At 72.1% G+C, this 223,415-nt stretch carries 211 protein-coding genes, 8 tRNA genes and 6 pseudogenes (2 of these 225 cut by a window edge); 144 read left to right on the top strand and 81 right to left on the bottom strand.

Annotated elements, in window-relative coordinates:
* On the bottom strand, positions 1-395 hold the beginning of the coding sequence (locus ACFC8N_RS21410) for a DUF4331 domain-containing protein (RefSeq protein WP_376289064.1). 1,144 nt of this gene lie to the left of the window's left edge; 395 of the gene's 1,539 nt are visible here — the first part of the coding sequence; the start codon lies at positions 393-395; the stop codon falls past the left edge of the window.
* Positions 396-612: 217 nt separating this feature from the next.
* Here ACFC8N_RS21410 and ACFC8N_RS21405 point away from each other — a divergent pair, with 217 nt between their 5' ends.
* The 3 genes from ACFC8N_RS21405 (at position 613) to ACFC8N_RS21395 (ending at position 2,387) form a co-directional block, all read left to right on the top strand.
* Positions 613-1,155, top strand: coding sequence for a sigma-70 family RNA polymerase sigma factor (locus ACFC8N_RS21405; protein ID WP_270084660.1), 543 nt, complete (start codon positions 613-615; stop codon positions 1,153-1,155).
* Entirely contained in the window at positions 1,152-1,979 is an 828-nt protein-coding gene (locus tag ACFC8N_RS21400) for an anti-sigma factor (RefSeq protein ID WP_356022527.1), read from the top strand. Before ACFC8N_RS21405 ends, ACFC8N_RS21400 begins: the two co-directional genes overlap by 4 nt.
* Positions 1,980-2,105: 126 nt before the next feature.
* Entirely contained in the window at positions 2,106-2,387 is a 282-nt protein-coding gene (locus tag ACFC8N_RS21395; RefSeq protein ID WP_356022526.1) for a hypothetical protein, read from the top strand.
* Between the two features lie 73 nt (positions 2,388-2,460).
* Here ACFC8N_RS21395 and ACFC8N_RS21390 read toward each other — a convergent pair.
* From ACFC8N_RS21390 to ACFC8N_RS21380, 3 genes and pseudogenes are all read right to left on the bottom strand, one after another.
* Positions 2,461-2,818, bottom strand: a pseudogene (locus tag ACFC8N_RS21390) (CoA transferase); the annotation flags it as partial.
* Between the two features lie 46 nt (positions 2,819-2,864).
* Positions 2,865-3,644, bottom strand: coding sequence for an ABC transporter permease (locus tag ACFC8N_RS21385; RefSeq protein WP_376289062.1), 780 nt, complete (start codon positions 3,642-3,644; stop codon positions 2,865-2,867).
* Positions 3,641-4,609 carry an ATP-binding cassette domain-containing protein gene (locus tag ACFC8N_RS21380; protein WP_376289060.1) on the bottom strand — a complete coding sequence of 323 codons (969 nt, stop codon included), beginning with the start codon at positions 4,607-4,609 and terminating at the stop codon, positions 3,641-3,643. Before ACFC8N_RS21380 ends, ACFC8N_RS21385 begins: the two co-directional genes overlap by 4 nt.
* Before the next feature lie 63 nt (positions 4,610-4,672).
* Here ACFC8N_RS21380 and ACFC8N_RS21375 point away from each other — a divergent pair, with 63 nt between their 5' ends.
* Entirely contained in the window at positions 4,673-5,395 is a 723-nt protein-coding gene (locus tag ACFC8N_RS21375) for a TetR/AcrR family transcriptional regulator C-terminal domain-containing protein (protein WP_376289058.1), read from the top strand.
* Complete coding sequence (locus ACFC8N_RS21370; RefSeq protein WP_376289056.1) at positions 5,392-5,883, top strand: nucleotidyltransferase domain-containing protein; 492 nt, start codon at positions 5,392-5,394, stop codon at positions 5,881-5,883. Before ACFC8N_RS21375 ends, ACFC8N_RS21370 begins: the two co-directional genes overlap by 4 nt.
* Here the strand turns inward: ACFC8N_RS21370 and ACFC8N_RS21365 are convergent.
* Genes ACFC8N_RS21365 through hmgA form a run of 3 tightly spaced genes read right to left on the bottom strand, consistent with a single transcriptional unit; the run spans position 5,765 to position 9,050 of the window.
* Positions 5,765-6,919, bottom strand: coding sequence for a type ISP restriction/modification enzyme (locus tag ACFC8N_RS21365; RefSeq protein WP_376289054.1), 1,155 nt, complete (start codon positions 6,917-6,919; stop codon positions 5,765-5,767). The two genes, ACFC8N_RS21370 and ACFC8N_RS21365, sit on opposite strands and share 119 nt — an antisense overlap.
* A 26-nt stretch (positions 6,920-6,945) precedes the next feature.
* Positions 6,946-7,695 (bottom strand): GntR family transcriptional regulator, encoded by a 750-nt coding sequence (locus tag ACFC8N_RS21360; protein ID WP_376289053.1) that lies wholly within the window; start codon positions 7,693-7,695, stop codon positions 6,946-6,948.
* 44 nt (positions 7,696-7,739) lie between these two features.
* The gene (gene hmgA / locus ACFC8N_RS21355) at positions 7,740-9,050 is read right to left on the bottom strand and encodes a homogentisate 1,2-dioxygenase (protein WP_376289051.1); all 1,311 of its coding nucleotides are present in this window, start codon (positions 9,048-9,050) and stop codon (positions 7,740-7,742) included.
* Between the two features lie 161 nt (positions 9,051-9,211).
* On the opposite strand from hmgA, the gene ACFC8N_RS21350 reads away from it, so the two are divergent.
* The 8 genes and pseudogenes from ACFC8N_RS21350 (at position 9,212) to ACFC8N_RS21315 (ending at position 16,633) form a co-directional block, all read left to right on the top strand.
* Complete coding sequence (locus ACFC8N_RS21350; protein WP_376289049.1) at positions 9,212-9,823, top strand: hypothetical protein; 612 nt, start codon at positions 9,212-9,214, stop codon at positions 9,821-9,823.
* A 65-nt stretch (positions 9,824-9,888) separates the two neighbouring features.
* On the top strand, positions 9,889-10,509 hold the full coding sequence (locus ACFC8N_RS21345) for a TetR/AcrR family transcriptional regulator (protein WP_356022504.1): 621 nt from the start codon (positions 9,889-9,891) through the stop codon (positions 10,507-10,509).
* Positions 10,510-10,585: 76 nt separating this feature from the next.
* A pseudogene (locus ACFC8N_RS21340) lies at positions 10,586-11,208 on the top strand (citrate:proton symporter); the annotation flags it as partial.
* Between the two features lie 36 nt (positions 11,209-11,244).
* Positions 11,245-12,486: an MFS transporter gene (locus tag ACFC8N_RS21335; protein WP_376289047.1), complete on the top strand. Its 1,242-nt coding sequence runs from the start codon at positions 11,245-11,247 to the stop codon at positions 12,484-12,486.
* A gap of 101 nt (positions 12,487-12,587) precedes the next feature.
* Positions 12,588-13,274, top strand: a complete 687-nt coding sequence (locus ACFC8N_RS21330) for a hypothetical protein (protein WP_356022499.1) — start codon at positions 12,588-12,590, stop codon at positions 13,272-13,274.
* On the top strand, positions 13,261-13,965 hold the full coding sequence (locus ACFC8N_RS21325) for a class F sortase (RefSeq protein WP_356022497.1): 705 nt from the start codon (positions 13,261-13,263) through the stop codon (positions 13,963-13,965). Before ACFC8N_RS21330 ends, ACFC8N_RS21325 begins: the two co-directional genes overlap by 14 nt.
* 181 nt (positions 13,966-14,146) lie before the next feature.
* Positions 14,147-15,535: an aldehyde dehydrogenase family protein gene (locus ACFC8N_RS21320; protein WP_356022494.1), complete on the top strand. Its 1,389-nt coding sequence runs from the start codon at positions 14,147-14,149 to the stop codon at positions 15,533-15,535.
* A 15-nt stretch (positions 15,536-15,550) separates the two neighbouring features.
* Positions 15,551-16,633 (top strand): Zn-dependent alcohol dehydrogenase, encoded by a 1,083-nt coding sequence (locus tag ACFC8N_RS21315; RefSeq protein WP_356022492.1) that lies wholly within the window; start codon positions 15,551-15,553, stop codon positions 16,631-16,633.
* A gap of 36 nt (positions 16,634-16,669) precedes the next feature.
* On the opposite strand, the gene ACFC8N_RS21310 is transcribed toward ACFC8N_RS21315, so the two are convergent.
* Both ACFC8N_RS21310 and ACFC8N_RS21305 read right to left on the bottom strand, forming a co-directional pair.
* Entirely contained in the window at positions 16,670-17,383 is a 714-nt protein-coding gene (locus ACFC8N_RS21310) for a winged helix-turn-helix domain-containing protein (RefSeq protein ID WP_356022490.1), read from the bottom strand.
* Positions 17,384-17,423: 40 nt separating this feature from the next.
* Complete coding sequence (locus tag ACFC8N_RS21305) at positions 17,424-18,071, bottom strand: TetR/AcrR family transcriptional regulator (protein WP_356022487.1); 648 nt, start codon at positions 18,069-18,071, stop codon at positions 17,424-17,426.
* 118 nt (positions 18,072-18,189) lie between these two features.
* On the opposite strand from ACFC8N_RS21305, the gene ACFC8N_RS21300 reads away from it, so the two are divergent.
* The 3 genes from ACFC8N_RS21300 to ACFC8N_RS21290 all read left to right on the top strand — a co-directional run bounded on the left by ACFC8N_RS21300 (position 18,190) and on the right by ACFC8N_RS21290 (position 20,417).
* Entirely contained in the window at positions 18,190-19,341 is a 1,152-nt protein-coding gene (locus ACFC8N_RS21300; protein ID WP_376289134.1) for an acyl-CoA dehydrogenase family protein, read from the top strand.
* 61 nt (positions 19,342-19,402) lie between these two features.
* On the top strand, positions 19,403-19,690 hold the full coding sequence (locus ACFC8N_RS21295) for a YiaA/YiaB family inner membrane protein (RefSeq protein ID WP_356022485.1): 288 nt from the start codon (positions 19,403-19,405) through the stop codon (positions 19,688-19,690).
* A 103-nt stretch (positions 19,691-19,793) separates the two neighbouring features.
* Positions 19,794-20,417, top strand: a complete 624-nt coding sequence (locus ACFC8N_RS21290) for a TetR/AcrR family transcriptional regulator (RefSeq protein ID WP_356022483.1) — start codon at positions 19,794-19,796, stop codon at positions 20,415-20,417.
* 13 nt (positions 20,418-20,430) lie between these two features.
* Here ACFC8N_RS21290 and ACFC8N_RS21285 read toward each other — a convergent pair whose 3' ends face one another.
* Entirely contained in the window at positions 20,431-20,892 is a 462-nt protein-coding gene (locus tag ACFC8N_RS21285) for a MaoC family dehydratase (protein ID WP_356022481.1), read from the bottom strand.
* 105 nt (positions 20,893-20,997) lie between these two features.
* Here ACFC8N_RS21285 and soxR point away from each other — a divergent pair, with 105 nt between their 5' ends.
* A complete protein-coding gene (soxR, locus tag ACFC8N_RS21280) occupies positions 20,998-21,456 on the top strand; it encodes a redox-sensitive transcriptional activator SoxR (RefSeq protein ID WP_356022479.1) in 459 nt (152 codons plus the stop codon).
* A gap of 51 nt (positions 21,457-21,507) precedes the next feature.
* Here the strand turns inward: soxR and ACFC8N_RS21275 are convergent, their stop codons facing one another.
* From ACFC8N_RS21275 to ACFC8N_RS21265, 3 genes are all read right to left on the bottom strand, one after another.
* Positions 21,508-22,575, bottom strand: coding sequence for an RNA ligase (ATP) (locus ACFC8N_RS21275; RefSeq protein ID WP_376289042.1), 1,068 nt, complete (start codon positions 22,573-22,575; stop codon positions 21,508-21,510).
* A gap of 93 nt (positions 22,576-22,668) precedes the next feature.
* Positions 22,669-23,427: a 3-keto-5-aminohexanoate cleavage protein gene (locus ACFC8N_RS21270; RefSeq protein WP_356022475.1), complete on the bottom strand. Its 759-nt coding sequence runs from the start codon at positions 23,425-23,427 to the stop codon at positions 22,669-22,671.
* A 94-nt stretch (positions 23,428-23,521) separates the two neighbouring features.
* On the bottom strand, positions 23,522-24,124 hold the full coding sequence (locus ACFC8N_RS21265; protein WP_376289040.1) for a hypothetical protein: 603 nt from the start codon (positions 24,122-24,124) through the stop codon (positions 23,522-23,524).
* Between the two features lie 218 nt (positions 24,125-24,342).
* On the opposite strand from ACFC8N_RS21265, the gene ACFC8N_RS21260 reads away from it, so the two are divergent.
* Positions 24,343-27,132: a penicillin acylase family protein gene (locus ACFC8N_RS21260; RefSeq protein ID WP_376289039.1), complete on the top strand. Its 2,790-nt coding sequence runs from the start codon at positions 24,343-24,345 to the stop codon at positions 27,130-27,132.
* A gap of 39 nt (positions 27,133-27,171) precedes the next feature.
* On the opposite strand, the gene ACFC8N_RS21255 is transcribed toward ACFC8N_RS21260, so the two are convergent.
* Both ACFC8N_RS21255 and ACFC8N_RS21250 read right to left on the bottom strand, forming a co-directional pair.
* On the bottom strand, positions 27,172-28,467 hold the full coding sequence (locus ACFC8N_RS21255; RefSeq protein WP_376289037.1) for a serine-threonine protein kinase: 1,296 nt from the start codon (positions 28,465-28,467) through the stop codon (positions 27,172-27,174).
* Positions 28,468-28,496: 29 nt separating this feature from the next.
* Complete coding sequence (locus ACFC8N_RS21250; RefSeq protein WP_356022467.1) at positions 28,497-29,717, bottom strand: DUF1343 domain-containing protein; 1,221 nt, start codon at positions 29,715-29,717, stop codon at positions 28,497-28,499.
* A gap of 95 nt (positions 29,718-29,812) precedes the next feature.
* Between ACFC8N_RS21250 and ACFC8N_RS21245 the strand changes: the two genes are divergently transcribed.
* From ACFC8N_RS21245 to ACFC8N_RS21235, 3 genes are read left to right on the top strand one after another with little or no spacing between them, the layout of a single operon-like run.
* On the top strand, positions 29,813-30,586 hold the full coding sequence (locus ACFC8N_RS21245) for an SDR family oxidoreductase (RefSeq protein ID WP_376289035.1): 774 nt from the start codon (positions 29,813-29,815) through the stop codon (positions 30,584-30,586).
* On the top strand, positions 30,583-32,253 hold the full coding sequence (locus ACFC8N_RS21240; RefSeq protein WP_376289033.1) for a class I adenylate-forming enzyme family protein: 1,671 nt from the start codon (positions 30,583-30,585) through the stop codon (positions 32,251-32,253). Before ACFC8N_RS21245 ends, ACFC8N_RS21240 begins: the two co-directional genes overlap by 4 nt.
* 37 nt (positions 32,254-32,290) lie before the next feature.
* Positions 32,291-32,884, top strand: a complete 594-nt coding sequence (locus ACFC8N_RS21235; protein ID WP_071375821.1) for a TetR/AcrR family transcriptional regulator — start codon at positions 32,291-32,293, stop codon at positions 32,882-32,884.
* 62 nt (positions 32,885-32,946) lie between these two features.
* Here the strand turns inward: ACFC8N_RS21235 and ACFC8N_RS21230 are convergent, their stop codons facing one another.
* The 5 genes from ACFC8N_RS21230 to ACFC8N_RS21210 all read right to left on the bottom strand — a co-directional run bounded on the left by ACFC8N_RS21230 (position 32,947) and on the right by ACFC8N_RS21210 (position 37,404).
* On the bottom strand, positions 32,947-34,161 hold the full coding sequence (locus tag ACFC8N_RS21230; RefSeq protein ID WP_356022461.1) for an acyl-CoA dehydrogenase family protein: 1,215 nt from the start codon (positions 34,159-34,161) through the stop codon (positions 32,947-32,949).
* 7 nt (positions 34,162-34,168) lie between these two features.
* Positions 34,169-35,200 carry a phosphotransferase family protein gene (locus ACFC8N_RS21225; protein ID WP_356022459.1) on the bottom strand — a complete coding sequence of 344 codons (1,032 nt, stop codon included), beginning with the start codon at positions 35,198-35,200 and terminating at the stop codon, positions 34,169-34,171.
* Between the two features lie 167 nt (positions 35,201-35,367).
* Entirely contained in the window at positions 35,368-35,667 is a 300-nt protein-coding gene (locus tag ACFC8N_RS21220; RefSeq protein WP_376289030.1) for a hypothetical protein, read from the bottom strand.
* Positions 35,668-35,923: 256 nt separating this feature from the next.
* A complete protein-coding gene (locus ACFC8N_RS21215; protein WP_356022688.1) occupies positions 35,924-36,439 on the bottom strand; it encodes an NUDIX domain-containing protein in 516 nt (171 codons plus the stop codon).
* A gap of 68 nt (positions 36,440-36,507) precedes the next feature.
* Complete coding sequence (locus tag ACFC8N_RS21210) at positions 36,508-37,404, bottom strand: DMT family transporter (protein ID WP_356022455.1); 897 nt, start codon at positions 37,402-37,404, stop codon at positions 36,508-36,510.
* Between the two features lie 340 nt (positions 37,405-37,744).
* On the opposite strand from ACFC8N_RS21210, the gene ACFC8N_RS21205 reads away from it, so the two are divergent.
* The 3 genes from ACFC8N_RS21205 to ACFC8N_RS21195 all read left to right on the top strand — a co-directional run bounded on the left by ACFC8N_RS21205 (position 37,745) and on the right by ACFC8N_RS21195 (position 40,224).
* Positions 37,745-38,755 carry a hypothetical protein gene (locus ACFC8N_RS21205; protein WP_376289028.1) on the top strand — a complete coding sequence of 337 codons (1,011 nt, stop codon included), beginning with the start codon at positions 37,745-37,747 and terminating at the stop codon, positions 38,753-38,755.
* A gap of 118 nt (positions 38,756-38,873) precedes the next feature.
* Positions 38,874-39,614: a molybdopterin-dependent oxidoreductase gene (locus ACFC8N_RS21200; RefSeq protein ID WP_356022450.1), complete on the top strand. Its 741-nt coding sequence runs from the start codon at positions 38,874-38,876 to the stop codon at positions 39,612-39,614.
* Positions 39,598-40,224, top strand: a complete 627-nt coding sequence (locus ACFC8N_RS21195) for a cytochrome b/b6 domain-containing protein (protein WP_356022449.1) — start codon at positions 39,598-39,600, stop codon at positions 40,222-40,224. The genes ACFC8N_RS21200 and ACFC8N_RS21195 overlap by 17 nt, the downstream gene beginning before the upstream one ends.
* Before the next feature lie 6 nt (positions 40,225-40,230).
* Here the strand turns inward: ACFC8N_RS21195 and ACFC8N_RS21190 are convergent, their stop codons facing one another.
* The 4 genes from ACFC8N_RS21190 to ACFC8N_RS21175 all read right to left on the bottom strand — a co-directional run bounded on the left by ACFC8N_RS21190 (position 40,231) and on the right by ACFC8N_RS21175 (position 44,069).
* Positions 40,231-41,259, bottom strand: a complete 1,029-nt coding sequence (locus tag ACFC8N_RS21190) for an L-idonate 5-dehydrogenase (RefSeq protein WP_376289024.1) — start codon at positions 41,257-41,259, stop codon at positions 40,231-40,233.
* 15 nt (positions 41,260-41,274) lie between these two features.
* The gene (locus ACFC8N_RS21185) at positions 41,275-42,045 is read right to left on the bottom strand and encodes an SDR family oxidoreductase (protein ID WP_376289022.1); all 771 of its coding nucleotides are present in this window, start codon (positions 42,043-42,045) and stop codon (positions 41,275-41,277) included.
* A gap of 10 nt (positions 42,046-42,055) precedes the next feature.
* A complete protein-coding gene (locus ACFC8N_RS21180) occupies positions 42,056-43,453 on the bottom strand; it encodes a gluconate:H+ symporter (RefSeq protein WP_356022441.1) in 1,398 nt (465 codons plus the stop codon).
* 100 nt (positions 43,454-43,553) lie between these two features.
* On the bottom strand, positions 43,554-44,069 hold the full coding sequence (locus ACFC8N_RS21175) for a gluconokinase (RefSeq protein WP_356022439.1): 516 nt from the start codon (positions 44,067-44,069) through the stop codon (positions 43,554-43,556).
* A 140-nt stretch (positions 44,070-44,209) separates the two neighbouring features.
* Here ACFC8N_RS21175 and ACFC8N_RS21170 point away from each other — a divergent pair, with 140 nt between their 5' ends.
* Complete coding sequence (locus ACFC8N_RS21170) at positions 44,210-44,911, top strand: FadR/GntR family transcriptional regulator (protein WP_356022436.1); 702 nt, start codon at positions 44,210-44,212, stop codon at positions 44,909-44,911.
* A 5-nt stretch (positions 44,912-44,916) separates the two neighbouring features.
* On the opposite strand, the gene ACFC8N_RS21165 is transcribed toward ACFC8N_RS21170, so the two are convergent.
* Entirely contained in the window at positions 44,917-45,291 is a 375-nt protein-coding gene (locus tag ACFC8N_RS21165; protein WP_356022434.1) for a YchJ family metal-binding protein, read from the bottom strand.
* A gap of 93 nt (positions 45,292-45,384) precedes the next feature.
* Between ACFC8N_RS21165 and ACFC8N_RS21160 the strand changes: the two genes are divergently transcribed.
* Entirely contained in the window at positions 45,385-45,702 is a 318-nt protein-coding gene (locus ACFC8N_RS21160) for a dsRBD fold-containing protein (RefSeq protein ID WP_356022431.1), read from the top strand.
* Between the two features lie 6 nt (positions 45,703-45,708).
* Here ACFC8N_RS21160 and polX read toward each other — a convergent pair whose 3' ends face one another.
* The 4 genes from polX to ACFC8N_RS21140 form a co-directional block, all read right to left on the bottom strand.
* A complete protein-coding gene (polX, locus tag ACFC8N_RS21155; protein ID WP_376289019.1) occupies positions 45,709-47,430 on the bottom strand; it encodes a DNA polymerase/3'-5' exonuclease PolX in 1,722 nt (573 codons plus the stop codon).
* A 9-nt stretch (positions 47,431-47,439) separates the two neighbouring features.
* Positions 47,440-48,792 carry a M1 family metallopeptidase gene (locus tag ACFC8N_RS21150; RefSeq protein ID WP_376289017.1) on the bottom strand — a complete coding sequence of 451 codons (1,353 nt, stop codon included), beginning with the start codon at positions 48,790-48,792 and terminating at the stop codon, positions 47,440-47,442.
* A 77-nt stretch (positions 48,793-48,869) separates the two neighbouring features.
* A complete protein-coding gene (locus tag ACFC8N_RS21145) occupies positions 48,870-52,733 on the bottom strand; it encodes a Pls/PosA family non-ribosomal peptide synthetase (RefSeq protein ID WP_376289015.1) in 3,864 nt (1,287 codons plus the stop codon).
* A 270-nt stretch (positions 52,734-53,003) separates the two neighbouring features.
* Positions 53,004-53,091: transfer RNA gene (locus tag ACFC8N_RS21140), tRNA-Leu, on the bottom strand.
* A 213-nt stretch (positions 53,092-53,304) separates the two neighbouring features.
* On the opposite strand from ACFC8N_RS21140, the gene ACFC8N_RS21135 reads away from it, so the two are divergent.
* The 3 genes from ACFC8N_RS21135 (at position 53,305) to ACFC8N_RS21125 (ending at position 55,976) form a co-directional block, all read left to right on the top strand.
* On the top strand, positions 53,305-54,630 hold the full coding sequence (locus ACFC8N_RS21135; protein WP_356022422.1) for a M20/M25/M40 family metallo-hydrolase: 1,326 nt from the start codon (positions 53,305-53,307) through the stop codon (positions 54,628-54,630).
* Between the two features lie 148 nt (positions 54,631-54,778).
* Positions 54,779-55,012 (top strand): chaplin ChpH, encoded by a 234-nt coding sequence (gene chpH / locus ACFC8N_RS21130; RefSeq protein ID WP_071375800.1) that lies wholly within the window; start codon positions 54,779-54,781, stop codon positions 55,010-55,012.
* A 118-nt stretch (positions 55,013-55,130) separates the two neighbouring features.
* Positions 55,131-55,976, top strand: coding sequence for a chaplin (locus tag ACFC8N_RS21125; protein WP_376289013.1), 846 nt, complete (start codon positions 55,131-55,133; stop codon positions 55,974-55,976).
* A gap of 132 nt (positions 55,977-56,108) precedes the next feature.
* On the opposite strand, the gene ACFC8N_RS21120 is transcribed toward ACFC8N_RS21125, so the two are convergent.
* Positions 56,109-56,297, bottom strand: coding sequence for a DUF5703 family protein (locus tag ACFC8N_RS21120; RefSeq protein WP_046732800.1), 189 nt, complete (start codon positions 56,295-56,297; stop codon positions 56,109-56,111).
* 47 nt (positions 56,298-56,344) lie between these two features.
* On the opposite strand from ACFC8N_RS21120, the gene ACFC8N_RS21115 reads away from it, so the two are divergent.
* A complete protein-coding gene (locus ACFC8N_RS21115) occupies positions 56,345-57,043 on the top strand; it encodes a hypothetical protein (RefSeq protein ID WP_356022418.1) in 699 nt (232 codons plus the stop codon).
* A gap of 83 nt (positions 57,044-57,126) precedes the next feature.
* On the opposite strand, the gene ACFC8N_RS21110 is transcribed toward ACFC8N_RS21115, so the two are convergent.
* Positions 57,127-59,406: a helix-hairpin-helix domain-containing protein gene (locus tag ACFC8N_RS21110; protein WP_376289011.1), complete on the bottom strand. Its 2,280-nt coding sequence runs from the start codon at positions 59,404-59,406 to the stop codon at positions 57,127-57,129.
* On the bottom strand, positions 59,403-60,386 hold the full coding sequence (locus ACFC8N_RS21105) for an aldo/keto reductase (RefSeq protein ID WP_356022413.1): 984 nt from the start codon (positions 60,384-60,386) through the stop codon (positions 59,403-59,405). Before ACFC8N_RS21105 ends, ACFC8N_RS21110 begins: the two co-directional genes overlap by 4 nt.
* Before the next feature lie 187 nt (positions 60,387-60,573).
* Here ACFC8N_RS21105 and ACFC8N_RS21100 point away from each other — a divergent pair, with 187 nt between their 5' ends.
* Positions 60,574-61,629 (top strand): LLM class F420-dependent oxidoreductase, encoded by a 1,056-nt coding sequence (locus ACFC8N_RS21100; protein WP_356022411.1) that lies wholly within the window; start codon positions 60,574-60,576, stop codon positions 61,627-61,629.
* Between the two features lie 246 nt (positions 61,630-61,875).
* Positions 61,876-62,664: a ferritin-like domain-containing protein gene (locus tag ACFC8N_RS21095; RefSeq protein ID WP_356022409.1), complete on the top strand. Its 789-nt coding sequence runs from the start codon at positions 61,876-61,878 to the stop codon at positions 62,662-62,664.
* Positions 62,665-62,677: 13 nt separating this feature from the next.
* On the opposite strand, the gene corA is transcribed toward ACFC8N_RS21095, so the two are convergent.
* A complete protein-coding gene (gene corA, locus ACFC8N_RS21090; protein WP_356022406.1) occupies positions 62,678-63,673 on the bottom strand; it encodes a magnesium/cobalt transporter CorA in 996 nt (331 codons plus the stop codon).
* Between the two features lie 62 nt (positions 63,674-63,735).
* Here corA and ACFC8N_RS21085 point away from each other — a divergent pair, with 62 nt between their 5' ends.
* The 4 genes from ACFC8N_RS21085 (at position 63,736) to mshC (ending at position 67,271) form a co-directional block, all read left to right on the top strand.
* Positions 63,736-64,446 carry a histidine phosphatase family protein gene (locus ACFC8N_RS21085; protein ID WP_356022404.1) on the top strand — a complete coding sequence of 237 codons (711 nt, stop codon included), beginning with the start codon at positions 63,736-63,738 and terminating at the stop codon, positions 64,444-64,446.
* A gap of 108 nt (positions 64,447-64,554) precedes the next feature.
* A complete protein-coding gene (locus tag ACFC8N_RS21080; protein WP_356022403.1) occupies positions 64,555-65,145 on the top strand; it encodes a DUF3090 domain-containing protein in 591 nt (196 codons plus the stop codon).
* Positions 65,109-65,948 carry an SCO1664 family protein gene (locus tag ACFC8N_RS21075; protein ID WP_356022400.1) on the top strand — a complete coding sequence of 280 codons (840 nt, stop codon included), beginning with the start codon at positions 65,109-65,111 and terminating at the stop codon, positions 65,946-65,948. The genes ACFC8N_RS21080 and ACFC8N_RS21075 overlap by 37 nt, the downstream gene beginning before the upstream one ends.
* Positions 65,949-66,041: 93 nt before the next feature.
* Positions 66,042-67,271, top strand: coding sequence for a cysteine--1-D-myo-inosityl 2-amino-2-deoxy-alpha-D-glucopyranoside ligase (gene mshC / locus ACFC8N_RS21070; protein ID WP_356022398.1), 1,230 nt, complete (start codon positions 66,042-66,044; stop codon positions 67,269-67,271).
* Between the two features lie 69 nt (positions 67,272-67,340).
* On the opposite strand, the gene ACFC8N_RS21065 is transcribed toward mshC, so the two are convergent.
* From ACFC8N_RS21065 to ACFC8N_RS21040, 6 genes are all read right to left on the bottom strand, one after another.
* On the bottom strand, positions 67,341-68,327 hold the full coding sequence (locus ACFC8N_RS21065) for a PAC2 family protein (RefSeq protein WP_356022395.1): 987 nt from the start codon (positions 68,325-68,327) through the stop codon (positions 67,341-67,343).
* 131 nt (positions 68,328-68,458) lie between these two features.
* Positions 68,459-69,130, bottom strand: coding sequence for a FadR/GntR family transcriptional regulator (locus ACFC8N_RS21060; RefSeq protein ID WP_356022393.1), 672 nt, complete (start codon positions 69,128-69,130; stop codon positions 68,459-68,461).
* A 151-nt stretch (positions 69,131-69,281) separates the two neighbouring features.
* Positions 69,282-70,895, bottom strand: a complete 1,614-nt coding sequence (locus ACFC8N_RS21055) for a glycerol-3-phosphate dehydrogenase/oxidase (RefSeq protein WP_356022391.1) — start codon at positions 70,893-70,895, stop codon at positions 69,282-69,284.
* A 42-nt stretch (positions 70,896-70,937) separates the two neighbouring features.
* The gene (gene glpK / locus ACFC8N_RS21050; RefSeq protein WP_356022389.1) at positions 70,938-72,476 is read right to left on the bottom strand and encodes a glycerol kinase GlpK; all 1,539 of its coding nucleotides are present in this window, start codon (positions 72,474-72,476) and stop codon (positions 70,938-70,940) included.
* A gap of 69 nt (positions 72,477-72,545) precedes the next feature.
* A complete protein-coding gene (locus ACFC8N_RS21045) occupies positions 72,546-73,340 on the bottom strand; it encodes an MIP/aquaporin family protein (RefSeq protein WP_362819264.1) in 795 nt (264 codons plus the stop codon).
* A gap of 367 nt (positions 73,341-73,707) precedes the next feature.
* A complete protein-coding gene (locus ACFC8N_RS21040) occupies positions 73,708-74,472 on the bottom strand; it encodes an IclR family transcriptional regulator (RefSeq protein WP_376289005.1) in 765 nt (254 codons plus the stop codon).
* A 344-nt stretch (positions 74,473-74,816) separates the two neighbouring features.
* Here ACFC8N_RS21040 and metH point away from each other — a divergent pair, with 344 nt between their 5' ends.
* From metH to ACFC8N_RS21020, 4 genes are all read left to right on the top strand, one after another.
* The gene (gene metH / locus ACFC8N_RS21035; RefSeq protein ID WP_376289003.1) at positions 74,817-78,332 is read left to right on the top strand and encodes a methionine synthase; all 3,516 of its coding nucleotides are present in this window, start codon (positions 74,817-74,819) and stop codon (positions 78,330-78,332) included.
* A gap of 109 nt (positions 78,333-78,441) precedes the next feature.
* A complete protein-coding gene (locus ACFC8N_RS21030) occupies positions 78,442-79,143 on the top strand; it encodes an HAD family phosphatase (RefSeq protein ID WP_356022380.1) in 702 nt (233 codons plus the stop codon).
* Between the two features lie 436 nt (positions 79,144-79,579).
* Positions 79,580-81,184 (top strand): ABC transporter substrate-binding protein, encoded by a 1,605-nt coding sequence (locus tag ACFC8N_RS21025; RefSeq protein ID WP_356022378.1) that lies wholly within the window; start codon positions 79,580-79,582, stop codon positions 81,182-81,184.
* Between the two features lie 96 nt (positions 81,185-81,280).
* Complete coding sequence (locus ACFC8N_RS21020; RefSeq protein ID WP_376289001.1) at positions 81,281-82,861, top strand: ABC transporter substrate-binding protein; 1,581 nt, start codon at positions 81,281-81,283, stop codon at positions 82,859-82,861.
* 66 nt (positions 82,862-82,927) lie between these two features.
* Here ACFC8N_RS21020 and ACFC8N_RS21015 read toward each other — a convergent pair whose 3' ends face one another.
* Positions 82,928-83,599, bottom strand: a complete 672-nt coding sequence (locus ACFC8N_RS21015; RefSeq protein ID WP_071375780.1) for a response regulator transcription factor — start codon at positions 83,597-83,599, stop codon at positions 82,928-82,930.
* Positions 83,600-83,613: 14 nt separating this feature from the next.
* A complete protein-coding gene (locus ACFC8N_RS21010; RefSeq protein WP_356022373.1) occupies positions 83,614-84,504 on the bottom strand; it encodes a RecB family exonuclease in 891 nt (296 codons plus the stop codon).
* A 178-nt stretch (positions 84,505-84,682) separates the two neighbouring features.
* On the opposite strand from ACFC8N_RS21010, the gene ACFC8N_RS21005 reads away from it, so the two are divergent.
* The 3 genes from ACFC8N_RS21005 (at position 84,683) to ACFC8N_RS20995 (ending at position 87,895) form a co-directional block, all read left to right on the top strand.
* Positions 84,683-86,119: a site-2 protease family protein gene (locus ACFC8N_RS21005; RefSeq protein ID WP_376288999.1), complete on the top strand. Its 1,437-nt coding sequence runs from the start codon at positions 84,683-84,685 to the stop codon at positions 86,117-86,119.
* Between the two features lie 56 nt (positions 86,120-86,175).
* Positions 86,176-87,078 carry a tRNA (adenine-N1)-methyltransferase gene (locus ACFC8N_RS21000; protein WP_067050546.1) on the top strand — a complete coding sequence of 301 codons (903 nt, stop codon included), beginning with the start codon at positions 86,176-86,178 and terminating at the stop codon, positions 87,076-87,078.
* A 244-nt stretch (positions 87,079-87,322) separates the two neighbouring features.
* Positions 87,323-87,895: a hypothetical protein gene (locus tag ACFC8N_RS20995; protein WP_356022368.1), complete on the top strand. Its 573-nt coding sequence runs from the start codon at positions 87,323-87,325 to the stop codon at positions 87,893-87,895.
* A 33-nt stretch (positions 87,896-87,928) separates the two neighbouring features.
* On the opposite strand, the gene ACFC8N_RS20990 is transcribed toward ACFC8N_RS20995, so the two are convergent.
* On the bottom strand, positions 87,929-88,231 hold the full coding sequence (locus tag ACFC8N_RS20990; RefSeq protein WP_356022686.1) for a ferredoxin: 303 nt from the start codon (positions 88,229-88,231) through the stop codon (positions 87,929-87,931).
* Between the two features lie 521 nt (positions 88,232-88,752).
* Between ACFC8N_RS20990 and arc the strand changes: the two genes are divergently transcribed.
* From arc to prcA, 6 genes are all read left to right on the top strand, one after another.
* Positions 88,753-90,519, top strand: coding sequence for a proteasome ATPase (gene arc, locus ACFC8N_RS20985; protein WP_071375775.1), 1,767 nt, complete (start codon positions 88,753-88,755; stop codon positions 90,517-90,519).
* 252 nt (positions 90,520-90,771) lie between these two features.
* The gene (gene dop, locus ACFC8N_RS20980) at positions 90,772-92,283 is read left to right on the top strand and encodes a depupylase/deamidase Dop (protein ID WP_356022366.1); all 1,512 of its coding nucleotides are present in this window, start codon (positions 90,772-90,774) and stop codon (positions 92,281-92,283) included.
* Between the two features lie 172 nt (positions 92,284-92,455).
* Entirely contained in the window at positions 92,456-92,674 is a 219-nt protein-coding gene (locus ACFC8N_RS20975; protein WP_030608326.1) for a ubiquitin-like protein Pup, read from the top strand.
* Between the two features lie 32 nt (positions 92,675-92,706).
* Positions 92,707-93,285, top strand: a complete 579-nt coding sequence (locus tag ACFC8N_RS20970; RefSeq protein ID WP_376288995.1) for an endonuclease VII domain-containing protein — start codon at positions 92,707-92,709, stop codon at positions 93,283-93,285.
* The gene (gene prcB, locus ACFC8N_RS20965) at positions 93,237-94,082 is read left to right on the top strand and encodes a proteasome subunit beta (RefSeq protein ID WP_376288993.1); all 846 of its coding nucleotides are present in this window, start codon (positions 93,237-93,239) and stop codon (positions 94,080-94,082) included. The genes ACFC8N_RS20970 and prcB overlap by 49 nt, the downstream gene beginning before the upstream one ends.
* Before the next feature lie 65 nt (positions 94,083-94,147).
* Entirely contained in the window at positions 94,148-94,903 is a 756-nt protein-coding gene (prcA, locus tag ACFC8N_RS20960; RefSeq protein WP_356022358.1) for a proteasome subunit alpha, read from the top strand.
* A gap of 74 nt (positions 94,904-94,977) precedes the next feature.
* Here the strand turns inward: prcA and ACFC8N_RS20955 are convergent, their stop codons facing one another.
* Entirely contained in the window at positions 94,978-95,994 is a 1,017-nt protein-coding gene (locus ACFC8N_RS20955) for a LacI family DNA-binding transcriptional regulator (RefSeq protein WP_362819259.1), read from the bottom strand.
* A gap of 120 nt (positions 95,995-96,114) precedes the next feature.
* Between ACFC8N_RS20955 and ACFC8N_RS20950 the strand changes: the two genes are divergently transcribed.
* The 16 genes from ACFC8N_RS20950 (at position 96,115) to ACFC8N_RS20875 (ending at position 112,582) form a co-directional block, all read left to right on the top strand.
* Positions 96,115-97,374, top strand: a complete 1,260-nt coding sequence (locus ACFC8N_RS20950; RefSeq protein ID WP_376288991.1) for an MFS transporter — start codon at positions 96,115-96,117, stop codon at positions 97,372-97,374.
* Between the two features lie 9 nt (positions 97,375-97,383).
* Positions 97,384-98,745 carry a Pup--protein ligase gene (pafA, locus tag ACFC8N_RS20945; RefSeq protein ID WP_356022351.1) on the top strand — a complete coding sequence of 454 codons (1,362 nt, stop codon included), beginning with the start codon at positions 97,384-97,386 and terminating at the stop codon, positions 98,743-98,745.
* A gap of 142 nt (positions 98,746-98,887) precedes the next feature.
* Complete coding sequence (locus ACFC8N_RS20940) at positions 98,888-99,892, top strand: FKBP-type peptidyl-prolyl cis-trans isomerase (protein ID WP_376288989.1); 1,005 nt, start codon at positions 98,888-98,890, stop codon at positions 99,890-99,892.
* An 84-nt stretch (positions 99,893-99,976) separates the two neighbouring features.
* Positions 99,977-100,348 carry an FKBP-type peptidyl-prolyl cis-trans isomerase gene (locus tag ACFC8N_RS20935; protein WP_356022346.1) on the top strand — a complete coding sequence of 124 codons (372 nt, stop codon included), beginning with the start codon at positions 99,977-99,979 and terminating at the stop codon, positions 100,346-100,348.
* Positions 100,349-100,467: 119 nt separating this feature from the next.
* Positions 100,468-101,421 (top strand): helix-turn-helix transcriptional regulator, encoded by a 954-nt coding sequence (locus tag ACFC8N_RS20930; RefSeq protein ID WP_376288987.1) that lies wholly within the window; start codon positions 100,468-100,470, stop codon positions 101,419-101,421.
* A gap of 16 nt (positions 101,422-101,437) precedes the next feature.
* Positions 101,438-102,418, top strand: a complete 981-nt coding sequence (locus ACFC8N_RS20925) for a WYL domain-containing protein (RefSeq protein WP_362819256.1) — start codon at positions 101,438-101,440, stop codon at positions 102,416-102,418.
* A 182-nt stretch (positions 102,419-102,600) separates the two neighbouring features.
* Complete coding sequence (locus tag ACFC8N_RS20920; RefSeq protein WP_356022339.1) at positions 102,601-102,894, top strand: hypothetical protein; 294 nt, start codon at positions 102,601-102,603, stop codon at positions 102,892-102,894.
* Positions 102,895-102,904: 10 nt separating this feature from the next.
* Positions 102,905-103,099 (top strand): hypothetical protein, encoded by a 195-nt coding sequence (locus ACFC8N_RS20915; protein WP_356022337.1) that lies wholly within the window; start codon positions 102,905-102,907, stop codon positions 103,097-103,099.
* A gap of 260 nt (positions 103,100-103,359) precedes the next feature.
* A complete protein-coding gene (gene tatA / locus ACFC8N_RS20910) occupies positions 103,360-103,638 on the top strand; it encodes a Sec-independent protein translocase subunit TatA (protein WP_071375762.1) in 279 nt (92 codons plus the stop codon).
* Positions 103,639-103,685: 47 nt separating this feature from the next.
* The gene (gene tatC, locus ACFC8N_RS20905) at positions 103,686-104,636 is read left to right on the top strand and encodes a twin-arginine translocase subunit TatC (RefSeq protein ID WP_356022335.1); all 951 of its coding nucleotides are present in this window, start codon (positions 103,686-103,688) and stop codon (positions 104,634-104,636) included.
* An 84-nt stretch (positions 104,637-104,720) separates the two neighbouring features.
* Entirely contained in the window at positions 104,721-107,573 is a 2,853-nt protein-coding gene (locus ACFC8N_RS20900) for a DEAD/DEAH box helicase (protein WP_376288984.1), read from the top strand.
* Between the two features lie 343 nt (positions 107,574-107,916).
* Positions 107,917-109,590 (top strand): ATP-binding protein, encoded by a 1,674-nt coding sequence (locus tag ACFC8N_RS20895; RefSeq protein ID WP_356022330.1) that lies wholly within the window; start codon positions 107,917-107,919, stop codon positions 109,588-109,590.
* Complete coding sequence (locus ACFC8N_RS20890) at positions 109,587-109,991, top strand: roadblock/LC7 domain-containing protein (protein WP_067046090.1); 405 nt, start codon at positions 109,587-109,589, stop codon at positions 109,989-109,991. The genes ACFC8N_RS20895 and ACFC8N_RS20890 overlap by 4 nt, the downstream gene beginning before the upstream one ends.
* The gene (locus ACFC8N_RS20885) at positions 109,988-110,410 is read left to right on the top strand and encodes a DUF742 domain-containing protein (RefSeq protein WP_356022328.1); all 423 of its coding nucleotides are present in this window, start codon (positions 109,988-109,990) and stop codon (positions 110,408-110,410) included. The genes ACFC8N_RS20890 and ACFC8N_RS20885 overlap by 4 nt, the downstream gene beginning before the upstream one ends.
* Positions 110,391-111,011 (top strand): ATP/GTP-binding protein, encoded by a 621-nt coding sequence (locus ACFC8N_RS20880; RefSeq protein ID WP_356022326.1) that lies wholly within the window; start codon positions 110,391-110,393, stop codon positions 111,009-111,011. The genes ACFC8N_RS20885 and ACFC8N_RS20880 overlap by 20 nt, the downstream gene beginning before the upstream one ends.
* Positions 111,012-111,082: 71 nt before the next feature.
* A complete protein-coding gene (locus ACFC8N_RS20875) occupies positions 111,083-112,582 on the top strand; it encodes a cytochrome P450 (RefSeq protein WP_376288981.1) in 1,500 nt (499 codons plus the stop codon).
* A gap of 184 nt (positions 112,583-112,766) precedes the next feature.
* On the opposite strand, the gene ACFC8N_RS20870 is transcribed toward ACFC8N_RS20875, so the two are convergent.
* A complete protein-coding gene (locus tag ACFC8N_RS20870) occupies positions 112,767-113,702 on the bottom strand; it encodes a pseudouridine synthase (protein ID WP_376288979.1) in 936 nt (311 codons plus the stop codon).
* A 165-nt stretch (positions 113,703-113,867) separates the two neighbouring features.
* On the opposite strand from ACFC8N_RS20870, the gene ACFC8N_RS20865 reads away from it, so the two are divergent.
* The 4 genes from ACFC8N_RS20865 (at position 113,868) to ACFC8N_RS20850 (ending at position 117,421) form a co-directional block, all read left to right on the top strand.
* Positions 113,868-114,488: a PadR family transcriptional regulator gene (locus ACFC8N_RS20865; protein WP_356022319.1), complete on the top strand. Its 621-nt coding sequence runs from the start codon at positions 113,868-113,870 to the stop codon at positions 114,486-114,488.
* Between the two features lie 179 nt (positions 114,489-114,667).
* Positions 114,668-115,672, top strand: coding sequence for an ATP-binding cassette domain-containing protein (locus ACFC8N_RS20860; RefSeq protein WP_376288977.1), 1,005 nt, complete (start codon positions 114,668-114,670; stop codon positions 115,670-115,672).
* Positions 115,669-116,445, top strand: coding sequence for an ABC transporter permease (locus tag ACFC8N_RS20855; protein ID WP_376288975.1), 777 nt, complete (start codon positions 115,669-115,671; stop codon positions 116,443-116,445). The genes ACFC8N_RS20860 and ACFC8N_RS20855 overlap by 4 nt, the downstream gene beginning before the upstream one ends.
* Positions 116,446-116,482: 37 nt before the next feature.
* Positions 116,483-117,421, top strand: a complete 939-nt coding sequence (locus tag ACFC8N_RS20850) for a 5'-nucleotidase (protein ID WP_356022311.1) — start codon at positions 116,483-116,485, stop codon at positions 117,419-117,421.
* A 12-nt stretch (positions 117,422-117,433) separates the two neighbouring features.
* On the opposite strand, the gene ACFC8N_RS20845 is transcribed toward ACFC8N_RS20850, so the two are convergent.
* Positions 117,434-118,282, bottom strand: coding sequence for a siderophore-interacting protein (locus ACFC8N_RS20845; protein WP_376288973.1), 849 nt, complete (start codon positions 118,280-118,282; stop codon positions 117,434-117,436).
* A gap of 113 nt (positions 118,283-118,395) precedes the next feature.
* Positions 118,396-119,325: a 5'-3' exonuclease gene (locus ACFC8N_RS20840; protein ID WP_356022683.1), complete on the bottom strand. Its 930-nt coding sequence runs from the start codon at positions 119,323-119,325 to the stop codon at positions 118,396-118,398.
* Positions 119,326-119,466: 141 nt separating this feature from the next.
* On the opposite strand from ACFC8N_RS20840, the gene ACFC8N_RS20835 reads away from it, so the two are divergent.
* The 4 genes from ACFC8N_RS20835 to ACFC8N_RS20820 all read left to right on the top strand — a co-directional run bounded on the left by ACFC8N_RS20835 (position 119,467) and on the right by ACFC8N_RS20820 (position 124,046).
* Positions 119,467-120,570 carry a glycine betaine/L-proline ABC transporter ATP-binding protein gene (locus ACFC8N_RS20835; protein ID WP_356022306.1) on the top strand — a complete coding sequence of 368 codons (1,104 nt, stop codon included), beginning with the start codon at positions 119,467-119,469 and terminating at the stop codon, positions 120,568-120,570.
* On the top strand, positions 120,563-122,380 hold the full coding sequence (locus ACFC8N_RS20830) for an ABC transporter permease/substrate binding protein (protein WP_376288972.1): 1,818 nt from the start codon (positions 120,563-120,565) through the stop codon (positions 122,378-122,380). The genes ACFC8N_RS20835 and ACFC8N_RS20830 overlap by 8 nt, the downstream gene beginning before the upstream one ends.
* A 374-nt stretch (positions 122,381-122,754) precedes the next feature.
* A complete protein-coding gene (locus tag ACFC8N_RS20825; RefSeq protein WP_356022302.1) occupies positions 122,755-123,327 on the top strand; it encodes an XRE family transcriptional regulator in 573 nt (190 codons plus the stop codon).
* A complete protein-coding gene (locus ACFC8N_RS20820) occupies positions 123,324-124,046 on the top strand; it encodes a helical backbone metal receptor (RefSeq protein WP_376288971.1) in 723 nt (240 codons plus the stop codon). Before ACFC8N_RS20825 ends, ACFC8N_RS20820 begins: the two co-directional genes overlap by 4 nt.
* Here ACFC8N_RS20820 and ACFC8N_RS20815 read toward each other — a convergent pair.
* On the bottom strand, positions 123,958-125,124 hold the full coding sequence (locus ACFC8N_RS20815) for a TDT family transporter (RefSeq protein ID WP_376288970.1): 1,167 nt from the start codon (positions 125,122-125,124) through the stop codon (positions 123,958-123,960). The two genes, ACFC8N_RS20820 and ACFC8N_RS20815, sit on opposite strands and share 89 nt — an antisense overlap.
* A gap of 86 nt (positions 125,125-125,210) precedes the next feature.
* Here ACFC8N_RS20815 and ACFC8N_RS20810 point away from each other — a divergent pair, with 86 nt between their 5' ends.
* Positions 125,211-126,134, top strand: a complete 924-nt coding sequence (locus ACFC8N_RS20810) for a LysR family transcriptional regulator (RefSeq protein WP_356022208.1) — start codon at positions 125,211-125,213, stop codon at positions 126,132-126,134.
* Between the two features lie 86 nt (positions 126,135-126,220).
* A complete protein-coding gene (locus tag ACFC8N_RS20805) occupies positions 126,221-127,189 on the top strand; it encodes an aminoglycoside phosphotransferase family protein (RefSeq protein WP_356022206.1) in 969 nt (322 codons plus the stop codon).
* Here ACFC8N_RS20805 and ACFC8N_RS20800 read toward each other — a convergent pair.
* Together ACFC8N_RS20800 and ACFC8N_RS20795 are read right to left on the bottom strand one after the other, a co-directional pair.
* Positions 127,167-127,862: a gamma-glutamyl-gamma-aminobutyrate hydrolase family protein gene (locus ACFC8N_RS20800; RefSeq protein WP_362819243.1), complete on the bottom strand. Its 696-nt coding sequence runs from the start codon at positions 127,860-127,862 to the stop codon at positions 127,167-127,169. The genes ACFC8N_RS20805 and ACFC8N_RS20800 overlap by 23 nt on opposite strands.
* Before the next feature lie 54 nt (positions 127,863-127,916).
* Positions 127,917-128,654 carry an FCD domain-containing protein gene (locus ACFC8N_RS20795; protein WP_356022201.1) on the bottom strand — a complete coding sequence of 246 codons (738 nt, stop codon included), beginning with the start codon at positions 128,652-128,654 and terminating at the stop codon, positions 127,917-127,919.
* Between the two features lie 117 nt (positions 128,655-128,771).
* On the opposite strand from ACFC8N_RS20795, the gene ACFC8N_RS20790 reads away from it, so the two are divergent.
* From ACFC8N_RS20790 to ACFC8N_RS20780, 3 genes are read left to right on the top strand one after another with little or no spacing between them, the layout of a single operon-like run.
* On the top strand, positions 128,772-130,130 hold the full coding sequence (locus tag ACFC8N_RS20790) for a glutamine synthetase family protein (protein ID WP_376288969.1): 1,359 nt from the start codon (positions 128,772-128,774) through the stop codon (positions 130,128-130,130).
* A gap of 23 nt (positions 130,131-130,153) precedes the next feature.
* Positions 130,154-131,527, top strand: a complete 1,374-nt coding sequence (locus tag ACFC8N_RS20785) for an aldehyde dehydrogenase family protein (RefSeq protein ID WP_362819240.1) — start codon at positions 130,154-130,156, stop codon at positions 131,525-131,527.
* Positions 131,524-132,306, top strand: coding sequence for a 3-oxoacyl-ACP reductase (locus ACFC8N_RS20780; RefSeq protein WP_356022194.1), 783 nt, complete (start codon positions 131,524-131,526; stop codon positions 132,304-132,306). Before ACFC8N_RS20785 ends, ACFC8N_RS20780 begins: the two co-directional genes overlap by 4 nt.
* A gap of 10 nt (positions 132,307-132,316) precedes the next feature.
* On the opposite strand, the gene ACFC8N_RS20775 is transcribed toward ACFC8N_RS20780, so the two are convergent.
* On the bottom strand, positions 132,317-133,519 hold the full coding sequence (locus ACFC8N_RS20775) for an amino acid deaminase/aldolase (protein WP_376288968.1): 1,203 nt from the start codon (positions 133,517-133,519) through the stop codon (positions 132,317-132,319).
* A 274-nt stretch (positions 133,520-133,793) separates the two neighbouring features.
* Between ACFC8N_RS20775 and ACFC8N_RS20770 the strand changes: the two genes are divergently transcribed.
* On the top strand, positions 133,794-135,653 hold the full coding sequence (locus tag ACFC8N_RS20770; RefSeq protein WP_376288967.1) for a hypothetical protein: 1,860 nt from the start codon (positions 133,794-133,796) through the stop codon (positions 135,651-135,653).
* Positions 135,650-136,882, top strand: a complete 1,233-nt coding sequence (gene mycP / locus ACFC8N_RS20765) for a type VII secretion-associated serine protease mycosin (protein ID WP_356022187.1) — start codon at positions 135,650-135,652, stop codon at positions 136,880-136,882. Before ACFC8N_RS20770 ends, mycP begins: the two co-directional genes overlap by 4 nt.
* 61 nt (positions 136,883-136,943) lie before the next feature.
* Here the strand turns inward: mycP and ACFC8N_RS20760 are convergent, their stop codons facing one another.
* Positions 136,944-137,891 (bottom strand): serine hydrolase, encoded by a 948-nt coding sequence (locus ACFC8N_RS20760; protein WP_376288966.1) that lies wholly within the window; start codon positions 137,889-137,891, stop codon positions 136,944-136,946.
* A 132-nt stretch (positions 137,892-138,023) separates the two neighbouring features.
* Between ACFC8N_RS20760 and ACFC8N_RS20755 the strand changes: the two genes are divergently transcribed.
* Positions 138,024-138,755 (top strand): SseB family protein, encoded by a 732-nt coding sequence (locus tag ACFC8N_RS20755; RefSeq protein ID WP_356022182.1) that lies wholly within the window; start codon positions 138,024-138,026, stop codon positions 138,753-138,755.
* 1 nt (position 138,756) lies between these two features.
* On the opposite strand, the gene ACFC8N_RS20750 is transcribed toward ACFC8N_RS20755, so the two are convergent.
* The gene (locus ACFC8N_RS20750; RefSeq protein WP_071377581.1) at positions 138,757-139,113 is read right to left on the bottom strand and encodes a DUF1844 domain-containing protein; all 357 of its coding nucleotides are present in this window, start codon (positions 139,111-139,113) and stop codon (positions 138,757-138,759) included.
* A 374-nt stretch (positions 139,114-139,487) separates the two neighbouring features.
* Here ACFC8N_RS20750 and infC point away from each other — a divergent pair, with 374 nt between their 5' ends.
* The 10 genes from infC to ACFC8N_RS20700 all read left to right on the top strand — a co-directional run bounded on the left by infC (position 139,488) and on the right by ACFC8N_RS20700 (position 150,251).
* The gene (infC, locus tag ACFC8N_RS20745) at positions 139,488-140,150 is read left to right on the top strand and encodes a translation initiation factor IF-3 (RefSeq protein ID WP_030654735.1); all 663 of its coding nucleotides are present in this window, start codon (positions 139,488-139,490) and stop codon (positions 140,148-140,150) included.
* A 112-nt stretch (positions 140,151-140,262) separates the two neighbouring features.
* The gene (gene rpmI, locus ACFC8N_RS20740) at positions 140,263-140,457 is read left to right on the top strand and encodes a 50S ribosomal protein L35 (RefSeq protein ID WP_071377580.1); all 195 of its coding nucleotides are present in this window, start codon (positions 140,263-140,265) and stop codon (positions 140,455-140,457) included.
* A 105-nt stretch (positions 140,458-140,562) separates the two neighbouring features.
* Positions 140,563-140,946 (top strand): 50S ribosomal protein L20, encoded by a 384-nt coding sequence (rplT, locus tag ACFC8N_RS20735; protein ID WP_071377579.1) that lies wholly within the window; start codon positions 140,563-140,565, stop codon positions 140,944-140,946.
* 194 nt (positions 140,947-141,140) lie between these two features.
* On the top strand, positions 141,141-141,995 hold the full coding sequence (locus ACFC8N_RS20730) for a TrmH family RNA methyltransferase (RefSeq protein ID WP_376288965.1): 855 nt from the start codon (positions 141,141-141,143) through the stop codon (positions 141,993-141,995).
* A gap of 50 nt (positions 141,996-142,045) precedes the next feature.
* Positions 142,046-143,188, top strand: coding sequence for an ATP-binding protein (locus ACFC8N_RS20725; RefSeq protein WP_356022176.1), 1,143 nt, complete (start codon positions 142,046-142,048; stop codon positions 143,186-143,188).
* A gap of 125 nt (positions 143,189-143,313) precedes the next feature.
* The gene (gene pheS, locus ACFC8N_RS20720) at positions 143,314-144,435 is read left to right on the top strand and encodes a phenylalanine--tRNA ligase subunit alpha (RefSeq protein WP_362819235.1); all 1,122 of its coding nucleotides are present in this window, start codon (positions 143,314-143,316) and stop codon (positions 144,433-144,435) included.
* Positions 144,435-146,957 (top strand): phenylalanine--tRNA ligase subunit beta, encoded by a 2,523-nt coding sequence (pheT, locus tag ACFC8N_RS20715; protein ID WP_356022172.1) that lies wholly within the window; start codon positions 144,435-144,437, stop codon positions 146,955-146,957. The genes pheS and pheT overlap by 1 nt, the downstream gene beginning before the upstream one ends.
* A 168-nt stretch (positions 146,958-147,125) precedes the next feature.
* Positions 147,126-148,196: a PP2C family protein-serine/threonine phosphatase gene (locus ACFC8N_RS20710; protein WP_356022170.1), complete on the top strand. Its 1,071-nt coding sequence runs from the start codon at positions 147,126-147,128 to the stop codon at positions 148,194-148,196.
* Between the two features lie 101 nt (positions 148,197-148,297).
* A complete protein-coding gene (locus ACFC8N_RS20705; RefSeq protein ID WP_356022168.1) occupies positions 148,298-149,638 on the top strand; it encodes a transcriptional regulator in 1,341 nt (446 codons plus the stop codon).
* 76 nt (positions 149,639-149,714) lie between these two features.
* Entirely contained in the window at positions 149,715-150,251 is a 537-nt protein-coding gene (locus tag ACFC8N_RS20700; protein ID WP_079173747.1) for an NUDIX hydrolase, read from the top strand.
* Here the strand turns inward: ACFC8N_RS20700 and ACFC8N_RS20695 are convergent.
* Both ACFC8N_RS20695 and ACFC8N_RS20690 read right to left on the bottom strand, forming a co-directional pair.
* Positions 150,248-150,505, bottom strand: a complete 258-nt coding sequence (locus ACFC8N_RS20695) for a hypothetical protein (protein WP_356022165.1) — start codon at positions 150,503-150,505, stop codon at positions 150,248-150,250. The genes ACFC8N_RS20700 and ACFC8N_RS20695 overlap by 4 nt on opposite strands.
* Before the next feature lie 193 nt (positions 150,506-150,698).
* Positions 150,699-151,574 carry a 3-hydroxybutyryl-CoA dehydrogenase gene (locus ACFC8N_RS20690; protein ID WP_356022163.1) on the bottom strand — a complete coding sequence of 292 codons (876 nt, stop codon included), beginning with the start codon at positions 151,572-151,574 and terminating at the stop codon, positions 150,699-150,701.
* Positions 151,575-151,743: 169 nt separating this feature from the next.
* Between ACFC8N_RS20690 and ACFC8N_RS20685 the strand changes: the two genes are divergently transcribed.
* Positions 151,744-152,985 carry a glycoside hydrolase family 10 protein gene (locus tag ACFC8N_RS20685; protein ID WP_376288964.1) on the top strand — a complete coding sequence of 414 codons (1,242 nt, stop codon included), beginning with the start codon at positions 151,744-151,746 and terminating at the stop codon, positions 152,983-152,985.
* Between the two features lies 1 nt (position 152,986).
* On the opposite strand, the gene ACFC8N_RS20680 is transcribed toward ACFC8N_RS20685, so the two are convergent.
* On the bottom strand, positions 152,987-153,184 hold the full coding sequence (locus tag ACFC8N_RS20680) for a DUF1918 domain-containing protein (RefSeq protein WP_356022158.1): 198 nt from the start codon (positions 153,182-153,184) through the stop codon (positions 152,987-152,989).
* An 18-nt stretch (positions 153,185-153,202) separates the two neighbouring features.
* Entirely contained in the window at positions 153,203-154,114 is a 912-nt protein-coding gene (locus tag ACFC8N_RS20675; RefSeq protein WP_362819230.1) for a DMT family transporter, read from the bottom strand.
* Here ACFC8N_RS20675 and ACFC8N_RS20670 point away from each other — a divergent pair.
* The 3 genes from ACFC8N_RS20670 to ACFC8N_RS20660 all read left to right on the top strand — a co-directional run bounded on the left by ACFC8N_RS20670 (position 154,113) and on the right by ACFC8N_RS20660 (position 156,449).
* A complete protein-coding gene (locus ACFC8N_RS20670; RefSeq protein WP_356022153.1) occupies positions 154,113-155,606 on the top strand; it encodes a PLP-dependent aminotransferase family protein in 1,494 nt (497 codons plus the stop codon). The genes ACFC8N_RS20675 and ACFC8N_RS20670 overlap by 2 nt on opposite strands.
* Positions 155,603-155,767 carry a hypothetical protein gene (locus ACFC8N_RS20665; RefSeq protein WP_356022151.1) on the top strand — a complete coding sequence of 55 codons (165 nt, stop codon included), beginning with the start codon at positions 155,603-155,605 and terminating at the stop codon, positions 155,765-155,767. Before ACFC8N_RS20670 ends, ACFC8N_RS20665 begins: the two co-directional genes overlap by 4 nt.
* An 88-nt stretch (positions 155,768-155,855) precedes the next feature.
* Positions 155,856-156,449 carry a histidine phosphatase family protein gene (locus ACFC8N_RS20660; RefSeq protein WP_356022149.1) on the top strand — a complete coding sequence of 198 codons (594 nt, stop codon included), beginning with the start codon at positions 155,856-155,858 and terminating at the stop codon, positions 156,447-156,449.
* Here the strand turns inward: ACFC8N_RS20660 and ACFC8N_RS20655 are convergent.
* Positions 156,431-156,886: a DUF6314 family protein gene (locus ACFC8N_RS20655; protein ID WP_376288963.1), complete on the bottom strand. Its 456-nt coding sequence runs from the start codon at positions 156,884-156,886 to the stop codon at positions 156,431-156,433. The genes ACFC8N_RS20660 and ACFC8N_RS20655 overlap by 19 nt on opposite strands.
* A 57-nt stretch (positions 156,887-156,943) precedes the next feature.
* Positions 156,944-158,173 carry a cysteine desulfurase gene (locus ACFC8N_RS20650; RefSeq protein WP_376288962.1) on the bottom strand — a complete coding sequence of 410 codons (1,230 nt, stop codon included), beginning with the start codon at positions 158,171-158,173 and terminating at the stop codon, positions 156,944-156,946.
* Between the two features lie 106 nt (positions 158,174-158,279).
* Between ACFC8N_RS20650 and ACFC8N_RS20645 the strand changes: the two genes are divergently transcribed.
* From ACFC8N_RS20645 to ACFC8N_RS20620, 6 genes are all read left to right on the top strand, one after another.
* Positions 158,280-158,873 (top strand): ABATE domain-containing protein, encoded by a 594-nt coding sequence (locus tag ACFC8N_RS20645; RefSeq protein WP_356022142.1) that lies wholly within the window; start codon positions 158,280-158,282, stop codon positions 158,871-158,873.
* 66 nt (positions 158,874-158,939) lie between these two features.
* Entirely contained in the window at positions 158,940-159,968 is a 1,029-nt protein-coding gene (gene argC, locus ACFC8N_RS20640) for an N-acetyl-gamma-glutamyl-phosphate reductase (protein WP_356022139.1), read from the top strand.
* An 88-nt stretch (positions 159,969-160,056) separates the two neighbouring features.
* Positions 160,057-161,235, top strand: a complete 1,179-nt coding sequence (gene argJ / locus ACFC8N_RS20635; protein ID WP_356022136.1) for a bifunctional glutamate N-acetyltransferase/amino-acid acetyltransferase ArgJ — start codon at positions 160,057-160,059, stop codon at positions 161,233-161,235.
* Complete coding sequence (argB, locus tag ACFC8N_RS20630) at positions 161,232-162,134, top strand: acetylglutamate kinase (RefSeq protein ID WP_356022134.1); 903 nt, start codon at positions 161,232-161,234, stop codon at positions 162,132-162,134. The genes argJ and argB overlap by 4 nt, the downstream gene beginning before the upstream one ends.
* Positions 162,131-163,336, top strand: a complete 1,206-nt coding sequence (locus tag ACFC8N_RS20625; protein WP_376288961.1) for an acetylornithine transaminase — start codon at positions 162,131-162,133, stop codon at positions 163,334-163,336. Before argB ends, ACFC8N_RS20625 begins: the two co-directional genes overlap by 4 nt.
* Before the next feature lie 7 nt (positions 163,337-163,343).
* Positions 163,344-163,889: an arginine repressor gene (locus tag ACFC8N_RS20620; protein ID WP_356022130.1), complete on the top strand. Its 546-nt coding sequence runs from the start codon at positions 163,344-163,346 to the stop codon at positions 163,887-163,889.
* 65 nt (positions 163,890-163,954) lie between these two features.
* On the opposite strand, the gene ACFC8N_RS20615 is transcribed toward ACFC8N_RS20620, so the two are convergent.
* From ACFC8N_RS20615 to ACFC8N_RS20595, 5 genes are all read right to left on the bottom strand, one after another.
* Entirely contained in the window at positions 163,955-164,746 is a 792-nt protein-coding gene (locus ACFC8N_RS20615; RefSeq protein ID WP_356022681.1) for an FAD:protein FMN transferase, read from the bottom strand.
* Positions 164,747-164,750: 4 nt separating this feature from the next.
* Positions 164,751-165,554: an FMN-binding protein gene (locus tag ACFC8N_RS20610; protein WP_376288960.1), complete on the bottom strand. Its 804-nt coding sequence runs from the start codon at positions 165,552-165,554 to the stop codon at positions 164,751-164,753.
* A 17-nt stretch (positions 165,555-165,571) separates the two neighbouring features.
* Positions 165,572-166,954 carry a ferredoxin reductase family protein gene (locus ACFC8N_RS20605; protein WP_356022125.1) on the bottom strand — a complete coding sequence of 461 codons (1,383 nt, stop codon included), beginning with the start codon at positions 166,952-166,954 and terminating at the stop codon, positions 165,572-165,574.
* An 80-nt stretch (positions 166,955-167,034) separates the two neighbouring features.
* On the bottom strand, positions 167,035-167,514 hold the full coding sequence (locus ACFC8N_RS20600; RefSeq protein WP_376288959.1) for an FMN-binding protein: 480 nt from the start codon (positions 167,512-167,514) through the stop codon (positions 167,035-167,037).
* A 10-nt stretch (positions 167,515-167,524) separates the two neighbouring features.
* Entirely contained in the window at positions 167,525-168,877 is a 1,353-nt protein-coding gene (locus ACFC8N_RS20595) for a ferric reductase-like transmembrane domain-containing protein (RefSeq protein WP_376288958.1), read from the bottom strand.
* A 235-nt stretch (positions 168,878-169,112) separates the two neighbouring features.
* On the opposite strand from ACFC8N_RS20595, the gene ACFC8N_RS20590 reads away from it, so the two are divergent.
* Positions 169,113-169,853, top strand: coding sequence for a response regulator transcription factor (locus ACFC8N_RS20590; RefSeq protein WP_356022118.1), 741 nt, complete (start codon positions 169,113-169,115; stop codon positions 169,851-169,853).
* Complete coding sequence (locus ACFC8N_RS20585; RefSeq protein WP_376288957.1) at positions 169,853-171,334, top strand: sensor histidine kinase; 1,482 nt, start codon at positions 169,853-169,855, stop codon at positions 171,332-171,334. Before ACFC8N_RS20590 ends, ACFC8N_RS20585 begins: the two co-directional genes overlap by 1 nt.
* A 13-nt stretch (positions 171,335-171,347) precedes the next feature.
* On the opposite strand, the gene ACFC8N_RS20580 is transcribed toward ACFC8N_RS20585, so the two are convergent.
* The 3 genes from ACFC8N_RS20580 to ACFC8N_RS20570 form a co-directional block, all read right to left on the bottom strand.
* Positions 171,348-172,064, bottom strand: a complete 717-nt coding sequence (locus ACFC8N_RS20580) for a L,D-transpeptidase family protein (protein ID WP_356022112.1) — start codon at positions 172,062-172,064, stop codon at positions 171,348-171,350.
* A gap of 3 nt (positions 172,065-172,067) precedes the next feature.
* The gene (locus tag ACFC8N_RS20575) at positions 172,068-172,655 is read right to left on the bottom strand and encodes a pyridoxamine 5'-phosphate oxidase family protein (RefSeq protein ID WP_356022110.1); all 588 of its coding nucleotides are present in this window, start codon (positions 172,653-172,655) and stop codon (positions 172,068-172,070) included.
* 113 nt (positions 172,656-172,768) lie between these two features.
* Positions 172,769-173,674 (bottom strand): hypothetical protein, encoded by a 906-nt coding sequence (locus ACFC8N_RS20570; protein WP_376288956.1) that lies wholly within the window; start codon positions 173,672-173,674, stop codon positions 172,769-172,771.
* Positions 173,675-173,844: 170 nt separating this feature from the next.
* Here ACFC8N_RS20570 and ACFC8N_RS20565 point away from each other — a divergent pair, with 170 nt between their 5' ends.
* From ACFC8N_RS20565 to ACFC8N_RS20545, 5 genes are all read left to right on the top strand, one after another.
* A complete protein-coding gene (locus tag ACFC8N_RS20565; protein ID WP_376288955.1) occupies positions 173,845-175,041 on the top strand; it encodes an argininosuccinate synthase in 1,197 nt (398 codons plus the stop codon).
* Positions 175,042-175,098: 57 nt separating this feature from the next.
* Positions 175,099-176,526, top strand: a complete 1,428-nt coding sequence (gene argH / locus ACFC8N_RS20560; protein WP_376288954.1) for an argininosuccinate lyase — start codon at positions 175,099-175,101, stop codon at positions 176,524-176,526.
* Between the two features lie 57 nt (positions 176,527-176,583).
* Positions 176,584-177,555 carry an aldo/keto reductase gene (locus tag ACFC8N_RS20555; protein WP_356022104.1) on the top strand — a complete coding sequence of 324 codons (972 nt, stop codon included), beginning with the start codon at positions 176,584-176,586 and terminating at the stop codon, positions 177,553-177,555.
* A gap of 84 nt (positions 177,556-177,639) precedes the next feature.
* Positions 177,640-178,188, top strand: coding sequence for a helix-turn-helix domain-containing protein (locus ACFC8N_RS20550; RefSeq protein ID WP_356022101.1), 549 nt, complete (start codon positions 177,640-177,642; stop codon positions 178,186-178,188).
* Between the two features lie 13 nt (positions 178,189-178,201).
* Entirely contained in the window at positions 178,202-179,725 is a 1,524-nt protein-coding gene (locus ACFC8N_RS20545) for an MFS transporter (RefSeq protein WP_356022099.1), read from the top strand.
* 109 nt (positions 179,726-179,834) lie between these two features.
* Here the strand turns inward: ACFC8N_RS20545 and ACFC8N_RS20540 are convergent, their stop codons facing one another.
* Positions 179,835-180,506, bottom strand: a complete 672-nt coding sequence (locus tag ACFC8N_RS20540; RefSeq protein WP_362819195.1) for a lysophospholipid acyltransferase family protein — start codon at positions 180,504-180,506, stop codon at positions 179,835-179,837.
* Between the two features lie 316 nt (positions 180,507-180,822).
* Between ACFC8N_RS20540 and ACFC8N_RS20535 the strand changes: the two genes are divergently transcribed.
* From ACFC8N_RS20535 to ACFC8N_RS20525, 3 genes are all read left to right on the top strand, one after another.
* Positions 180,823-182,013, top strand: coding sequence for a glycerophosphodiester phosphodiesterase (locus ACFC8N_RS20535; RefSeq protein WP_376288953.1), 1,191 nt, complete (start codon positions 180,823-180,825; stop codon positions 182,011-182,013).
* A 104-nt stretch (positions 182,014-182,117) separates the two neighbouring features.
* Entirely contained in the window at positions 182,118-182,624 is a 507-nt protein-coding gene (locus tag ACFC8N_RS20530; RefSeq protein WP_356022093.1) for a sigma-70 family RNA polymerase sigma factor, read from the top strand.
* A gap of 44 nt (positions 182,625-182,668) precedes the next feature.
* The gene (locus ACFC8N_RS20525; RefSeq protein WP_376289131.1) at positions 182,669-183,166 is read left to right on the top strand and encodes a GNAT family N-acetyltransferase; all 498 of its coding nucleotides are present in this window, start codon (positions 182,669-182,671) and stop codon (positions 183,164-183,166) included.
* Here ACFC8N_RS20525 and ACFC8N_RS20520 read toward each other — a convergent pair.
* Together ACFC8N_RS20520 and ACFC8N_RS20515 are read right to left on the bottom strand one after the other, a co-directional pair.
* Positions 183,156-183,596 (bottom strand): hypothetical protein, encoded by a 441-nt coding sequence (locus ACFC8N_RS20520; protein WP_356022091.1) that lies wholly within the window; start codon positions 183,594-183,596, stop codon positions 183,156-183,158. The two genes, ACFC8N_RS20525 and ACFC8N_RS20520, sit on opposite strands and share 11 nt — an antisense overlap.
* Positions 183,577-183,936: a hypothetical protein gene (locus ACFC8N_RS20515; protein ID WP_356022089.1), complete on the bottom strand. Its 360-nt coding sequence runs from the start codon at positions 183,934-183,936 to the stop codon at positions 183,577-183,579. The genes ACFC8N_RS20520 and ACFC8N_RS20515 overlap by 20 nt, the downstream gene beginning before the upstream one ends.
* Positions 183,937-184,005: 69 nt before the next feature.
* Between ACFC8N_RS20515 and ACFC8N_RS20510 the strand changes: the two are divergent.
* From ACFC8N_RS20510 to ACFC8N_RS20470, 9 genes and pseudogenes are all read left to right on the top strand, one after another.
* A pseudogene (locus ACFC8N_RS20510) lies at positions 184,006-184,625 on the top strand (HAD-IA family hydrolase).
* A gap of 344 nt (positions 184,626-184,969) precedes the next feature.
* Complete coding sequence (locus ACFC8N_RS20505) at positions 184,970-186,019, top strand: ATP-binding cassette domain-containing protein (protein WP_356022676.1); 1,050 nt, start codon at positions 184,970-184,972, stop codon at positions 186,017-186,019.
* A complete protein-coding gene (locus tag ACFC8N_RS20500; protein ID WP_362819192.1) occupies positions 186,016-186,753 on the top strand; it encodes a methionine ABC transporter permease in 738 nt (245 codons plus the stop codon). The genes ACFC8N_RS20505 and ACFC8N_RS20500 overlap by 4 nt, the downstream gene beginning before the upstream one ends.
* A 93-nt stretch (positions 186,754-186,846) precedes the next feature.
* A complete protein-coding gene (locus tag ACFC8N_RS20495) occupies positions 186,847-187,683 on the top strand; it encodes a MetQ/NlpA family ABC transporter substrate-binding protein (protein ID WP_356022084.1) in 837 nt (278 codons plus the stop codon).
* Between the two features lie 165 nt (positions 187,684-187,848).
* The gene (locus tag ACFC8N_RS20490; protein WP_356022081.1) at positions 187,849-188,487 is read left to right on the top strand and encodes a GNAT family N-acetyltransferase; all 639 of its coding nucleotides are present in this window, start codon (positions 187,849-187,851) and stop codon (positions 188,485-188,487) included.
* A gap of 121 nt (positions 188,488-188,608) precedes the next feature.
* Positions 188,609-189,877 (top strand): precorrin-6y C5,15-methyltransferase (decarboxylating) subunit CbiE, encoded by a 1,269-nt coding sequence (cbiE, locus tag ACFC8N_RS20485; RefSeq protein ID WP_376288952.1) that lies wholly within the window; start codon positions 188,609-188,611, stop codon positions 189,875-189,877.
* 346 nt (positions 189,878-190,223) lie between these two features.
* Positions 190,224-194,072 (top strand): nicotinate-nucleotide--dimethylbenzimidazole phosphoribosyltransferase, encoded by a 3,849-nt coding sequence (gene cobT / locus ACFC8N_RS20480; protein ID WP_376288951.1) that lies wholly within the window; start codon positions 190,224-190,226, stop codon positions 194,070-194,072.
* Positions 194,073-194,214: 142 nt separating this feature from the next.
* Positions 194,215-195,447, top strand: a complete 1,233-nt coding sequence (gene cobA / locus ACFC8N_RS20475; protein ID WP_376288950.1) for a uroporphyrinogen-III C-methyltransferase — start codon at positions 194,215-194,217, stop codon at positions 195,445-195,447.
* 88 nt (positions 195,448-195,535) lie between these two features.
* Positions 195,536-196,354, top strand: coding sequence for an RNA methyltransferase (locus tag ACFC8N_RS20470; protein ID WP_356022072.1), 819 nt, complete (start codon positions 195,536-195,538; stop codon positions 196,352-196,354).
* 33 nt (positions 196,355-196,387) lie between these two features.
* Here ACFC8N_RS20470 and ACFC8N_RS20465 read toward each other — a convergent pair whose 3' ends face one another.
* A complete protein-coding gene (locus ACFC8N_RS20465) occupies positions 196,388-197,821 on the bottom strand; it encodes a serine/threonine-protein kinase (protein WP_376288949.1) in 1,434 nt (477 codons plus the stop codon).
* Between the two features lie 601 nt (positions 197,822-198,422).
* Between ACFC8N_RS20465 and ACFC8N_RS20460 the strand changes: the two genes are divergently transcribed.
* The 3 genes from ACFC8N_RS20460 (at position 198,423) to ACFC8N_RS20450 (ending at position 200,271) form a co-directional block, all read left to right on the top strand.
* Entirely contained in the window at positions 198,423-198,599 is a 177-nt protein-coding gene (locus tag ACFC8N_RS20460; RefSeq protein ID WP_177235595.1) for a hypothetical protein, read from the top strand.
* A gap of 287 nt (positions 198,600-198,886) precedes the next feature.
* Positions 198,887-199,909 carry a phosphotransferase gene (locus ACFC8N_RS20455; RefSeq protein WP_376288948.1) on the top strand — a complete coding sequence of 341 codons (1,023 nt, stop codon included), beginning with the start codon at positions 198,887-198,889 and terminating at the stop codon, positions 199,907-199,909.
* An 80-nt stretch (positions 199,910-199,989) separates the two neighbouring features.
* Positions 199,990-200,271 carry a zf-TFIIB domain-containing protein gene (locus ACFC8N_RS20450; protein ID WP_376288947.1) on the top strand — a complete coding sequence of 94 codons (282 nt, stop codon included), beginning with the start codon at positions 199,990-199,992 and terminating at the stop codon, positions 200,269-200,271.
* A 62-nt stretch (positions 200,272-200,333) separates the two neighbouring features.
* Here ACFC8N_RS20450 and ACFC8N_RS20445 read toward each other — a convergent pair.
* From ACFC8N_RS20445 to ACFC8N_RS20425, 5 genes are all read right to left on the bottom strand, one after another.
* Positions 200,334-200,405: transfer RNA gene (locus ACFC8N_RS20445), tRNA-Val, on the bottom strand.
* Between the two features lie 29 nt (positions 200,406-200,434).
* A tRNA-Val gene (locus ACFC8N_RS20440) sits at positions 200,435-200,506 on the bottom strand.
* 46 nt (positions 200,507-200,552) lie between these two features.
* Positions 200,553-200,624: transfer RNA gene (locus ACFC8N_RS20435), tRNA-Val, on the bottom strand.
* A 1-nt stretch (position 200,625) separates the two neighbouring features.
* Positions 200,626-200,699, bottom strand: a tRNA-Cys gene (locus ACFC8N_RS20430).
* Positions 200,700-200,737: 38 nt separating this feature from the next.
* Positions 200,738-200,810 (bottom strand) — tRNA-Gly (locus ACFC8N_RS20425).
* Between the two features lie 112 nt (positions 200,811-200,922).
* Here ACFC8N_RS20425 and ACFC8N_RS20420 point away from each other — a divergent pair.
* From ACFC8N_RS20420 to ACFC8N_RS20410, 3 genes are all read left to right on the top strand, one after another.
* On the top strand, positions 200,923-202,053 hold the full coding sequence (locus ACFC8N_RS20420; protein ID WP_376288946.1) for a chorismate-binding protein: 1,131 nt from the start codon (positions 200,923-200,925) through the stop codon (positions 202,051-202,053).
* Positions 202,050-202,871: an aminotransferase class IV gene (locus ACFC8N_RS20415; protein ID WP_376288945.1), complete on the top strand. Its 822-nt coding sequence runs from the start codon at positions 202,050-202,052 to the stop codon at positions 202,869-202,871. The genes ACFC8N_RS20420 and ACFC8N_RS20415 overlap by 4 nt, the downstream gene beginning before the upstream one ends.
* A gap of 85 nt (positions 202,872-202,956) precedes the next feature.
* Positions 202,957-203,781: a GNAT family N-acetyltransferase gene (locus ACFC8N_RS20410; RefSeq protein ID WP_356022057.1), complete on the top strand. Its 825-nt coding sequence runs from the start codon at positions 202,957-202,959 to the stop codon at positions 203,779-203,781.
* Between the two features lie 241 nt (positions 203,782-204,022).
* On the opposite strand, the gene ACFC8N_RS20405 is transcribed toward ACFC8N_RS20410, so the two are convergent.
* Positions 204,023-204,550: a DsbA family protein gene (locus ACFC8N_RS20405; RefSeq protein ID WP_362822788.1), complete on the bottom strand. Its 528-nt coding sequence runs from the start codon at positions 204,548-204,550 to the stop codon at positions 204,023-204,025.
* A 259-nt stretch (positions 204,551-204,809) separates the two neighbouring features.
* Between ACFC8N_RS20405 and ACFC8N_RS20400 the strand changes: the two genes are divergently transcribed.
* Together ACFC8N_RS20400 and ACFC8N_RS20395 are read left to right on the top strand one after the other, a co-directional pair.
* Positions 204,810-205,244 carry a hypothetical protein gene (locus tag ACFC8N_RS20400; protein WP_356022053.1) on the top strand — a complete coding sequence of 145 codons (435 nt, stop codon included), beginning with the start codon at positions 204,810-204,812 and terminating at the stop codon, positions 205,242-205,244.
* A 199-nt stretch (positions 205,245-205,443) separates the two neighbouring features.
* On the top strand, positions 205,444-205,602 hold the full coding sequence (locus ACFC8N_RS20395) for a hypothetical protein (protein ID WP_177240264.1): 159 nt from the start codon (positions 205,444-205,446) through the stop codon (positions 205,600-205,602).
* A 100-nt stretch (positions 205,603-205,702) separates the two neighbouring features.
* Here ACFC8N_RS20395 and ACFC8N_RS20390 read toward each other — a convergent pair whose 3' ends face one another.
* Positions 205,703-206,263 carry a CGNR zinc finger domain-containing protein gene (locus ACFC8N_RS20390; RefSeq protein WP_356022051.1) on the bottom strand — a complete coding sequence of 187 codons (561 nt, stop codon included), beginning with the start codon at positions 206,261-206,263 and terminating at the stop codon, positions 205,703-205,705.
* A 294-nt stretch (positions 206,264-206,557) separates the two neighbouring features.
* Positions 206,558-206,971, bottom strand: a complete 414-nt coding sequence (locus ACFC8N_RS20385) for an SsgA family sporulation/cell division regulator (RefSeq protein WP_004002642.1) — start codon at positions 206,969-206,971, stop codon at positions 206,558-206,560.
* Positions 206,972-207,162: 191 nt separating this feature from the next.
* Between ACFC8N_RS20385 and ACFC8N_RS20380 the strand changes: the two genes are divergently transcribed.
* From ACFC8N_RS20380 to ACFC8N_RS20325, 12 genes and pseudogenes are all read left to right on the top strand, one after another.
* The gene (locus ACFC8N_RS20380; RefSeq protein WP_376288944.1) at positions 207,163-207,639 is read left to right on the top strand and encodes a TIGR02611 family protein; all 477 of its coding nucleotides are present in this window, start codon (positions 207,163-207,165) and stop codon (positions 207,637-207,639) included.
* An 84-nt stretch (positions 207,640-207,723) separates the two neighbouring features.
* Positions 207,724-207,795: transfer RNA gene (locus ACFC8N_RS20375), tRNA-Val, on the top strand.
* Between the two features lie 288 nt (positions 207,796-208,083).
* A pseudogene (locus ACFC8N_RS20370) lies at positions 208,084-208,524 on the top strand (alpha/beta hydrolase); the annotation flags it as partial.
* A 420-nt stretch (positions 208,525-208,944) separates the two neighbouring features.
* Positions 208,945-209,475, top strand: a pseudogene (locus tag ACFC8N_RS20365) (alpha/beta fold hydrolase); the annotation flags it as partial.
* A 60-nt stretch (positions 209,476-209,535) separates the two neighbouring features.
* Positions 209,536-209,844, top strand: a pseudogene (locus tag ACFC8N_RS20360) (hypothetical protein); the annotation flags it as partial.
* Between the two features lie 91 nt (positions 209,845-209,935).
* Positions 209,936-211,222 carry an ABC transporter substrate-binding protein gene (locus ACFC8N_RS20355; RefSeq protein ID WP_376288943.1) on the top strand — a complete coding sequence of 429 codons (1,287 nt, stop codon included), beginning with the start codon at positions 209,936-209,938 and terminating at the stop codon, positions 211,220-211,222.
* A 13-nt stretch (positions 211,223-211,235) separates the two neighbouring features.
* Positions 211,236-212,195 carry a carbohydrate ABC transporter permease gene (locus ACFC8N_RS20350; RefSeq protein ID WP_376288942.1) on the top strand — a complete coding sequence of 320 codons (960 nt, stop codon included), beginning with the start codon at positions 211,236-211,238 and terminating at the stop codon, positions 212,193-212,195.
* Positions 212,192-213,070, top strand: a complete 879-nt coding sequence (locus ACFC8N_RS20345; RefSeq protein WP_376288941.1) for a carbohydrate ABC transporter permease — start codon at positions 212,192-212,194, stop codon at positions 213,068-213,070. Before ACFC8N_RS20350 ends, ACFC8N_RS20345 begins: the two co-directional genes overlap by 4 nt.
* A 10-nt stretch (positions 213,071-213,080) precedes the next feature.
* The gene (locus ACFC8N_RS20340) at positions 213,081-213,671 is read left to right on the top strand and encodes a hypothetical protein (protein ID WP_362822783.1); all 591 of its coding nucleotides are present in this window, start codon (positions 213,081-213,083) and stop codon (positions 213,669-213,671) included.
* A 73-nt stretch (positions 213,672-213,744) separates the two neighbouring features.
* Complete coding sequence (locus ACFC8N_RS20335; protein ID WP_376288940.1) at positions 213,745-216,483, top strand: Tat pathway signal sequence domain protein; 2,739 nt, start codon at positions 213,745-213,747, stop codon at positions 216,481-216,483.
* Positions 216,484-216,606: 123 nt separating this feature from the next.
* Positions 216,607-217,053 (top strand): SRPBCC family protein, encoded by a 447-nt coding sequence (locus tag ACFC8N_RS20330; RefSeq protein ID WP_356022033.1) that lies wholly within the window; start codon positions 216,607-216,609, stop codon positions 217,051-217,053.
* A gap of 39 nt (positions 217,054-217,092) precedes the next feature.
* Positions 217,093-217,164, top strand: a tRNA-Val gene (locus ACFC8N_RS20325).
* 45 nt (positions 217,165-217,209) lie between these two features.
* Here the strand turns inward: ACFC8N_RS20325 and ACFC8N_RS20320 are convergent.
* A complete protein-coding gene (locus tag ACFC8N_RS20320) occupies positions 217,210-217,935 on the bottom strand; it encodes a 3'-5' exonuclease (RefSeq protein WP_356022031.1) in 726 nt (241 codons plus the stop codon).
* A gap of 168 nt (positions 217,936-218,103) precedes the next feature.
* Here ACFC8N_RS20320 and ACFC8N_RS20315 point away from each other — a divergent pair, with 168 nt between their 5' ends.
* From ACFC8N_RS20315 to thrS, 3 genes are all read left to right on the top strand, one after another.
* On the top strand, positions 218,104-218,670 hold the full coding sequence (locus tag ACFC8N_RS20315; RefSeq protein WP_356022028.1) for a DUF4365 domain-containing protein: 567 nt from the start codon (positions 218,104-218,106) through the stop codon (positions 218,668-218,670).
* Complete coding sequence (locus ACFC8N_RS20310) at positions 218,667-219,911, top strand: hypothetical protein (protein WP_356022026.1); 1,245 nt, start codon at positions 218,667-218,669, stop codon at positions 219,909-219,911. Before ACFC8N_RS20315 ends, ACFC8N_RS20310 begins: the two co-directional genes overlap by 4 nt.
* 98 nt (positions 219,912-220,009) lie before the next feature.
* Positions 220,010-221,986: a threonine--tRNA ligase gene (gene thrS, locus ACFC8N_RS20305; protein ID WP_376288939.1), complete on the top strand. Its 1,977-nt coding sequence runs from the start codon at positions 220,010-220,012 to the stop codon at positions 221,984-221,986.
* Positions 221,987-222,023: 37 nt separating this feature from the next.
* Here thrS and ACFC8N_RS20300 read toward each other — a convergent pair whose 3' ends face one another.
* Complete coding sequence (locus tag ACFC8N_RS20300) at positions 222,024-222,680, bottom strand: potassium channel family protein (RefSeq protein WP_376288938.1); 657 nt, start codon at positions 222,678-222,680, stop codon at positions 222,024-222,026.
* A gap of 67 nt (positions 222,681-222,747) precedes the next feature.
* On the opposite strand from ACFC8N_RS20300, the gene ACFC8N_RS20295 reads away from it, so the two are divergent.
* Positions 222,748-223,308, top strand: coding sequence for an HIT domain-containing protein (locus ACFC8N_RS20295; protein WP_356022018.1), 561 nt, complete (start codon positions 222,748-222,750; stop codon positions 223,306-223,308).
* Between the two features lie 52 nt (positions 223,309-223,360).
* Here the strand turns inward: ACFC8N_RS20295 and ACFC8N_RS20290 are convergent, their stop codons facing one another.
* Positions 223,361-223,415, bottom strand: partial view of a hypothetical protein gene (locus ACFC8N_RS20290; protein ID WP_376288937.1) — the 3' portion only. It continues 1,598 nt past the right edge of the window; only the last 55 of its 1,653 coding nucleotides appear in the window; its start codon lies off the right edge, out of view; it ends in the stop codon at positions 223,361-223,363.

The raw sequence follows: 223,415 nt of genomic DNA, 5'->3' as shown, positions 1-223,415 counted from the left end.
AACGTCCTGCCGTTCTTCGTGTGGGTCCTGAAGGTGTAGCGGAAGACCAGATCGTCGTGCGCGTCGCCGTTGTTGTCGATGTGCAGGTCGTACTGGGCGTCGTCGGCGAACGTGTAGAAGTTCGGCCCGCCCGCCGGCTCCTCGAACGGGATCCAGTTCGCCACGATCGTCGTCGTGTCGGGCTTGTCCGGGCTGACGAACGCGTACAGGTCCGTGTTGTCGTACTGCGGGGTCCCCGAGATCAGCGGGGCCTCCCGGTGGGAGGAGGCGGAGGCCGCCCCGGGGGCCAGCGCGGCGACGCCCGCGGCGGTGAGCCCGCCGGCCGCCAGCGCGCCGCACAGGAGCGTGACCAGGCCCGTGCGGCTCCGGCCGCGCCTGGAAACAAGAGGTGTCATGCCGTCTGTCCGTCCGTCCTCGGTGCCGACTTGCCCTTGACGGACGCTCATTCGGAGCCGGGCGGGGGACGGATTGGCCGGACGGGAAAAAAGATTTGGGCGGCTCCCGACCCGCGTTTTCGGCCCGCTCATCCGTATCACCGGCGGGAGGTGGGCGTTCGTGCGGATGCGCGGAGCACGGGGAGGGGCCGGCTGCGGCCACGGCGAGGGGGCCCGCATACAGGCGGACGAGCTGCTCGTGCTCGTCGCGGGCGGCGATCACCGGGCGTTCGAGGACCTGTACGCCCTGGTGTCCGGCCCGGTGTACGGGCTCGTACGGCGGGTGGTGCGCGACCCCGCCCAGTCCGAGGAGGTGGCCCAGGAGGTGCTGTTGGAGACCTGGCGGTCCGCTGCCCGGTTCGATCCGGGCCGGGGCAGCGCGCTGTCCTGGATCCTCACCCTCGCCCACCGCCGCGCCGTCGACCGGGTGCGCAGCGCCCGCGCGGCCGGCGAACGCGAGCAGCGGGAGGCACTGCGCGCCGGGGAACCGGCGTTCGACCAGGTCGCCGAGGAGGTCGAGGCGGGACTGGAGCGGGAGTGGGTGCGCCGCTGTCTGAAGCGGCTCACGGACCTCCAGCGCCAGTCGGTGACCCTCGCCTACTACGACGGCTACACCTACCGTGAGGTCGCCGAGCGGCTCTCGCTGCCGCTCGGCACGGTCAAGACGCGGATGCGCGACGGACTCACCCGGCTGCGCCAGTGCCTGGGAGGCGCCGCATGAGCATCCTCGGCAGGCTGCTGCGCCGCGGCGATCCGCACTCCCTCGCGGCCCCGTACGCGCTCGACGCCCTCGAACCCGGCGAGCGGCGCCGGTTCGAGAAGCATCTGCGGGACTGCGAGCGCTGCGGCGCCGAGACCCGGGCGCTGGCCGAGGACGCCGTGCGGCTCGCCTGGTCCACGGCGGCCCCGGCACCGGCCGCCCTCCGGGACCGGGTGCTGGCCGCCGTACGCGCGACACCGCAGGCCCCGGCGCCGGCCGCCGCGGCGTCGGGCGCGGAGCGCACGCCCCGGCTGCCGCCGCACGTCTGGGGCACCCAGCCGCCGCCGGGACGCACTCGTACGCCCCGCACGCGCCCTCTGTTCGTGCCGCTCGCCACGGCGACCGCGGCGGCGGCCCTCGTCGTCGCCTCGCTCTTCGGGGTCCAGGCGCACCGCGCACAGGGCCGGCTCGACGCCGCGCAGGTGCGGGCACGTGAGATCGCCCACGTTCTGGCGGCTCCCGACGCCCGCGCCACGAGCAGCAAGGACGCTCGGGGCCGCGGTATCGGAGTGATCGCTTCCGCCTCGGAGCAGGAGGCCGTCGTCACCCTCAGCGGATACGGCACCCCGTCCGGCGGCCGTGTACACCAGCTCTGGCAGATGCGCCCCCATGCGCAACCGCGCTCCCTCGGGCTCTTCGCCGCTGACACGCCGCTGATCGCCAAGGGGCTTGAGACCTCCTCGACGTCACTCGCCGTAACCGTCGAGCCTGACGGCGGCTCAGCGCAGCCCACCGGCCAGCCCATTGTCCAACTCACCCTGAAATCGGTCGGATTCGGAGAGTAGTCATCGAGGGATGGTCAACCTCCTTGCGGGGAAGGTGAATCCTGTGGCCGAGATACACGCGTGCCGCCCTGGGGCGATAGGGTTACCCTGCCCGGGCCGGGTGGACTCGTACGGGTGGGGAGTGACATGGATCAGATAACAGTGCGCAGCAGGGCCAGGATCCCTGCGATCACCTGCGGGAGCAGCGCGACCAGTTCGCGCCTCGACCGCCATCTGTCGGTGCTGGCGGGTCCCGCCATACCGCAGCGGGAGACGGTCGAGGCGACCTCGCTGATGCTCGAACTGACGGCGCGTGACACCGCCCACCAGCGCAGTGACCGGGGCAAGCGGGTCAGCCGCGTCTCCCTGTTCGCGCCGCTGCGCCGGCTGCGCCGCTCGCTCTTCGGCGGCCACGGACGCGGGCACTGAGCGAGCCGAGCGGGCGGTGAGCCGCCGCTGACCGAGCGAGCGGCCCCCTGGAACCCATCCGGGGTGCCCGCGCTCAGGCCACCACACCGTCCCGGCGCATCGCTGCGATCTCGTCGTCCGTCATCCCCACGGCATGCAGCAGCGCCCCGGTGTGCTGCCCGAGCGCGGGCACATCACCCATCCGTGCCTCGTCCCCGCCCGGCAGCCGGGGGAGGGAGGCAGCGCGCCTTCAGCGGCCCCACCGGCGAACCCACCTGACGCCACCGCTCCCCGTTCGGCCGGCCGCCGCCACTCCCGGTCGTTCCGCACGGACAGCAGCACGTGCCCGCCGCCGGCCGTCGGACAGGCGTCGTACGGCGCGATCACGGCGTGCGCGAGCCCGGTGCGCGCGGGGGCTCGCCCCCGTGCATCGCGTGGTGCAGCGGTGCCCCGGCTCCGGAGTCCCGGTCACCGACCCGAGCCCGGAAGTAGTGCGGTTCAGCCGCCGCGGCTGTACCGGCGCACCGCCAGTGGCAGGAACACGGCGACGAGCGCCAGGCTCCAGACGAGCGACCCGGCGACCGGATGCGCCACGGGCCAGGCGGCGCCGCGCGGGACGGGCGCGTTGCCGAACAGGTCGCGCAGGGCGGTCGTCACGGCGCTGATCGGATTCCACTCGGCAACCGTGCGCAGCCAGCCCGGCAGGTTGTCCGTGGGGATGTACGCGTCGGACAGCAGCGGCAGCACGAAGGAGGAGGCGCCGAGCTGCCCGGCCGCGTCCTCGCTGCGGGTGAGCAGCCCGAGGTGGATCCCGACGCAGGTGCAGGCGAACCGGAAGAGCAGCAGCAGCCCGACGGCGCCGACGGCGTCGAGCGCGCCGCCCTCGACCCGCCAGCCCACCGCGAGCCCCACCAGCAGCAGCGGAATCGTGCCGAGCGTCGTGACCACGAGGTCCGCCACGGCCTGCCCGAGGGGTACGGCGGCCCGGCTCACCGGCATCGTCCGGAACCGGTCCATCACGCCCCGGTGAGTGTCGGCGGCGGCCTGGAACATGCCGTTCATCAGGCCGCCGGCGGCGGTCGCGACCAGCAGTCCGGGCACCAGGAAGGCGCGGTACTCGCGGCCCGGCATCGCCAGCGCGCTGCCGAAGACGTAGCCGAAGAACAGCAGCATGTTGACCGGCATCAGCTGGGTCAGGACCGTCAGGCCCGGGTTGCCCAGGACCCGGCGCAGCTGCCTGCCCGTCATCGCCAGGCCGTCGTGGGTCAACGCGCTCATGTCACCAGCTCCTTGCTGTCGGCGGACGCGGCCCCGGACCGTCCGGTGAGCCGCAGGAAGACGTCGTCGAGGGTGGGCGGGCGCAGGCTCGCGTCGAGCAACGGCACGCCCGCCGCGTCGAGTTCGCGCACCAGGCGCGGCAGGGTCAGCGTCCGGTCGGTGGTGACCGCGCCGACGGCGCCGCGCTCGCGGTCGAACACGGGCTCGCCGCCGGTGAGTTGGTCGAGCACGGCGGCGGCCTTCGGGAGCGCGTCCGGGGCCGCGACCACGGCCTCGGCGTACGACCCGATGAGCGCCTTGAGTTCGGCGGGCGAGCCGGTGTGCGCGACCCGGCCCCGGTCCACCAGGGCGATGTCGTCGGCGAGTTGGTCCGCCTCCTCCAGGTACTGCGTGGTCAGCACCACCGTCGTGCCGTCCGCCCGCAGCTCGCGCACCGCCTGGTGGACGTGGTTGCGGCTGGCCGGGTCGAGCCCGGTGGTCGGCTCGTCGAGGAAGAGCACGTCGGGGCGGCGGATGAGGCTCGCCGCGAGGTCCAGCCGGCGCCGCATGCCGCCCGAGTAGGTCGAGGCCTTGCGGTCGGCGGCCTCGGCGAGCCCGAAGCGCTCCAGCAGTTCGCCGGCCCGGTCGGCCGGTCCGCGCACCCGGTGCAGCCGGGCGAACAGCCGCAGGTTCGCCCGCCCGGTGAGGTCTCCGTCGACCGAGGCGTACTGCCCCGTGACCGAGATCCGGCTCCGTACGGCGGCGGGCTCGCGCACGAGGTCGCACCCGGCGACCCGCGCGGACCCGCCGTCCGGCTGCAGCAGCGTCGTCAGCAGCCGTACGGCGGTCGTCTTCCCGGCGCCGTTCGGCCCGAGCAGTCCGCAGACGGTGCCCTCGGCGACGGCCAGATCCAGTCCCCGCAGGGCGTGGACAGCGCCGAAGCGTTTCTCCAGGCCTTCGCTAAGTACAGCGTACGTAGTTGTCATGAGGCGACCATAGCGCACTGCGTACGCTGTACGTAACTAGCATGGTGACCGAGGTGATGACCGATGGCAGTCCGAGGGGCCGTCCCCGAGGTGATCTGGGCGCGCCCCGAGCGCACCGGGCGGGGTCCGAAACCGGCGTACACCCGCGACGACATCGCGGCAGCCGCCGTCCGGATCGCCGACGCGCAGGGGCTCGACGCGGTGTCGATGCGGCACGTCGCGGCCGAGCTCGGGTGCGGCACCATGTCGCTGTACAACTACGTCCCCCGCAAGGAGGACCTGTACGAGCTGATGATGGACACGGCCAGCGCGGAGCACGTCCTGTGGGAGCCGGGCGGCGACTGGCGGGCCGACCTGATGAGGGTGGCGCGCGAGACGCGCGCGCTGATGCGCCGGCATCCGTGGATGCCGCGCCTGATGTCCCCCGTCTACGGCTTCAGCCCCCACGCCCTGCGCTATCTGGAGCACTGCCTGGCCTGCCTGGACCCGCTGGAGGCGTCCTACGGCACGAAGCTGGAACTCGTCGCGATGGTCAACGGCGTGGTGACGACGTACGTCCGCAACGAACTCGACACCGCCGAGCGGGTGCGTGCGCTGCCGTGGTCGGAGGCCGAGGAGAACAGGGCGCGCGGCGCGTATCTGGGGCGGCAGCTGGCCTCCGGCGCGTTTCCGAGGATGGCGGAGGCGTTCGCGCGGGACGCGGGGCCGGTGGATCTGGAGGAGGTCTTCGAGCGGGCGCTCGGGCGGCTGCTCGACGGCTTCGCCCCGGGGACCGGCGACCGGTGAACCGGGAGCGCGCCGGGCGTCAACTCGCCCTGATCGCACAGACCCTGGCGACGGCCCGCCGCCAGGGCATCCCGCTCTGGCTGCGCGGCGGCTGGGCCATGGACTTCCTCCTCGGGGAGGTCACCCGGGAGCACGGGGACAGCGACTGGTTCGCGCGGGCACGGGACGCCGCGCCCCTCGCCGGGCGGCCCGCCCCCGATCTCCGGCTCGACTTCGTCAGGGGCGCGCTGGACAGCAGTCTCGCCCTCGTCGACCGGGATGCGGCGGTGGGACTCCGGAGGGCCTTCACCTGTTCAAGATCCCTCAGCAGACACCTGGCTCACCCGTCCACAACCTCGCCGGACAGAACAGTCAGACCGGACAGAACGGTTAGAGCAGAGCGAACTGGCCCTCCGGGCCCTCCTCGTGGTGGTCCAGGACGGAGGCGGGGCGGCGGGACGAGGCCGGTGGCGGAAGGATGCCGGCCGCGCGCAGATCGCCGGTGGTGATCGGTGAGGCGATCTCCAACTCGGCGCGTCCCGGGCGCAGTTCGGCCAGCAGGGCCAGGACCGTGATGAGCTCCAGCAGCTCCGAGGTCCAGCTCTGCGGCCAGCCCGCCGGGCGGATCGCCGCCAGGGTGCCGGCGGCGGCCGGGGCCGTGCGGGCCGTGAACCAGGACTCCAGCACCCGGACCCCCGCCACCTCGAAGTCCCAGGCCTGCGGCGGGACGGGGGAGATGCGGCCGTCGTCCAGGTGGAGGGTCTCCTCCTCGGCGTCGTAGTGCACGGTGAGGGGGCGGGGCGGCAGGGGTGCGCGGACATAGGGGCGGCGGCCGCCCGGCAGCCTGGGGCGGTCGCCGTCGCGGCGCATCAGCCACAGGGCGCGGCGGCCCGACTCCACACCCCGGTCCCAGACTTCGGCGTCCTCGGTGAGCGGGACGGTGAGGTCCGGGCGGACCGCCGCCAGGATCCAGGCCAGCAGGTCCGCCGCCGTGGGGCGGCTGCCGAGGCGGTCCGCCAGAAGGGCCAGCAGGCCCGGCGCCAGATTGGGTTCCGTGCCGCCCGGGCGGCGGTAGAGGGGGCGGATCCGGGTGCCGCGCAGGGTGGGCAGGAGCGACGTGGCCAGCAGCGGGAGACCGGGGTCGGCCGTCTCCGCCGTGAACACCTGGTGCGCGTCCGCCACGCGCCACAACTCCGGGCGGGCCGCGTCGAGCAGCCGGTGGTCCGGGATCAGCCACTGTTCGTCGAAGGGGGCCGCCAGCACCCGTACCGGCCGCGCGCAGGGGCCCTCGGCGCGGGCCAGCCGCTCCGTGCCGGTCGACTGCCCGGGCAGCTGGCCCACCGCCGAGTCGAGGGTGCGGGCGCGGCTCGGCTCGAACAGGGCCAGGCGGCCCTCGCCCTCGGCCGTCAGCAGCGCGTCCCAGCGGGCCGTCAGGGAATCCGGATCGGGTGCCACCGGCCAGGCGCGCCCCGGCCGCAGCGGTGCGACGGACCACGGCATGAGGTCCGCCAGCAGCGGAGCGTCGGCGTACGTCACGCAGGGCATGGTACGGGCTCCCTGCACGGACCGGTTCAGGTCGTCTCCAAGGTCACCGTGAACGAGAACCGGTCCCCCCGGTAGTGGATCACCGCCACGTCCAGCACCCGGCCCTCGGTGTCGTACGTCACTCCCGTGTAGTGCAGGATCGGGCTGAGCAGCGGTACTTGGAGCAGACGGGCGGTCTCCGGGTCGGCGAGCCGGGCCTCCACCGTGTCCGTGATGCGGCTGATGTCCGCCCCGACCATGTCCCGCAGCACCTTCGTCATGGGCCAGCGGATCAGGTCCTCCAGGTCGACGTGCGCGGCCAGTTCGGGGCGGATGTGGTTGACGGCGTGGTTCGTCGGCTCGCCGGTCTTCTCGTCGCTGCGCAGCCGGTGGTACGTCGCGACCTCGTCGAGGTCCGGGAAGTACTCGGCGAGCGGTGCCGGCACGGGCGCGCTGCCGTGGTCCAGCAGCTCGGTCGTCATGCCGGACTGCTGGGCCACGATCGCGTCCACCGAGCCGAGCAGCCGCACCGGGGCGCCCCGGTGGGCGTCCGGCTCGATGAACGTGCCGCGCCGTCGGTGCCGGCTGATCAGCCCCTCGTCCTCCAGCTCCTTCAGCGCCTGCCGCATGGTCAGCACGCTCACCCCGTAGTGCTCCGCCAGTTGCTCCTCGGTGGGCAGCCGCAGCGGGGCCTCGGCCGAGCGGCCCAGTATCGAGGCGCGCAGCGACTGCGACACCTGGTACCAGAGCGGCAGCTTGCGGTTCAGGACGATCGAGTCCGGGGCGAAGGAGGTCACACGGCTATCCGTACCTGTCGATGAACATCAGGCGCAACAAGGTGTCACGCGCGGAAGTGGGGCTCCAGACCCCGCCACACGTCGTCGTAGCGCGGCTGGAGGTGGTCGGCGCCCGCCGCGTGCGCGGTGAGGGTCACCGGCCAGCGGGTCTCGAACATGAACGCCAGACCGTCGTCGATCTTCTGCGGCGTCAGCTCGGCCGCGCTCGCCCGGTCGAACGTCTCCCGGTCCGGGCCGTGCGCCGACATCATGTTGTGCAGCGAGCCGCCCCCGGGCACGAAGCCCTCGGCCTTCGCGTCGTACGCGCCCTCGATCAGGCCCATGTACTCGCTCATCACGTTCCGGTGGAAGTACGGCGGCCGGAACGTGTCCTCGCCCACCAGCCAGCGCGGCGCGAAGACGACGAAGTCCACACCGGCCAGGCCCGGGGTGTCCGACGGGGAGGTCAGGACCGTGAAGACGGACGGGTCCGGGTGGTCGTAGGAGATGCTGCCGATGACATTGAACCGGCGCAGGTCGTAGACGTAGGGCACGTGGTTGCCGTGCCAGGCGACGACGTCGAGCGGGGAGTGGTCGTAGGTCGCCGCCCAGAGGTTGCCGCAGAACTTGTTCACCACCTCCACCGGGCCCGCCACCTCCTCGTACGCGGCCGCCGGTGCCCGGAAGTCCCGTGCGTTGGCGAGGCCGTTGGCGCCGATCGGACCCAGGTCGGGGAGGCGGAACGGCGCCCCGTAGTTCTCGCAGACGTACCCGCGGGCGGACTCGTCCAGCAGCTCCACCCGGAAGCGCACCCCGCGCGGGACCAGCGCCACGTGCGCGGGCTCCACCTGCAGGCGCCCGAACTCCGTGTGCAGCAGCAGCCCGCCGCGCTCGGGGACGATCAGCAACTCGCCGTCGGCGTCCGAGAAGACGCGCTCCATCGAGGAGTTGGCGTGGTACAGGTGCACGGCCATGCCGGTGCGCTGCGCCGCGTCGCCGTTGCCGCCGAGCGTCCACAGGCCGGCGAGGAAGTCCGTGCCGGCGGGCGGCTCGGGCAGCGGGTTCCAGCGCAGCCGGTTGGGGTCGGGCACGGACTCGGTGAAGGGCGCCGTGCGGAGCGCGCCGTTGTCGGTGCGGGTGAACGCGGGATGCGCGGCCGACGGGCGGATGCGGTACAGCCAGGAGCGGCGGTTGTGCGCCCGGGGCTCGGTGAACGCCGAGCCGCTCAGCTGCTCCGCGTACAGGCCGAGCGGCGCGCGCTGCGGCGAGTTGCGGCCCTCGGGCAGGGCGCCCGGCACCGCCTCGGAGGCGTGTTCGTTGCCGAACCCCGTCAGGTACGACAGTCCCGCGGCCGTCTTCCGCGCGTCCCCGCTCATGATCGCTCCCTCGCGTGCCGATTCCTATGTAACACCGTAGGAATGAGCGGGGGCGGACGCAAGAGGATCTCGCCTACTCCCTCCGGGGGACCACGGAGACCGGCCGGAACCAGACTTCAGGCGGATTCGAAAGGCCGGAATGCTGTTCTACCCTCGCGACCATGCCCAGGACCCCGTGGACCCGCAGAACTCTCACCGCACTCGCGGCGTGCGTCCTGCTGCCGCTGGGCGCGGCGGGCTGTACGGGCGGTCACGCCCGGGGCGGCGCGCCGTCGCCCGCGCCGGTCGGCAAGGTCCTGGGCGACACCGACGGGACGGGGCGCCACCTGCGCGAGGTCGACACGAAGAACGCGCCCGAGGTCGGCGTCGAGGTCACGCCGGACAGGCGCGACGGCTGGGACGTGCGCCTGACCTTCCACCGCTTCCACTGCTCCGCGCCCGGTGCCGGACGCGCGGCGGTCACCGGACGCGGGCTCGCCTATCTCTTCGTCGACGGCCACGAGGCCGCCCGGCTGCGCTCGTACGACTACCACCTGCCCGGCCGGCTCGTCCCGCGCGGCACCCACCACGTCACCGCGCGCCTGTACGCCGACGACGGCACCGCGTGGGCCGTGCACGGCAAGCCGGTCCAGAGCACCGCCGACATCACGGTCTCGGACCCGGAGCCCTCGCGGAGCCCCGTGCCGGCCTCGTCGCCGACTCCCGCGCCGGCCTCGTCGCGGTCCGCGGGAAGGGTGTCCGCGCCGACGATGGGCGCTTCCCCGGTGCGATGACTGCATCATCCACCGTTGTCCGTGCGGGAGGGCGAGGTTCACCGGACCCGGGGCGGAGAGGCATCATGAAGCCCGTGCCCCACGCGACTTCGCTCCGCCGTGCGCCCGTCCAGCGCCGCAGTGCCGAACGGCTGACCAGGATCCTGGACGCCTGTGCCGAACTCCTCGACGAGGTCGGCTACGACGACCTGAGCACCCGCGCGGTCGCGCTGCGCGCCGGTGTGCCCATCGGCTCCGTCTACCGCTTCTTCGGCAACAAGCGGCAGATGGCCGACGCCCTCGCCCAGCGCAACCTGGAGCGCTACACCGAGCGCGTCACCGATCGGCTGAAGCAGGCCCCAGGCGGGGGAGACTGGCGGGCCGCGATGGACGCCGTCCTCGACGAGTACCTCGCCATGAAGCGCACCGCGCCCGGCTTCTCGCTGGTCGACTTCGGCAATCAGATACCGGTCGGCGACCGCCGGTCCGAGCCCAACACCCGGGTCGCCGACCGGCTCGTCCGGCTGCTCTCCGGCCATGTCGGCCGCGCCCCGGACGACGAACTGCGGCGGGTCTTCCTGGTCGCCGTGGAGAGCGCGGACGCCCTCGTCCAGCTGGCCTTCCGCACGGACCCCCAGGGCGACGAGGCGATCATCACCGAGACCCGTGAGCTGCTGCGGGCGTACCTGGGCCGCGTGCTGGACTGAGCCGTCGGCCGCGAGGCTGTGACCTTGAAGAAGATGTCGCCGATCGCGGCGCTCGTGCTGATCCCCACGCTCTGTTTCGCTCGCGCGGGGGACCCCCACCGCCGCCACCGCGCTGAAGGTCGACGCGAGCGATGTCTTCGTGCCGATGATCCCGGACCCGGCCGTGGGCCTGCTGTTCGTCCTGGTCCTCTCCTGCGTCCTCGGCCGCCGCGGCACCACCCTGCGCCCCGGGCTGTACTGGTTCAACGCGCTGCTCACGGGCGCGCTGCTGACCGCCATGATCATGGAGTGGCCGCCGCCGTCTTCACCGGCGTCCTCCAGGGCGCCGGCATGGTCGACCACAGGGCGACGTGGCTCGTGGACAACGTCCCCGACGGCACGGGCCCGCACATGGCCCTCGTCACCGGCGTGCTGAGCATCCCGCTGACGTACTTCGTGTCCGACGACGGCTTCTCCTTCGGCATCCTGCCGGTGCTCGCCGAGGCGGGGCAGGCGCACGGCGTCCCGACGCTGGAGATCGCCCGCGCCTCGATCGTCGGCCAGCCCCCGCACATGTCCAGCCCGCTCGTCCCGGCCGTCCACGTCCTGGTCGGCATGGCCGAGGCGGAGTTCGGCGACCGCACCCGGTTCGTCGTCACGTGGGCCGCGCTGACATCCCTGGCCGTGCTCGGGGCAGGAATCGTCTTCGGCATCATCTGACAACCGCAAGCCGATCACTCGACGGAGGTCGTATCCATGGCACCCGGTGGGAACCGCGGCTGGCTGCTCCGCCTCGTCCTCGCCTTCGGCTTCGCGCAGGGCGCGGTGTCGATGGCCCGGCCCGCCGTCTCCTACCGGGCCCTCGCGCTCGGCGCCGACGAGCGGGCGGTGGGCGTCATCGCCGGTGTGTACGCGCTGCTGCCCCTCTTCGCCGCCGTACCGCTCGGCCGGCGCACCGACCACGGCCGGTGTGCCCCCCTGCTCCCGGCGGGCGTGGTCCTCATCTGCGGCGGCTGCGCGCTGAGCGGAGCGGCGAACTCCCTGTGGGCGATGGCCCTGTGGAGCGGGGTGATGGGCCTCGGCCACCTCGGCTTCGTCATCGGCGCCCAGTCGCTCGTCGCCCGCCGGTCCGCGCCGCACGAACAGGACCGCAACTTCGGCCACTTCACCATCGGTGCCTCCCTGGGCCAGTTCCTCGGCCCCATCGCCGCGGGGCTGCTGATCGGCGGTCCGGACATGGCCGGCAGCAGTGCCAGCGCCCTCGTGGCGGCGGGCGCGGGCGCGGCGGTCGCCTTCACCTCGCTGTGGCGACTCGAAGACCGTACGGCCCGTACGGCCGCCACGTCCCGTGCGGAGCGGGGCGACCGGGTCCCGGTCGGCCGCATCCTGCGCGCCCGGGGCGTCCCGGCGGGCATGCTCATCAGCCTCTCCGTGCTGTCCGCCACGGACATCCTCACCGCCTACCTCCCGGTCGTCGGCGAACACCGGGGCATCACACCGGCGGTCATCGGCGTACTGCTGGGCCTGCGCGCCGGGGCGACGATCGCCTGCCGTCTGGTCCTCACCCCGCTGCTGCGGCTGCTGGGCCGGCCCGCGCTGCTCACCGTGACCTGCTTCCTGGCGGCGCTGCTGTGCGCCGGGGTCGCCCTGCCGCTGCCGGTGTGGACGCTCGGCCTGCTCCTGACGCTGCTCGGCTTCTGTCTGGGAGTGGGCCAGCCGCTGTCGATGACCACGGTGGTGCAGGCTGCGCCCGACGAGGCCCGCTCCACCGCGCTCGCCCTGCGCCTGACCGGCAACCGGCTCGGCCAGGTCGCCGCCCCGGCCGCCGCCGGTCTGGTCGCCGGGGTCACGGGCGCGGCGGCGCCGTTCGTGATGCTCGGGGCGTTGCTGCTGCTGTCGGCGGGGGTGGCGGTGCGCTCGCCGGGGCGCAAGCGGGCCGGACGGGTGGCGGGGGAGAGGGCGGGGCGTACGGGATTGCGCCGCACGAGCGATCTCTGACGGCGCGCCGGAGGTCGGTGCCGTGGGATGAGGCGGCCATCGCGCAGAGTCCAGACGAAAGATGGATTTGTATGAAAATCGTCTGACTTGGAGGAACGTGCATGCCCACTCAGACCTCACCACGTGTTCTCGGCCCCCGTGCGGGCGCCACTGTCGTCATCGCCGCCCTGGCCGCGGTGGGTGCGTCGTGGGTGGCGGCGCCGCACGCGGCTGCCCAAGGGGAGAACGGCGACATCAGGGTGCACAGCGTGGGCGTGCCCTACGGTGTGACGAAGGATGAGCCGACGGTCTGCAAGTTCTACCTCGACGCCGTCAACTTCGACATCCTGCCCAATATCCCCTACATCATCCAGGCACAGCCCCCGCTGCCCAGTGCCGCCACCGTCACCGGGGTCATCCAGCTCGCCGGAGGCGCCGGACACACCGACGCGATCGGCCTGACCGACGGGCAGTACAAGCTCACCTGGGTCGCGGCGGGTGCCGTGAAGGAGAAGCTCTTCCGCGTCAACTGCCACGACCCCCGGCACGACGAGGGGCACGACGAGGGGCACGGTGCGAACGGACAGATCGAGGACCACCGGGACCACCATCAGCAGGACGGTCCGGGCTGGGACGGGAGAGACCGCAACGATCCACCGCGGGGCGGTGTGCACGCGGGCGGGGGCGGTCTCATCGACACGGCCGCGGCGTACTCGCCGGTGGCCGCCGCGGGTGTCGTGGGTCTGAGCGCGGTCGGCGGTGTGATGTACCTCCGCCGCAGCCGCCGGCGGCCTCATGGCGCCGCGTAGACGCCGACGCAGGCCCTGGCACCGGACCCGCGCCTACCGCCTCACCAGGACGGCCCTCCTGGTGACCGTCCTGGTGGCGGCGGGGCGCCGGTGCGCGGGCGGGTACGCCGGGCCGGGCGACCAGGGCGGAATGACGGCCGCCCGTGGAGCGGGGGCGGCCGGGGCACGATCCTGCGAGGCGCCTTCCGGACGCCCGCCCGACCCGCTGTCGCGGTCCCGGCCGGTGTCCTTCCGCATCCCCTCGCTGGGCATCGACGGCCAGATCACGGGCCTCCGGCTCGACAGGGCAGGGCAGTTGGAGACCCCGCCCATGGACAGGCCCAGACTGGTCGGCTGGTACGAGGGCGGCCCCACACCGGGCGAGTCCGGCACCGCGATCGCCGTCGGCCACCGGGACACGTCGACCGGCCCGGCCGTCTTCGCCGGGCTCGCCCAGGTCAAACCCTGCAAGCTCATCGAGGTGAGCCGTGCCGACGGTCGCACCGCCGTCTACACGGTGGACCGGATGACGGTGTACGACAAGGCGGGCTTCCCGGACAAGGAGGTCTACGCCCCGGCCTGGCGACCGGAGCTCCGCGTGCTGACCTGCGGCGGCTACTACAGCCGGCGGACGGGCTACACCAGCAACGTGGTCGTCTTCGCCCACCTCACCGCCGTACGCGAACCGGGCACGGCGGCGGCAGCCCGCTGAAGCGCGGCGGCCCGCCGGTCCGCGGCCGGCCCGGCAGGGCAGGGGTGGGCGAGTGAACGCCGCCCGGCCCGGCGATGATGTCCGGGAGCGTCCGGTGGAGCCGGTGGTGTCTGGCGCAGAAAAACTAACGCCGCTAGTTTGTGTGCCGGACGATGCCGACCCGCCGGGAGGAAGCAGCATCATGAAGGCACATGACGGCCTGTACATCGACGGCGCCTGGCGCCCCGCCGCGGGCGCGGACGCGATCGACGTCGTGAACCCGGCCGACGAGCAGGTCATCGGCCGTGTCCCGGCCGGTGGCGCGGCGGACGTCGACGCGGCCGTCCGGGCGGCCCGGGCCGCCCTGCCCGGCTGGGCCGCCACGTCCCCCGCCGAGCGCGCCGCACGCCTCGCGGCGCTCCGGGACGTCCTCGTGGCCCGCAAGGACGAGATCGCCGAGACGGTCACCGCCGAACTGGGCTCCCCGCTCCCGTTCTCCCAGGCCGTGCACGCGGCGGTGCCGATCGCGGTCGCCGGCTCCTACGCCGAACTGGCGGCCGCCCACTCCTTCGAGGAGAAGGTCGGCAACTCCACCGTCCTCGCCGAGCCGGTCGGTGTCGTCGGCGCGATCACCCCCTGGAACTACCCCCTGCACCAGATCGTCGCCAAGGTCGCCCCGGCCCTGGCCGCCGGATGCACGGTCGTCCTCAAGCCCGCCGAGGACACCCCGCTCACCGCCCAGCTGTTCGCCGAGGCCGTCCACGAGGCGGGCGTTCCGGCCGGAGTGTTCAACCTGGTCACCGGCCTCGGCCCGGTCGCCGGCCAGGCCCTCGCCGAGCATCCGGACGTGGACCTGGTCTCCTTCACCGGCTCCACGGCCGTCGGCCGGCAGATCGGCGCCGTCGCCGGAGCGGCCGTGAAGCGGGTCGCCCTCGAACTCGGCGGCAAGTCCGCCAACGTCATCCTGCCGAGCGCCGACCTCGCCAGGGCGGTGAACGTCGGCGTCGCCAACGTGATGTCCAACTCCGGCCAGACGTGCAGCGCCTGGACCCGCATGCTCGTCCACCGCGACCGGTACGACGAGGCCGTCGAGCTGGCGCGTACCGCCGCCGCCAAGTACGGCGACCGCATCGGCCCGGTGGTCAGCGCCAGGCAGCAGGCACGGGTGCGCGGTTACATCGAGAAGGGCGTCGCCGAGGGCGCCCGCCTCGTCGCCGGCGGCCCCGAATCGCCGCACGAGAAGGGCTACTTCGTCAGCCCCACGGTCTTCGCCGACGTGACGCCGGAGATGACCATCGCCCAGGAGGAGATCTTCGGCCCGGTCCTCGCGATCCTGCCGTACGACGACGAGGACGACGCCCTGCGCATCGCCAACGGCACGGTGTACGGCCTCGCGGGCGCCGTGTGGGCCGCCGACGAGGCCGAGGCGGTCGCCTTCGCCCGCCGCATGGACACCGGCCAGGTCGACATCAACGGCGGCCGGTTCAACCCCCTCGCCCCCTTCGGCGGTTACAAGCAGTCCGGGGTCGGCCGGGAACTCGGCACGCACGGCCTCGCCGAGTACCTCCAGACCAAGTCCCTCCAGTTCTAAGGAAGTACGCGACCCATGGCCGTACGAGCCGCCGTCCTGCCCGCCGTCGGCGCGCAGTTGGAGATCACCGACGTCGAGCTGCCCGACCCCGGACCCGGACAGGTCCGCGTCCGCCTCGCGGCCGCGGGCGTCTGCCACTCCGACCTGTCCCTGTCCAACGGCACCATGCGGGTGCCGGTCCCGGCCGTCCTCGGCCACGAGGGCGCGGGCACGGTGATGTCGGTGGGCGAGGGCGTCACGCACGTGTCCCCGGGCGCCCCCGTGGTCCTCAACTGGGCGCCCTCCTGCGGCAGTTGCCACGCCTGCTCGCTCGGCGAGGTCTGGCTGTGCGCCAACGCGCTGAACGGCGCCGCCGACGTCTACGCCCGCACCGCCGACGGCACCGACCTCCACCCCGGCCTCAACGTGGCCGCGTTCGCCGAGGAGACGGTCGTCGCCGCGTCCTGCGTGCTCCCCCTGCCCGAGGGCGTGCCCCTCGTGGACGCCGCCCTCCTCGGCTGCGCCGTGCTGACCGGGTACGGCGCCGTCCACCACTCGGCGAAGGTCCGCCCCGGCGAGACGGTCGCGGTCTTCGGTGTGGGCGGCGTGGGCCTCGCCACCCTCCAGTCGGCGCGCATCGCGGGCGCGTCCCGGATCATCGCCGTGGACGTCTCCCCGGCGAAGGAGGAACTGGCCCGCGCGGCCGGCGCGACGGACTTCGTCCTCGCCTCCGACACCACCGCCCGCGAGATCCGCGCCCTCACCGGCAAACAGGGCGTGGACGTGGCCGTGGAGTGCGCGGGCCGCGCGGTCAGCATCCGCGCCGCCTGGGACTCGACCCGCCGGGGCGGCCGTACGACGGTGGTCGGCATCGGCGGCAAGGACGAGCAGGTCACCTTCAACGCCCTGGAGATCTTCCACTGGGGCCGCACCCTGTCCGGCTGCGTCTACGGCAACACCGATCCGGCCCGCGACCTGCCGGTCCTCGCCGAGCACGTACGCGCGGGCCGCCTGGACCTGTCCGCCCTGGTCACCGAACGCATCGCCCTGGAGGGCATCCCGGCGGCCTTCGAGAACATGCTCGCGGGCAAGGGCGGCCGGGCGCTGGTGGTGTTCTGAGGCTCGCGCCCCGAAGAGGCCCGGGGGAGCCGGAATTCAGCGCAACGCTTCCGCAGGAATGCCGAGCAGCTCCGACAACTCCCGCTCCCCCGACGCGGTCACCTTCACCGCCCGCTCCGACCCGATCCGCGCGCACCACCCCGCCTCCAGCGCATGCCGGCACAGCGCGGCCCCGGCCGCCCCCGCGAGATGGGGCCGCCGCTCGGTCCAGTCCAGACAGGCACGGGCCAGGGGACGCCGGCCCGAGACCTCCAGCCCCATACCCATCTCCCGGAACCACTGCACCCCCGCGTCCGTCAGCGCGAACCCGGTGTCCTGCCGCAACAGCCCCCGGACGGTCAGCGCGTCGGTGAGGGCGATCCCGAGCCGCCCCGCGAGATGGTCGTAACAGGTGCGCCCCCGCGCCATCGCGGACCCGGCACCCGACTCCCGCAGGGTACGAGGGGCCCGGCGCACCGCCGCCGCGGGCACCTGCGCGGCGAGATCCTCCACGAGCCCCGCGACCCGCGCGTCGGCCAGCCGCACATACCGGTGCCGCCCCTGCCGCTCCTGCGCGAGCAGGCCGCCGGCCACCAGCCTGTCCAGGTGCTCGCTGAGCGTGGACGCGGCGACCCGGGCGTGCCGGGCCAGCTCACCCGCCGTCCAGGCACGCCCGTCGAGCAGCGCCAGCAGGCACGTGGCCCGGGTCTCGTCGGCGAGCAACGCGGCGAGCGCGGCCAGTGCGGCGGCCCGCGGGTCCTTGGCGGTCATGCCCCCAGCATGCGGCACCGGCATTTCGGCGCCCGCCGACCTATTGCTGCGCGCCCTGTTCGGCCTGCTCGTACTGCCGCTCCAGTCCGTCCAGCAGGGCCCTCAGCCCCGTCTCGAAGGCCCGCTCGTCGATCTTCTCCTGCTGCTCGGCGAGGAGGTGGGCCTGGCCGAGGTGGGGGTAGTCGGCCGGGTCGTACGCGCTCGCGTCGTCCACGAAGCCCCCGGCGAACGAACCGAGCGCGGAGCCCATGATGAAGTACCGCATCAGCGCGCCGATGGAGGTCGCCTGGGCCGGCGGCCAGCCCGCGTCGACCATCGCGCCGTAGACCGCGTCGGCCAGGCGGAGCGCGGCCGGACGGCGGCCCGGGCCGCGGGCCAGCACCGGGACGATGTTGGGGTGGTCGCGCAGGGCGGCCCGGTAGGAGACGGCCCAGTCGTGCAGCGCGGTGCGCCAGTCGCGGCCGTCCTCGAACATCGCCAGGTCCACCAGGGCGCTCACCGAGTCCGCGACCGCCTCCAGGATCTGGTCCTTGGTGCGGAAGTGGTTGTAGAGCGAGGGCCCGCTCACGCCCAGCTCGGCGGCGAGCCGGCGGGTGGAGACGGCCGCCAGTCCCTCGCGGTCCACGAGTTCCCGGGCCGTCTCGACGATCCGGTCGGTGCTGAGGAGGGGCTTGCGCGGTCGGGCCATGGCGCACATAGTAGGGCTGCGAGCCAGAAACTAGCAGTGCTAATTTAAATGTACGGCTTTCAAGATATGCCGCTCGTGCCGTCGTCCGCCGTGCCGTCTTCTGTGGGGTGATCTCGTGGTGAACCTGGAGCTGAGCGAGGAGCAGGCCGCCGTACGGCAGCTCGCCCGGGACTTCGTGGCGCGCGAGATCGCCCCGCACGTCGTGGCCTGGGACCGGGCCGAGGAGGTCGACCGGGGCATCGTGCGCAAGCTCGGCGAGGTCGGCTTCCTCGGGCTGACGGTCCCCGAGGAGTACGGCGGCTCCGGCGGCGACCATCTCGCGTACTGCCTCGTCACCGAGGAACTGGGGCGCGGCGACTCCTCCGTGCGCGGGATCGTCTCCGTCTCCCTCGGGCTCGTCGCCAAGACCATTGCCGCCTGGGGTGACGAGGAGCAGAAGCGCCGCTGGCTGCCGGGTCTGACCTCGGGGGAGTACGTCGGCTGCTTCGGCCTCACCGAGCCCGGCACCGGCTCCGACGCGGGCAACCTCACCACCCGCGCCGTACGCGACGGCGACCACTACGTCATCAACGGCGCGAAGATGTTCATCACCAACGGCACCTGGGCGGACGTCGTGCTGCTCTTCGCCCGCTCCACCGACGCCCCCGGCCACAAGGGAGTCTCCGCCTTCCTCGTGCCCGCCGACGCCCCCGGCCTGACCCGCCGCACCATCCACGGCAAGCTCGGCCTGCGCGGCCAGACCACCGCCGAACTCGCCTTCGAGGACGTCCGGGTGCCCGCCTCGGCGATGCTGGGGGAGGAGGGCAAGGGCTTCTCCGTCGCCATGTCGGCGCTCGCCAAGGGGCGGATGTCGGTGGCGGCCGGGTGCGTCGGCATCGCCCAGGCGGCGCTGGACGCGGCCGTGCGGTACGCCGGTGAGCGCGAGCAGTTCGGCAAGCCGATCGCCGGGCACCAGCTGGTGCAGGAGCTGATCAGCGACATCGCCGTCGACGTGGACGCGGCCCGGCTGCTGACCTGGCGGGTCGCTGATCTGATCGACCGCGGGCAGCCGTTCGCCGTCGAGTCCTCCAAGGCCAAGCTGTTCGCCTCCGAGGCCGCCGTGCGCGCCGCGAACAACGCCCTCCAGGTCTTCGGCGGCTACGGCTACATCGACGAGTACCCGGCCGGCAAACTCCTGCGCGACGCCCGCGTGATGACCCTCTACGAGGGCACCAGCCAGATCCAGAAGCTCCTCATCGGCCGTTCCCTGACCGGGGTTTCGGCGTTCTGAGTAACCGATCTGAGTATGTGTGCGGATGTGGCGCGGGCCACGTGCGTCGATGCTCTTCCCCATGAGTGACACACCGGTCAAGCAGCAGAGCACGACCGCCTTCTACGGCCAGTCCGTCGCCTCCTTCGCCATCGCCATGGCGGCCACCGCCATCGGCATCTACCAGCTCGACACCAACGCCTGGGTCCGGGCCTTCCTCGCCATCGCGGTCCTGTACCTGGTCACCTCCGCCTTCACCCTCGCCAAGGTGATCCGGGACCGCCAGGAGGCCGGGCAGATCGTCAGCCGGGTCGACCAGGCCCGCCTGGAGAAGCTCCTCGCCGAGCACGATCCTTTCGAGAAGATCTGAACCGCGAAGATCTGAACCGTGAAGATCCGGGCAGGCGCGCTAAGCGAGCGCTCACCTTCGGCGGTATGGTGGTGCTCCTGTCATCGAGAGGGGCGAGCGAGCGATGAGTGCGGCGCAGGAGACGACCGGCGGCGAGATGGAGCCGTGGGAAGAGGTCACCCCTGACGCGGCCCGGCGGCTGCTCGTCGCCGCCGTGGAGGCCTTCGCCGAGCGCGGCTACCACGCGACGACGACCCGGGACATCGCGGGCCGCGCCGGCATGAGCCCGGCCGCGCTCTACATCCACTACAAGACCAAGGAAGAGCTGCTCCACCGGATCAGCCGGATCGGCCACGACAAGGCCCTCGACATCCTGCGCACGGCGGCGCGGCGCGAGGGCACCGCGGCCGAGCGACTGACCGACGCGGTCAGCTCCTTCGTGCGCTGGCACGCCGGGCGGCGCACCACCGCGCGGGTCGTGCAGTACGAACTCGACGCCCTCGGCCCCGAGGCCCGCGCGGAGATCGTGGCGCTGCGCCGCCAGGTCGACGCCGAGGTGCGCGGGATCATCGAGGACGGCGTGGCCGCGGGCGAGTTCGACGTGCCGGACGTCCAGGGCACCACGCTCGCCGTGCTCTCGCTCTGCATCGACGTGGCCCGCTGGTTCACCGTGAACGGCCCGCGCACGCCCGAAGAGGTCGGCGCTCTCTACGCCGACCTCGTCCTGCGGATGGTGGGCGCCCGGTAGGGCGCCCGCTCCGTCACAGGTAGTACCGGGACACCGACTCCGCCACGCACACCGGCTTGTCGCCGCCCTCGCGCTCCACGGTGAACGCGACCGTCACCTGGACACCGCCGGTGACGTCCTCGACGCCGGTGATCTTCGCGGTGGCGCGCACCCGCGAGCCCACGGGGACGGGGGCGGGGAAGCGGACCTTGTTCGTCCCGTAGTTCACGCCCATCGTCACGCCCTCGACCCGGATCAGCTGCGGGCCGAACAGCGGCAGCAGCGAGAGCGTCAGGTAGCCGTGGGCGATGGTGGTCTTGAACGGCCCCTTCGCGGCCTTCTCCGGGTCCACGTGGATCCACTGGTGGTCGCCCGTGGCGTCGGCGAACAGGTCGATCCGCTTCTGGTCGACCTCCAGCCAGTCGGTGTACCCCAGCTGCTCGCCCACGGCCGCCCGCAGCTCGTCGGGGGAGGTGAAGGTCCTCGGTTCTGCCATGTTCCCGGCCTCTCGCTCGATTCTCTAAGCGACTGCTTAGCATGGTCGGGCGCGGGGCCCCTGTCAACGGACCGCGACGGGGATCGGGTCGCTAGGCTGTGAGGAGTGCCCCAGATTCCCGAGAAGATCCATGAGCTGACCGTCGGCCAGCTGTCCGCGCGCAGCGGCGCCGCGGTGTCCGCGCTGCACTTCTACGAGGCCAAGGGCTTGATCAGCAGCCGGCGCACCACCGGCAACCAGCGGCGCTACAGCCGGGACACCCTGCGCCGGGTCGCCTTCGTCCGCGCCGCCCAGCGGGTCGGCATCCCGCTGGCCGTGATCCGGGACGCCCTGGCGGAGCTGCCCGAGGAGCGCACGCCGAACCGTGAGGACTGGGCGCGGCTGTCGCAGAGGTGGCGCTCGGAGCTGGACGAGCGCATCAGGCAGCTGAACCGGTTGCGGGATCACCTGACCGACTGCATTGGGTGCGGCTGCCTGTCGCTGGAGAACTGCGTGCTGTCGAACCCGGACGACGTGTTCGGCGAGCGGCTGACGGGGTCGCGGCTGTTCGCGGAGGGGCGCTGATCGCCGCGCGGCGTCGACCGGCGGGGGTCCGGTGCCCCGCCGGGTGCGCCCCTACTCGTACTCGGTGCCGCCCTTCCTCGTCAGATACGCCGGGCTCACCGCCTTCGCGATGGCCCGGCCCCCCGTCACCGCGCTGTACCGCTCCACCGCGGGCCGTATGACCACGCCCTCCCGCAGATGCAGTCCCCGCCCGGACACGGTCTCCCGGCCGCTCGCGAACTCCCGTACCCGATCGATGTCGTACGGCCCCGCGTACAGCCGGGGCACCAGCGGCAGTGCCCCCGTCAGCAGCTCGGCGGCGTCCAGCCAGCGGACGGTGCCGTCGATCTCGGCCGACACGTCGAACGCCGCGTATCCCAGCGTCTCCCGTCGGCCGTCCGCGCCGTAGGCCAGGTCCTGCACCCCCGCGCCGTACACCTCCCCGAACACGCCGACCCGGGTGGCGCCCAGCCGTTCGCAGAGCCGTGCCGCGACCTCGGCGACGCCGTGTCCGCGCACCGCCCGCCAGTACAGGTTCCGCGGGTCCTCCTTCAGCGCCAGGGACTTGGCGCCGAAGCCCTTGGAGGAGACGTACGCCCGGCCCTCACCGGCGACGTACGTCAGCAGGCACGCCGAGCCGTGCAGCTTCTCCGTGAGGACGACCGGCTCGCCCGGCGTGAAGATGTCCGGGTAGCGCTGGATGTTCTCGATGTCGACCCAGGGCAGCAACGCGGCCGCCTGCTCGACCTCACCGTTCATGGTCGGCGGAACCGGCGGCACCCACTTGGTGATGCCCAGCAGCTCGGCGAAGTCCGTGCCCTCGGCCGCCGCGTGCGCCAGGTCGAGGCCGGCCAGCGCGGTCGGCCGGCACACGATGCCCTGCGACAGCTCGCCGCGCAGCCGCACCGCCCTGACCCGGTTGGCCTCGCCGCCCGCCAGCCGGCCGGTCAGCCCCAGCTCCTCGATCAACCCGGGCGGGAGCACGGCCTGCTCGGGGATGTAGACGGCGGCATCACCGGTGCGGTACGCGCCCTTGGCGACGACCGCGCGGTACAGGCCCACCTGGGCCAGTTCGAGCGCGTCGGCGTTCGGATGCTCGTGGACGGTCAGCACTTCGGCGGTGACGCGCAGCGTCGACATCGCAACTCCCCGGGGAGAAGGGCACGTTGACGGCCCTCAGACGTGTTTCATCACGCCCTACTCTGCGAGCCGTAAACGGCTGGAGCGAGTGGATTAGCGGCTGCTACCGTCGTGATCTTCGTCTCCTGCCCGGCCCCGGGAGCGCGTGTACTGGACCAGTGCCTCCGCGACCAGCTCGGCGTTGCCGGACGCGCGGCGGCCGTCCGGGAGGAACAGCGTGTCCTCCAGGCCGATCCGGGTCGCGAGGCCCGACCGGGCGGCCAGCCGCAGCACCGGCCAGGTGCCGCCCTCCTCGCCGTGCAGCAGCACCGGACGGCCGTACGTCTCGCCGAGCGCGGACAGCAGTGTCCGCGCCGAGGACGCGGCGCTCGCCGGGTCCGGATCCGTCACCTCGGCCAGCACGCGCAGCACCCTCGGCCCGAGCGGGGAGCGCGCGAACCGGGCCGCGCCGTCCGTGCCGGACCACAGGCCCGCCTCGACGCCCACGCCCCTGTCCAGCAACTGCCGGGCGACCGCTTCGGCGCCGGGCTCGTGCCAGTTGACCGAGGCGAAGTCGGGAAGCGCCGACCAGCTGCGCACCCGCGCGAGCCGGGCCGCGGGGTCGGGCTCCGCCCACGCGCCCGTGGTCACCCCGACCGGAACCGTCACCCGCGCCCGGATCGCCTCCAGCGTGGGCGCGAGGACGCGCGGGGAGAGACTGTCGTGGCCGCACGGCGTCCTGGGGTGGACATGGATCTCGGTGGCCCCGGCTGCCACGGCTTCCGCCGCGCTGCGGGCCAGCTCTTGTGGTGACATCGGCACGCTCGCGCCGTCGACGGCGGAGCGGCGCCCGTTCAGACAGACCTGCACCATGCCCCCGATGGTGGCAGTCGTCACTGACAACGGGCTCGGTCCCGGCAGGGGTGCGGCATCCCCCTTCGCACCCCCCGAGGGAAATCCCTCGTTCTCAGGCCGACATCAGCAGCCGTTCGCGACGGGCGTACTCCAGCACGCGCGCGGTGAGCAGCGGACGCGGGACGAGGATCCCGCAGTCCGTGCAGACGGGGCCGGAGGACGGCTCGTGGTCCAGGCCGTAGCGCCAGACCAGGCGGTCCGCGCCGCAGACCGGGCAGCACGAACCCGGTGTGCGCTCCAGCGCGGTGATCAGGCGGCGCAGCACTTCCGCCAGCGGCTCGTGCGGGTGCACCCGGGGGTCGTCGCACCAGGCGACCCCGAAGCCCCCCCAGGTCATCCGGTGCCAGTCGTCCACGCTGCCCGGCCGGCGCAGCCCGTCGTGCTTCTCCTTCCTGCGCCGCTCGGTGAAGTCGGTCTCATAGGCGAGCCAGACGGACCGGGCCTCCTCCAGCTCCTCCAGCGCGGCCACGAGCCGCACCGGGTCGGGGGAGCGGTCCTCCGGGCCGAAGCCCGCCCGGGAGCACAGGTGGTCCCAGGTCGCCCGATGCCCGTAAGGGGCGAACTTCTCAAGGCACTTGCGCAGTGAGTACCGCCGCAGTGCCAGATCGCAGCCCGGATCGCGTACCTGTCTCGCCAGACTCCGGAAACCCGCCATCGCCCTGCACCTCCGTCACACCTGCACCTGTACTTCGGTCACTTCGGCGTTGCCGCGCGAACCGCGCGCGGCGTCGACGAGTAGACGTATCGACAGGCGATTCGGCTCCATCTCGTCCTGTGGTTCTGCTTGCCGACTCCCAAAACTGACGCATGTTCATCTTTAAAGCTGGGGATACCGGCGGTAACGTTCGGCCACCCCAGTCGCTTGGAGCTGCCATGCCACGGCGAACCCCACGCACCGCCCTTGTCAGACTGAGAACGTCCCGCCGCTTCACCAGGTTCCTGAAGACCGCCTCGATCTGCGTCCTCGTCGGCGGCCTGCTCTCCCCTCTCACGCAGACGGCAGCCTCCGCCGCCACGGCCACCGCCTCGAACGACTACTGCGGCGGCCGGTGCTCGGACATCCTGCCGCCCGGCGAGAACGGCAACGCCACCCTCGCGCAGATCCTGCTCAACCAGGCCTTCGGCACCCAGCCTTCGCACGCCGAGGACCAGCTCGGCCCGTACGCGAACCTGGCGAGCGGCTACAAGGGCCTGACCGACGCGACGATCAACAACTTCTTCAACGACTCGTCGTTCGGCGTCCCGTCCGACCAGGTCGCCTCCACCGAGAACCCGGCCGGCCGCAGTGACGTGACGATCGTCCGCGACAAGAAGGCCGGTGTGCCGCACATCACAGGCAGCACGCGGTACGGCACCGAGTTCGGCGCCGGATACGCGGCGGCCGAGGACCGGTTGTGGCTGATGGACGTCTTCCGGCACGTCGGCCGCGGCCAGCTGACCTCCTTCGCCGGCGGCGCCGCCGCCAACCAGGGCCTGGAGCAGGAGTTCTACCGCAACGCGCCCTACACCGAGGCCGACCTCCAGGCGCAGATCGACAACGCGGTGGCCAGGAACGGCGCCCGCGGCCAGCAGGCCCTCGCCGACGCCGACGCCTACCTCGCGGGCATCAACTCGTACATCGACGCCTCCGACAGCGGCCGCTACTTCCCCGGCGAGTACGACCTCACCGGCCACAAGGACCCGATCACCAACGCCGGCACCATAGACCACTTCAAGATCACCGACCTGGTGGCGCTGGCCTCCGTCATCGGCACGCTGTTCGGCTCCGGCGGCGGCGGCGAGGTCAACAACGCCGTCTCCCTGCTCGCCGCCCAGCAGAAGTACGGGGTCGAGGAGGGCACCAAGGTCTGGGAGTCCTTCCGTGAGCGCAACGACCCCGAGGCCGTGCTGACCGTCCACGACGGATCGAGCTTTCCCTACGGCGGAAAGCCGGACACCGCCCAGGGCGAGGCCCTGCCCGACGCCGGGTCGGTCACCCAGGAGCCGCTCGTCTACGACCGTACGGGCAGCGCGGCCACCGCGGCCGCGAAGAGCACCTCCACCGCCGCGGCGAAGAGCACGCTCAGCTCGTCCCACCGCGGGATGTCCAACGCCCTCGTCGTGAGCGGCAAGTACACCGCCAGCGGGCATCCGATCGCCGTCTTCGGGCCGCAGACCGGCTACTTCGCCCCGCAGCTGCTCATGCTCCAGGAGATCCAGGGCCCCGGCATCAGCGCGCGCGGCGCCTCCTTCGCGGGCCTGAGCATGTACGTCGAACTCGGCCGCGGCCAGGACTACTCGTGGTCCGCGACCACCTCGGGCCAGGACATCATCGACACCTACGCCGTCGAGCTGTGCCAGGACGACCACCACTACCTGTACCACGGCACCTGTACGGCCATGGACGAGGTCGAGCAGAAGAACTCCTGGTCACCGACCACGGCCGACAGCACGCCGGCCGGGTCGTACACGATGAAGGTCTGGCGCACGAAGTACGGGCCGGTGGAGTACCGCGCGACCGTCGGCGGCAAGAAGGTCGCCTACACCACGCTGCGCTCGTCGTACCTGCACGAGGCCGACTCGATCATCGGCTTCCAGATGCTGAACGACCCCGACTACGTCAAGGGCCCCCAGGACTTCCAGAGCGCGGCCCGGCACATCAACTTCACGTTCAACTGGTTCTACGCCGACTCCCGGCACACCGCGTACTACAACAGCGGTGACAACCCGGTCCGGGCCGCCGGTGTCGACGCCGAGTTCCCCGTCTGGGCACAGCCCGCGTACGAGTGGCGCAACTGGGACCCGGACACCAACACGGCCGACTACACCCCGGCCTCCGCGCATCCCAACTCGATCGACCAGGACTACTACGTCTCCTGGAACAACAAGCAGGCCAAGGACTACACGACTGCGTCCTGGGGCGACGGCTCGGTGCACCGCGGCAATCTGCTGGACGACCGGGTGAAGAAGCTGGTCGCGGCCGGCGGCGTGACCCGGACCCAGCTGGTGCAGGCCATGGCGGACGCGGCCCTCGCCGACCTGCGCGCCGAGGACGTGCTGCCGAAGCTGCTGAAGGTGATCAACTCCTCAGCGGTGTCCGACCCCACGGCCGCCGCCGCGGTGAACAAGCTCCAGGCCTGGAGCACCGCGGGTGCGCGGCGCACGGAGACCTCGGCGGGTTCGAAGACGTACGCCGACGCCGACGCGATCCGCATCCTGGACGCGTGGTGGCCGCTGCTGGTCAAGGCGGAGTTCGAACCCGGGCTCGGCAGCGACCTGTACACCGACCTGACCGGCAACCTGTCGATCGACGAGGCCCCGTCCGCCGGACACGGCCCGACCGGCTCGCACGCCGGCAGCTCCTTCCAGTACGGCTGGTGGAGCTATGTCGACAAGGACATCCGGGCGGTGCTCGGGGAGAACGTGCAGGGCGGATTCGCCGAGAAGTACTGCGGCGGCGGTGACCTCGGCTCCTGCCGGAACATCCTGATCAGCACCCTGGACCAGGCCGCGGGCATGACCGCCGCCCAGGTCTACCCCGGAGACTCCCTGTGCTCCGCGGGCGACCAGTGGTGCGCCGACTCGATCGTGCAGCGCACCCTGGGCGGCATCAAGCACGGCAACATCAGCTGGCAGAACCGGCCGACCTTCCAGCAGGTGGTGGAGTACACCTCGCACCGATGAGGTGACGGGGACGAGGTGACGCCCCGGCGGCGGGCCGGCTCAGCCGATACGGCCCGCCGCCAGGACCACCCGCGCCAGCTCGGCGTGCACGATGTCGCTGTGCGCCCCGGCCGGCGGGCCGCCCCGGCGGACGACCGACGCCGCGTCCACGCTCACGCACCCCGTCGCCGGCAGCCCCCACGCCAGCGCCGTCGCGAGGTCCAGCCGCGCGGCCCCCGGCACCGCCTGCACCCCGTCGTGCCCCATGGCACCCCACTCCGGCCCGAGCAGGGCCGCGATCTCGCTGCCCACGCACGAGCGGTCGTCCCCCGACAGCCGGGAGGCCAGCGGATAGAAGGTGCCGAGCGCGGAGTCGAAGTGCGAGTAGCAGGCCACCAGCGGACCGTCGATCCGCCGCTGCTGATCCTTCAACGCCCCCGCCTGGTCCGGGGCCTGTGGCACGCGCTCCGCGAACGCGTAGTGCGAGAAGGCGCCTTGCAGCAGCGTCACCGACTTCACCGCCCGCACCCCGTCGGGCAGCCCGCGCAGCGCGAACGACACCAGCCGCCCGCCGAAGCTGTGCCCCATCAGATGCACCCGCACCCCGGGCACCGCCCCCGCCAGCCTCCCGATCGCCGGGCCGAGTCCGCGCTCGCCGACCGTCCCGGCGCGCCGCTTCATCGTGTAGTACGCCGCCTGCCGCAGCAGCTCCTTGGCGCCCTCCCAGGGGTTCGGGATGCTGAACCCCTCGGCGGGGGCTGCCGTGGACCGGACCGACGCGAGCGCCTCGGCGAACTCCGCGCACGCGGTCGCCGGGTCCTCGGCGAACACCCGCGGTTCGCCCTCCTCCTCCGTGTCGGCGACGCCGGGCAGCCGCTCCCCGTCGATCAGCTGCCGCACCAGCCGCCCGAACTCGGCCAGCCCCTGGGCGCCGTCCGGCCGTTCGTCCAGCATCCGGGCCAACCGGCCGATCAGCGCCGCCCGGTCCGGGAAGACCGCCACCAACGCCCGCTGGGTGTCCGCGTCCAGCCCCGCCGGCTGCGCCGCCGCGACCGCCGTCGACCTCGGGAAGTCGGGGATCGGCTCGTCGCTGAAGCGCATCGACGGCCAGATCACGCCCACGTAGCCGAGCCGGGCGTGCGGGGCGAGCCCGGGGACCGGGGCGAAGAAGCGGCGGTACAGCGCGGTCGCGCTCGAACGGTCGTCGTTCCAGCCGTGGGCGAAGACCATCAGGTCACGGACGCCGCGCTCCGCGACCTGTGCCAGCAACCGGTCGCGCTCGGAGCCGTCCACGTCCCCGTCCGCGTCGAAGGTCAGCTCCCAGTAGGGAGACACGATCGTTCCAGGATCCGCCATGCCGGGCTCCCTCGGCCGTCCATCGGGCCTCACTCGTACAGGAGATACCCCTTTCGCGTACGCCGGAACGCGGCCAGCTCGTCCTGCCAGGCGCCCGTCACCTCGTCCGTGCCCGCGCCCGCGTCGATCATCGTGCGCACCCGGTCCGAACCGGTGAGCTTGTCGATCCAGTCGTCCGGCCGCCAGGCGAAGTCCGCCCAGACTTTCTTCGCGGTCACCAGGAGCGCGATCCCGGTGCGTACCGGGTCGTAGGCGGTCCGGTCCGTCACGTGGATCTGCACCCCGCCGACCGTCCTGCCCGCGAACTTGGAGAACGTGGGCGCGAAGTACGCCTCCCTGAACCGGACGCCGGGCAGGGCGAGTTCGTTCGCGGCGGCGGCCCAGCGGCCGTCGACGCCCTCGGCGCCGAGCAGTTCGAAGGGCCTCGTCGTGCCCCTGCCCTCCGAGAGGTTGGTGCCCTCCATCATGCAGGTGCCGGAGTAGACGAGCGCCGTGTCCGGGGTCGGCATGTTCGGGCTCGGCGGCACCCACGGCAGGGCGGCGGCGTCGTACCAGTCCGAGCGCCGCCACCCGCTCACCGGGACGGTGTCCAGCGCGACCGGCCGGTCCAGGAACTCTCCGTTGAACAGCCGCGCCAGCTCCGCGACGGTCATGCCGTGGGCCTGCGCGATCGGCTGCCGGCCGACGAAGGTCGCGAACTCCTTGTGCAGGACCGGTCCTCGGGCCTCGCGGCCGGTCACCGGATTGGGCCGGTCGAGGACCACGAACCGCTTCCCCGCGAGCCGGGCCGCCTCCATGCAGTCGTAGAGCGTCCAGATGTATGTGTAGAAGCGCGCGCCGACGTCCTGGATGTCGAAGACGACCGTGTCGACGCCGGCGGCGGTGAAGATGCCGGCGAGGGCCCGGCCGCTCTTGAGGTACGTGTCGTAGACCGGCAGGCCCGTCGCCGGGTCGGTGGAGCGGCCCTCGGAGCCGCCGGCCTGCGCGGTGCCCCGGAAGCCGTGCTCGGGGCCGAAGACCGCCGTCAGCCTCACCCGGGGGTCCTGGTGCATCACGTCGACGATGTGCAGGGCGTCCCGGGTGATGCCGGTGGGGTTGGTGACGACGCCGACGCGCTGGTCCGTCAGCAGGGAGTAGCCGTCGGCCGCGAGCCTTTCGAAGCCGGTTCGCACGCGTTCGCGGTGCAGCGGCGGGCGTGGGGCGGCGGCCAGTGTGGCCGATGCGAGGAGGTTCCGTCGGGACAGAGGCATGCCTTGAGGGTGGTGCGGTCGCTCTTCCTTTTACACATACCGACTGGTTAGTCTGGCGAGCGCTGAGCCGAGTCGCGTCGTGTCGAAGGAGACCGATGGTGGAAGCCGTGCAGGATGCGGGAGTGGTCGTCACGGGGGCGGGCGGAGGGATCGGGGCCGCGCTGGCCCGGCGGTTCGCCGCCGAGGGGGCGCGGGTCGTCGTGAACGACCTGGACGCCGAGAAGGCGAAGGCGGTGGCCGCGGAGATCGGCGGGACCGCCGTGCCCGGCGACGCCTCCGCGATCGTCGCCGACGCCCGGGACGCACTCGGCGGCACCGTCGACGTCTACTGCGCGAACGCCGGGGTCGCCTTCGAGGACGGCGGTGCGGGCGGGCCGCTCGACGAGCGGTCCTGGGCGCTGTCCTGGGACGTGAACGTCATGGCGCACGTCCGCGCGGCCCATGAGCTGCTGCCCGACTGGCTGGAGCGCGGCCGCGGCCGGTTCGTGTCCACCGTGTCGGCCGCCGGGCTGCTCACCATGATCGGCGCCCCCTCCTACAGCGTCACCAAGCACGGCGCCTACGCCTTCGCCGAGTGGCTGTCGCTGACGTACCGGCACCGGGGCGTCAAGGTGCACGCGATCTGTCCGCAGGGCGTGCGCACGGACATGCTGGCCGCGACCGGCAGCGCCGGAGAGCTGGTGCTCCAGCCGACCGCGATCGAGCCACAGGCCGTCGCGGACGACCTGTTCCGGGGGATCGAGGAGGACCGCTTCCTGATCCTGCCGCACCCCGAGGTGGCCGGTTTCTACCAGGCGCGCGCCGCCGAGCCCGACCGCTGGCTGCGCGGCATGAACCGCGTCCAGCGCACGTGGGAGGAGGCCCGGTGAGCCGCCCTTCCCGGTACGCCGACCGGCCCTGGCTCGCCCTGCTCGACGAGGCCCAGCGCGGTCCCGTCGACCCCGCCGACTCGCTGGTGCACGCGCTCGCCGCCGCCGTCGCCGAGGCCCCCGACCGCACCTTCCTCGCCTACTTCGACGCCCGGCTGAGCTACCGCGAGGTGGACGCGCTGAGCGACTCCGTCGCCGCCCACCTCGCCGCGCGCGGGCTGGAGCGCGGTGACCGCGTGGCCGTGCTGCTCCAGAACTCCCCGCACTTCGTGCTCGCCCTCCTCGGCGCGTGGAAGGCGGGCGCGGTCGTCGTCCCCGTCAACCCGATGTACAAGTCGGCCGAGGTGGGGCACGTCCTGCGGGACGCCGAGGTGACCGCGCTGGTCTGCTCCGACCGGGCCTGGGAGTCGTATCTGCGCGAGACGACGGCCGGCTCGCCGGTGCGGATCGTGCTCACCGCGTGCGAGCTGGACTTCCAGACGCGTGACGACGCGCGCGTGCTCGGGTTCGAGCGGCCGCCGCGTGCCGCCGACGCCGACGATCTCGTGGCCGTCGCCCGGCAGGGCGGTACGGCACCCGAGGGCCGCGCTCCGCGTCCGGACGACATCGCCCTGATCAGCTACACCTCCGGCACCAGCGGCACGCCCAAGGGCGCCACCAACACGCACGCCAACATCATGCACAACGCCGAGCGGCAGAGCACCGGGCTCGGGCTGCCCGAGGCGCCCGTGTACTACGCGCTCGCGCCGCTGTTCCACATCACCGGCATGGTCTGCCAGTTCGGCGCCTGTCTGAACAGCGCGGGCACCCTGGTGCTGACCTACCGCTTCGAGCCCGGGGTCGTCCTGGAGGCGTTCGCCGAGCACCGCCCGCACTACACGGTCGGCCCCGCCACCGCCTTCATGGCGCTGGCCGCCCGCCCGGACGCGACGCGCGAGCACTTCGCCTCCTTCGTCAACATCTCCTCCGGCGGCGCCCCCGTGCCGCCCGCCCTCGTCGAGGGGTTCCGGGAGCGCTTCGGGCCCTACATCCGCGTCGGCTACGGCCTCACCGAGTGCACCGCCCCCTGCGCCGCCGTCCCGCCCGGCCTGGAGGCGCCGGTGGACCCCGTCTCCGGGACGCTGTCGGTCGGCGTGCCCGGCGCCGACACGCTCGTGCGCATCCTGGACGAGCGGGGCGAGGAGGTGCCGTTCGGGGAGCAGGGCGAGATCGTCGTGCGCGGCCCGCAGGTCATCCCCGGCTACTGGCGGCGCCCGGAGGCCACCGCCGAGACCTTCCCGGACGGCGAGCTGCGCACCGGCGACATCGGCTTCATGGACGAGCAGGGCTGGCTGTACGTCGTCGACCGCAAGAAGGACATGATCAACGCGTCCGGCTTCAAGGTGTGGCCGCGCGAGGTCGAGGACGTGCTCTACACCCACCCGGCGGTGCGCGAGGCGGCCGTCGTCGGGGTGCCCGACGGATATCGTGGCGAGACCGTCAAGGCGTATATCAGCCTGCGTCCGGGCGCCGAGACGGACCCGGACGAACTCGCGGTGTACTGCAAGGAGAGACTTGCGGCTTATAAGTACCCGCGTCAGGTGGAGATCCTGCCCGAGCTGCCGAAGACGGCGAGTGGGAAGATCCTCCGCCGGGAACTGCGTTCCCGCGCGCACGACGAACACTGAGCACCATCGAGCGACACGGAAAGGCAGGTGGCCGGCAGTGCCCAGAACGACGGACGGGGACGGGACACCCGTCCCGCAGCGGCTGCTGGCCGCCGCCACCCGGCTCTTCGCCGAGCAGGGCTACGACCGCACCTCGGTGCAGGAGATCGTGGAGGCGGCAGGCGTCACCAAGGGCGCGCTGTACCACTACTTCGGCTCCAAGGACGACCTCCTGCACGAGGTGTACGCGCGCGTGCTGCGCCTCCAGATGGAGCGGCTCGACCACTTCGCCGACATGGCCGCACCGGTCGAGCAGCGCCTGCGGGGCGCCGCGGCGGACGTGGTCGTCACGACGATCGAGAACCTCGACGACGCGATGATCTTCTTCCGCTCGATGCACCATCTGAGCCCGGAGAAGAGCAAGCAGGTCCGCGCCGAGCGCAGGCGCTACCACGAACGGTTCCGCGCGCTGATCGAGGAGGGCCAGAAGGAGGGCGTCTTCTCCACGGCGACCCCGGCCGACCTGGTCGTGGACTACCACTTCGGCTCGGTCCACCACCTGTCGACCTGGTACCGCCCGAACGGCCCGCTCACCCCGCAGCAGGTCGCCGACCACCTGGCGGACCTGCTGCTGCGGGCGCTGCGGCCGTAGCAACGCACGGGTGAGGGGCGGCCGCCCGGCGGACGCCCCTCACCCCTGCTCCCTGCGCTGCCTCACAGGTACTTCTTCAACTCCCGCCGCGCCAGCGACCGCTGGTGCACCTCGTCCGGGCCGTCCGCCAGCATCAGGGTGCGGGCGCTCGCGTACAGCTCGGCCAGCGGGAAGTCCTGGCTCACGCCGCCCGCGCCGTGCAGCTGGATCGCCCGGTCCAGGATGCCGACCACCGCGCGCGGGGTGGCGATCTTGATGGCCTGGATCTCCGTGTGGGCGCCCCTGTTGCCGACGGTGTCCATCAGCCAGGCCGTCTTCAGCACCAGCAGCCGCAGCTGCTCCACCGTCACCCGGGCATCGGCGATCCAGTTCTGGACGACCCCCTGCTGGGCCAGCGCCTTGCCGAACGCCGTACGGGACACCGCGCGGCGGCACATCAGCTCGATCGCGCGCTCGGCCATGCCGATCAGCCGCATGCAGTGGTGGATCCGGCCGGGGCCGAGCCGGGCCTGGGCGATGGCGAAGCCGCCGCCCTCCTCGCCGACGAGGTTCGTGACCGGCACGCGCGCGTGGTCGAAGATCACCTCGGCGTGGCCGCCGTGCGAGTGGTCTTCGTAGCCGAAGACCTGCATGGCGCGCTTGACGGTGACGCCCGGGGTGTCGCGCGGGACCAGGACCATCGACTGCTGGCGGCGGATGTCGGCGCCGTCCGGGTCCGTCTTGCCCATCACGATGAAGATCTTGCAGTCCGGGTTCATCGCCCCGGAGATGTACCACTTGCGGCCGGTGATGACGTAGTCGTCGCCGTCCCGCTCTATGCGGGTGGTGATGTTGGTGGCGTCCGAGGAGGCCACCTCCGGCTCGGTCATCGCGAACGCCGAGCGGATCTCGCCGGCCAGCAGCGGCTCCAGCCACTGCTTCTTCTGCCGCTCGTCGGCGAACTGGGCCAGCACTTCCATGTTGCCGGTGTCGGGCGCGGCGCAGTTCGTCGCGGTGGGCGCGAGATGCGGGGAGCGGCCGGTGATCTCGGCCAGCGGCGCGTACTGGAGGTTCGTGAGGCCCGCGCCGTACTCGGCGTCCGGGAGGAAGAGGTTCCACAGGCCCTGCCTGCGGGCCTCGGCCTTCAGCTCGTGGACCACGGCCGGGGTGTCCCAGGGGGAGGCCAGCGCGGCCCGCTGCTCCTCGGCGACCGCTTCGGCGGGGTAGACGTACTCGTCCATGAAGGCGAGCAGCTTGGCGCGCAGTTCCTCGGTGCGCGCGTCGAACGCGAAGTCCATTTCTGGATCAGCCTTCCTGAAGAGTGGTCAGTCCGTGGTCGATGAAGACGGGTACGAGGTCGCCGATCCGGTCGAACCCGCGCCCCACCGTCTGGCCGAGCGTGTACCGGTAGTGGATGCCCTCCAGGATCACGGCGAGCTTGAACCAGGCGAACGCCGTGTACCAGGAGACGGCGGACACGTCGCGCCCCGAGCGCGCGGCGTACCGCTCGACGAGCTCCTCGGGGGAGGGGTGCCCGACGGCCGTCGCGGTCGTGGAGATGGGGGAGTCCGGCAGCTCCAGCGGGCGGCTGTACATCACCAGCAGGCCCAGGTCGGTCAGCGGGTCGCCGAGGGTGGACATCTCCCAGTCGAGGATCGCCTTGATCCGGTCGTCCTCGCCGATGAGGACGTTGTCGAGGCGGTAGTCGCCGTGCACGACGGCCGGGGCGGGGGAGACGGGCAGCTCCCGGCCGAGGGCCGCGTGCAGTTCGTCGATGCCCGCCAGTTCGCGGTTGCGGGAGGCGTCGAGCTGCTTGCCCCAGCGGCGCAGCTGGCGGTCCAGGAAGCCCTCGGGGCGGCCGAAGTCGGCGAGGCCCACCTCGGCGGGGTCCACCGCGTGCAGCTCGACCAGCGTGTCCACCAGGGACAGCAGCGCGTTCCGGGTGCGCTCGGCGCCCAGCGGGGCGAGCTGCTCCGCCGTGCGGTACGGAGTGCCCTCCACGAACTCCATCACGTAGAACGGCGCCCCGAGCACCTCCGTGGCCTCGGGGTTGTCGCACAGCAGCACCGGACGCGGCACCGGCACCCGCGTCGGGTGCAGGGCGCTGATCACGCGGTGCTCGCGCTTCATGTCGTGCGCGGTGGCCAGCACATGGCCGAGCGGGGGCCGCCGTACGACCCACTTCGAGGTGCCGTCGGAGAGCGCGTAGGTGAGGTTCGACCGGCCGCCCTCGATCAGCCGGCCGGTCAGCGGGCCGGCGACGAGACCGGGGCGCTCGCGGTCGAGCAGGGCGCGCAGCCGGTCCAGGTCGAGTCCGGGCGGGTGGTCGGCGCTCATACATCACTCCTACGAACGGGTGAACAGGACCCGTTCATGATGCCGACCGGTCGGTATGTCGTCCAGTGTGCGTGCCGAAGACACGTCCGAACGTGACCGGAGCCACGTCGGGCCGACGGCTCCCCGGCGCGCCGCCCGGAGCGCCGTCGGCCCTGGTTCCGCCCGGGTCAGTGGTCGTCCCAGTGGTCCCCGTGCTCCGCGTGCCGGTGTCCGTCGTGCAGATAGTCGACGTGGTCGCCGTGGCGCACCTGCGCGTGCCCGCACTCGTCGTGGTGCACGTGCTCATGGCCCTGGTGCGGGGTGTGCCCGGCCGGCTCGCACTCGTCCCAGTGACCCTCGTGCTCGCGGTGCAGATGTCCGTCGTGCGCGTAGTCCGTGTGGTCGCCGTGCGGCACGGCGCTGTGCCCGCAGTCCGGACCGTGGCGGTGCGTGCCGTGCTCGGTGTGTTCCTGGTGAAGGGTGGTCATGCTGCTCACCTTCGGGGGCGGGATCTCGCCCGCAGGGGGCGGTCGTGGCGGGATTCGACGCCGCACAGGCTACGCGTGGACGGTGAATATCCGGACATATGGGATGCGTGGCGCGTGGCGCGGCCTTCGCGGAGAGCACGGCGGCCACGGCGGCCGGGAGGGTCGTACGACGCCGGGCCGGGCGCGCCCACCGCAGCCGGGCGTTCCGCACGAAGTCGCTCACGAAGTCGCTCACGCCGCCGACCCCTCCGGCCGCTCACCCGCCGGCACGGAACGCCCGCAGCCGCTCGTACGCCGCCCGCCCGTCCGGCACCCACTCCCACTCGGTGAGCCGCCGCTCGACCTCCTCGTCGGGCAGGAAGCCGTGCCACTCGACCTCCTCGGCCTGCGGGCGCACGGGCAGTTCGCAGCGCACCTCGTACACCGCCGACCACCAGCTGTTCCCGGCCCCGTCGTCGTACAGGAACTTGAACAGGAACTCCGGCCGGGGCAGCCCGCTCACCCCCAGCTCCTCCTCGGCCTCCCGCAGCGCGGCCTCGTCGTAGGACTCGCCCGCGCCGACGACCCCGCCGACGAACAGGTCGTACAGCGAGGGGAAGACCAGCTTGGTGGCCGTGCGCCGGTGCACGAAGAGCCGGCCGGCCGCGTCCCGGACCTCGATGAACGCACAGCGGTGGCGCAGGCCCCGGGCGTAGGCCTCGCCGCGCGGGTACTGGCCGACGACCCGGTCGTCCTCGTCGACGATGTCGAGGATCTCGTCGGCGGGGTTCACGTCGGAGGAGTTCGCGTCAGCAGGGTTCATGTCCTCATCCAAGCAGGACCCGGTGACGGCCCCGGGGCTCAGCGGCGCTGGAGGTCGAGGGCCGGGGGCTGCGCCTGCGCCGGGCCGCACGGCATCGCCGGGTGCAGCCCGAGCAGCACGATGCCCGCGACCACGGCCGCGAGCCCCGCCGCCTCCCAGGCCAGCGCCCCGGTGTCGGTGCGCAGCCGGTCGCCCAGGAAGCCCACCCCGCACAGGATCCCGGCCAGCGGCTCCGCGGCGGTGAGCGCGGGCAGCGACATGCGCAGCGGGGCCGTCTCGAACGCGCTCTGCACCAGGACCAGCCCGGTGACCCCGCACACCAGCACGCCGTACGGCTGCCAGCCGGTGAGCAGTTCCGGGAAGCCCCCGGCGGCGAAGCGGGTGCCGCTGACCCGGGTCAGCGCGTCCTGCACGCCGTACAGCAGCCCGGCCGCCGTGGCCAGCAGGACCGGGCCCCAGCTGAGCCGGGAGCGCTTGCCGTACGTCGTGAGCACCAGGGCCGCGCCGACCGTCAGGCCGATGATCAGCCAGTGCCGGAGCGGATCGGTGACGGCATGCCCGGCGCGCGGTTCACCCGCCGTGATGAACGCGCTCACCCCGCCCGCGAGCAGCAGCAGACCCGCCCAGCCCTGCCGGCCCAGGGGCTGTTTCGTCTGGTACCGGGAGAGGGCGAGCGCGAACAGCAGGTTGGTCGCGAGCAGCGGTTCCACCAGGGAGATCTCGCCCTCACCGAGGGCGACGGCGCCCAGCACCATGCCGGACACCATCAGGGCGAGCCCGCCCAGCCAGCGCGGCACCCGCATCAGGTCGAGCAGCAGCCGGAACGACAGGAAGTCGCCGAGCGGTGCCTGCTGAGCGGCGTTCTGCTGGAGCACGAAACCGAAGCCCAGACAGCAGGCCGCGCTCACGGCGACGAGGAGAACCAGAACGGACACGCTGCGTACCTCGATCATCGGGCCGGACCACGGGCGTGTAAGGGCCGACTGTAGCGTCCCGGGGGCGGTATCGACCCGGAAGTGCCCGCACCCGGAGCAGTCGGCGGGCGGTCGGCTCGCCATGTTCCGTGGCCCCGTCCGTCCGCGCCATGGCGTACGCCACAACCGCTCGCCGACCGCCCCGCCCGCCTCCGGGCCCACCTGCGCGGAGTTCGTCAAGTTCCGCTTGGAAAGCGGAAGTTGAAGCTCGTAACACCGTGTTCCGCTTGACGCGATCCTTGGGTGAGGGTTTGCTGTGCGTGATCGGTCGATGGCAGCCCGAGAAACAGGAAGTTCCGCGGTGCCCCCTCCTCTCCCTCTGCTCGGCGCGGGCCGGGCCCCCACGGACCAGTCCGGCGACACCGCCCCGGACGGCTCCGGCCCGCACGGTCCGGGGGGCCACGGGGTCTACGACGACGCCCTGGACGACGGCGAACTGCTCACCGCGCGCGCCGCGTTGGCCCAGGGCCGCCGGCAGGCCGCCCGCTCCCTGCTGCTGCACACGGGCGACGACTGGGACCGCCGGAGCCACCGCCTCACCGTGCTCGCCGCCGAGCCGTACGCCCTCGCCTGGGCCCGGGACTGGCAGCTCGCCGAGCCCGAGTCCGCCGACGCCGCCGCGCTGACCGCCCTCGCCCAGGTCCACCGCGCCCTGCGCGGCAAGGAGGACCCCGACCGGGCCCGCGAGGCCTGCGCCGCGGCCGCCGCCCTCGCCCCCGCCGACCCCACCCCCTGGCTCGGCCTGCTCCGGCTCGCCCGCACCCTCGGCCCGGAGCGCGAGGTGCTCGGCGTCTTCGCCGAGCTGCGCCGCCGCCACCCCGAGCACCACCACGCCCACCACCTGCTCCTCGCCCGGCTCGCCGAACGGCCCGCGGGCGGCCGGGGTGCCGAGACGCACGAGGCGTACGACCTGGCCGAACTGGCCGCCGCCGAGGCCCCGGCCGACTCCCCGCTCGCCGTCCTGCCGGTCGTCGCCTACGCCGAGCGCTACCGGGTCCTCGCCGCCACCGGCCTGGCCCCCGCCGACCCGGCCGCCTCCGGGCACTGGTCCGGCCCCCGGGCCCGCCGGATCCTCAGCGCCTGCTTCGACTGGTGGCTGGAGTGGGAGCACGACGAACACCCCCGCCGCCACGTCGACCTCAACCACCTCGCCTTCGCGCTGTCCTGCGCCGGCCGCCCCGCCGAGGCGGCGGCCCTGTTCCAGCGCATCGGCCGGCACGCCACCCGGGCGCCCTGGTCCTACGCACACCGCGACCCGCGCGCCTCCTTCCGCGAGGCCCGCGCCCGCGCGCTGAACGGCACGGTCCGCTGAACGGCACGGCCCGCTGAGCCGTACGGCTCTCCGGGACGTACGTAAGAAGTGATTACGGAAGTCTGACCGGTGCCCCGATTCCCTGGCTCCCCACAGCCCCGAGTGCTCGAATGAAAACGTGAACTCTGAACAACCCGAGGAACGGCACGGTGAGCGGGGCGGCACGCCCGTCGGCCGCCGCGTCCTCCTCGGCACCCTCGGCCTGGGCGCGCTCGGCGTGGTCGCCGCGCCCACGCTCCAGCGCGGCATGGAGGGCTTCCTCGGCACCGTCGCCGGCAAGGACCCCACGGGCCTGACCGGCCTGCTGCCCAACGGCGGCGGCTTCCGCTACTACTCCGTCGCCGCGTCGGTGCCGGAGAGGACTGCCGCGAACTACCAGCTGACGATCGACGGCCTGGTCGACCACCCGCGCGCCTACACCCTGTCCGACCTGCGCGCCCTGCCGCAGACCCGGCTGGTCAAGGACGTCCAGTGCGTCACCGGCTGGCGGGTGCCGGGCACCCCCTTCGAGGGGGTCCGCCTCGCCGACCTGCTGGACGCGGCGGGGGTCCGCTCCGCCGCGAAGGCGATCCGCTTCACCTGCTTCGACGGCACCTACACCGAGAGCCTCACCCTCGACCAGGCCCGCCGCCCCGACATCCTGGTCGCGCTGCGCATGCAGGACAAGGACATCGGCCACGACCACGGCGGCCCGGTCCGCCTCTACGTCGCCCCCATGTACTTCTACAAGTCCGCCAAGTGGCTCTCCGGCATCACGGTCACCGACCATGTCCAGCCCGGCTACTGGGAGCACCTCGGCTACGACGTCGACGCCTGGGTCGGCAAGTCGAACGGACGGACCGATGCCCCTACGAGCTGACACCCCGGCCCCGCCGGACGCCCGGGTCCGCCGCTTCAGCCCGGCCGAACGCTGGGTGCACCGCGTCACCGCCGCCCTGATGGGCGTGTGCGTGGTGACGGCGGCGGTCCTCTACGTCCCGCAGCTGGCGATCCTGGTCGGCCGCCGGGAACTGGTCGTCCGGGTCCACGAGTGCGCGGGCCTCGCCCTGCCGGTGCCGGTCCTGCTCGGCCTCGCCTCCCGCGCCTTCCGCACCGACCTGCGCTTCCTCAACCGCTTCGGCCCGCACGACCGGATGTGGCTGCGCGCCGCCCTGCTGCGCGACAAGCGCCGGTCCTCCCGCCCGGCCGGCAAGTTCAACGCCGGCCAGAAGGTCTACGCCGCCTGGATCGCCGGCGCCACCCTGGTCATGCTCGGCACCGGGCTGCTGATGTGGTTCACCCACCTCGCCCCGCTGATGTGGCGCACCTCGGCGACCTTCGTCCACGACTGGCTGGCCCTGACGATCGGCGTGGTCCTGGCGGGCCACATCGGCATGGCCCTGGGCGACCCGGAGGCGCGACGGGGCCTGCGCACGGGGACGGTGAGCAGGGAGTGGGCGAAGCGAGAACACCCGCTGTGGCGCCCCTGAGTCCGCTCAGAACTCCAGCAGCACCTTGCAGGACCGGCTCCGGTCGGCGGCCAGCGCGAACGCCTCCTCGGCGTCCGCCACGGGAACCACGCGACTGATCAGTCCGTCGAACTCCCCGCGCGCGGCGAGCAGTTCCAGCGCGTCGTCGAACTCGGCACCGAAACGGAACGCGCCCCGCAGCTCGATCTCCCGGCTCACCAGCAGGTTCCCGGCGAACGGGCTGCGGCCCGGCGGCAGCATCCCGAGCTGGACGACCACGCCCCCGCGCCGCACGCGCCGCAGACAGGTGTCGAGCCCGGCCGCGGCCCCCGACGCCTCGACGGCTGTGTCCGCCTCGTACGCCTCGTCCGGCCATCCGGCGTCGTCCGGGTCGTCGGCCCGCACGAGCGCGTCGGCTCCGGCGACGGCCGCGTACCGCAGTGCCTCCGGCAGCAGGTCGGTCACCGTCACCCGCGCCGCGCCGGCCGCCTTCGCCGCCGCGACCACCAGGCACCCGATCGGCCCGGCCCCGGTCACCAGCACATGCCGGCCCGTGACGTCCCCGGCCCGCCGCACCGCGTGCAGCGCCACCGACAACGGCTCCGCGAGCGCGGCCCGCCGCAGCCCGAGCCCGTCCGGAAGTTTCCTCAACTGATCGGCGGGAACGGCCACGTGGGCCGCGAACCCGCCCTGCACATGCGGGAAGCGGGCCGCGCTGCCCAGGTACCGGGTGTCCCGGCAGACGTTCGCCCGCCCGTCCGCGCACTCCGGGCAGTGCCCGCACGGCGTGGCGGGGTGCACGGCGACCGCCGTACCCGGCGCGGGACCCGTGGCCCCGGCGCCGTAGGACACCACGGTGCCCACCACCTCGTGCCCGAGCACCATCGGCTCCCGGAGCCGGAAGTCACCGACCCCGCCGTGCCGCCAGTAGTGCAGATCGGAGCCGCAGATGCCGCCGTAGCGGACGGCGACGAGGGCCTCGCCGGGCCCGGGGACCGGCATCGGCAGCTCCGCGACCCGCAGGTCGCCCGCGCCGTGGATGACACAACCCAGCATGGCCACCGCTCCTTTCTACAGGACGCTCGTCATGCCGCCGTCGACGTACAGGATCTGCCCGCTCACGAAGTCGGCCGCGGGCGAGGCCAGGAAGAGCACGCCGCCCACCAGGTCCTCCGTGCGGCCCCAGCGGCCGGCCGGGGTGCGCCGGCGCACCCATGCGTCGAACTCCTCGTCGTCCACCAGGGGCCGGGTCAGCTCGGTCTCGATGTAGCCCGGGCCGAGCCCGTTGACCTGGACGCCGTACGGCCCCCAGTCCGCGCACATGCCCTTGGTGAGCATCTTCAGCGCGCCCTTGGTCGCCGCGTACGGCGCGATGCCGGGGCGGACGACCTCGCTCTGCAGCGAGCAGATGTTGATGATCTTGCCGTGGCCGCGTTCGGTCATCCGTCGGGCGGCCTCGCGCCCGACGAGGAACGGGCCGGTGAGGTTGGTGTCCAGGATCCGGTGCCAGTCGGCGTCCGCGAACTCCAGCAGGGGGGCGCGCAGTTGCATGCCCGCGTTGTTCACCAGGATGTCGAGCGGGCCCACCCGCTCCTCGACGTCCGCGATCCCGGCGGCCACCGAGGCGCCGTCGGTCACGTCGAACACCGCCGTGTGGATCCGGTCCCCGTGCCCGGGCAGCTGTGCCGCCGCTGTGGTGAGGCGGTCGGCGTCGCGTCCGTTGAGGACGACCGTGCAGCCGGCCTCGGCCAGGCCTCGGGCGAGCGCGAGTCCGATGCCCCGGCCGGCGCCGGTGACCAGGGCCGTACGGCCGCTGATGTCGAAGAGCGGGTGAGCCGTCATCGCCGTACCCCTAGATGATCAGTGAGAGCAGCAGGACCAGACCGCCGGCCACCACCGAGAGGATCGTCTCCATGGCCGACCAGGTCTTGACGGTCTGCCCGACGTCCAGCCCGAAGTACTCCTTCACCAGCCAGAAGCCGGCGTCGTTGACATGGCTGAAGAAGAGCGAGCCGGCGCCGATGGCGAGGACCAGCAGGGCGGTGTGGGTGGTCGACATGCCGGCCGCCAGCGGAGCCGCGAGTCCCGCCGCCGACACGGTCGCGACCGTCGCCGAACCCGTCGCCAGCCGGATCACGACCGCGATCAGCCAGGCCAGCAGGAGCGCCGGGATCGACCAGTTCCTGGAGATGTCCAGGATCATCTGGCCCACCCCGGAGTCGATCAGCGTCTGCTTGAAGCCGCCGCCCGCGCCGACGATCAGCAGGATGCCGGCGATCGGCATCAGGCCCTTCTCGACCGTCTGCTGGAGCCGGTCCTTGCCGAACCCGGCGGCCCGGCCCAGCGTGAAGAATCCGGTGATCACGGCGGCGAGCAGGGCGATCAGCGGGGAGCCGATGACGTCGAAGACCCGCTGGGTCCGGTTCGCCGGGTCGTCCACGACGATGTCCACCAGCGCCTTGGCCAGCATCAGCACGACGGGCAGCAGCACGGTGGCGAGCGTCGCGCCGAAGCCGGGACGGTTCTCCAGCTCCTCCGAGGGGCGCTGCGGCAGCATCCGGTCGGGCGCCTGGACGTCCACCCAGCGGGCCGCGACCCTGGAGAACAGCGGACCGGCGATGATCACCGTCGGGATCGCGACCACGATGCCGAGCGCCAGGGTCACGCCCAGGTTGGCCTTGACCGCGGCGATCGCGACCAGCGGGCCGGGGTGCGGCGGGATCAGGCCGTGCATCACGGACAGGCCGGCCAGGGCCGGGATGCCGATGCGCATCAGGGAGTAGTTGCCGCGCTTGGCGACCATCAGCACGACCGGGATCAGCAGCACGATGCCGATCTCGAAGAACAGCGGCAGGCCGACCACGGAGGCGATGAGCACCATCGCCCACGGCATGGCGCGCCCGCCCGCCTTGGCGAGGATCGTGTCGACGATCTGGTCGGCACCGCCGGAGTCGGCCAGCAGCTTGCCCAGGATCGCCCCGAGCGCGATCAGGACACCCACACTGGCCACCGTGGAGCCGAGCCCGGTGGTGAAGCTGGTGATCGTCTTGTCGAGGGGTGCCCCGGCAGCGGCCCCGAGCGCCAGCGACCCGATGGTCAGCGCCAGGAAGGCGTGGAGCTTGAACTTGGTGATGAGCAGGACGATCACGGCGATGCCCACGAGGACGGCGATGCCCAGCTGGGCGTGTCCTGCGGAGGTGATCGGCGGAGGCGCGTCCGCTGCCAGCATCTCGACGCTGAGTCTGGTCACGGGGGTTCCCTTGCGGTTACGGGGACTTTTCGGGGGTGTCCCGCCGGGGCGGGGGTTGCACGGATGCGGGGGTCACGCGAAGGCGTGGGTAACGCGGGCCTCACGCGGCGGCGGGGAGGGCGGCCAGCGCCCGTACGGCGCGCTCGGTGATCTCCTCGGGGCCGCCGCTGACGTCCACGGCGACACCGGCCTCGTCCGGCTCCAGGGGCTGGAGCGTGGCGAACTGGGAGTCCAGCAGCGCGGTCGGCATGAAGTGGCCCTGGCGGTGGCCCATCCGGTCCTCGATCAGCTTCCGGTCGCCCGTGAGGTGCACGAACACGATCCCGGGGGCGGCGGCCCGAAGCCGGTCGCGGTACGACCGCTTCAGCGCCGAGCTGCTGACCACCCCGCCCAGTCCGGCCCGCCCGTGAGCCCAGTGCCCGATGGCGTCCAGCCACGGCCACCGGTCGGCGTCCTCCAGCGGGGTCCCGGCCGACATCTTGGCGATGTTGGCCGGCGGATGGAAGTCGTCGCCCTCGGCGTACGGAACGCCCAGCCGCGCGGCGAGCAAGGGACCGATGGTGGTCTTGCCCGTCCCCGCGACGCCCATCACGACGACGACCTGGGGGGTACGCATTACTGCCTCGCTGTCTTCCTCGACATCCGACGCCACATCGGCGTCGCCACACTGAAACTCATTAGGTACGACGAATTCAAGAGTGTGTGACATATAAGTCTGACTTTTTCGGTCGGTGATCCAGGCCGTACGCTGAGTGCATGAGCACACCGGGCCGGGGGCTGCACGGCCATGTACTGGACTCCCTCGGACCCGCCATCACCGGGGGCGAGTACCCCCCGGGCAGCGTCCTGCGGACGGACGAACTCGCCCAGCACTTCGAGGTGTCACGCTCCGTGATGCGCGAGGCGGTCCGCGTGCTCGAATCGATGCACCTGGTCGAGTCCCGCCGCCGGGTCGGCGTGACCGTCCGCCCCAAGTGCGAGTGGAACGTCTACGACCCGCAGGTCATCCGCTGGCGCCTCGCGGGCGCCGACCGCCCCCACCAGCTGCGCTCGCTGACCGTGCTGCGCTCCGCGGTCGAACCCGTCGCGGCGGGCCTCGCCGCGCGGCACGCGACGGCCGGGCAGTGCGCCGAACTCACCGAGTGCGCCCTCGGCATGGTCGCCAACTCACGCGGCCACCAGCTGGAGGGCTACCTGATCCACGACATGGCCTTCCACCGCGTGATCCTCACGGCCTCGGGCAACGAGATGTTCGCCCGCCTCGGCGACGTCGTCGCGGAGGTGCTGGCCGGGCGCACCCATCACGAGGTCATGTTCGAGGACCCCGACCCGGCGGCCGTCACCCTGCACGTACAGGTCGCGGAGGCCGTCCGTGAGGGCGACGCGGCCCGCGCGGAGGAACTGACCCGGCAGATCACCATGGGCGCCCTCCAGGAACTGGACATCCTCGCGCCCTGACCGCGTCAGTCGAGAAAGTCCCCGTCGACGTACACCCACGCCCCGTCGACCCGCTCGAAACGGCTGCGCTCGTGCAGCGAACCGCCCCGGTAGCAGGCGCGGAACGTCACCGTGCCCGTCGTGTGGAACGCGGACCCGTCGGTGCTGTCCAGGATCTCCAGCCCCGTCCACCGCATCCGCGGATCCAGCTCCAGCCGCTCCGGCCGGGTCCGGGGATGCCAGGTGCGCAGCAGGTACCCCGCGTCCCCCCGCACGAACGCGCTGTACCGCGACCGCATCAGCGCCTCGGCCGTCGGCGCGCCGGCGGTCCCCCGATGGAGGCGGCCGCAGCAGTCGTCGTAGGTCCCGGGGAGTCCGCAGGGGCACGTGCGCGAGGTCATGGGCCATATTCTGCCCGGCCGAGGAGAGGCGGCCGCTTCGGGTCGGGTGCACAGTGGAAGGGCGACGCGCGGTGCAGGAAGGCGAGGCGGGCGATGACCGATTCCATGCGGGGCCGTCCCCCGGCCGTCAAGGAGTGGCGGCTGAACCTGTATCTGTCCGAGCACGACCCGGACACCACGGCCCGGATCGTGCTGGACACCGGGGACAACGTTCTGGAGAGCCGGGCGGAGGCCCGCCGCAGCCCGTACGACCCCGACGTACCGGAGATCGGCGACGAACTCGCCGCCGGGCGGGCGCTGATCGCCATGGGCCGGATCCTGCTGCGCGCGGCCGACGGGGACATGAAGGCCGTGGGAGCGGCCGACATGGAGGAACTGTCGCCGCTGTGGATGGACCGGAAATGGGAATGAGCCTCCTCACCGCCCCTTGCGCAGGAACGTCCGCAGCTTCGTCAGCGGCCACGTGTTGATCACGTCCTCGCCGGTCAGCCAGCCGCGCTGCGCGGTGCCGATGCCGTAGCGCAACGCGGCGAGATGCGGGACGGCGTGCGCGTCGGTGTTCACGGCGAACCGCACCCCGTGCTCGCGGGCGCGCAGGATGTCCTCGTCCCGCAGGTCCAGCCGGTCCGGCTGGGAGTTGACCTCCAGCGCGGTGCCGGTGCGCGCGCACGCCGCGAACACCTCGTCCCAGTCGGCGTCGACCCCGCGCCTCCGGCCGATCAGCCGGGTCGTGGGGTGCCCGAGGATGTTCACGTACGGGTTCTCCACGGCCCGCAGCAGCCGCTTCGTCATCGCCCCGCGGCCCAGGTCGAAGTGCGAGTGCAGCGAGGCCACGCACAGGTCGAAGCCCGCCAGGAACTCGTCCGGCCAGTCCACCGCGCCGTCCGGGCCGATGTTCAGCTCCGTGCCGTGCAGCAGCCGCATCCTCCGCCGGCCGCCGTCCAGCTCCCGCAGCCGCTCCCGCTGGGCGAGGATCTTCTCGTCCGTCATGCGCTGCATGTACAGGTCGGGCGCGTGATCGGTGACCGCGTAGTACGCGTAGCCGCGCGCCGCGGCCGCCGCCACCATCTCCTCCAGCGGGGCCAGCCCGTCGGTGAGGTCGGTGTGGGTGTGCAGATCACCGCGGATGTCCTTCTCCGTCACCACCTCGGGCAGCTCGCCGTGCAGGCCCGCCTCGATCTCCCCGCGGTCCTCCCGCAGCGTCGGCGGGATCCACGGCAGCCCGAGCCGGGCGTACACCTCCTCCTCGGTACGGGAGGCCAGCGACGCACCGCTGTCCGCGTCGAACAGGCCGTACTCCGACAGCTTCAGCCCCTGGTGCACGGCGATGGTCCGGGTGCGGATGTTGTGCGCCTTGGAACCGGTGAAGTACTGCAGCGCGGCACCCCACGACTCCGGCGGCACCACCCGCAGGTCCACCTGGAGCCCCTTCGCGGTGCGCACCGACGTCTTCTTCGTGCCCCGCGCGATCACCTCGGCCGTGGCCGGCAGCGCGCACAGCGCCGCCATGAACGGCTCCGACCGCTTCGCCGCGACCAGGACGTCCAGGTCGCCGACGGTCTCCCGCATCCGGCGCAGCGAACCGGCGTACGCACAGCGCCTGCACCCGGTCACCGCGGACAGCTCGCCGACGATCTCCTCGGCCGTCTCCAGGGCCAGCGACAGCGGGACCCGGGCGCCCGCCTGCCGGAGCAGCTCGATGCCGTGCCGGATGTTGTCCTGCGTCTTCTCGCCGAAGCCCTTCAGATCGGCCAGCGCGTCCGCCTCGATCGCCGCGGCCAGCTCGCTCACCGACGCGATGTGCAGGTCCTCGTAGAGCCGCAGCGCCTTCTTCGGGCCGAGGCCGGGGATCGCGGTCAGCTCCCGGACCCCGGCCGGGATCTTCGCCCGCCGCTCCTCGACCACGGCCATCTTCCCCGTGCGCAGGTACTCGGCGACCTTCTCGGCGATCGACCGGCCCACGTTCGGGATCTCCCGCAGACCGGCGAGGTCCAGCGTGGCGATGTCCGTCGGATACCCGCCGATGGCACGCGCCGCCTTCTCGTAGGCGCGCGCCTTGAAGGCGTCGCCTCCCGTGATCGAGACGAGGTCCGCGTACTCCCGCAGGAGCGCCTCGACCTCCTCGTTGGGCCGGGCCACCCCTCAAGTCTAGGGAGCTTGCCCGGGCAGCGGCCTGGCGAGCACCGGCAGCGGCGGCAGCTTCGCCCCGTACACCCACGCCTCGAACAGCCCGGCCGTCGGCTCGTCCGCGAACCGGGCCACGTGCTCGGCGAACGCGGCCGTCGTCACCGTGCCGCTGCGGTGCAGCCGCACCCAGTCGCGCAGCATGCGGAAGAACGCCTCGTCGCCCAGCGCGCAGCGCACCGCGTGCAGGGTCAGACCGCCGCGCTCGTAGACCCGGTCGTCGAACAGCGACCGGCGCCCCGGATCGGCCAGCCGCAGATCCTGCGGCAGCGTGGCCAGCAACTGGTGTGCCGTGGCGGCCAGTTGCTGGGCGCTGCGGCCGCCCGAACGCTCGGACCACAGCCATTCCGCGTACTTGGCGAAACCCTCGTTCAGCCAGATGTGCCGCCAGTCCGCCACCGACACGCAGTTGCCGAACCACTGGTGCGCCAGCTCGTGAGCCACCAGCCGCTCCGAACCCCGGGCGCCGTCCACGTGGTTGGCGCCGAACAGCGACAACCCCTGTGCCTCGACGGGCACATCGAGCTCCTCCTCGGTCACCGCGACCGCGTACTCGTCGAACGGGTACGGCCCGAACAGCTCCTGGAACAGCTCCATCATCGCGGGCTGCCGCGCGAAGTCCCGGGAGAACTCCGGGAGCAGGTGCGCCGGGATGTGCCCGTGCTGCGGCACCCCGCCCGGACCCGGATCGCCCAGCAGCACCGTCTGGAACTTGCCGATCGCGAGACCCACGAGATAGCTGGACGTGGGCGCGGACTGCTCGTACACCCACGTGGTCGTGGACGCCTTCGTCGTCCGGGTCAGCAGCCGCCCGCCCGCGACCACCGCGTACGCCGACGGCGTCGTCACCGAGATCAGGTACGACGCCTTGTCGGCGGGCCGGTCGTTGCACGGGTACCAGGACGGCGCGCCGGTCGGCTGGCTCGCCACCAGCGCCCCGTCCGCCAGCTCCTCCCAGCCGAGCCCGCCCCAGGGGCTGGCCACCGGCTTCGGGTTGCCGGACCAGTGCACCTCGACGGTGAACGCGGCCCCGGCCCGGACCGGCTTGGCGGGCTTGATCCGCAGCCGGCCGCCGCGATGCGTCCAGTGCGGCTGGCGGCCGTCCACCCGGAGCCGGCCGATCCTGAAGTCGGCCAGGTTGAGCTGGAACTCGGTCAGCGGCGACCGGCCCGCGATGGCGTTGATCCGGGCCGTGCCGGCCAGCCGGTTGGGGCCGGGCCGGTAGTCCAGCGCCAGCTCGTAGCGATGCACCCGGTACCGTGGGTCACCGTTGTCCGGGAAGTAGGGGTCCGGGCCGGCCGACTGTTGAACTGCCACTGCTGTGTCCGCTCCCTGCGCTGTGCCACCACTCCGCTGCGCCGGCGCACCGTTCACCGACGCCGAGAGGCCCGCGGTCACGGACGCCATGCCTCGATCGGGTTGCCGAGCCAGCGGGTGTCGTCCGGGACGGACTCCGCGGCCATGACGAGCGACGCGGGACCCAGGGTCGTACGGGCCCCGACCGTGCTGCCGGGCAGCACGATCCCGCCAGGACCCAGTGTGGCGCCCTCACGGAGAACCACAGTATCCGTCCGCAAGATCCGGTCATGGAAGAGGTGTGTCTGGAGCACACAGCCGCGGTTCACGGTGGCGGCGTCCTCCAGCGTCACCAGGTCCGCCTCCGGCAGCCAGTAGCTCTCCACCCACACACCCCGGCCGATGCGCGCCCCGAGCCCGCGCAGCCACGCCGTCATCACCGGCGTCCCCGGCACGGAACCGCCCAGCCACGGCACCGCCAGCACCTCGACGAAGGTGTCCGCCAGCTCGTCGCGCCACACGAAGGAGCTCCACAGCGGATGCTCACCGGTGCGGTGCCGCCCCACCAGCGCCCACTTCGCGACGACCGACCCGAGGGCCGCGACGCCACCGGCCAGCAGCAGCACGGCGCCCGACAGCGCCCACGCCCACACGCCCAGCGCGCACAGCGCCGCCACCGTCGCCGCGGCCAGCGCCGCCGAGCACAGCACCGGCACGATCCGGCACAGCTCCACCAGAGCCCGCGCCCACAGCAGCCGGGCGGGCGGCTCGTACGTACGGCTCTGGTCCCCGTCGGCGGCGCTGCGCGGCAGCTTCACCGGCGGCAGCCCCAGGTACGAGGTGCCCTTCTTCGCCTTCTTCGGCGTCGCCGACAGCACCCCGACCAGCCCGCCGTCCGGCACGCTGCGCCCCGGCGCCGTCATCCCGGAGTTCCCGAGGAACGCCCGCCGCCCGATCTCCGCGCGCCCGATCCGCACCCAGCCACCGCCCAGCTCGTACGGCGCGGTCAGCGTGTCGTCGGCGAGGAACGCCCCGTCGCCGACAGTGGTCAGGCTCGGCAGCGCCAGCACGGTCGACACCTCGGCGCCCCGCCCGATCCGCATCCCGAGCAGGCGCAGCCACACCGGCGTGACCAGCCCTGCGTACAGCGGGAACAGCGTCTCGCGCGCGCGGTCCATCAGCTGCGTCACGGTCCACGCCTGCCAGCCGATCCGGCTGTGCGTCGGATGCGTGCCCTCGCGCAGGCCGAGGCTCAGCGCCCGTACGGCGACCAGGATCAGCAGCGCGTACGCCAGCCCGTAGGTCAGCGTGGCCGGGACCAGGGCCTCCGCGGCCCCGCGCAGGGCCCGGCCCGCGGAGTCGCCCGGCGCCACGAAGAGCCCGGCGATCAGCAGCGCGGCCACGCCCGCGACCAGCGGCAGCGCGCTCAGCGCGAGCCCGGTCAGGCCGTACATCACCCGCCAGTACGTGCCCCGCTGCGGGCGCTCCTTGGGCCAGTTGCGCTTGGCCTTGCCCAGCTTCACCGCGGGCGCGCCCGCCCAGCGCTGGCCGGTCGGGATCTGCCCGCTGACCGCCGACCCGGGGGCCACCTCGGCGCGCTTGCCGACGCGGGCGCCCGGGAAGAGCATGCTGCGGGTGCCGACGGTGGCGTGCGCGCCGACCCTGACCGGGCCGACCTCCAGCCGGTCGCCGTCCAGCCAGTACCCGGTCAGGTCGACCTCGGACTCCACGGCCGCGCCACGCCCCAGCCTGAGCATGCCGGTGACCGGCGGCAGCGAGTGCAGGTCCACGTCCGGCCCGATCCTGGCGCCCAGCGCCCGCGCGTACCGCTCCAGCCAGGAACCGGTCAGCGTGGTCGCCCCGCTGAACTCGGCCAGCCGCTCGGCCGCCCACAGCCGCAGATGCACGCTCCCGCCGCGCGGATACCGCCCGGGTGCGAGCCCGCGCAGCAGCAGCCGCGCCCCGCCCGCCGCGAGCGCGATCCGGCCGGGCGGTGTGAAGAACAGCAGCGCGCCGGCGCCGAGGAGCCACCAGGGGGCGGTCGGCAGCCAGGCGTACCCCGGCAGCACGTTGCCGACGGCGGCCAGCACGAGCGTCCAGCGCAGCCCGAGCAGCGTGAACAGCGGAAGGAGCAGCAGCAGCTGGACGACCTGGGCGCGGACGGGAACCGGAGCCACGGTCCGCGTGCCGCCGTCGTCCTGCACCGACTGCTCCAGCCGCCGGGCCAGCTTGCGCAGGGTCGGCTGCTGGTAGATGTCGAGGACGGCCGCGCTCGGGTAGCGGGTGCGCAGCCGGGTGGTGAGCTGGGCGGCGGCGAGGCTGCCGCCGCCGATCGCGAAGAAGTCGTCGCCGGCGCCGGTCACCGGGATGCCCAGCACCTCGGTCCACTGCTCGGCGAGCCAGGCCTCGGTGCCGTACAGATCGGCCTTGGGCGTCTCGACGCCCTCCAGCGGCCAGGGCAGGGCGCCCCGGTCCACCTTCCCGGACGTCCGGGTCGGCAGCTCGGCGACGGGCGCGAGCAGCGGTACGAGCGCGGCGGGCAGCGCGGCGCGCAGCTTCTCGACGGCGGCCGCGTGGTCCCAGCCGTCCTGCGTGACGACGTAGCCGACGAGCAGCTGATTGCCGCTGCGGGCGGTGCGCACGGCGGCGGCGGCCCCCGCGACGCCCGGCAGCGCCTGGAGCGCGGCATCCACCTCGCCCAGCTCGATCCGCCGCCCGCCGAGCTTGATCTGCTCGTCCGCCCGCCCGAGGAAGACCAGCCCCTCGGGCTCGGCCTTGACCAGGTCCCCGCTCCGGTAGGCCCGCTCCCAGCCCAGCGACTGGAGCGGCGCGTACTTCTCCGCGTCCTTCTCGGCGTCGAGATACCGCGCGAGCCCGACCCCGCCGATCACGAGCTGCCCGCTGTCGCCCATGGCCACGGGCTCACCGCCGTCGTCGACGACGGCGAGCTCCCAGCCGTTCAGCGGCAGCCCGATCCGGATCGGCTCCTCGCCGGTCAGCAGGGCGGCACAGGCCACGACGGTCGCCTCGGTCGGCCCGTAGGTGTTCCACACCTCTCGCCCCTCGGTGACCAGCCGCTGCGCCAGCTCGGGCGGGCAGGCCTCACCGCCGAAGATCAGCAGCCGTACGTCGTTCAGGGTCTCGGGCTCCCACAGCGCGGCCAGCGTCGGCACCGTGGACACGACCGTGATCTCCTGCTCGACCAGCCACGGGCCCAGATCGGCACCGCTCCTGACCTGCGACCGGGGCACCGGCACCAGACAGGCGCCGTACCGCCACGCCAGCCACATCTCCTCGCAGGACGCGTCGAAGGCGACGGACAGCCCGGCCATGACCCGGTCCCCGGGCCCGATCGGCTCCTCGGTCAGGAACAGGGCGGCCTCCGCGTCCACGAACGCGGCGGCGCTGCGGTGCGAGACGGCGACGCCCTTGGGCTTCCCGGTCGACCCGGAGGTGAAGATGATCCACGCGTCGTGCCCGGTCCCGGGCCGCGCGGCAGCGGAGCCGCCGGCGTCGCCCTGCACGCTGATGGCGCACCCGGCCCCGACGACCGCCCGTACGTCCGCCTCCCCGAACACCAGCTCGGCCCGCTCGTCCGGGTCCTCGGCGTCGACGGGGACGTAGGCGGCACCGGCGGCGAGCACGGCGAGGATCGCGACGTACAGCTCGTTGGTCCCCGACGGCACCCGCACCCCGACCCGGTCCCCGAGCCCGACCCCGGCCTCGGCCAGCCGCCGCCGCACCCGCTCGACCTCACCGGCCAGCGCCCGGTAGCTGAGACACGTCGTACCGTCGTCCAGCGCGGGCTCGTCCGGGTGGGCCCGCACGGACGCGTCGAAGACGTCCACCAGCGTGCGCGGCGACCCGGCGGGCCCCGCCGAGAAGCGGGCCCGGTCGCCGAACTCCGTGCGGATCTCTTCGTCGAGCAGGCCGAGAGCACTGCTCTCGTCTATGGCTGCCATCGGGTCCTCACGTCGGTCCGGCTGAAGTCACAAACCGAAGATTTTACTCCGACGCTAGGAGCAGGCTCCGGGTCCGGCCACTCGGCAGGGCCGTACCGGTGGCCGGGAGGAAGCCGGCGCGAGGGCGCTGAGCTGGGAATCCTCGCGCCGTACGAGACATGCCCCACACACCGCCAATGAGCGGACAATCAGGGGCAGTTGGGGCGCCGGACGGTGCGCGGACCACTCGGGGCGCATGCGAAAGGGCCCCTGATCAACAGGGGCCCTCACTGGTGTCCGAGGGGGGACTTGAACCCCCACGCCCGATAAAGGGCACTAGCACCTCAAGCTAGCGCGTCTGCCATTCCGCCACCCGGACAAGGTGTCTGTCGTGCGGAGGATCCCTTTCGGCGGGGTTTCCCTCGCGGCGACGAAGGAAACATTACCAGGCTTTCGGGGATGGCTGATCACCCCCGGTCCCGGGGCCGTGCCGCATGAACGGCGTGTGACGGGCCGTGCCCCGTCTTGGGCCGGGGGCGGGGCCGGAGAGAGGATGAGGGGACCCAGCAGCAGTGACAGCGGGAGGAAGCACGTGAGCGAGACGGACACGGCCAGGAGCGTCACCGGCGAGGACGAGGTCGTGGACCTCTGCCGCGAGCTGATCCGGTTCGACACCAGCAACTACGGCGACCACTCGGGCCCCGGTGAGCGGGCGTCCGCCGAGTGGGTCGCCGAGAAGCTGGCCGAGGTCGGGCTGGAGCCGAAGATCTACGAGTCGCACCCGGGCCGCGCCTCCACGGTCGCCCGTATCGCGGGCGAGGACCCGTCGCGGCCGGCGCTGCTGATCCACGGCCACCTCGACGTCGTACCGGCCAACGCCGACGACTGGACCCACCACCCGTTCTCGGGCGAGGTCGCCGACGGCTGCGTGTGGGGGCGCGGGGCCGTCGACATGAAGGACATGGACGCCATGACCCTGGCGGTCGTCCGGGACCGGCTCAGGAGCGGGCGCCGGCCGCCGCGCGACATCGTCGTCGCGTTCCTCGCGGACGAGGAGGCGGGCGGTACGTACGGCGCCCGGTACCTGGTCGACCACCACCCGGACCTCTTCGAGGGCGTCACCGAGGCCATCAGCGAGGTCGGCGGCTTCTCCTTCACCGTGAACGAGCAGCGGCGGCTCTATCTGATCCAGACGGCCGAGAAGGGCATGCACTGGATGAAGCTGACCGTGGCCGGCACCGCCGGGCACGGCTCGATGATCCACCGGGACAACGCCATCACCGAGCTGTCCGAGGCCGTGGCCCGGGTCGGCCGGCACAAGTTCCCCGTCCGGGTCACCAAGACCACCCGGGCCTTCCTGGACGAGCTGGGCGACGCGCTCGGCACCGAGCTGGACCCGGAGAACATGGAGGCCACCCTCGCCAAGCTCGGCGGCATCGCCAAGCTGATCGGTGCCACCCTCAGCAACACCGCCAACCCCACGCAGCTGAACGCCGGTTACAAGGTCAACGTCATCCCCGGCGAGGCCACCGCGCACATCGACGGACGGTTCCTGCCCGGCTACGAGGAGGAGTTCCTCGGCGACCTCGACCGGCTGCTCGGCCCGCACGTCCGGCGCGAGGACGTGCACGCCGACAAGGCCGTCGAGACCGGCTTCGACGGCGCGCTGGTGGAGGCGATGCAGTCCGCGCTGCTCGCCGAGGACCCCACCGCCAAGGCCATCCCCTACATGCTCTCCGGCGGCACCGACGCCAAGTCCTTCGACGACCTCGGCATCCGCGGCTTCGGCTTCGCCCCGCTGAAGCTGCCGCCGGAGCTGGACTTCGCCGGCATGTTCCACGGTGTGGACGAGCGGGTGCCGGTGGACGGCCTCCAGTTCGGCGTGCGGGTGCTGGACCGGTTCATCGACGCGTCGTGAAGCCTTGCCCTGGAGTAATCGGGCGCGCGTACGACACCGACTGAGAAGGGTGAATGCGACCATAAGCTCGTAGCTCCATTACTCCCTCCTCGTTACAAGTGACGTGATCCCAGCAGCTTGGGATCGCATTGCCAACGAGGAGGAAGTAATGATCAAGAAGGTCGTCGCTGCTGCGGCTGCCACCGGTGGGCTGGTTCTCGCGGGCGCGGGCCTGGCTGTCGCCGACTCCGGTGCTCAGGGTGCCGCCGTGCACTCCCCGGGTGTCGTCTCCGGCAACGTCGTTCAGGCGCCCATCCATGTCCCGGTGAACGTGTGCGGCAACACGATCAACGTGATCGGGCTCCTGAACCCCGCCTTCGGCAACACCTGCCTGAACAAGTGACGCAGGCTCCCTGAGGGGGCGTGCGCGACAAGCCGTCGGCCTCGGAGTGCGCCCCATGCGCTCCGGGGCCGACTGGCCTTTCCGTTCCGAAGTGAAGCGAAGGCAGGGGGGAATCAGCATGCGACAAAGCACGCGCAAAGGCCTGATGACGATGGCCGCTGCGACCGGGATGATCGCCGCCGCGAGCGGCTACGCCCACGCGGACTCCGGCGCCATGGGCGCCGCGGTCGGCTCGCCGGGCGTACTGTCCGGCAACACCGTACAGGTGCCGGTGCACGCACCGGTGAACGTGTGCGGCAACACCGTGAACGTGGTCGGACTGCTCAACCCGGCCGCGGGCAACTCGTGCGCCAACCACGGCGGTGCGTCGGGGGGTCACGGCGGCTCGGGCGGCTCCGGGGGATCCGGGGGCTCGCACGCGGGCGGTCACACCGGCGGCTCGCCCGGCGTCGGCTCCGGCAACACCGTGCAGGTGCCGATCGACGCCCCGGTGAACGTCTGCGGAAACAGCGTGAACGTCATCGGCGTGGGCAACACCGCCACGGGCAACGACTGTGCCAACGGCGGCGGCGGTCACCAGACCCAGCCGCCCGGGGGCGGGCCCGGCAACCCACCGGGACACCCCGGCCACCCGGGACATCCGGGTCACCCGGGACACCCTGGTCATCCGGGACACCCGGGTCACCCCGGTCACCCGGGTAAGCCGACCCATCCGGGAGGTCCGACGACCCCGCCCGGTCAGGGGGGCCACACGCCCCACGGGCCCCAGGGGACGCAGCAGGCCCACAAGCCGCACGGGGCCTCCCAGATCCGGACGCAGGGCGACCGCGGCGATCAGCTCCCCACCACCGGTGAGCTGGCGCACACCGGCAGTGACGTGCCGCTCGGCCTCGCGCTGCCGGCCGGTGCGGGCGCGCTGCTCGCGGGCGCGGTGCTGTACCGCAAGGCACGCGCCTCCGCCTAGCGGCCGACGCGGCCCGGCAGCGGTCAACACCGGGTGAGGACAAGGCCGTACGGCACTGTGGGCCGTACGGCGCGGGAAAACGGAGCGGGCCCTGCCATGCCGGCCGGGCCCGCTCCGTTCATGTGTCCGGCCTCACCACGTGGCGCGCACCTGGCGGATGATCCGCCGGCGCAACCGCACCCTGCGGCTGCCGTCGCGCATCAGGCTCAGTCGGTCCAACTCCCAGTGTCCGTACTCGGCATGGTCCGTCAGCAGACGCGTCGCCTCCTTGCGGGAGACCCCGCGAGGTACGTACACGTCGACAAATTCGTATTCCGGCATCGCATCTATTGTGCGGGCTGGGGCCCGGTACGGATAGCGTCTGCACTATGTCTGATGCTGCGCAGCCCACCGCTGCCGAGGTACGTGCCGCCGCCGAGGCGGTCAAGACCGCGCTCGACCGTCATCTGGCGGCGGTCGAACGCAGGTCGGGGGAGGACGACCCGGCCGTCTCCGAGGCGTTCAACCAGCTCGCCGCGGCCGCCGAGGTGTACGACGAGCTGCTCTACGACCGCTACGACGAGGTCACACCCTTCGAGATCCCCGGTGCGGAGGAGCTGCCGCCGTACGCGGGCCCCGAGGAACCCCACGCGATCAGCGTGCTGATCCGCCGCGACTACGCCGTCGCGGAACCCCAGCGGCTGCTCGCGCAGGCCCAGCGGGTCGAGGCGGCGGAGTACGACGAGTCGGGCGGCTCGGCGGACGGCGCCGCCGGCACGGTCCCCGGCGCGCTGGGCGTCCTCTTCGGCGAGTTCGAACCGGACGAGATCGCCTCCCGGCACAAGGAGTTCGGCCTGGAGGAGGGCGACTCCACGCTCTGGGTCACCGCGGCGGAGGAGCCCGCGGAACCCGGTGAGTGGCTGGAGACGCCGTTCGAGCACGTCGACCCGCTGGGCGTGGTGTGCCGGTTCGACGTGAGCGCGGTGTTCGACGACGAGGACGCCGACGACGACGAGGATCTCGAATTCGTCGAGGACGCGGACGAGGACACGGAAGCGGACGACGAGGTCGAGGGCGTCAGGAGGTGACGTCCGCCGGCGGTGCCGTGACGGCCTGAGGCCGCCGCGGCACCGCCGCGATCCGCCGTCGCGGCCGATCGCCGGCGCGGAGGTCAGCCGGCCACCGTCGGCACCTGCGTGCGCAGCAGCGTCCGCAGGCGGGTCGTGCGGGGCTTGGCCAAGGTCTCCGCGACCGCCTTCGGCAGGGCCTGCTCCACCCCGTGGACCACGGACAGATGCCGCTCGGCCCGGCAGAACGCCGTGTACACCCACGGTCTGCTGAGCGTCTGCGCCGCGTCACCGGGCAGCACCACGACCGCCGCCGGCCAGCGGGTCCCGACCGCCTGATGCGCGGTCAGCGCCCAGCCGTGCCGTACGGCCCCCTCCACCCGCTCGCGCGGGACGACCACGGGGGCGCCCGCACAGGACAGGTGCAGCCCGTCGGTGTCGGCCTTCACCACCACGCCCGGCACCGTACGACCCGGGGCGGGGGTGTAGGCGATCCGGTCGCCGGGGTCGAAGCCGCCGAAGCGGCCCGGGCCGGGGTTGAGGCGCTCCTTCAGGGCGGCGTTGAGCGCGCGGGTGCCGGCCGCGCCGCCGTGCCCCGGGGTGATCACCACGGTCTGGTCGGCCGGGACGCCGATCGCCCGCGGCACCGAGTCCGCGACCAGCTGGACCGTGCGGTGCACGGCCTCGCCCGCGTCCCGCACCGGGACGATGACGATCTCCTTGCCGGGGGCGTCGACCTGGTTCAGCTCGCCGACGCCGATGCCGGAGACCAGCTCGCCGATCGGGCCGGGGTCGGGCACGCGGGAGGCGACCTGCGGGCAGGCACGGGCGGCCAGCAGGTCCGCGAAGACCCGGCCCGGACCGGCCGACCACAGCACCGCCGGGTCACCGCTGAGCACCAGCCGGGCCCCGTCCGGCAGGGACTCCACCAGCATCGCGGCGCTCTCCACGTCCAGCTGCGGGGCGTCGAGCACGATCAGCAGGTCCAGCTCCAGGGCGCCGTCCGCGCCCCGGCCCGGGCCCTCGGCACCGGACAGCAGCCCGGCCGCCGTACCCACGCCGCGTGTCGCCGCGTCCTCGCTCGTCCGGGGGCCCGGCAGTGCGGCCAGGCGACGGCGGCCGTCGGCCGTGTGGCAGACGGCGAAGGCCCGCAGGCCGGCGGCGCGGGCGGCGTCGAGCAGCGCGGCCGGTTCCGCGCGGGCCGCCTCCCCGCCGGTGTGCAGCACCAGGCCGTGCCCGGCGACCGCGCGGACCAGCTCGGCCGCACCCCCGCGGGCCGCGTCGACCGCCGCCCGCCAGGCCTCCTCGGTGTCCTTCGACAGGGAGTTGACGAGCCTCGCGAGGCCGTCGGCGAGGCTCTCCTCGGCCAGGGCGTAGCGCTCCAGACCGACGAGGACACGGACCGGCCGCTCCTCCTCCTCGCCCTCGTCGTCACCCTCGTCCGCCCCCTGGGGGGCCGCGCCGGTGGTGTCCTCCAGGGCGTCCTGGAAGGCCAGCGCCTCGGCCTCGGCGAGTGTGCTCTGCACCGCCGCGTCCGGGTCGGGCACGCCCTGCCGGCCCAGCGCCGTGATGAGCGTGGGCAACTCCAGCGCGGTGTGCCCGGCCAGCGCGGCCTGCTCCAGCAGCCAGACGGTCACCGCGCGGCCCCGCCGCTCGTCGTCGGGTCCGCAGGCGGCGCCGAGCAGAGCCCGGGCGAAGCCGTCGGCCTGCTCCGGCCGGACGCCGCCGATCCGCAGCAACTGCCAGGGGTCCTCGCGCAGCGCGGTGTCCGCGCCCTCGCCGAGCGCCGCCGCGACCTGGGGCGCCAGGGCCTCGGGGGCTCCGCCCTCGGTCAGCACGAGGCGGACGGCCTCGACGGTCTCAGCGGCGGGAGCGCCCGGCGCGACGGACGGGGCCGGGGCGGGCTGCGGCCGGTGCACCGGCTCCGGGGCCGGACGGCGGGGGGACGGTGCGGGCTCGGCGAACACCGTCGCCGCGGGCTTCGCGCCGCCCTCCACCGCCCGGACCGCGGCGAGCAGGTCGGCCGCCGTGCCGCTGAGCTTGGTGCCGCTCTCGATCGGGGCCGTCTTCTCGGCCTTGCGGCGCGCGATCCGCTCCCGCTCGACCCGCTGCGCGGCCAACTCGGCCTCCGCCTCGGACACCTGGGCCCCGGCGCCCTCACCGCCGCCGGCGCCACCCGAGCCGCTCTCGCCTTCGGCGACGCCGGCGCTCGCACCGTCCTCGGTTCCGGTCTCGGCCCCGGCCGCGCTCGCGCCGTCGCTCCCGTCCTCACCCACGCCGCCTTGCGCACGGCTCTCCGTGGGCGTGGGTTCGGCGCCCGGGGCCTCGGGGGTGTCCGGTGTCCCCGGCCCGGCTTTCTCCGTGGTCTCCGGCTCCGTGCTCACAGCGTGCTCCAGTCGTGATCGGGATAGCGGTGCAGGGGCGCCGACACATCGTCCAGCGCCCGGCAGATCTCGTCAGGAAGACTAAGCGCCTCCACTGACAATGCCGCCGTGAGCTGCTGCGCGTTGCGCGCGCCGACGATCGGGGCGGCCACGCCGGGCCGGTCCCGGACCCAGGCCAGGGCCACCTGGAGCGGGGTGACGGCGAGGCCGTCGGCGGCCGTCGTCACCGCGTCCACGATGTGCCTCGCCGTGTCGTCGAGGTACGGCTCGACGAACGGCGCCAGATGCTCGGAGGCGCCGCGCGAGTCCGGGGGAGTGGTCTGCCGGTACTTTCCGGTCAGCACGCCCCGGCCGAGCGGGGAGGAGGGCAGCAGGCCGACGCCGAGGTCGAGCGCGGCGGGCAGCACCTCGCGCTCGACGCCTCGCTGGAGCAGCGAGTACTCCATCTGCGTGCTGGCCAGGCGGGTCCGGGTGCCCGGCGCCGCGAGCTGCCAGGTGGCGGCCTTGGCGAGCTGCCAGCCGCAGAAGTTGGAGACGCCGGCGTAGCGGGCACGGCCGCTGCTCACCGCTATGTCGAGGGCCTGGAGCGTCTCCTCCAGGGGGGTGCCGGGGTCGTAGGCGTGCACGTGCCACAGGTCGACGTAGTCCGTGCCGAGGCGGGCCAGGGAGGCGTCGAGGGCGGCGAGCAGATGACCGCGGGAGCCGTCGAAGCGGCGGTCGGGATCGGGGACGCTGCCCGCCTTTGTGGAGATCACCAGGTCCCGGCGCGGCACCAGACCCTCCATCAGCTGGCCGAGCAGATACTCCGACTCCCCGTCGCCGTACACGTCCGCGGTGTCGACGAGTGTGCCGCCGGCTTCCCAGAACGTCTTCAGCAAGTCCGCGGCGTCGTGCTGGTCGGTGTCCCGGCCCCAGGTGAGGGTGCCGAGTCCGATCCGGGACACGCGCAGGCCGGTTCGGCCGAGATGCCTCTGCTCCATGACCGCGAGATTACTGGCCAGAACCCATGCGGTGGGTGGCCTGTGGATAACTCGGCGGACGGGTGCCGGACATACCCCGGGACCGGTGATCCCGGCCCCTGTCCCGGCCACGCCCTGCCTCGGACCCCCACCCCCGCGCTAAGGTCGCCCCCACAGGGACGTTACTCACGGGTAAGGGGAATGGGCCATGCAACTCGGGATCAATCTCGGCTACTGGGGCGCCGGAATGGACGGGGACAATCTGGCCGTGGCCCAGGAGGCCGACCGGCTGGGCTACGCCGTGTGCTGGGCCGCCGAGGCGTACGGGTCCGACGCGGCCACGGTGCTCAGCTGGGTCGCCGCGCAGACCGAGCGCATCGACGTCGGCTCGGCCATCTTCCAGATCCCGGCCCGGCAGCCCGCGATGACCGCGATGACCGCCGCGACGCTCGACTCGCTGTCCGGCGGGCGGTTCCGGCTCGGCCTCGGCGTCTCCGGTCCGCAGGTCTCCGAGGGCTGGTACGGCGTCACGTTCGACAAGCCGCTGGCACGCACGCGTGAGTACGTCGAGATCGTGCGCAAGGCGATGACCCGGGAGCGGCTGACGTACGAGGGCGCGCACTGGACGCTGCCGCTGCCCGGCGGCCCAGGCAAGCCCATCAGGCTGACCGTGCACCCGCAGCGCGAGCACATCCCGCTGTACATCGCCGCGATCGGCCCGAAGAACCTGGAGCAGACCGGCGAGATCGCCGACGGCGCCCTGCTGATCTTCCCCTCCGCCGAGCACCTGGAGGAGACCACGATCACGCACCTGCGCGCGGGGCGCGAGAAGGCCGGCAAGACCCTTGAGGGGTTCGACGTCTGTCCCACCCTGCCGCTGGCCGTGGGCGACGACAAGGACGTGACCCGGCTCGCCGACACCTTCCGGCCCTACACCGCGCTGTACGTGGGCGGCATGGGCAGCGCCAAGCAGAACTTCTACAACCAGCTCGCGCGGCGCATGGGATACGAGAAGGAGGCCGCCGACATCCAGGAGAAGTACCTGTCCGGTGACAAGGCCGGTGCCGCGGCCGCCGTGCCGCACGACCTCATCGACAGGACCACGCTGCTGGGCTCCGTCGACCGGATCGCGGACCGGATGAAGGCCTACGCCGCCGCCGGGGTCACCACCCTCAGCCTCGCCCCGGCCGGCTTCACGCTGGACGAGCGGCTCGCCTCCCTGCGGGCCGGCAGCGAGGCACTGGAGCGCGCCGGGCTCGCCTGACGGCCGCGGCCGAAGGGGTTCAGTAAAGGTTTCTGCGGCCGTGGTGGGGGCTCGGGGGTCTTCCCCGCCACGGCCGTCACCGGGAACAACGCGCCGGGCGCCGCGCGGTTACGACCCCGGCGTTCCTTCTTCCGGCCGAGTCGCCGGGCACCCGTGTTGCGACTCCTCTCCGCCCGCATTTGACTCGTTCTCTGCGGAATGTCGCAGATGATGCGGAATCATGCATCTTGCGGAGAGGTGACCTCGATGCTTTCGGCCAGGAGTCTGTTCCAGGAGATCCTCGACCACGACGAGTCCTTCCGGCTCTTCTGCTCCATCGCCGCCGGCGGGGAGTCCCAGGGCGGCTGGGAGAACGGGCGGATCGCCGCGCTCGTGCCGGACGGCGAACGCGCGCTCGCTCCGAAGATCGCCCGCCACGGCGCCGACGAGGACAAGCACGGCCGCATCTTCCACGCCCTGATGAGGAAGCGCGGACTCACCCCCGTCGCCGTACCGCCCGAGACCGACTACACGATGCTCCTGGAGCGGCGCGGCATCGGTCTCGCGCACGACAGACTCCGGCGCGAGGCGCCGCTGTCCGTACGGGACATCGTCGTCTACCTCGCCCACAGCCGTGTCACCGAGCAGCGCGCCGCCGAGCAGATGACGATGCTCCGCCGGTACTTCGCCGACGATCCGGACGTCGGCAAGGCCGTACGCATGATCTCCACCGACGAGGACAACCACCTCGCCTACACCCACGAGGAACTGCTGCGCCTCGCCGCCGCCGGACACGGCCGGCTGATCCAGCGGACCCTGCGCGCGTACGCGCTCGGCGAGATCGCCGTCCACCGGGACGTCAGCCTCGCCGTCATGGCCCACATGGGGCGCATCCTCGGCTGGCCCCGGGCCAAGTCCGCGCTGCTCGCCGCCGGCATCCACGCGCTGTACGGCTACGAACGCCTCGCCGGCTGGCACCGGATGGCCGCCCTGCGCATGCCCGAGCGCCGCGACGCCCTCGGCGGGCCCGCCGCCCCGGCCCACGAGTTCGCCTGAGCCGAACCGGCCCCTACAGCCAGTCGCGGTGCTTGAACAGGCGGTACAGCAGCACCTCCAGCCCGGCCATCAGCAGGATCACCGCCGGGTAGGACCACAGCCAGTGCAGCTCCGGCATGTGGTCGAAGTTCATGCCGTAGATCCCGGCGATCATCGTGGGCACCGCGGCCATGGCCGCCCACGCGGAGATCTTCCGCATGTCGTCGTTCTGCCGGACGCTCATCTGCGCCAGATGCGCCGAGAGGATGTCGGACACCAGCCGGTCCAGCGCCTCCACGGACTCGTTCACCCGCAGCAGATGGTCGCCCACGTCCCGGAAGAAGGGCCGCGCCTTGTCGTGCACGAACGGCACCGAGCCGCCGAACGGACCGGTGCCGGCCAGCCGGGTCAGCGGCGCCGTCAGCGGACCGGTGGCCCGGCGGAACTCCAGGACCTGCCGCTTGAAGGTGTAGATCCGGGACGCGGTGTGCCGCGAGCCGCCGCGCTCCGGCTGGAACACCTCCGTCTCCAGCTCCTCCAGGTCCCTCTGGAGTTCCGCGGCCACGTCCAGATAGTGGTCGACGACGGCGTCGGAGATCGCGTACAGCACCGCGGTCGGGCCCTTGTCGAGCAGCTCCGGCTCCTCCTCCAGCCGGTGCCGTACGGCGGCCAGCGGCGAACAGGTGCCGTGGCGCACGGTCACCACGAAGGAGTCGCCGACGAAGATCATGATCTCGCCCGTCGTGACGGTGTCGCCCTCGGGCTCGTAGACGACCGGTTTCAGCACCATGAACAGCGAGTCGGCGTACACGTCCAGCTTCGGCCGCTGATGCGCCTTGAGGGCGTCCTCGACCGCCAGAGGATGCAGCCCGAACTCCTCCGTGACCAGGCCGAACTCTCGCTCCGACGGCTCGTACAGCCCGATCCACACGAAACCGCCCGCCGCCCGCGCCTCCGCCAGCGCGTCGGACAGGTCCTCCGGGCCCTCGGTGCGGAGCCCGTGCCGGTAGACGGCGCAGTCCACGATCACGGAGCGCATTCTCCCCTCGCCCGCCCAGCGGCGCACGCGCTGGTACGCCTACCCTGGGCCGCATGCCCACCCTGATCCTCGTAAGGCACGGACGGTCCACCGCCAACACCTCCGGTCTGCTCGCCGGGTGGACGCCCGGCGTCGCCCTGGACGAGCGGGGCGCCGCGCAGGCCGCCGCGCTGCCGGCCCGGCTCGCGGGCCTGCCGATCTCGGAGGTCGTCGCCAGCCCGCTGCAGCGCTGCCAGGAGACCGTGCGCCCGCTGCTGGAGGCCCGCCCGGGACTGAGCGTCCACACCGACGAGCGGATCGGGGAGTGCCACTACGGCGACTGGTCCGGCCGCAAGCTCGCCGAGCTGAAGGACGAGCCGCTGATGGAGGTCGTCCAGGCCCACCCGTCGGCCGCCGCCTTCCCGGGCGGCGAGTCCCTGCGTGCCATGCAGACCCGCGCCGCCGAGGCCGTACGCGAGTGGAACGCGCGCGTGGAGCGCGAGCACGGCGCCGACGCCGTCTATCTCATGTGCTCGCACGGCGACATCATCAAGTCCCTGGTCGCCGACGCCCTCGGGCTCCATCTCGACCTCTTCCAGCGGATCTCCGTGGAGCCCTGTTCCGTCACCGCGATCCGCTTCACCCGGCTGCGGCCGTTCCTGATCCGGCTCGGCGACACCGGGGACTTCGCATCCCTCGCGCCGCGCGAACAACCGGGCGCCGAACCGGACGAGGGCACCGGCGAGGGCGACGCACCGGTCGGGGGTGGTGCGGGCGCACCGTGATCGTCGGCCGCAGTAGGGTGAAGCGATCCACCGCACTCGGATCCACCGCAGTCGCGTACCCGCGTGGCCAGCACCGCTGAAGCTCTCGACCCCAATGGAGATCAGGACGTGTCCCGTCAGGTGTTCCTCTACGACCCGCCGGACCGCTTCGTCGCCGGCACGGTCGGACTGCCCGGGCGCCGTACGTTCTTCCTCCAGGCCGTCGCAGGTTCCCGGGTGACCAGCGTGGCGCTGGAGAAGACGCAGGTGGCCGCGCTCGCCGAGCGCATGGACGAACTGCTCGACGAGGTCGTACGGCGCAGCGGCGGCAGCGCGGCCGTCCCCGCCATGGCGCCCACCGAGATCGCCGACACCGCCCCGCTGGAGACCCCCGTCGACGAGGAGTTCCGCGTCGGCACCATGGCGCTGGCCTGGGACGGCGAGGAACAGCGCATGATCGTCGAGGCGCAGGCCCTCGTGGAGCTGGACGCCGACACCGACGAGGACCTCGCCGAGGCCGAGGAGCGACTGCTCCAGGACGAGGAGAACGGGCCCCCGATGCTGCGGGTCCGGCTGACCGGCGCGCAGGCCAGGGCCTTCGCCAAGCGCGCCCTCGACGTCGTCAACGCCGGGCGGCCGCCGTGCCCGCTGTGCAGCCTCCCGCTCGATCCGGAAGGACATGTATGTCCGCGCCAGAACGGATACCGCCGCGGAGCGTGACGTCCGTCGACACGACCGCCGACGCGGCCGCCGCCGAACTGCTCGCGCGCGGTGAGCTGACCGTACGCGGTCGCATCCGCGAGGCGTCGAACGCCGCGCTGTTCTGCACGGTCGCGTACGACGGCCGGGAAGCCTCCTGCATCTACAAGCCCGTGGCCGGGGAGCGCCCGCTGTGGGACTTCCCCGACGGCACCCTGGCCGGCCGCGAGGTGGCCGCCTACGCGGTCTCGGAGGCCACCGGCTGGGGCCTCGTCCCGCCGACCGTGCTGCGCGAGGGGCCCTACGGCGAGGGCATGTGCCAGCTGTGGATCGACGTCCAGGCCGAGGCGGAGCTGCTCGCCCTGGTGGACGCCGAGGAGCCGGAGCCGGGCTGGAAGGCGATCGGCCTCGCCGAGGTCGGCGAGGGCCGCACCGCGCTGCTCGTGCACGCCGACGACGAGCGGCTGCGCAGGCTCGCGGTCCTCGACGCCGTGATCAACAACGCCGACCGCAAGGGCGGCCATCTGCTGCCCACCACCGAGGGCAGGCTCTACGGCATCGACCACGGCGTCACCTTCAACGTCGAGAACAAGCTCCGCACCCTGCTGTGGGGCTGGGCCGGGGAGCCGCTTACCGCCGAGGCCGTCGAGGTCCTGGGCGGCCTGCGCGAGGGCCTGGGCGGACCGCTCGGCGAGCGGCTCGCCGGACTGATCACCCCGGCCGAGATCGACGCCACGCGCGCGCGTACCGAGGAACTGCTCTCCTCGGGCGTGCATCCGGAGCCGGGCGGTGAGTGGCCGGCGATCCCGTGGCCGCCCGTGTGAGCACAACGGCGGCAGATGTACAAGACCGTCTAACGGGCCATCCGGCCCGATCCCGTTCGTATACGCAGCTCCTGGCCGGTTAGGCTCATGTACATGCATGCCTGGCCCGCTTCCGAGGTCCCCGCCCTGCCTGGTCAGGGCCGCGACCTGAGGATCCACGACACCGCGACCGGCGGTCTGGTCACCCTCGACCCCGGTCCCGTCGCCCGTATCTACGTCTGCGGCATCACCCCGTACGACGCGACCCACATGGGTCACGCGGCGACCTACAACGCGTTCGACCTCGTTCAGCGCGTGTGGCTCGACACCAAGCGGCAGGTCCACTACGTCCAGAACGTCACCGACGTCGACGATCCGCTGCTGGAGCGCGCGGTGCGGGACAACGTCGACTGGGTCGCCCTCGCCGAGCAGCAGACGGCCCTCTTCCGTGAGGACATGACCGCCCTGCGGCTGCTCCCGCCCCAGCACTACATAGGCGCCGTCGAGGCGATACCCGGCATCGTCCCGCTCGTGGAGCGGCTGCGCGAGCTCGGCGCGGCCTACGACCTGGACGGCGACATCTACTTCTCCGTCGAGTCCGACCCGAACTTCGGCAAGGTGTCGAACCTCGACGCGGCCGCGATGCGGCTGCTGTCCGCCGAGCGCGGCGGCGACCCGGAGCGCCCGGGCAAGAAGAACCCGCTCGACCCGATGCTGTGGATGGCGGCCCGCGAGGGCGAGCCCAGCTGGGACGGCGGGACGCTCGGCCGGGGCCGCCCCGGCTGGCACATCGAGTGCGTGGCCATCGCCCTCGACCACCTCGGGATGGGCTTCGACGTCCAGGGCGGCGGCTCCGACCTGGCCTTCCCGCACCACGAGATGGGCGCCTCGCACGCCCAGGTACTCACCGGCGAGTTCCCGATGGCCAAGGCGTACGTGCACGCCGGCATGGTCGCCCTGCACGGCGAGAAGATGTCGAAGTCCAAGGGCAACCTGGTCTTCGTCTCGGCGCTGCGCCGCGACGGCGTCGACCCGGCCGCGATCCGGCTCGCCCTGCTGGCCCACCACTACCGCGCCGACTGGGAGTGGACCGACCAGGTCCTGGCGGACGCCGTGGCCCGCCTCGGCCGCTGGCGCGCCGCCGTCTCGCGCCCCGACGGCCCCTCCGCCGACGCCCTGGTCGAGGAGATCCGCGAGGCTCTGGCCCACGATCTGGACGCACCGGCCGCGCTCGCCGCGGTGGACCGCTGGGCGGAGCGCCAGGAGCAGGAGGGCGGCACCGACACGGGTGCCCCCGGCCTGGTGACCCGGGCGGTGGACGCCCTGCTGGGCGTGGCGGTCTAGCCCGGCCACTCCGGCACACGCACAAGGGGCGGTACGCGCACGCGTACCGCCCCTTGCGTCACTCCCGGGTCAGTCCTCGGAGTCCTCGTCGTCGTCCGGGCCGCCGGAGGCGTCGGGCCTCGGCGGCAGGGGCGGCCGGGTCCGCCCGCCCGGGTTGTCGCGCAGCCACGGGCCGGTGTCCGTGCCGTCCGCCGTCGCGTGGCCGCCCGGCGGGCCGACGTCCCGGCGCCGCAGGTACCGCTCGAACTCGCGGGCGATGGCCTCGCCCGACGCCTCCGGCAGCTCGGCGGTGTCCCGGGCCTCCTCCAGTGTCTGCACGTACTCGGCGACCTCGCTGTCCTCCGCGGCCAGCTGGTCAACGCCCACCTGCCAGGCACGCGCGTCCTCGGGCAGCTCGCCCTGCGGGATGCGCAGGTCCAGCAGGTCCTCCAGCCGGTTGAGCAGCGCCAGCGTGGCCTTCGGGTTGGGCGGCTGGGAGACGTAGTGCGGTACGGCCGCCCACAGCGACACCGCCGGGACGCCCGCGTGCGTGCACGCCTCCTGGAGCACGCCGACGATGCCCGTCGGGCCCTCGTACTTGGTCTCCTCCAGGTCCATCCGCTGGGCCAGGTCCGGGTCGGACGTGACCCCGCTGACCGGCACCGGACGCGTGTGCGGGGTGTCACCGAGCAGGGCGCCCAGGACGACCACCAGCTCCACGCCCAGCTCGTGCGCGAAGCCCAGCAGCTCGTTGCAGAACGAGCGCCAGCGCATGGACGGTTCGATGCCGCGCACCAGCACGAGATCGCGCGGCTTCTCGCCGCCGACGCGGACCACCGACAGCCTGGTCGTCGGCCATGTGATCTTGCGCACCCCACCGTCCATGAAGACCGTGGGGCGGTTCACCTGGAAGTCGTAGTAGTCCTCGGCGTCCAGCGCCGCGAACACCTCGCCCTTGAACTCGCGTTCCAGATGCGCGACCGCCGTGGAGGCGGCGTCACCGGCATCGTTCCAGCCCTCGAACGCGGCCACCATGACTGGGTCGATCAGCTCGGGAACCCCCTCCAGCTCGATCACCCAGTGCCTCCTTCCGACGTGCCCTCGCCTGACTCACCAACCTTACGGCGTCCGGCGGGGGCTCCCGCAGCCCCCTTGCACGGGGGAGTGAACGGATCACTGCCCCGTGCACCAGTGCGGAACACCCGGACTCACAGAGTGGACCGGAGCCACTGCTCCACGCTCGCGATGTGCACCGTCGCCCAGGAGCGGGCCGCCTCCGCGTCCCGGTCGCGCAGCGCGGCCAGGATCGCCCGGTGCTCGCGCAGGGTGCGGCCGACCGCGTCCTCCTGGGTCAGGCCCCGCCAGATCCGCGCCCGTGTGGTCGGCCCCGACAGGCCGTCCAGCAGCGAGCACAGCACCGAGTTGCCCGCGCCGCGCACGATGCCGCGATGGAACTCCAGGTCGGCGGCGACCAGTTCCTCCACCGAGGGCTCCGCGCCCAGGGCGTCCAACTGGGCGGACAGCGCGTCCAGTTGCTGCTCGCTGATCCGGAAGGCCGCCATCGCCGTCGCGGCCGGCTCCAGGATCCGGCGCACCGCCAGGAACTCCAGCACGGTGTCGTCGCGGTGGAAGTCCACCACGAAACTCATGGCCTCCAGCAGGAGTTGCGGGTCGAGACTCGTGACGTACGTGCCGTCGCCCTGGCGCACGTCCAGGATCCGGATCAGCGACAGGGCCCGTACGGCCTCGCGCAGCGAGTTGCGGGACAGGCCCAGTTCGGCGGCGAGTTCGCTCTCCTTGGGCAGCCGGTCGCCGGGGCGCAGCGCACCCGAGACGATCATGTCCTTGATCTTCTCGATCGCCTCGTCGGTGACTGCCATGACCGGCCTCCTGTCGCCCGCACCCCGCGCGCATGCGCTCAGACATCGGATGTCTCAGTCACATTATGCGGGCCCTTCCCGGGGCCGTTCGGGTGAGCCCATGGGAAAGGGGCGGCCCCACCGCAGCGGGACCGCCCTTCGCCGTGCCCGGTTACTTCTTGTCGAGCAGGTCCTGGACCTTGCCGCGGACCTCGTCCGTGGCAAGACCGCGGATCGTCAGCGTCGTACGGCGGCGCAGCACGTCGTCCGGCGTCTGGGCCCACTCGTGGTCGCGGGCCCAGACGACCTGCGCCCAGATCTCCGGGGCGTCGGGGTGGACGCGCTCGGCCAGGTCCGGGTTCTCGTTCGCCAGCCGGGCGATGTCGAAGGCCAGGGAGCCGTAGTGGGTGGCCAGGTGCTTCGCCGTGTCGGCCGCCATGCGCGGGCCGGGCGCCGGGTGGTCCACCAGCAGGCGGTGCGCGACGGCGCGCGGGTTGGCGACGCCCGGCAGCGGGAGCTTCTTCGGCAGCGAGGAGATCGGCTCGAAGTCGTCGCCGAGCGGGTGACCCGGCAGCGCCTCCAGCTTCTTCATGATCGTGCGGCCGATGTGGCGGAAGGTGGTCCACTTGCCGCCCGCGACGGACAGCATGCCGCCCTTGCCCTCGGTCACCACGGTCTCGCGCTTGGCCTTGGCGGTGTCGCCGGGGCCGCCCGGCAGCACGCGCAGACCGGCGAACGCGTACGTGATGAGCTCGCGCCGGAGCTGCTGGTCCCGGACGGAGAACGCGGCCTCGTCCAGGATCTGGGCTATGTCCTTCTCGGTGACGGAGACGTCCGCCGGGTCGCCCTCGAACTCCTCGTCGGTCGTGCCGAGCAGCAGCATGTCCTCCCAGGGGAGGGCGAAGGTGATGCGGTACTTGTCGATGGGGGTCGCGAGCGCGGCCTTCCAGGCAGAGGTGCGCTTGAGGACCAGGTGCGCGCCCTTGGACAGGCGGATGGAGGGGGCCGCGTTCGGGTCCTCCATCTTCCGCAGGTGGTCGACCCAGGGGCCGGTCGCGTTCAGCACCAGGCGGGCGCTCACGCCGAACTCCTCGCCGGAGACACGGTCCTTGAGCTCGGCGCCGGTGACCCGGCCCCGGGTGAAGCGCAGGCCGGTGACCTCGGCGTGGTTGAGGACGACCGCGCCCGCCTCGACGGCCGCGCGGACCGTCATCAGCGCCATGCGCGCGTCGTTCATCTGGTCGTCGCCGTAGACGGCCACGGCCTTGAGGTTCTCGGTGCGCAGCTCCGGCACGTCCTGCGCCGCCTTGGCGGGGGAGAGCAGGTGGCCGACGCCGTCGCCGAACGCGGAGAGCGCGGAGTAGGCGAAGACGCCCGCGCCGAGCTTCGCCGCGCCGTGCGGCCCGCCCTTGTACACGGGGAGGTAGAAGGTGAGCGGGTTCGCCAGGTGGGGGGCCACCTGGCGGGAGACCGCACGGCGCTCGAAGTGGTTCTCCGCCACCAGCTTCACCGCGCCGGTCTGCAGGTAGCGCAGACCGCCGTGGAGCAGCTTGGAGGAGGCGGAGGAGGTGGCACCGGCGAAGTCGCCGGAGTCGACCAGCGCCACCCTGAGTCCGGACTGCGCGGCGTGCCAGGCGGTGGAGATGCCCAGGATGCCGCCGCCGATCACAAGAAGGTCGTACGACGCCTTGGAGAGCTGCTCCCTGGTCTCGGCGCGGCTCGGGTTGGAGCCGGAGGCCGGGTGCGTCCCCAGGGCAGGTACGGACAGGGTGGACTGACTGGTCATGTCGGGTACTTACTCCTCGTCAGAGCCGAACTGTGGGGCAGCTCAGCTCTCGTCCTCGATCCAGCCCATGGTCCGGTCGACGGCCTTGAGCCAGTTCTTGTACTCACGGTCGCGGGTCTCCGCGTCCATGCGGGGGGTCCATTCGGCGGCCCGGCGCCAGTTGGCGCGCAGTTCGTCGGTGCTGGACCAGAAGCCGACGGCCAGGCCGGCGGCGTAGGCGGCGCCGAGGCAGGTGGTCTCCGCGACCATCGGGCGCACCACGGGTGCGTCCAGGACGTCGGAGAGCGTCTGCATCAGCAGGTTGTTGGCGGTCATGCCACCGTCGACCTTGAGGGCCACCAGCTCGTCGCCGGAGTCCTTGACCATGGCGTCGGCGATCTCCCGGGTCTGCCAGGCGGTGGCCTCCAGGACGGCGCGCGCGAGGTGCGCCTTGGTGACGTAACGGGTCAGACCGGCGATCACACCGCGGGCGTCGGAGCGCCAGTGCGGGGCGAACAGACCGGAGAAGGCCGGCACGAAGTAGGCGCCGCCGTTGTCCTCGACCGAGAGCGCGAGCGTCTCGATCTCGGCGGCGGTGGAGATGAGGCCCATCTGGTCGCGCATCCACTGCACCAGCGAGCCGGTGACGGCGATCGAGCCCTCCAGGGCGTACACCGTCGACTGCTCGCCGATCTTGTAACCGACCGTGGTCAGCAGACCGGCGTAGGAGTTGATGATCTTGTCACCGGTGTTCATGACCATGAAGGTTCCGGTGCCGTAGGTCGACTTGGTCTCGCCCTCGGCGAAGCAGCACTGGCCGAACAGGGCCGCCTGCTGGTCGCCGAGCGCGGAGGCGACCGGGATGCCGCCGATCAGGTCGCCGAGCGTGCCGCCGGTGACCTCGCCGTAGACCTCGGCGGAGGAGCGGATCTCGGGCAGGATCTGCAGCGGCACGCCGATGGACTCGGCGATCTTCTCGTCCCACTCCATCGTGTGCAGGTTCATGAGAAGGGTGCGGGAGGCGTTGGTCACGTCGGTGACGTGCCGGCCGCCGTCGACACCGCCGGTCAGGTTCCAGATGACCCAGGTGTCCATGGTGCCGAAGAGGATGTCGCCGGCCTCGGCGCGCTCCTTCAGGCCCTCGACGTTGTCGAGCAGCCAGCGGGCCTTGGGCCCGGCGAAGTAGGAGGCCAGCGGCAGGCCGGTCTCGCGGCGGAAGCGGTCCTGGCCGACGTTGCGGCCCAGCTCGCGGCAGAGGGCGTCGGTGCGGGTGTCCTGCCAGACGATGGCGTTGTAGACGGGCTCACCGGTGTTCTTGTCCCACAGCACGGTGGTCTCGCGCTGGTTGGTGATGCCGATGGCCTTGATGTCGTCCCGGGTGATGCCGGCCTTGGCGATGGCACCGGCGACGACTTCCTGGACGTTGGTCCAGATCTCGTTGGCGTTGTGCTCGACCCAGCCCGGCTTCGGGAAGATCTGCTCGTGCTCCTTCTGGTCGACGGAGACGATACGGCCGTCCCGGTCGAAGACGATGCAGCGGCTGGAGGTGGTGCCCTGGTCGATCGCGGCGATGAACGGGCCTGCGGTGTGGGCGTCGGTCACTGTGTGCTCCTGAAAGATCCGTGGTGAGGGGGCTGTCCGTGGGGCGCGTGCCGGAAGACGGCGGGCTTCTTATGCGAAGGCGACGTTGTAGATTCCGGCACCGATGGCGGCGCCGATCAGCGGACCGACCACCGGGATCCAGGCGTAGCTCCAGTCGGAACCACCCTTGTTGGGCAGCGGCAGCAGAGCGTGCACGATGCGCGGGCCGAGGTCACGGGCCGGGTTGATGGCGTAGCCCGTCGGGCCGCCCAGGGACAGACCGATCGACACCACCACGAGCGCGGTGACGAGGCCGCCGAGGACGCCGAGGCCGTTGCCCTTGTCGTTCAGGCCCTGGGTGAGGACCGCGAGGATGAGCACGACGGTGCCGATGATCTCCGTGGCGAGGTTCTGCGCCACGTTCCGGATCTCCGGACCGGTGGAGAAGATGCCGAGGACCGGGCCGGCACCCGTCTCCTGCGCCTCGACCGCCTTGGCGTCCGTGGCCTGTGCGCCCGGACCGCCGACGATCTCCTTGTCGGTCAGGTGCGCGTGGAACTGGCCGTAGTAGGCGACCCACACCAGGGCGGCACCGATCATCGCGCCGAGCAGCTGTCCGGCGAGGTAGACCGGGACGTTGGTCCAGTCGCTGTTCTTGATCGCGAGGGCGATGGTGACGGCCGGGTTGAGGTGTGCACCGGAGAGGGGTCCGGAGATGTACACGGCCGTCATGACGGCGAAGCCCCACCCGAAGGCGATGGCGAGCCAACCGGCGTTACGGGCCTTGGAGGCCTTCAGCGTGACGGCCGCGCAGACGCCGCCGCCGAGCAGGATGAGTATGGCGGTACCGATGGTCTCGCCGATGAAGATGTCGGAGCTGGACACCCGCGACTCCTTTGTCCTTCGTCCAGGGGACCGAACCCCGGGTCCCTCCGGGAGTTCGAGCTGCCCTCGGGGGTGAGAGCGATGTCGGCCCTTGGCGTTGTCACACTCTAACGCGTATTGCCGGTAGGTGTTCGACAATGCCGACCGATGGACGGGAGTCTTGCTTCGGCGTCACGCATGCGTCAAGGGTTCTGTTATTGAAAACAGGATCGTTATTGATCGCTGCGGGTTATCACTCATCGCGCACCTGACGTAGGCACTGACATGGGATCTCAAAGGATCTAGCCCGATATGTCCACTTCAGGGTAGGGCGAGAACCGGAACGCCGCCCGGCGTCCCGGTCGCCCCTCGGCGAGAGGCAGGGGGCTCAGAACCGGCCCGCGCCCAGATCCCTGGAGACCGCGCGGGCGCAGTCGCGCACCGCCGCGATCAGCTCGGGCCGCAGCTCGCCGTCCCGGCACAGCCGCTCCACGGCACCGGTGATGCCGACCGCGCCCACGGGCATCCGGCGCCGGTCGTGGATGGGCGCGGCGATGGACGCCACGCCCTCCCAGGTCTCTTCCACGTCGGCCGCGTACCCACGCGCGCGCGTGATGTCGAGGAGGTGCTCGAAGGCGTCCCACTCGCACACCGTGCGGTCCGTGAAGGCCTTGCGCTCGGTCTCCAGCGCCTCGCTGTGCGCCACCGGGTCGTACGCCGAGAGCACCTTGCCCAGCGCGGTCGAGTGCAGCGGCTGCATGGCGCCGATCTCCAGCACCTGCCGGCTGTCGTCCGGCCGGAAGACGTGGTGCACGACCAGCACGCCCTGCTGGTGCAGGACCCCCAGGTGCACGCTCTCGCCGCTGGAGCGGGCCAGGTCGTCGGTCCACACCAGGGCCCGGGCGCGCAGCTCGTGCACGTCCAGGTACGTGGTGCCGAGGCGCAGCAGCTCCGCGCCCAGCTGATAGCGCCCCGAGGCGTCGTCCTGCTCCACGAACCCCTCCTGCTGGAGGGTGCGCAGGATGCCGTGGGCGGTGCCCTTGGCGAGGCCCAGCGACGAGGCGATGTCCGACAGGCCCAGTCTCCGCTCGCCGCCCGCGAGCAGCCGCAGCATCGCGGCCGCCCGTTCGAGCGACTGGATGTTCCGTGCCATCGCCGTCCTGCCTCCGTCCCTTCGACCGCCGACGAACGCGGCGCGCGCGGTCGTCCCGGTGCCGAGTGTCGTCACCCGTCGTCCACCGCACACCGTCGCATGGCGTGCTACCCAGCGTTCGGCAATGCCGAACACTACCGGTCCATGTCGACCTCCCGCCAATGGTCGGTCGACACCTGTTACATCACACGTGCCCGGAGCGTGACGCGGGGGCCACCCGGTCCGCCTCGTGGACGCCGCTGCCCATCCAAGCCCACTCCCGGTTACTCTGACGCCGTGCTCTTCCCCAGCCCGATCCGGGGAAGCCGCATAGCCGACAGCCGTCGCACCTAGGGAGCCCCTTCATGGCCTCGTTGCCAACGTCCCCGCATGCCGACAGCCGGACCCGGGTGTCCGCGCTCCGAGAGGCGCTCGCCACGCGTGTGGTGGTCGCGGACGGAGCCATGGGCACGATGCTCCAGGCCCAGGACCCGACCCTGGACGACTTCCAGCAGCTTGAGGGCTGCAACGAGATCCTCAACCTCACGCGCCCCGACATCGTCCGCTCCGTCCACGAGGCGTACTTCGCCGTGGGCGTGGACTGCGTCGAGACCAACACCTTCGGCGCCAACCACTCCGCCCTCGGCGAGTACGACATCTCCGAGCGCGTGTACGAGCTGTCCGAGGCCGGCGCCCGGGTGGCCCGCGAGGTCGCCGACGCGTTCCAGGCGCGGGACGGCCGGCAGCGCTGGGTCCTCGGCTCCATGGGCCCCGGCACCAAGCTGCCCACCCTCGGCCACGCCCCGTACCAGACCCTGCGCGACGCCTACCAGCGCAACGCCGAGGGCCTGGTCGGCGGCGGCGCCGACGCGCTGCTGGTGGAGACCACCCAGGACCTGCTCCAGACCAAGGCCGCCGTCCTCGGCGCCCGCCGCGGCCTCGCGGCCCTCGGGCTCGACCTGCCGGTGATCGTCTCGGTGACGGTCGAGACCACCGGCACCATGCTCCTCGGCTCCGAGATCGGTGCGGCCCTGACCGCCCTGGAGCCGCTCGGCATCGACATGATCGGCCTGAACTGCGCGACCGGCCCGGCCGAGATGAGCGAGCACCTGCGCTACCTCGCCCGCAACGCCCGCATTCCCCTCTCCTGCATGCCCAACGCGGGCCTGCCGGTCCTCACCAAGGACGGCGCCCACTACCCGCTGTCCGCGCCCGAGCTGGCGGACGCGCAGGAGACGTTCGTGCGCGAGTACGGCCTGTCGCTGGTGGGCGGCTGCTGCGGTACGACGCCTGAGCATCTGCGCCAGGTGGTCGAGCGGGTGCGCGGCGTGACCCCGCCCGCGCGTGACCCGCGCCCGGAGCCGGGAGCGGCCTCCCTGTACCAGACGGTGCCGTTCCGGCAGGACACGTCGTACCTGGCGATCGGCGAGCGGACGAACGCGAACGGGTCGAAGAAGTTCCGCGAGGCGATGCTGGAGGCCCGCTGGGACGACTGCGTGGAGCTGGCGCGGGAGCAGATCCGCGAGGGCGCGCACCTGCTGGACCTGTGCGTGGACTACGTCGGCCGGGACGGTGTGGCCGACATGGAGGAGCTGGCCGGGCGGTTCGCGACGGCCTCGACGCTGCCGATCGTGCTCGACTCCACCGAGGTCGACGTGATCCGGGCCGGCCTGGAGAAGCTGGGCGGCCGCGCGGTGATCAACTCGGTGAACTACGAGGACGGCGCGGGCCCCGATTCCCGCTTCGCCCGCGTCACCCGGCTGGCCCAGGAGCACGGTGCGGCCCTGATCGCGCTGACCATCGACGAGGAGGGGCAGGCCCGCACCCCCGAGAAGAAGGTGGAGATCGCCGAGCGGCTGATCGCCGACCTGACCGGGAACTGGGGCATCCGTGAGGAGGACATCCTCATCGACACCCTGACCTTCACCATCTGCACCGGTCAGGAGGAGTCCCGCGGGGACGGCCTGGCCACCATCGAGGCGATCCGCGAGCTCAAGCGCCGCCACCCGGACGTCCAGACCACCCTGGGCCTGTCGAACATCTCCTTCGGTCTGAACCCGGCCGCCCGTATCCTCCTCAACAGCGTCTTCCTCGACGAGTGCGTGAAGGCGGGTCTGGACTCGGCCATCGTGCACGCCTCCAAGATCCTGCCCATCGCCCGCTTCGACGACGAGCAGGTCACCACCGCCCTCGACCTGATCTACGACCGCCGCGCCGAGGGCTACGACCCGCTCCAGAAGCTGATGCAGCTCTTCGAGGGCGCCACCGCGAAGTCGCTGAAGGCCGGCAAGGCCGAGGAACTCGCCGCCCTCCCGCTGGAGGAGCGCCTGAAGCGCCGGATCATCGACGGCGAACGCAACGGCCTGGAAGCGGACCTGGACACGGCCCTGGCGGACCGGCCGGCCCTCGACATCGTCAACGACACCCTCCTGGACGGGATGAAGGTCGTCGGTGAGCTGTTCGGCTCGGGGCAGATGCAGCTGCCGTTCGTGCTCCAGTCCGCCGAGGTGATGAAGTCGGCGGTGGCCTACCTGGAGCCGCACATGGAGAAGTCGGACGCCGAGGGCAAGGGCACCATCGTGCTGGCCACGGTGCGCGGCGACGTCCACGACATCGGCAAGAACCTCGTCGACATCATCCTGTCCAACAACGGCTACAACGTGGTCAACCTCGGCATCAAGCAGCCCGTCTCCGCGATCCTGGAGGCCGCCGAGGAGCACCGGGCCGACGTGATCGGCATGTCCGGGCTGCTCGTGAAGTCCACGGTGATCATGAAGGAGAACCTGGAGGAGCTGAACCAGCGCAAGCTGGCCGCGGCCTACCCGGTGATCCTGGGCGGAGCCGCACTCACCCGCGCCTACGTCGAGCAGGACCTGCACGAGATCTACGAGGGCGAGGTCCGCTACGCCCGCGACGCCTTCGAGGGCCTGCGCCTGATGGACGCCCTCATCGGCGTCAAGCGCGGCGTCCCCGGAGCCAAGCTGCCCGAGCTCAAGCAGCGCCGCGTGCGGCCCGCGGTCGTCGCCCCGGCGGAGGAACGCCCGGAGGAGGGGCACGTCCGCTCCGACGTCGCCACCGACAACCCGGTGCCGGCCCCGCCGTTCTGGGACACCCGGATCGTCAAGGGCATCCAGCTCAAGGAGTACGCGTCCTGGCTGGACGAGGGCGCCCTGTTCAAGGGCCAGTGGGGGCTGCGGCAGGCCCGCACCGGCGAGGGACCGTCGTACGAGGACCTGGTGGAGAGCGAGGGCCGGCCGCGGCTGCGCGGTCTGCTGGACCGGCTGCAGACGGAGAACCTCCTCGAAGCGGCCGTCGTCTACGGCTACTTCCCCTGCGTGTCCAAGGACGACGACCTGATCATCCTGGACGAGCAGGGCAACGAGCGCACCCGCTTCACCTTCCCGCGCCAGCGCCGGGGCCGCCGGCTGTGCCTGTCCGACTTCTTCCGCCCGGAGGAGTCGGGCGAGACGGACGTGGTCGGCCTCCAGGTCGTCACCGTCGGCTCCCGCATCGGCGAGGAGACGGCCAAGCTCTTCGCGGCCAACTCCTACCGCGACTACCTCGAACTGCACGGCCTGTCCGTGCAGTTGGCCGAGGCGCTCGCCGAGTACTGGCACGCCCGCGTCCGCAGCGAGCTCGGCTTCGCCGGCGAGGACCCGGCCGACATCGAGGACATGTTCGCCCTGAAGTACCGGGGCGCCCGCTTCTCCCTCGGCTACGGCGCCTGCCCGAACCTGGAGGACCGCTCGAAGATCGCCGAGCTGCTCCGGCCCGAGCGGATCGGTGTCCACCTGTCCGAGGAGTTCCAGCTGCACCCCGAGCAGTCCACGGACGCGATCGTGATCCACCACCCGGAGGCGAAGTACTTCAACGCCCGGTGAGGCGCGTCTCACCCAGCGCACTGACCGGATAAGTCGTACACTTGTCGGCCCATTGCAGGCCGGTTCCCGCGCGGGAACCGGCCTGCTCGTCCCGCAAGGAGGTGCGTGGATGACCAGCACGGTCCCCGCGCTCGGAACTCGTACGGCCGAAGGCTCGGCGCTGCAGGCGGTGCTCCTGGACATGGACGGCACCCTGGTGGACACCGAGGGCTTCTGGTGGGACGTCGAGGTCGAGGTCTTCGCCGCGCTCGGCCACACCCTGGACGAGTCCTGGCGGCATGTCGTGGTGGGCGGCCCCATGACCCGCAGCGCCGGCTTCCTCATCGAGGCCACCGGCGCCGCCGTCACCCTCGCCGAACTCAGCGCGCTGCTCAACGAGGGCTTCGAGAGCCGCATCGGCCGCGCCCTGCCGCTGATGCCGGGCGCCGCACGGCTCCTCGCCGAACTGCACGAACAGGCCGTGCCCACGGCGCTGGTCTCGGCCTCCCACCGGCGCATCATCGACCGTGTGCTGAGCGTCCTCGGCCCGCACCACTTCGCGCTGTCCATCGCGGGCGACGAGGTCTCGCGCACCAAGCCCTACCCCGACCCGTACCTGCTCGCCGCGGCGGGGCTCGGCGCCGACCCGGCCCGCTGCGCGGTCGTCGAGGACACCACGACCGGCGTCGCCGCCGCCGAGGCCGCGGGCTGCCGGGTGGTCGCCGTACCGTCCGTCGCCCCCATCGCCCCGGCTTTGGGACGCACCGTCGTGACCTCCCTGGAAGAGGTCGACCTGGCATTTCTGCGCGGTCTGATGACGGAAATGCCCTAGCCGTTCACCGGGGGTACCGGCGGTGCGAAGAGGTGCGCTGGACAAATATCCCGGGAAGTACACCCGAGTGGAATTCGCACCCGGTCGCGCGGCCGAATTCCACTGACTCCCCGCACAGTTGAGGGTGTGACGTTCCCCACCCTCCAGGGTCTCGACAACGTTACCCGAGTGTGCTGACCGGTCCCGTTCGAGGGGGATCGGCGGTTCCTTGTGTCCCGATTGGTGGGAAGCTGCACTAATCCTGCCGCTGTCGGGTTTTCTGTGCGTCCGCAGCCGGTTTCACTGCGTGATGACAGGTCAACTCGCAGGGCCGTGAAGCCTCCTGCGGGCGCGGACTAATCTCGTCGCGAGAACATCGCCGCATCCCCCGTGTTTCCGCCGCACCATCCCCGCGTGCCGGATACACGGACCCGAACAGCTCTGGAGAAACTCCCGCATGAACCGCAAGACTTTGGTGCTGCCGGCGCTGGCCGGCCTGCTCACCCCGGTTCTCGCCGCGTGCGGCGGATCCGGCGGCGGGGGCAAGAGCGGCGACGCCATCGTCGTCGGCACCACGGACCGGTTCACCGCCACGAAGGACGCCCCGGCGCCGCTCGACCCGGCCTACGCCTACGACGTCGGCCTCTGGAACATCCTGCGCCAGACCCAGCAGACGCTGATGGCCCAGCCCAAGGGCGAGGGCGACCCCGTCCCGGACGCCGCCGAGAGCTGCGGCTTCACCGACAGCGGCAGCGAGCGCTACGCCTGCAAGCTGCGCGACGGACTGAAGTTCGCCAACGGCGACCCGGTGACCGCCGAGGACGTCAAGTACTCCATCGAGCGCGTGCTGAGCATCAAGTCGGACAGCGGTGTCTCCGCGCTGCTGAACACCATCGACACGATCGAGACGCAGGGCGACCGCGACGTCATCTTCCACCTCAAGACGGCCGACGCCACCTTCCCGTACAAGCTGTCCACCCCGCCCGCGGGCATCGTCGACCCGAAGGACTACGCGAAGGACAAGCTGCGCGACGGCTTCTCGGTGGACGGCTCCGGCCCGTACACCTTCCAGGCCGAGGTCAAGGACAACGCGATCGTCAGCGCCACCTTCACCAAGAACCCTTCGTACAAGGGCAGTGTGACGGTGAACAACAGCAAGGTCGTGATGCGCTCCTACGACTCCGCCGCCGCCATGGGCACGGCGATCGACAAGGGCGACATCGACGTCATGACCCGCACGATGGATCCCGCGCAGATCCAGAAGCTGGACTCCGGCAGCGACAACAAGGTCGACCTGGTCGACATGCCGGGCCTGGAGATCCGCTACCTGGCCTTCGACACCAACGCGCCCAGCGTGAAGTCCAAGGCCGTCCGCCAGGCCATGGCACAGCTCATCAACCGCGGCGAACTGGTCAGCAAGGTCTACGGCACCGAGGCCGAGCCGCTGTACTCGCTGGTCCCGGCCACCGTCACGGGCCACTCCAACTCGTTCTTCAACAAGTACGGCAACCCCAGCGTCGACAAGGCCAAGGCCCTGCTCACCAAGGCGGGCATCACCACCCCGGTGAAGCTGACCCTGCACTACACGACCGACCACTACGGCGCGGCCACGAAGCAGGAGTTCGAGGTCCTGCAGAAGCAGCTCAACGACAGCGGCCTGTTCGACGCCTCCATCCAGGGACACCCCTGGGAGCAGTTCCGGCCCGCCGAGAAGAAGGGCCAGTACGACGTCTACGGCATGGGCTGGTTCCCCGACTTCCCGGACGCCGACAACTTCCTCGCGCCCTTCCTCGACAAGGACAACTTCCTCGGCTCGCCGTACTCCAACCCCACCATCCAGAACACGCTGATCCCGGAGTCCCGCCGCGAGGCCGACCGGCTCTCCGCCGCCAAGAGCCTGACCCAGATCCAGGACACCGTCGCCGAGGACGTCCCGGTCCTGCCCCTGTGGCAGGGCAAGCAGTACGTCGCCGCACGGGGCGACATCACGGGCGTCGCGTACGCCCTCAACTCCTCCTCGACGCTTCAGCTGTGGGAGCTCGGCCGCGGTGTGAGCGGCTGACGGCTCCCCTCGTCCGGGGGCCGGGAACGGCTGACCCGGGACCCGGGGCCAGGACGGCGGCCCCGGGGTGACGGAACCGACGACAAGGCACATGCAGTGAACATGCGTTACCAGTGGCCGGTCCTGCCCATCGTGGCGGGGCTGGCCTCCGGCCTTTTGACCGGCTGTGGAACGGAGAGCGGCGGCTTAGGAGGCACCGGCACCTCCGTGGTGATGGGGATGTCCGACGACGTCCTCGCCACGGACCCGGCGTCCGGCTACGACCCCGGCTCCTGGCTGTTGTTCGACAACGTCTTCCAGTCGCTGCTCAGTTTCCCCAAGGGCGGCACCGAACCCCAGCCCGAACTGGCCAAGAAGTGCACCTTCACCGACTCGCGGGCCACGGTCTACCAGTGCGAGCTGAGAGACGGCCTGAAGTTCAGCAACGATGACGCGCTCACCTCGCAGGACGTGAAGTTCTCCTTCGACCGCATGCTGAGGATCAACGACCCGTCGGGGCCCGCGATCATGTTCCCGACGCTCGGCTCGGTCGACACCCCGGACGCCAAGAAGGTCGTCTTCCACCTGAAGGTCCCCGACGCCACCTTCCCCAGCAAGCTCGCCTCCGGCGCCGGCTCCATCGTGGACCACCGGCAGTACGACGCGGACGGGCTCCGCAAGGACGGCAAGGCCGTCGGCTCCGGCCCCTACCGGCTGGACTCCTTCGACCAGGACAAGGCCGTCTTCTCGGTCAACGGCAACTACCGGGGCACCGCGAAGGTCAAGAACTCCGGCATCACCCTGAAGTTCTTCCACGGCGACCGGGCCGCCCTGAAGAAGGCCCTCCTCGACGGCAGCGTCGACCTCGCCTACCGCGGCCTGTCCGCCTCCGACGTCGCCGGCCTCGACCAGCAGGACGACAGCAAGGGCGTCGACGTCGTCGAGGGCAGCAGCGCCGAGGTCCAGCACCTGGTCTTCAACATGAAGGACCCGGTCGCCGGAAAGCTCGGAGTCCGCAAGGCCATGGCCTATCTCCTCGACCGCGACGCCCTGATCAAGAACGTCTACCAGGGCACCGCCACCCCCCTGTACTCGATCGTCCCGGCGGGCATCGCCGGCCACAACACGGCCTTCTTCGACACCTACGGCGCCCGCCCCTCGCAGGCCGAGGCCGCCGCCGCACTGCGCGCCGACGGCATCACCGGCAAGGTGAAGCTCACCCTGTGGTCCACCCCGTCGCGCTACGGCCCGGCCACCGACCAGGAGTTGAAGGCCATCGCCGGACAGCTCAACGCCGGCGGCCTGTTCGACGCCGACGTCAAGTCGGTCACCTTCGACCAGTACGAGAAGGACATCGCCGCCGGCAAGTACGGCGTCTACGTGAAGGGCTGGGTGCCGGACTACCCCGACCCCGACAACTTCACGGCCCCGTTCTTCGGCAAGGGCAACGTGCTGGACAACCACTACCGCAACGACACCATCACCGGCACGCTCATCCCGCACACCGCCGCGCAGAGCGACCGCGGCGCCACCGACCAGGACTTCGGCCGGCTCCAGGACATCGTCGCCGCCGAACTGCCCGTCCTGCCCGTGTGGCAGGCCAAGCAGTACGCCGTCGCCCGCGACGGCGTCTACGGCCTGGAGTACTGCCTGGACGCCTCGACGGTGTTCCGGTTCTGGGAACTCAGCAAGGACTGAGCGGTACAGACGCAGCGGCGCTGCTTCCCCCCTATGGAGGAGGCAGCGCCCCTGCTGTGTACAGGGCTACTGCGCGCCCGGGCGGACGAGCCCGCTCTCGTACGCGTACACCGCCGCCTGTACCCGGTCCCGCAGGCCCAGCTTGGTCAGCACATGCCCCACGTGCGTCTTCACCGTCGTCTCGCTGACGAACAGATCAGCGGCGATCTCCGCGTTGGACAGCCCGCGCGCCACCAGCTTCAGCACCTCCACCTCGCGGTCGGTGAGCGTGTGCAGCGTGTCCGGCACGGGCTCCTCGCCGGAGGGCAGATGCGTCGCGTACTTGTCCAGCAGACGACGCGTGATGCTCGGCGCCAGCATCGCCTCGCCGGCCGCGACCACGCGGATCGCCTGCACCAGCTCGTTGGCGGGGGCGTCCTTCAGCAGGAAGCCGCTGGCCCCGGCGCGCAGCGCCTCCACCACGTACTCGTCGAGATCGAACGTGGTCAGCACGAGCACCTTGGCCGGGCCGGACCGGTCGGGCCCGGTGATCTGCCGGGTCGCTTCCACACCGTCCATCCGCGGCATACGGATGTCCATCAGCACGACGTCCGGTTGCAGGGCCCGCACCTGATCGAGGGCCTGCAGACCGTCACCGGCCTCGCCCACGACCGCGAGATCCTGCTCGGCCTCCAGGATCATCCGGAAACCCGTACGCAGCAGGGGCTGGTCGTCGACCAGTAGGACGCGGATGGCCACGTGACACTCCTTCGCTAGTCCGCGCCCATTCTGCCCTGCGACCCGGCCTCCGACTCGGCCGCCCTCACCGGCAGCGGATACGGCGGGGGAGTGCCGCCGAACTCGGGGCAGTGCGCCTGATGGTCGCACCAGCCGCACAGCTTGGTCGGGCGCGGGCGCCACTCGCCGGTCTGCGTGGCCTGCCCGATGGCCTCCCACAGCGCGTGCAGCTTGCGCTCGACCCGCTCCAGATCGGCCAGATCCGGGTCGTACGTCAGCACGTCCCCGCTGCCGAGATAGACGAGCTGCAGACGGCGCGGCACGACCTGCTTCAGCCGCCAGACCACGAGGGCGTAGAACTTCATCTGGAAGAGCGCGCCCTCGGCGTACTCGGGCCGGGGCGCCTTGCCGGTCTTGTAGTCGACGATGCGGACCTCGCCCGTCGGCGCCACGTCGACCCGGTCGATGATCCCGCGCAGCCGCAGCCCGGACTCCAGCTCGGCCTCGACGAACAGCTCCCGCTCCGCGGGCTCCAGCCGCGTCGGATCCTCCAGCGTGAACCAGCGCTCCACCAGCCGCTCGGCCTCCGCGAGCCAGCCCGCCAGCCGCTCGCCGTCCGGATCGTCGGCGAACAGCTCCGTCACCTCCGGCCGGCTCTCCCGCAGCCGGTCCCACTGGCCCGGGATCAGCGCCTTGGCCCGCGGCGCGGTCCGCTCCCCGGCGGGCGCGTCGAACAGCCGCTCCAGCACGGCGTGCACCAGCGTGCCTCTCGTCGCCGCCGCGCTCGGCTTCTCCGGCAGCCGGTCGATCACCCGGAACCGGTACAGCAGCGGGCACTGCATGAAGTCGCCGGCCCGCGAGGGCGACAGAGAGGTGGGCGCCTTGGCGACGTGTTCGGCCGCCGCGCCCTCGAAGCTGCTGTCCATGCCCACAGACCTTACGGCCCGCCACTGACAGTGACCCACCCGCCGCCCGGACCGGCCGCGCGACCACGCGGCGAACACAACGGGTGCCGGGGCGAAACACGACACCACGGCCGCATACCATCGACCTCGGACCCTTCCGGCCGGCAGGTGCGGAAGACGCTTCGAACGAGGGGACACCGTGGACGTGAGCGGCGGGAGCGGGCAGCCACGGCCCGGCAACGACGAGCCGGCCGAGCACCCCGCGGTACCTCCGGCCCCTGAGAACGCCGAGGACGACAGCGCTCGGCAGGCCGGCGCCCAAGACGCCGAGGACCGGGCCGGCACCCCGCGACGTCCCGAGACCGACAGCACCGCCTCCACCCCCGACGACCACCCCCACGACACCGCGGCCCCCTCGGAACACCGCTCCCTCGCGCACTCCGGCATCGCCAAGGGCGAACCGCCGCAGCCGCGGCCCAAGGAGCCGGGCGGCGGCATCCTCATGGGGCGCCCCTTCGGGGTGCCCGTGTACGTGGCGCCCAGCTGGTTCCTCGTCGCCGCGCTGATCACCTGGGTCTTCGGCGGCCAGCTCGACCGCGTGCTGCCCGAACTGGGTGCCGCGCGCTACCTGGTCTCGCTGTTCTTCGCCGTCGCCTTCTACGCCTCCGTGCTGGTCCACGAACTGGCCCACACGGTCGCCGCGATCCGCTTCAAGCTCCCGGTCCGCCGCATCCAGCTCCAGTTCTTCGGCGGCGTCTCCGAGATCGAGAAGGAGGCCGAGACCCCCGGCCGGGAATTCGTGCTGGCCTTCGTCGGCCCCCTGCTCTCCCTCGTCCTCGCCGGGGTCTTCTACCTCGCCATGCAGCCCGTCGAACCCCGCTCCGTGCCCGGCGTGCTGCTCGCGGGGCTGATGATCTCCAACCTCATCGTGGCGATCTTCAACCTCCTGCCCGGCCTGCCCCTCGACGGCGGCCGCATGCTCCGCGCCGTCGTCTGGAAGATCACCGGCAAGCCCATGAGCGGCACCGTCGCCGCCGCCTGGGTCGGCCGCGCGCTCGCCGTCGCCGTACTGATCGGCCTGCCGCTGATGAACCAGTCCGGCGCGCTCGGCGGCGACGGCACCGAGGTGAACGGCATGGACACCGTCACCGACGCCCTGCTCGCCGCCATCCTCGCCGCGATCATCTGGACCGGCGCCGGCAACAGCCTGCGCATGGCCCGGCTGCGCGAGCACCTCCCCGAGCTGCGCGCCCGCACCCTCACCCGGCGGGCCGTGCCGGTGCAGACCGACACCCCGCTCTCCGAGGCCCTGCGCCGCGCCAACGCCGCCGGTGCCCGCGCCCTGGTCGTGGTCGACGCCGACGGCAACCCCCTCTCCCTCGTCCGCGAGGCCGCCATCGTCGGCGTGCCCGAGCACCGCCGCCCCTGGGTCGCGGTCAGCGGCCTCGCCCAGGACCTCACCGACGGCATGCGCGTCTCCGCCGAACTGGCCGGCGAGGACCTCCTCGACGTCCTGCGCGCCACCCCGGCCACCGAGTACCTGGTCGTCGAGGAGACCGGCGAGATCTACGGCGTCCTGTCCGCGGCCGACGTCGAGCGCGCCTTCGTCAAGGCCATGGCCCGCCCCTCCGCCTAGCCCCGCCCCTCCGCCTGGTGGTCGGCGGCCCCCGCCGGGGCCGGTAGTCTGTTCACATGTCCGAACCGACCGGTGCCGCCCGCAGGCGCGGGCCCTTCAAGGTCGGGGACCAGGTTCAGCTGACCGACCCCAAGGGCCGCCACTACACGTTCACGCTCGAAGCAGGGAAGAACTTCCACACCCACAAGGGCTCCTTCCCGCACGACGAACTGATCGGTGCTCCCGAGGGCAGCGTTGTCCGCACCACCGGCAACGTGGCCTACCTCGCGCTGCGCCCCCTGCTCCCCGACTACGTCCTGTCCATGCCCCGCGGGGCAGCCGTCGTCTACCCGAAGGACGCGGGGCAGATCCTCGCCTTCGCCGACATCTTCCCCGGCGCGCGCGTCGTGGAGGCCGGCGTCGGCTCCGGCTCGCTCAGCAGCTTCCTGCTGCGCGCCATCGGCGACCAGGGCATGCTGCACTCCTACGAGCGCCGCGAGGACTTCGCCGAGATCGCGCAGGCGAACGTGGAGCGCTACTTCGGCGGCCCGCACCCCGCCTGGCAGCTCACCGTCGGCGACCTCCAGGACAACCTGTCCGACACCGACGTCGACCGCGTCATCCTCGACATGCTCGCCCCCTGGGAGTGCCTGGAAGCCGTCTCCAAGGCACTCGTCCCCGGCGGCATCCTGTGCTGCTACGTGGCCACCACCACCCAGCTCGCCCGGACCGTGGAGTCCATCCGCGAGATCGGCTGCTTCAACGAGCCGACCGCCTGGGAGACCATGATCCGCAACTGGCACATCGAGGGCCTGGCCGTCCGCCCGGACCACCGGATGATCGGCCACACCGGCTTCCTGCTCACCGCCCGCCGCCTCGCGGACGGCGTCGAACCCCCCATGCGCCGCCGCCGCCCCGCCAAGGGCGCCTACGGCGAGGACTACGCCGGACCGAACGCCGACGGCGGCACCGGCCGCTGACCGGCCGCACACGGCTCAACGTGAGGGCGCCGTGCCCGAGTTCCCACCGACCACCGGGAACTCCGGCACGGCGCCCCTTCGTTGACGGGATGCCAGGGTTCCCCGTCCCCCACCGTGCCTACGCCCCGCACGCGCGCGGACGTTGCGCCCGCGGGAATCCCGGACCCCGCCGTTCCCCCGCACTGTGACGTGTGGCACCATGCTGGCCACCCCACCGGCACAGCCCTCACAGGAGACACTCCTCGTGCAGCAATCCGCCGTCCCGGAGCTCGCCCACACCCAGACCAGGCCCATCCACTGGGTCGCCACGGCCACCGCCGTCGCCGGCGTCGTGGCCCTCTCCTCCGTCGTACAGCCCGGCTCCGCCACGGCCGCCACCGGCACACAGCCCAGAGCCGCCCGCACGGCCGTCGCCCCGCCGGGCACCACCGGCGTGGCCTTCCCGCTGAACTGCGGACCGGTCAAGGCAGTGGTGGTGAAGAAGGCCAGCGGGGACCTGGACGGGGACGGCAGACCGGAGACGGTCGCGGTCGTGCACTGCGACACCGCCATGGGCACCCCGCCGGACGGGGTCTACGTCATCACCCGACCGTCCGACGGCGGCACACCGCGCGTGGTCGCCACCCTCGTGAAGCCCCAGGACCGGTTCACCGTCACCGGCTTCTCCCTGCGCGCGGGCGCGGTCGCCGCCACCCTGCTCGGCTACTCCTCGGACGCGGTGCCCAACTGCTGCCCCGACCTGAAGACCCCCGTCACCTGGAAGTGGAGCGGCAGCGCGTTCGTCCGCTCCACGCCCGCCGACACCCACAGCGTCTGACCCGGGGCATGCGGCCCGGAGCCCGGCGGGGACTCAGTCCGCGTCGGGCCCGTACACCTCGACCCTGTCCGAAACACGCCGCACATGGATGCACTCGCCGGGACACTCCCGGGCCGAGTCCACCACGTCCGCGAGCAGCGGCAGCGGCACCGGCGTCGTCGCCCCCGGGCTCTGCAACAGCTCGTCGCCCGCGCCCCTCACATACGCCAGCCCGTCGATGTCCAGCTCGAACACCTCGGGGGCGTACTGGGCACAGATCCCGTCGCCGGTACACAGGTCCTGGTCGATCCAGACCTCCAGCGCCTCGCCCCCCGGGGCCTCCTGCTGCACGGTCACCTCTCCTGCCGTCTCGGTTCGCCGGGCGGCGGGGCGCCGGAAGCGCCAGCCGGGTCCGCTCCAGCGGCTGTTGAACACCCCTCGACCCTACCTCCGCCGCTTTCCGGCCCCCTTCCGCCCGTGACGGGGTTTCCACACGATCACCCACGGGTACGACGGCCCGACCGGGACAGGGGAGCCCCGGCCAGGGGAACGACCACTTCAGGCCGCGCCGACGGTCACACCGTCCGCCCGGACCGTCGCTCTGCGTGAGGACGTGCGAGCGCGCGGCAGGCTGCCCGCACACAGGCCGACCAGCCCTGAACGGACAACTCCGGCCAGCATTGAAGGAATTCGACCACGCGATGCCCGGAACAAGCTGCTTCCACATCACGTTGAGTGGGTATCCCCTCCGTGCGAGGGAGAGCGCATCGGGTGACCGACGACACACCTTGACAGTCTTGGTGATCTAGGGGTTTCAATCGACACCCACCCAGGTAGGGTCTGGAAGCGTCCAGCTCCCCTTGGAGGAGGTGAGGACCGTGGCAGCCCACGACGACGACATGAACCGCGGCATCCGCCCGGGACGAGGGTCCGACGACCCGGCCGGGCAGATCGCCTACCTTGAGCAGGAGATCGCCGTCCTGCGACGCAAGCTCGCCGACTCTCCGCGGCACACGAGGATTCTCGAAGAGCGGATCGTCGAGCTACAGACGAACCTGGCCGGCGTGTCCGCCCAGAACGAACGACTGGCCAACACCCTCCGCGAGGCCCGCGACCAGATCGTGGCCCTCAAGGAAGAAGTCGACCGGCTCGCCCAGCCACCGGCCGGCTTCGGCGTCTTCCTGCAAGCCAACGAGGACGGCACGGCCGACATCTTCACCGGCGGCCGCAAGCTCCGGGTGAACGTCAGCCCAAGCGTCGACCTCGACGACCTGCGGCGCGGCCAGGAAGTCATGCTCAACGAGGCGCTCAACGTGGTCGAGGCCATGGAATACGAGAGCGTCGGCGACATCGTCACCCTCAAGGAGATCCTGGAGGACGGCGAGCGCGCCCTCGTACTCGGGCACACCGACGAGGAGCGGGTGGTACGGCTCGCCGAGCCACTGCTGGACGTCACCATCCGCCCCGGCGACGCCCTCCTCCTCGAACCCCGCTCCGGCTACGTCTACGAAGTCGTGCCCAAGAGCGAGGTCGAAGAACTCGTCCTCGAAGAAGTCCCGGACATCGGTTACGACCAGATCGGCGGCCTCGGCAACCAGATCGAGGCCATCCGTGACGCCGTCGAGCTGCCGTACCTCTACCCCGACCTGTTCAAGGAGCACGAGCTGCGTCCGCCCAAGGGCGTACTGCTCTACGGCCCGCCCGGCTGCGGCAAGACACTCATCGCCAAAGCCGTCGCGAACTCCCTGGCCAAGAAGGTCGCCGAGGTCACCGGCCAAGCCGCCGGCAAGAGCTTCTTCCTCAACATCAAGGGCCCCGAACTGCTCAACAAGTACGTCGGCGAGACCGAGCGGCAAATCCGCCTCGTCTTCCAGCGTGCCCGCGAGAAGGCCAGCGAGGGCACCCCCGTCATCGTCTTCTTCGACGAGATGGAGTCCCTCTTCCGCACCCGCGGCTCCGGCGTCAGCTCGGACGTGGAGAACACCATCGTCCCCCAGCTGCTCGCCGAGATCGACGGCGTGGAAGGCCTGCAGAACGTGGTCGTCATCGGCGCCTCCAACCGCGAGGACATGATCGACCCCGCCATCCTCCGCCCCGGCCGACTCGACGTGAAGATCAAGATCGAACGTCCCGACGCCGAGGCCGCCAAGGACATCTTCGGCAAGTACCTCACCGAACGCCTCCCGCTGCACGCCGACGACCTCGGCGAACACGGCGGCGACAAGACCACCACCGTCCAGAGCATGATCCAGACGGCGGTCGAGCAGATGTACGCCGAGTCCGAGGAAAACCGCTTCCTGGAAGTCACCTACGCCAACGGCGACAAGGAAGTCCTCTACTTCAAGGACTTCAACTCCGGCGCCATGATCGAGAACATCGTGGGCCGCGCCAAGAAAATGGCGATCAAGGACTTCCTCGAAAAGACACAGAAAGGCCTCCGCGTCTCCCACCTCCTCCAGGCCTGCGTGGACGAGTTCAAGGAGAACGAGGACCTGCCCAACACCACCAACCCGGACGACTGGGCCCGAATCTCCGGAAAGAAGGGCGAGCGGATCGTGTACATCCGCACGCTCATCACCGGAAAGCAGGGCGCGGACACCGGACGCTCCATCGACACGGTGGCGAACACCGGTCAATACCTGTAAAAGCAGGGCGGCTGCGGGTGCCCTCACCGGGTACCCGCAGCCCTCTGTTTTTCCGGCCACCACCCGCCACCACCGGCCACGACCGGAGCAGGCAATGACGCAAATGATCTCCCCACCAGCGCAAAGGCGTTCTAGGCTCGTTCCTGCCGCCGAGTCGCGCCGTGCGGGGACGGGCACCGCGCACGCACCGGAGCCCCGGTGGTACGTGAGCGGCGCCCACGACCGAGGGTGCCGCCGGGCAAGGAGGGCCGCATGACCGTACGGCGAGTAATGGGCATCGAGACGGAGTACGGAATCTCCGTCCCCGGCCACCCCAACGCCAATGCCATGCTCACCTCGTCCCAGATCGTCAACGCCTACGCGGCGGCGATGCACCGGGCCCGACGGGCCCGCTGGGACTTCGAGGAGGAGAACCCGCTGCGGGACGCGCGAGGCTTCGACCTCGCCCGGGAGGCCGCCGACGCCAGCCAGCTCACCGACGAGGACATCGGCCTCGCCAACGTGATCCTCACCAACGGCGCCCGGCTGTACGTCGACCACGCCCACCCCGAGTACAGCGCCCCCGAGGTGACCAACCCGCGCGACGCCGTCCTGTGGGACAAGGCCGGCGAACGGATCATGGCCGAGGCCGCCGAGCGGGCCGCCCAGCTCCCCGGCGCCCAGCCGATCCACCTCTACAAGAACAACACCGACAACAAGGGCGCCTCCTACGGCACACACGAGAACTACCTGATGAAGCGGGAGACCCCCTTCTCGGACATCGTGCGCCACCTCACGCCCTTCTTCGTCTCCCGCCAGGTCTTCGCCGGAGCAGGCCGCGTCGGCATCGGCCAGGACGGCCACGAACACGGCTTCCAGCTCAGCCAGCGCGCGGACTACTTCGAGGTCGAGGTCGGCCTGGAGACGACCCTCAAACGCCCCATCATCAACACCCGCGACGAGCCGCACGCCGACGCCGAGAAGTACCGCCGACTGCACGTGATCATCGGCGACGCCAACCTGTCGGAGATCTCGACCTACCTGAAACTGGGCACGACCGCCCTCGTCCTGTCCATGATCGAGGACGGCTTCATCGCGGTCGACCTCGCCGTCGACCAGCCCGTACGCACCCTCCACCAGGTCTCCCACGACCCCGGCCTGCAACGCCTGGTCACCCTCCGCAGCGGCCGCACACTCACCGCGGTCCAACTCCAGATGGAGTACTTCGAGCTGTCGCGCAAGTACGTCGAGGAGCGCTACGGCGCCGACGCGGACGAACAGACCAAGGACGTCCTGACCCGCTGGGAAGACACTCTGAACCGCCTGGAGAACGACCCGATGAGCCTCGCCGGCGAGCTGGACTGGGTCGCCAAGCGAGAACTCATGGAGGGCTACCGCCGCCGTGACGACCTCGACTGGGACGCGGCCCGGCTCCACCTGGTCGACCTCCAGTACGCCGACGTACGCGCCGAGAAGGGCCTCTACAACCGTCTGGCGGCCCGCGGCCGCATGAAGCGCCTGCTGGACGAGTCCGAGGTCGACAGGGCCCGCACGACGCCCCCGGAGGACACCAGGGCCTACTTCCGCGGCCGCTGCCTGGAGCAGTACGCCGACGACGTCGCCGCCGCGAGCTGGGACTCGGTCATCTTCGACCTCCCCGGCCGCGACTCCCTCCAGCGCGTTCCAACCCTGGAACCGCTACGCGGAACGCGAAATCACGTCAAGGAGCTCCTGGACCGCTGCCGCACGGCAGAAGACCTGGTCAGGGTGTTGTCGGGCGGCTGAGCACAGCCGGCGGACAGCCGCGGCGCCCCGGGCGGACAGGGTGGAAAACCCGCCGTCCGGGAATCATCGAGGTGGCCCCCGTACGTTGTGGAAACTGCGGGGCCGATGTCGGACCCGGCTTGTAGGGTCTGATCATCACCGATCGGCAGGCGAACTGAGCGGGGTGAGGGTTATGGCGACGAAGGACACCGGCGGCGGCCAGCAGAAGGCCACACGGTCCACCGAGGAAGTCGAGGAGCAGGCGCAGGACGCGCAGGCTTCGGAGGACCTCAAGGAGCGGCACGAGAAGCTGAGCGATGACGTGGACTCGGTGCTGGACGAAATCGATGATGTGCTCGAAGAGAACGCCGAGGACTTCGTGCGCTCATTCGTTCAGAAGGGTGGCCAGTAGCCTTCGAATCAAAGGTTGCGGGGGGATTTGGGGTGGTGAACGAAGAAGCCGTGAAGCGCTGCGTGCGGTGCGGTGAGTACAAGCCGCGCGCAGCCTTCGCTCGTAAGCGGTCGAACCTCGACGGCTTGCAACGGCATTGCCGGGACTGTGCAACGCGCTACCACTGCCGCGCACCGGAGCCGCAAGTGCACGGCCCCGAGGACGAGGTGCCAATCGGGCACAAGCGGTGCCGAGGACGTGGTGAGGTGAAGCCGCACGGCGACTGGCATCGAAAGGGCAACCGCCTGGCAAGTCGCTGCAAGTCGTGTCGTGCAGCTCAAGGGCCCGCCGATCACCTGAAGCGTCGCTACGGCCTCACGCTAGCCGAGCGCGACGCGATGATCGCCGCCCAGCGCGGCCTGTGCGCGATCTGCCTGGATGCCCTGCCCGTGCATGTGGATCACTGCCACAGGACGGGTAGGGTCCGAGGCGTACTGTGCTTCAACTGCAACTCGGCCATCGGCAAGTTGGGTGACCACCCCGACGCCGTACGCCGGGCCGCTGCCTATCTGGAAGGAAACTCGTGGAAGCCAATACTCGTGGCACCGGGCGTCTACCAGCTGCCTTCCTGACGCCGGGCTCTTCTTCGTTCATGGACTTCCTCTCCGCGCACCAGCCCGAGATGCTGCCGGGCAATCGGCAGCTGCCGCCCACCCAGGGCGTGCTGGAGGCGCCGCACGGCACGACCATCGTGGCCGCGACGTTCCCCGGAGGCGTCGTGCTGGCCGGTGACCGGCGGGCGACGATGGGCAATGTCATCGCTCAGCGGGACATCGAGAAGGTCTTCCCGTCGGACGAGTACTCGGCGGTGGGTATCGCCGGTACCGCCGGTCTGGCCGTCGAGATGGTCAAGCTCTTCCAGTTGGAGCTGGAGCACTTCGAGAAGGTCGAGGGTGCCCAGCTGTCCCTGGAGGGCAAGGCCAACCGGCTGTCGACGATGATCCGCTCCAACCTCGGCATGGCCATGCAGGGCCTCGCCGTGGTCCCCCTCTTCGCCGGGTACGACCTGGACCGTGAGAAGGGGCGCATCTTCTCCTATGACGTCACGGGCGGTCGCAGCGAGGAGCACAACTTCGCGGCGACGGGCTCCGGCTCGATCTTCGCGCGTGGTGCGATGAAGAAGCTGTTCCGTGACGACCTGACCGAGGAGCAGGCCACCACCCTGGTGGTCCAGGCTCTCTACGACGCGGCAGACGACGACTCGGCGACCGGTGGTCCCGATGTCGCCCGCCGGATCTACCCGATCATCACCGTGATCACCGAGGACGGCTTCCGCCGGCTCACCGAGGACGAGGCCTCGGAGCTGTCCCGGGCGGTGCTCCAGCGCCGCCTGGAGGAGCCGGACGGCCCCAAGGCCGCGCTGCTCTGAGGCAGCGGGCCCCGGTTTCTTGTGAAGGTGATCCAGTGACCACGACAGAAAGGGACGGATAACCGGTGTCGACGCCGTTCTATGTCTCACCCCAGCAGGCCATGGCCGACCGGGCCGAGTACGCGCGCAAGGGCATCGCGCGCGGTCGTAGCCTCGTCGTGCTGCAGTACGCCGACGGCATCGTGTTCGTCGGCGAGAACCCGTCCCGTGCGCTGCACAAGTTCAGCGAGATCTACGACCGGATCGGTTTCGCGGCCGCCGGCAAGTACAACGAGTACGAGAACCTCCGCATCGGCGGTGTCCGCTACGCCGATCTGCGCGGTTACACGTACGACCGTGACGACGTCACGGCCCGTGGTCTGGCGAACGTGTACGCCCAGACGCTGGGCACGATCTTCTCGTCGGCGGCCGAGAAGCCGTACGAGGTGGAGCTGATCGTCGCCGAGGTGGGGGAGACCGCCGAGGGCGACCAGATCTACCGGCTGCCGCACGACGGCTCCATCGTGGACGAGCACGGCTCGGTCGCGGTCGGGGGCAATCCGGAGCAGATCACCACCTATCTGGAGCGTGAGCACCGCGACGGCATGAGCCTGGCCGAGGCGCTCAAGCTCGCGGTGCAGGCTCTGTCCCGCGAGTCCAACGGCACGCAGCGGGAGATTCCCGCCGACCGCCTGGAGGTCGCGGTGCTGGACCGTACGCGGCCGCAGAAGCGCAAGTTCAAGCGCATCGTCGGCCGTCAGCTCGCCCGTCTGCTGGAGGCGGACGGTGCGGCCACGGAGGCGGAGAGCGCCGAGGAGCCGGAGGAGTCGGGCGAGGAGTAGCCTGCGGCCCTGTTCTGCTCCGGTGTGCCCCGGCCGCTGTCCTGGCCGGGGCACACGTGTTTTCGCGGGTCCGCTCAGTGGCGCGGTGGCGGCGCTGTCGAGCCGCGGACGACCAGGTGGACGGGGATGTCCCCGCTCTCGGGCGCAGTGCCTTCCAGGACGGTCAGCAGGGCCTGCATGCCGCGTTCGCCGAACAGTTCGGCGTCGAGTCGTACTGTCGTCAGTTCGGGGTCGATGGCGGTGGCCAGGGCGAGGTCGTCGAGGCCGGTGACGGAGATGTCGTCCGGGATGCGCAGGCCGAGGCGGCGGATGGCCTTGTAGGCGCCGGCGGCGAGTTTGTCGTCGTCGCAGACGACCGCGGTGGGGCGTGGTCCGGGTGTGGTGAGTGCGGCCTCGGTGGCGGCCTGGGCGCCGTCGATGGAGATGGGGGCCCTGGCTGTACGGACCTCGGTGCCGGGTGCGGCTGCCATGCGTGTGGCCAGTTCCCGTGCGCGCAGTTCGAAGGTCCAGGACGGCACGTCGGCGGCGAGGTGCAGTACTCGGCGATGGCCGAGGGCCAGGAGATGGTCGGTGACCTGGCGGACTCCGTCGGCGATGTCCAGGTTGACGGTCGCCGCGCCCAGGCTGCCCGCGGGGTCGCTGTCGAGCATGACGAGGGGCAGTTGGTCGCCGCGGATCGCGGTGAGTGCGTCGGCGGCCATCGAGGAGGCGAGGACGCCGTCCAGGGCGGCCTGTGCGGAGGCGAAGGGGTCGCGGGCGGGGCCGATGCCTTCGGGGGAGGGGTACAGCACGACGCCGAAGCCGTGTTCGGCGGCGACGCGTGCGGCGCCCGTGTAGACGCCTGCGAAGAACTCCGTGGTCAGGGCGGGGACGACGAGCAGGACGGTGCGGGTGCGGCCGAGGCGGAGGTTGCGGGCGGCGAGGTTGGGCCGGTAGCCGAGTTCGCGTGCTGCTTCGCGGACTCGTTCGGCGGTGGTTTCGGAGACGCGTCCGCGCCATTTGTCGCCGAGGACGAGTGAGACGGCGGCCTGCGAGACCCCGGCTGCCTGGGCGACGTCACGGCTGGTCGGTCGCGTGCTGCTGCGTGCCACCGTGGTTGCGCTCCTTCACCTGGACGTCCGAACAGCGCACATGGTACGTATGAGGGAGGACGTTATACGTAACACGTGGGGCGGGCGAGGCTCCGCGTGCGAGCTGCTGAAGGGCAGGACATGGCCACCGGATACCTGGGGATACTCCGGGCGCGGCACGCGCTGCGGCTGCTCACCGGCACGCTGGTCGGCCGGCTGCCCAACGCGACCGCGGCCATCGCCCTGGTGCTCTTCGTGCGTGCCGAGGGCGGCACCTACAGCCTCGCCGGCGGTCTCGCGGCCGTGTACGGCGTCGCCAACGCGGTCGGCCAGCCGGTGCTGGGCCGGCTCGTGGACCTGCACGGACAGCCGCGCGTCCAGCTGCCCGCCGCGGTCCTCGCCGCCGCCTCCATGACCGTCTTCGCCTTCTGCGGCACCGATCCGCTGCCCCTGGCCTACGCCTCCGTCGCCGCGGCGGGACTGTTCGCCCCGCCCCTGGAGGGCGGCCTGCGCGCGCTGTGGCCGTCCGTGCTGCGCGGCGAGGAGCAGGTGCACACCGCGTACGCCATGGACGCGATCGCGCAGGAGGTCATGTTCACCGTGGGGCCGCTGCTGGTGACCCTGTGCGTGTCCGTGTGGGACGAGCGTGCCGCCCTGCTCGTGCTGAACCTCCTGGGTGTCCTCGGCGCGCTCTCCGTGGTCGTCTCGCCGCCCTCGCGCGCGTGGCGCTCGGCCCCGCGCGAGGCCCACTGGCTCGGCGCCCTGCGTTCGCCCGGCCTGCTCGCCCTGCTCGGCGCCTTCCTGTTCATCGGTATCGCGCTCGGCTCCATCACGGTCGCGTCGGTGTCGTACGCCGACGGGCACGGCGGTGACGCGGTCTACGGCTGGATGATGGCCGGGCTGGGCCTCGGTGCGCTCGTCGGCGGCGCGGTGTACGGCGCCCGTCGGTGGTCCGGCGTGCCCGAGCGGCGACTGCGGCTGCTGGTGGCGCTTCTGGCGGTGTGTTACCTGCCGCTCATGCTGGTGCCGGGTGCGGTGCCCATGGTGTTGCTGGCGGTGGTGTCCGGGGTGTTCCTCGCGCCGTGCATCGCCTGCGCGTTCATCATCGTCGACCGGCATGCGCCGAGGGGGACCGTCACCGAGGCGTTCTCCTGGCTTGTCACGACGTTCACCGTGGGTGCCTCGGTCGGTACGGGGCTCGCCGGTCCCGTGGTCCAGGCCGGGGGCACGGTGTGGGGCTTCGCGGTTCCCGGTGTCGCGGGTGCCGTGTCGTTGCTGGTCCTGCTCGCCACCGGGCGGGTCCTCGCAGCTCCCGCGCGGGGTGCGGTTGTTGCGGCTTCATCGGAAACTGATCCAAATCGTGCTGTCGAACCCCGTTTCAGCTCAGGGGATCGGGCGTAATGTTCAGTCATGGACCGCCGCATTTTCGGGCTGGAGAACGAGTACGGCGTCACGTGCACGTTCAGGGGACAGCGCCGCCTGTCGCCTGACGAGGTGGCGCGGTACCTCTTCCGCCGTGTCGTGTCATGGGGCCGCAGCAGCAATGTCTTTCTGCGAAACGGCGCCCGGCTCTATCTCGACGTGGGCTCACATCCGGAATACGCGACACCCGAATGTGACAACGTGACCGAACTGGTCACCCACGACAAGGCCGGCGAGCGCATTCTCGAAGGACTCCTGGTGGACGCGGAACGACGCCTGCACGAGGAGGGAATCGCGGGCGACGTCTACCTTTTCAAGAACAACACCGACTCGGCGGGCAACTCCTACGGCTGCCACGAGAACTATCTGGTGGCGCGGCACGGGGAGTTCTCCCGGCTCGCGGACATCCTCATCCCCTTCCTGGTCACCCGGCAGCTGCTGTGCGGCGCGGGCAAGGTGCTCCAGACGCCGCGCGGCGCCGTGTACTGCGTCAGCCAGCGCGCCGAGCACATCTGGGAGGGCGTCTCCTCGGCCACGACCCGCTCGCGGCCGATCATCAACACCCGCGACGAACCCCACGCGGACGCCGAGCGCTACCGCCGGCTGCACGTCATCGTGGGCGACTCGAACATGTCCGAGACGACCATGCTGCTCAAGGTCGGCGCGACCGACCTGGTGCTGCGCATGATCGAGGCGGGCACCGTGATGCGCGACCTGACCCTGGAGAACCCGATCCGGGCGATCCGCGAGGTCAGCCACGACATCACAGGCCGCCGCAAGGTGCGCCTGGCCAGCGGCCGGGAGGCCTCGGCGCTGGAGGTGCAGCGGGAGTACTTCGACAAGGCCGTGGACTTCTGCGACCGCCGCGGCATCCGCACCGGCACGGTCGCCCAGGTGCTGGAGCTGTGGGGCCGTACCCTCGACGCGATCGAGAGCGAGGAACTCGACCGGATCGCCACCGAGATCGACTGGGTGATGAAGTACAAGCTCATCGAGCGGTACCGGGCCAAGCACAACATGACGATGTCGCATCCGCGGGTCGCGCAGATAGACCTCGCCTACCACGACATCCACCGTCGCCGTGGCCTGTACTACCTGCTGGAGCGCAAGGGCCAAGCCACGCGGGTCTGCAACGACTTGAAGATCTTCGAGGGCAAGTCCGTTCCCCCGCAGACCACTCGGGCCCGGCTGCGCGGCGACTTCATCCGCCGGGCACAGGAGCAGCGCCGGGACTTCACGGTCGACTGGGTCCATCTGAAGCTCAACGACCAGGCACAGCGCACCGTGTTGTGCAAGGACCCGTTCCGTTCGGTGGACGACCGGGTGGAGAAGCTCATCGCCGGAATGTGACGAAGGATTCCGAGTCGGGCGTTTCCGCGCCGTAATGCCGGAACGCCACACGGGCGCCGTACGTTTCCCGTACGGCGCCCTTCTCGCGTCGTAGAGTTGCGCGCACGCCAATCCACAAGATCGACCGATTACGAGGCCTTCCGTGCGCCGACGCTCACTCCTCCTCGCCGCCGTACCCGCGGGACTGGTCACCCTCTCCGCGTGCGGTGACAACAAGTCCGCCTCCAGCAAGACGAGTGCCTCGCCGACGCCGTCGGTGTCCGCTCCACCGCCGCCGAAGATCGTGGCGGGACCGCTGCCGGCGATCACGGCGGGCACGAGGTTCGGCGAGAAGCCGACCGTCGCCAAGGGTGCGGCCGCGCCGTCGAAGGACCTCGCGGTCAAGACGGTGATCGCGGGCAGTGGCCGCACGGTCGCCGAGAACGACTTCATCAAGGCGAACTACCTGGGCCAGATCTGGGACACGGCCAAGGTCTTCGACAACTCCTACGACCGCAAGAGCCCGCTGGTCATGCAGCTCGCGCAGGGCAGCATCATCGACGGCTGGCGGTACGGCCTGACGGGCAAGAAGGTCGGCAGCCGTGTCCAGATCGCCGTCCCGCCCACCTGGGGCTACGGCACGTCGGGCAACGCGCAGGCGGGCATCAAGGGCACCGACACCCTGGTGTTCGTCATCGACGTGATCGAGTCCTACAACTCCAAGAGCTCCGTCACGGGCAAGGCGGTCGCGCAGAGCGACGCGGCCCTGCCGAAGGTGGCCACCAACACCGACGGCGCCGTCCCGAAGGTCACGGTCCCGAAGACCGACCCGCCGAAGAAGCTCGTGTCGACCTATGTCCTGGAGGGCGACGGCGACGAGCTGAAGGCGGACCAGGCGGTGCTGTGCCAGTTCCAGGGCCTGGTCTGGGACGGCGGCAAGACCTTCCAGCGGACGTACGGCTCGGGCCGGCTCGCCCAGTTCTCGCTGGAGCAGATGCAGCAGACGGTCAAGGGCCTCGCGCAGGGCCTGGTCGGAAAGAAGGTCGGCAGCCGCGTGCTGATCGTCGTCCCGCCGGAGCTCGGCTACGGCGACACCCCGCCGAGCGGCGGGCCCATCCAGAAGGGCTCCACCCTGGTGTTCACGGTGGACGTGCTCGCGGCGATGTAGCCCCCGGTCCCCGTGGCGGGCGGGGAGGCCACGGGGATGAAAGACTGTCCGTGATTCGTGTCGTACACAAGCAGGAGCTTTGACGTGAGCATCGAGAAGCCCGAGATCGACTTCCCGGGCGGCGAGCCCCCGAAGGACCTTGAGATCAAGGACATCTGGGAGGGTGACGGAGCGGAGGCCGTGGCCGGCCAGAACGTCACCGTGCACTACGTGGGCGTCACCTTCGAGACGGGTGAGGAGTTCGACGCCAGCTGGAACCGCAACTCGCCGTTCCGTTTCCCGCTCGGCGCCGGCCGGGTCATCAAGGGCTGGGACCAGGGCGTCCAGGGCATGAAGGTCGGCGGTCGTCGCCAGCTGACCATCCCCGCCCACCTCGCCTACGGCGACCAGAGCCCGAGCCCGCTCATCCCGGCGGGCTCGACCCTGATCTTCGTGGTCGACCTCCTCGCCGTCTGATCGGATCCGATCGGTTGGGGCCCATGCCTGTCCGGGCATGGGCCCTCGCTTTTGCCACCGCACCGAGGAGCGGTACGGTCATCGGTCGGAAGCATGAAAAGGGGAGGCGAAGGGCGTCGATGGCCATTGCCAAGGCCGAGCGGCTGATGAACCTCGCGCTGTGCCTGCTCGGGGCGCGCCGTCCGCTGAGCAAGCGTGAGCTGCGGGGGTCCGTGGAGGCCTATCTGGAAGCGGGCTCGGACGACTCCTTCAACCGCATGTTCGAGCGGGACAAGGACGACCTGCGCGAGCTGGGCCTGGTCATCGACACGGTCGAGAACCTCGACGGCGAGGTCGGCTACCTCGCCCGCCGCGACAGCAACCGCCTGCCCCCCATCGTCCTGGACGCCGAGGAGGCCGCCGCGCTCGGCCTGGCCGCCAAGGTGTGGCAGCAGGCCCGGCTCGCCGGCGCCGCGAGCGGCGCCCTGCAGAAGCTGCGGGCCGCGGGGCTCCCGGAGGACGTCGATCCGTACGAGGCGCACGGCGCGCTCGAACCCCGTATCCCGGTGCACGAGGCCGCCTTCGAGCCGCTGATGCTGGCCTGCCGCGACCGCCGCCCGGTCCTCTTCGAGTACCGCAAGGCCTCCGCCGCCCACCCCGAGCCCCGGCATGTCGAGCCGTGGGCCCTGGAGTGCTGGCGCGGGCACTGGTACCTGGCCGGCTTCGACCGCGACCGGGGCGCCGAGCGTGTCTTCCGGCTGTCCCGGATCACCGGCCGGGTCCGCTCGCGCGGCACGGGCTTCACCGTGCCCGTGCCGGACGTGGTCACCGTGCGCGAGACCGTCGCGAGCTGGGCGGGCGAGATCGCCCACCGCTCGGCGCTGATCCGGCTGCGCTCCGGCTCCGGGTACCCCCTTCGGGCGAAGGCCATCGAGGTCCGGGAACTCGGCGACGGCTGGGACGAGTTGGAGATTCCGTACGGGCACGGCCTGGACGCATGGCTGGTGGAGTTCGGGCCGGACGTGGTGGTGCTGGAGCCGGCCGAGCTGCGCGCGGACGTCGTGGACCGGCTGCGTGCCGTGGCCAAGGGCTGAGTGGGGGAGCGGAACTGTGGCAGGCAAACCGGTCAGGCCCGTGAACGCCATCGACCAGACCCGGCGGATGCTCTCTTTGGTCACGTATCTCCGGGAGCGTCCCGGCGCGCGGATCGCGGACGTCGCCCGCGCCTTCGGCATCACCGAGGACGAGCTGGTCTCCGACCTCGATCTGCTGCCCATGTGCGGCACCAGCTTCCGCGGCGGCGACCTGCTGGACATCGACACCGACGGCGAGCGCATCTGGTGGCACAACCCGGCGGCGCTCGGCGAGGAGGCCGCGGAGCCGCTCCGGCTCGCCGCCGACGAGGCCACCGCCCTGCTGGTGGCCGCCCGCGCGGTCGCCACGCTGCCCGGCCTGCGCGAGGGCGACCGCCAGGCCCTGCTGCGGGCCACCGCCAAGGTGGAGACCGCGGCCGGCGAGGCGGCCGGCGCCAGCTCCCGGCTGTCGGTGACCTTCGAGTCCGAGGGCGGGGTCTTCGCCGACGTCGACCGCGCGATCTCCGAGCGCCGCCGGCTGTGGATCCGCTACTACTCCCCGGCCCGCGACGAGGTCACCGAGCGCGAGATCGACCCCATCCGCCTGGTCAGCGTCGGCCACACCTACGTCGAGGCCTGGTGCCGGCGCTCCGAGGCCCGGCGCACCTTCCGGCTCGACCGGGTCGCCGAGATCCGGATCCTGGACGAGCCGTCCGCACCGCCCGAGATAGAGCTGCGGGACCTCTCCGAGGCCCTGGTGCAGCCGGCCGCCGAGGACCCGGAGGTGGTGGTCGAGGTCGGCCCCGGCGGCCGCTGGGTCGCCGAGTACTACCCGCACGACAGCGCCGATGAGCTTCCCGACGGCGGGCTGCGTATCACTCTGCGCACGCCCGACCCGGCCTCCCTGCGCCGCCTCGGCCTGCGGCTCGGCGCCGACGGCCGGATCGTGTCTCCGCCGGAACTGGCGGAGAGCGCCCGAAGGGCGGCCGGGGAGGCCCTGGCGGCATACGCGGAGTGAGGGCAGCGCCCCTGAAGGGGTGCGGGGCTGTGCGTGACACGCGGCGCCGCCGTGATGGGGTCCCCCCCGGGTTCGAGCGAAGCCGAGCACGTGGGGAGCGACCGGCCACGACGGCGCGGTGGACGCGGGACGGCACATCACGGCACGACGGCTGGCGAACAACCACAAGAAGGAGCAGGCCCATGACCGAGTCTCCGGTGACCACTGCTGGTGACATGACCGTGGCATCCGCCTTCGCCGGGATGCGAAGAGTCGCCCCCGTGCTGTTCAAGGCGGGCTGCCCGGACTGCCGGGGCCGCTTCGAGCTCGCCGCGAGCGCGCTGCGCCTCGCCATCGGCGCCTCCAGCCGTACGACGTTCTACTCCTTCACCTGCCCCGACTGCGGCGTTGCCGTCCGCAAACCGGCCGGTGAGCGCATCGTCGAGCTGCTCACCGGCGGCGGGGTCAGGACACTGCGGCTGCACTCCACCGTCTAGTCTCGACGTCATGTTCTGGCCGATGTTCGCGGTAGCGCTGGGTTTCCTGGGTCTCGTCGTGCTGGGGGTGCTCGCCGTCCGGGTCTTCCTGGCGGCGCGGCGCCTCGGACTGCAGGTCGCCGACTCCGGGCGCCGCATCAGCAGGGCGGCCGAGGACCTGGAGCGGGCGGCCGTCAGCGCGGCCCGTGCCGCCGATTCCCTGTGAGCCCGCCCGCGGGCCCCCGGTGAGTGCTGCGACGCACGCGCTCCGGGACCCTTCGCCCTGTCACGCTGCCCGTCGGGACAGGTACGCTGCTTGTCGCGGTGCGGAGAACGAGGCCCGTTCCGTGGACCGGGAGTACGCAAGGGGATTGCTTCGTGTTTACCCCCCGGCGTTACGATCGCTGCCAGCACGACCATCGGACGTATGTCCGACTGATCGGACAGCATCCCACCCCAGCCGCCTCGGTGAGAAGGTAAAGACTTATGTTCGGAAGGCTCGGAGCCCCCGAGATCATTCTCATCCTCGTCGTCATCTTCCTGCTGTTCGGCGCGAAGAAGCTTCCGGACATGGCCCGCTCGCTCGGCAAGTCCGCGCGGATCCTCAAGAGCGAGGCCAAGGCGATGAAGGAGGAGGGCAACGCCTCCGCCCAGGCGCCCGCCTCCGACGAGCAGGCCCAGTCCCAGCGCACCATCCAGGCGGCCCCCGGCGACGTGACCAGCTCGCGCCCGGTCAACGAGCCGACGGACACCACCCAGCGCTGACGCACGGCCGGAAGCCCCCGGCCTGCCGCACGAGATGAGGACGTGGGTTGCCCAAGCCCGCCCGCAAGAAGGAGAAGGATCCCGAGGGGCGTATGCCTCTCGCGGATCACCTCCGTGAGCTCCGCAACCGGCTCGCGAAGGCAATGCTGGCCATCGTCGTCGTGACGATCGTCGCCGCCTTCTTCTACAACGACATCATCAACTTCCTGACCAAGCCGATCCTCGACTCGGTCGGTTGCGCACAGAGCTTCGAGCAACTGGCGAAGACCAAGAGTGGTCACCAGTGCGCGGAGATCACCATCAACGGCCTGCTCGCGCCGTTCACCCTGGCCCTCCAGGTCTCGCTGATGGCCGGTGTCGTCACCGCCTCGCCGATCTGGCTGTACCAGCTGTGGGCCTTCGTCGCGCCCGGTCTGCACCGGCACGAGAAGAAGTACGCCTACGCCTTCGTCCTCATCGGCGCCCCGCTGTTCTTCGCCGGCGCCTTCTTCGCGTACGAGGTGCTGCCCACCACGGCGAAGGTGCTGATCGACTTCACGCCGAGCGGCAGCATCAAGAACCTGCTGCCGCTGGACGACCTGCTCCAGCTGGTCACGCGCATGGTGATCGTCTTCGGTCTCTCCTTCGAGCTGCCGCTGCTGTTGATCTTCCTCAACCTCACCGGCATCCTGAGCGGCCAGCGCATGCTCGGCTGGTGGCGCGGCATGATCCTCGGCATCACGATCTTCGCGGCCGTGGCCACGCCGAGCACCGACCCGCTGTCCATGCTGGCCCTGGCCGGCCCGATCTGGCTGCTGTACTTCGCCGCGACCGGCTTCTCGCTGATGAACGACAAGCGCAAGCGCCGTCGTGAGGAGGCGGGCCCCGCCGACGACGAGGCCTCCGAGCTGGACCTCACCCCCGAGGCCATCGGCGAGGCCGAGCCGGTCCCGGCCAGCCGGGCGCTGCCCGAGAATCCGGGCGCGGACCGGGTCAACGGCTACGACGACGTGACCTGATCCCCACCCTCACCGAGCCGCGCACGCTGCCCCCGCCCAGGTGGACGGGGGCAGCGTCGTGTCCAGGGGCACACGATCGGGATAATGATCGTCCGGTTGTCAGTGGGGCCCGGTACGCTCGAAAGCACGATGACAGAGGACCTCTCACCGGCCGAGCGGTACGCGGCAGCCCGCAGGCGGGCAGCCGAGCAGGCCACCGCGCTCGCGTCCTTCCGCGAGATGTACGACTTCGGCCTCGACCCCTTCCAGATCGAGGCCTGCGAGGCACTTGAGGCGGGGAAGGGCGTGCTGGTGGCCGCCCCCACCGGCTCGGGCAAGACGATCGTGGGCGAGTTCGCCGTCCACCTCGCCCTCCAGCAGGGCAAGAAGTGCTTCTACACGACACCCATCAAGGCGCTGTCGAACCAGAAGTACGCCGACCTGTGCCGCCGCTACGGCACCGACAAGGTCGGCCTCCTCACCGGCGACAACAGCGTGAACTCCGAGGCCCCGGTGGTCGTGATGACCACCGAGGTCCTGCGGAACATGCTCTACGCCGGCTCCCAGACCCTCCTCGGTCTCGGCCACGTGGTCATGGACGAGGTGCACTACCTCTCCGACCGCTTCCGGGGCGCCGTCTGGGAAGAGGTGATCATCCACCTGCCCGAGTCGGTGACCCTGGTGTCGCTGTCGGCGACCGTCTCCAACGCCGAGGAGTTCGGCGACTGGCTGGACACCGTCCGCGGCGACACCGAGGTGATCGTCTCCGAGCACCGGCCCGTCCCGCTGTTCCAGCACGTGCTCGCCGGACGCCGGATGTACGACCTCTTCGAGGAGGGCGAGGGCCACAAGAAGGCCGTCAACCCCGACCTCGTCCGGCTGGCCCGCATGGAGGCCACCAGACCGTCGTACCAGGACCGCAGGCGCGGCCGGGCGATGCGCGAGGCGGACCGGGAGCGCGAGCGCAGACAGCGTTCGCGCGTGTGGACGCCGGGTCGCCCCGAGGTCATCGAGCGCCTCGACTCCGAGGGCCTGCTCCCGGCCATCACCTTCATCTTCAGCCGCGCCGCCTGCGAGGCCGCCGTACAGCAGTGCCTGTACGCGGGCCTGCGGCTCAACGACGACGAGGCGCGCGCACAGGTGCGGGCCCTGGTCGAGGAGCGCACCGCCGCCATCCCGTCCGAGGACCTGCACGTCCTCGGGTACTACGAGTGGCTGGAGGGCCTGGAGCGGGGCATCGCCGCGCACCACGCGGGCATGCTGCCGACCTTCAAGGAGGTCGTGGAGGAGCTGTTCGTGCGCGGTCTGGTCAAGGCCGTCTTCGCGACCGAGACGCTCGCCCTCGGCATCAACATGCCCGCCCGCTCGGTGGTGCTGGAGAAGCTGGTCAAGTGGAACGGCGAGCAGCACGCCGACATCACGCCGGGCGAGTACACGCAGCTGACCGGCCGCGCGGGGCGCCGGGGCATCGACGTCGAGGGCCACGCCGTCGTGCTGTGGCAGCGCGGCATCAGCCCCGAGCACCTGGCCGGTCTCGCGGGCACCCGTACGTACCCGCTGCGCTCCAGCTTCAAGCCGTCGTACAACATGGCGGTCAACCTGGTCGAGCAGTTCGGCCGGTCCCGCTCGCGCGAGCTGCTGGAGACCTCCTTCGCGCAGTTCCAGGCCGACCGGTCGGTCGTCGGGATCTCCCGCCAGGTGCAGCGCAACGAAGAGGGACTCGCGGGCTACCAGGAGTCGATGACCTGCCACCTCGGCGACTTCGAGGAGTACGCGCGGCTGCGCCGCGAGCTGAAGGACCGTGAGACCGAGCTGGCCCGGCAGGGCGTCAACCAGCGGCGCGCCGAGGCCGCGAGCGCCCTGGAGAAGCTGAAGCCGGGCGACGTCATCCACGTGCCCACGGGCAAGTACGCCGGCCTCGCCCTCGTGCTCGACCCGGGTCTGCCCGCCGGCCGGGCCACCGGGCACCGCGGCTTCGACCACCACGACGGCCCGCGCCCGCTGGTCCTCACCGCCGAACGGCAGGTCAAGCGGCTGGCGTCGATGGACTTCCCGGTGCCGGTCGAGCCGCTGGACCGGATGCGGATCCCGAAGAGCTTCAACCCGCGCTCGCCGCAGTCCCGTCGGGACCTCGCCTCCGCGCTGCGCTCCAAGGCCGGGCACATCCCGCCGGAGCGGGCCCGCAAGAAGCGCTCGCAGGCCGCCGACGACCGCGAGATCGCCCGGCTGCGCACGGCCATCCGCGCCCATCCCTGCCACGGCTGCAACGACCGCGAGGACCACGCCCGTTGGGCCGAGCGGTACCACCGGCTGCTGCGCGACACCTCGCAGCTGGAACGCCGCATCGAGGGGCGGACGAACACCATCGCGCGCACCTTCGACCGGATCGTGGCCCTGCTGACCGAGCTGGACTACCTGCGCGGCGACGAGGTCACCGAACACGGCAAGCGGCTTGCCCGGCTCTACGGCGAACTGGACCTGCTGGCCAGCGAATGCCTGCGCGCCGGCGTCTGGGAGGGACTCGCTCCCGCGGAACTCGCCGCGTGCGTCTCGGCGTTGGTGTACGAGGCACGGCTCAGCGACGACGCGATGGCGCCGAAGCTGCCGTCCGGCAAGGCGAAGGCCGCGCTGGGGGAGATGGTCCGGATTTGGGGCCGGCTGGATGCCCTGGAGGAGGACTTCCGGATCAACCAGACCGAGGGCGTCGGCCAGCGCGAGCCGGACCTCGGCTTCGCCTGGGCCGCGTACATGTGGGCCTCCGGGAAGGGGCTCGACGAGGTGCTGCGCGAGGCGGAGATGCCGGCCGGTGACTTCGTGCGGTGGTGCAAGCAGGTGATCGACGTGCTGGGGCAGATCTCGGCGGCGTCTCCCTCCGGGGATTCGACCGTGGCGAAGGCCGCGCGGAAGGCCGTGGATCAGTTGCTGCGGGGTGTCGTCGCCTACTCGTCCGTGGGCTGACCCGACCCGCTCGGAGTCGTCGGAGTCTGAAGGGGCCGCATTCTGCGGCCCCTTCACTCGTTACGGTGAGTCGCTTTCGCATGCCCTGAAGTCGTTACCGCATGTGTTCGAATCGCAGCCGTGCGTATAAATGGGCTGAGCGTACTCCTGTTGCGAGGGCGATTTCAGGTGCTTGCTGAATATGACACGGCGATGATCCGGTCGGACTAAGCTCGCCCGCGGCGCACCGAGTTGAGGTAATTCGCGCGCTTGTTCCCAAACAGGTGATAGATCCCCACAGTTCCATGAACCTTCCCCCCACAAGCACCTCCGACACCCAGCCGATTCGTCTCAGAAGGCATCCATGGTGAGTGTTCAGAAGCCGCCCGGTCGCCGTGAACGTCCCTATGCGCGCGTGCTGTTGCCGCCGGCCATACTGATGGCCGCCGCGACCGGGGCGGCGGTCGCCCTGGCGCCACAGTCCGCCCGGCTCGTCGCCGGCGCGGTCGGGGCCCTGGCCCTGCTCCTGGTCCTCGCCCTGGGCGCGGAGGCCGCCCGGCGCGGCCGCAGGCTCCGCGCGGAACAGGCCGAGCACGCCCGTCACACCGCGTATCTGGAACACCGGATCGCCGCGCAGGACCAGTTGATCGAGAAGTTCGCCACCGACGTCATCCCCACCGGTCTGCTGCACCTGCGCGCGGGCGCCCCGCTGCGCACCGTGCTGGCCAACGTCTATGACGCCGACCCCGAGCTGCGGGCGCTGCCCCCGATGTACCGCGAGATGTTCCGGGTCGGGCTGCGCGGCGCCGACCACGAGATCTCGATGCGTGACGCGACCGAGCGCTCCTTCGTGACCATCGCCCGCCGCGTCCAGGCCATCGTCCACCAGCAGTCCAAGGAACTCCGGGAGATGGAGGAGGACCACGGCCGCAGCGCCGAGGTCTTCGACGACCTGCTGCGCATCGACCACGGCACCTCGCTGATCGGCCGGCTCGCCGACACCATCTCCGTCCTCGGCGGCGGCCGGCCGGGCCGTCAGTGGCCGCTGCCGGTCTCCCTCTACAGCACGCTGCGCGGCGCCATGTCGCGCATCCTGGAGTACCGCCGCATCCAGCTGAACTCCATCGTCAACATCAACATCAAGGGCACCGCCGTCGAGCCGGTCATCCACGCCGCCGCGGAGCTCCTCGACAATGCCACCCGCTACTCGCCGCCCTCGACCAAGGTGCACGTCACGGCCACCGAGGTGCAGACCGGCGTCGTCATCGAGATCGAGGACGCCGGCGTCAGCCTCAGCGAGGAAGGCCGCGTCCGCATCGAGCGGATGATCGAGGACGCCAAGAACGGCGACGACGCGCACAACCTCGGCGAGAACCCGCGCCTCGGCCTCGCCGTCGTGGGCCGGCTGTGCAAGATGTTCGACATGGAGGTCTCGCTGCGCGCCTCCGCCTACGGCGGCGTCCGGGCGATCCTCATCGTCCCGCGGGTCATGACGACCACCGAGCCCGGCGTGGGCGCCGCCCACGGCATCGGCGCCACCGGCATCCCCAAGCCCGAACTCGGCGCGGTGGAGGGCCCGAAGCGCCGGCCCAAGAAGCGCCGCCCGACCAGCCCCAAGATCCCCGCCGGGATCTCCATGGAGGACGACGTCCCCATCGTCACCGAGTGGACGGCGGGCGGTCTGCCGCAGCGCCGCAGCAAGGTGAAGACCCCGCTGAGCCAGCGGTACGCCGAGCAGGCCGAGATCGAGCGCGCCGAGCGTGAGGGCAGGCCGACCATCTGGTCGCAGGCCAAGCGTGAACCGGAGCCCGAGCCCGAGCTGGACCCCGAGATCAAGAAGCTCCGGGAGCGGCCGATCGGCCAGGGGATCGAGGACTTCTGGAACGGCCTGCGCCAGGGCATGCCCGAGGACGCCACCGGCCCCGAACTGACCGACTTCACGAGGCACCCGGAAAAGTACGTGCACCTGCTCAACGACTACGCGGACGAGCCCGCCGAGGGCGCCACCGAGGCCTATGACGAGGGGGACCTCAAGTGATCCAGCAGCGAGGCAACATCGACTGGATGCTCAAGCAGCTCAACGACGGCGTGCCGGGCATCGAGATGATCGTGGTCCTCTCCGCCGACGGACTGCGCATCGCCCGCTACGGCGGCGACCCCGACGCCGCCGACCGGGTGGCCGCCGCCTGCGCGGGCGTGCAGAGCCTGGCGGGCGCCATCATCCAGGAGCTGCCCGGCGCCGGTGACATGAAGGTCGTCGTCTTCGAGATCGAGGGCGGCTACTTCTACCTCATGAACGCCGGCGACAACGCCTACCTCGCCGTCCTCGCCGACGTGACCTGCGAACCCGGCCGGATGAGCGGCATGATGCGTGACCTCGTCGTCCGGATCGGCGCCCACCTCACCAGTCCGCCCCGGCGGAACGGGCAGACCGTATGACTCCTCCACGACGCAAACGGCGCCGGCCGCAACCGCCGCCACCTCCGCAGCCGACGCCGCCCGCCCCCGGTGCGCCGGACGGCCAGGCCGTGCCCAGGAACCCCGAGCGGCTGTACGCCTTCGCCGAAGCCGAGGACGGCGCACGCGCCGAACTCGACCTCGTGACGTTGATCGTGGCGCGCTCCGCACCGCAGCCGGGCGCCTCGCCGGAGCACACGGCGGTGTTGCGGCTGTGCGTCGCCCCCCTGTCCGTGGCCGAGCTGTCGGCCTATCTGAACCTGCCGTTCAGCGCGATGACCGTACTGATCACCGAGCTGATCACGGCCGAACTGGTGCAGGCGCGCGCCCCGATCGTCCGCCAGGCGCTCCCCGACCGTTCACTCCTCGAAGCGGTGATGCATGGACTTCAACGGCTCTGACACCATCCCCGGCCCACGCACCGAGGATCATCTGCCGCACACCACCCAGGCGGCGGTGAAGATCGTGATCGTGGGCGGCTTCGGCGTCGGCAAGACCACCATGGTCGGTTCCGTCAGCGAGATCAGACCGCTGACCACCGAGGAGACGATGACCCAGGCCGGCATCGGCGTGGACGACAACTACGGCTCCGACTCGAAGACGGCCACCACCGTGGCCATGGACTTCGGCCGCATCGGCATCACCGACCAACTGGTGCTCTACCTGTTCGGCACCCCCGGCCAGGAGCGCTTCTGGTTCCTGTGGAACGGCCTGTTCGAAGGCGCGCTCGGCGCCGTCGTCCTGGTCGACACCCGCCGCCTGGAGGTCAGCTTCGACGTCATGGACCGGCTGGAGGAGCGCGGCGTGCCCTTCGTCATCGCCGTCAACTCCTTCCCGGACGCGCCGCGTTACGCGGTCGAGGAACTGCGCACCGCACTCGACCTGGCCCCGGAGATCCCGATCATCGACTGCGACGTACGCCGCCGGGCCTCCAGCAAGGACGTGCTGCTCACCCTGATGCGCTTCCTGCACTCCATCGCCCTGTCCCGCGCCCCCGCCTGACCCGCGGGCCACCGCCCCCACCACACCTTTTGTCGGCCCTCACACCCCTTTTTCCGTTCCGGAGCGACACCGTGACGTCTGAACCCACGTCCCTGACCGGCACCGATCCCTTCCCCGGCCCCCCTCCCGGCTGCCCCGCGCACGGCCGCGGCCCCGGTGCGCTGCACCGCCTCTACGGCCCCGACGCGGAGGAACTGGGCGACCTCTACGAACGCCTGCGGGAGGAGCACGGCTCCGTGGCGCCCGCGCTGCTGCACGACGACGTGCCGATGTGGGTGGTCCTCGGCCACGCCGAGAACCTCCACCTGGTCCGCAGCTCCTCCGTGTTCACCCGCGACAGCCGGATCTGGACCCCGCTGGCCGAGGGCACCGTCAAGCCCGACCATCCGCTCATGCCGCACATCGCCTGGCAGCCGATCTGCTCCCACGCCGAGGGCGACGAGCACCAGCGGCTGCGGGCGGCGGTCACCGCGGCCATGGAGACCATCGAGCACCGCAGCCTGCGCCGGCACATCGGCCGCTACACCCAGGAACTGGTCAACAGGTTCTGCGAACGCGGCCGGGCCGACCTGGTCTCCCAGTTCGCCGAGCATCTGCCGATGGCCGTCATGTGCGAGATCCTCGGCATGTCCGAGGAGTACAACGACCGGATGGTGCAGGCCGCCCGGGACGCCCTGAAGGGCACCGAGACCGCCATCCAGAGCCACACCTACGTCATGGAGGCGCTGAGCCGGCTCACCGCCCGGCGCCGCGCCCGGCCCGAGGACGACTTCACCAGCCACCTCGTCACCCACCCCGCCGGACTCACCGACGACGAGGTCCGCGAACACCTGCGGCTCGTCCTCTTCGCGGCCTACGAGGCCACCGCGAACCTCCTCGCCAACGCGCTGCGCATGGTCCTGACCGAGCCGGGCTTCCGCGCCCAGCTCAGCGGCGGCCAGATGACCGTGCCGGAGGCGATCGAGCAGTCCCTGTGGGACGAGCCGCCGTTCAGCACCGTCCTCGCGTACTACGCCAAGCAGGACACCGAGCTGGGCGGACAGCGCATCCGCAAGGGCGACGGGCTGCTCTTCGCGCCCGCGCCGGGCAACCTCGACCCGCGGATCCGCCCCGACCTGTCCGCGAGCATGCAGGGCAACCGCTCGCATCTCGCCTTCGGCGGCGGCCCGCACGAGTGCCCCGGCCAGGACATCGGCCGTGCCATCGCCGACGTCGGCGTGGACGCGCTGCTGATGCGGCTGCCCGACGTGCAGCTCGACTGCCCGGAGGACGAGCTGAGCTGGCGGTCCTCCATCGCCTCCCGGCATCTGGTCGCCCTGCCCGTCCGCTTCGAGCCGAAGCCGCAGCAGGACGTCGGGCTGCCGCCGCGGCCGATGGCGGTCTCGGCACCGCGCTCCGGCTGGCAGGTCGGCACGCTGCACACGGACCCGGCGCCGGCGGCCGCGCCACCGCCGCCCGCACCGCGCCCCGCCGCCCCCGCGCCCGTGCCTGCGCCTGCGCCTGCGGCACCTGAGCCGGTGCGGAAGCGGGGGATCCTGCGGCGGTTGCTGAGGTGGTGGCGGGGGGAGTAGGGCGCGAAGGGGGACGCCGCGGTCGGTCCTCCCGCGTCTGCCGGTTCGTCGCGTTGCGCAGGGACCGGGCGCCGGCGGCCGCGTCACCGCCGCCCCCCGAGCCCGTGCCTGCGGCGCCCGAGCCGGTGCGGAAGCGGGGGGTCTGGCGGCGGTTGCTGAGGTGGTGGCGGGGGGAGTAGCGGTTCTACGGGGCGCTCTGCGCCAGCGTGCCGAGCACGCGTCCGCTCGCGAACGCGTGCTCCACGCCCGTCACCGGGTCCCTGAACTCCAGTCGCCGTGCGAGCAGTTGGAGGGGGCGGCCGAAGTTGTCGGGCGGGACCGGGGCGGTCACCTCGGGGTAGAGCGGGTCGCCGAGGATGGGTATGCCGAGGGCGTTCAGGTGGACGCGCAGCTGGTGGGTCTGGCCGGTGGCCGGCAGCAGCCGGTAGCGGGCCGATCCGCCCCGGTGCGCGACCAGTTCCACATACGTCTCGGCGTTCGGCTCGCCCTCGACCTCGCGGGCGGCCTGCACCCCGCGCTCCTTCACGATCCGGCTGCGCACGGTGCGGGGGAGGGCCAGTCCGGGGTCGTACGGCGCGACGGCCTCGTACTCCTTGCGCACCCGCCGGTCCCGGAACAGGTTCTGGTACGCGCCGCGCTCCTCGGGCCGTACGGTGAACAGCACCAGCCCCGCCGTCAGCCGGTCCAGGCGGTGTGCGGCGCCCAGCGTCGGGAGGTCCAGCTCGCGGCGCAGCCGGGCCAGCGCGGTCTCGGTGACGTGCGAGCCGCGCGGCGTCGTGGCGAGGAAGTGCGGCTTGTCGGCGACGACGATGTGCGCGTCCCGGTACACCACCTCCACCGGGAACGGCACCGGCACCTCCGCGGGCAGTTCGCGGTGGAACCACACGAACATACCGGGCCGGTACGGCGCGTCCGGCGCCACCGCGCGCCCGTCGGCGCCGACGATCAGCCCCGCGGCGAACATGCTCTCGACCGTCCCGGGCCCGGCCCCCGTCAGCCGCTCCACCAGATGCTCCCGCACCGTGGCCCACGCTCCGTCGTGCGGCAGCCGGACCCGTACGGGATCCACCCCGTCGCGCTGGGGGAGCGGGGCGGGCGGGGGCGGGGTGCGGCGTCTCATCGGGGTCAAGGGTACGAGGTGAGCAGCCCCCCGGCGGGCACAGGCGCGGTCACCCTTCCGCACCCCTGAAGCCGGACGCGATACATCGTGTGCATTGACCATCGCGATGCATACGCGATATGTTCGTCTGCGGATATTCGATATCGAGGACTCCGAGGGGGTGCCATGGCCGTGAAGCGTCGCAAGCTCGGCAATCCGCTGGCGCTCGCCGTCCTGGTGACCCTCTGGCAGAAGCCGATGCATCCGTACGAGATCGCCCAGACCCTGCGCCGCCAGGGAAAGGACACCAGCACGAAGATCAACTACGGCTCGCTCTACACGGTCGTGCAGAACCTCGAAAAACACGGTTTCGTCGAGGTGACCGACGTGGAGCGGCAGGGCAACCGCCCCGAGCGCACGGTGTACGGGCTCACCGAGGCCGGCCGTGCGGAGATGACCGAGTGGTTGTCGGACCTCATGGCCGTCCCGGCGAAGGAGTACCCGATCTTCGCGAGCGCCCTGTCCCTCGTGGGCGCGCTGCACCCCGACGAGGTGGTGCGGCTGCTGGAGGAGCGCCTGGCGAGCCTGGAGTACCAGGCCGCGGCGGCGCGGGGAGGGCTGGAGAAGCTGTACGAGACGCTGCCGAGGCTCTTCCTCGTGGAGACCGAGTACCAGTTGCACATGATCCTGGCGCAGGCGGAGTGGGTCCGCGGCTTCCTGGAGGAGATCAGGAAGGGCTCACTGCCCGGCGTCGAAGCATGGCGGCACTTCCATGAGACGGGGGAGCCGCCCGCGGAACTCACCTGAGAACCCAGCTGAGAAGAGCGACCCCGACGGGCTGTTGCAGCAGCTCCGCCGGGGTCTCGAACCCCGAGACGGACCCGCCGTGCGGCGGCTCCGGGCGATCGAGGTGCGGCACACCCAGGATAGCCCGGCGCTCTCGCACGCGGATCTTCCACATCCGCTCAGTCAGGAGAGCAGTCGTCATGAACACCCGTGCGCCCGCGGTCGAGGCGCGTCAGCTGATCAAGACCTATCCCGGTGATGTCACCGCGCTGGGCGGCATGGACATCACCGTGGCACCCGGCACCGTCTTCGGACTGCTCGGCCCCAACGGCGCCGGCAAGTCCACCACCGTCAAGATCCTCACCACCCTGGCCCGCCCCGACTCCGGCACCGCCACGGTCGCCGGGCACGACGTCCTGCGCCACCCCGACCGGGTGCGCCGCGCGATCGGCGTGGTCGCCCAGCACTCCGGTGCCGACCCGGTCGCGACGGGCCGGGAGAACCTCCGACTCCAGGGCAGGCTCTACGGATTGCGCGGCAGCGCGCTGGAGCGCCGGGTGGACGAGCTGCTGGAGCGGTTCACCCTCGCCGACGCCGCCCGCCGCCCGGTCAAGGGCTACTCCGGCGGCATGCGCCGGCGCCTGGACGTGGCCCTCGGGCTGGTGCACCGGCCCGAGGTGCTCTTCCTCGACGAGCCGACCACGGGGCTGGACCCCGAGGCGCGCGCCGCGATGTGGGAGGAGGTCGGCCGGCTGGCCGGCGAGGAGGGACTGACGATCCTGCTCACCACCCACTATCTGGAGGAGGCCGACCGGCTCGCCGAGCGCGTCGCGATCGTGGACCGGGGGAGGGTCGTGGTCGAGGGCACCCCGGACGCCCTGAAGGGCGAACTGCGCGGGGACGCCGTCCACGTGGAGCTGCGCGAGCCGGTCGGCGAGGGTGGCCGCACCCTGCTCACCGCCGCCCTGACGGCCGTACCCGGCGTGCACGAGGTGCTGTGCGAGGGGCACCGGATCAGCGTGCGCGCCGACGACGGGGCGGCCTCGGTGCCCGCCCTGCTCGCCGCGCTGGACCGCGCCGGGGTGGGCGTCGCCTCGGCCACCGTCGCCCGGCCGTCGCTGGACGACGTCTACCTCCGGCACACCGGCCGCCACTACGCCGGGGCCGACGCGGCGCTCGTGGGCCTCGGGGGAGGTGTGCGATGAGCACCGCCGTCACCCAGACCTGGTACATGACCCAGCGTCAGCTGCGGGTGTTCGCCCGGCAGCCCGCCTACGCCGTCATCACGCTGATCCAGCCGGTGATCTGGCTGTTCCTGTTCGGCAACCTCTTCAAGAAGGTCGTCCGGCTGGGCGGCTTCGGCACCGGCTCCTACCTGGACTACCTGGTGCCGGGCGTGGTCGTGATGAGCGCCCTCGGCGCCAGCATGTGGGCCGGGATGGGCACGCTGGAGGAGATCCAGCGCGGCACCCTCGACCGCTTTCTGACCACCCCGGTCAGCCGGGCCGCGCTGATGAACGGCAACGTCGTCAGCAACGGCCTGGTCACCGCGTTCCAGTCGGTGGTCATCGTGCTGCTCGGCCTGCTCGGCGGCGCGGACTACCCCGGCGGCGTCGGCGGCATCGCGATCCTCGTGCTCGCCTCCGTCCTGCTCGGCACGGTCTTCGGGGCGCTGTCCAACGCGCTCGGCATGATCGTGCGCGAACGGGAGTCCATCATCGGCATCAACACCTTCCTGCTGCTGCCGCTGACCTTCCTCTCCAGCGCCTTCATGGCACCGGCCCAGATGCCCGGCTGGATGCGGCACATCGCCGACTTCAACCCCGTCAACTGGGCCATGGTGGCGGGCCGTTCGGCGATGTCCGAGCACCCTCACTGGGGGGCCGTGCTCGGCCGGGGCGGCGCGCTGCTCGCCCTCGCGGCCGCGGCGGTGTGGCTGTCGATCCGTACCGTCCGCTCCTACCAGCGGTCGGTGTGACGGTTTCCGGGGGCCGGCCGGTGTGCAGATGAAGGGCATGCCGCCCTACGATCTCGCGGACCGACTCGTCGTCGGTGTCGCCTCCAGCGCCCTGTTCGATCTGCGGGAGTCGGACGCCGTCTTCCGCGAGCAGGGCGAGGAGGCCTACCGGGCCTACCAGGAAGCACACGTGGACGACACGCTCCGGCCGGGCGTCGCGTTCGCGTTCATCCGCCGGCTGCTGTCGCTCAACGACCTCGGCGAGCCGGGCGATCCGCTCGTCGAGGTCATCATCCTCTCCCGCAACGACCCCGACACCGGGCTGCGCGTCATGCGCTCGATCCAGGCCCGTGAACTGCCCATCACCCGGGCCGTGTTCATGCAGGGAAGAGCCCCGTACGCGTTCGTCACCGCGCTGAACATGTCCCTGTTCCTGTCGGCGAACGGCGCCGACGTGCGCGAGGCGGTCGCCGCCGGACTGCCGGCCGGGCATGTGCTCGGATCGTCGTACGCGGACGACCCCGCGGACGGGGAACTGCGGATCGCGTTCGACTTCGACGGGGTGCTCGCCGGCGACGCCGCCGAACAGATCTACCAGTCCGGCGGACTGGAGGAGTTCCGCGAGCACGAGACCCGCAACGCGGCGACCCCGCACGACCCGGGGCCGCTGCGCGACTTCCTGGCCGGCGTGAACCGGATACAGCGGCGGGAGGAGGAACGGCGCCGGACCGACCCGGACTACCCGAGCCGGGTGCACGTCTCGCTCGTGACCGCGCGCGCCGCACCGGCGCACGAGCGGGCCGTACGGAGCCTGAAGCAGTGGGGCGTGCGGGTCGACGACGCCTTCTTCCTCGGCGGGATCGAGAAGGGCGCGGTCCTGAAGGTGCTCCGGCCGCACATCTTCTTCGACGACCAGGTGACCCACCTGGAGAGCACGTCACGGACCACGCCCAGCGTGCACATCCCGTTCGGCAGGCTCAACGGGACGGCACCCTGAGCGCGCGGGGCACTACGCGGCCGCCGCCGCGCCGCCCTCCTGCTCGGCCTCGATGCGGGCGTTCCAGTCGCGCTTGGAGGCCTGCCAGCCGTCCTCGTTGTGGCCGAGGCGCCAGTAGCCGGAGATCGACAGGTCCTCGCGCGGGATCTGCTTCTCGACCCGCAGCAGCCGGCGCAGCTCCTTCACGAAGCCCGCCTCGCCGTGCACGAACGCGTGCAGCCGGCCCTCCGGGAAGTCCAGGCCCCGTACGGCCGCGACCAGGGCCTCGCCGACCGGGCGGCCCCCGCGGTGCAGCCAGACGACCGCCGCGTCGGAGTCGATCTTCTGCTCCTCCTCGGGGCCGGAGACCTCCACGAAGACATGCGCGCGGGAGCCGGCGGGCAGCGACTCCAGGGCCCGGGCGATCGCGGGCAGTGCGCTCTCGTCACCGGCGAGCAGATGCCAGTCGGCCTCCGGGTCGGGGGCGTAGGCGCCGCCGGGACCCATGAAGCGCACCGTCTCGCCGGGCCGCACGCGGGCCGCCCAGGGGCCGGCCAGTCCCTCGTCGCCGTGGACGACGAAGTCCAGCGTCAGCTCCCGCAGTTCGGGGTCGAAGGCCCGCACGGTGTAGGTCCGGGTCACCGGCCACTGCTCCCGGGGGAACTCCTCGCGGATCCGCTCCAGGTCGAACGGCTCCGGGTAGGTCACGCCCGCGGGGCCGAACAGCAGCTTCACGTAGTGGTCGGTGCAGGTGTCCGCCGCGAAGTCGGCGAGGCCCTCGCCGCCGAGCACCACACGCTGCATGTGCGGGGTCAGCCGTTCGGTGCGCACCACCTGGGCGGTGCGGGGCTTGCGCGGCTTACGTCCCGGGCGCTCTGCCATCACGGACCTCCTGCGAATTGGTTAGGTTTACCTAAGTTAGCACCTCGCCCTGTGGTCACACCGCTCGTTCGGGAGTGCGATGAGCGCCCTTTGCCAGAAAATTTCGGTCAAGGTCACCGGGCCAGCGTCGTCAGCAGCCGCTGGAGGGAGCCGCCGAGCCCCCACCGCTCGGCCAGCCGCTCCAGCGCCTGCGGGTCGCGCGGGGCGTGCGGCAGCGCCGGGTCGACTTCGGGCAGCGGCACGTCGGCGGCCACCCGCACCACCTTCGGCGCGACCGCGACGTACGGCCGGGCCTCGTCGAGCCGCTTGCGCTGCGACGGCGTGAGCTTCGCCCGCGGGTCGTCCAGCGCCGCCATGATCGCGTCCAGGTCGCCGAACTCGGCGAGCAGCTTGGCCGCCGTCTTCTCGCCGATGCCGGCCACGCCGGGCAGACCGTCGCTGGGGTCGCCGCGCAGCAGGGCCAGATCCGCGTACCCCCGCCCGTCGACGCCGTACTTCTCGCGCAGCACCGACTCGTCGGTCAGCTGGAGCGTGCCGACCCCCTTCAGCGGGTACAGCACCCGGATCCCGCGGGCGTCGTCCACCAGCTGGTACAGATCGCGGTCGCCGGTGACGATGTCCACCGGGCCCGCGGCGCGCGCGGTGAACGTGCCGATGACGTCGTCCGCCTCGTACTCCGCGACGCCGACCCGGGCGATCCCGATCGCGTCCAGGACGTCCTCGATGACCGGCACCTGCGGGGCCAGGGTGTCCGGCACCTCCTCGGTGTCCGGGCCCGCCTCGTGCTCCTCGGCGACCCGGTGCGCCTTGTACGTCGGGATCAGGTCCACCCGCCACTGCGGGCGCCAGTCGGCGTCCATGCAGGCCACGAGCTGATCCGGCCGGTGGTCCTTGACCAGCCGGTCGATGAAGTCGAGCAGTCCGCGCACGGCGTTCACCGGCGTGCCGTCGGGGGCCTTCACGGAGTCCGGGACGCCGAAGTAGGCGCGGAAGTAGAGCGATGCGGTGTCGAGGAGCATGAGTCGTCCGGTCACGCTTCGCATCATGCCGCACACCACTGACAGTCACGCCGAGCCGCACACCACCGAGGATCGCGATCATGTGAGGTGGCCCACTTAAAAGTTTGACCATCTCCTTACCGGGGAGGCGCGGCTTCTGTTCTGTCCCCGATCCGAGAGGTACGCGTGTCAGCCAGGCTTGAGGCGGAGCATCTGTTCAAGGTGTTCGGCAGACGACCGGACGAGGCGGTGGAGCGCCTGCGGCAGGGCGCCGACCGTGAGGAACTGCGCGGCGACGGCACCACTGCCGCCGTGATCGACGCGTCGTTCAGCGTCGGCGAGGGCGAGATCTTCGTCGTCATGGGTCTGTCGGGCTCCGGCAAGTCCACCCTGCTGCGCATGCTCAACGGGCTGCTGGAGCCGACCGCGGGCACCGTGCGCTACGACGGCCAGGACCTGACCGCGCTCACCGACCGCGCCCTGCGCGAGGTCCGCTCCAGGAAGATCAGCATGGTCTTCCAGCACTTCGCGCTCTTCCCGCACCGCAGCGTCCGCGACAACGCCGCCTACGGCCTGGAAGTGCAGGGCGTGCCCCGCGCCGAGCGCGAGCGCCGCGCCGACGAGGCGCTCGCCCTGTGCGGCCTGGCCGGCTGGGAGAAGTCCTGGCCGGACGAGCTGTCCGGCGGAATGCAGCAGCGCGTCGGCCTCGCCCGCGCCCTCGCCACCGACGCCGACCTGCTGCTCATGGACGAGTCCTTCAGCGCCCTGGACCCGCTGATCCGCCGCGACATGCAGGACCAGCTCCTCGAACTGCAGAAGACCCTGAAGAAGACCATCGTCTTCATCACGCACGACCTCAACGAGGCGATGCGCCTCGGCGACCGCATCGCCGTGATGCGCGACGGCCGGATCGTGCAGACCGGCACCGCCGAGGACATCCTGCTGCGCCCCGCGAACGACTACGTCGCCTCCTTCATCCAGGACGTCGACCGCTCCCGCGTGCTGACCGCCGCCGCCGTCATGGACACCGACCTGCGCGGCGACGAGGCCGACTGCGCCTGCGAGACCGCGACGACCGACACGCCCTTCACCGAGCTGTGCGCCCTCAGCGCGCGCGTGCCCCACGCGGTCGCCGTCCTCGGCACGGACCGCCGCACCCTGGTCGGCGTCGTGCCCCGCCGGCGCCTCGTCGGCTTCCTCGGCGACGAGGACGCCGAGCCGACACCCTGCGAGAACGAAGGCGGCGACGAAGGCGACAGGGACGGGAAGCAGGTGATCAGCCGTGCCTAGGATCCACCTCGGCGACTGGGTCGACTCCGGCGTCAACTGGCTGGTCGACCACCTCTCCTGGCTCTTCGACGCCGTCAAGGCCGTCATGGAGGGCATGTACAACGGCATCGACGCCGTCCTCGGCGCGCCCCAGCCGCTGCTCATGGCCGGCATCCTCGCCGTCCTCGCCTGGTGGCTGCGCGGCCTCGTCGCCGGCGTCCTCGCCTTCGCCGGATTCGCGCTGGTCGACTCGCTCCAGCTGTGGGACCAGGCCATGTCGACGCTCGCCCTGGTCCTCGTGGCGACCGTGCTCGCGCTCGTGATCTCCGTCCCGCTGGGCATCTGGGCCGCCCGCTCCAAGGCGGTCGGTGCGGCCCTGCGGCCCGTCCTGGACCTGCTCCAGACGATGCCGTCGATGGTCCTGCTGATCCCGGCCATGCTCTTCTTCGGCCTCGGCACCGCCGCCGGTGTCGTCGCCACCCTGATCTTCGCGCTCGCGCCCGGCGTCCGCATGACCGAGCTGGGCATCCGCCAGGTCGACGCCGACCTGGTCGAGGCCGCCGAGGCGTTCGGCACCACCCCGCGCGACATCCTGTTCCGCGTCCAGCTGCCGCTCGCCCTGCCGACCATCATGGCCGGCGTCAACCAGGTGATCATGCTGGGCCTGTCCATGGTCGTCATCGCCGGCATGGTCGGCACCGGCGGCCTCGGCGGCGCCGTCAACGAGGCCATCGGCCAGCTCGACATCGGCTACGGCTTCGAGGCGGGCGTCGGCATCGTCGTCCTCGCCATCTACCTCGACCGGATCACCGGCGCCCTCGGCACCCAGCTCTCCCCGCAGGGCCGCAGGGCCCTCGCCAAGGCCCCCACGCGCGCGTGGTCGTACCGCCCGCGCCCGGTCGTCGCCGTCGCCGGTGTGGTCGTCCTCGCCCTCGTCGCGGGCGGCCTCGGGATCTTCGGCTCCTCCTCCGGCTCCTCCGCGGAGGCCTCCGGCACGAACGTCGGCAAGGGCAAGCAGATCACGATCGGCTACATCCCCTGGGACGAGGGCGTCGCCTCCACCTTCCTCTGGAAGGAGATCCTGGAGGAACGCGGCTTCAAGGTCACCACCACCCAGTACGCCGCCGGCCCCCTCTACACCGGCCTCGCCACCGGCCAGCTCGACTTCGAGACCGACTCCTGGCTGCCCACCACGCACGCCGAGTACTGGAAGAAGTACGGCAAGCAGCTCGACGACCTCGGCTCCTGGTTCGGCCCCACCTCCCTGGAGCTGACCGTCCCCTCGTACGTGAAGGACGTGAACTCGCTGGCGGACCTGAAGGCCCACGCCGCCGAGTTCGGCGGGAAGATCGTCGGCATCGAGCCCAGCGCGGGCGAGATGAGCCTGCTCAAGAGCAAGGTCCTCAAGGCGTACGGCCTCGACGGCACCTACCAGGTGATCGACGGCTCCACCCCGGCCATGCTCGCCGAGCTGAAGCGCGCCTACGCCAGGAAGCAGCCGGTCGTCGTCACCCTGTGGTCCCCGCACTGGGCCTACAGCGACTACGACCTGAAGAAGCTGAAGGACCCGCAGGGCGCCTGGGGCAAGGGCGACGGCGTGCACACCCTGACCCGCAAGGGCTTCACCCGGGACAACCCCGAGGTGGGGAAGTGGCTGAAGAACTTCTCGATGACCGAGAAGCAGCTCACGAGCCTGGAGTCGCAGGTCCAGCAGGCCGGCAAGGGCAAGGAGCAGGACGCCGTGCGCTCCTGGCTGCGCGCCCACCCCGACCTGGTCGACAGGTGGGCCCCGGTCGCCGGGCAGGGGGCCGGGAGCCGGGCGGCCGGGTGACCTGACCGGTCCGGACCGCCCACCCGAGGGGCGGGGCCCGCCGCACGCTGTGTCGAGCGTCCGGCGGGCCCCGCCCCTCGCGCATGCGCGAGGGCACGCGCGTACGGAAAGGATCCGGCCAATCACGGAACGTGACGTCCCTGGGCCCGGGCCGGCGCTCCCGACCCAGCTCGTCGGCATATTCACCACGGGCCGGGGCACCTCCGCGACCGGCCGGGAGAACCCGACAATCTGGCGTGAACCGTAAGGGTGGGGGTGTGCGGACCGGACAGGGATGTGGCAGGCGCGTGAAACGGTTTGCCGAACATGCGTAGGGTGCAGAGAAGTCATCAGAAGAGTCCGCGGCACGACGAGCGAGGGAGGGAGCCGGAGCGATGGGCGACCACAAAGAGCAACAGCCCGTGCGAGTGGGCGCGGCCGTCCGGCGACGCCGCCGCTCGCTGGAACTGACCCTCGCCGCCGTGGCCGAGCGCAGCGGCCTGTCCGTGCCCTTCCTCAGCCAGGTCGAGAACGACCGGGCCCGCCCGAGCCGCACCTCCCTGGAGAAGCTGGCCGACGCCCTGCGCACCACCGCCGTCGAACTCCTCGCCGCCGCCGACCCCGCCGCCAGCGTGGACGTCGTGCGCGCCGAGCCGGCCGCCGAGGGCGACTTCGAGCCCCGCACCCGCGCCCTGGTCCGTGGCCACCACCAGCTGCACGCCTCCGAGATCACCGGCGACCACGAGGCGGGCCGCGAGTTCCAGCACCGCAACGACGAGCTGATGTACGTCGCCGACGGCGCGGTGGAGATCGAGGCCGAGGGCCGCGCGTACCGCCTCGGCCGCGGCGACACCCTCTACCTGACCGGTGGGGTACGGCACCGCTGGCGGGCTACGGTCCCGGACACCCGGGTGATCGTGGTGGCGGTGGCGGAACACATCGAGGCCATGCAGGACCGGCCCCGTTGACGAGGGTCGTCTCCCTCGTCCCGTCCCTCACCGAAGCGGTCGCCGCGACCCTGCCCGGCGTCCTCGCCGGCGCCACCGACTGGTGCGTCCGGCCGGCCGGCCTGGACGTCACCCGGATCGGCGGTACGAAGAACCCCCGCCTCGACCGGATCCTCGCCCTCGCCCCCGACCTGGTGATCGCCAACGAGGAGGAGAACCGCGCCCCCGACCTCGACGCCCTGCGCGCGGCCGGCCTGGACGTGCTGGTCACCGAGGTGCGCGCGGTGCCGCAGGCCTTCGCGGAGCTGGCCCGGGTGCTCGCCGCGTGCGGTGCGCCCACGCGCCCGCGCTGGCTCGCGGAGGCGGAATCGGCCTGGAGCGCGCTGCCGGAGCCGGCCCGGCGCAGGACCGCCGTCGTACCGGTCTGGCGCCGGCCCTGGATGGTCCTCGGCCGGGACACCTTCGCGGGCGACGTCCTGGCCCGGCTCGGCGTGGACCACGTCCACGCCGGTCACCCGGACCGCTATCCCCGCGTCCCCCTGGCGGAGTTGCGCGCGGCGGCCCCGGACCTGGTGGTGCTGCCCGACGAGCCCTACCGCTTCACCGCCGACGACGGCCCTGAGGCCTTCCCCGGCCTGCCCTGCGCCCTGGTCAGCGGACGGCACCTGACGTGGTACGGCCCGTCGCTGGCCGAAGCGCCACGGGTGCTGGGCGAGGCGCTGCGAGCAACTCACCGCTGAGCAGGCCGCGTACGGTCCCGGCGACGGCGGCCAGCCAGGCGGTGACCAGGACGGCGTACAGGCACACGGCCAGGGCGTCGTAGAACGCGAGGCCCGTGTGCCGGTCGAGCACCGCGGCGCCGGTGACACACGTGCCCACCGGGAAGGTGAACGCCCACCAGGTCATCGCGAACCCCATGCCCCGGCGCCGGGCCCGCACCACATGCGCGACCGAGAGCGCCAGCCACAGCAGCGCGAAGCCCATCACGGGCACGCCGTAGAGCACGGAGAGGACGTCGAGACCGCGGTCGTAGGGGGCCGGTACGACGCCGGGAGCCGCGTCCGCGATCTTGCCGACCGCGGTCGTGGACTGCCCGAGCGGGCCCAGGACCAGGAACAGGGTCGGGGTCAGCGCGAGCGGCAGCGGGTCCGGGCCGATCACCCGGGCGAAGACGAGCGGCAGCATCACCAGCGTCGCGAACAGGCTCAGCCCGAACATCGCGAAGCAGGCCAGCAGCAGGGTCTCCCGGGGCTGCCCCGGCGGCAGGTGCGGCACGAGCAGCGGGCCGAGCGCGGCCGACACCATCGGCGCGACCAGCGGCAGCAGCCACACCGGGGTCGCCTGCGCGGGCTCGACGCGATGGCGTACGGCCATCAGGTACGGCACGGCCACGGCGGCCACGAGCCCGACCGCCGTACCGGCCGTGAACAGCACGGTGTCCAGCGCCACGGCCGTCCGCGTGCCGATCAGGGGCTGTCCGGCGGTCATGGCACCGCCGCCGACCGCCAGCAGCCCCATGGCCAGGCAGCCGTAGAAGGGCGCCATGCCGGGGTCGAGCAGATGCGCCCGGGCCTGGTCGCGGTGGCGGGTCCAGTGCAGGGCGCGGGCCGCCAGCAGGGCCGTCAGAGCGAGCAGGGACAGCGCCCAGACTCCCGCGAGCGCACCGCTGCGCACCGCCCCGTGGCCGGGCAGCGCGACGCCGGCCGAGCCGACGATGGCGGTGCCCATGACGGCGGCGTACCAGTTCGGCCCGAGGTGCCGCAGACGGGCGGCGTGCAGGGCGGAGGGGGCGGACGAGGGATGGGCTGCGATGACCATGACCCCACCGTCCCGCCGGGATCCGCCCCTGACCAGGGAGTTCCTCCCTATGAGGGCATAAGCTGGTCTTATGAGCGAGGTGTCTTATGGCTGAGGCGGAGGGGCGGCACGAGCGCACGGCGTCCCTGGCGCACCGGGTGCCGGACCTGGCCGCGCTGGAACTGCTGCTGGCGGTGGCCCGGCTGGGCAGTCTCGGCGCGGCGGCACGCGAGGTCGGCATCACCCAGCCCGCCGCCAGCAGCCGGATCCGCTCCATGGAACGGCAGTTGGGGGTGGCCCTGGTCGACCGCTCGCCGCGCGGCTCCCGGCTCACCGACGCCGGGGCCCTCGTGACGGACTGGGCCCGCCGGGTGGTGGAGGCGGCGGCCGCCTTCGACGCGGGCGCGCGGGCGCTGCGGGACCGACGGGACTCGCGCCTCAGGGTCGCGGCGAGCATGACCATCGCCGAGTACCTGCTGCCCGGCTGGCTCCTCGCCCTGCACGCCGAACGCCCCGACACGGCCGTCTCGTTGCTCGCGGGCAACTCCACGAAGGTGGCGGAACTGCTGCTGTCCGGCGAGGCGGACCTCGGCTTCGTGGAGGGGCTGACGGTGCCGAGCGGCCTGGACGCGACGGTCATCGCCCGCGACCGGCTGATCGTCGTCACGGCCCCCGGCCACCCCTGGGCCCGCCGCCGGCGCCCGCTCACGGCACGGGAGCTGGCCGGGACCCCGCTGATCCTGCGCGAGCGGGGCTCCGGCACCCGGCAGGTCCTCGACGCGGCACTCGGCGGCCTCGCCCGCCCCCTGATCGAGCTGTCCTCCACCACGGCGGTCAAGGCGTCGGCGGTCAGCGGAGCGGGCCCCTCGGTCCTCAGCGAGCTGGTGGTGGGGGAGGAGCTGGCGATGCGGCGACTGGTCAGCATTCCGGTGGAGGGAGTCTCGTTGCAGCGGGATCTGCGGGCGGTCTGGCCGACGGGCCACCGACCGACGGGCCCCGCACGGGAGTTGCTGTCGCTGACGCGGGGGTGAGGGGCGGCGCCCGAAGGGGTGCGGGGAACCGCGCGGCGGAGAAAACCCTTGGCCGGCCGCTCCGCCCGCCCGGCAGCATGTCCCGCATGACCCTCACCGCCCCGCCCGCCACCGGCGTCCGCACCCCCTGGGAAGAGCTCCCGGCCTCGGTCCGGCGCGCCGTCGGCGAGACGCTCGGCGCACCGGTCGTGCGCGCCGAGACGCAGAACGGCGGCTTCTCGCCCGGCGTCGCCGCGCGCGTGCGCACCGCCGCGGGCGGCACGGGCTTCGTCAAGGCGGTGAGCGCCGAGGCCAACCCGCACAGCCCCGGCCTGCACCGCCGGGAGGCCCGGGTCGCCGCCGCGCTCCCGGTCGTCGTGCCCGCACCCCGGCTGCTCGGGACGTACGACGACGGCACCTGGGTGGCGCTGGTCTTCGAGGAGGTGGAGGGACGCCAGCCGCATGTGCCCTGGCGGCCGGACGAGCTGCGCCGGGTGCTCGACGCCGTGACCGTGCTCGCCCGCACCGGCACCCCGTGCCCGCTCGACGTCCCGCCCGTCGCCGAGGACCTGGCCGAGGCCTTCAGCGGCTGGCGCCGGCTCCTCGACGGCGAGGCCGGCGGTGTCGGCGACGTGCGCGACCGGCTCGGCGCGTGGACCGCCGGCCACCTGCCCGAGCTCGCCGCGCTGGAGGCCCGCTGGCCCGAGGGCGCATCGGGGGACACCCTGGTCCATGCCGACCTGCGCGCGGACAACGTGCTGCTCACGGCCGACGGGAAAGTGGCCTTCGTGGACTGGCCGCACGCGATGCGCGCCGCGCCCTGGTTCGACCTGCTCGTCATGCTGCCGTGCGTGCGGGCGCAGGGCGGCCCGGATCCCGAGGAACTGTTCACCGCGCATCCGCTGGGCCGGGCCGCCGACCCGGACGCCGTGACCGCCGCACTCGCCGCTCTCACGGGCTTCTTCCTGCGCAGCTCCCTGAACCCGTCCCCGCCCGGCCTGCCCACCCTGCGCGCCTTCCAGCGCGCCCAGGGGGACGCGGCGTCGGCCTGGCTCAGGCGGCGGCTGCCGCTGTGACGAGGGCCCGCATCACCCGCGGGTCCTCGTCCATCTCCGGGTGCCACTGCACCCCGAGCACCCACCCGTCGGCCGACGGCAGTTCCAGTGCCTCGACCGTGCCGTCCGTCGCGTACGCCGAGGCGACCAGGCCCCGGCCGAGCCGGTCGACGGCCTGGTGGTGGTAGGTCGGTACGGCGGTCTCCTCCGGGACGATGCCGGCGTAGCGCGTGCCGGGTACCGGCTTGACCGGATGGCGGCCGAAGACGCCGACCGCCTCCGTGTGCCCGTCGAGATGCTGGACGAGCGTGCCGCCGAGGGCGACGTTCAGCAGCTGCATGCCCCGGCAGATCCCGAGCAGCGGTACGTCCGCCGCCAGCGCCGCGTCGATCAGCGCCAGCTCCCAGGCGTCCCGCTCCGGCGCGGGCGGCCCCGTGCGCGGCGAGCGCTCCGCGCCGTAGCGGGCGGGGTCCACGTCCGGGCCGCCGGCGACGACCAGCCCGTCCACCCGGGCCACCGCCTCCGCCGCGCGCGCGGGCGCGTCCGGCGGCAGCATGCAGGCCAGTCCGCCGGCCCGCTGGACCAGCCGCGGATAACCGGCCGCCAGCAGCACCGCGTCCAGCTCCCACACGCCCCAGCGTGCCCCGGACTCCAGATACGTGCTGATCCCGATCAGCGGTCGTACGGTCGCCATATCGCCCTCCCCGGACGCTAAAGGTTCACTGACACACCTTTACAGCAGCTGTCGTTACGCCAGGAAGCCCCGCAGCAGCGCGGCCGTCCCGGCGCAGTGCTCGCGCATCATCTCCCGTGCCCCGTCCGCGTCCCCGTCCAGCACCGCCTCCACCAGCGCGGTGTGCTGCCGCTGGGAGTGCTCCAGGTTGCGCACCAGCAGCGGGATGCAGTCGAGCAGGTCGTTGACCGTGGCCCGCACCGCCGCGTACTGCGCCGTCAGGGAGGGGGAGCCGCACAGTTCGGCCAGCGTCAGGTGCAGCAGCGTGTCCAGGCGCCGGTAGTCGGCGAGCGGGGCGTCGTGCGTGCGGGCCAGTGCCTCGCGCAGCCGGTCCGCCTGCTCCTGTGCCAGCCCGTGCGCCGCGCACAGGCCGGCCGCGCCCACCTCCAGCACCTCGCGGAAGCGCAGCACGTCCTCGATGTCGACCTCGGTGATCCGCCGCCGCAGCTCGTCCTCGCCGCCGGCGTCCGAACGGGGCAGCACGAACGTTCCGCCGTACCGGCCGCGCCGCGCCTCCACCAGTCCCTGGTCCTGGAGCACCTTCAGCACCTCGCGCAGCGTCACCCGGCTGATCCCGAGCCGCTCCGCCAGCTCCCGCTCGGCCGGCAGCCGCTCCCCGCCCGGCACCAGGCCGAGCCGCACGACCTGGAGGATCTGCTCCAGCGCCTCCTCGAAGCCGTTGCCCGCCCGCACCGGCCGCAGTACCGGAGCGAGCCGGTCTCCCACCCCCTGCGCGTCACTCTCCCAGGACATCCGGCCGTACCCCCTTCCCAAGCAATGGTTCTGAGCAATACCTTATGGCTCTTGGCCCGGCCGAAAAAGCGCGAAGGCGCCGCTCTCGAACGCGAAGGCGCCGAAGGAGGCTCTCCCGTGGCAGACCGCACACCCCCGCTCAGTGTCGAGGAACTGCACGCCCTCGTCGCGAGCGGTGAGATCGACACTGTCGTCCTGGCCTTCCCCGACATGCAAGGGCGGCTCCAGGGCAAGCGGTTCGCCGCCCGCTTCTTCCTCGACGAGGTCCTGCACCACGGCACCGAGGGCTGCAACTACCTCCTCGCCGTCGACACCGAGATGAACACCGTCGACGGCTATGCGATGTCCTCCTGGGAGCGCGGCTACGGCGACTTCGCCATGCGCCCCGACCTCACCACCCTGCGCCGCATCCCCTGGCACCCCGGCACCGCCCTGCTCGTCGCCGACCTCACCTGGAACGACGCCTCCCCGGTCGTCGCCGCGCCCCGCCAGATCCTGCGCCGCCAGCTGGACCGGCTCGCCGACCTCGGCTACACCGCACAGGTCGGCACCGAGCTGGAGTTCATCGTCTTCAAGGACAGCTACGAGGCGGCCTGGGACGCGGGCTACCAGGGGCTCACCCCGGTCAACCAGTACAACGTCGACTACTCCATCCTCGGCACCGGCCGCGTCGAACCCCTGCTGCGCCGGCTGCGCAACGACATGGCGGGCGCGGGCCTCACCGTCGAGTCCGCCAAGGGCGAGTGCAACCCCGGCCAGCACGAGATCGCCTTCCGCTACGACGAGGCCCTCGTCACCTGCGACCAGCACGCCCTGTACAAGACGGGCGCCAAGGAGATCGCCGCCCAGGAGGGCGTCTCGCTCACCTTCATGGCCAAGTACAACGAGCGCGAGGGCAACTCCTGCCACATCCACCTCTCGCTCGCCGACGCCGACGGGAACAACGCCATGGCCGACGGCGACGGCATGTCCGACGTCATGCGGCACTTCCTCGCCGGACAGCTCGCCGCCCTGCGCGAGTTCTCGCTCCTGTACGCCCCGAACATCAACTCCTACAAGCGGTTCCAGCCGGGCTCCTTCGCCCCCACCGCCGTCGCCTGGGGCCACGACAACCGCACCTGCGCGCTGCGTGTGGTCGGGCACGGCCGCTCGCTGCGCTTCGAGAACCGTCTGCCCGGCGGGGACGTCAACCCCTACCTCGCCGTCGCCGGACTCGTCGCGGCCGGCCTGTACGGCATCGAGCAGAAGCTGGAACTGCCCGAGCCCTGCCCCGGCAACGCCTACACCGCGGACTTCGAGCACGTCCCGACCACCCTGCGCGAGGCCGCCGAGCTGTGGGAGAACAGCCCGATCGCCAAGGCCGCCTTCGGCGACGAGGTCGTGGCCCACTACCGCAACATGGCGCGCGTCGAGCTGGCGGCCTTCGACGCCGCGGTCACCGACTGGGAGCTGCGCCGCTCCTTCGAACGCCTGTGAACCAGACTGTGAAAGGGCAATTCGTGTCTGATGCGGACGAGTTGAAGGTCCTCAACCCCGCCACGGAAGAGGTCGTCGCCACCGTCGCCGCCGCGAGCGAACAGGACGTGGCCGCCGCCGTCGTACGGGCCGTACGCGCCCAGACCCGGTGGGCCGCCCTCGCCCCCGCCGACCGGGCCCGGCTGCTGCGCCGCTTCGCGGACGTGGTCGACGCCCACACCGAGGAACTGGCCCGGCTGGAGGTCCGCGAGGCCGGCCACACGGTCGGCAACGCCCGCTGGGAGGCCGGCAACGCCCGTGACCTGCTGCTGTACGCGGCCGGCGGCGCCGAACGCCTCCTCGGCAAGCAGATCCCGGTCCCCGGCGGCTGGAACGTCACCTTCCAGGAGCCGCTCGGCGTCATCGGCGTCATCGCCCCCTGGAACTTCCCGATGCCGATCGCCGCCTGGGGCTCCTTCCCCGCGCTCGCGGCCGGCAACGCGGTCGTCCTCAAACCCGCCGAGACCACTCCGCTGACGGCCCTGCGACTGGCCGAACTGGCTCTGGAGGCGGGCCTGCCCGAGCACGTCTTCCAGGTGCTGCCCGGCCACGGCCACACCGCCGGACGCGCCCTGGTGGACCACCCGGACGTCGCCAAGATCGTGTTCACCGGCTCCAGCCGCACCGGCCGCGAGGTCATGGAGCGCTGCGCGAGGCTCGTCAAGCCGGTCACCCTCGAACTCGGCGGCAAGAGCCCGAACATCGTCTTCGCCGACGCCGACCTCACCACCGCCCTCGACCCGTTCTCCTTCCTCGACAACTCCGGCCAGGACTGCTGCGCCCGCACCCGCATCCTCGTCCAGGAGGCGGTGCTGGAGGAGGCCCGGGAGTTCCTCGCCGACGCGCTGGCCGCCGTGGTCGTGGGCGACCCCGCCGACGAGAAGACCCAGATGGGCCCGCTGATCTCCCGTCAGCAGCTGGAGCGCGTACGGTCGTACGTCCGCGACGACGCGCCCGCCCTGCGCGGCAGCGCCCCCGACGGCCCCGGCTTCTGGTTCCCGCCCACCGTCCTCACCGGCGAACGGCACGACAGCGAGGCCGCGCGCGAGGAGATCTTCGGCCCGGTCGCCGTCCTGCTGCCCTTCACCGACGAGGCCGACGCGATCCGCCTCGCCAACGACAGCCCCTACGGACTGTCCGGCTCCCTGTGGACCCGGGACCTCGGCCGCGCCCTGCGCGTGTCCCAGGCCGTCCGCGCGGGCAACCTGTCCGTCAATTCCCACTCCAGCGTCCGCTATTGGACCCCGTTCGGCGGCTACAAGCAGTCCGGCCTCGGCCGCGAACTCGGCCCCGACGCCCTGACCGCATTCACCGAGACCAAGAACGTCTTCATCAGCACGGAGGGCCCCGCACAGTGACCGCAGAATCTGTTTGCCGCCGCCTGGTCGGCCGTACCGCCGTCGTCACCGGAGCCGGCAGCGGCATCGGCCTCGCCACCGCCCGCCGGCTCGCCTCCGAGGGCGCCCACGTCGTCTGCGCGGACGTCGACGAGGTCCGCGGCAAGGCCGTCGCCGACGAGGTGGGCGGACTCTTCGTGAAGACCGACGTCACCGACCCCGAGCAGGTCGAGGCGCTGTTCAAGACCGCGTACGACACCTACGGCAGCGTCGACGTCGCCTTCAACAACGCGGGCATCTCCCCGCCCGACGACGACTCCATCCTGGAGACCGGCCTGGAGGCCTGGAAGCGCGTCCAGGAGGTCAACCTCACCTCCGTCTACCTGTGCTGCAAGGCCGCCATCCCCTACATGCGCGAGCAGCGCAGGGGCTCCATCATCAACACCGCGTCCTTCGTGGCGAGGATGGGCGCGGCGACGTCGCAGATCTCGTACACCGCCTCCAAGGGCGGCGTCCTCGCCATGTCCCGGGAGCTCGGCGTGCAGTTCGCGCGGGAGGGGATCCGTGTGAACGCCCTCTGCCCCGGGCCGGTCAACACCCCGTTGCTGCAGGAGCTGTTCGCGAAGGACCCGGAGCGGGCGGCCCGCCGCCTCGTCCACATCCCGCTCGGCCGGTTCGCCGAGGCCGAGGAGATCGCCGCCGCCGTCGCCTTCCTGGCCAGCGACGACTCCTCCTTCGTCAACGCCACCGACTTCCTGGTGGACGGCGGCATCGCGGGCGCGTACGTCACGCCGGTGTAGTGACCGCTCGTCAGAGGAAGGTGTGCCCTTCGCCCCGGTAGGTGGGCACGGTCGCCGTGACCGTGTCCCCCTCGATCAGCTGCAGGGCCGCGAACCGCTCGCACAGCTCGCCCGCCTTGGCGTGCCGGAACCACACCTTGTCGCCGATGAGCAGATCGTCGGCGGGCGAGCCGAGCAGCGGGGTCTGCACCTCACCGGGGCCCTCCTGCGGGTCGTACACCAGCCCCTCCGGCAGATACGGCACCGGCAGCCGGTCGCGGCCCGCGGCGCCCGAGGCGGGGTAGCCGCCGCCGAGCACGGTGACGACCCCGACGCCCGGCCGCCGCACGACGGGCTGGGCGAACAGGGCGGCCGGACGGCCGGTGAACGACGTGTAGTTGTCGAAGAGCCGCGGCACGTACAGCCCCGAACCGGCCGCTATCTCGGTCACGGCGTCCTCGGCCGCGGTGTGCTGCACACTGCCCGTGCCGCCGCCGTTGACGAACTCCAGACCGGGCACGACGGCCCGTACCGCGCGTACGACCGCGGCCCGGCGCTCGGCCAGTTCCCGGCGGGCCGCCGCCTGCATCAGCCGCACGGCGCGGGACCGCAGCGGCCGTCCGGCCAGGGAGTCGCCGACCCCGGCGATGTGACCCTCGTACGCCATGATCCCCACCAGCCGGAACCCCGGCCGCCGGGCCACCGACCGGGCCAGGTCGGCGAGTTGGCCGGGGGAGCGCAGCGGAGAGCGCCGGGCGCCGATCCGCACCCGGCCGCCCAGCAGCTTCAGCGAGGTGTCCAACTCCAGGCAGACCCGGACCACTGCACGCCCCCCGTCCCGGGCGGCGTCGATGAGGTCGAGCTGGGCGACGTCGTCCACCATCACGGTGACGGCACCGGCGAGCTTGGGATCGGCGGCGAGTTCGGCGAAGCCGGTCCGGTCGGCGGAGGGATACGCCAGCAGGATGTCGTCGAACCCGGAGCGCGCGAGCCACAGCGACTCGGCCAGGGTGAACGACATGATGCCCCGGAAGCCGTCCCTGGCCAGGACCCGTTCGAGCAGGGCCCGGCAGCGAACCGACTTGCTGGCGACCCGGACCGGCTTCCCGGCGGCCCGGCGGACCAGATCCTCCGCGTTGGCGTCGAAGGCGTCCAGGTCCACGATCGCGAGGGGGGCGTCGAGATGGGCGGTGGCCCGGTCGTAACGGGCCCGGTCAGCGGCGAGCGCAGTCATGACGGAAGCCTGCCAGACAGGATTACCGCAGGGTAGGGGGACGTTCCGGGCAGATGCCCCCGGCGCGTGTACTGGTTCTCCTTCTCTCAGGGACAACCCGTAGAGTGACGCGCACGTACGGCGGAACACGCCCGGCCGTTTCACCTGAACCGGGATGCCGGTCCAGCCGTACGGGTATGCGTGCCCGGACGGAGCTGTGCGCACCGGGTGCGGCCGAGGAGTGGAACGGCCCGCGTACGCGACGACGGCCCGGGCACGAGGAAACGGGGGGTGCATGAGCACGGAAGCGCGCCGCGCCCCGGTGCCGCCACGACCGTCGACCCCGCCCGGTCACTCCTCTCCGCAGGGCCTGTCCGCTCCCGCTTCCCCGCAGGCACTGCCCGGCGCGCCGGCACCTTCCGCGCCGCCGCGGCCTTCCGCCGCGCCGAGCCCGCAGGGCGCGTTCACGTCGCCGCGGTCGTCCTCCGCGGCGAGTCCGGCCGCGCCGCCCGTCCCCTCGCACCCGCCGCGCCCGCCGGGTGCGGGAACGCCGGGAGGGGCCCCGGCTCCGCCGCGTCCGGCGGCCACGACCCGTCCGGCGGGGTCCGCCGGCGCACCCCGCCCCGCCGGCCCGGCCCGGCCGCAGACCCCGGCGCGCCCGTCGGCCGCACTCGGCCGCCCGGCCGACAGCGCTCCGGCCGACGACCCCGACGACGAGCCGTCCGTCTTCACACCGCGCGCCGGCCGGCCGTCCGGCGGTGACTTCGCGCGCGAGGAGCAGACCACCGGCGCCGGGGCGAAGCCGGTCGTGCCCGAGGGCGCCGATCCCGTGAGCCCGCCGCCACCGCCCGCCTCGGCCCGGTTCCCCGACGCGCCGCCGCGCCCGGGGCGCCAGGGCCGCCAGCGGCCCGGACAGACCGGACAGACCGGCCAGGGGTCCCGTCGGCCGGTGGCCCCCGCCGAGACCGCGTCGGAGACGACGACCCGGCTCCGCCCCGTACCCGCGTCCGAACCCACGGCACCGGGACGGGGACCCACGGCTCCGGGACCGACGGCTCCGGACCCCAAGGACCCCAAGGCCCCGGAACCCACGGCGGCGGAGACCACGACCCGGCTCCGGCCGATTCCCGCGCCGGTCCCCGGTTCCCCGAAGCCGCCGCGCGCCGGAGCCGCCTCCGCGCCCGCGCAGGCGTCCGCGTCCGCCGCAGCGGCCGGTGCGCGCCGTACCGGGGCCGGTTCCGGTACGACGGGCGGCTGGAGCCCCCTGGAGCCCGCCCACCCCGCCGGTCCGCTCCCGCCCGTCGCCGTACCTGACCCGGCGCTGTCCTGGAGCGCCGGCGCGGCCGCGCGCCCCGTCGTGTCGTTCGGGCGGCCCGAGGCCTTCAGCGAGCCGTCCCGGCTCCGGGCGGGCCGGCGCACGGCCGTCGCCGCCACCTGTCTCGTGCTCGGGCTCGGCCTCATCGGCGGTGCCGCGGCCGGGAGTTGGCTCACCGGCGACGGCGGGAGCGACACCGCCGCCGACCACTTCACCACCACCGCCGCGCTCTGGCACAACGTGCCCGTCGACCAGCTGTTCCCGACCACCGTCCAGGGCACCGGGGCCGGACCCGGCGGCGCCGACCGCACCTGGACCAGGATCGCCGTGGCCCCGGACAGCGGCTGCGCCCACGCCTTCGACCCGCTGCTCCAGAAGGTCCTCGCCCCGGTCGGCTGCCGCCGGCTGCTGCGCGCCACCTACACCGACGCCACACAGAGCTACGTCACCACCGTCGGCCTGCTCTTCACCGGCGCCGACCCCGCCGCCATGTCCGCGCTCGCCGCCCGCTTCCGCACCGAGCACCTGGACCGGCGCACCGACCTGCTGCCCCGGCCGTACGCCGCCGCGGGCACCCTCGCGGCCGGCTTCGGCGACAAGCAGCGCGCCTCCTGGACCGTCTCCGTCCTCACCTACGCCCCCGTCGTCGCCTACGCCGTCTCCGGCTGGGCCGACGGCCGTGCGGCCGACGCGCCCCAGCCCGCCGCCGACGCCGTCAGCCCCACCGCCACCACCGCACCCGCCCAGGCCGGTCTCGGCAACGAGGCCCAGGGCCTGGCCGACCGCATCGAACGCCGCCTGCGCCAGCACATCGGCACGGCCACGGAGAACCCTTCATGAGGCGCTCGACCCTCGGCACGAGTCGATCGGGAACCTCCGCGCGGCGCCCGATACGCGCCCGCCGCGCCGCGCCCCCCGCCGCGGCCGCCGTGAGCCTGCTGCTCGCCGGCGCCCTCGCCGTGCTGCCGGCCGGCGCGGCCCACGCCGACGGCATCCGCGCCCAGCAGTGGGGCCTCGACGCCCTGCACCTGGACGAGGCCTGGCAGACCACCAAGGGCAAGGGCGTCACCGTCGCCGTCCTGGACACCGGCGTCGAGGCCGACCACCCCGACCTCGTCGGCAACGTCCTGCCCGGCCAGGACATGATCGGCTTCGGCGCCAGGCAGGGCGACCGCACCTGGGCCCGGCACGGCACCGCCATGGCCGGCATCATCGCCGGGCACGGACACGGACCCGGCGATTCCGCCGGCGTCATGGGCGTCGCCCCCGAGGCGAAGATCCTGCCCGTCCGGGTGATCCTGGAGGACGGCGACCCCGCCCGCACCAAGGCCCGCACCACCCGGGGCAACGCCCTCGCCGACGGCATCCGCTGGGCCGCCGACCACGGCGCCGACGTCATCAACCTCTCCCTCGGCGACGACTCGAACTCCGCGCACCCCGAACCGAGCGAGGACGAGGCCGTGCAGTACGCCCTGAAGAAGGGCGTGGTCGTCGTCGCCTCCGCGGGCAACGGCGGCGAGAAGGGCGACCACATCTCCTACCCGGCCGCCTACCCCGGCGTCATCGTCGCGACCGCCGTCGACCGCTACGGCACCCGCGCCGCCTTCTCCACCCGCCGCTGGTACGCCGCGGTCAGCGCCCCCGGCGTGAACGTGGTCATCGCCGACCCCGACCACAAGTACTACGAGGGCTGGGGCACTTCGGCCGCCTCCGCGTTCGTCTCCGGCGCCGCGGCCCTGATCAAGGCCGCCCACCCCGATCTGGCCCCGGCCCAGATCAAGAAGCTCCTGGAGGACACCGCCGAGGACGCGCCGGTCGGCGGCCGCGACGACTCCCGCGGCTTCGGCATGATCGACCCGGCCGCCGCGCTGAAGGCGGCGGACCGGATCCAGCCCGAGAGCCTGCGCGTGACGGCCTACGGCAAGAAGTACTTCGGGGCCGGCCCGGACGCCCCCAAGGCCACCTCCTCGGCCGCCGACTGGGCGGGACCGCTGGCCGGCAGCACCGGCGGGGTGCTGCTGGTGGCGGGCGTCGTGGTCCTGTGGCTGGGGCGCAGGCGGACGGCCTGAGGGCGTCGGGGGAAAACGTCAAGTGCCCTGAATTCCGGGCCTCTTGACTCTGAGGCCGAGATCACTTGCCGGCGAACGCCGACACCGCCGCCCGCGCCGCCGCCTCGACCAGCGCGATGCCCTCCGCCCGGGTCCCGGTGCCCTTCGACAGCACCGCCACCAGATAGCCGGTGCCGTCCACCGTCACCCGTCCGATGCTGTTCACGTCCCACAGGCCGGTCGCACTGCGGGCCAGCCAACCGTTCTTCAGCGGACAGGAGTTGTCGTCGTCGGCGGCCGACACCCCCCACCGCTGGTCGGCCTCGACCGACGCCATCAGGCCCTGGACGTACGCCCGGGAGGCCGCGCTCAGCTGCCCGTCACCGCCGAACACCTGCTGGAGCAGGGTGAGTTGGTCCGCCGCCGTGGTCTGGGTCAGTCCCCACAGTTCGCCGTCGCCGCCGGAGGTGCCCGTCAGCCCGAAGCGCCGGTTGGCCGCGTCCAGGCCGTCCGCCCGGCCGATCGAGTGCCACAGCTCCGTCGCGGACGCGTTGTCGCTGTTCCCGATCATCTTCGCCGCGTACGCCCGCTCCGTCGCCGTCAGCCGTCGGCCCGCGTCCTGCGCCTGGAGCAGCAGCGCGGCCAGGATGTCGACCTTGACGATGCTCGCCGTGTCGAAGGCCGCCTCGCCGTATCCGGCGCTCTCCCCGGAGTCCACCGCCAGCACGGCCGCCGAGACCTCGGCACCCGAGGGCACGCTCACCGCCGCCATCGCCTCGCTCAGCCGTGCGTCCCGGTCCACCGCCGCCTTCGTCACCGATGCCTCCTCGCTCGCCCCGGCCGAGGAGGACGCCGGGGCCGTCGCCGCCGACGATACGGCCGCCGCCCCCGGGTGCGCCCGCGCCTTCACGTACGCCGTGCCCGCGGCCGTGACCCCGACGACGGCCACCACCGCGAGCACGGTGTGCGGCAGCGGACGGCGCCGGGACGGGCGCGCACGACGGCCATGGCGGGCTTTGGGGGACTCCATGGCGGCGATGCTCGGGGCGCGGACTGTGCGCCCCGTCGGACCGGGATGAGACGACGGTCAGCGCAACCTGGGATTCCCGTGAAAGCGGCCCCGCACCGGCCCGGCGGCGTCCCCCCGATAGGGTCGGTGACCGTGGCGAACAAGAACATTCCCGACCCCGGCTTCTCCGACGACGACGGCTCCGCCGACCCGCGGCTGAGCGCCGCGCTCGCCGCCTGGGCCGAGGACCGCAGCGCGCTCGGGCCCGTCCTGGAGGCCCTGAAGGGCGCCCGCCTGCTCGTCCCGGTCGTCGCCGTGCTCGGCGAGGTCGAGGAGGACGAGAACGGCCTGCGCCGCGAGAAGACCAGCGACATGGCCGTACCCACCCTGAAGGCCGGCGGGCGCACCGCGCTGCCCGCCTTCACCTCCACCGACTCCCTCGCCCGCTGGGACCCCGCGGCCCGCCCCGTCGCCGTACCCCTGCACCAGGCGCTCCAGGCCGCCGCGCACGAGAACGCCGACACCGTCGTGCTGGACCTCGCCGGACCGGTGCCGTTCGAGCTGACCGGGCCCGCGCTGCTCGCCCTCGCCGAGGGCCGCACCAGCACCGACCCGCTCGCCGACCCGGCCGTCCGGGAGGCCGTGCGGACGGCCGTGGCGGCGGAGCCCGCCGTGCTGCGCGCCCACCTCGGCCCCGGACAGTCCGACGGCACCCTCGCCCTCGTCCTCGACCCGGCCGCGGCACCGGCCGAGGCCGCCCGCGCGGTCGCCGGCCGTCTCGCCGCCGACGACACGCTGAGGGCCCGCCTGGTGCGCGGCCTCGACCTGGCACTGCTGCCGGCCGGGAGCACGCCTCCGGGCGAGCCCTTGTACGTAAAGGGATAGCTCAGCCGTAGACCGGGCCGGTGTACTTCTCGCCCGGGCCCTGGCCCGGCTCGTCCGGGACGACCGAGGCTTCGCGGAAGGCCAGTTGGAGCGACTTCAGGCCGTCGCGCAGCGGGGCCGCGTGGAAGGAGCTGATCTCGGTCGCGCTCGCGTCCAGCAGGCCGGCGAGACCGGTGATCAGCTTGCGGGCCTCGTCCAGGTCCTTGTACTTCTCGCCCTCCTCGCTCAGCCCGAGCTTCACGGCGGCGGCGCTCATCAGGTTGACGGCGACCGTCACGATCACCTCGACGGCGGGGACCTCGGCGATGTCCCGGGTCATCGCGTCGAAGTCGGGGTTCTCAGGAGGGGTCTCACTCATGCCCCACACGATAAGCGGTCCGTGACCGCGGGGATCATCGGGATGACGGGCTCCCGATTAGGCCTTGTCAAGCGATCCTGCTAACCTGGTGGACGACCGGCCGGACGTGCCCTGCCCCATGGCAGAGTTCCCGGCCCACAAGTGGAGGCTCCGAACTCCCACCTGACCGTCCTCCGGGACGGCGGGTCATCCGGTCAGGCGGCCACCATCGTTCCGTACGGACGATGGAGTCGCCCGAATCGCGCCCCGCGGCATCGCGGCGGTGCTCCGGTTGTGTTGTGGAGCCCCGCCTGTGATCGTCCGGGGCATTTTCTTTGCTTCGGCGCGGTTAGGTCTAACGAAAAGAGACATACGCGGCTGTCCGCCAGACAACCGTGTGGTGCTACCGAGGAGGATCCATCAGCGCCGAGCCCCGCATCAACGACCGGATTCGCGTTCCCGAGGTGCGACTTGTCGGTCCCAGTGGCGAGCAGGTGGGCATTGTCCCGCTCGCTAAGGCACTGGAGCTTGCGCAGGAGTACGACCTGGACCTGGTCGAGGTCGCGGCGAACGCCCGTCCGCCCGTGTGCAAGCTCATGGACTACGGGAAGTTCAAGTACGAGTCGGCCATGAAGGCCCGTGAGGCGCGCAAGAACCAGGCGCACACGGTCATCAAGGAGATGAAGCTCCGGCCGAAGATCGACCCGCACGACTATGACACCAAGAAGGGTCACGTCGTCCGGTTCCTCAAGCAGGGCGACAAGGTCAAGATCACGATCATGTTCCGTGGTCGCGAGCAGTCCCGGCCCGAGCTGGGCTACCGACTGCTGCAGCGCCTCGCGGAGGACGTCCAGGACCTCGGTTTCGTCGAGTCGAACCCGAAGCAGGACGGCCGCAACATGATCATGGTCCTCGGTCCGCACAAGAAGAAGACCGAGGCCATGGCCGAGGCCCGGCAGGCGCAGGAAGCCCGCAAGGCCGAGGCGAAGGCGAACCCCGGTAAGTCGCAGAACCCTGCCGAGGCTGAGGCACCTTCCGAGGAGCCCGCCGAGGCGTGATCCCGGGGGACGGCAGTCCCCAGTGGATGTAACCCAGAGAAGAGCGACGCTCCACCGTGCCCGGTTTCGCGACCGGGCACCGGAGCGCCACCGACGAGGAGATAACGGCGCTATGCCGAAGAACAAGTCGCACAGCGGTGCCAGCAAGCGCTTCAAGATCACCGGCTCCGGCAAGGTGCTGCGCGAGCGCGCCGGCAAGCGCCACCTGCTTGAGCACAAGTCCTCCCGCGTCACGCGTCGCCTCACCGGCAACGCCGAGATGGCCCCGGGCGACACCGCGAAGATCAAGAAGCTTCTCGGCAAGTGACGTGACCGGCGCTCGCCACCACTGAGCGCCGCACGTCAGGACCGGGACCCAGTCGTTTCCGGGTCGTGTGAGTACCACCACGACCCCGCTACAAGGAGTTAACAAGTGGCACGCGTCAAGCGGGCAGTCAACGCCCACAAGAAGCGCCGGGCGATCCTCGAGCAGGCCTCCGGCTACCGCGGTCAGCGTTCGCGCCTGTACCGCAAGGCCAAGGAGCAGGTCACCCACTCGCTGGTCTACAACTACAACGACCGCAAGAAGCGCAAGGGCGACTTCCGTCAGCTGTGGATCCAGCGCATCAACGCCGCTGTCCGCGCCAACGGCATGACCTACAACCGCTTCATCCAGGGTCTGAAGGCCGCGAACGTCGAGGTCGACCGCAAGATCCTGGCCGAGCTGGCCGTGAACGACGCGAACGCCTTCGCGGCGCTCGTCGAGGTCGCGCAGAAGGCGCTGCCGTCGGACGTCAACGCGCCCAAGGCCGCGTGACGCTGCGCAGGCTTTAGGCCGACGTGACTGTAGGACCCGCAAGCTGTTCAGCTTGCGGGTCCTGTTGTTGGGGTCCGCGTGTGGTTCTTTCGGCTGCGGGCCGGTGGGGGCTTGTCGCGCAGTTCCCCGCGCCCCTGGGCATGCTGCAGCCCGGCGGCGCCCCAGAGTGAGACTTTCTGAAGGTGAAGGACGGAATGCCGACCCCCGAGCTGATTTCCCCCCGGTCCGCCCGTGTGAGCGCCGCCCGGCGGTTGGCGAAGCGGAATTTTCGGGGGAAGGACCGGCTGTTTCTCGCGGAGGGGCCGCAGGCCGTCAGGGAGGCGGCCGGGCACCGGGCCGGGGGTGAGCCGACCCTCGTCGAGCTGTTCGCCACCGTCGAGGCCGCGGAGCGGTACGCCGACATTATCGGCGCCGCGCGGACCGTGGGCGCCCGGGTGCACCTCGCCTCCGAGGACGTCATCGCCGACATCTCCACCACCGTGACCCCGCAGGGGCTGGTCGGCGTGTGCCGCTTCCTGGACACGCCGTTCGAGGACATCCTCGCCGCCCGGCCGAAGCTGGTCGCCGTGCTCGCCCATGTGCGGGATCCGGGGAACGCGGGGACCGTGCTGCGCTGTGCCGACGCCGCCGGGGCCGAGGCCGTGATCCTCACCGACGCCTCCGTCGACCTGTACAACCCCAAGGCCGTACGCGCCTCCGTGGGCTCCCACTTCCATCTGCCCGTCGCCGTCGGCGTGCCCGTCGAGCAGGCCGTGCGCGGGCTGACGGACGCCGGTGTGCGCATCCTCGCCGCCGACGGCGCCGGGGACCGCGACCTCGACGAGGAGCTGGACAAGGGGACCATGGGCGGGCCGACCGCCTGGGTGTTCGGGAACGAGGCCTGGGGGCTGCCCGAGGAGACCCGCGCCCTCGCCGACGCCGTCGTCCGCGTCCCCATCCACGGAAAGGCCGAGAGCCTGAACCTCGCCACCGCCGCCGCCGTATGTCTCTACGCGTCGGCCCGTGCACAGCGCGCCTCCGGAGGGTGCCGCTCCGTCACCGAGAGCTAGTAGGGTGACGAACTCGGGGCCCTGCGCCGTCTGAGAGGTGGGGTACGGGGATGAGTGTGGCCGGCACGAGCACCGCGCCGGGGGGACCGGAGGGGCAGGACGGGCGGCGGGCAGCCGTGTCCCGGTGCGGCGATCCCGCGGGCCTCGACCCCGACCAGCTCCCCGACGGCCTCGTCATCGCCGATGAGCGCGGGCGCGTGGTCTGCTTCAACACCGCCGCCAGCCGGATCACCGCCGTACGCGCCGCCGACGCCCTCGGGCAGCCCCTGGAGAAGGCGCTGCCGTTGGAGGACCTGGAGGGGCGCCGGTGGTGGCAGCTCACCGACCCGTACGGCGGGCTGGCCATCCGGGTGCGGCAGCCGGAGCGGAATCTGCTGCTGCCCGGCGGGCGGGAGGTGCTCGTCTCCGCCCGCTACATCCGCGCCGAGCCCCTCGGGCCCGTCCGCCGCGTTCTCGTCTCGCTGCGCGACACCGAGGCCCGCCGCCGCACCGAGCGCAGCCACGCCGAGCTGATAGCGACCGTCGCCCACGAGCTGCGCTCCCCGCTGACCTCCGTGAAGGGCTTCACGGCCACCCTCCTCGCCAAGTGGGAACGCTTCACCGACGACCAGAAGCGGCTGATGCTGGAGACCGTCGACGCCGACGCCGACCGGGTCACCCGCCTCATCGCCGAGCTGCTGGACATCTCGCGGATCGACAGCGGGCGCCTGGAGGTGCGCCGGCAGCCCGTCGACATCGGGGCCGCCGTCTCCCGGCACATCCAGGCCTACGTCGCCGCCGGCCAGCCCGCCGACCGCTTCCTGCTCCGCATCGAACAGCCGCTGCCCGCCCTGTGGGCCGACCCCGACAAGGTCGACCAGGTGCTGAGCAACCTGATCGAAAATGCGGTGCGGCACGGCGAGGGAACCGTCACCATTGACGTCACGCCCTGCGCATCCCCGCGCGACGGCGAGGAAACCGGCACGTCGGTCACGGTGAGCGACGAAGGTCCCGGCATCCCGGAGGCATCCATGAACCGCGTCTTCACCCGCTTCTGGCGGGGCAGCAAGCGCGGCGGCACGGGTCTTGGGCTGTACATCGTCAAGGGCATCGTCGAGGCCCACGGCGGCACCATCACGGTCGGCCGCGCCTCCGTCGGTGGCGCCGAGTTCCGATTTACGTTGCCCGTGGCGGCCCCGGCGTATCTCGCCTGACGGCCCACGGGCTCTTCGTCCCCCTCCACCCCGTTAGACTCGGCCTTTGGCACCTTTGTGTCCTTCACACGGCCCACCAACGGTCTCGGGGACCATCCGCCAGCCAATCGGAAGCACGGGAAGAGATGTCGGCACCGAATAAGTCGTACGACCCTGTAGAGGTCGAGGCGTTGAAACCGGAAGAGATCGAGCGCATGCGGGACGAGGCGCTCGCCGCCTTCGCCGCCGCGGACTCCCTCGACGCGCTCCACGAGGCAAAGGTCGCCCACACCGGCCCGGCCTCCCCGCTGGCCCTCGCCAACCGCGAGATCGGCGCCCTGCCCCCGCACGCCAAGGCCGAGGCCGGCAAGCGCGTGGGCATGGCCCGCGGCGCCGTCAACAAGGCCCTCGCGAGCCGCCAGAGCGAGCTGGAGGCCGAGCGCGACGCCCGCGTCCTCGTGGAGGAGTCGGTCGACGTCACGCTGCCGTACGACCGCGTCCCGGCCGGCGCCCGGCACCCGCTGACCACGCTGTCCGAGCGCATCGAGGACATCTTCGTGGCCATGGGCTACGAGGTCGCCGAGGGCCCGCAGGTCGAGGCCGAGTGGTTCAACTTCGACGCCCTCAACATCGGCCCGGACCACCCGGCCCGCGGCGAGGCGGACACGTTCTTCGTGCAGGGCCGAAACGGCGGCACCGAGTCCGGCGTCGTCCTGCGCACCCACACCTCGCCCGTGCAGATCCGCTCCCTGCTGGAGCGCGAGCTGCCGGTCTACGTGATCTGTCCCGGCCGCGTCTACCGCACCGACGAGCTGGACGCCACGCACACGCCCGTCTTCCACCAGGTCGAGCTGCTCGCCGTGGACGAGGGCCTGACCATGGCCGACCTCAAGGGGACCCTGGACCACATGGTCCAGTCCCTGTTCGGCGAGGGCATGAAGACCCGGCTGCGGCCGAACTTCTTCCCCTTCACCGAGCCGAGCGCCGAGATGGACATGCTCTGCTACGTCTGCAAGGGCGAGTCCGTCGGCAACCCCGACCGGCCCTGCCGCACCTGCTCCAGCGAGGGCTGGATCGAGCTCGGCGGCTGCGGCATGGTCAACCCGCGGGTGCTCACCGCCTGCGGCGTCGACCCGGAGAAGTACAGCGGCTTCGCCTTCGGGTTCGGCATCGAGCGGATGCTGATGTTCCGCCACAACGTCGAGGACATGCGAGACATGGTCGAGGGTGACGTCCGGTTCACCCGGCCGTTCGGGATGGAGATCTGATGCGGGTCCCGCTTTCTTGGCTGCGGGAGTACGTCGACCTGCCGGCGACGGAATCCGGCCGCGACGTCCAGGAGAAGCTCGTCTCGGCCGGCCTGGAGGTCGAGACCGTCGAGCAGCTCGGCGCCGACCTCAAGGGCCCGCTGGTGGTCGGCCAGGTGCTGACGATCGAGGAGCTGGAGGGCTTCAAGAAGCCGATCCGCTTCTGCACCGTCGACGTCGGCCAGGCCAACGGCACGGGTGAGCCCCAGGAGATCGTCTGCGGCGCCCGCAACTTCGCGGTCGGCGACAAGGTCGTCGTGGTCCTGCCCGGCGCCACCCTGCCCGGCGGCTTCTCCATCGCCGCCCGCAAGACGTACGGCAAGACGTCCCACGGCATGATCTGCTCCACCGACGAGCTGGGCATGGGCGACGACGGCACCCACGGCATCATCGTGCTGCCGCCCGAGACCGAGGTCGGCAAGGACGCCATCGAGCTGCTGGAGCTGGTCGACGAGGTCCTGGACATCGCCGTCACCGCCAACCGCGGCGACTGCCTGTCCATCCGCGGCGTCGCCCGCGAGGCCGCCATCGCCTACGGCCTGCCGCTGCGCGACCCGGCCCTGATCGACGTGCCGGCCCCGAACGCCTACGGCTACCCGGTCCAGGTCACCGACCCGTTCGGCTGCGACCGCTTCACCGCGCGCACGGTCACCGGCCTGCGCCCCGAGGCCCGCTCCCCGATCTGGCTCCAGCGCCGGCTGCAGAAGGTCGGCATGCGCCCGATCTCGCTCGCCGTCGACATCACGAACTACGTGATGATGGAGCTGGGCCAGCCGCTGCACGCCTACGACCGGTCCCTGGTCCAGGGCACCATCGGCGTGCGCCGGGCCCAGGAGGGCGAGAAGCTCGTCACCCTCGACGGCGTCGAGCGCACGCTGCACGCCGAGGACCTGGTCATCACCGACGACCGCGGCCCGATCGGCCTCGCCGGTGTCATGGGCGGCGCCAACACGGAGATCGCCGACCACGAGGTCACCGAGGACGGCGTCAACGGCACCACCGACGTGGTCATCGAGGCGGCCCACTTCGACGCCGTCGCGATCGCCCGTACGTCCCGCCGCCAGAAGCTGCTGTCCGAGGCGTCCCGCCGCTTCGAGCGCGGCGTCGACCCGCAGGCCGCCGCGGCCGCCGCGCAGCGCACGGTGGACCTGCTGGTCCTGCTCGCGGGCGGCACGGCCGAGGCCGGTGTCACCGAGATCATCGCGCCCTCGGCCCCGCACACCATCACCGTCCCGGCGAACCACCCCGACAAGGTCGCGGGCGTCGACTACGGCCGCGAGAGCGTCGTACGCCGCCTCCAGCAGGTCGGCTGCGACGTGTACGGGCAGGACGAGCTGATCGTCACCGTCCCGTCCTGGCGGCCCGACCTGGTCGACCCGAACGACCTGGCCGAAGAGGTCATCCGCCTGGAGGGCTACGAGAACCTGCCCTCCACGCTCCCCAAGCTCCCCTCGCAGCGCGGTCTGACCCACCGGCAGCGACTGCACCGCCGAGCCGGCCGCGCGCTGGCCGGCGCGGGCTACGTCGAGGCGCCGAACTACCCGTTCGTCGGCGAGCAGGTCTTCGACCAGCTCGGCCTGGACTCCGACGACCCGGCCCGCCGCGTCGTCAGGCTGGTCAACCCGCTGAGCGACGAGGAGCCCGCGCTCCGTACGACGCTGCTGCCGGGCCTGCTCGGCGCGCTGCGCCGCAACGCCGGCCGGGGCAGCCACGACCTCGCCCTGTTCGAGACCGGTCTGGTCTTCCACCCGCGCGAGGAGCAGAGGGCCGCCTTCCATCTGCCCGTCGACCGGCGGCCGACCGACGAGGAGATCGCCGCGCTGAACGCCGCGCTGCCCGAGCAGCCGCGGCACGTGGCCGCCGTTCTCGCCGGTGCGCGCGAGCAGGCCGGCTGGTGGGGCAAGGGCCGTCCGGCCGACTGGGCCGACGCGGTGGAGGCGGCGCGCGCCGTCGCCCGTGAGGCCGGTGCCGAACTGACGGTCCGCAAGGGCCAGTACGGCCCGTGGCACCCCGGCCGCTGCGCCCAGCTGGTGATCGTCGTCGACGGTACGGAGCAGGTCGTGGGCCACGCGGGCGAACTGCACCCGCGTGTGCTGAAGGCCCTGGGGCTGCCGGAGCGCACCTGCGCGATGGAGCTGAACCTGGACGCCCTGGAGGCGGCCGGCGACGGTGTCCCGCAGGCGCCGGGCATCTCCACGTTCCCGGTCGCCACACAGGACGTCGCCCTGGTCGTCGACCTGCCGGTCCCGGCCGCGGAGGTCGAGGCGGCGCTGCGCGAGGGCGCGGGCGAACTGCTGGAGTCCATCCGGCTGTTCGACGTGTACGAGAACGCCGAGCAGCTCGGCGACGGCAGGAAGTCGCTGGCGTACGCGCTCCGCTTCCGGGCCGGGGACCGTACGTTGACCGTGGACGAGGCGTCCGCCGCGCGGGATGCGGCGGTTGCCCTGGCGGGTGAGCGCACCGGGGCGGTGTTGCGGGGCTAGCGCCCCTTCCGCCCCTGCATAAATGCGGGTTGGCCTGCGCAGACTCACTCATTCGGGTGGGAATCGTCGGCGATCTGGTCCTTCCGGACCATGCCCTGGACAGAATCGGACCGGCCTTTCGGGGTCGGTCCGTCTGCTTTGTCAGGGACTAATGGGGGATCCAGAGGCATGATCCGTATGAAGGCACGGGCACCCACCGCGCGGGGAGCCGTACTGCCCATGGTCTGGGGCGGTGTGGCCGTCGGCTACCGGTTCGGCTGCCCGCTCGCGCAGCAGGACGGGCTCGGTGCGCGCATCGTCACCAGCGCCGTCTTCCTCGCCGTCGGCACCGGACTCATCGTCCATGTCCGGCGCACCCTGCTGCGGGAGCTGCGGCAGGCCCGCCGGGTCGCGCGGGCGGCGCAGAGTGTCGTACTGCGTCCGCCGCCCCCGCGCCTCGACGGGCTGAACGTCGCCGCCGCCCAGTTGTCCGCCGACCGGGGCGCCTGTGTCGGCGGGGATCTGTACGAGGCGGTCGCCACCGAGCACGGGGTGCGGGTGGTGATGGGCGACGTACGAGGCCACGGACTGGCCGCCCTCGCCACCGTCGCCGCCGTCCTCGGCAGCTTCCGCGAGGCGGCCCACGACGAGCCCGAACTCGGCCGTGTACTGCGCCGGTTGGACCGCGCCCTCGCCCGCCATCTGCGCGAGCGGGCCCGCGCCGGACATCCGGTCGCGGAGGAGTTCGTCACCCTCCTGCTGCTGGAGATCGGCCGGGACGGCGACGTGCGCGCCCTGAACTGCGGCCATCCCTGGCCGTATCGGGTCAGCGGCACGAACGTCGACCAGTTGACGCGCGTCGACCCGCTGCCTCCGCTGGGCCTGTTCCCGCTGCCGGCGGAACTGGAATCGCACTCCTGCGGTCGCCTGTTCCCGGACGACTCCCTCGTCCTCTTCACGGACGGCGCGGAGGAGGCGCGGGACGCCCGGGGGCGGTTCTTCTCGCTGCCGACCGTGCTGCGGGAGGCCGTGCACGATCACCCGGTGTCCCCTCAGTCGGTGCTGCGCTCGGTCTTCACGGCTCTCCTGCACCACACGGCGGGGCGGCCGACGGACGACATCGCCCTGCTGGTCCTGCGGAACGACCGCAGGCGGGGCACGCTTGCCCGCACGGGGACGGTCGACCCGGCCAAGCCGCCGCTTTTCGAGGGGGAGCCGGTGGCTTGGCCGGGACCCCAGTCAACCGGTAGACCACGCTGAGCGACACCGCGTGTACAGCGCGGATGCATGCGTTCCGTTCACACCCCGTGTGAAACCGAACACACTACGCTGAATGGCACCAGGCCACTCGGGGGGCATCCATGCAGCCCAACACTCTGCTCGACGCGATCCTGGACGAGGCGGGGATCTCGCACGCCGGGCTCGCCGCCCACGTCAACCAGGCGGGCCGCAGACGCGGCCTCGTGCTCCGGTACGAACACACCGCCGTGGCGCGCTGGTTGAAGGGGCAGCGGCCGCGCGGACAGGTGCCCGACCTGATCTGCGAGGTGCTGGCCGGGCGGCTCCAGCGCCCGGTGACCCTCGACGACATCGGCCTCGGGGTGCCGGGCGAGCCGAGCACCCCGCACGCCGGGTCGCTGTCCGGCTTCGTGGAGCGGGCGACCGCCCTGTGGCGCTCGGACGAACAGCAGCGGCCCCATGTGCTGGGCGCCCCCGCCGTCACCGGGACCCCGGCGGTCATGCCGGTGTGGGAGTGGGAGAACCCGCCCGAGGACGTCGACGTCTCCCGGGGCGGCCGGCACCGGGTGACCACGGCCGACATCGAGATGCTGCGGGCCGCGCGGAGCCACTACGAGCAGATGTACCGCAAGGCGGGCGGCATCGCGACCCGCACCCGGATCGTCGGCTTCCTCAACGCCGAGGCGGCGCCGCTGCTGCGCGGCAGCTACACCGACGCCACGGGCCGCCAACTGCACCGGGCCACGGGCGGTCTGGTGGCCGTCACCGGGATCTGCGCGTACGACTCCGACGCGCACGGTCTCGCCCAGCGGTACTTCCATCAGGCGCTCAGGCTCGCAAAGGCCAGCGGTGACAGGGGACTTGGGGCGTATGTGATAGCCCTGCTGGTCAACCAGTCGCTGTTCATGCGGGAGTACCGGCAGGCCGTCGCCTTCGCGGAGTCGGCGCTGCGGGCCGCCGGCCGGCACATCACCCCGGCGCTCGCCTCCGACCTGTACGCGATGCAGGCCAAGGCGTACGCCCATCTCGGCGACGCCGGCAGCGCCCTGGCGTGCATCCGGCGCGCGGAGACGGCCGCCGACCGGATCCGGCGCGGGTACGAGCCCGACGAGACCGGCTATGTGCAGCCGGGGCTGGTCAACGTGCAGGTGGCCGAGGCGCTCCTCAGTCTCGGTGAACTCGCCGCCGCGCGCGAGCACGCGGTGGCGGCCGTCGACAATCCCGCCCACGACCGGGGAAGGGTGCACCGGCTCGCCATGCTCTGCACGATCGAACTGCGCCAGGGACAGGCCGACAAGGCGGTCGCCACCGCCGTGCAGATGGCCGAGCAGGCGCGCGGAATGGAGTCCCAGCGCCTGCGCGACAGACTGCGCGCGGTACGCGAGCACCTGGTGAGATGCGGCTCGGCCGGCACCGCCGAGGCCGCCGAACTCATCGACGGGGCACTGCGCGTACCGCTGTAGGCCCTCCACACGCCCTCTGTGGGTACCTCGTCCCTGCTGCGATATTGCCACTTACTCATCGAAAGGTGGCAGAACCGTGCAGTGGACGAAACAGAACGAACAAACTGTGTATGCGAATCGCTGGTTCAGCGTCAATCTCGCTGACGTCGAGCTGCCGGACGGCCGGCATCTCGACCACTTCCTGATCCGGCTGCGGCCCGTGGCCGTGGCCACGGTCGTCAACGAGGCGGGCGAGGTGCTGCTGCTGTGGCGGCACCGCTTCATCACCGACAGCTGGGGCTGGGAACTGCCCGCGGGTGTCGTCGAGGACGGCGAGGACATCGCCATAGCGGCCGCCAGAGAACTGGAGGAGGAGACCGGCTGGCGGCCGGGACCCCTGCACCACCTCATGACGGTGGAGCCGTCCAACGGCCTCTCCGACGCCCGGCACCACATCTACTGGTCCGACCGGGGCGAGTACGTCGGACATCCCGTGGACGACTTCGAGTCCGACCGGCGCGAGTGGGTGCCGCTCAAACTCGTCCCCGATCTGATCGCCCGTGGGGAGGTCCCGGCCGCCAACATGGCGGCCGCGTTACTGCTGCTGCACCACCTCAGGCTCGCCGACGGCTAGCGGGCCAGCGCCTGCCAGACGGTGACGACGAGGGCGCCCAGCGCGGTGAGCGCGGCGAGCGAGGGCAGGGGCCAGCGGGCGTGCTCCAGTGAGGCGAGCCGGGTGTTCAGGTCGTCCAGTTCCTTGGCCGTCTCCTTCGTGCGGTGGCTGAGCAGGTTCAGTCCTCCCTCGACCTGTGCGTAGGCCACGTCGAGGCGGCGACGTAACTCTGCGAGTTCTCCCTGGACCACGGGATGCTCTTGATCGGTGGCCACGGGTCCACTCCTTTGCGTAGTCGAAGATGCCGTTCCGCATCCCATTGCATGCGCATGAAGAGTGAACTCGCCTGGTGAGCGTGAGGGGAGAGTGCGCGAGGGGCATATGCGTGCCCGGTGCGCACACGGAGTGTGAAACGCGTGGGCCCGGCACCCATCCCGGTGCCGGGCCCATGCGCGTCGCAGGCAGTAATCAGCCGTAGGTGTAGAAGCCCGAGCCGGTCTTCCGGCCCAGCCGGCCCGCCTCGACCATGCGCTGGAGCAGCGGGGGAGCGGCGTACAGCGGCTCCTTGTACTCGGCGTACATGCTGTTCGCGATCGAGACGATGGTGTCCAGGCCGATCAGGTCGGACAGCCGCAGCGGGCCCATCGGGTGGGCGCAGCCCATCTCCATGCCGTTGTCGATGTCCTCGCGGCTCGCGATGCCCGACTCGAACATCCGGATCGCGGAGAGCAGATAGGGCACGAGCAGTGCGTTGACCACGAAGCCGGAGCGGTCCTGGGCCCGGATGGCGTGCTTGCCGAGCACCTTCTCGGCGAAGAGCTGGGCGCGGCTGAGCGTGCCCTCCGAGGTGGTCAGCGCCGGGATCAGCTCGACCAGCTTCTGCACCGGGGCCGGGTTGAAGAAGTGGATGCCGACCACGTGGTCCGGGCGGGAGGTGGCGACCGCCAGCTTCACCAGCGGGATCGAGGAGGTGTTGGAGGCCAGGATCGCGTCCGGGCGGGTCACCACCTGGTCGAGCACCTGGAAGATCTCCGTCTTCACCTGCTCGCTCTCCACCACGGCCTCGATCACCAGGTCGCGGTCGGCGAACTCGCCGAGGTCCGTGGTGAAGCTCAGGCGCGCCTGGGTGTCGTCCCGCTCCTGCTCGCTGATCTTGCCGCGCTCGGCCGCCTTGGCCAGGGAGTTGTACAGCCGGGTGCGGCCGATCTCCAGGGCCTCGCCCGTCGTCTCGGCGACCTTCACGTCCAGTCCGGCGCGGGCGCACACCTCGGCGATGCCCGCGCCCATCTGGCCGCAGCCCACGACTCCGACGCGTGCGATGTCTCCCGCTGGGATGCCCGTCACATCGACCCCTTCGCTGATCTACGGCACTCGCAGGACCCCCGGGTTTCGGTGCCTGCTCCGATCGTGCACGTTACCGCCAAGTATCGATGATCGATCGCGCGGGTAGGAGCATCCTGGAGCGCGGGACGGTCCGTGACGGTACGGATCCGGAGCGTACGGGGGTGTGCGGATGGGGCACGTGTCACGCCGGGCCTTCGCCCTGGCGACGCTGTCGGCCCTGGCCGCGGCGCCCGGCGCGGTGGCCCTGCCGCGCGCCGAGGGGGCCGGGCGCCGGGCGCGGGGCAGCGCCGAGATGCGCGGCGTGTGGCTCGCCACCGTCGACAACCGGGACTGGCCCTCGCGGCCCGGTCTGCCGGCCGCCGACCAGCGCAGGGAGCTGATCGCGTATCTCGACGAGGCGGCCCGGGACCGGCTCAACACCGTGATGTTCCAGGTACGGCCCACCGCCGACGCCCTGTGGCCGTCGTCGTACGAGCCCTGGTCCGCGTATCTCACCGGCACCCAGGGGCAGGATCCCGGCTGGGACCCGCTGGGCACGGCGGTGCGTGAGGCCCACGCCCGGGGTCTGGAGCTGCACGCCTGGTGCAACCCGTACCGGATCGCGCTCGACACCGACCTCGACCGGCTCGCCCCCTCGCACCCGGCCCGCAGCCACCCCGACTGGGTGGTGGCCTACGGCGGCAAGCTCTACTACAACCCCGGTCTGCCCGAGGTCCGCGCCTTCGTCCGGCGGGCGATGCTCGACGCGGTCGCGAAGTACCCGGTCGACGCCGTCCACTTCGACGACTACTTCTACCCGTATCCGGTCGCCGGGCAGCCCTTCGACGACGACGCCGCCTACGACCGCTACGGCGGCGGCTTCGGCAGCCGGGCCGAGTGGCGGCGGGACAACATCAACCGGCTGGTGCGGGAGACGGCCGCCGGCATCAGACGGCTCCGGCCCGGCACCCGCTTCGGCATCAGCCCCTTCGGGGTGTGGCGCAACGCCTCGACCGATCCCCGCGGCTCGGACACCCAGGCGGGCACGCAGACGTACGACGACCTGTACGCGGACACCCGCAGATGGGTGCGCGAGCACTGGATCGACTATGTCGTCCCGCAGATCTACTGGAACATCGGCTTCGCCGCCGCCGACTACGCGAAGCTGGTCGACTGGTGGGCGGCCGTCGCCGAGGGCTCCGGGACCCGGCTCCACATCGGCGAGGCCCTCTACAAGGCGGGCGCCGCCGGGCAGCCCCCGGCCTGGCAGGATCCCGCCGAGCTGTCCCGGCACCTCACGCTCGCCGCGCGCCACCCGCAGGTGCGCGGGCATGTGTTCTTCGCCGCCAAGGACGTGGCGGACGACCCGATCGGCGCGATGGCGCGCGTGGTCGCCGATCACTACGGGCGATCGGCGACACCACCGCGGTGAGTCACTTCTGGCGCGCGTTCTTGTGCTTGACCTGGCAGTCCGGTCCCGGCGACATGATCGCCTCGTGTCCGTCCGGGAACCGGACGCGATAGGGCGGTTCGCCCTTCTCGCCCATCACTTCGACGACTTCGGACTCCTGGTCGTGCTGGCCGACCACTCTGCCGTGCTGGACCAGCTTGTCGCCCTTGGAAGCACGCATGTCGGGCCCTCCTCACGCTCACGACCGCTGGGTGACGGCGATGCACACGAGCACGGCGACAGCGGTCAGGGGAGCGGCGGCCGTGAAGTGCTCGCCCAGCAGCAGCGCCGACCACACCAGTGTGAGCAGCGGCTGGGCCAACTGCAACTGGCTGGCCCGCGGGACGCCGATGACCGCCATGCCCCGGTACCAGACGACCAGGCCGAGGAACTGCGAGCCCAGCGCCACCCACAGCAGGCCGGCGATCCCGTGCCAGGTGAGGTGCAGGGGCTCGTACGCCAGCGCCAGCGCGGCGGCCGGGACGGTCAGCGGCGCGCACAGCACCAGCGCCCACCCGATGACCTGCCAGCCCGGCATCACCCGGGCCAGCCGCCCGCCCTCGGTGTATCCCGCCGCGCACACCAGCAGGGCCCCGAAGAGATAGCCGTCGGCGACCGTGAGCGCGCCGCCGCTCTGGGCGAGGGTGAAGGCGACCACGGCCGCGGCGCCCGCGAGCGCGGCGAGCCAGAAGCGGCGCGAGGGGCGGCTGCCCGTGCGCAGCGCCGAGAACACGGCCGTGGTCAGCGGCAGCAGCCCCACCACGACGGCGGCGTGCGCGGTGGTGGAGGTCCGCAGGGCGAGCGTGGTCAGCATCGGGAAGCCCAGTACGACACCGGCCGCGACGACGGCGAGCCCGGGCAGATGCCGCCGCTCCGGCAGGGGCACGCGCAGAGCCAGGAGACAGCCGCCCGCGACGACCGCCGCGAGGACGCAGCGCGCGGCCACCAGCGACCAGGGGCCGAACCCCTCCAGACCCCAGGCGGTGGCCGGGAAGGTGAGGGAGAAGGAGGCGACGCCGAGGAAGGCCAGGGCGGTGCCGACGCCACCCCGCTCCTGCGGGCCGGTCACCGCTATCGAGGTCGGGACAGTAGCGCTACTCTGTGTCTTCATGCACCAGCGTAGCAGCGTGAGTGAACTGGCAGAAGAGCTCCGAAGGGACCTCGACCGCTACTCTCCAGGTGGAAAGCTCCCGTCAAGCCGGGACCTGGTCGAGCGGTTCCGGGTGAGCCCGGTGACCGTCTCGCGGGCCCTCGCCCAGCTCGCCGCCGAGGGGCTGGTGGTCACCCGGCCCGGCGCCGGCGCCTTCCGCGCCCGGCCCCGCGCGGCCGGGACCCCGGCCGGGGACACCTCCTGGCAGGAGGTCGCGCTGAGCGCCGACGGCGCCGCCGACCTCGTACCGCGCACGGTGGACGCCTCCGGGGTCACGGTCTCGCTGGCCGCCCCGCCGCCCGGCGTGCTGGAGTTCAACGGCGGCTATCTGCACCCCTCGCTCCAGCCGGAGCGCGCCATGGCGGCGGCCCTGGCCCGGGCCGGGCGCCGGCCGGGTGCCTGGGGGCGGCCGCCGCTGGAGGGGCTGCCGGAGCTGCGGGAGTGGTTCGCGCGCGGCATCGGCGGGGCGGTCACCGCGGCCGAGGTGCTGATCGCGGCCGGCGGCCAGTCCGCGCTGGCCACCGCCCTGCGCGCGCTCGCCCCGCCCGGCGCCCCCGTCCTCGTGGAGTCACCGACCTACCCCGGCATGCTGGCCCTCGCCCGCGCGGCCGGACTGCGCCCGGTCCCGGTGCCGGTCGACCCCGACGGCGTACGGCCCGAACTGCTCGCGGACGCCTTCCGGGCCAGCGGCGCCCGGGTGTTCGTCTGCCAGCCCCTGTTCCAGAACCCGACCGGCGCCGTGCTCGCCCCCGAGCGCCGCGCCGAGGTGCTGCGCATCGCCCGTGAGGCGGGCGCGTTCGTCGTCGAGGACGACTTCGTCCGGCGCCTCGTGCACGCCGACGCGGGCCCCCTGCCCCGCCCGCTGGCCGCCGACGACCCGGACGGTGTCGTCGTGCACGTCGGCTCGCTGACCAAGGCGACCTCGCCCAGCTTCCGGGTCAGCGCCCTGGCGGCGCGCGGACCCGTGCTGGAGCGGCTGCGCGCCATCCAGGTCGTGGACAGCTTCTTCGTGCCCCGGCCGCTCCAGGAGGCGGCCCTGGAACTGGTCGGCTCCCCGGCCTGGCCCCGCCATCTGCGGTCGATCTCCGCCGAGTTGAAGGAGCGCCGCGACGCGATGACCGCCGCGCTGGCCCTGCGGCTGCCCGAACTCGCCCTGCCGCACATCCCGTCCGGCGGCTACCACCTCTGGCTGCGCCTGCCCGACGGTACCGACGAGTCCGCTCTCACCGCGGCCGCCCTGCGCGCGGGCGTCGCCCTCACCCCCGGCCGCCCCTACTTCAGCGCCGAACCCCCGGCCGCCCACCTCCGCCTGAGCTTCGCGGCGGTCGCCGGCACCGGAGAGATCACAGAGGGCGTACGGCGGCTGCGAGCGGCGTGTGACGAGGTGCTCCGGGCCAGGGTCACCAGATCGCCGCCAGGTGCCACGGACACCTCTGCGATGCTCGGCCGATGAGCGACACACCCGAACTCCCCGACGGTTGTGAGTTCTCGGGAGCGTCGGTGCGGGGCAAGGGCGTCGGCCGCATCCGGGACCACCTGGAGCCGTTCGGGCTGCGCCGCGTCCTCCAGCCTCTGGAGCGGCCCGAGCCGTGGATGGTCCACCTCTTCACGTGAAGAACTTTCGGGTGAGCGTCCGCATATCCGCCGCAACCCGCAGGTAACACCCCTTGACCTGCCCTCCTTCGCGGCCCACCATCACCGCATGCCACTGAGGGTGACGTTCGTCGCCGCCGCGCGCAGTGCCCCGCTGCTCGCGGAGCGGTTCGACGACGACCGGCCGCTGGACCGGTCCGGCTGGGACGAGGTGCAGCGCGCCGCCGGGGAACTGCTGCCGCTGGCCGGCGCCGAGCTGCGCTACTGCTCGCCGACCCTGCGCAGCCGGGCCACGGGCGACGCGCTCGGGTACACGCCGCTGGTCCAGCCGGCGCTGCGGGACTGCGACATGGGCCGATGGCGCGGGCTGACCCTGGGCGAGGCGATGGCCCGCGAGCCGGCGGCGGTGGACGCCTGGCTCGCCGATCCGCGTGCCACCCCGCACGGCGGGGAGTCCCTGCTGGCCTTCGTCTCCCGCGTCGGGGGCTGGCTCGACACCCGGCCGGCCGCGGAGGGCGGCCGGATCGTCGCCGTCGCCGAACCCGGTGTCGTCCGCGCGGCCCTGGTCTACGCCCTGAAGGCGCCGCCCGCGAGCTACTGGAACATCGATGTGCGCCCGCTGTCCACGACCACCGTCACCGGCCGCGCGGGCCGCTGGAACCTCCGCTTCGACGGTGTCGCCGCTCAGCCCTCGCGCGCGTAGTCGGTGGTGAGCACCAGATCCTTCGCGGGCCCGCCGACCCGCCACACCGTGCGCCAGTGGTCGGCGTCCCGCACGGTGAACTCGCCCCGGTAGAGGTCGGCCGCGCACGGGTGGCCGGCGATGAACCGCCCGGTCGTGAGGTCGAGTTCGTGGAAGGGGCGCCCGTCGGCGAAGCGCACGTCCGCCGTGCCCGGCCGGGCCCCCGGCAGGAAGCGCAGCGTCCGGGTCGCGGGCCGGGTCGTGCCCTGCCAGGTGAAGTCACCGGACTCCGCGTGCAGCAGCCCACCGCCGCCGTCCAGTGCGCTGAAGACGGTCACCCCGGAGAAGTTCCCCTCGTCCCCGCTCGCCAGATCCCGCACCGTCCGCTCGACGCGCCAGCGCCCGGCCAGATGGGTCAGCACATCGGCGACCGGCCAGTACCGCTGCTGCACATCCATGCGTCGAGCTTACGGCTCACCGTCAGCCGTTCCCCTGCGGGCGGGCCCCGCTCCCGATCACCCGAAGTACTTCTGGGCTGCCCGGACGCCCTCCGCCAGCGCGTCCACCTCGGCCGGGGTGTTGTAGACGTAGAAGCTCGCCCGCGTCGTCGCCGGGATGCCGTAGCGCCGCACGATCGGGCGGGCGCAGTGGTGGCCGACGCGGACGGCCACGCCCCGGTCGTCCAGCACCTGGCCGACGTCGTGCGGGTGGATGCCGTCGACCGTGAAGGAGACGGCCGAGCCCCGGTCGGTGACCTCGGCGGGGCCGACGACCCGCACGCCCGGGATCTCGGCGAGCAGGGCCAGCGCGCGGGCGGTGAGCACCTCCTCGTGCGCCGCCACCTCCGCCATGCCGAGGCGCTCCAGGTACTCCACCGCCGCCGCGAGGCCCACCGCCTGGGCGGTCATCGGCACGCCCGCCTCGAAGCGCTGGGGCGGTGGCAGGAAGGTGCTGCGGTCCATCTCCACGACCTCGATCATCGAGCCCCCGGTGAGGAACGGCGGCAGGTCCGCGAGCAGCTCCGCCCGGCCCCACAGCACGCCGACCCCGCTCGGGCCGAGCATCTTGTGGCCGGAGAAGGCGAGGAAGTCCGCGCCCAGTTCCGTGACGTCGACCGGGCGGTGCGGCACCGACTGGGCGCCGTCGACGACCACCAGGGTGCCGAACGCGTGGGCGCGGTCGGCCAGTTCGCGCACCGGGTTGAGCGTGCCGAGGACGTTGGACTGGTGGGTGAGGGCGAGCACCTTGGTGTGCTCGTCGAGCAGCTCGTCGGCCCGGGACAGATCGAGCCGGCCCTCGTCGGTCAGCCCGAACCAGTCGAGCCGCGCCCCGGTCCGCGCGGCGAGCTGCTGCCAGGGGACCAGGTTCGCGTGGTGCTCCATCTCGGTCACCACGATCCGGTCGCCCGGGCCGAGCCGGCCGGCGTTGCCCAGCGCGTACGCGACGAGGTTGATGCCCTCGGTGGTGTTCCGGGTGAAGACCACCTCGTCGGCGGCGGCCCCGACGAACCGGGCGACGGTCGCCCTGGCCTGCTCGTAGGCCTCCGTCGCCTCGCCCGCCAGCTGGTGCGCGCCGCGGTGCACGGCCGCGTTGCGGGTCAGGGAGAAGTCCCGTTCGGCGTCGAGGACGTGGAGGGGCTTCTGGGTGGTGGCCCCGGAGTCCAGGTAGACGAGCGGGACACCGCCGTCCAGGGTCCGCTCCAGGATCGGGAAGTCCTTGCGCAGCGCGTCCACGTCGAAGGCCACGACGATTCACCTCTCACGGTTTCTGATTGGATTCTCCGTGAGGCACGCTAAACCCGTCTCATGGAGAACCGCAAGGATTGCCATGAGGACCGACTAGCATGGGGCCGTGGATCACGAGGCCCCCGTCTATCTGCACCAGCTCCCGGTCCCGGGCGAGGACCGGTACGTCTCGCTGGCGCTCGTCAACACCCGGTTCACCGTCAGCCACGGGCGCGTCGACCTGCTCGACGACGCCGGAGCCGCCCATCTGTGGCTCGTCCGGCACGCGCTGCTGCCCGACCGGGTGGAGCTGAACGGCAGGCAGTCCGGCCGGCTGCGCATCCTCCGTGAGGCGCTGCGCGCCCTGTTCGAGGCCCGCGCCGCCGCGGCGCCTCCGGCCGCCGACGCCCTCGACGCCCTGAACGCCGCCCTCGCGGCCGCCCCCGCCACCCCCAGGCTCGCCTGGACCGCCGAGGGCCCCCGCCGCGCCGACGTCCCGGACACCGGCAACCCGGCCGCCGCCGCCCTCTCGCTCCTCGCCGAGGACGCCGCCGACCTGCTCACCGGCGCCGACGCGGGCCAGCTCACCGAGTGCGCCGCCCAGGGCTGCGCCCGCTGGTTCCTGCGCTCCCACGGCGCCCGCCGCTGGTGCACCACCAAGTGCGGCAACCGCGTCCGCGCGGCCCGGGCCTACGCGGCCCGGAAGGGGCAGGTGACATGACCGAACGGTTGCGTTGCATAAAACTGCAACGCTACGTATAGTCATGCCATCAAGAGGAGGATGGACATGGCGGTACGTGCGGCGGTGGCCGGAGCGAGCGGATACGCGGGCGGAGAGGTCCTGCGACTGCTCCTCGCGCACCCCGGGGTCGAGATCGGTGCCCTGACCGGGAACTCCAACGCCGGCCAGCGGCTCGGCGCGCTCCAGCCCCACCTGCTGCCGCTGGCCGACCGGGTCCTGACCGAGACCACGGCCGAGGCGCTCGCCGGACACGACGTCGTCTTCCTGGCACTGCCGCACGGGCAGTCCGCCGCGGTCGCCGAGCAGCTCGGCCCCGACGTCCTCGTGGTCGACATGGGCGCCGACTTCCGGCTGAAGGACCCGGCCGACTGGGAGCGGTTCTACGGCTCCGCGCACGCCGGCACCTGGCCCTACGGCCTGCCCGAACTGCCGGGTGCCCGCGCCGCGCTGGAGGGGTCCAAGCGCATCGCGGTGCCCGGTTGCTACCCCACCGCCGTCTCCCTCGCCCTGTTCCCGGCGTACGCGGCCGGACTCGCCGAGCCCGAGGCGGTGATCGTCGCCGCGTCGGGCACCTCCGGCGCGGGCAAGACCCCCAAGCCGCACCTGCTGGGCAGCGAGGTCATGGGCTCCATGACGCCGTACGGCGTCGGCGGCGGCCACCGGCACACCCCCGAGATGATCCAGAACCTCAGCGGAGTGGCCGGGGAGCGGGTCGCGGTGTCCTTCACGCCGACCCTCGCCCCGATGCCCCGCGGCATCCTCGCCACCTGCAACGCCGCGGCGAAGCCCGGTGTCACGGAGGAGTCCCTGCGGGCCGCGTACGAGAAGGCCTACGCCGACGAGACGTTCGTCCACCTGCTCCCCGAGGGCCAGTGGCCCGCGACGGCGTCCGTCTACGGTTCCAACGCCGTTCAGGTGCAGGTCGCGTACGACGAGGCCATGGGCCGCATCATCGCGATCAGCGCCATCGACAACCTCACCAAGGGCACCGCCGGCGGTGCCGTCCAGAGCATGAACATCGCCCTGGGTCTCGACGAGACCACCGGGCTTACGACGATCGGAGTTGCGCCGTGAGCGACGCACGTGCAGCCGCCGGGCGGCAGACGACGACGAAAGCCGCACCGCTGCGCTGCACGGGCGGAGAAGCGAACGAGGAGACACAGTGAGCGTGACGGCAGCGAAGGGATTCACGGCGGCCGGCATCGCCGCCGGGATCAAGGAGAACGGCAACCCCGACCTGGCCCTCGTGGTCAACGACGGACCGCGCCGCGCCGCCGCCGGTGTCTTCACCTCCAACCGCGTGAAGGCCGCGCCGGTGCTGTGGTCCGAGCAGGTCCTCAAGGCCGGCGAGCTGACCGCGGTCGTCCTCAACTCCGGCGGCGCCAACGCCTGTACCGGCCCCAAGGGCTTCCAGGACACCCACGCCACCGCCGAGAAGGTCGCCGAGTCCCTCAACGCGGCGGGTCACGACCGGACCGGCGGCCACGCCCCGGGGCAGGTCGCCGTCTGCTCCACCGGCCTGATCGGCGTCCTGCTGCCGATGGACAAGCTGCTGCCCGGCGTCGACAAGGCCGTGGCCCGGCTCAGCCCGCACGGCGGCGAGAAGGCCGCCATCGCCATCAAGACCACCGACACCGTCCACAAGACCTCCGTGGTCACCAAGGACGGCTGGACCGTCGGCGGCATGGCCAAGGGCGCCGGCATGCTCGCGCCCGGCCTCGCCACCATGCTCGTCGTCCTCACCACCGACGCCGACCTCGACAGCGCGACCCTGGACCGCGCCCTGCGCGCGGCCACCAGGGTCACCTTCGACCGCGTCGACTCCGACGGCTGCATGTCCACCAACGACACCGTGCTGCTGCTCGCCTCCGGTGCCTCCGAAGTCACCCCGGAGTACGAGGAGTTCGCCGAGGCCGTACGGACCGTCTGTGACGACCTGGGCCGCCAGCTCATCGGCGACGCCGAGGGCGCCAGCAAGGACATCAAGGTCGAGGTGATCAACGCGGCCAGCGAGGCGGACGCCGTCGAGGTGGGCCGTTCCATCGCCCGCAACAACCTCCTCAAGTGCGCCATCCACGGCGAGGACCCCAACTGGGGCCGCGTCCTCTCCGCGATCGGCACCACCGCCGCCGCCTTCGAGCCGGACCGGCTGAACGTCGCCATCAACGGCGTCTGGGTGTGCAAGAACGGCTCCGTCGGCGAGGACCGCGACCTGGTCGACATGCGCTACCGCGAGGTGCGCATCACCGCCGACCTCGCCGCGGGCAGCGAGGCCGCGACCATCTGGACCAACGACCTGACCGCCGACTACGTCCACGAGAACAGCGCCTACTCCTCATGACCACGACGCGTAAACACACCGCGCTCCCCAAGGCCCAGATCCTCATCGAGGCCCTGCCCTGGCTCACCCGGCACAACGGCAAGACCGTCGTGATCAAGTTCGGCGGCAACGCCATGGTCGACGAGGAGCTGAAGGCCGCGTTCGCCCAGGACGTCGTCTTCCTCCACCACGCCGGCCTCAAGCCCGTCGTCGTGCACGGCGGCGGCCCGCAGATCAGCGCCGCCCTCGACCGGCACGGCATCGTCAGCGAGTTCAAGGCGGGCCTGCGCGTCACCACCGAGGACGCCATGGACGTCGTACGGATGGTGCTCGCGGGCCAGGTGCAGCGCGAGCTGGTCGGCCTGCTCAACCAGCACGGCCCGCTCGCCGTCGGCCTGACCGGCGAGGACGCCCACACCATCACCGCGACCCGGCACACCCCCGAGATCGACGGCGAGCCGGTCGACATCGGCCGGGTCGGCGAGATCACCGACATCGACACGGGCGCGATCGACGCCCTGCTGGCGGACGGCCGTATCCCGGTCGTCTCCTCCATCGCCCGCAGCCAGGACGACGGACATGTCTACAACGTCAATGCCGATACGGCGGCTGCGGCACTCGCTGCCGCTCTGGGCGCCGAAACCCTCATGGTCCTCACCGACGTCGAGGGACTCTACGAGGACTGGCCGAACTCCGACGAGGTGATCAGCCGCCTCACCGCTTCCCAACTGGAGAAGCTGCTGCCGGAGTTGAGCTCCGGCATGGTGCCGAAGATGGAGGGCTGCCTGCACGCCGTGCGAGGCGGCGTGCGGACCGCCCGCGTCATCGACGGCCGGGTCCAGCACTCGATCCTGCTGGAGATCTTCACCGACGAAGGCATCGGCACCATGGTCGTGCCGGACGAACAGGGGGAGTCATGAGCAACCAGGAGCTGACCGCGCGCTGGCAGGGCACGCTCATGAACAACTACGGCACGCCCCGGCTGCCCCTGGTGCGCGGCGCGGGCCTGAAGGTGTGGGACGCCGAGGGCCGCGAGTACCTCGACTTCGTCGGCGGCATCGCCACCAACGCCCTCGGCCACGCCCATCCGGCGATCGTCGAGGCCGTGAGCCGGCAGATCGCCTCCCTCGGCCACATCTCCAACTTCTTCATGGCCGAGCCCACCGTCGCGCTGGCCGAGCGGCTGCTCCAGCTCTTCGGCCGCGAGGGCCGGGTCTTCTTCTGCAACTCCGGCGCCGAGGCCAACGAGGCCGCCTTCAAGATCGGCCGGCTCACCGGGCGGACCCATGTCGTCGCCACCGAGGGCGGCTTCCACGGCCGTACGATGGGCGCCCTCGCGCTCACCGGACAGCCCGCCAAGCAGGACCCGTTCCGGCCGCTGCCCGGCGACGTCACCCACGTGCCGTACGGCGACGCGCAGGCCCTGGCCGCGGCGGTCACCGAGGAGACGGCACTCGTCGTCATCGAGCCGATCCAGGGCGAGAACGGCGTCGTCGTACCCCCGGCCGGCTACCTCAAGGCGGCCCGTGCGATCACCGCCGCCACCGGCGCCCTGCTGGTCCTCGACGAGGTGCAGACCGGCATCGGCCGCACCGGCACCTGGTTCGAATACCAGGCCCACGAGGGCGTGCTCCCCGACGTCGTCACCCTGGCCAAGCAGCTCGGCGGCGGACTCCCGCTCGGCGCCACGGTGGCCTTCGGCCGGGCCGCCGAACTGCTCCGGCCAGGCCAGCACGGCACGACCTTCGGCGGCAACCCGGTCGCCTGCGCCGCCGGACTGGCCGTCCTCGACACCATCGCGGGCGAGGGCCTGCTGGAGAACGTGAAGCGGCAGAGCGCCGCGCTGTGCGAGGGAATCGAGGCGCTGGGCCACCCGCTGATCGATTATGTTCGGGGTGCCGGCCTGCTGCTGGGTATCGTGCTCACCGGGCCGCGCGCACCGCAGGTGCAGCAGGCGGCCCAGGAGGCCGGGTTCCTGGTGAACGCGCCCGCCCCGGACGTCGTGCGGCTCATGCCGCCGCTGAACCTCCGCGACGACGAGGTGGGTGCGCTGCTCCAGGCGCTGCCCGGCATCCTCGACGCAGCGGACCCGATGGACGGGGACGGACGATCCGGAGAATGAGACGACGATGAGCGAGGCGCAGGACCACGAGCAGGCGGCGGGTGCCGGGCCCGCCGTACCGCAGACCCGCACCGCACGGCACCGCCGGATCGTGGACATCCTCAACCGGCAGCCGGTGCGGTCGCAGAGCCAGCTGGCCAAGCTGCTCGCCGACGACGGGCTGAGCGTCACCCAGGCGACGCTCTCCCGGGACCTCGACGAGCTGAACGCGGTGAAGATCCGCAACACCGACGGCGACCTGATCTACGCGGTGCCGAGCGAGGGCGGATTCCGCACGCCGCGCGCGCCGCTGGGCGAGTCCGCCAAGGAGGAGCGGATGCGGCGCCTGTCCCAGGAGCTGCTGATCTCCGCGGAGGCCTCCGCCAACCTCGTGGTCCTGCGCACCCCGCCGGGCGCCGCCCAGTTCCTCGCCTCGGCCATCGACCAGGCCGAACTGCACGACATCCTCGGCACCATCGCCGGTGACGACACCCTGATGCTGATCAGCCGGCACCCGACCGGCGGTCAGGCACTGGCGGACCACATGCTGCAACTGGCACAGAACGGGCACTGAGCCGGGGAGCGGCGGGCGGGGCGAGCACGGCCGGTGCAGCGAACAGGCGGGAGCAGCCGTCGCCGTCAGCCGAGCCTCGCCGCCAGGCCCCCGGTGCACCGCACCTCGTCGCCCGCCGTGATCAGCAGGGCCTCGACGTCCGGCAGGGACTCCAGCCACGCCAGACCGGCCCGCGAGCCCATCGCGAACGCCGCCGTGGCCCAGCAGTCCACCCAGGTCAGCCGGGGACCCACGACCGTCACCGCCACCAGGTCCGTCACCGCCGGTCGCCCCGTCCGCGGGTCCACGATGTGGGCACCCCGCTCGGCCGTCCCCGACGTCGCGACGGACAGTTCGTCCACCCCCGTCGTCGAGACCACCGCCGCGAGCCCGCCCGGCCGGAGCGGATCGGCCACCCCGACCCGCCACGGGCGCTCCCGCTCCGGAGCGCCGAGCAGCTGCACGTCACCGCCGCCGTTCACGCTGACCCCGCACACCCCCTCCACCTGCGCCAGCAGCCGCGCCGCCCGCTCGGCGGACCAGCCCTTCACGATGCCAGTGGGGTCCAGCGAGCCCTGGTAGCGCGGGCTGAACCAGCCGCCGCTCACCCGCTCCGCCTCGGCCGCGAGGTCCAGCACCTCGGCCATCTCCGGGGCGCAGTCCGCGACGGTCAGCTCGCCCCGGGCCAGCCGGGAGACCTCGCTGTCCTCGCGGTAGGTGGAGAACAGCGCGTCGACCCGGTGCAGGCCCGCGACCGCCTCGGCGAGCGCGGCCCGCACCGCGTCGGGTTCCCCGCCGCGGACGTCGATGGAGAAGACGGTCCCCATGACCTCCTCCGCGTGACGCACCGCGGCGGGAGCCTCGGCCGGCCCGGTCATCGCCTCAGCCACCGGCCTGGTCCAGCGCCGACTGGAGGGACTGCCGGTAGCCGGTGCTGGTGTAGGTCGCGCCCGACACCGCGTCGATGTGCGCGGTCCCGGCAGTGACCGCCTCCTGGTTCAGCTTCGGGACCGCCATCGCGGTCTTCTGGTCGCTGAGCCCGCCCTTGGGCGCCTGCACCGCCGACGCCTGCGCGATCTTTCCGCCGCTCACCGTGATCCGCACCTGCACCGGACCGTACGGGGTCTGTGCGACCTTCCCGGTGACGGTGACCGTACGGGCCTGCGCGGCACCGGCACCGGCGCCGGACCCGGACCCGGATGCGGCGGGAGACGATGCCGAGTGCGTGGGCGGCGCGGCGGACTTCATCCTGTCCAGCGCCGACTGGAGCGACTTCTTGTAGCCGTTGCTCGTGTACGTCGCCCCGGACACCGCGTCGATCCGCGCGCTCTGCGCCGCCACGGCCTCCTGGTTGAGCTTCGGGACGGCCATCGCGGTCTTCTGGTCGCTGAGCCCGCCCTTGGGCGCCTGCACCGCCTCCGCCCTGGCGATCTTCCCGCCCGCGACGGTCAGCCGTACCTGCACGGTGCCGTACTGCGTCGGTGTCGCGTCACCCGTCACCGTGCCGGTGGCCGCACCGGCCGGCCGGGTGCCGCCCTGGGGCGACTGCTGCGCCCCGGCGGTCTGCTGCGGCGCCGCGGCCGCCGTCGGATCCGACGCCGGCTTCAGCGACAGCAGCAGCACGACACCGGACACCGTCGCGGCGGTGGCCAGGACGACCCGTCGGACCGGGTGGTTCTTCCTCATGTCTTCGTAGCTCCCGCTCACATCTCGAAGGACTCGTGATGGATGCGGCGGGCGGGAACCCCCGCGCCGCGCAGTGCCTCGTACACCGACTGCGCGAACCCGGGCGGGCCGCACATGAAGACATCGTGCCGGTCGATGTCCGGGATCTTCCGCTCCAGGTTCTCCGCGGAGATGTCCGGGCGCTCGCCCTCCGGGCTGTTCACCGCGTACATCAGCCGGGCGCCCCGCTCGTCGGCGATCGCCGCCAGCTCGTCCCACAGGGCCAGATCCTGGGTCGTGTTGGCCCGGTACAGCAGGGTGATGTCCCCGGCCGCGCCCGGCAGCGTCTCGAACAGCGCCCGCATCGGCGTGATCCCGACCCCGCCCGCGACCAGCAGCACCTTGCCCCGGCTGCGGCGCTGCGCGGTCAGCGCCCCGTACGGCCCCTCGGCCCACACCCGCGTACCGGGCGTCAGTTCGCGCAGCCGCTCGCTGTGGTCGCCGATCGCCTTCACGGTGATCCGCAGCATGTCCGGGCGGGGCGCCGCCGACAGGGAGTACGGGTGCGAGCTGAAGCGCATGCCGGGCGCCAGGAAGCGCCAGCGGAAGAACTGGCCCGCCTCCGCGCCCATCCGGTGCAGCTTGCGCCCGCCGATCAGCACCGACACGATGCCCGGCGTCTCCTCGACGACCGCCTCGACCCGCATCCGGTGCTTCAGGTTCAGCCGGATCGGGGTGAGCACGCGGTACCAGAGCACCAGGGCGGTGACCGTGCCGTACAGGCCGTACCAGAAGGTCTTCGCCATCGGCTGGACCGCGAAGTCGTTGCCGGTGGTCAGCTGGTGCCAGAACGTCAGGAACACCGCCGCGTACGTCAGCAGATGGACGTGGTACCAGGTGTCGTACGGCATCCGGCGGCGCACCGGGCCGATCGACGTCAGCCCGATGAGCACGAACAGGCCGGTGCCGATGGCCGCCTTGCCGACGTCGGGCAGCTGGTTGACCGAGTCGATCGTCTGCTGGACGATGTCGCTCAGCGTCTTGCCCGCCTGGCGCGCGTACCCCCACATCGTGAGGAACACGTGCGCGACGATCAGGCAGAGCGTGTAGCGGCCGCTCATCGCGTGCCAGCGGGCCACCCGGTCCGAGCCGACCCGCCGCTCCAGCGCCGGCACGCGCGCCATCTGGAGCACGACCAGCGCCATCAGATAGCCGGCGAGCAGGCCGGTGATCCGGCCCGCGTTCAGGATGCGGCCGGTGTCGTCGGCGACGGACGGTGTGTTCCGCCACCACAGCCACAGCACCGCCGCCGCGCCGGCCCACACCGCGAGCAGCAGCGGGACGGCCGGAGAGCGGCGCGGGCGGATGCGGCGCATCGTCTGGCGGCGGGCGGCACGGCCGCCGGCGAGGGTGGTGGTCACGGTTCCTCCGTGGGGACTCGGGGGAGTCGGCCCTTGGCCCTCAGATACGTGCCGCATGCGCCGCGTGTTCATCCGTGTGTTCAGCGGCCCGCCGAGTCCAGCGCGGACTGGAGGGACTGCTGGTAGCCGGTGCTGGTGTACGAGGCGCCCGACACCATGTCGATCTGCGCGCTCTGCGCGGCCAGCGCCTCACGTCGCAGCTGGGGGAGCGCGTAGCTGTTGATCTCCTGGTCGCGCGGATTGTCCTGCGGGTACTGCACGGCCGTCACGTCCGTGATCCTTCCGCTCCTGATCGTGACCCGCACCTGGACCGGACCCCAGCGGGTCTGCACGGTCTCGCCGGTCACGGTCCTGGTACCGGTGCTCTTGCCCGAGCCGGCGCCGCTCGACGACGCGGAGGGGGCCGAACTGCTCGACACCGCGGGCGACTTGGCGTCGGCGATGACCGGCGTGGGACTCGTGTGCGGCTTCAGCGACAGCAGGAGCACCATCCCGGAGACCGTCGCGGCACCGGCCAGCACGATCCGGCGCAGCGGACGGTTCTTCTTCAAGGCGTGCACGTCAGGGTCCTCACAGCTCGAACGACTCGTGGTGGATTCGGCGGTCCGGCACCCCGGCCGCCCGCAGCGCCTCGTACACGTCCTGCATGAAGCGGTGCGGGCCGCAGAGGTAGACGTCGTGGCCGGCGATCCCGGGGAACGTCGCGCGCAGCGCCTCGGCCGAGATGTCCGGCCGCTCGCCGCCCGCACCGTTCAGCGCGTACAGCACCCGCGCACCGCGCCAGCGGGCGATCGCCTCCAGCTCGCCGCCCAGCGCCAGGTCCTCGGAGCCGCGCGCCCGGTACAGCAGCGTGACCTCGCCGGGCAGCGTCTCGAACAGTGCCCGCAGCGGGGTGACACCGACCCCGGCCGCGATGAGCAGCGAGCGGTGGCTGGTGGCCCGGTCGGCGGTCATGGAGCCGTAGGGACCCTCGGCCCACACCCGGGTGCCGGGCCGCAGCAGGGCGACGCCCGCACTGTGGTCGCCGAGCGCCTTGACGGTGATGCGCAGCCGGTCCGGGCGCGCCGGCGCCGACAGGGAGTACGGCGTCGACGTCCAGCCCAGGCCCTCGCCGAGGAAACGCCAGCGGAAGAACTGCCCCGGCCGCGCGCCGAGTTCGTCGAGATGCCGCCCGCGCACGACAACCGAGTACACACCCGGTGACTCCTTGTGAACCGAGTCCACGCGCAGCTGGTGACGCCGGTTGAGCCGGACCGGGGCGAGGATCCGGAACCACAGCACCAGGGCCGCGACGCCCAGGTACAGCGCGTACCAGAGCGCGCTCGCCACCGGCTTGCCGTTGAACTCGTTGCCCAGCGACACCTGGTGGAAGAAGACCAGGAACACCGCCGCGTAGGTGAGGAGGTGGACGTAGTACCAGAACTCGTGGCTCGTCCGGCGGCGCACGGCCCGGGCCGAGGTGACGCCGACCGCGAAGAGGATCACCGTGCCGGCGGTGGCCTTGAGCATGTCCGGGTAGTCCAGGACGACGGAGACCGTCTCGTGCCACAGCGAGGCGTGGTCCTGGGCGGCGTACCCGGCGAGGATCAGCCCGATGTGCACGGTGAGCAGACAGACCGTGTAGCGGCCCGCCATCGCGTGCCAGCGGGCGACCCGGTCCGAGCCGACCCGGCTCTCCAGCAGCGGCACCCGCGCCATCAGACCGACCAGCACCGCGCAGGCGTACCCGCACAGCAGTCCGGCGAGCCGCCCGGCGCCGGTCAGCCAGCCGGCCGAGCCGATCACGGAACCGGTGCCGGTCCACCAGAGCGCCGCCGCGCCCGCCGCACCGGCCCACAGCAGGGCCAGCACGGGCCCCGCGGGGGAGCGCCGGCCGGCCACGGGCACGGGCGGGGCCGTCCGTCGTGTATCGACCGTGGTCATGGGTTCAACGCCCTTTCGTCCGTCATGCCCGGCCACTGTGCCCGCCGAATCTCTGAGCCACCTCTGAGCCACCCCCCTGACCAGGGCTTTCGACAGCGGACTCAGAGGGGTTTCTCATCCGGCGTTCAGCGGAGCGGGGCGGGCGGCGGCAGGACGGCGGTGAGCGTACTCACAGAAAACTCAGAGGTGGGGCGGTACACCGCACCCGCCGGCGGGGGTGATGCTGGGAGGTGCGATGAACACGACCCGTTCCGGCCGCCCGGCCCTCACCCGCCCCGACGGCACCCCGCTGCGCGTCCTCGTCGTCGACGACGACCCCGACCTCGCGGAGGTGCTCACCGGCGCCCTGCGCTACGAGGGCTGGCAGGTGCGCGCCGCCGGCGACGGCGCCTGCGCCCTCAGCACCGCGCGCGAGCTGCTGCCGGACGCCGTCGTCCTCGACGTGATGCTCCCCGACACCGACGGCTTCACCGTGCTGCGCGGGCTGCACGAGGTGAAGCCGGACGTCTGTGTGCTCTTCCTCACGGCGCGGGACGCGGTGGAGGACCGGATCGCCGGCATCACCGCGGGCGGCGACGACTACGTCACCAAGCCCTTCAGCCTGGAGGAGGTCGTCGCCCGGCTGCGCGGACTGCTGCGCCGCGCGGGCATGGCCCGCCAGCTGGAGGACGGGCCGCGCCTGGTCGTCGGCGACTTGGTGATGGACGAGGAGGCCCGCGAGGTGACCCGGGCCGGCGACCTGGTCGAACTGTCGCCGACCGAGTTCGAACTCCTCCGCTTCCTCATGCGCAACCCGCGCCGTGTGCTCAGCAAGGCACAGATCCTCGACCGGGTCTGGTCCTACGACTTCGGCGGCCGCGCCCATGTGGTCGAGCTGTACATCTCCTACCTGCGCAAGAAGGTCGACGCGGGCCGCGAGCCCATGATCCACACCGTCCGCGGCGCGGGCTACGTCCTCAAGCCGGCGGCCCGCTGATGGCCTCGCCGCCACGGTTCCCGCGCCGCCTGCCCCGCCCCCGCACCCTGCGCGCCCGGCTCACCGCCGGGCTCGTGGTGCTGCTCGCGATCAGCTGTGCCGCGGTCGGCGTGGCGGCCGTCGTCGAACTGAACGGCTTCCTCACCCGCCGGCTCGACCAGCAGCTCCAGCAGACCGGCACGGCCTTCCCACAGAGCCTGGAGCACGGCACCTACACGCTCTCGAAACCCTCGGACCACGACGGCGACGAGCACGGCGACACCCGCCGCCAGGCCGCCGAGACCTTCGGCGCCCGCCTGCTGGCCGGCCGGGTCACCAGCGCGGCCGTCGTCCCCGCCAGCGACAGGCAGGATCTCGGCATCACGCTGACCACGCGCGACCGTGCGGCCCTGGCCCGGATCCCGGTGGACGGCACCGGCCACACCGTGTGCCTGTCGCACCTGCGCGACTACCGCATGATGGCGTGGCGCGGCAGGGACGGCGACGTGCTGATCACGGGGCTGCCGACGGAGCCGGTACGGGCCGCCGTGCAACGGCTCGAACTGGTCGCGGTGGTCGTCTTCGGCCTGGCCCTGACCGCCGCCGGGGTGGCCGGGGCGCTCTGGGTCCGCTGGTCGCTGCGCCCGCTGAGCCGGGTCGCCGCGACCGCCACCCGGGTCAGCGAGCTGCCGCTGGCCACCGGCGAGGTGGTGCTGCCGCCGCGCGCCCCCGACCACGACCCGCGCAGTGAGGTCGGCCGGGTCGCCGCGGCGTTCAACCGCATGCTGCGGCACGTCGAGGACGCCCTGACGAAGCGGCACGCGAGCGAGGAGCGGCTGCGCCGCTTCGCCGCCGACGCCAGCCACGAGCTGCGCACCCCGGTCGCCTCGGTCCGCGGCCACGCCGAACTGGCCCTCCTCCACCCCGGCCCGGTGCCGCCCGAGATCGCCCGGGCCCTGGAGCGGATCAAGGCCGAGTCCTCCCGCATGGGCGAGATGGTCGACGACCTGCTCCTGCTGGCCCGCCTGGACGCGGGCCGACCGCTGGAGCGGCAGCCGGTGGACCTGACGCACCTGGTCCTGGACGCCGTCACCGACGCCCGCGCCGCCGGCCCCGACCACCGCTGGTCCATGGACCTCCCCGAGGACCCCGTCACGGTCCCGGGCGACACCCACCGCCTCCACCAGGTGTTGGCCAACCTGTTGGCCAACGCACGTTTGCACACACCCGTTGGCACGAAGGTGACGGTCACCCTGGAACGCGACCCGGACGCGGCCGTCCTCTCCGTCCACGACGACGGCCCCGGCGTCCCCGAGGACGTCCGGCCGGGCGTCTTCGAACGCTTCACCCGGGCGGAGCACCGCCGCCGCCCCGGTGCCTCCGGCGGCGGCGCGGGCCTGGGCCTGTCGATCGTGGCGGCGGTGGCGGAGGCACACGGGGGCAGCGTGGGGCTGGAGAGCCGACCGGGGAGCACGACGTTCAGGGTGATTCTGCCGACCTGACGGTGCGCGAGGCTCAGTACGTGGTCACAGCCGTGGCGCCGCCGTCGGTTCCCACGGCGATGTGCGGCGACTTCTCGGGCCTGGCCCACTGGAGAATCCGCTGCATCGCATCCTCCGGTACCGACACACACCCGGCCGTGGCGCCCTGCCCGTTGACGTGCAGGAAGATCCCGGCACCACGGCCCCGCACGGGCCGGCCGTAGTTGAACCCGATGACGAGCCCGTACGCGTACTGGGCCGCGTACGCGACCAGATGCTCGGACTCGGACGCCCGGCAGTCGGCCGGCAGAGGGTCGACCCACCGGTTGTACGACGACGAGTCGTTGTCCTGGCACCACCACGAACTGTCCTTCACCGCACGGTACGTGACGCTCGTCCCGGCCGGCGCCGCCTTGATGCCGAAGCCGAAGGGGAGGTCGTACAGTCCGGTCGGCGTCGTGTTCGTGCCCTGCTTGCGGGTGGCGCCCTCCGCCAGACCGCTCGCGCCGAACCGTGCCGGTGCCGAGCCCGCCTGCACCCACTGCCCGTCCCGCAGGTCCCACCACGTGAGCGTGCCCGACGTCGAGTCGGTGCGCGGAGCCTGAGCGGTGATCAGCTGGGTGCCGCCGCCCGTGTCCGCCATCAGCGCGGGCAGCGGACCGGACTCGGACCCGGCGCCGGGGGCCGGGGCGGAGCCGAGCAGGGCGAGCGAGGACGCGGAGACGAGGGCGAGGACGACACCGGGGCGCATGGCTCAGACGGTAGACGGGGGGAGCGGCAACGGCAGTCCGGGTAGGCCGTCCAGGCTAGTCGCCACGTGCTCCTTCTTCTCGAAGTACGCGCCGAGGGACGCGTCGTCCTCGCGTGCGAAGCGCTTCTCGTGCAGATCGCGGTCCTGCTCGTACGCCATGAAGGGGACGGCGTAGCCGCAGGTGTCCCGCACCAGCTCGGCGTGGACGACGATGACGGCGCGCAGTCCGTGCGGGGTCGGGTCGATGCCCGGGAAGTGCGCGAGCAGCTCGTGGAAGCGCGGGTCGTCGCGGAAGACCGGCTCGCCCCGGCCGTGGACGCGCACGATGTTCGGCGGCCCCTGGAAGGCGCACCACATCAGCGTGATCCGTCCGTTCTCCCGCAGGTGGGCGATCGTCTCGGCGTTGGACCCGGCGAAGTCCAGGTAGGCCACGGTCAGTTCGTCGAGTACGACGAAGGAGCCCTTGAGGCCCTTGGGGGAGAGGTTGACCGTGCCGTCGCCGGAGAGCGGGGCGGTCGCGGTGAAGAACAGGGGCTGCTCCTCGATGAACGTGCGGAGCCTGCCGTCGATGCGCTCATACGTCTTTCCCATGTCCAACGATTATCGAGGCAACCCCTTCGCCCGCCAGAGGAATTGAGGGAGTGCGGACATGTCGGGGCCGCCCCGGCCGGCGCTTGTCGGGGCGGCCCCGGATGCCTGCTACCTCACTTGGTGAGCGTGCAGGCGGCGAGGGAGTCGAGGCCGGTGGGCCTGGTGCCCTTGCGGCCGATGGCGATGGCGATGCGGTCGATGGTGGAGACGCGTTTGTCCTTGAGCGGGCCGAGGATGGCGTTGTTGACGAAGTTGGGTCCGCCTTGGCCGACGGTTGTTTGCAAACGGTTGTTGGCTTCTTGGATCTGGGTCTGGAGGAGGGCGAGGTTGCGGGTGACCTCGGCCTGTGCGGAGGCGGGGACTGCCGGGAGCCGGGAGGCGACGTCCGGGCAGGTGATCGTTCCGGCCCCCGTGTTCCCGCTCGCCGCCGCGCCGCCCGCACCGCCCGAGGTCGCGTTCCCCGCCGCCGAGCCGCCCGCCGCCGAGCCGCCGGTCTGCCCGCTCGCCGAGGCGCTCGGTGCGGTACCGGCACCCGCACCGGCACCGGCACCGGCGCCGCTGTTCACACCGCCCGCGTTCAGCGTGCAGGCGGCGAGGGAGCCGAGGCCGGTGGGCCTGGTGCCCTTGCGGCCGATGGCGATGGCGATGCGGTCGATGGTGGAGACGCGTTTGTCTTTGAGGGGGCCGAGGATGGCGTTGTTGACGAAGTTGGGTCCGCCTTGGCCGACGGTTGTTTGCAAACGGTTGTTGGCTTCTTGGATCTGGGTCTGGAGGAGGGCGAGGTTGCGAGTGACCTCGGCCTGCGCCGACGCCGGCACTGCCGGGAGCCGGGAGGCGACGTCCGGGCAGGTGATCGTCCCGGCGCTCGCCAGCGTGCGGGCGTTCGTCGCGCCGTCGCTCCTGCCGGGGGTCCCGGCGAGCGCCGAGCCCGCGATCACGGCGCCGGACAGCACGACGGCGGCAGCGCCGCCGATGAAGGCCACACGACGCTTGTTGTACTTCGGAAGAGCCCTGGACATGCGGATGCCTCACTTGGTCAGGAGTGGGTTCAGCGGTGAGACGCGGCGCCTGCGTTCGGGGGGAAGTACGAGAAAGCGGTTGCTGGCGTTCAAGGCTCTGCTCAATTGACGAATCATGCAGAGCTCTGCATACTCATGCATGACAGGGATTGCAGTGTGAGGAGAAACCCGTGACCGAGCGCGTCGTACTCGCCTATTCGGGCGGTCTGGACACCTCCGTCGCCATCGGCTGGATCGCCGAGGAGACGGGCGCCGAGGTCATCGCCGTAGCGGTGGACGTCGGCCAGGGCGGCGAGGACCTGGACGTCATCCGCAAGCGCGCCCTCGCCTGCGGGGCCGTCGAGGCCGAGGTCGCCGACGCCAGGGACGAGTTCGCCGACGAGTACTGCCTCCCGGCGATCAAGGCCAACGCCCTCTACATGGACCGCTACCCGCTGGTCTCGGCGCTCTCCCGGCCCGTGATCGTCAAGCACCTGGTCGCCGCCGCGCAGAAGCACGGTGCCACCACCGTCGCGCACGGCTGCACGGGCAAGGGCAACGACCAGGTCCGCTTCGAGGCCGGCATCGTCGCCCTCGCCCCCGACCTGAAGTGCATCGCCCCGGTCCGCGACTACGCGATGACCCGGGACAAGGCGATCGCCTTCTGCGAGGCCAAGCGGCTCCCGATCGCCACCACCAGGAAGTCCCCGTACTCCATCGACCAGAACGTCTTCGGACGCGCCGTCGAGACGGGCTTCCTGGAGGACATCTGGAACGCCCCGATCGAGGACGTCTACGACTACACCGCCGACCCCTCCGTCCCCCGCGAGCCCGACGAGGTGGTGATCACCTTCGAGGCGGGCGTCCCGGTCGCGGTCGACGGCGAGCCCGTCACCGTCCTCCAGGCGATCCAGCGGCTCAACGAGCGCGCCGGCGCCCAGGGCGTCGGCCGGATCGACATGGTCGAGGACCGGCTCGTCGGCATCAAGTCCCGCGAGGTGTACGAGGCGCCGGGCGCCATCGCCCTGATCACCGCCCACCAGGAGCTGGAGAACGTCACCGTCGAGCGCGAACTCGCCCGCTACAAGCGGCAGGTGGAGCAGCGCTGGGGCGAACTGGTCTACGACGGCCAGTGGTTCTCCCCGCTCAAGCGCGCGCTGGACGGCTTCGTCGACGAGGCGAGCACGCACGTGTCCGGCGACATCCGGATGACCCTGCACGGCGGCCGCGCCGTTGTCACCGGCCGCCGCTCCGCCTCCTCGCTCTACGACTTCAACCTCGCCACCTACGACACGGGCGACACCTTCGACCAGGCCGCGGCCAAGGGCTTCATCGACATCTACGGCCTGTCCTCGCAGATCGCCGCACGGCGGGACCTGCGGGCATAGCCTGACGCACGACCGGCACCACAACCGACCCACCCACCTTCTCTAGGAGCAGCGCAAGTGAGCAGCAACAGCGGTGACGTCCGGCTCTGGGGCGGCCGTTTCGCCGACGGTCCCGCCGAAGCCCTGGCGAAGCTGTCCGCGTCCGTCCACTTCGACTGGCGGCTCGCGCCCTACGACATCGCCGGTTCGCGTGCCCACGCGCGCGTCCTCCACAAGGCGGGGCTGCTCACCGAGGACGAGCTGACCCGCATGATCGACGGGCTCGACCGGCTGGAGGCCGACGTCGCCGCCGGCACCTTCACCGGCACCATCGCCGACGAGGACGTGCACACCGCCCTGGAGCGCGGCCTGCTGGAGCGCCTCGGCCCGGACCTCGGCGGCAAGCTGCGCGCCGGCCGGTCGCGCAACGACCAGGTGGCGACCCTCTTCCGGATGTACCTCAGGGACCACGCCCGCGTCATCGGCGGCCTGATCGCCGATCTCCAGGACGCCCTGGTCGGCCTCGCCGAGGCCCACCCCGACGTCGCGATGCCGGGCCGCACCCACCTCCAGCACGCCCAGCCCGTGCTCTTCGCCCACCACGTCCTGGCCCATGTGCAGTCCCTGTCCCGGGACGCCGAGCGGCTGCGCCAGTGGGACGAGCGCACGGCCGTGTCGCCGTACGGCTCCGGCGCCCTCGCCGGCTCCTCGCTCGGCCTGGACCCGGAGGCCGTGGCCGAGGACCTGGGCTTCGAGCACGGCAGCGCCGCCAACTCGATCGACGGCACGGCCTCCCGTGACTTCGTCGCCGAGTTCGCCTTCATCACCGCGATGATCGGCGTGAACCTCTCCCGGATCGCGGAGGAGATCATCATCTGGAACACGAAGGAGTTCTCCTTCGTGACCCTGCACGACGCGTTCTCCACCGGCTCGTCGATCATGCCGCAGAAGAAGAACCCGGACATCGCCGAGCTGGCGCGCGGCAAGTCCGGCCGTCTGATCGGCAACCTGACCGGACTGATGGCGACGCTCAAGGCCCTGCCGCTCGCCTACAACCGCGACCTCCAGGAGGACAAGGAGCCGGTCTTCGACTCCTGCGACCAGCTGGAGGTACTGCTGCCCGCCTTCACCGGCATGATGGCCACCCTCACGGTCAACCGCGAGCGGATGGAGGAGCTGGCCCCGGCCGGCTTCTCGCTCGCCACCGACATCGCGGAGTGGCTGGTCAAGCAGGGCGTGCCGTTCCGCGTGGCGCACGAGGTCGCGGGGGAGTGCGTGAAGGTCGCCGAGGCCGAGGGCAAGGAGCTGGACGGCCTCACGGACGAGCAGTTCGCGAAGATCTCGGCACATCTCACCCCGGAGGTGCGGTCCGTGCTCAACGTCCCCGGCGCCCTCGCCTCCCGCAACGGCCGCGGCGGTACGGCGCCCAGCGCGGTCGCCGTCCAGCTGGCGGAGGTCAAGGCGGACGTGGCGGCACAGCACGCCTGGGCCGACGCAAAGAAGTGACCTGAGGGCGTCGCGGGTTACGTTGGTCGTCAGTCAGCCGACCGAACGGAGCCCGCGATGCCCTTCGCCCGTCTCGCGCACGCCACCACGCCGACCTGCCACATCGGCCTCGGCCTGGCCGCCGTCGGCCGTCCCGGCTACATCAACCTGGGCCGGGACGAGGACCTCGGGGAGAACCGCAGCGTCGACGCCCTGCGCGACCGCACCCATGAACTCCTCGACGCCGCCTACGCCCAGGGCGTGCGCTACTTCGACGTGGCCCGCTCCTACGGCCGTTCCGAGGAGTTCCTCGCCGACTGGCTGAACGCCCGCCCCGACATCGACGACGTGGTCGTCGGCAGCAAGTGGGGCTACACGTACACCGCCGGCTGGGCCACGGACGCCGAGAAGCACGAGGTCAAGGACCACAGCGTGGCGGCCTACGACCGCCAGCGCGCCGAGACCGACGCGCTGCTCGGCGACCGGCTCGACCTCTACCAGATCCACTCGGTGACCCCGGACAGCCCGGCCCTGACCGACAAGGACCTGCACGTCAGGCTGGCCGAGGCGGCCGCCCGGGGCGTGAGCGTCGGCTTCTCCACCAGCGGCCCCGCCCAGGCCGACGCCATCCGCGCCGCCCTCGCGATCACCGTCGACGGCGAGCCCCTCTTCCGTACCGTCCAGTCGACGTACAACCTCCTGGAGCACTCGGCCGCCCCCGCGCTCGCCGAGGCCCACGACGCCGGGCTCACCGTGATCGTCAAGGAGGGCGTGGCCAACGGCCGGCTCGCCGCGCCGCATGCCCCGGAGATGCTGAGGGCCGTCGCCGAGGAGACCTCCCTCGGCTGTGACGCCGTGGCGCTCGCCTGGATCCTGCGCCAGCCCTGGGCGGGCGTCGTCCTGTCCGGCGCGGCGACGGTCCCGCAGCTCTTCTCGAATCTGCACGCCCCCGCCGTCGACCTCGACGTGGACCAGCTGACCCGCCTCGCCACGCTCGCCGAGGACCCGAGCGCCTACTGGGAGCGTCGCGGACAGCTGCCCTGGCACTGATCCGGCACCCCCTCTGACCAGCTCCCATGAGTCACACGCACCCAGGATGAGACATAAATGTCTCACATGGGCTACTCTTGTCTCATGGCTCTGGACCGTGACCACGTGCTGCGCAGCGCAGCCGCCCTGCTGACCCGTAAATCCACCGCGACCATGGACGAGGTCGCCAAGGCCGCCGGAATCAGCCGGGCCACGCTGCACCGCCACTTCGCCGGGCGCGACGCGCTCGTCCGGGCGCTGGAGGCGCTCGGCATCGCGGAGTGCGAGGCGGCGCTGGACGCGGCCCGCCTGGACGACGGTCCGGCGGCCGAGGCCGTAGGGCGTCTGGTCCGCGCGATCGAACCCGCGGCCGGCCTGCTCGCCTTCCTCTACACCGAGAACCAGCTGTTCGAGGGTGAGGAGCAGAACCAGGGCTGGGCCCGTATCGACGAACGCCTCATGTCCCTGTTCCGGCGCGGCCAGGAGAACGGCGAGTTCCGCATCGACCTCACCCCGGCCTGGCTCACCGAGGCGCTCTACGGCCTGCTGGCCTCCGGCGCCTGGGGCGTGTCCGAGGGCCGGGTGGCCGCCAAGGACTTCACCTACATGGTCGTCGAGCTGCTGCTCGGCGGCGTACGACGTACGAACGCGTAAGAAGAGAGGAATCATGACCAGCACCCTGCAGCCGGCCGGTGCGACGGAGTCGGAGAAGGGGCGGGGCCGCTGGCTCGCGCTCTCCGTCCTCGTCCTGGCCGTGCTGCTGGTGGCCGTCGACGCCACCGTCCTCGGCCTGGCGACCCCCTACATCAGCGAAGACCTGAACCCCTCCGGCACCCAGCTCCTCTGGATCGGCGACGTCTACTCCTTCGTCATCGCCGGCCTGCTGGTCTCCATGGGCAGCCTCGGCGACCGCATCGGCCGCAAGCGCATCCTGCTCGGCGGTGCCACCGCGTTCGGCGCGATCTCCGTCCTCAACGCCTATGCCACGACACCGGAGTTGATGATCCTGGCACGGGCGCTGCTCGGTGTCGCGGGCGCGACCCTGATGCCCGCCACCCTCGCCCTGATCCGCAACCTCTTCCACGACCCGCGCGAGCGCAGCCTCGCCGTCGGCATCTGGGGCGCGACCGCCTCGGCCGGTACGGCGGTCGGCCCGATCGCGGGCGGGTTCCTGCTCGAACACTTCTGGTGGGGCTCGGTCTTCCTCATCAACCTGCCGGTGATGGCCGTCCTGGTCCTCGTCGGCATCCGTACGCTGCCCGAGTCCCGCAACCCGCACCCCGGCCCCTGGGACCTGGCCAGCGTCCTGCTGTCCCTGGTCGGCATGATCGGTGTGGTCTACGCGGTCAAGGAGGCGGCGACCCACGGCTTCACCTGGCCGACGCTCGCCGCGGGCCTGCTGGGCGCGGCCGCGCTCCACGGCTTCGTGCACCGCCAACTCACCATGCCGGTCCCGCTGTTGGACATGCGTCTGTTCCGTCGGCGCGGCTTCAGCGGGGCGGTCCTCGCCGACCTGCTGACCGTGCTCGGCATGTCCGGCCTGGTGTTCTTCCTCTCCCAGTACCTGCAACTCGTCCAGGGCAGGCGCCCGTTCGAGGCGGGTCTCGCCGAACTGCCCGCCGCCGTCGGCGCGGTGGTGGCCGGCCTGATGGCGGGCCGCGCCGCCCGCCGCTTCTCGGTGCGGACCGTGGTCTGCGGCGGTCTCGCCGCCGTGGGACTCGCCCTGGCGGCGCTGACGGCTCTGGGCGTGTCGACGGGTTACCCGGTCCTCGGCGCCGCACTGCTGGTCGTCGGGGTCGGGGCCGGCTTCTCCTTCACGGTGACGGCCGACGTGATCCTCTCCAGCGTGCCCAAGGAACAGGCGGGCGCCGCCTCGGCGGTCTCCGAGACGGCGTACGAACTGGGCGCGGCCCTGGGCATCGCCCTGCTGGGCTCGATCGTGACGGGCGTCTACCGCGACTTCACGGGCCCGGCGGGTACCCCGCCCGAGGCCCACGAGTCACTGGGCGCGGCGGCGGACGCGGCGGCGAAACTGCCCCCGCACACGGCCCAGCAGATGCTGGACGCCGCCCGCGAATCCTTCGTCCACGGCCTCCACCTGGCCTCGGGCGCGGGAGCGGCAGTCCTCCTGACCGCCGCCTTGGCCGCATGGTTCCTGCTGAAGGACCAGAAACTGGAGAGTGCCGAGTAGGCGAAACCCCTGGGGGCGCGGGGCCGTGTCTGATATGCGGCTTCGCCGCGCGGGCGCGAAGAGCGACCCCGCACCCGCGCCCGCAAGCGAACAGAAGCCCCAGCGGCGCTCAGGCGGCCTTGGCCTTCGTGGCGTACATGTCCACGTACTCCTGCCCGCCCAGCCGCATGACCTCGGCCATCACCGAGTCGGTCACGGCCCGCAGCACATACCGGTCCCGGTCCATCCCGTCGTACCGCGAGAACTCCATCGCCTCGCCGAACCGGACGGTGACGCGGCCGGGCCGCGGGATGCCGCTGCCTCCCGGCTGCAGCTTGTCCGTGCCGATCATGGCGAAGGGGACCACCGGCGCACCGGTCATCAGCGTCAGCCGCGCGATACCGGTGCGTCCCCGGTACAGCCGGCCGTCGGGCGAGCGGGTGCCCTCGGGGTAGATCCCGAAGATCCGCCCCTCCTCCAGGATCCGCCGCCCGGTCATCAGCGCGGCCACGCCGCCGTTGGCCCCGTCCCGGTCCACCGGGATCATGCCGACGCCGGTGAAGAACCACGCCATCAGCCGGCCCTTGAAGCCCTTGCCGGTGACGTACTCGTCCTTGCCGATGAAGTGGACCTGCCGCTTGGTGACCAGCGGCAGCACGATCGAGTCGATGAACGTGAGGTGATTGCCCGCCAGGATCACCGGCCCGTCCCCGGGGATGTGCTCCACGCCCTCCACCTGTGGGCGGAACATCAGGCGCATGATCGGTCCCAGCACTGCCTTGATGAGCCGGAAGCGGGACAACGGGTCCTCCGATGTCGAGGGGCGTTATGAGTCTGTGCAGGTGAGGACATTACTCGCGGGCCCCTGCCGAACGCACATCGGGGACGCCCGGTTCACTCAGGTCTTACGAAGTGTTGACGTGGGTTTACCGACGGTGTCCGCCCGGCGACGTCCCGGCGGCCGGCTGCCACAGGTCACACGGCGTCACCCGGGTGTTCGGACGCACGTCTCTCTTCGGTCATGACCCCGCCCCTACGATCGGCCGGACTTCAGGAGTTGAGACGTGCCTCGGAGCCACACGGGTTCCACGGGCGGACGAAGACGGCAGGAGACATCGATGGGCAGCGACCAGGCGAACGAGCAGACCCAGGGCAGCCGGAGCGAGGGCGCCGGACGGCGGGCGATCCTCGGTGCGGCGGTGTTCGGTGCGGGCGGAGCGGTCCTCGGAGTGCCGGGCGCCGCGGCCGCGGTGCAGACCCGGAGCGCGCGGCCCGCGGGCCGGGGTCTGAAGAGCCTGCCGGTGCCGACGATCATCGGCCACCGGGGCACCAGCGGCTACCGGCCCGAGCACACCTTCGGTTCCTACGACCTGGCCCTGGACCTGGGCGCCGACGTGGTCGAGGCCGGTGACCTGGTGCCCACCAAGGACGGCCACCTCGTCTGCCGGCACGAGCCGGAGATCGGCGGCACCACCGACGTGGCCGACCATCCCGAGTTCGCCGACCGCAGGACCACCAAGACGCTGGACGGGGTCGCCACCACCGGCTGGTTCACCGAGGACTTCACCCTCGCCGAGCTGAAGACGCTCCGCGCGATCGAGCGCATCCCGGCCAACCGGCCGCACAACACCCTCTACAACGGGCGCTGGGAGATCCCCACGTTCGAAGAGGTCCTGAAGTGGCAGGACGAGCAGACCCGCAAGCGCGGCAAGCAGGTCTGGATCTACCCCGAGACCAAGCACCCCACCTACTTCCGGGGGCTGGGCCTCGGCCTGGAGGAGCGGGTGGCGAAGCTGCTCGCCAAGTACGGCAAGGACGGCCGTAACGCGCCGGTCATCCTGCAGTCCTTCGAGCCCACCAGCATCCAGAGGCTGAACCGGCTCGTCGACAACCCGCTCGTCGTGCTGCTCTCCTCGGCCGGCAGCCGCCCCTACGACTTCGTCGAGGCGGGCGACCCGCGCACGGTCGCCGACCTGATCACGGCCAAGGGGCTGCGTGAGCTCGCCGGCTACGCGCAGGGCATCGGCCCGACGCTGGACCTGGTGATACCGAAGAACGCCGACGGCACCCTGGGCGAGCCGACCACGCTGGTCCGCGACGCGCACAGGGTGGGGCTGGTCCTGCACCCCTACACCATGCGCAACGAGAACCCGTTCCTGCCGGCCGAGTACCGCAGGGGCAGCGCGGCCGACGCCTACGGCGACCCCTTCGGCGCGTTCCGGACGTACTTCGCGACCGGCATCGACGGCGTCTTCACCGACAACGCCGACACCGCCCTGCTCGCCCGCGCCGACTTCCTGGCCGGCTGAGAGCCGTCTGATCCCCCGTCAACCGTTCGGCCCGCCGCACCTCGTTCGGGCTGACTCCGCGCCGCCCCGGAAACCTGCCCCCGGGGCGGCGCGTCGTTCCGCATATGACGTACGACCTCGTAGCCGCCCTGAGCCCGCTGCTCACCGCCGAGGCCTCGGCCGAGGCATATGCCGCGGGGAGCGAACCGGGAGACCTGGAACAGGCCGTCTGGGTCCGGCTGCTGGAACGGCTGGAGCGCGACGGGCCGCCGCCGGACCCCGAGGGCTGGCTGCGCAAGGCCGTCCGCGCCGAGGCCCGCCGCAGCCGCCGTACCACCCGGCGTGAACGCCCCTACGGCGTCGAGCCGGCCGACGACATCCGTCCCGGCCCCGAGCAGCTCGTCCTCACCGCCGCCCGGCACCGCGCGCTGCGCGAGGCGGTGCGGCGGCTGCCCGGCCGCTGCCCCCGGCTGATCGAGGCCCTGCTCTCGCCGAAGGATCTGACATACCGGGAGATCGCGGGGGAGTTGGGTATCTCACAGGGCAGCCTTGGCCCGGAACGCTCCAGATGTCTGGGATGTCTACGGCGTTTGCTCACACCGGAGGTTGCGGCGCGCGAAGCGCGGGGATAGGAGTGGGAACGACAGGTGATCAGGTGAGCGGGAGGCGTGCGCACATGGGCATGAGCGTGACCATCTCGGTGGCGACCGAGCAGGACGCGGAGCAGATCTTCAGGCTCCAGTACCTGTGCTTCCAGAGCGAGGCGGCGCTGTACGGCAACTACCGCATCGACCCGCTCGTCCAAACCCTGGACTCGGTCCGTGGGGAAGTCGCCTCCGACTGCGTCTTCGTCGCCCGGCTCGGTGCCGAGGTCGTCGGCTCCGTGCGCGGCAAGGTCACCGAGGACGGCGCGGCCGCCATCGCCAAGCTCTGCGTCCACCCCCGCCTGCAGGGACACGGCATCGGCGCGAGGCTGCTGCGCTCGGCCGAGGCGGCGCTGGTGGAGGAGCGGGGCGCCACCCGGTTCCGCCTCTTCACGGGCTACCGCAGCGAGGGCAACCTCCGCCTCTACCGCCGCTCCGGCTACGAGACGGTCGGCCGCTCCCAGGGCGCGGACGGCGTGGAGCTGATCATCCTGGAGAAGCAGGCGGGGGCGTACGCCGCTACGGCGTGACGGTGTCGCGCGACTTCCGCAGCCAGTACAGCGCGGAGATCGGCAGCAGCACGGGAATGAAGACGTACCCCATCCCGAAGTCGGACCAGACGGTCGCGTCCGGGAAGGCCGAGCTGTCGACCACGGTCCACGTGCCGACGAGAAGCACACCTGCGAGTTCGGCGGCGCAGCACACCAGCGCCGCCTTGCGGGCGGTCTCTCCGCCCCGGACGAGCGAGTAGGTGATGAACCCGTACACGACTCCCGCCACGGCCGACAGGGAATAGGCCAGCGGCGCCCGCTGGAAGTCCGTCGCGATCTGGAACACCGAGCGCGACACCGCGCCGACGACCATCACGCCGTAGAACCAGACGAGCAGCATGCCCGGCCCGCTGATCAGCCGGGCCGGCTTCTCCTCCGCCGCCGTCACGTCAGCCTCCCCAGATGTCATAGAGCCGCACCTCCAGCACGGCCAGCACCACACCGCCGGCGGCCACCGTCACCGAACCCCAGCGGGTCCGCTCGGCCAGCGACATCATCCCCGCCGCCGGCACACACGCGAACGCTCCCAGCAGATACGCCACGAAGATCGTCGTACCCTGTTCCGGCTTCTCGCCCCGCACCAGCTGGACGATCCCGATCACCAGCTGGAGCACGGCCAGGACCGACACCACGGCCATGCCGATGAAGTGCCAGTCCTTGGTCGGCTGGTCGCGGTACGCGGCCCAGCCGCACCACGCGGCGAGCAGCAGCGCGGCGATCCCGGTCACCAGCGTCAGGGCATTGAGCATGCGGAGACCCTATTACGGCCGAAACGGGCTCAGGCCGCCGACCCCGCCGTACGCCGTAGGGTCTGGACCATGACGATGCACGCACAGGCCCTCCTCGTCGACAACGACGGCACCCTCGTCTCCTCCCTCGCCTCCGTCGAGCGCTGCTGGACCCTCCCCCAAGGACTGCGACAAGCTCCGGGCGGCCCGCCGCCGAGATAGTCGCCGACCTGCTGCCCGCGCACCTCGTGCCCGAAGCGGTCGCCCGGGTCGAGCAGTTGGAGGTCGACGACGTGCCGGACGGCGGCGTCCGGCTCCTGCCCGGCACGAGCCAGTTCCTGGCGAGTCTGCCCGCCGAGTGCTGGGCCGTCGTCACCCCGGCCACCCGCCGGCTGGCCGAGGCCCGCCTCGACGCCGTCGGCATCCTGCCCAAGACGCTGATCGCCGCCGACGACATCACGCACGGCGAGCCCGACCCCGAGCCCTACCTCCTCGCCGCCCGGCAGCTGGGTGTCGACCCCGCCCGCCGCGTCGTCTTCGAGGACGCCCCGGCCGGGCTCCGGGCGGGCCGCGCCGCCGGGACGATCACCGTGGCGTTGGCCACAACCCACCGGGCCGACGAGCTGGACGCCGACCTCGTCGTGCGGGACCTGTCGGCCTTGTCCGCACTGGTCACCGACGCGGGCGTGGAGATCTCGGTCCGCGGCTGAGTCCCGGCCCCGTACTGTCCGCCGCTGTCCACCATGCGGACAGCGACGACCGGTCAGGAGTGACCGTCTGCTTTACTTGCCGCATGACCACGACGAGCTGCCGCACCCTTGCGACCGAGGCGACCATGACGCCCGGTGCTCGTTGTATGTGTCGCCTGATGTGTCGAATGTGCGCCTTCTAGAGGGCCCCCGCATCAGCTGAGCCTCGCGCCCCGAAGCGAGAGCCGTGGCATGTCCGTGCGCCGCAGTCCGTACGAGACGCACATCCACTTCCCATGCCTGAACCGCATGCACCCGTGCCCGGGCACACCCACGCCCGCGCACTCGACAGTGACGGAAATCCTGTGATCACCACCTCGGGCCTGACCAAGGTCTACCGCTCCCGCGGCCGTGAGGTCACCGCCCTCGACGGCGTCGACCTGCACGTCCGCGAAGGCGAGGTCTACGGCGTCATCGGCCAGTCCGGCGCCGGCAAGTCCTCCCTCATCCGCTGCGTCAACCTGCTGGAGCGCCCCACCTCCGGCACCGTGACCGTCGCCGGACAGGACCTCACCGCCCTGGCCGGCCGCGGCCCGCGCGCCGGCCGGGAGCTGCGCCGGGCGCGCAGCCGTATCGGCATGGTCTTCCAGCACTTCAACCTGCTGTCCACGCGCACCGTGCAGGACAACGTCGAGCTGCCGCTGGAGATCCTCGGCACGTCCGGCAAGGAGCGCTCCCGCAAGGCGCTCGAACTCCTCGACCTGGTCGGCCTCGCCGACCAGGCCAAGGCCTTCCCCGCCCAGCTCTCCGGCGGCCAGAAGCAGCGCGTCGGCATCGCCCGCGCCCTGGCCGGCGACCCCAAGGTGCTGCTCTCCGACGAGGCCACCAGCGCCCTCGACCCCGAGACCACCCGCTCCATCCTCCAGCTGCTGCGCGACCTCAACCGCCAGCTCGGCCTGACCGTCCTGCTCATCACCCACGAGATGGACGTCGTGAAGTCGATCTGCGACTCCGCCGCCCTCATGGAGCGGGGCCGGATCGTGGAGCACGGCACGGTCAGCGAACTGCTGGCCACCCCGGACTCCGAACTGGCCGCCGCGCTGTTCCCGGTGAGCGGCGAGCGCACGGGCGACGACCGCACCGTCCTCGACGTGACCTTCCACGGCGAGGCCGCCACCCAGCCGGTCATCTCGCAGCTGGCGCGCACCTACAACGTCGACATCTCGATCCTCGGCGCCGCCATCGACACCGTCGGCGGCCTCCAGATCGGCCGTATGCGCATCGAACTGCCCGGCCGCTACGAGGACAACGTGGTGCCGATCGGCTTCCTGCGCGAGCGGGGCCTGCAGATCGACGTCGTCGGCCACGAGGGCCGGGGCCAGGAGCCCGTGCTGGTGAAGGATGGTGCCAAGTGACCTGGTCCGAGATGCAGCCGCTGCTGTCGCAGGCCTGTACCGACACGCTCACGATGGTGGTCTGGTCCACCCTGATAGCCGTCGCCGTGGGCCTGCCGCTCGGCGTCCTGCTCGTCCTCACCGACCGGGGCGGTCTGGTGCAGAACGTCCTCGTGAACAAGGTGATCGGCCAGATCGTGAACGTCGGCCGGTCGATGCCGTTCATCATCCTGATGGTCGCCCTGATGACCTTCACGCGCTGGGTCACCGGGACGACGATCGGGACGACCGCCGCGATCGTGCCGCTCGCCATCGGCGGCATCCCCTTCTTCGCGCGCCTGGTCGAGACGGCCGTCCGCGAGGTGGACAACGGTCTCGTCGAGGCCGTGCAGTCCATGGGCGGCAACACCTGGACGATCGTCCGCAAGGTCCTCGTCCCCGAGGCCCTGCCCTCGCTGATCGCCAGCACCACCACCACGATCATCGCCCTCATCGGCTACTCCGCCATGGCCGGCACGGTCGGCGGCGGCGGCCTCGGCGACCTCGCCGTCCGCTACGGCTACCAGCGCTTCGAGACCCAGATGATGTGGATCACCGTCGCGATCCTCGCCGTCGCCATCTCCCTCATCCAGTTCGCCGGCGACTTCGCCGCCCGCTCCCTGCACAGCCGCGGCGCCCGCTCCGGTCCCGCGCCGAGGCTCCGCCTGCTCAAGGCGAAGGAGCCGGCGGCGGCAGACGTCGGCAAGGCCGCCTGAGCAGTCCGCCCGAGCCGTCCGCCGAGCAGTCCCCCTGAGTTTCCCCGCCCACCCATGACGGGGTCGCACCACCCATAAGGAAAGGCACTTTTCGTGCGTAACACCGCCAAGCTCACCACCGCCGTCCTCGCCGCCGGAGCCCTCACCTTCGGGCTCTCCGCCTGCGGCTCCGGCAGCTCCTCCAGCTCCCACGACTACAGCGGTCCGCTGGTCGTCGCCGCGAGCCCGACCCCGCACGCCGAGATCCTCGACTTCGTCAAGAAGAACCTGGCGAAGAAGGCGGGCCTCGACCTGGAGGTCAAGGAGTTCACCGACTACATCGCGCCGAACACGGCGACCGAGGACGGCTCGGTGGGCGCCAACTACTTCCAGAACCAGCCGTACCTGGACGACTTCAACCAGAAGCACGGCACCCACATCGTGCCCGTCGTCACGGTGCACCTGGAGCCGCTCGGCCTGTACTCCCACAAGGTCAAGAAGGCCGACGCGCTGAAGAGCGGTGCGACCGTCGCCGTCCCGAACGACGCCGTCAACGAGGGCCGCGCCCTCAAGCTGCTCGCCGACAACGGGCTCATCACCCTCAAGTCCGGCACCGGCAACGAGGCCACCCCCCAGGACATCGCCAAGAACCCCAAGCACCTCCAGTTCAAGGAGGTCGAGGCGGCCCAGACCCCGCGCTCCCTGGACGACGTGGACGCCGCCGTGGTGAACGGCAACTACGCCATCTCCGCGGGTCTCAAGCCCGCCAAGGAGGCGATCCTGCTGGAGTCGACGAAGAACAACCCGTACGCCAACTTCCTCGCCGTGAAGAAGGGCAACGAGAACGACCCGCGCGTCAAGAAGCTCGCCAAGCTCCTCGTCTCGCCCGAGGTCAAGAAGTTCATCGAGGACAAGTACCAGGGCTCCGTCCTGGCGGTGGCCCAGGGCTGACGGTCCGTCCGCACCGCCGCGACCCGCACGGGGTCCGCTCCCGCACCGCCGCGGGAGCGGACCCCGTCGTGCGCACGAGTGGTTTCATGCTGCATGCTGGGCAGTTCAGCGGGCCCCGGCGGTCCTGACGGTCTCTCAAGTCTTCCGAAGGTTACGGAGCGGCGCATGACTAGCACCTTCCCCAACATCTCCATCAGCACGGAGCGGTTGGTGCTGCGTCCCCTCGACGTGGACGACGCGCCCGCCCTGGCCGAGATGATGAACGACGAGCAGGTCGGCGCCTGGACCGCCGTCCCGCAGCCGTACAGCGAGGACCAGGCACGCCACTGGATCACCCGCTACGCCCCCGCCGAACGCATCGCCGGCCGCGGCCTCGACCTCGCCGTCACCGAGTTCCTCACCCAGCGCCTGGTCGGCGTCGTCCAGCTCGCCAGGACCAACTGGCAGGTACGCTCCACCGAGATGTCGTACATCATCGCGCCCTGGGCCCGCGGCGAGGGCTACGCGTCCGAGGCCGCGCTCGCCACCGCGCACTGGCTCTTCAGCGACCAGAAGTTCGAGCGCATCGAGCTGCGCACCGCCGCCGACAACACCGCCGCCCAGCAGGTCGCCCAGAAGATCGGCTGCATCAGCGAGGGCGTCCTGCGCAACGCCTGCATAGTCCACGTCCGCGGCGACGACGACACCTGGAGCGACGTCCGCAGCGACTACATCGTCTGGAGCCTCCTCCCGGAGGACCTCGAAGGTGCCGACGAGCAGCTCGCCGACACCGGCGAATTCGCGTCGTACGCCGACTGGAACTGACGTCCGGGCGGCAGGCGGGCTCGCCCCGGCGCGCGTCCGACAGCTCCACCGGGTAGTCTCAACCAGCCCGACCATGGGCCCGTACCCCTGACGACCTGCGAAGACCTGGAGACTGACGACGATGGCCGACCGGGTGACGGTGATCGGCTGGGACGGCTCGCCGCTGACCGCCGCGGCACGCGCCGCGCTCGGCGCCGCCACGCTCGTGGCGGGCGCGGCCCACCATCTGGCACTGCCCGAGGTCCCGCTCGCCGCCGAACGCATCCGCCTGGGCAGCGTCGCACTCGCCGCCCGCCGCATCGCCGCCCACCGCGGCACCGCCGTCGTGCTCGCCGACGGCGACCCCGGCTTCTTCGGCGTCGTGCGCACCCTGCGCGCCCCGGAGTACGGCCTGGAGGTCGAGGTCGTCCCCGCCGTCTCCGCCGTCGCCGCCGCCTTCGCGCGCGCCGGCATGCCCTGGGACGACGCCCAGGTCGTGGTCGCCCACCGGCGCACCCTGCGCCGCGCCGTGAACGTCTGCCGCGCCCACACCAAGGTCGCCGTCCTCACCTCGCCCGGCGCCGGCCCCGCCGAACTGGGTCTGCTGCTCGACGGCGTCCACCGCACCTTCGTCATCTGCGAGGAACTCGGCACCGAACGCGAGCAGGTCAGCGTCGTCACCTCCGACAAGGCCGCCGACCACACCTGGCGCGACCCCAACGTCGTCATCGTCATCGGCGGGCCCGCCGCACGAGGCGTCCCGGGGGAGGGCGGCGGCTGGATCGCCGGCCGCGACCCCGGCACCGGTCCGCGCGGCTGGGTCCAGCCCGACGAGTTCTACGGCGGCGGGACCGAGAGCGGTACCGGCGGTGGTCCCGGCGGTGGTCCCGGCGGTGGTCTCGGCGAGGGCGAGACGGAACTGCTGCGCGCCGCCCAACTCGCCCGGCTCGGGCCCCGGGTCGGCGACCTCGTCTGGGACATCGGCTGCGGCTCCGGCGCGTTCGCCGCCGAGGCCGCGCGCGCCGGAGCCGCCGTCATCGCCGTCGACCGGGACCAGGAGGCCTGCGCCCGCACCGACGCGGCCGCCCGCCGCTCCGGCGTGCAGCTCCACGTGGTCCGGGGCACCGCCCCGCACGTGCTGGAGAACCTGCCCGAGCCCGATGTCGTGCGGGTCGGCGGGGGCGGCGCGGCCGTCGTCTCCGCGGTCGCCGACCGGCGCCCGCAGCGCATCGTCACCCACGCCGCGACCCGCGACGCCGCCGAACTCGTCGGCCGCGACCTGACCGAGCACGGCTACCGGGTCGAGTGCGCCCTGCTCCAGTCCGTCGCCCTCGACACCCGCGCCTGGACCGAGACCGAGCGCAGCGTCGCCTTCCTGCTCAGCGGGGTCCTGCCGGATCGCGCCCCGTGATCCTGTTGTCGTACCGCGCGCGGTAGGCTGGCCGATCGTTGTACCGCACCGGGCGGCCCGGAACTTCGTTCGCCAATGTCCGGAAAGCGCGCCCGTTTTGGGGTGGGTGTGGTACTGCGAAACCGGAGGACGCGCAACGTGGCGCAGTCCACAGCGGACTGTCGCGGATCATGCTGTCGCGACGGCGCAACGGCCGGGACAATGCCACTGAATGGCTTTGTCGCCTTTTCCGGCGGGTCGTTCGTGCCGCTGGGCACGGACGCTCGTTCTTCACTACGGGCGGTCGGTGCGCCGTTCCGGATGAGCTGGTCGTAGGAGAGCACTAACCGATGGGCGAGGGGTACGCATGACCGACACCGGCCAGGTCCCGGGCGAGGGACAGCCGGAGAGCGCAGGCATGGTGGAGCAGCCGGGCGTCGCCGCGCACGGTGCGTACACCTACCTCTCCGAAGCGCCCGCCGAGGACGAAGAGCTGCTGCTGCCCGGCGCCCAGGGCGCGTGGGGCAACGAGGTACCGCCGCCCGCTCCGGAGCCGGTCCTGGAAGCCGTGCACGAGCCGGGCCCGCACGAGACGGCCGGCCGCGACAGCGGTTCCGTGGACCTCAGCGGCGTCCGCCTGCCGAACCCGGCCCCGGTGTCCGCGCCGCCGTCCCCCGTCCTCTCCGCGCCGCAGGATCCGCAGGCCGCCGCGCAGCCGCCGCGCCGCCCGCTGCACCTCGGCCCGCCCATCCCGGACGCCTCCGCCAGCCCGGTCCGCTCCCTCGCGGACCGCGGCCCGGCCGGCGCACCGGTCCGCCAGCCGGCCCCGGCACCGGCCGGCCCCGAGTACCTCGACGCCCAGCCGCTGGGCGAGTTGGCCCCGCAGAACGCGGCCCCCTGGGGTACGGCGCCCGCGCCTGCCCCCACGCCGGTGCCCCAGTCGGGCGCACCGGCCCCGGCTGCGGAAACGGTTGACCCGGCGATCGTCACGCCGGACGCCGGTGTCGCGGTGGACACGGCGGCCGACAGCGCGGTTCCGGCCGCGGCCGTGGCCCCGGCAAACGGCGCCGCGCCCGCGGGGGTTGCGGTTCCCGTGGAGGCCGCGATGCCCGCCGAGGCCGTGGCCCCGGCAGAGGCGGATGCGGACGCAGTGGTTCCGGTGGAGGCCGCCGCCGTGCCGGCGGAGGTCGCGGTCGCCGTGGACGCCGTGGACGCGGCGGGTCCCTCGGCCGGCGCCGACCAGGCCGCCGCCACCCCGGTCGCGCCGCAGGCGGCCGACGAAGTGCCCGCCGCCGCGCCGGTCGTGCACGGTCACGACGGTGCGCAGCCCGCGGCCGCCCACGACGGCATCTATGTGGCTCCTGCCGCCGTCGCGGCTCCTGAGAATGTCGAGGTCGCCGTGGTGGCACCGGAGAACGGCGCGGCCGAGCAGGCCCCCGCCGCGGCAGCACCCGTCGTCGCCGAGGCCGCGCAGGCCGTGACGGACCCGAGCGGTGCCGTCGCCCCGGTCGACGCCGTGGCGGTGCATGTGCCCGAGCAGGTGCAGGCCGCCGAGCCCGCCCAGCCGGCCCCGGAGCACGCTGTGCCGGTGGTGGCCGAGGTCCCCGTCGCCGCTGCCGTGCCCGTCGCGGTGGCTCCGGCCGTCGCCCCGGAGGCCCCCGCCCCGGCGCAGCCCGACCCGGACACCCCCGCCGCCGACGTCGTACCGCCCGCCGAGGCCGTACCGGCGCCCGAGCAGTCGGCAGCGCCCGTCGCGCCCGCCCCGGAACCGGCGGAGGCGGAGGCCGCGGTGCCGACCGCACCCGCAGCCGAGGCCCCCGCGCCGGTCCCAGGCGCTCCCGCGGCGCCCGAGCCGCAGCCCTACCCGGCTCAGGGCCCGCAGCTGGCCGAACCCGTGACGCCCGTCGTGTCCGCCGCGCCCGAGGCCCAGGCGGTGCACGACGCAGCGCAGTCGGCCGCGGAGCAGCAGGCCCAGCCCGTCGCCGTCGAGGCGGAGCCGCAGCCCGAGCCGGTCGCACAGGACGCCGTCGTACCCGAGACGGCCGCCGCCGAAGCGCCTGTCGCTCCGGCCGCCCCGGAGACCGAGCCCGCCGCCCCGGCCGCCGTCGTCGGTGAAGCCGCCGAGCCGCAGGTCCAGGTCCCGGCCGAGGCCGAGCAGGCCGAGCCGCTGCCCTCGCACGTGCAGCCGGAGCCGCAGCCCGAGCAGCCCCTCGGACAGTTCGTGCCCGTCGACGGACAGGTGCCCACCACCCCGCACCTGGCGCCGACCCCGCCGCACCCCCTCGTCCTCCCCACGGAGGTGGAGACGCAGCAGCCGGTGGCCACGGTGCCCGCACCGCGCGAGGGCGACGCTCTCGCACCGGTGGCGCCGGACGCGGGGCACGCCCCCGATGTCGTACAGCACGCGGAGGACCTCCGGACCAGGGTCGCCGACCAGGAAGAAGAGGGCACGGCCGCAGTGGCGGAAGCACGACAGCCCACCGGCCCCGCCGCGCCCGGCTACGACGACGCCGAGCGCGAGGCCGTCCTGAAGGTGATGCGCGAACGCCGCGACATCCGCAACGGCTTCCGCAGCGACCCCATTCCGCACGAGGTGCTGCTGCGCGTCCTGGAGGCCGCCCACACGGCGCCCTCCGTGGGCCACTCGCAGCCCTGGGACTTCGTCGTCATCCGCTCCGCCGACACCCGGCGGACGATGCACGAACTGGCGATGCGGCAGCGCGACGCCTACGCCAAGTCGCTGCCGAAGGGCCGGGCCAAGCAGTTCAAGGAACTGAAGATCGAGGCCATCCTCGACACCCCGGTCAACATCGTCGTCACCGCAGACCCCACCCGGGGCGGCCGCCACACCCTCGGCCGTCACACGCAGCCGCAGATGGCGCCCTACTCCTCGGCGCTCGCGGTGGAGAACCTCTGGCTCGCCGCCCGCGCCGAAGGCCTCGGCGTCGGCTGGGTCAGCTTCTTCGACGAGCGGGAGATGGTCCGCGCGCTCGGCCTGCCCGAGCATCTGGAGGTCGTGGCCTACCTGTGCGTCGGGTACGTCGACGAGTTCCCGGACGAGCCCGAGCTGATGCAGGCCGGCTGGTCCAAGCGACGCCCGCTGTCCTGGGTGGTGCACGAGGAGACGTACGGCCGCCGCGCCCTGCCCGGAGAGGAACCCCACGACCTGCTTGCCGAGACCGTCGCACAGATCCGCCCGCTCGACGCCAAGGCACTCGGCGAGGCCTGGGAGCGCCAGAAGCGCATGACCAAGCCGGCCGGCGCGCTCGGCATGCTGGAGATCATCTCCGCTCAGCTGTCCGGGCTGTCCCGGCAGTGCCCGCCGCCGATCCCGGAGCCCGCGGCCGTCGCCATCTTCGCCGGTGACCACGGGGTGCACGCCCAGGGCGTGACCCCCTGGCCGCAGGAGGTCACCGCCCAGATGGTGGCCAACTTCCTCGGCGGGGGAGCGGTCTGCAACGCCTTCGCGGCGCAGGTCGGCGCCGAGGTGTGCGTCGTGGACGTCGGTGTCGCCGCCGACCTGCCCGCCACGCCCGGTCTGCTGCCCCGCAAGATCCGGGGCGGCACGTCCGACATGACCACCGGCCCCGCGATGACGCGCGAGGAGGCGAAGGCGGCCATCGAGGTCGGCATCGAGACCGCTCGCGACCTGGTCGCGGCCGGCAACAAGGCGCTGCTCACCGGTGAGATGGGCATCGCGAACACGACCGCGTCCGCCGCGCTGATCTCGGTCTTCACCGGCGCCGATCCGGCGGAGGTCACGGGCCGTGGCACGGGCATCAACGACGAGACGCTGGCCCGCAAGACCGAGGTCGTGCGCCGGGCGCTGGAACTCCACCAGCCGGACCCGGCCGACCCGCTCGGCGTCCTCGCGGCCCTCGGCGGCTTCGAGCACGCGGCCATGGTCGGCCTCCTCCTCGGCGGCGCCTCGCTGCGTACGCCGGTGATCCTGGACGGCGTCAGCGCCGGCGCCGCGGCCCTGGTCGCCCGTGCCATCGCTCCGGAGGTGCTCGCGGCCTGCATCGCGGGCCACCGCAGCGCCGAACCGGGTCACGTGGCCGCCCTCAACAAGCTGGGCCTGCGCCCCCTGGTCGACCTCGACCTGCGCCTCGGCGAGGGCACGGGCGCCCTCCTGGCCCTCCCGTTGGTCCAGAGCACGGCCCGGGCGATGCACGAGGTGGCGACGTTCGACTCGGCGGGGGTCACCGAGAAGTAGGCGCCACGGCACGCGGCGGTCCGGTGTTCAGCTGCCGGACCGCCCGTGCCCTCTGCCCTGCGCACAGCTAAAATCGCACGTCAGGGCCGCTCCGAAGGTGCAGCGGGCCCCCAACGCACAGCTGCACGAGGAGCCGCCCCTCATGGCCGAACACCCCGCCTACCCCGTAGGCCTCCGCCTCTTTGGCCGCCGCGTGGTCGTCCTCGGCGGCGGTCAGGTGGCCCAGCGCCGCCTGCCCGCGCTGATCGCGGCGGGCGCGGACGTCACCGTCGTCTCCCCGGAGGCGACCCCCTCGGTCGAGGCCATGGCGGGCGCGGGCGAGATCACCTGGGAACGGCGGCCCTACACCGACGGCGACCTCGCCGAGGCCTGGTACGCCCTCATCGCCACGAGCGACCCGGAGGCCAACTCCGCCGCCTCCGCCGAGGCCGAGCGCCACCGCGTCTGGTGCGTTCGCTCCGACGACGCCGACCGGGCGACCGCCTGGACCCCGGCGACCGGTCACAGCGAGGGCGTCACGGTCGCCGTACTCACCACGGACGCGCGCGGCCGCGACCCCCGGCACACCGCCGCGATCCGCGACGCGGTGGTGGAGGGCCTGCGCGACGGCACCCTGGTGGCGCCGCACCACCGCACCCGTGCGCCCGGCGTGGCCCTGGTCGGCGGCGGCCCCGGCGACCCCGACCTGATCACGGTCCGCGGGCGCCGCCTGCTCGCCGAGGCGGACGTCGTCATCGCCGACCGGCTCGGCCCGCGCGACCTGCTCGCCGAACTCCCGCCGCACGTCGAGGTGATCGACGCGGCGAAGATCCCGTACGGCCGCTTCATGGCCCAGGAAGCCATCAACAACGCGCTGATCGAGCACGCCAGGCAGGGCAAGTCGGTCGTCCGGCTCAAGGGCGGCGACCCGTACGTCTTCGGCCGGGGCATGGAGGAGGTCCAGGCACTCGCCGAGGCCGGCATCCCGTGCACGGTCGTCCCCGGCATCTCCAGCTCGATCTCGGTGCCCGGCGCGGCCGGCATTCCGGTCACCCACCGGGGCGTCGCCCACGAGTTCACGGTCGTCAGCGGCCATGTGGCCCCCGACGACGAGCGCTCCCTGGCCGACTGGCCCTCGCTCGCGAAGCTCACCGGCACGCTCGTGATCCTGATGGGCGTCGACAAGATCGGGAAGATCGCCGAGACGCTCGTCGCGCACGGCAAGTCCCCCGACACCCCCGTCGCGCTGGTCCAGGAAGGCACGACGGCCGCGCAGCGCCGCGTCGACGCCACCCTCGCCACGGTCGCCGAGACCGTGCGTGCCGAGGAGGTGAAGCCGCCGGCGGTCATCGTCATCGGCGAGGTCGTGACGGTCGGCCCGTCGCCGGCCCGCTGACCATGCGTGGCCCGATCACGCGTAACCCGGGGTAACACACCCCGTCCCAGCCGTTGGCAGCACCTCCAGGACAAGGCAGTATCACCCTGTGGCCGATCTCATCACCGTCGAGGATCCCGACGACCCGCGTCTCGCCGACTACACCGGACTGACCGACGTCGAACTGCGCCGCAAGCGCGAGCCCGCCGAAGGCCTGTTCATCGCCGAGGGCGAGAAGGTCATCCGCCGGGCCAAGGAAGCGGGCTACGAGATGCGCTCCATGCTGCTCTCGGCCAAGTGGATCGACGTCATGCGCGACGTCATCGACGAACTTCCCGCCCCGGTCTACGCCGTGAGCCCCGAACTCGCCGAACAGGTCACCGGCTACCACGTGCACCGCGGCGCCCTCGCCTCCATGCAGCGCAAGCCGCTGCCCACGGCCGGCGAACTGCTGCGCTCCGCACGCCGGGTCGTGGTCATGGAGTCGGTGAACGACCACACGAACATCGGCGCGATCTTCCGATCGGCCGCGGCGCTCGGCATGGACGCGGTCCTGCTGTCGCCCGACTGCGCCGACCCGCTGTACCGGCGGAGCGTCAAGGTCTCGATGGGCGCGGTGTTCTCGGTGCCCTACGCCCGTCTGGAGACCTGGCCCAAGAGCCTGGAGTCGGTCCGCGAGGCCGGCTTCACGCTCCTCGCGCTCACCCCGGACGACAAGGCCCGCTCCCTCGACGAGGCGGCCCCCCACACGATGGACCGGGTGGCCCTGATGCTCGGCGCCGAGGGCGACGGGCTCTCCACGCAGGCGCTGGTCGCCGCCGACGAATGGGTGCGCATCCCCATGTCCCACGGCGTCGACTCGCTGAACGTGGGCGCGGCTGCGGCGGTGGCGTTCTACGCGGTGGCGACCGGCCGCCCGCAGTCCTGACGACCGCTCCGGCAGGCACTCACCGCCGGGCACTCACGGTCCGGCGTCCGGGCGCGGAGCCGCTCCGTACCGCGGAGCCGCCTCGTCCCGGTCCGCCGCCGGCCCCCCGGCCTGCGACCGCTGCCGTAGCTGCTGGGCGTGCTGACCCTGCCCCTCGCCGTCGCCGCCGAGTCCGCGCGCCGGACCCTGGCAGCCCTGCGCCAGCGCGATCCCGAGCGCCACGAGAAGCGTCACCACGACGAACACGAACAGCCGCTGCCGCAGCAGCCGAGGATTGGCCGGACGCCGCCCGGTCCCCGTCGCACGCGGCCCCGGCCGCCCGGTGCCGCTGCGCGGAGCGGGCCGGCTTGCGCCGCCGGAGCGCGGGCCGCCGCCGCGCGGCGCCGGTGTCGGACGAGCCGCACCGGGACGCGCGCCGGCCCCCGCACCGCGCGCGCTGCCGCCGTTCCGCGAGGGCACGCCGTTGCGCGCCGGCGCACCGCCGCTCCGGGAGGGGACACCGCCGCGCGGCACCGGGGTGCCGGCGGCCGGGCGCCGCTGGGTGTGCTGCTGCTCGGGGTAGGTGTCGACGAGCCGGCCCGTGGGCCGGTCCGCCTCCGCGGCGCGCGGCGCGGGCGGCCGTACGCCGGCCTCCATGCCGTGCGCCTCACGGGCGGCGATCTCCTTCAGCCGCAGCGACAGCTGGAGCGTGCTCGGCCGGTCCTCGGGATCCTTCGCCAGACAGGCCCGGACCAGCGGGGCGAGCGCGTCGGGCACGCCGAACAGCTGCGGCTCCTCGTGCACGACCCGGTACAGCATCACCTCGGAACTGCCCTGCCCGAAGGGGGAGTCACCGGTGGAGGCGTAGGCGAGGGTCGCGCCCAGCGAGAAGACGTCGGTCGCCGGGGTGACGGCCGCGCCGCGCACCTGCTCGGGCGCGAGGAAGCCGGGGGAGCCGACGGCCGTGCCGACGTGCGTGAGGGTGGAGGCACCGGTGGCCCAGGCGATGCCGAAGTCGATGATCCGCGGCCCCTTCGGGGACAGCAGGATGTTGGAGGGCTTCAGATCCCGGTGGACGACCCCGGCCTCGTGCACCGCGACCAGGCCCTCGGACAGGGCCGCGCCGATCGCGGCGGCGTCGGCCGCCACGAGCGGGCCCTCGTCGGCGACCTTGTCGTGCAGGGAGGGGCCGGGCACGTACTGGGTGGCGAACCAGGGGCGCTCGGCCTCCAGATCGGCCGCGACCAGCCGGGCCGTACAGCCGCCCCGGATGCGCCGGGCCGCCGAGACCTCACGGGCGAACCGCGACCGGAACTCCTGATCCTCCGCCAGATCGGGCCGGATCACCTTCAGCGCGACGCGCTGCCCCTTCTTGTCGGAGCCGAGGTAGACCACGCCCATGCCGCCCGCGCCGAGCCGTCGGTGCAGCCTGAACGAGCCGACGACGCGCGGGTCCTCGCGCCTCAGGCGCATCATCGCCATGTTCATCCCCGCTGCCCGGCCTCTGTGACGTGGCACAGCTTACGTTTCCACGGCCGTCGGCGCGCAGAGGCCGCGCCCTCGGGCCCGAACGGATTGCGCGGACGGCCCGCCTGATGTGAAACGGGGTCAGCACCCCGGGCTGTGCAGTGCCCTTGAACAATCCGCGCCTTCAACCCGCAATCGTGGCAAGGCGGTTGAAGCTACTAGAGGGCAGACGGCAGCGGTCGGCGAGCCCGCCGGACGCCCACCCCGCACCGCCCGGTCAACCGCTGACCGGGCGGACGGTGAGACGGGCGCGACCGCCTTCCGGCCCGTCGCCCGAGTGATCGATGTCACTCCACCCGTACCCGGATGCTCCGGAAATGACGGCATACGGCGGACGTCCCCTCCGGGAAGACCCCGAGACCCGCTCCGCCGTCTCCACCCTGGGGAGTACGCCCCAGGTCATGGCTCATCCTCCGGGAGGCCCGGCAATCGGTACGAGGGCATGACGCCCGCAGTGGGCCGCGCCCCTAGATTTGAGGACAAGCGGCGGGTGCAGCACTCGTCCCCCGAGGTCAGACACCCGCCGCTCCGAAGAGAACACAAGACGGTCAGGAGAGGGACCATGGCCCACACGGCACCGCGGCGCACGTCGTTCGCACCCCGTCGTACGGGCCGTCGCCACCCGCTGGTGGCGACGCTCATGGCCCTTCCTCTGGCGGCCCTGCTCCTGCTCGTCTTCGACGGCTGGGAGACGGTGGCCACACAGGCGTCGTCCGTGGGTGCGATGCTGGGGCGCTGAGCGGCGCCCCAGGCCCGGAAGAGCGGTCCGGGCGGGGACATCCATCCAGGAAACCCCGTGGGGACGGGGGTGCGGCGGACGGCACGAATGCCGGCGCAGCTGGGGAGCTGCGCCGGCATTGCGCCGTTCTCGCACACGCGTCTGTGCTCCGCCCGCCCAAGGGAGTCGGCCGAGGCCGGGATCGCAGCCCGAGCACGCCGTCAGGGCAGGGGTCCGGGTGCGCACCCGCCACCCCGCCCGGCGATCGTCATACGCTCACCCCCACACCCCGATCCCCGAGGCGCCCCGTGACTCTCCTCCCCGCGCTCACCGCCGAGGCCAAGGCCGTCGCGCACCCGGGTCGCGGCGCCGCCGACTGCGCCTGCCCCGCCACCCCCGACCCCCTCGCCGACCGCCCCGACGCGACCGTCGTCCGGCACGGCGGCACCGTCGCGAAGGCCCACGCCCCCGGCACCGACCCCGCCGAACTGACGCCCCGCCTCGCGCTGGCCGCCCGCCTGCCGGACGTCTTCCTGCCCCCGCTCGCGCCGGTCCCCACCCCCCTGCACGACCGCCTCCTCACTTTCTGGCCGTACGGCACCCCCGTGGACCCCGACGACCCCGACGCCGCCCCCTGGGAAGCCGCGGCCACCCTCCTCGCCCGTCTGCACCGCACGGCCCCGCCCGACGGTCTGCCCCCGATGCGCGGCCCGGCCCGGGCCGCCCGAGCGGTTCATCGCCTCCACACGGCCCTGGCCTGCGAAGCCGCGGACGCCGAAACCGTGGATGTCCGACTCGTGGAAGCCGTGGACGCCGAGGCCGCGGAGCATGCCGCCCCGCCGCCCGAGGCCGCCGCCCCCGTCCTCGCCGCCTGGGCCGCCCTTCCCGCGTGGGCGCGCGCCGAAGCCCCGATGCCGGGGCCGGCCATCCTCTGCCACGGCGACCTGCACCTCGGCCAGCTCGTCCGGCACCCGGCGCCGGACGGCTCCTGGCGGCTGATAGACGTCGACGACCTCGGTACCGGCGCCGCGGCCTGGGATCTCGCCCGGCCCGCCGCCTGGTACGCCTGCGGGCTTCTCCCGCCCGACGCTTGGGTCCGTTTCCTCGGCGCGTACCAGCGGGCCGGGGGACCGGCCGTACCGGCGAGCGGTGACCCCTGGCCCGCGCTGGACGTCCCGGCGCGTGCTCTCACCGTGCAGACGGCCGCCCTCGCACTCACGAAGGCGCTCGACGGAAACCGCCCGCTGGACGAGATCGAGCAGTCACTGATCGACGCATGTGCCCGAATGGTACGGATTCAGCACCAGTTGGCGCCCCGGCCCCTGAACTAGGCTGCAACCGCCCGGGATCACACGGAGTCTGTCCTGGGGAAACACCAAGCAGGATCGACCGGCGAGGAGTTGAGCCGACGATGCATTGTCCGAAGTGCCATGCGCCGATGCACACCTACAACCGCAACGGCGTCCAGATCGAGCAGTGCAGCGGCTGCCGCGGCATCTTCCTCGACTACGGCGAGCTGGAGGCGCTGACCCAGCTGGAGGCCCAGTGGCCCAAGCCCGCTCCCCAGGCCTACCCGGCGCCGCCCGCGCCCGCCTGGGGTGCCCCGCACGGCGGTCACCACGGCGGCCACGGACACCACGGTCACCATGACCACCACCACAAGAGCTGGGCCCACATGCTCTTCTCCAGCTGAGCGAGGCGGGCACACGAAGAAGCCCCCGGCCGTACGAGACGGCCGGGGGCTTCTTCGGTGTGTGGACGATACTGGGATTGAACCAGTGACCTCTTCCGTGTCAGGGAAGCGCTCTCCCGCTGAGCTAATCGTCCGCAGGCTGTGACGCGAGGATCACAGTCAGTGCGCGATACTGGGATTGAACCAGTGACCTCTTCCGTGTCAGGGAAGCGCTCTCCCGCTGAGCTAATCGCGCGGGGAGGATCTTCGAGAAGATCCGCAGGACCTCCGGGGAGATCCAGTGGACGATACTGGGATTGAACCAGTGACCTCTTCCGTGTCAGGGAAGCGCTCTCCCGCTGAGCTAATCGTCCTTGGAGGTGGAGACGGGATTTGAACCCGTGTAGACGGCTTTGCAGGCCGTTGCCTCGCCTCTCGGCCACTCCACCAGGAGTGTAGGGGATCGGGATGACCCTTACTTCCTTCGAGCGGACGACGAGGCTCGAACTCGCGACCTCAACCTTGGCAAGGTTGCGCTCTACCAACTGAGCTACGTCCGCTTGTCGTTTCGGTCCGCTTCCGCGTCCCGGCGACGTGTTGAACTCTAGCGGATTCCCGGGCCAGTACAAAAACGCGTTTGCGCAGCGTGCTGCGGTACACCCGACGGAGGACATGGTCAGGGCTCCCTCGGGGACATCCCGGAGCCATCTGTCGGACACCCGACCTAGACTCGATCGCGTGCCTCACCACGCTTCCCGGCCCCCTGCCCTGGCCCGCTTCGGCGACCGCGTCGCCACCGGTCTCCTGGACGTCACCAGCGACCCGGCCGCCCTGGACTCGGACGGCTTCTGGGCCGTCTGCGCGGACTTCGAGGGCGGGCTGACCTGCGCCCGCTTCGCGGACGTACGCGAGGAGCCGGTGCCCGCCCCGGTGCCGGGCGGCTGGTGCGGCCCGGCGTTCGGGGAGTGGACCTCCTCCCTGGACCGGCGCGCGTACACGGCGGCCGTCGGCCGGATACGCGAGCACATAGCGGCCGGCGAGGTCTACCAGGCCAACCTCTGCCGGGTCCTCACCGCGCCCGTGGCCCCCGACGCCGACGTGGACGCCCTGACCGCCGCGCTGGCCCGCGGCAACCCGGCGCCGTACGCGGGCACGATCCGGCTGCCGGAGCACGGCGTGGAGATCGCCACCGCCTCACCCGAGCTGTTCCTGCGCCGGGCGGGGCGGATCGTCGAGAGCGGGCCCATCAAGGGCACCGGGCGCACGGAGGCGGACCTCCTGGAGAAGGACTACGCCGAGAACGTGATGATCGTGGACCTGGTGCGCAACGACATCGGACGCGTGTGTGCGACCGGCAGCGTGACCGTCCCCGACCTGTGCGCCGTCGAGAAGCACCCCGGCCTGGTCCACCTGGTCTCCACGGTCCGCGGCGAACTGCGGCCCGGCGCCGGCTGGCCCGAGCTCCTCGCCGCCGCGTTCCCGCCCGGCTCGGTGACCGGCGCGCCGAAGTCGAGCGCCCTGCGGATCATCGACGCCCTGGAGACGGCCCCGCGCGGGCCGTACTGCGGCGGCATCGGCTGGGTCGACGCCGACCGGGGCACGGGCGAGCTGGCCGTCGGCATCCGCACCTTCTGGATCGACCGGCCGGGCGACGGCACGGCGCTGCTGCGCTTCGGCACCGGCGCCGGGATCACCTGGGGGTCCGACCCCGAGGGGGAGTGGCGGGAGACCGAGCTGAAGGCGGCCCGGCTGCTCGCGGTAGCGTCGGGGGCGTACGGGGCGAGTGGAGGGGTGTACGCATGAGGATCTGGCTGGACGGCGGGCTGCGGGACCTGGAGTCCGCCCGTGTCTCCGTCTTCGACCACGGACTGACGGTCGGCGACGGCATCTTCGAGACCGTGAAGGCGGCCGACGGGCGGCCCTTCGCCCTCACCCGACACCTCGACCGGCTCACCCGCTCGGCCCGGGGCCTCGGCCTGCCCGACCCGGACCACGACGAGATCCGCGAGGCCTGCGCCGCCGTCCTGGCGGCCAATCCGATGCCGCTCGGCCGGCTGCGGATCACCTACACCGGCGGCCACGGCCCGCTCGGCTCCGACCGCGGCGAGCACGGCCCGACCCTCGTGGTCGCCCTCGGCGAGACCACCCGCCGCCCGGACTCCACCGCCGTGATCACGGTCCCCTGGACCCGCAACGAACGCGGCGCCCTGACCGGCCTGAAGACCACCTCGTACGCCGAGAACGTCGTCGCTCTCGGCCGTGCCCACGAACAGGGCGCCTCCGAGGCGCTGTTCGGCAACACGGTGGGACAGCTCTGCGAGGGCACCGGCTCCAACGTCTTCGTCGTCCTGGGCGGCGAGATCCACACCCCGCCGGTCGCCTCCGGCTGTCTGCCCGGCATCACCCGCGCCCTGGCGATCGAGTGGATCGGCGCCAGGGAGACCGACCTGCCGCTCGACGTCCTCGGGCGCGCCGACGAGATCTTCCTGACCTCCACCCTGCGCGACATCCAGGCCGTGCACCGCGTCGACGACCGCGAACTGCCCGCTCCCCCGGGCCCGGTGACCGCCAAGGCGATGCGCGTCTTCGCCGAGCGCTCCGGGGACGACCTGGACCCCTGAGCCGGCGAAGGGCCGTGGGCCGACGGGCGCGGGGGCCTGGGAAAACGGGCTGACTCGGAGCTCGGGCACGGGTAGAACACCTGTGATGACCACGACCCTGCGGCCGGTCGAGCCGCTACAGCAGCACCCCGACGGCACCCGTTCGCGCCGTTACCAGGTGTGCGTGAACAGCCGCCCCGTCGGCGAGATCCACCTCGGTACCTCGCCGTCCCTCGGGGACACGGTGGCGAGCGTCGACGAACTGTGGATCGCCGAGCCCGACCGGCGGCGCGGCCGGGCCACGGTGGCCGTGCTCGCCGCGGAGGAGGTGGCGCGCGGCTGGGGCTGCACCCAGATCGAGACAGTCGTGCCCGCCTCGGCGGACATCGCCCTGCGGCTGTTCGAGACCCTCGGCTACAGCCTGCGCAACCGCCGCATGCGCAAGCCGCTCGGCACCGTCCCGCCCGAGCTGCCGGCGGGCAGCGCCGCGCGGCCCATGACGGAGGCCGACTTCGCGGCCTGGCAGGAGCACGAGATCGAGCGGTACGCGCGCACGTGGATGGACCGCGGCCTGCCCGAGGCCGTGGCCCGCGACAAGGCGCGCCGTGACCACGAGCGGCTGCTGCCCCACGGGCTCGCCACCGACGGCACGCGCTTCAGCGTCCTGGAACACGAAGGGGCCCGGGTGGGCGTGCTGTGGCTGGCGCTCACGGACGACGGCGCGTTCGTGTACGGCGTCGAGACCGAGGCGGCCCACCGCGGCCGGGGGCACGGCCGTACGCTCATGCTGGTGGCGGAGCGCCAGGCGATCGAGGCCGGCCGGCCGGTCCTCGGCCTCAACGTGTTCGCGGGCAACACCCCGGCGGAGCGGCTGTACGAGTCCCTCGGCTACGAGACGACGTCCCACTCCCTCGCCAAACCCCTGCTGTAGGAGACACCGGGGCACGGGGTTCCTAGGCGGCGCGGGGCTCCCAGGGGGTGTCGTTCGGATCATCCCGGCGTCGCGGGGTCTGGCACGCGCTCCCCCCAGAGGGGGCACCCCCAGCGGCGTTGTCCTCGATCGCCGACTCCCCCACGCTCGGCTTCGCTCGCGCGGGAGGGGCCCCACGACCCCGCTCGGGTCCGCCGGCCCGCACTGTTCCTCACGGCCGACCTGATCCAGACGACACCCCCTAGGCCTGCCCGCCCCCGCCCAGCAGTCGGTCGGCGATCTCCTCGACGCGCTCGCGCAGGCCCTCCTGGCTCTTGCCGCCGTCGAGGCGTTCGCCGCCGATGACGTACGTCGGGGTGCCGGTCACCCCGATCGCCTTGCCCTCGGCCTGGTCGGCGTCCACGATCAGGATGTGCCGCCCGTCGATCAGCGCGGTGTCGAACTCCTCGGCGTCCAGCCCGAGTTCACCGGCCACCTCGACCAGGAAGGGTTCTCCCCGACGGTCCAGCTCCTCGACCCGCCCGAGCACGGCCTCCACGTACGGCCAGCCCCGGCCCTGCGCCAGCGCCTCCTCGGCGGCCTGGGCCGCGGCGAAGGAGTGCTTGTGATTCTCCAGCGGGAAGTGCCGCAGCCGCAGCTCCAGCCGGTCGCCGTAGCGGGCGCGCAGGGCGCGGACGTCGTCCAGGGCGGTACGGCAGTCGGGGCACTGAAGCTCGCACCAGACGTCGAGGACGAGGGCGTCGGCGCGCGCGGGGGAGGAGTCGCTCATGCCGCCCAGTCTTCCAGGCCGGGCCCGGCCGACCCAATCGGGACCGTACGGCACTCCAGGAGGAGACGACCCGGAGATGTCCCTGATGTCCGCTGCGGGCATGGCATCGCGGGTACGGGACGGTGCAGGATGGAGGGGACGGAGCGCGTCGGCCCGGCGTGCTGTGCCGCTCGCGTTCCTCGCGTTCCTCGCGTTCCTCGTGATCCTCGCGTTGTCCGCGTGGAGCCTTCCGCCCGACCGAGCCCGCCAGGAGGACCGGATGATTGCCGAGACCGTCTGCTCCGCCGTGTCCGCGGCGGGCCTGGGCATCGCTGTGGTCACGGCCTACCGCAAGCGCTTCCTGGCGGCGGCGCGCATCGCGGCCTACTCGCTGGTGCCGGTCGGCCTGGTGATGACCGGGCTCGTCGGCTGGCTCGCCGACACCGCCTTCAGCCCTGTCGCCTGGGCGGGCTTCGGGGTGCTGGGCGCGGCCTGGGTGATCTTCGCGGGCACGCGCGCCGTCGAGCGCCGGCGCGGCGGCGCCACCCGGGCCGAGCGCAGAGCGGCCCGCGGCAGCGGGACGGACGCGGTCGCCCCTGCGGCCTCCGCCCCCTCCCTGGGCCCGGGGACCCGGCAGGCCACCGCCCCACGCGCCACCGGCGCCACCGAGGACTTCAGCGACATCGAGGCCATCCTCAAGAAGCACGGCATATGACGGCCGCATGACGTTCGCGACGGCATAAGGGCACGTCGGGCCGCCAGGGCCGAAATGACACAGTGCGGCGTGGCCGCGTCCGGTTCCGTTCACAAAACGAAGCAAGTCGGGCGGGACGGCACGGAATGCGGCAAGTCTCGCATCCAGGTGGCATGTTGATCGCGTGCGGTGCCTCTCCTGCGTCATGATCTGCCGCGAGATGCTGGACACGACACAGAGCGAGGCCGCGCCGCCGCCACCGAAGGACGAGCCGCGCGGGTGCCTCTTCGCCCTATCCCAGCCACCGCTGATGATCTTCCTTGCGGTGATCGGGTGTCTGATCCTCATGGCTGCGCTGCACGACCTGCTGTTGCTGTGAGCCGTACGCGTCCGTCCCGGCGCCACCCGCCGGGACCGACGTCGACCCGGACCCGCCGAGCATCCCGCCTGCGCACGGCAACCGCGTGCCGCGCGGCCGGTCAGCCCGTCGCCTCCTTGCGCCGGGCGCGGTAGGCGGCCACGTGCAGCCGGTTTCCGCAGGTTCGGCTGTCGCAGTAGCGACGCGAGCGGTTGCGGGAAAGATCGACGAAGGCACGCCGGCAGTCCGGCGCCTCGCAGCGCCGCAGGCGCTCCTGCTCCCCGGCGACCACGAAGAAGGCGAACGCCATCCCGCAGTCGGCGGCGAGATGGTCGGCCACGGAGGCGCCCGGCGCGAAGTAGTGCACATGCCAGTCATAGCCGTCGTGGTCCGTCAGGCGTGGCGTGGTGCCGGCCGCGGCGACCAGGTCGTTGATCAAACCTGCGGCGGACCGTGGGTCCGGGGCCGCGAAGATCGCCGCGAAGCGCCCCCGCACCCGGCGCACCGCCGAGAGATCGAACTCCGACAGCGTGCCGACATCACTGATTTCGTGGTTTCGTACGAAATCTGCGAGAGCGGGGACATCGGGCAGTCCGTCCGCCGCCGCGCTGTCCTCCGGCGCGGTGTTCACCAGATCGACCGCGGTGTCGAGGGCCCGCCGGGTGTCGTGGGTGATCAGCACGTTTCGCTCCCTGGCCTGGGGGTCGGGCGACGCCCGCCGATGCTGGCCGATGGTAGCGACATCCGCGCGCCGCGCAGCGGCCGCTGCCCGACTCGGCATGCCGGGACAACGCCCCCGCGCCCGCCAGGGTTCCCGGCCCCGTCCCGCCCGCGCGGGGCGGAGGGGGGCGGACACAGGCCGACGCCGCCCCGTGAACGCTCACGGTGACGGCGCCGGGCTGTGCCGTATGCGGTTGTCCTGGCCCGAGCCGTCTCCCCGAGTGGACGGCGCCGGGCTGCTTTCGATGGCCGCGGCCTAGCTTTCCGCCAGGATGTGCGACAGCTCCTGATCCAGGTCGAAGTGCCGGTGTTCCGTGCCGGGCGGCACGGCGGCGTCGGTTCGCTTCAGGAAGGACTCCAGGGCCCGCGCCGGGGCTTCGAGCAGGGCCTCCCCCTCCGGGGAGCTGAGGGCGATGCACACGACGCCCTGGCCATGACTGCGCGATGGCCAGACGCGGACGTCGCCGGTCCCGGTGGGCCGGTGCAACCCTTCGGCAAGGAGGTCGCGGGCGAACACCCACTCGACGGTTTCCTCGGCTCCGGTGTGGAAGGTGGCGTGCACGGCGTAGGGGTCGGCCGTGTCGTACCGCAGGCCTGCGGGGACAGGCAGGGAGGACTCGCTCGACACAACGAGGCGCAGGTGCAGCTCGCAGCTGACCGTGGTGTTCATAAGCGCCAGGGCCTTTCGCTCAGTGTGCGCTCGGGGATTCGCACGTCGGCGAAATCGACATGCCACCTACGGTGCCGTTGTAAACCCCTCTGGGCGTTTTGCGTGTCTTTACGTAACTCTTCCGGCCGAGAACTCTTACCAGACCTACGACCATTTCAGTGACGGGATTCACTCGGGTAGGGTTTGTCCGTATGAATACGGGGAGTGACGAGTCGGGTGAGACCCCTGCGACGGCGGACGAGGTCCACACGGGCCCGCGGGCGCCGCGACGGGACGCCGTACGGCCGGCCGATGGCGGGCTCGGATCCCGGGCGCCGGAATTCGTCAAGGCCCGCCGGGTTCTGCATGTGAGCTGGCAGGCCGGCGTCTTCGTGATCGGCCTCGCGGTCGTCGTGGCCGGCATCGTCATGCTCCCGCTGCCCGGGCCCGGCTGGGTGGTGATCTTCGGCGGCATGGCGATCTGGGCGACCGAGTTCGTCTGGGCCCAGCTCGTGCTCCGCTGGACCAGACGCAAGGTCACCGAGGCGGCCCAGCGGGCCCTCGACCCCAGGGTGCGCCGTCGCAACATCACGCTGACCGCGGTCGGGCTGACGATCGCCGTCGCGCTGGCCGGCGTCTACCTGGGGCGGTTCGGCCTCGTCGTGCCGTGGAAGATCAACGAGGAGTGAGCCGGCCCGTCGCCCAGGCCGCCCGTCGGCCCGTCCCCTGGTCGGAGGCACCCCCTGACATGGGGTAATGTTCTTCCTGCGCCCGGGCGATTAGCTCAGTGGGAGAGCGCTTCGTTCACACCGAAGAGGTCACTGGTTCGAACCCAGTATCGCCCACCCGGACCGACGGCCCACCTGCGAAACAGCAGGTGGGCCGTCGGCGTTTGTGCCCACGTCTGTGCCGATGTCCGGCGGGTACCGGGGACCGGGGCGCGCCGGCCGGGGAGGCGCTCAGGCAGGGACGGGGCAAGCGCCCCGGGGGCCGGCGCGTTTTGCCGAACCGGCAACAAGCCTCGTGCGCGGCGGGCGGTTCACAGGAGCATCGGGAGAGACGCCGCACGAGCGGCCGATGCGCCGCAACGGGCCTCGCCCCACCGCACTGACCCCCAACCTCCCGGAGCCGTCATGCCCCAGCTCCCCGCCCCCGCCTTCGACCCGTCCCACCGCACGGTCCCCTCACCGGCGGGCCGCGTTCACCTCGTGGAGCAGGGCCGGGGCCCACTGGTGCTGCTGGTGCACGGGTTCCCGGAGTCCTGGTACTCCTGGCGCCACCAGCTGCCGGCGCTGGCCGCCGCGGGCTACCGCGCCGTGGCCGTCGACGTCCGGGGCTACGGCCGCTCCTCCAGACCGGCGGCCGTGGACGCGTACCGGATGCTCGACCTGGTCGCGGACAACGTCGCCGTGGTCGAGGCCCTGGGGGAGCGGTCCGCGGTGGTCGTCGGCCACGACTGGGGTGCGACGATCGCCGCCACCTCCGCCCTGACCAGGCCCGATGTGTTCCGTGCCATGGCCCTGCTGGGCGTGCCGTACACCCCGCCCGGCGGTCCGCGCCCCAGCGAGGTCTTCGCGCGGATGGCCGGGACGGGCGACGATGACAGTGGCGAAGACGGTCACGGTGGTGACGGCGGTCGCAGGGCCGGCATCGAAGGCGGTGGCGACCACGGCCCCGGCGGCGCGGGCAGCGGTGCTGGCGCTCGCACCGCGGGCGACCAGGTCGGCGGCGTCGGCGGGGCGACCGGTGGCCTCGACCTCGTGTCGACCGGTGACCGTGCGGCGACGGGTGACCGTGCGGCGACCGGTACCCGGCGTGCCGCGCGCGGCGACTGTGAGACGACCGGCGACGGCCCTGGAACCGGTGCCGACCGCGGCAGCGGAGTCGAGAAGCGGGACGTGGACGACGACACGGAAGGCCGGCCCGGCGTCGAAGCCGCGGGGACCGCGAGGCATGCGCAGTCGGCGGGCCCCGCAGGGGAGTTCGTGGTGCCGGACGAGTTCTACGTCTCGTACTTCCAGCGGCCGGGCCGGGCGGAATCGGAGATCGAGCCCGATGTACGCGGCTGGCTCGCCGGCTTCTACGCGGCCCTGTCCGCCGACACCATGCCCGGACCCGGCGCTCCCGACCCGCACTTCGTCACCCGTGGTGGCACCCTGCGCGAACGCTTCCCGGCAGGCCGGCTGCCGGCCTGGCTGGGCGAGCGCGATCTCGACGTCCTGGCCGGGGAGTTCGAGCGGACGGGGCTGACCGGGGCGCTGAACCGGTACCGGAACATGGACCGGGACTGGGCCGACCTGGCCGGTTACGCGGGTGCGCCGATCACGCAGCCGTCGCTGTTCGTCGGCGGTGCCCTGGACGCCTCGCTCGCCTGGCTGGCGGACGCGGTCGCGGCGTACCCCGAGACCCTGCCCGGTCTGCTCGGCTCGCACATCCTCGACGGCTGCGGCCACTTCGTCCAGCAGGAGCGCCCCGAGGAGACCAACCGAATCCTCCTCGACTGGCTCGCGGCCCTGCCCGCCTGATCCCGGGTCACGCGGGGAACGAGCAACCCGTCGCTCCCCCTCGCCGTCAACGACGATCGCGAGGGCGAGGGCGAGGGCGAGGACGAGGGCGAGGGCCAGGGCCAGGGCCAGGGCCAGGGCCAGGGCCAGGGCCAGGGCCAGGGCCAGGGTGAGGGTCAGGGGCAGGGCGAGCGCGAGGGGCCGGGGATGGGGGCGAGCGCGAGCGCGAGCACGCGAACGCGGATCAGGACGAGGACGACGACTCCCGGCCCCGCCATCCCCGTTGCCCCCGTTCGGCCCGCCGGCCGCACTTCCCCCACCAGCGCCGACCCCCGGCATGCCGCTCGGGCGCGTGCGCCGTCCGCGAGAAAATCCTGTCCGAATCATTGACGCACCCCTGGCCCCTCCGTACCTTGTGCCAGCAAGCGCTTACTTGAAACGATTCATGGCGCGGCGACGACGCTGCGGGGAGGGCCCGACTGTGGGAACCAGCAGGAATCTCGAGAGGCGTACGATCCTGAAGGCGGCCGGGGCGTCTGCGGCCGTGCTCGGGCTCGCGGCGACGACCGGCTGTGGCGGCGGAAGCGGTTCCGGGGACGGGACGGTGACGATCCGTTACTCCTGGTGGGGTGCCGAGGAGCGGGCCAAGAGGATCAACCAGACCATCGCCCTCTTCGAGAAGAAATACCCGAAGATCAAGGTCAAGACGGACTTCCAGACGTACGCGTCCTTCTGGGAGAAGTTCCAGACCCAGGCCGCCGGCGGTAATCCTCCGGACGTTTTCCAGAACGCCGTCACCTTTCTTCGGAAGTACGACAAGCGTGGAATTCTTCTCGACCTCAACTCCCAGGCGACGGCAGGCAATCTGAGCCTGGATCACTTCCGGGAGGGCGTCACGAAGGTCGGCCAGGTCGACGGCAAACAGCTCGGAATTCCGGTCGGTTCCAACACCATGGCGCTCGTCATCGACGAGAAGGTGTTCCGGAAGGCGGGCGTCGAACCGCACGCGGGCTGGACCTGGGACGACTACTTCAAGGCCCTGAAGACGATCCACGACAGGACGAGCATGCCGGGGGACACCGGCTACTTCACCATCATGTACCTGTACGACCTCTACCTCCGCCAGAACGGCAAGGCCTTCTACACCAAGGACGGACTCGGCTTCGACCAGGCCGACCTGACGGAGTGGTGGACGGACGGGTACAACCGGGTCAAGGCCGGCATCGTCACCGACCCGAAGGTCGTCCAGCAGGACAACCCCAAGTCCTCGCTCTCCGCCGGCCACGGCGCCTCGGAGTTCACCTGGGACAACTTCACCGTCCGCTACTCGGCGGAGGGCAACAGCACCTACGGCCTCGCCCCGATCCCGACCACGGACGGCAGGCAGACCGGCCAGTACCTCGCCTCCCTGATGCTCAGCGCCTCCTCCCGCACCTCCCACCCGAAGGAGGCCGCGCAGTTCATCGACTTCATGGCCCACGACCCCGAGGTCGGCAAGATCATGGGTTACGACCGCGGCATCCTCGCGAGCACCGAGCAGTACGACGCGTACCGGCCGACCGACGCGGTCAACAAGGAGATCGCGCAGTACGAGGCGGACACCGCCAAGGCGGGCGTCCTCGGCACGATCACCCCGCACCCCTCCGGTGCCGACACCATCGAGGCCGCCTTCCTGCGCATCGGCGGCGACCTCGGACAGGGCAAGACGAAGGTCTCCGACGCGGTGAAGCAGTTCTTCACCGAGTCCGAGGCCGCCTTCCAGGCCTGAGGGGAAACATGCCGTGACCCTCGTCAAGCACTCCGTGCCCGCCGCCCGCAGGGCGCGCCCGGCCGCCTCCGGCGCCACGGGGCGGCCCGGCCGCCGCCGCGAGAACCTCGCCGGCTACCTCTTCATGTCCCCGTGGATCGCGGGCTTCCTGCTGCTGACCGCGGGCCCGATGGTCGCCTCGCTGTACTTCGCGTTCACCGACTACAACCTCTTCAACAGCCCCCGGTGGGTCGGGCTCGACAACTTCACCAAGATGTTCGCCGACCCCCGCTGGCAGAAGTCGGTGGAGGTGACGGCGAAGTACGTGATCATCGGCACCCCGCTGAAGCTGCTGCTCGCCCTCGGGGTGGCCCTCCTGCTCGCCCAGAGCCGCCGCGGCCAGGCCTTCTACCGGGCCGCCTTCTACGCCCCCTCGCTGATCGGCGCGAGCGTCTCGGTCGGCTTCGTCTGGCGCTCGCTGTTCTCCGACGGCGCGATCGTGGACCGTACCCAGTCCCTCTTCGGCTGGCACGTCGGCGGCTGGGTCGGCAACGCCGACTGGGTGCTGTACTGCCTGGTCGCGCTGACCGTCTGGCAGTTCGGCGCGCCCATGGTCATCTTCCTGGCGGGGCTGAAGCAGGTGCCCAGGGAGCTGTACGAGGCCGCCGAGGTGGACGGTGCCGGACCCTTCCGCACGTTCTGGACCATCACCCTGCCGATGATCTCCCCGGTGCTCTTCTTCAACGTGCTCCTGGAGACCATCCACTCCTTCCAGATCTTCGGCTCGGCCTACGTCGTCTCCAACACCCAGTGCGGCCCGGCCGACGCCACGCTCGTCTACACCTGCTACCTGTACCAACAGGGCTTCAAGAACGCCCAGATGGGCTTCGCCTCCGCCATGGCCTGGATGCTGCTGCTCGCCGTGGCCCTGGTGACGGCCGTCCTCTTCTGGTCCCAGAAGAAGTGGGTGCACTACGAGGAGGACACCCGATGAGTGCCACCACGGCCGCCAAGCCGTCGTCCCCGCCGATCCGCAGGCGCACCGGATCCCTCGTCTGGCACCTCGGCGCCCTGCTGATCCTCGCGGTCATCCTCTACCCGGTGATCTGGGTGATCGGCGCCTCCTTCAAACCCAGCAAGGACGTCGTCAACAGCCTCACGCTGTTCCCGTCCCACCCGATCCTGAGCAACTTCAAGGGCCTCGCCGACGGCATCGCGGACGTCCAGATCTGGACCTTCTTCCAGAACTCCCTCTTCTACGCGGGCGGTGCCGTCGTCGGCGTTCTCATCTCCTGCTCGCTGACCGCGTACGCGTTCGCCCGCATTCGCTTCGCCGGGCGCAACCTGCTCTTCTCGCTGATGATCGGCACGCTGCTGCTGCCGTACCACGTGCTGCTGATCCCGCAGTACGTGATGTTCCAGAAGCTGGGCTGGGTCAACACCTACACCCCGCTGCTGATCGGCAAGTACCTCGCCACGGAGGCCTTCTTCGTCTTCCTCATGGTGCAGTTCATGCGGAACCTGCCGAGGGAGCTGGACGAGGCCGCCCGGCTCGACGGCTGCGGGCACCTGCGCATCTACTGGTCGATCGTGCTGCCGCTGTCCCGGCCCGCGCTCATCACCAGCGCGATCTTCACCTTTATCAACGCCTGGAACGACTTCATGGGCCCGTTGATCTACCTCAACGAGCCCGGCAAGTACACGGTCTCCCTGGGCCTGATGATGTTCCGCGACTCCGACGGCGTCGCCGCCGACTACGGTGGGATGATCGCGATGTCCCTGGTCGCGCTGCTGCCCGTGCTGCTGTTCTTCCTCGCCTTCCAGCGCCATCTGATCGACGGGATGGCGACCTCCGGACTGAAGGGGTGAGGCGACCGGCATGGCCGAAGCACGTGTGAAGGCACGCAAGGAGTCCGTGTTCGCCGAGCGGTTCGCCGTCTTCGCCGAGTGTCTGCTCACCGGCATATGGATCGCGGTGGCCTCCCTCGGGGTCGTCACCTACCCGGCCGCCTTCGCCGCCGGCGCCCGGCATCTGCGCCGCCGCACCGGCCACCGGGCGGGCGGATGGCGGGAGTTCGCCGCCGACTTCCGCGCCGCCGTGCGCGGGGGCTGGGCGGTCGGGCTCGCGGGCTGGGCCGTCCCGGCCCTGGCCTGGCTGGAGGTGCGGGCCGTACGCGCCGGGCTGCCCGGCGGACCGCTCGTGGGCGCCGTAGGACTGCTCGCGCTGATCGGGGTCGCCGTGGCCGGACTGCGCGCGGCAGCCGTCTGGGCGCCCGGCACCCGTTGGCGCGCTCTGCTCGCGGAGGCGGGCCGGCGTACGGTCCTCGACCCCGCCGGATCCTTCCTGCTGGTCGGCGGAGCGGTGCTCACCGTCTGCTCCGCCCTGCTCATCGCCCCGCTGGCGGTGCCCGTGCTCGGCGCCGTCACGGCGGCGGCCGTCGCCGTCGAGGAGCGGTACCGGCGCCGCTGACCTGCCGCAATGCCGGTGCCCCTGGGCGCCGCGCTACGTGTCATGCCCCTGACTAATCTATGGAAGGAAGGCCATGTCCCCCATCCCCCGCAGATCCCTCCTCAAGGCGGCCGCCGTCGCCGGAGCCGCAGCGCAGTTCAGCTGGGCGCTCGGGGCCAAGGACGCCGAGGCCGCGCCCAGAGCCGCGGCCGGCGGCGACGACCCCGTCACCCTGGACTGGCTGGAGGACGCCGGCCTCGGCGCCGCGCCCGGCACCACGGTCGGCGTGCCCTGGCCCGTGGGCGCCCACCAGGAGGGCCAGACGTTCGCGCTCACGGACGCCGCGGGCAAGGACGTCCCCGTCCAGACCTGGCCGCTCGCCTACTGGCCCGACGGCTCCCTCAAGTGGACGGCCCACGCGGTGAGTTCGGGCAGCGGCAAGCTCACGCTGACCGCCGGGACGGCCGCCGCACCCGACAAGAGGGTCACCGTCGACAAGAACGGCGGCACCATCGACGTCTCCACCGGCGTCATCACCGCGCGGATCGACAAGAGCGGCTCGACCCTGATCAAGTCCGTCACCCGGGGGACGACGGAGATCGCCCGCAACGGGCGCCTCGTCCTCCTCCGCCAGCCCGAGGCCGAGGACGAGGACGAGGGCACCGTGAGGACCGAGCGGTTCGACGGCACCGTCGGCGAGGTCACCGTCGAGCAGGACGGCCCCGTCCGCGCGGTCGTCCGCATCGACGGCAAGCACCGCAAGGGAAGCCGCAGTTGGCTGCCGTTCTCCCTCCGCCTGTACTTCTACGCCGGCGCCGACTCCTTCCGCATGGTGCACACCATCACCTACGACGGGAAGCAGGAGCCCGGCAAGGCGAGCGGGGACTTCGTCCGCGGGCTCGGCGTCCGCTTCTCCGTGCCGATGCGCGACGCGGCGTACGACCGGCACATCCGCATCGGCGGCGAGGGCAGCGGTCTGCTCCGCGAGGCCGTCCAGGGAATCACCGGACTGCGCCGGGACCCGGGAGCCGCCGTGCAGAGCGCCCAGTACGAGGGCCGGAAGCTGCCGGACCCCGCGACCTGGGACCAGCGCGTGACGACCCGGTTGCCGTACGTCCCGCACTGGGGTGACTACACCCTCGCCCAGCTCTCCGCCGACGGCTTCACCCTGCGCAAGCGCACCAAGAAGGGGTACGGCTGGATCGCCGCCGGCGGTGGCAGGCGGGCCTCCGGCTTCGGCTACGTCGGCGGCGCGAGCGGCGGACTCTCCTTCGGCCTCCGGGACTTCTGGGAGAAGTTCCCCGCCCAGCTCGACATCCGCGACGCCCACACCGACGAGGCCACCGTCACCCTCTGGCTCTGGTCGCCCGAGGCCCAGCCCATGGACCTGCGCTTCTACCACGACGGCATGGGCCAGGACACCTACGCCGAGCAGCTCGAAGGCCTCAACATCACCTACGAGGACTACGAGCCGAAGTTCGGCACCCCCTACGGCATCGCCCGGACCTCCGAACTCCTCTTCTGGGCCAACGACGCCACGCCCTCCGCCGACACCCTCGCCCAGCAGATCGCGGCCCTACGGGTGCTGCCGCAACTCGCCGCCCCGCCCCGGCAGCTCGTCAGGGCCAAGGTCTTCGGCCCCGGCCTGTTCTCCGAGCCGGACCGCTCCACCCCCGCCAAGGCGAAGATCGAGGACCACCTCGACTTCCTCTTCACCTACTACAAGGACCAGGTGGAGCAACGCCGTTGGTACGGCTTCTGGGACTACGGCGACTTCATGCACACCTACGACACCGTGCGCCACCAGTGGCGCTACGACGTCGGCGGCTACGCCTGGGACAACTCCGAGCTGTCACCCGACCTGTGGCTCTGGTACGCGTACGTGCGCTCCGGCCGCTCCGACCTCTTCCGCTTCGCCGAGGCGCTCACCCGGCACACCGGCGAGGTAGACGTCTACCACCTCGGCGCATGGGCGGGCCTCGGGACCCGGCACGGTGTGCAGCACTTCGGCGACAGCGCCAAGCAGCAGCGCATCGCCAACACCACCTACCGCCGCTTCTACTACTTCCTCACCGGCGACGAACGCGTCGGCGACCTCATGCACGCAGGCGTCGACTCCGACGAGACCTTCCTCGTCCTCGACCCGCTGCGCAAGGTCCGCACCGACCCCTACACCCCCGACCGGCACGCCCTGTCCATCGGCTTCGGCACGGACTGGAGCGGCCTGGTGTCGGCCTGGCTGACCGAGTGGGAGCGCAAGGGCCCCCAGTGGGAGAAGGCCAAGGCCCGCGTGCTGTCCACGATGCGGGGCATCGCCGCCCAGCCCAACGGCTTCGTGCAGGGCAGCGGGCTGTACGACCTCGACACCGGCGCATTCGCCGTCGCCGACAAGCCGGTCGTCTCCGTGTCCCACCTCTCGGCCGTCTTCGGCCTGAACGAGCTGTGCGCCGAGCTGATCCACCTGGTCGACATGCCCGACTTCAAGAAGGCCTACCTGGACTACTGCCGCTACTTCAACGCCACCAAGGCCGAACAGAAGGCCCGCTACGGCACCGACTTCGGCACCCTCCTGCTCTTCCAGGGGCACTCGCGCCTGGACGCCTACGCCGCCGTACAGACCGGGGACGCGACCCTCGCCGAGCGCGCCTGGACCAAGTTCTACGGCTCCGACGGCTACACCGAGTCCTCGCCGTGGCGGACCGAGAGCCTGACCGGACCGGTCACCCTGGTGGAGGGGAGCGAGGCGGCCTGGGTGTCCAGCAACGACACCGCGCTCTACGGCCTCGCGGCCATCGAGAACCTGGCCCTGCTCGGGGACAAGATGCCCGGATGACAGGGCTGGGTGAGCGCCGTCGCACGGGCGGCGGCGCTCGCCCCCCGAGTCTGCACCGCCGCACGAGGCGGCGCATGAGTACGCGTACTCAGAGCGGGGCGCCCCGGCGGGCAGACTCCCCCCATGGACTGGAACCGGTACCGCTTCCTCAGCCTGTGGTCCCTGCCCGCCCCGCCGGCGGCCGTGTACGCCGTGCTGGAGCGGCCCGAGGACTATCCCCGCTGGTGGCCGCAGGTCCGGACGGTGACCCGGCTCGACGACCGCACCGGCGTCTTCGCCATCCGGCCCGTGCTGCCGTACACGATGACCTTCACCGCACGCGAGACACGCCGCGACCCGGACGCCGGGGTCCTGGAGATCGCGGTGTCCGGCGACCTCGACGGCTGGGCCCGCTGGACGCTCACCGCCGACGGCCCCGGCACCCTCGCCCGCTACGACCAGGCGGTCAGCGTGAACAAGCCCCTGCTGCGGCGTCTCGCTGTCCCCGGCCGCCCGGTCTTCCGCGCCAACCACCGGCTGATGATGGCCGCCGGACGACGGGGACTGCTGAGGTATCTCGAAGCGGTTTGAAGGATCCGCGTCTCGACCTGTATTGTTCAGTGCGTTCCCGGGCGATTAGCTCAGTGGGAGAGCGCTTCGTTCACACCGAAGAGGTCACTGGTTCGAACCCAGTATCGCCCACCGGGAGAAGGCCGGTCCGCCGCAGCGGGCCGGTCTTCCGCGTATTCAGGCCGCCGCCGGCAGCTCCGGCCGCAGGGGCCAGTCCGTGCTGACGATCTCCGTCGAGCCGCTGCGCGCGAACCAGGCCTGGAGGCCACGGGCCTGGGCCGCGTGCCAGTTGGCCTGGAGCGTGTGCAGTTCGGCGGGGGACAGGCGCTCCAGCCGGGTCGCGAAACGGCGGCCCACCGCCCGTACGACATCCAGTGCGGCCAGTGCGTCCGCCGCGGCGTCGTGCGCGCCCTCCAGCGTCACCTCGTAGTGCGCGCACAGGTCGGTCAGCGTGCGGCGGCCCTTGCGGTACCGGTCCAGGTGCTTGTCCAGCACCCGCGGGTCCAGCACCCTGAGCGGCACCGACTCGAACCAGCGGTCCAGCGACGACGCCCGGTGCCGGCGCAACTCCCGGTCCAGCAGCGTCAGATCGAAGGGCGCGTTCATCACCACCAGCGGACGGCCCATCGCCGCGTGCTCCGCCAGCTGCTCGGCTATCTCGTACATCACCGGCGCCGGCCAGCGGCCGTTGTGCTGGAGGTGCTCCTCCGTCAGCCCGTGCACCGCCGTCGCCGCCTCGGGGACCGGCACCCCCGGGTTCACCAGCCACCGGGACATCCGGGGCCGGGTGCCCGGGGCGTCCTGGACGACGACTGCGGCCGACACGATCCGGTCGGTCTCGACGTCCACACCCGTCGTCTCCGTGTCGAAGGCCGCGAGCGGCCCCTCGTACCAGGTCGTCATCCGAACCCAACTCCTTGTTCACCTACCGCAGATGACGTTCCGTCTTCTGCCTGTTTGGTGATACCCGGGCTGTTTGCGCCGTACGCCGCGAGGAGACAACAGGAGTACGGGTCTTTGCAGTTCAGCGGCCCGCAGCGGAGACACTCATTGCTTGGAAGGCTGTTGGTCATGGCCATAGCGCAGCCCGAGCGGGGCGGGCTGCTGCCCGATCGCCCGGGCACCGTCCGCGGCTCGCTCGCCACCACCGCCTGCATGGAGACCTTGCAGGTCGGCTATCTGCACGCGGTCGCCGCCGCGGCGGGATGCTCGCTGTCCCAGCCCTTCCCGGACAACGGCATCGACTGGCACGTCAGCCACAGCGCGCCCGGACACACCGTCGACGACGAGGTCACCATCAAGGTGCAGCTGAAGTGCACCTACCAGATCCCGCCGAACCCGCCGGGCCGCTCCTTCTCCTTCACCCTCGACAACGACCATCTGCGCAAGCTCGCCCGCACACCCGTCTCGGTGCACAAGATCCTGGTCGTGATGCTCGTCCCGCGCTCCCAGGACGACTGGCTGCGCGCCAGCCACGACCGGCTCGACCTGCGGCACTGCTGCTACTGGGTCAACCTCGCCGGCCACCCGGTCACCGGCCGGCACCGGACCACCGTGCGGATCCCGACCTCGCGCATCTTCGACGACCGGGCGCTGTGCGAGATCATGACGCGGGTCGGGACGGGAGGCAGACCATGAGGAGCCGTCCGTACGAGGAGCTGCCGCGCCAGGTCCGGCCGCATCCCGACGACCTCGCCCGGCAGCAGCCCCCCGACCCCGCCCGGGTCGACCCGGCGGTGCTCGGCGCGCTGCTGCACCGGCACGGCTGGCAGCGGCGCGGCGGAGCACCCGGGCGCTACGGCCGCTGGACCCCGCCCGGGCCGGGCGCCGGCGCGACCAGCCTGCTGGTGCCGGAGAGCCGCGCCTTCCCCGACAGCGACGACCTGCTCGGCGAGGCCCTCGACGCGCTCGCCCGCAGCGAGACGCCCGGCGCGCGCGAGGTGCTGATCTCCCTCGCCCTGCCCAGCGACGAGATCCGCTGGTGGCGCGACGCCCCGGCCGGGCCCGCCGGCGCCGCGCCCTGGAGCGCCGACGAGCAACTGCGCGGCGCCGCACGGCAGATGCTGCTCGCCGCCGCGCTCGCCACGCGCGCGCGTGCCGGCTACCACGGCGCCCGCCACCGCCGCGCGGCCGTCGCCCTGCTGGAACACGTCCTCGTCGGGCCCGCCGCCGAGGGCCGCACCCTCACCGCGTTCGCGCCCGTCCCGGCGGGCCGGCCCCTCGCCGTCCGCCTCCACCAGGCGCTGTACGCCGCCCGCGAGGCCATCGACTACCAGCGGGCCACCGGCGGCATGGACGCCTTCGACGGCGCCGTCGAGGCCGGGGTCAGCCGCGAGCTGACCGAGGCGCTGGCCACGCTGGTCCGGGGCACCGAGGGCGCCCGGATCGCCGTCGCCTGGGCACCCGGCGCCGGAGTCCCGGAGGGCTGCGCGCCCGCCGCCGAACCCGTCGAGTTCTCCCCGGGCGATCTGCCCGTGCTGCGCGAGGCCGCCGCCCGCTATCTGCGCGAGGAGCCCTCGGTGCCGGTCCGGATCACCGGCGCCGTGGTCCGCATGCGCCGCTCCGGCCCCGGCGGCGAGGGCACCGTACGGCTGCGCGTCCTCGCCGGCGCCGAGGTCCCGCACGTCCGCGTCACCCTGGACGAGGAGGACTACCGCATCGCCGGCCACGCCCATCTCGTCGGCCTCCCGGTGCGCGTGCACGGCCGGCTGGAGCGCCGGGGCGGCTTCCGCCGGCTCACCGGAGCCTCCGGGGTCGTCCCCGTCCAGGTCGACGAGGCCGAGCGCGACCGGCTGCTGAAGGCCCTCCAGGAGAACCTCGACTTCTTCGAGGAGGCGTGCGGGGAGGGCGGACCGGGAGAGTACGGGGAGGGGGACTGAGGGTGACCGTTTAGCGGTCGGCGCGGTCGGGTCGGTACGATCGCCTGTGCGCGCGCTCCTGGTATGGCGCCGCACCCACCTTCAGTCAGGAGAGACCGGTGTCAGACGTCCGTGTGATCATCCAACGCGATTCCGAGCGGGAAGAACGCGTGGTGACGACGGGCACTACGGCCGCCGACCTCTTCGCGGGCGAGCGCTCGATCATCGCCGCGCGCGTGGCCGGCGAGCTGAAGGACCTCACCTACGCGGTCCAGGACGGCGAGACCGTCGAGGGTGTCGAGATCTCCTCCGAAGACGGCCTGAACATCCTGCGCCACTCGACCGCGCACGTCATGGCGCAGGCCGTGCAGGAGATCTTCCCCGAGGCCAAGCTGGGCATCGGCCCGCCCGTCAAGGACGGCTTCTACTACGACTTCGACGTCGAGAAGCCGTTCACGCCCGAGGATCTCAAGGCCATCGAGAAGAAGATGCAGGAGATCCAGAAGCGCGGGCAGAAGTTCGCCCGCCGAGTGGTGACCGACGAGGCCGCCCGCGAGGAGCTGGCGGACGAGCCGTACAAGCTGGAGCTGATCGGCCTCAAGGGCTCCGCGTCCAGCGACGACGGCGCGGACGTCGAGGTCGGCGCCGGTGAGCTGACGATCTACGACAACCTGGACGCCAAGACCGGCGAGCTGTGCTGGAAGGACCTCTGCCGCGGTCCGCACCTGCCCTCCACCCGCCTCATCCCGGCGTTCAAGCTGATGCGCAACGCGGCCGCCTACTGGCGCGGCAGCGAGAAGAACCCGATGCTTCAGCGCATCTACGGCACCGCCTGGCCCTCCAAGGACGAGCTGAAGGGCTACCTGGACTTCCTCGCCGAGGCCGAGAAGCGCGACCACCGCAAGCTCGGCACCGAGCTGGACCTCTTCTCCATCCCCGAGCAGATCGGCTCCGGCCTCGCCGTCTTCCACCCCAAGGGCGGCATCGTCCGCCGCACGATGGAGGACTACTCGCGGCGCCGCCACGAGGAAGAGGGCTACGAGTTCGTCTACACCCCGCACGCCACGAAGGGGAAGCTCTTCGAGACGTCCGGCCACCTGGACTGGTACGCCGAGGGCATGTACCCCCCCATGCAGCTCGACGAGGGCGTGGACTACTACCTCAAGCCCATGAACTGCCCGATGCACAACCTGATCTTCGACGCGCGAGGCCGCTCGTACCGCGAACTGCCGCTGCGCCTCTTCGAGTTCGGGACCGTGTACCGGTACGAGAAGTCGGGCGTCGTGCACGGCCTCACCCGGGCCCGCGGCTTCACGCAGGACGACGCGCACATCTACTGCACCCGTGAGCAGATGTCCGAGGAACTGGACAAGACGCTCACCTTCGTCCTCGGCCTGCTGCGCGACTACGGCCTGACCGACTTCTACCTGGAGCTGTCCACCAAGGACCCGGAGAAGTTCGTCGGCTCCGACGAGGTCTGGGAGGAGGCGACCGAGACGCTGCGCCAGGTCGCCGAGAAGCAGGGCCTGCCCCTCGTCCCCGACCCGGGCGGCGCCGCCTTCTACGGTCCGAAGATCTCCGTCCAGGCCAAGGACGCGATCGGCCGTACCTGGCAGATGTCGACCATCCAGCTCGACTTCAACCTGCCCGAGCGCTTCAACCTGGAGTACACGGGCCCGGACGGCTCCAAGCAGCGCCCGGTCATGATCCACCGCGCCCTGTTCGGCTCCATCGAGCGGTTCTTCGCCGTGCTCCTGGAGCACTACGCGGGCGCCTTCCCGGCGTGGCTGGCCCCGGTCCAGGCCCTCGGCATCCCGATCGGCGACGCGCACGTCGAGTACCTGGAGAAGTTCGCGGCGGCGGCCCGCAGGAAGGGCCTGCGCGTCGAGGTGGACTCCTCCTCGGACCGGATGCAGAAGAAGATCCGCAACGCCCAGAAGCAGAAGGTGCCCTTCATGGTCATCGCGGGCGACGAGGACATGTCCAACAACTCGGTGTCCTTCCGCTACCGCGACGGCTCGCAGGAGAACGGCATCCCGTTCGACGAGGCCATCGCGAAGATCGCCCAGGTCGTCGAGGAGCGGGCCCAGGTCTGATCCGGCACCCGCCGCGCGCGAAGGCCCCCGGGGAGGTTCACCGCCCCGGGGGCCTCTCGTCGCCCTCCCGGTAGAAGGTCCGCATCAGCCAGGACGAGAACGACCCCGTCACCGCGCCGAGCAGGGCGAGGCCGCCGGCCATCATCACGATCGCGATCAGCCGGCCGACGGGGGTCACCGGGGTGACGTCGCCGTAGCCGACCGTGCTGAGGGTCGAGGCGGCCCACCACACGGCGTCCCCGAACGTCCGCACCGTCGCACCAGGCGCCCCGCGCTCCTGCTGGTAGACCGCGAGGGCACCGGCGAAGCCGAGCAGCAGGGCGGACAGCCCGGCGTACGAGATCACCCGCGCGTACAGCGAGAGCCGCGGCTGTCCGGACCGGTGCTGGAGCGCGTCGTACAGCGGGACGATCCGCAGCGGGCGCAGCAGCGGCAGGGCGAGCACCACCGTGTGCAGCACATGCGTCGGCACGAAGCGCAGCCCCTGCCCGCTGAGCCGCCAGTGCACCGCGTAGTCCACGGCGGACACCACCCAGAGGGCGAGCAGCAGGTACGTGCTCAGGTGCCGCCAGAACACGGGCAGGTCCGTGGCCAGGACGCGGGTGGCGTACACGGCCAGGAAGAGCAGCGCCGCCGCGAAGAGAGGGATCTCGGTGCGCTGCTCCCAGCGCGCCGCAGGGCTGTCGTCGTCCACCGGCCCAGCTTCGCCGGACAGCGTCTCCCGGCTGCCCCGGCGACACGCCGGGAACGGGCGAAGCCATATGCTGCATGGCATGACGAGTGAGCCGGAGCAGCAGATCGGGGTGGGGACGCAGGACGCGTTCCAGCGTTTGTGGACGCCCCACCGGATGGCGTACATCCAGGGCGAGAACAAGCCGACCGGCCCGGGGGAGGGCGACGGCTGCCCGTTCTGCTCGCTCCCGGCCAAGTCCGACGAGGACGGGCTGATCGTCCGGCGCGGTGAGCACGTGTACGCCGTGCTCAACCTCTACCCGTACAACGGCGGCCATCTGATGACCGTGCCGTACCGGCACGTGGCCGACTACACCGAGCTGACCGGGGCGGAGACCGCCGAGCTGGCCGAGCTGACCAAGCAGGCGATGACGGCGCTGCGCACCGCGTCCGGCGCACACGGCTTCAACATCGGCATGAACCAGGGCACGGTCGCGGGCGCCGGCATCGCCGCCCACCTGCACCAGCACATCGTCCCGCGCTGGGGCGGCGACACGAACTTCATGCCGGTCGTCGGCCACACGAAGGTGCTGCCGCAGCTGCTCGCGGACACCAGGAAGATGCTGGCGGAGGCCTGGCCCACGGCCTGAACCGTCGGGTGCCCCTCCTCCGGCCTCCTCACGACGGAGAAGGGGCGCACCCTCACGCGTCGTACGTGTCGGACTTCTTGGGCGAGGCATCCTGCACCGACCCGCTC

The sequence above is a fragment of the Streptomyces sp. NPDC055966 genome (assembly GCF_042269865.1).
Taxonomy (GTDB): domain Bacteria; phylum Actinomycetota; class Actinomycetes; order Streptomycetales; family Streptomycetaceae; genus Streptomyces.
This window is presented reverse-complemented; position numbering and strand designations above follow the sequence as displayed.

What these genes read in the sequence shown, in the direction of transcription:
- ACFC8N_RS20725 (WP_356022176.1), top strand. Translation starts at nt 142,046, where the DNA reads ATGAGTGTGGCCGGCACGAGCACCGCGCCGGGGGGACCGGAGGGGCAG.
- ACFC8N_RS21060 (WP_356022393.1), bottom strand. Translation starts at nt 69,130, where the DNA reads ATGGCAGTCACCGACGAGGCGATCGAGAAGATCAAGGACATGATCGTC.
- ACFC8N_RS21320 (WP_356022494.1), top strand. Translation starts at nt 14,147, where the DNA reads ATGAAGGCACATGACGGCCTGTACATCGACGGCGCCTGGCGCCCCGCC.
- cbiE (WP_376288952.1), top strand. Translation starts at nt 188,609, where the DNA reads ATGGCCGACCGGGTGACGGTGATCGGCTGGGACGGCTCGCCGCTGACC.
- ACFC8N_RS21185 (WP_376289022.1), bottom strand. Translation starts at nt 42,045, where the DNA reads ATGACGGCTCACCCGCTCTTCGACATCAGCGGCCGTACGGCCCTGGTC.
- ACFC8N_RS20795 (WP_356022201.1), bottom strand. Translation starts at nt 128,654, where the DNA reads ATGTCCTGGGAGAGTGACGCGCAGGGGGTGGGAGACCGGCTCGCTCCG.
- ACFC8N_RS20580 (WP_356022112.1), bottom strand. Translation starts at nt 172,064, where the DNA reads ATGCGCCCCGGTGTCGTCCTCGCCCTCGTCTCCGCGTCCTCGCTCGCC.
- ACFC8N_RS21380 (WP_376289060.1), bottom strand. Translation starts at nt 4,609, where the DNA reads ATGACAACTACGTACGCTGTACTTAGCGAAGGCCTGGAGAAACGCTTC.
- ACFC8N_RS21075 (WP_356022400.1), top strand. Translation starts at nt 65,109, where the DNA reads ATGTCCGCGCCAGAACGGATACCGCCGCGGAGCGTGACGTCCGTCGAC.
- ACFC8N_RS21325 (WP_356022497.1), top strand. Translation starts at nt 13,261, where the DNA reads ATGGCGCCGCGTAGACGCCGACGCAGGCCCTGGCACCGGACCCGCGCC.
- ACFC8N_RS21330 (WP_356022499.1), top strand. Translation starts at nt 12,588, where the DNA reads ATGCCCACTCAGACCTCACCACGTGTTCTCGGCCCCCGTGCGGGCGCC.
- ACFC8N_RS20405 (WP_362822788.1), bottom strand. Translation starts at nt 204,550, where the DNA reads ATGAGCGACTCCTCCCCCGCGCGCGCCGACGCCCTCGTCCTCGACGTC.
- ACFC8N_RS21115 (WP_356022418.1), top strand. Translation starts at nt 56,345, where the DNA reads ATGTCTGATGCTGCGCAGCCCACCGCTGCCGAGGTACGTGCCGCCGCC.
- ACFC8N_RS21305 (WP_356022487.1), bottom strand. Translation starts at nt 18,071, where the DNA reads ATGGCCCGACCGCGCAAGCCCCTCCTCAGCACCGACCGGATCGTCGAG.
- dop (WP_356022366.1), top strand. Translation starts at nt 90,772, where the DNA reads ATGACCGTACGGCGAGTAATGGGCATCGAGACGGAGTACGGAATCTCC.
- ACFC8N_RS20625 (WP_376288961.1), top strand. Translation starts at nt 162,131, where the DNA reads ATGAGCAACCAGGAGCTGACCGCGCGCTGGCAGGGCACGCTCATGAAC.
- ACFC8N_RS20345 (WP_376288941.1), top strand. Translation starts at nt 212,192, where the DNA reads ATGAGTGCCACCACGGCCGCCAAGCCGTCGTCCCCGCCGATCCGCAGG.
- ACFC8N_RS21145 (WP_376289015.1), bottom strand. Translation starts at nt 52,733, where the DNA reads ATGGCAGCCATAGACGAGAGCAGTGCTCTCGGCCTGCTCGACGAAGAG.
- pheS (WP_362819235.1), top strand. Translation starts at nt 143,314, where the DNA reads ATGTCGGCACCGAATAAGTCGTACGACCCTGTAGAGGTCGAGGCGTTG.
- ACFC8N_RS20590 (WP_356022118.1), top strand. Translation starts at nt 169,113, where the DNA reads ATGAACACGACCCGTTCCGGCCGCCCGGCCCTCACCCGCCCCGACGGC.
- rpmI (WP_071377580.1), top strand. Translation starts at nt 140,263, where the DNA reads ATGCCGAAGAACAAGTCGCACAGCGGTGCCAGCAAGCGCTTCAAGATC.
- ACFC8N_RS20315 (WP_356022028.1), top strand. Translation starts at nt 218,104, where the DNA reads ATGGCCATAGCGCAGCCCGAGCGGGGCGGGCTGCTGCCCGATCGCCCG.
- ACFC8N_RS21190 (WP_376289024.1), bottom strand. Translation starts at nt 41,259, where the DNA reads ATGCTGGGTTGTGTCATCCACGGCGCGGGCGACCTGCGGGTCGCGGAG.
- ACFC8N_RS21315 (WP_356022492.1), top strand. Translation starts at nt 15,551, where the DNA reads ATGGCCGTACGAGCCGCCGTCCTGCCCGCCGTCGGCGCGCAGTTGGAG.
- ACFC8N_RS20885 (WP_356022328.1), top strand. Translation starts at nt 109,988, where the DNA reads ATGACTCCTCCACGACGCAAACGGCGCCGGCCGCAACCGCCGCCACCT.
- ACFC8N_RS20825 (WP_356022302.1), top strand. Translation starts at nt 122,755, where the DNA reads ATGGGCGACCACAAAGAGCAACAGCCCGTGCGAGTGGGCGCGGCCGTC.
- argB (WP_356022134.1), top strand. Translation starts at nt 161,232, where the DNA reads ATGACCACGACGCGTAAACACACCGCGCTCCCCAAGGCCCAGATCCTC.
- ACFC8N_RS21170 (WP_356022436.1), top strand. Translation starts at nt 44,210, where the DNA reads ATGAGCACACCGGGCCGGGGGCTGCACGGCCATGTACTGGACTCCCTC.
- ACFC8N_RS20775 (WP_376288968.1), bottom strand. Translation starts at nt 133,519, where the DNA reads ATGACTGCGCTCGCCGCTGACCGGGCCCGTTACGACCGGGCCACCGCC.
- mycP (WP_356022187.1), top strand. Translation starts at nt 135,650, where the DNA reads ATGAGGCGCTCGACCCTCGGCACGAGTCGATCGGGAACCTCCGCGCGG.
- ACFC8N_RS20800 (WP_362819243.1), bottom strand. Translation starts at nt 127,862, where the DNA reads ATGGCGACCGTACGACCGCTGATCGGGATCAGCACGTATCTGGAGTCC.
- ACFC8N_RS20380 (WP_376288944.1), top strand. Translation starts at nt 207,163, where the DNA reads ATGAATACGGGGAGTGACGAGTCGGGTGAGACCCCTGCGACGGCGGAC.
- ACFC8N_RS21270 (WP_356022475.1), bottom strand. Translation starts at nt 23,427, where the DNA reads ATGGTGCAGGTCTGTCTGAACGGGCGCCGCTCCGCCGTCGACGGCGCG.
- ACFC8N_RS20320 (WP_356022031.1), bottom strand. Translation starts at nt 217,935, where the DNA reads ATGACGACCTGGTACGAGGGGCCGCTCGCGGCCTTCGACACGGAGACG.
- ACFC8N_RS20805 (WP_356022206.1), top strand. Translation starts at nt 126,221, where the DNA reads ATGACCCTCACCGCCCCGCCCGCCACCGGCGTCCGCACCCCCTGGGAA.
- ACFC8N_RS21255 (WP_376289037.1), bottom strand. Translation starts at nt 28,467, where the DNA reads ATGGCGGATCCTGGAACGATCGTGTCTCCCTACTGGGAGCTGACCTTC.
- ACFC8N_RS21010 (WP_356022373.1), bottom strand. Translation starts at nt 84,504, where the DNA reads ATGGACAGCAGCTTCGAGGGCGCGGCGGCCGAACACGTCGCCAAGGCG.
- ACFC8N_RS20770 (WP_376288967.1), top strand. Translation starts at nt 133,794, where the DNA reads ATGAGCACGGAAGCGCGCCGCGCCCCGGTGCCGCCACGACCGTCGACC.
- ACFC8N_RS20915 (WP_356022337.1), top strand. Translation starts at nt 102,905, where the DNA reads ATGTTCTGGCCGATGTTCGCGGTAGCGCTGGGTTTCCTGGGTCTCGTC.
- ACFC8N_RS20530 (WP_356022093.1), top strand. Translation starts at nt 182,118, where the DNA reads ATGACGTACGACCTCGTAGCCGCCCTGAGCCCGCTGCTCACCGCCGAG.
- ACFC8N_RS20900 (WP_376288984.1), top strand. Translation starts at nt 104,721, where the DNA reads ATGATCGTCCGGTTGTCAGTGGGGCCCGGTACGCTCGAAAGCACGATG.
- ACFC8N_RS20860 (WP_376288977.1), top strand. Translation starts at nt 114,668, where the DNA reads ATGAACACCCGTGCGCCCGCGGTCGAGGCGCGTCAGCTGATCAAGACC.
- ACFC8N_RS20545 (WP_356022099.1), top strand. Translation starts at nt 178,202, where the DNA reads ATGACCAGCACCCTGCAGCCGGCCGGTGCGACGGAGTCGGAGAAGGGG.
- ACFC8N_RS21245 (WP_376289035.1), top strand. Translation starts at nt 29,813, where the DNA reads ATGGTGGAAGCCGTGCAGGATGCGGGAGTGGTCGTCACGGGGGCGGGC.
- ACFC8N_RS21000 (WP_067050546.1), top strand. Translation starts at nt 86,176, where the DNA reads ATGTCCGAACCGACCGGTGCCGCCCGCAGGCGCGGGCCCTTCAAGGTC.
- ACFC8N_RS20395 (WP_177240264.1), top strand. Translation starts at nt 205,444, where the DNA reads ATGCTGGACACGACACAGAGCGAGGCCGCGCCGCCGCCACCGAAGGAC.
- ACFC8N_RS21055 (WP_356022391.1), bottom strand. Translation starts at nt 70,895, where the DNA reads ATGACCAGTCAGTCCACCCTGTCCGTACCTGCCCTGGGGACGCACCCG.
- ACFC8N_RS20585 (WP_376288957.1), top strand. Translation starts at nt 169,853, where the DNA reads ATGGCCTCGCCGCCACGGTTCCCGCGCCGCCTGCCCCGCCCCCGCACC.
- ACFC8N_RS20660 (WP_356022149.1), top strand. Translation starts at nt 155,856, where the DNA reads ATGCCACTGAGGGTGACGTTCGTCGCCGCCGCGCGCAGTGCCCCGCTG.
- ACFC8N_RS21100 (WP_356022411.1), top strand. Translation starts at nt 60,574, where the DNA reads ATGCAACTCGGGATCAATCTCGGCTACTGGGGCGCCGGAATGGACGGG.
- ACFC8N_RS20330 (WP_356022033.1), top strand. Translation starts at nt 216,607, where the DNA reads ATGGACTGGAACCGGTACCGCTTCCTCAGCCTGTGGTCCCTGCCCGCC.
- ACFC8N_RS20705 (WP_356022168.1), top strand. Translation starts at nt 148,298, where the DNA reads ATGCAGCCCAACACTCTGCTCGACGCGATCCTGGACGAGGCGGGGATC.
- ACFC8N_RS20515 (WP_356022089.1), bottom strand. Translation starts at nt 183,936, where the DNA reads ATGCTCAATGCCCTGACGCTGGTGACCGGGATCGCCGCGCTGCTGCTC.
- ACFC8N_RS20680 (WP_356022158.1), bottom strand. Translation starts at nt 153,184, where the DNA reads ATGCGTGCTTCCAAGGGCGACAAGCTGGTCCAGCACGGCAGAGTGGTC.
- ACFC8N_RS20895 (WP_356022330.1), top strand. Translation starts at nt 107,917, where the DNA reads ATGGTGAGTGTTCAGAAGCCGCCCGGTCGCCGTGAACGTCCCTATGCG.
- ACFC8N_RS21120 (WP_046732800.1), bottom strand. Translation starts at nt 56,297, where the DNA reads ATGCCGGAATACGAATTTGTCGACGTGTACGTACCTCGCGGGGTCTCC.
- ACFC8N_RS20570 (WP_376288956.1), bottom strand. Translation starts at nt 173,674, where the DNA reads ATGTCCAGGGCTCTTCCGAAGTACAACAAGCGTCGTGTGGCCTTCATC.
- ACFC8N_RS21375 (WP_376289058.1), top strand. Translation starts at nt 4,673, where the DNA reads ATGGCAGTCCGAGGGGCCGTCCCCGAGGTGATCTGGGCGCGCCCCGAG.
- ACFC8N_RS20845 (WP_376288973.1), bottom strand. Translation starts at nt 118,282, where the DNA reads ATGGCAGAGCGCCCGGGACGTAAGCCGCGCAAGCCCCGCACCGCCCAG.
- ACFC8N_RS21345 (WP_356022504.1), top strand. Translation starts at nt 9,889, where the DNA reads ATGAAGCCCGTGCCCCACGCGACTTCGCTCCGCCGTGCGCCCGTCCAG.
- ACFC8N_RS20665 (WP_356022151.1), top strand. Translation starts at nt 155,603, where the DNA reads ATGAGCGACACACCCGAACTCCCCGACGGTTGTGAGTTCTCGGGAGCG.
- ACFC8N_RS20670 (WP_356022153.1), top strand. Translation starts at nt 154,113, where the DNA reads ATGCACCAGCGTAGCAGCGTGAGTGAACTGGCAGAAGAGCTCCGAAGG.
- metH (WP_376289003.1), top strand. Translation starts at nt 74,817, where the DNA reads ATGGCCTCGTTGCCAACGTCCCCGCATGCCGACAGCCGGACCCGGGTG.
- ACFC8N_RS20655 (WP_376288963.1), bottom strand. Translation starts at nt 156,886, where the DNA reads ATGGATGTGCAGCAGCGGTACTGGCCGGTCGCCGATGTGCTGACCCAT.
- ACFC8N_RS20340 (WP_362822783.1), top strand. Translation starts at nt 213,081, where the DNA reads ATGGCCGAAGCACGTGTGAAGGCACGCAAGGAGTCCGTGTTCGCCGAG.
- ACFC8N_RS20335 (WP_376288940.1), top strand. Translation starts at nt 213,745, where the DNA reads ATGTCCCCCATCCCCCGCAGATCCCTCCTCAAGGCGGCCGCCGTCGCC.
- ACFC8N_RS21085 (WP_356022404.1), top strand. Translation starts at nt 63,736, where the DNA reads ATGCCCACCCTGATCCTCGTAAGGCACGGACGGTCCACCGCCAACACC.
- cobA (WP_376288950.1), top strand. Translation starts at nt 194,215, where the DNA reads ATGGCCGAACACCCCGCCTACCCCGTAGGCCTCCGCCTCTTTGGCCGC.
- ACFC8N_RS21105 (WP_356022413.1), bottom strand. Translation starts at nt 60,386, where the DNA reads ATGGAGCAGAGGCATCTCGGCCGAACCGGCCTGCGCGTGTCCCGGATC.
- ACFC8N_RS20710 (WP_356022170.1), top strand. Translation starts at nt 147,126, where the DNA reads ATGATCCGTATGAAGGCACGGGCACCCACCGCGCGGGGAGCCGTACTG.
- ACFC8N_RS21160 (WP_356022431.1), top strand. Translation starts at nt 45,385, where the DNA reads ATGACCGATTCCATGCGGGGCCGTCCCCCGGCCGTCAAGGAGTGGCGG.
- ACFC8N_RS21225 (WP_356022459.1), bottom strand. Translation starts at nt 35,200, where the DNA reads ATGAGCGCCGACCACCCGCCCGGACTCGACCTGGACCGGCTGCGCGCC.
- ACFC8N_RS20420 (WP_376288946.1), top strand. Translation starts at nt 200,923, where the DNA reads ATGGTCAGGGCTCCCTCGGGGACATCCCGGAGCCATCTGTCGGACACC.
- ACFC8N_RS21220 (WP_376289030.1), bottom strand. Translation starts at nt 35,667, where the DNA reads ATGACCACCCTTCACCAGGAACACACCGAGCACGGCACGCACCGCCAC.
- ACFC8N_RS21310 (WP_356022490.1), bottom strand. Translation starts at nt 17,383, where the DNA reads ATGACCGCCAAGGACCCGCGGGCCGCCGCACTGGCCGCGCTCGCCGCG.
- ACFC8N_RS20450 (WP_376288947.1), top strand. Translation starts at nt 199,990, where the DNA reads ATGCATTGTCCGAAGTGCCATGCGCCGATGCACACCTACAACCGCAAC.
- ACFC8N_RS20610 (WP_376288960.1), bottom strand. Translation starts at nt 165,554, where the DNA reads ATGAGGAAGAACCACCCGGTCCGACGGGTCGTCCTGGCCACCGCCGCG.
- ACFC8N_RS21365 (WP_376289054.1), bottom strand. Translation starts at nt 6,919, where the DNA reads ATGCCCTGCGTGACGTACGCCGACGCTCCGCTGCTGGCGGACCTCATG.
- ACFC8N_RS20850 (WP_356022311.1), top strand. Translation starts at nt 116,483, where the DNA reads ATGCCGCCCTACGATCTCGCGGACCGACTCGTCGTCGGTGTCGCCTCC.
- ACFC8N_RS20840 (WP_356022683.1), bottom strand. Translation starts at nt 119,325, where the DNA reads ATGCGAAGCGTGACCGGACGACTCATGCTCCTCGACACCGCATCGCTC.
- ACFC8N_RS21285 (WP_356022481.1), bottom strand. Translation starts at nt 20,892, where the DNA reads ATGGCAGAACCGAGGACCTTCACCTCCCCCGACGAGCTGCGGGCGGCC.
- ACFC8N_RS20525 (WP_376289131.1), top strand. Translation starts at nt 182,669, where the DNA reads ATGGGCATGAGCGTGACCATCTCGGTGGCGACCGAGCAGGACGCGGAG.
- ACFC8N_RS20855 (WP_376288975.1), top strand. Translation starts at nt 115,669, where the DNA reads ATGAGCACCGCCGTCACCCAGACCTGGTACATGACCCAGCGTCAGCTG.
- ACFC8N_RS20295 (WP_356022018.1), top strand. Translation starts at nt 222,748, where the DNA reads ATGCTGCATGGCATGACGAGTGAGCCGGAGCAGCAGATCGGGGTGGGG.
- ACFC8N_RS21265 (WP_376289040.1), bottom strand. Translation starts at nt 24,124, where the DNA reads ATGGCGGGTTTCCGGAGTCTGGCGAGACAGGTACGCGATCCGGGCTGC.
- pheT (WP_356022172.1), top strand. Translation starts at nt 144,435, where the DNA reads ATGCGGGTCCCGCTTTCTTGGCTGCGGGAGTACGTCGACCTGCCGGCG.
- ACFC8N_RS20310 (WP_356022026.1), top strand. Translation starts at nt 218,667, where the DNA reads ATGAGGAGCCGTCCGTACGAGGAGCTGCCGCGCCAGGTCCGGCCGCAT.
- ACFC8N_RS21195 (WP_356022449.1), top strand. Translation starts at nt 39,598, where the DNA reads ATGCCCCTACGAGCTGACACCCCGGCCCCGCCGGACGCCCGGGTCCGC.
- ACFC8N_RS20550 (WP_356022101.1), top strand. Translation starts at nt 177,640, where the DNA reads ATGGCTCTGGACCGTGACCACGTGCTGCGCAGCGCAGCCGCCCTGCTG.
- pafA (WP_356022351.1), top strand. Translation starts at nt 97,384, where the DNA reads ATGGACCGCCGCATTTTCGGGCTGGAGAACGAGTACGGCGTCACGTGC.
- ACFC8N_RS20675 (WP_362819230.1), bottom strand. Translation starts at nt 154,114, where the DNA reads ATGAAGACACAGAGTAGCGCTACTGTCCCGACCTCGATAGCGGTGACC.
- ACFC8N_RS20535 (WP_376288953.1), top strand. Translation starts at nt 180,823, where the DNA reads ATGGGCAGCGACCAGGCGAACGAGCAGACCCAGGGCAGCCGGAGCGAG.
- ACFC8N_RS20385 (WP_004002642.1), bottom strand. Translation starts at nt 206,971, where the DNA reads ATGAACACCACGGTCAGCTGCGAGCTGCACCTGCGCCTCGTTGTGTCG.
- ACFC8N_RS20410 (WP_356022057.1), top strand. Translation starts at nt 202,957, where the DNA reads ATGACCACGACCCTGCGGCCGGTCGAGCCGCTACAGCAGCACCCCGAC.
- ACFC8N_RS20920 (WP_356022339.1), top strand. Translation starts at nt 102,601, where the DNA reads ATGACCGAGTCTCCGGTGACCACTGCTGGTGACATGACCGTGGCATCC.
- tatA (WP_071375762.1), top strand. Translation starts at nt 103,360, where the DNA reads ATGTTCGGAAGGCTCGGAGCCCCCGAGATCATTCTCATCCTCGTCGTC.
- ACFC8N_RS20575 (WP_356022110.1), bottom strand. Translation starts at nt 172,655, where the DNA reads ATGGGAAAGACGTATGAGCGCATCGACGGCAGGCTCCGCACGTTCATC.
- ACFC8N_RS20685 (WP_376288964.1), top strand. Translation starts at nt 151,744, where the DNA reads ATGGGGCACGTGTCACGCCGGGCCTTCGCCCTGGCGACGCTGTCGGCC.
- ACFC8N_RS21025 (WP_356022378.1), top strand. Translation starts at nt 79,580, where the DNA reads ATGAACCGCAAGACTTTGGTGCTGCCGGCGCTGGCCGGCCTGCTCACC.
- ACFC8N_RS20595 (WP_376288958.1), bottom strand. Translation starts at nt 168,877, where the DNA reads ATGACCACGGTCGATACACGACGGACGGCCCCGCCCGTGCCCGTGGCC.
- ACFC8N_RS21040 (WP_376289005.1), bottom strand. Translation starts at nt 74,472, where the DNA reads ATGGCACGGAACATCCAGTCGCTCGAACGGGCGGCCGCGATGCTGCGG.
- ACFC8N_RS21095 (WP_356022409.1), top strand. Translation starts at nt 61,876, where the DNA reads ATGCTTTCGGCCAGGAGTCTGTTCCAGGAGATCCTCGACCACGACGAG.
- ACFC8N_RS20400 (WP_356022053.1), top strand. Translation starts at nt 204,810, where the DNA reads ATGATTGCCGAGACCGTCTGCTCCGCCGTGTCCGCGGCGGGCCTGGGC.
- ACFC8N_RS21175 (WP_356022439.1), bottom strand. Translation starts at nt 44,069, where the DNA reads ATGCGTACCCCCCAGGTCGTCGTCGTGATGGGCGTCGCGGGGACGGGC.
- ACFC8N_RS20815 (WP_376288970.1), bottom strand. Translation starts at nt 125,124, where the DNA reads ATGGTCATCGCAGCCCATCCCTCGTCCGCCCCCTCCGCCCTGCACGCC.
- ACFC8N_RS20950 (WP_376288991.1), top strand. Translation starts at nt 96,115, where the DNA reads ATGGCCACCGGATACCTGGGGATACTCCGGGCGCGGCACGCGCTGCGG.
- ACFC8N_RS20615 (WP_356022681.1), bottom strand. Translation starts at nt 164,746, where the DNA reads ATGACCGGGCCGGCCGAGGCTCCCGCCGCGGTGCGTCACGCGGAGGAG.
- ACFC8N_RS21395 (WP_356022526.1), top strand. Translation starts at nt 2,106, where the DNA reads ATGGATCAGATAACAGTGCGCAGCAGGGCCAGGATCCCTGCGATCACC.
- ACFC8N_RS21030 (WP_356022380.1), top strand. Translation starts at nt 78,442, where the DNA reads ATGACCAGCACGGTCCCCGCGCTCGGAACTCGTACGGCCGAAGGCTCG.
- ACFC8N_RS21230 (WP_356022461.1), bottom strand. Translation starts at nt 34,161, where the DNA reads ATGGACTTCGCGTTCGACGCGCGCACCGAGGAACTGCGCGCCAAGCTG.
- mshC (WP_356022398.1), top strand. Translation starts at nt 66,042, where the DNA reads ATGCATGCCTGGCCCGCTTCCGAGGTCCCCGCCCTGCCTGGTCAGGGC.
- ACFC8N_RS20810 (WP_356022208.1), top strand. Translation starts at nt 125,211, where the DNA reads ATGGCTGAGGCGGAGGGGCGGCACGAGCGCACGGCGTCCCTGGCGCAC.
- ACFC8N_RS20555 (WP_356022104.1), top strand. Translation starts at nt 176,584, where the DNA reads ATGCCCTTCGCCCGTCTCGCGCACGCCACCACGCCGACCTGCCACATC.
- ACFC8N_RS20730 (WP_376288965.1), top strand. Translation starts at nt 141,141, where the DNA reads ATGCCGACCCCCGAGCTGATTTCCCCCCGGTCCGCCCGTGTGAGCGCC.
- ACFC8N_RS20880 (WP_356022326.1), top strand. Translation starts at nt 110,391, where the DNA reads ATGGACTTCAACGGCTCTGACACCATCCCCGGCCCACGCACCGAGGAT.
- ACFC8N_RS21295 (WP_356022485.1), top strand. Translation starts at nt 19,403, where the DNA reads ATGAGTGACACACCGGTCAAGCAGCAGAGCACGACCGCCTTCTACGGC.
- chpH (WP_071375800.1), top strand. Translation starts at nt 54,779, where the DNA reads ATGATCAAGAAGGTCGTCGCTGCTGCGGCTGCCACCGGTGGGCTGGTT.
- ACFC8N_RS20975 (WP_030608326.1), top strand. Translation starts at nt 92,456, where the DNA reads ATGGCGACGAAGGACACCGGCGGCGGCCAGCAGAAGGCCACACGGTCC.
- ACFC8N_RS20415 (WP_376288945.1), top strand. Translation starts at nt 202,050, where the DNA reads ATGAGGATCTGGCTGGACGGCGGGCTGCGGGACCTGGAGTCCGCCCGT.
- ACFC8N_RS20760 (WP_376288966.1), bottom strand. Translation starts at nt 137,891, where the DNA reads ATGGAGTCCCCCAAAGCCCGCCATGGCCGTCGTGCGCGCCCGTCCCGG.
- cobT (WP_376288951.1), top strand. Translation starts at nt 190,224, where the DNA reads ATGACCGACACCGGCCAGGTCCCGGGCGAGGGACAGCCGGAGAGCGCA.
- ACFC8N_RS21335 (WP_376289047.1), top strand. Translation starts at nt 11,245, where the DNA reads ATGGCACCCGGTGGGAACCGCGGCTGGCTGCTCCGCCTCGTCCTCGCC.
- ACFC8N_RS21400 (WP_356022527.1), top strand. Translation starts at nt 1,152, where the DNA reads ATGAGCATCCTCGGCAGGCTGCTGCGCCGCGGCGATCCGCACTCCCTC.
- ACFC8N_RS20490 (WP_356022081.1), top strand. Translation starts at nt 187,849, where the DNA reads ATGACTAGCACCTTCCCCAACATCTCCATCAGCACGGAGCGGTTGGTG.
- ACFC8N_RS20620 (WP_356022130.1), top strand. Translation starts at nt 163,344, where the DNA reads ATGAGCGAGGCGCAGGACCACGAGCAGGCGGCGGGTGCCGGGCCCGCC.
- ACFC8N_RS20465 (WP_376288949.1), bottom strand. Translation starts at nt 197,821, where the DNA reads ATGAACATGGCGATGATGCGCCTGAGGCGCGAGGACCCGCGCGTCGTC.
- ACFC8N_RS21165 (WP_356022434.1), bottom strand. Translation starts at nt 45,291, where the DNA reads ATGACCTCGCGCACGTGCCCCTGCGGACTCCCCGGGACCTACGACGAC.
- ACFC8N_RS20520 (WP_356022091.1), bottom strand. Translation starts at nt 183,596, where the DNA reads ATGACATCTGGGGAGGCTGACGTGACGGCGGCGGAGGAGAAGCCGGCC.
- ACFC8N_RS20930 (WP_376288987.1), top strand. Translation starts at nt 100,468, where the DNA reads ATGGCCATTGCCAAGGCCGAGCGGCTGATGAACCTCGCGCTGTGCCTG.
- ACFC8N_RS21290 (WP_356022483.1), top strand. Translation starts at nt 19,794, where the DNA reads ATGAGTGCGGCGCAGGAGACGACCGGCGGCGAGATGGAGCCGTGGGAA.
- hmgA (WP_376289051.1), bottom strand. Translation starts at nt 9,050, where the DNA reads ATGAGCGGGGACGCGCGGAAGACGGCCGCGGGACTGTCGTACCTGACG.
- ACFC8N_RS21125 (WP_376289013.1), top strand. Translation starts at nt 55,131, where the DNA reads ATGCGACAAAGCACGCGCAAAGGCCTGATGACGATGGCCGCTGCGACC.
- ACFC8N_RS20865 (WP_356022319.1), top strand. Translation starts at nt 113,868, where the DNA reads ATGGCCGTGAAGCGTCGCAAGCTCGGCAATCCGCTGGCGCTCGCCGTC.
- ACFC8N_RS21250 (WP_356022467.1), bottom strand. Translation starts at nt 29,717, where the DNA reads ATGCCTCTGTCCCGACGGAACCTCCTCGCATCGGCCACACTGGCCGCC.
- ACFC8N_RS21275 (WP_376289042.1), bottom strand. Translation starts at nt 22,575, where the DNA reads ATGTCGACGCTGCGCGTCACCGCCGAAGTGCTGACCGTCCACGAGCAT.
- argC (WP_356022139.1), top strand. Translation starts at nt 158,940, where the DNA reads ATGGCGGTACGTGCGGCGGTGGCCGGAGCGAGCGGATACGCGGGCGGA.
- ACFC8N_RS20750 (WP_071377581.1), bottom strand. Translation starts at nt 139,113, where the DNA reads ATGAGTGAGACCCCTCCTGAGAACCCCGACTTCGACGCGATGACCCGG.
- ACFC8N_RS21260 (WP_376289039.1), top strand. Translation starts at nt 24,343, where the DNA reads ATGCCACGGCGAACCCCACGCACCGCCCTTGTCAGACTGAGAACGTCC.
- ACFC8N_RS20870 (WP_376288979.1), bottom strand. Translation starts at nt 113,702, where the DNA reads ATGAGACGCCGCACCCCGCCCCCGCCCGCCCCGCTCCCCCAGCGCGAC.
- ACFC8N_RS21350 (WP_376289049.1), top strand. Translation starts at nt 9,212, where the DNA reads ATGCCCAGGACCCCGTGGACCCGCAGAACTCTCACCGCACTCGCGGCG.
- ACFC8N_RS20460 (WP_177235595.1), top strand. Translation starts at nt 198,423, where the DNA reads ATGGCCCACACGGCACCGCGGCGCACGTCGTTCGCACCCCGTCGTACG.
- ACFC8N_RS21385 (WP_376289062.1), bottom strand. Translation starts at nt 3,644, where the DNA reads ATGAGCGCGTTGACCCACGACGGCCTGGCGATGACGGGCAGGCAGCTG.